This window comes from Streptomyces sp. NBC_01320 (assembly GCF_035974375.1).
GTDB lineage: Bacteria > Actinomycetota > Actinomycetes > Streptomycetales > Streptomycetaceae > Streptomyces > Streptomyces yanii.
Genome location: NZ_CP108390.1, coordinates 11,106,359 through 11,334,066, shown reverse-complemented (window position 1 = coordinate 11,334,066; position 227,708 = coordinate 11,106,359). Strand labels below are relative to the sequence as shown.

Below are 227,708 nucleotides of genomic sequence, written 5' to 3'. Positions count from 1 at the left end.
TCGAGGTGGCGGATCACGCCGGGGGACTCGATGACGGTGGCGGGGTAGACCACGCAGCCCACGGCCCGCTCCGGCGCGAGGACCTTGCTGGTCGCACCGCCCGGGTCCACCGCCTCGATCCGGCGACCCTCGTAGGGGCCGGCGAGACGGTGGAAGTACCACCACGGGATGCCGTTCTGCCCGGCGACGACGGCGGTGTGCTCGCCGAGGAGCGGTTCGATCAGCGGGCCGCTGGACGGATAGGAGTGTGCCTTCAGCCCGAGGAACACGAAGTCCACGGGTCCGATCTCGGTGGGGTCGTCGGTGGCGTGCGGGTCGGCGACGAAGTCCCCGCGCGGGCTGATGACCCTGACCCCGCGCTCGCGGATGGCCTGCAGGTGCGGACCGCGGGCGATCAGGTGGACATCGGCGCCACCCCGGTGCAGGGCCGCTCCTACGAAGGCTCCGATCGCGCCGGCTCCGAGGACAGCAATCTTCACGGCATCTCCTCTCGGGAGGAAGGGCGAGTGATGTGATTGAATACTGTATGCAGTCTGCGAGTCCGATGTATACCCATCGAACCCGAACCGATACGGCCGCGATGCCCCCGACCACCCGCCCGGATTCACCCTGGCATCGAGCGAACTGCACACAATATGCTGCGCGCCTCCTGTCCGGTGCCCCGTTTCCTCCGCTCCTGACGCTCCGCGCGCACCGACGGACCCGCATGGCCCCTGAGAAATGGAGAGCAATGTCTACGTCACCACCACAACGCATAGGCGTGGTCGCCGAGTCGACCTCCGGGGAGACCAGAGTGGCGGCCACCCCGGACACCGTCCGCCGCCTGATCGGGCTCGGCTACGAAATCGTCGTCGAGACCGGCGCCGGGACCGCATCGGGCTTCACCGACGCGTCGTACGTCAAGGCGGGCGCGCGCCTCGACGACGCCTGGCACGCCGATGTCGTTCTCAAGGTCAACGCGCCGTCCCACGACGAGGTGCGACGGCTGCGGGACGGGGCGACGATCGTCGGCCTGCTCGCCCCCGCGCAACACGCCGAACTCCTCACCCAGCTCGCGAGCAGGCGGCTGACCGCGTTGTCCATGGACGCCGTGCCCCGCATCTCGCGGGCCCAGTCCCTGGACGTGCTCAGTTCAATGGCCAACATCGCCGGCTACCGGGCGGTCATCGAGGCGGCCCACGCCTTCGGACGGTTCTTCACCGGACAAGTCACCGCAGCGGGCAAAGTGCCGCCCGCAAAGGTGCTGGTGGCCGGCGCCGGAGTGGCCGGCCTCGCGGCCATCGGTGCCGCAGGGAGCCTCGGCGCGGTGGTCCGGGCCACCGACCCGCGCGGCGAGGTCGCGGACCAAGTACGGTCACTCGGCGGCGAGTTCCTGCCCGTCGAGGTCGAACAGGAGTCGGCCGGCGACGGATACGCGCGAGCCACCTCCGAGGCGTACGACCTGCGCGCCGCCGAGATCTACTCCGAGCAGGCCAGGGATGTCGACATCATCATCACGACGGCCCTGATCCCGGGGCGCCCGGCGCCACGGCTGATCACGGCCGATCAAGTGGCCTCGATGAAACCGGGCAGCGTCATCGTCGACATGGCGGCGGCGCAGGGCGGGAACGTCGAAGGGACGGTGAGCGATCGGGCGATCGTCACCGAGAACGGCGTCACCATCATCGGCTACACCGACCTCGCGGGCCGCCTGCCCGCCCAGGCCTCACAGCTGTACGGTACGAACCTGGTGAACCTGCTGAAGCTGCTCACCCCGGGCCGGGACGGGCAGCTGACCATCGACCTCGAGGACGTCGTACAGCGGGCGGTGACCGTGGTGCGCGACGGCAAGACGCTGTGGCCGCCGCCCCCCGTCGCAGTCTCGGCTGCGCCCGCGACGACCCCGGCCCCGCCGGCACCACCGCTCGATCCGGCGCCGCCGCGGCGCCTGTCACCGGCGGGCCGCTACGGACTGATCGGGCTCGGGATGCTCGCCCTGTTCGCGCTCATCGCCGTCTCGCCCGCCCAACTCGCCTCCAACTTCACAGTGTTCGCCCTTGCTGTGGTCATCGGCTACTACGTGATCGGTAAGGTCCACCACGCGCTGCACACCCCGCTGATGTCGGTGACCAATGCGATCTCAGGGATCGTGGTGGTCGGGGCGCTGCTCCAGATCGGCCACCCGCCCCTGGCCATCAGTGTGCTGGCTTTCCTGGCCATCTTGCTCACCACCGTGAACATCTTCGGTGGGTTCGCCGTCACCCGTCGCATGCTCGGCATGTTCTCGAAAGGCTGATGTTCGATGAACGCATCCACGGCGGCCCAGGCCGCCGACATCGTCGCCGCGCTGCTGTTCGTCTTCAGCCTGGCGGGGCTCTCCCGGCACCACACCGCCCGGGCGGGGGTGGCTTACGGCGTCGCGGGAATGGCGCTTGCGCTCGTCGCCACCGTCGTCGTCGCAGGGCGCTCCATCTCCGGCGGGTCGATCGCGCTGATCGCCGTCGCGGGCACGATCGGTGGCGCGATCGGTCTGTGGCGGGCCCGCCGGGTCGAGATGACCCAGATGCCCGAGCTGATCGCCGTGCTGCACAGCCTCGTCGGGCTGGCCGCCGTACTGATCGGCTGGAACAGCTACTTGGAGGTCGAGGCACAGCGCCCGGGCTCCACCGAGCTGGCCGGGTCACTCCTGCGGATCCATCACGCCGAGGTGTTCATCGGCATCTTCATCGGCGCGGTCACCTTCACAGGTTCCGTGATCGCGTTCCTGAAACTGTCGGCGCGCATCAAGTCCCGGCCACTGACCTTGCCCGGCAAGAACCTGCTCAACGTCGGCGCCCTGTTCGCTTTCGTGGCCCTGACCGTCTGGTTCACCGTCAGCCCGAACCTCGCCCTGATGATCGCCGTCACCGTGCTCGCGCTCGTCCTGGGCTGGCATCTGGTCGCCTCCATCGGTGGCGGCGACATGCCTGTCGTGGTTTCGATGCTCAACAGCTATTCGGGGTGGGCCGCCGCGGCGGCCGGTTTCCTGCTGGACAACAACCTGCTCATCGTGACCGGGGCGCTGGTCGGCTCCTCGGGCGCCTACCTGTCGTACATCATGTGCCGGGCGATGAACCGGTCCTTCCTCTCCGTCATCGCGGGTGGCTTCGGCGTCGAGGCCGCACCCAGCGGCGGGCAGGAGCAGGGCGAGCACCGGGAGATCAGCGCCGAGGACACCGCAAGCGCACTGGCGGGCGCCACGCAGGTGATCATCACCCCGGGGTACGGCATGGCGGTCGCCCAGGCGCAGCACCCGGTGGCGGAGCTGACGCGCCGTCTGCGGGAGCGCGGCGTGACCGTGCGCTTCGGCGTGCATCCCGTGGCGGGGCGACTGCCGGGGCATATGAACGTACTCCTTGCCGAAGCCCGCGTACCGTACGACGTCGTCCTGGAGATGGACGAGATCAACGACGACTTCGCCGACACCTCGGTGGTCCTGGTCATCGGCGCCAACGACACCGTCAACCCGGCGGCGATGGACGATCCGACCAGCCCCATCGCCGGGATGCCGGTGCTGCGGGTGTGGGAGGCGGAGCACGTGGTCGTGTTCAAGCGGTCCATGGCCTCCGGGTACGCAGGTGTCCAGAATCCGCTGTTCTTCCGGGAGAACAGCAGCATGCTCTTCGGCGACGCCAAGCAGAGCGTGGAAGCGATCCTGCGCGAACTGGCGGCGAGTGACCCGGGCTCGGCAACGGGCTCCGGACGTCGGCCGGCGGAGCAGCCCGCACCCGCCTGACACACACAGATTGCATACAGAAGCCTATATGCTGTACGTGATTCCTCCCGCTCCATCACCAGCACCTCCCCGCAGTCCGTCACCACCAGGGAGCCCATGCGCGAGCCACGCTCTTTCCCAGCCACCGTGACGACACCCGTCAACAGGCCCGCTCCACTGCGCCAGGCCGTCTACGACGTCCTGATCGAGCTGATCGTGGGGGGCGTACTCCACCCGGGCCGGCATCTGATCGAGGCCGAACTCGCCGAGGACCTCGGCGTGAGCCGACAACCGGTGCGCGAGGCACTCCTGCGCCTCCAGGCCGACGGATGGGTGGAGCTGCGCCCCGCACAGGGCGCATTCGTGCACAGCCCGACCGTCGAGGAGGCCACCCAGCTCCTCAGCGTCCGCGCCGTCCTGGAGACCCACTCGGCTCGCGGCGCCGCACAGTACGCGACCGGTCCGGACATCACGCGCCTGTGGGAACTGCAGGCCGCCGGAATAGCTGCGCTCTCCGCGGACGACGCCCGCGGCATCGTCGAGGCGAACGCGGCGCTGCACGGCTTCATCACCGAGCTCGCACGCAACCCCGTCCTCGCCGAGCTGATCCGGCAGGTCGACCGCCGGGTGCGCTGGTACTACATGCCCATCGCCCGGCCACGCGGCAAGGACGCGTGGAACGAGCACGCCGCCATCATCGACCGCATCGCGGCCGGTGACGCCGACCGGGCCGAGGAACTGATGCAGCATCACACCCAGACGACCACCGACTTCTACTGCCGGCAGCTGACCGCGGCACCCCGAGCCGGGGCGTGACCGCGGAGACTCCAGCCAGCCTCACCTCAGCTGCGGCACCTGACACACCAATGGGCCCGGGCCGGACGGAGCAGGGAGCGCACCCCACCGTCCGGCCCGGCCTGTGCCACGGGCGCCCCGCCGGACGACTGCCGCCGCCGCCCAACGCTCTGTCAGCACCCGCGCACGATCTGCGGGCCCGGGCGCAAAGTTGCACCCGGGCGTTCACTCAGTTCGCCGCACTGGTGATCCCGCGGCTGTCGGCGACTGCCTGCACGGCGGGCCGCTCCTGGTCCGCGGGTCGGCCGGGCTGGCGCAGCAACAGGGTGATCAGAGCGGACAGGAAGGCGATGCCGCCTGCCAGGTAGTAGCCGCCCGAGTAGCCCCAGGCGCTGATCACCGAAGCGGCCAAGCCGCCGCCGCCGACACCGCCGACCAGCTTGGCGCTGTAGACGAGGCCGTAGTTGGTGGCGTTGTTGTTCTCCCCGAAGTAGTCCGGGACCAGTGCCGCGAACAGCGGGTAGAAGGCGCCGCCGCCGAAGCCGTTGACAAAGGCGAAAATCAGGAACAGCGGCTCGTTGTGGGCCTGCCCCGACCACAGCACGCCGAACTGCGCGACGCCCGCGATCACGAGGACCAGCGTCAAGGTCTGCCGGCGGCCCAGGGTGTCCGACAGCCACCCCACGGCGGCCCGGCCCACACCGTTGACCACGGCCAGCACTCCCGCCGAAGAGGCGGCGATCAGCGGCCCGAAACCGAGGCTCTTGGCGAAGGGGACCTGGAAGTTGATGCCGAAGAGCGAGACGCCGCCGATGCAGACCAGGGCGAACCACATCAGCGGCAGCTGCCCGGTCCTGATCGCCTGCATCGGGGTGAACTGCCCCTTGGCCGACGGGTTTTTGCGCAGCCTGCGCGCCACCCGCTCGGCGTCCTCGCCGCCACCGCGGTTGAGCGGGTCCACGTCGTGCGGCCACCAGCTCTTGGGCGGGTCGCGGAAGAAGAAGCCGCAGGCGCCTACGAGGAGGACCATGCCCAGGGCGATCAGGTCCAGGACCAGCCGGTAGTTGTCGGCGTGGAACCAGTAGCTGAAAACGAAGATCAACGGCAGTGTGCCGTAGGCGAATCCGCCGTTGACAAAGCCGGTCCGCGCGCCCTTGTTGTCCGGATACCACTTGCCGACCATGTTGATGCAGGTCGCGTAGACGAGTCCGGAGCCGGCGCCACCGAGCACCGAGTAGCCGAGTATCACCACGATTGGGTTCGAGACGTGGGCGATGGAGAGGAAGCCGAGGCCGGACAGTACGGCTCCAAGGAGCATGCCCGTTTTGGCGGAGAGCCTTCCGGTCTCCCGGAGCCTGCCCGCGGGAAAGGCGACGCCCGCCTGGAAGACCGCCCAGATGCTGGCGATCCAGAAGGCCTCGGTGAGGGTCCAGCCATGGGCGTGCTCGAGGGTCGACTCCGCCGAGCTGTAGCCGTACTCGTAGACGCTGACGCCCATCATCGCGATCCACGGGAGCCAGACCATCCACGCCCGGGGCCTGCCCAGGATGGAGCGGTCGCTCTCCCCGACGCGGTAGACGCGCCCGTTGGTATCGGTGACCTCTCGGTACGAGGAGGAAGTCGCCTGCGGTGCTGCTGACATGTGTGCCTTCCCTTGCCTGAAAAAGAGCCTGGCGTGCGCCCCCTGGGGCCTTGCTCTTCGTGCGGTGGGTGAAAGCGACTCCCCTCCACGGTGCGCGCCCGGGCTGTCGCCAGGCGCGGGTAGGGGGTACGCCGTCGGCGCGTCACGGGTCCGGGGCGGCATCCCGGAGCCCGCCGGGCGTGCAGGCGGTGACCTGATGGTTCGGCCTCGGCGCGGCGGGTTCGGAACCGCGGCGAGGTATGGCAGACAACTGACCTGCCGATCAGGGCGCAGGGAGCCCGACCGGCGATTGCATACGGTATGGAGAACTGAAATCGTGTGTCCAGTGGGGCGACATGAAGCTTGACCACTGCATTACCCAACTACTTCTGGGCGCAGTGCAATTACGCACCGCAGTCGAGCGGAACGACCGTATCCGGGCATGCCGAAGGACCCCGTGGGGGCTCCCCCGCGGGGCTGCACGAGACATGGCCCGCTGCGTCACACCGCAGCGGGCCACGCCCTCGACTCCACCGTCAGCGCAGCAGCTTCACCGCCTCGACGACCAGCGGGTGCACGCCCGGCGCGTCGGAGTCCACCAGCGCGCGCAGCCTGGTGCGCATCCGCGGGTCCCAGAACCTGCCGATGTGTCCGGCCAGTTCGGTGGCCGCCTGCGCCGGGGGCAGGTGGGCAAGGTTCAAGGCGATGTCATTGGCCATGCGGCACTCGGACGGCTCGGTGGCGGCCATGTTTGTCAGTCTCCCGCCGTCAGGGCGCCCACGGGGGCCTCGGCGGCCGGCGTGGCCCCTTCGTGCCCCCGCGGCGCCAGGGCGACCTGGACGGCCGTCACCTTGTACTCCGGGCAGTTGGTCGCCCAGTCGGAGTTTTCCGTAGTCACCACGTTGGCGCCGGTGACCGGGTGGTGGAAGGTCGTGTAGACGACGCCGGTCGGCATCCGGTCGGAGACCAGGGCCCGCAGCGTGGTGCGGCCGACCCGGCTGGCCAGGGTGACCAGGTCACCGTCGGTGATCCCGCGGTCCTCCGCGTCGTGCGGGTGCAGTTCCAGTACGTCCTCGGGGTGCCAGGCGACGTTGCCTGTACGGCGCGTCTGCGCCCCGACGTTGTACTGGCTGAGGATGCGCCCGGTGGTGAGTACCAGCGGGAAGCGGCGGGTGGAGCGCTCATTGGTCGGCACGTACGAGGTGACGACGAACTTGCCCTTGCCGCGGACGAATTCGTCGATGTGCATGATGGGCGTGCCCTCGGGCGCCTCGGCGTTGCACGGCCACTGGACGCTGCCCACCTTGTCGAGCAGCGTGAAGGAGACGCCCTCGAAGGTCGGGGTGACCGCGGCGATCTCGTCCATGATCTGGCTCGGGTGGTCGTACGCCATCGGATACCCCATGGCCGTGGCGATCTCGGTGACGATCTGCCACTCGTGCTTGCCCGCCTTCGGCGCCATCACCGCGCGCACCCGGTTGATCCGGCGCTCCGCGTTGGTGAAGGTGCCGTCCTTCTCCAGGAACGACGCCCCAGGCAGGAACACATGCGCGAACTTGGCGGTCTCGTTGAGGAACAGGTCCTGGACGACGACGAGTTCCATCGCCTCCAGGGCCGCGGTGACGTGCTTCAGGTTCGGGTCGGACTGCGCGATGTCCTCGCCGTGCACGAACAGGCCACGGAAGGAGCCGTCGATGGCCGCGTCGAACATGTTGGGGATGCGAAGCCCCGGCTCGGACAGCAGGGCGGTGCCCCACAGGTCTTCGAACACGGTGCGCACCGCGTCGTCGGAGACATGCCGGTATCCGGGCAGTTCGTGCGGGAAGGAGCCCATGTCGCAGGAGCCCTGGACGTTGTTCTGGCCGCGCAGCGGATTGACGCCCACACCGTCGCGGCCGATATTCCCGCACGCCATCGCAAGGTTGGCCATCCCCATGACCATGGTCGAGCCCTGGCTGTGCTCGGTGACGCCCAGACCGTAGTAGATCGCCCCGTTGGGTGCGCCCGCGTACAGCCGGGCGGCCGCGCGCAGTTCGTCGGCCGGGACCCCGGTGACCGGCTCGACGGCCTCGGGGCTGTTCTCGGGGCGGGCCACGAACGCGGCCCACTCCTCGTAGCCCTCGCACCGCTCGGCCACGAAGCTCCGGTCGACGAGCGCCTCGGTGACCACCACGTGCGCCATGGCGTTGACCACGGCCACGTTGGTGCTCGGTCGCAGTTGCAGATGGTGGTCGGCCTCGATGTGCGGCGAGCGTACGAGGTCGATGCGACGCGGGTCGATCACGATGAGGCGGGCGCCCTCGCGGAGCCGGCGCTTCATCCGGGAGGCGAACACCGGGTGTCCGTCGGTGGGGTTGGCGCCGATCACCATGATGACGTCGGCCTCGGCGACCGAGCGGAAGTCCTGGGTTCCCGCGGATTCACCGAAGGTCTGCTTGAGCCCGTATCCGGTGGGCGAGTGGCAGACGCGCGCACAGGTGTCGACGTTGTTGTTGCCGAACGCGGCGCGGACCATCTTCTGGACGACGTACACCTCCTCGTTCGTGCACCGCGAGGAGGTGATCGCGCCGACCGCGCCCGTCCCGTACGTGTCCTGCAGAGACCGCATCCGGCGCGCGACGGTGGCGATGGCCTCGTCCCACTCGACCTCGCGCCACGGGTCCGTGATCTTCTCCCGCACCATGGGCTTGAGGACGCGGTCGGGGTGCGTGGCGTAGCCGAAGGCGAAGCGGCCCTTGACGCACGCGTGGCCCTCGTTGGCGCCGCCGTCCTTGTACGGCACCATGCGGACGAGTTCGTCGCCGCGCAGTTCGGCCTTGAAGGAGCAGCCGACGCCGCAGTACGCACAGGTGGTGAGGACCGAGCGGGTGGGCATGCCGAGGTCGACGACCGACTTCTCCTGGAGTGTGGACGTCGGGCACGCCTGCACGCAGGCTCCGCAGGAGACGCACTCGGAGTCCATGAAGGACTCCCCCGCGCCCGCCGCCACCTTGGAGTCGAAGCCGCGTCCCTCGATGGTCAGGGCGAATGTGCCCTGGATATCGCCGCAGGCGCGGACGCAGCGGGAACAGGCGATGCACTTGGACGCGTCGAAGTCGAAGTAGGGGTTGCTGGTGTCCTTCTCGGCGTCGAGGTGGTTCTCCCCCTCGTAGCCGTAGCGCACCTGGCGCAGTCCGACGACGCCCGCCATGTCCTGCAGTTCGCAGTCGCCGTTGGCGGGGCAGGTCAGACAGTCCAGCGGGTGGTCGGAGATGTAGAGCTCCATGACGCCCTGGCGCAGCTTCTCCACCTTGGGTGTCTGGGTGCGCACCTGCATACCGTCGGCGCACGGAGTGGTGCAGGAGGCGGGCGTACCGCGCCGGCCGTCGATCTCGACCACGCACAGCCGGCAGGAGCCGAAGGCCTCCAGGGAGTCGGTGGCACACAATTTGGGGATGTCGACGCCGGCGAGCGAGGCGGCACGCATCACCGAGGTGCCCTCCGGCACGCTCACCGGTATGCCGTCCACCTCGAGCGCCACCGTGGCCTCCCCCGGTCGCTCCGGGGTGCCGTGATCGGGTTCCTTGAGCAGTGTCATGCCGTACGCTCCGTCCTCGTGTCGGCGGTTTCCCCGAGGAAGTCGTCCGCGAAGTGAGTAAGGGCGCTGCGCACGGGCAGCGGGGTCAGTCCGCCCATCGCACACAGCGAGCCTTCGGTCATCAGCTCGCACAGGTCATCGAGGAGTGCCAGGTTCTCGTCCCTCTGCTCCCCCGCCACAATCTTGTCGATCACCTCGACGCCGCGCACTGAACCAACCCGGCACGGGGTGCACTTGCCGCAGGACTCGGCCGCGCAGAACTCCATGGCGAAGCGCGCCTGGGCGGCCATGTCGACGGTGTCGTCGAAGACCACGATGCCCCCGTGCCCGACCATCGCCCCGGCTGCGGCGAACGCCTCGTAGTCCATCGGCAGGTCGAACGAGGACGGCGGCAGGTAGGCGCCGAGCGGCCCGCCGACCTGCGCGGTGCGCACCGGCCGGCCCGACCGCGTGCCACCGCCGTACTCCTCGATGAGTTCGCGCAGCGTGATTCCGAAGGCGGTTTCGACGATGCCGCCGCGGGCGATGTTGCCGCCGAGCTGGAACACCTGGGTGCCGCGGGAGCGGTCCACGCCGAGCTCCTGGTACGCCTTGGCGCCCTGGGCGAGGACGACGGGGACGGTGCCAAGCGTCAGGACGTTGTTGACGACGGTCGGCTTGCCGAACAGGCCCTCGATCGCGGGGATCGGCGGCTTCGCGCGGACCATGCCGCGCTTGCCCTCCAGGCTCTCCAGCATGGAGGTCTCCTCGCCGCAGATGTACGCGCCCGCGCCGACCCGCACATGCAGATCGAAGTCGAGCGGCGTGCCGAGGATCGAGGTGCCGAGCCAGCCGCGCTCGCGGGCGGTGTCGATGGCGGCGCGCATCGTGGCGACCGCGTCCGGGTACTCGGAGCGGATGTAGAGGTAGCCCTCGCGGGCGCCGACGGCATGCGCGGCGATCGTCATGCCCTCGATGAGCAGGAACGGGTCGCCCTCCATGAGCATGCGGTCGGCGAAGGTTCCGCTGTCGCCCTCGTCGGCGTTGCAGCAGATGAACTTCAGCTCGCCCGGGCAGTCGAGGACGGTCTTCCATTTGATGCCTGCGGGGAAGCCCGCCCCGCCGCGCCCACGCAGACCCGAGTCGGTCACCTCGGCGACCACGTCGGCGGGCGTGAGCTTCAGCGCGGTCCGCAGCCCTGTGAGACCGCCGTGGCGCAGATAGTCGTCGGCGTCGAGCGGATCGATGACGCCGACGCGCGCGAAGGTGACCCGGTTCTGCCGGGCCAGCCACGGCAGTTCGTCCACCGGGCCGAGGCGCAGGGGGTGCTCGTCGCCGTCCAGCAGGCCGGCGGCGAGCAGTGCGGGAACGTCGTCGGGGGTCACCGGACCGTAGCCGATACGCCCGTGCTCGGTGGCGACCTCGACGAGCGGTTCGAGCCAGAGCATGCCGCGCGATCCGGTGCGTACGAGATCGATGGCCACGTCGGCACTGTCGGCGGCCTGTTGGATTGTGGCGGCCACCTCGTCGGCACCCACGGACCGGGCTGCCGAGTCGCGGGGGACGTAGATCCGCACATGGGGCTGTGCGGGATGCTGGGTCATGACCGGGGTGCCTCACTTTCGTCGGGCGTGGCGCCGACGCCGTCGCGCCGCGTCTGGTCGGTTCCGTGGAGCAGCGCGCCGAGCCGCTCCGTGTCCACCCGGCCGTGCAGACGTCCGTCCACCTCGACGGCGGGGCCGAGGGCGCAGTTTCCGAGGCAGAAGACCTGCTCGACGGTGACCGAACCGTCCTCGGCGGTCCGGCCCAGGGTGAGCCCCATCTGCCGTACGTACTCCACGAGATACCCCGCACCCTGGGCCTGGCAGGCCTCGGCGCGGCAGATGCGGACGGTACGGTGGCCCGCGGGCTCGGAGCGGAAGTCGTGGTAGAAGCTCACCACTCCGTGCACGTCGGCCCGGGAGAGGTTGAGCTCGTCGGCGAGCACCGGTACGGCCTCCTTGGGCACATGCCCCAGTTCGGCCTGCACGGCGTGGAGGATCGGCAGCAGAGCGCCACGCAGCTCGCGATGGGCGGCGGCGATCCTCCTCACCACCTGCTCCACCGTCGGATCACTGGTCCGGATCTTCATGGTCGTGCGGCCTTTCGTCAGGGCCGTGGAAGGGGTACGGGCACGGGCACCTGGGGGTCCGGTCCGAGCACCACGGTTCGCGTTCACAGGGGCACCTCGACCTCCCCTCGCGCGCACAGCGCAAGGGGCGAAACAGTCCTAGCGAAGCATGCAACCCAGGTGCATACAAGCTTTTTGCATACAGGATCCTACATGGAGTCGCTTGTCGATCCACTCCGACGCAACGGTCAACCCTGCTGCTGGCACACTGCGTTGATCCGGAGCGCGGCCGCGCTCCGCCCCGGCGAGGCATCACGCAAAAGCGTCGCGGGACATCACACTGCATACGAAAACCTGTATCCTGAATGGACCGCCGCGCGGTCCGCCCGGGGGAAACGGCCGGCACAGCCACCGACTCGGTGAGCTCGGGGGCGGAACAGGAGAACCATGCGCCAAGGCCTGACTGCTGGCTCCGCTCGACGCGTCGCCCGCCCGACGCCGCTGCGCCAGGCGGTGTCCGATGCCCTGGCAGAGCTGATCATCTGCGGCACCCTCAAATCGGGCCAGCACCTGGTCGAATCCGACCTCGCCGAGCAGTTGGGGGTGAGCAGGCAGCCCGTGCGCGAGGCGCTGCAGCGCCTGCACACGGACGGCTGGGTCGACCTCAGGCCCGCCCAGGGGGCGTTCGTGCACACCCCCACGCAGGAGGAGGCAACCCAACTCCTCGACGTCCGTACGGTGCTGGAGACCTACTCCGCACAACTTGCGGCGCAGCACGCCAAGCCCGAGCACATCGAGCGCCTGTGGCAGCTCCAGCAGGAGGGCGTGGACGCACTGGCGGAGAGTACGACCGACCGCCTGGTCGCAGCGAACACGGCCCTGCACACCTACATCACATCCGTGGGCGGCAACGACGTGCTCGCCGAGCTGATCACACAGGTGGGGCGCAAGGTCCGCTGGTACTACACCCCGATCGCCAACTCCCGTTCCAAGGGCTCCTGGAACGAGCACGCCCGCCTCATCGAGGCCATCGCGAAGGGAGACCCGGAGCGGGCCGGCGAGATCATGCGCAAGCACACCGAGCGCACCCGCACCTACCGCAAAGCCATCGCGGAGGAGGCCGCGAACGCCTGACCGTCGCCGGTGCGCGCGGCTCCGGAAGCGGATCGCGCCAGCGCGCCCAGCGAGGGGTGCACCGCGTCGGCCCCGACGACGGCGCACAGTTCGAGCAACCATGGCAGCACGGCGCCGAGCAGAATCTCGAAACCCTCGCCGTCCGCTCCCAGCACCGCCTCGACCGGGACGCGCACCGGGTCGGCGACCACCGTGGACGTGGCGCTGGCAAGCGGCACCCCGGTGGCGCGCGCCGGAACGAACAGGCCTGGAGCGTGGGCCGGCACGCCCCAGAGCGTCAGGCCACCGTCCGAGGCGACAGGTGGCGACGACCAGACATAACTGTCCGCCTCACCTGCGGCGACCACATCACGCTTGCGTGCCCGCAGCGCCACCACGCCTCCCGTACGCCGCGCGGTCGAGCGCACCGCTCCCCCGGCGCCGTCCTCCACCACCGCGAGGGTGCACAGGTGGCGGCCGGCCGCCACCTCACCCCGCAGCCACCGGCCGCCGGACGCCTCGACCACCGCGGCCGCCGCGTAGTGGGACTGGAGCACGGCGGCCATGGCCGGACACACGGGCAGGACCTGGGCGACCACCTCGGCCGCTCGCGCCAAGTCGGCTCCGCGACCTGCCGGCTCGGCCGAGCAGGTCAGCCCGAGGAGCCCGGCACGGCCGAGGGCCGTGACCGCCGCGCGCGGGAACTTCCCTTCCTGGCGTGCCAGTTCGCCGACCGGAACGATGACGCGGTCCAGGACGTCATGCAGTGCGCTGGGATACGACACGGGGCGCCCCCTCAGGTGCGATGTCCAATCCGCCCCGGGCGGGCGGTCCCGATGACCTCGGCCGCGGATCGCGGATCACCGAGGCACTGTTTGCATTGCATACAGTATGCCATTGCCGTCCGCGGCGCCATGTGTCGGACGGCCACGACCACCCAACTCCCCTTCGTAAGCCGTGAAGTCGCGGGGATGCGGGGACGCTCAGTCGAGGTCCGAGATCTCCCTCAGCAGCCCCGACGCCACATCGAAGACAAAGCCCCTCACGTCGTCGGTGTGCGGCAGGAACGGCGACGTATGCACCCGCCGCATCGACTGCCGTACGTCCTGGTCGACGTCCCGGAACGACTCCACTGCCCAGGCCGGCCGCTGGCCGACCTCCCGCTCCAGCTCGTACCGGAACTCCTCGGTCAGCGACTGCAGGCCGCACCCCGTGTGGTGGATGAGGACGACGCTTCGGGTGTTCAGGGCGCGCTGACTGATGGTGAGGGAGCGGATGGTGTCGTCGGTGACCACTCCACCGGCATTGCGGATGGTGTGACAGTCCCCCAGCTCGAGGCCGAGCGCGGCGTGCAGGTCGATTCGTGCGTCCATGCAGGCCACGACCGCCACTCCTAGGACGGGACGGGCATCCATTCCGGGGTCGCGAAACGCGTCGGCGTAGGCGCGGTTGGCCCGCACCAGGAAGTCGATGGCCGATACCTGGCCAGGGGAACCGGTGGACGGGCATGCACCGGAAGGTGTCGATGTCAACATGCTCGGTCGCCTCTCAGGGTCGATGCTCGGACAGAACGGAGCCGGGCAGAACGGTGTCGCCCCGGCGAACCGGGGCGACAGAAGGGAGATCGGAAGTGGTCGTCAGGAGTGTGGGCCGCCCGGTGCGGGGGCGCCGCGCGGGGACACCCCGGCTCCGCCCCGCGCTCGGCGGGTCCGAACCCTCACCTCCTGCTCAGAGCGCCTCCTTCGCGACCACGCCTGTGGCCGTGGGGACGACCTCCTGCTTCGGTCGGCCCGGCGCTCGCAGGAACACGGCGAGCACCGCGGAGGCGAGACCGATGCTGCCTGCCAGGGCGAAGGCGCCGCCGTAGCCCCAGGCACCGACCACGAGGGCGCCGACCCCGGAGCCGACCAGGCCGGAGATCAGCTTCGAGCTGTAGACCATTCCGTAGTTGGAGGCGTTGTTGTTCTCACCGAAGTAGTCCGCGGTCATCGCCGCGAACAGCGGGAAGATGGCGCCGCCACCGAAGCCGGAGACCATCGAGCAGAACAGGAAGAACGGCATCGAGCCGATGTCCCCGGAGAAGAAGACCCCGAACTGCGCGGATCCCAGGACCAGACAGACGATGATCAGCGTGTTGCGGCGTCCGTACCGGTCGGAGATCCAGCCGATGACACCGCGGCCGGTCCCGTTCACGATCGCCTTGAGTGACATGGCCGTGGCCACGATGCCGCCGGCGAACCCCATCTCCTTGCCGAACGGCACCTGCATGGCGATACCGAAGATGTTGATCCCCGCCGTGCAGAGCAGGCAGAACCACATCATCCACAGCACCGGGGTCCGGGCCGCCTCACGCGGGGTGTACTGCTTGACCGCCGGCGGGTTCTTGGCCAGCGAACGCACGATCCGCGGGTCGTCCGAGACCTTCAGCGGGTCGACGTGCGGCGGCCACCAGTTCTTCGGCGGGTCCTTGAAGAACCAGCCGGCGACCGCGACGGCCGCACAGCAGATGACCCCGACGGAGACGAGCACACCCTGGTAGTTGGAGAGATCCATGTACGAGGTGAAGAGGAACACGAACGGCACCGAGCCATAGGCGAAACCGCCGTTGACCATGCCGGTCTTGCCGCCCTTGCGCTCCGGGTACCACTTGCCGACCATGTTCACGCAGGTCGCGTAGACGAGTCCGGCGCCGATACCGCTGAACATGCCGAAGCCGAAGTAGGCGACGATGACATGAGGCGCGTACGCCAGCGAGAGGTAGCCGAGCAGGGTGCCCAGCGCTCCCAGCAGCATCGCGCTCCTGGCCGGCAGCCTCCCGCTCTCACGGAGCTGCCCGGCCGGGAAGGCGACGGCGGCCTGGAAGAAGATCCAGACCCCCATCAGCCAGAAGATGTGGCCACTGGCCCACAAGTGCGCGTCGTGCAGCGTCTCCTCGGCCGAGGTGAACGCGTACTCCGACGAGCTGATGCCCAACATGCCGATCCACGGGAAGAGCACCATGGTCCAGCGCGGTCTCCCCATGATGTCCCGGTCGGTCTCACCGAGCCGGTAGGTGCGGCCGTTGCGGTCCGTCACCTCCCTGTACGTAACGTGTGACTGAATGTCAGTTGTCGTCATACCGCTTCCCCTTCGTCGCAGAACCCTGGTCAGCGCCCCCTGCCCGGTTCTCATGTGCCGTCAGGACCACCCGCCCGCGCACCGCCCCACGGCCGGCTGGGTTCCCTGCACCCTGGGCCGGCCCGGAGCGCGCGTGCGCTCACGAGTCCTGACTTGGTGTCACCACATGTGCAACCCCCTCCACGACGACGGGAACAGTGATCCACTCCACATGCGAGGACTTTGCATACGATATGGAGTAGACCGTATTCTGTAGAGGGGTGGCCGCTCTGTCTAGGGGCCGCACTCCGTCTTTCTCGCCCGGATGTCACGCGAAGGTGCGCGTACGCCGCGTCGGACCGATCTCCTTTGGGCGTCGGGATGTTGCTCAGGTCAGCAACGCTGCCCGGCGACACCGGCGCAGAGGGCTCCGGGCGGCACGCGGCCGTCGACCCGCGCGGCATCGGACGGCCGAAGAGCCGGAACCCGCGAGCCCGGCGTTCCACCCCGTCGTGCCACACGTCCCGAGGACGACACGCCGGCCGTTATGGAGAAGCGGGCCGCCAGACGGGAGCGCCGCAGGGCCTGTTCAGGCACGTCGCTTGGCCGGGGCCGCTCGGACGAAGATGCCCCACCAGAAGGCCTTGGCCTCCCGTCGCGCAGAGACCGGATCACATCCACGGAGTCGAGTCCGCGCGGGCTCGGCGGCGTGAAGCCGATCTCCGTGCCGAGCGCGTCAAGAGGGGCCGAAGCACCCTATGGCGCGGCCTCTCTCCGCACGTTGCTGTGGACGCGCACAGGGCGCATCCCGCCCCTGAGCCTGCCGATGTCGCATTGCCGTGCAACCCAAGGAAGTTGACGACCTCGCGGATGGTGGGCACCACATGCTCGTGCGATCGCGCGACAGGTCGTCAACGGCGCTCACGGTGACGCTCATGGCTTTGCGTTGCCGTTCCACTGTGCCGTTGCGACGTGGGACGACGCAGGGTGGGCGGACCGGACGGTGCCAGGGGGCGCCTGAGAACACACCGTCCGGCCTCGCACCCGCGCCGTGGCAGCGGACGGCGTCCGCCGCCACGGGCACGATGAGGGCCGACGCCTCAGCCTGAGGTCATACGGGCGGTACGGACGGCGCAGTGCGGACACCCGTGGATCCGAGACACGACACGGTGCACAGCGCGCGACCGACGCCGACCGGCGTGCCCATGGCGGCGGCCGTCGCGACAGCACGTACGCACGAACACGCCGTCGGCCGGGTCGAGCGGCATCAGATCACCCCGCCGGTCCGCAACAGATCCAACTCCTGGTCGCTGAGACCGAGTTCCCCGACAAAGACCTCTTCATTGTGCTCGCCGAGCAGCGGCGAGCTGGAGATGTCGACGGGGGAATCGGAGAGCTTGAGCGGCGATCCGACGGTGACGAACGAGCCGCGCTGCGGGTGCGGCACCTCGACGACCATCTCGTTGGCGACAAGCGAGGCATCCTCGACGATCTCCTTGGTGGAGAGGATCGGGCCGCACGGAATGTTGTGGGCGTTGAGTTTCTGCAGGACGTCCCACTTGGGGAGCGTCGAGGTCCACTCCTCGATCAGTTGGAACATCTTGCCGAGTTTCGGGAGTCGCGCCTCCGGGGTCGCCCACTCGGGGTCTTCGGCCAGCTCCGGCCGCCCGATCAGCTCGCTCAGCGGCTGCCAGCCGACCGGCTGCACGATCACGTACACGTAGTCGTTGGGCCCGCCGGGAGCACACCTCACGGCCCATCCGGGCTGCCCGCCGCCGGAGGCGTTCCCGGAGCGCGGCACCTCGTCCCCGAAGTCCTCGTTCGGATACTCGACCAACGGGCCGTGCGCGAGCCGCTGTTGATCCCGCAATTTCACCCGGCAAAGATTGAGCACGGCGTGCTGCATGGCCACGTTGACGCGCTGCCCATGCCCTGTGTTCTCCCGCTGGAAGAGGGCAGCCAGGATGCCGGCGACGGCGTGGATACCGGTCCCCGAGTCGCCGATCTGCGCGCCGGTGGCGAGCGGCGGCCCGCCCTCGAACCCGGTGGTCGCCATCGAACCGCCCATGGCCTGCGCGACGACCTCGTACGCCTTGAAGTTGGTGTACGGACCCTCGCCGAAGCCCTTGATGGACGCATAGACGATCTTCGGGTTGATCTCCTGAATGCGCTCCCAGGTGAACCCCATCCGGTCGACGGCGCCCGGCCCGAAGTTCTCGACCATCACATCGGAGCGCCGGATCAACTCGGTCAGCAGCTCCTTGCCACGCTCCGTCTTGGTGTTGAGAGTGATGCTCCGCTTGTTGCAGTTGAGCATCGTGAAGTACAGGGAGTCGACGTCCGGGAGGTCGCGCAGCTGCTTGCGCGTGATGTCGCCGGTCGGCGCCTCCACCTTGATGACGTCCGCGCCGAGCCACGCGAGAAGTTGGGTAGCCGAGGGCCCGGATTGCACGTGCGTCATGTCCAGAATTCGGATGCCTTCCAGTGCCTTTGCCATGGCCGTCCTCACCTCGCTGATGGGTCGTGTCGTCGGGTTCGGGCTGAGAGGAACACGGTCGTGTGGGGGCCCGGCTCCCACACGCACACCCTGCGCGACGACGGCAGTCATCACGCCACAACCCCCACACTGTAGATTGCATACCGTATGGAGTCGCCATCATCGTGGCCGCAACGGGCGTCGTTGTCCAGAGGCCGTACAGGGATCCGCGCGAAACCGTCGAACCGCACCGGAGTCTCCCGGTGAATGCACTGTTCGCCTACCTCACCACCCAGTTCACCCGGTCCAGCCTGGCCGTGGTACGACGACCGAGCCCCGAACCCACTTCGCCTCCCCGGCCGGCAGCGATCTGTCGTCGCTGCTCTGGGGTCCGGCACACGATGAACCCACCGCCCTGGTTGCCCCTCTTCCACGGAGGCCGGCGGCGTGGGGCTCACCCGAGCAACTCGCCCCCCGCGCCGCCGCCTTGCCTCCCGCAGCGTTCTCGCCGCGAGTGCCGGATACTGGCTCATCGGCCGCGGCGCGGCCACACCCTCCGACTGCACCCTGGACTTCAACTCCCTTTTCCGGGGGCAAGCGAGCCGTACATTTACATCGGGCTTTCATGGGGTAGCGCAGTTATTGCCTCCGCATACGTGGCGAAGGTTGCAAAAAAATTTGGGTTGATCTGCTCTGATCCTCAAATCGGGACACTTCGATCACGCCGGCTTCGATTCGTCTTCGGGGACTCGCCATTCCACAGGTGAGGTCTCGGGCGCCCTTCCGGGTTTCCCTGCGGTGCGGGTAACCGTTGGATCGCATGAAGTGTTGACGTGGGATATCTCCCACAAGGAGTGTTGATAGCGTCAGAAAAATGAAGCCCCGTCAGTTACGTCTTGGCGGAGCTTCTGGTTGGCCATCAAAGTCACCGACCCCATCACGAAGATCACCGGGACCACATACGACAGCCTCGGACGCGACACCCAGGCCTGGCTGCCCAACCGGCTGCGTGCCCTCGGCGCCGCACTACACCATCTACCACCCTCTGCTGGGCGCCCGGGAAACCCAGCCCCCGCCCGGCGGCCGCCTCGTCAATCCGACCCAGTACGACACCCGCGGCCTGGTCAGCCTCTCCCTGTCCGACATCTGGGACACGAGCGGCGCACCGTCCGGCGCCCCGGCAATCGTCGAGGGCGGCCAGGCCCACTGTAGGTGGACACCGGATACAGGGGACGCAAGCTCGCGAAGCCCAAGGCGGCAGGCCTTATGCATTCACAATGAAATCCTGCTCCCAGGGGGTTCGAATAACCGCCCCGCGTCCGGGAATGCGGCGTGCCCAAGCCTGCTCGCGGGCGCCACGGAGGCATCGTGTGTCGCATGTCTCAGACAAAATATCCCCATTTGACACACATACGTTCAACACTTATCCGAGTACGAGCAAATCGACGATGTCAGGGAGTCCTCACTCGTCATGCAGACCCTCATACACGCATGGGACGAGATCTACTCGTCCTGGCGCCAATTGCACTGGTACGGGGTGGCCGTCGGCTCTCTCCTGGGTATCAAGTTGCTCCTGTCCATCCGCCGGCGCCGCGGTCCCGGGCTCACGTTCAGGAAAACGACCCATCAGCTTGCCATTCACGGGGTCGTCACGGTGTACAACGAATCCCCGGCGATGCTGAGGCGCTGCCTGGAATCGATCCTCGCGCAGACCCTGCCGCCTCAGTCTTTGACGGTCATCGACGACTGCTCCGCCGACCAGTCCGCCGCCGCCCTCATCGGGGCGATGCGCCCGCAGTTCGACCGGGCCGGAATCCGTCTCGGCTTCATCCGGTTCCCCGACAACCGCGGCAAGCGCCACGGACTCGCCGCAGGCTTCCGGCAGGACCCGCTCGCGGACGCGTACCTGTGCATCGACTCCGACACGGTGCTCGACGAGAATGCCGTCGCCGAACTCGCCGAACCCTTCGGGGAGCGCCGTGTCCACTGCGTCACCGGGTTGGTCCTCGCCCACAACCGCGCCACCAACCTCCTCACGCGCCTTATCGACATGCGGTACGTCAACGCCTTCCTTGGCGAACGGGTCGCCTACTCCCGTCTCGGTTCCGTCCTGTGCGCCTGCGGCTCCCTCGCGATGTACCGGGGGTGGGTCATCCGCAAGTATCTCGACGACTTCCTCGACCAGCGGTTCCTCGGGCGCCCCGCGACCTTCGGTGACGACCGGCGCCTCACGTACTACTGCCTCACCGAGGGCAAGTCCCTCATCCAGCCGTGCGCTGTCGGGTACACCGACGTCCCGGAACGTCTCGGGCACTACATCCGCCAGCAAATCCGCTGGGGCAAGTCCTTCATCCGCGAGGGGTTCCTGCTCTTCGCCAAGTTCCGGTTGCGCCGTATGTACTGGTGGCTCAATCTGATCGAGCTCGTCACCTGGGTTGCCTTCACCGCGGGCATGCTCACGGCCCTCGTGGCCATCGCGCTGCATCCGACCGGTTGGGCCCTGCTCGCCAGCTACATCGGCTACATGTGTGTCATGTCGTGGGTGCGCTCCATCCACTACCTGCGCGGCGCCGCCATGGTCGGGCTCGTCGACCGCGTGCTGACGTTCCTCGCCGCTCCGCTGTACGCGCTGCTCAACATCACGCTGCTGCTGCCGCTGCGCCTGTGGTCCCTGGCAACCCTGCGCCGCACCAAATGGGGCACCCGCACCAAGATCGAGGTCGGCGCGGACATCGAAGCTCCCGAGGGCCGCGGCGGCGCTCCGACCGCGTCCCCCGCAATCCCCCACCAGGCTTGGGACGGCACCACAAACCCGCGGAGGGGTCCCGCGTACAGCCCGGACGACGGGGTCGCACGGCCGGCCTTCGATTTTCCCGGCCCCCAGACGCAGGTCGTCCAGTAGGCGCCGCCGGGTTCGGCGTCGGGGCGGTCCGAAGGTCGGCCCATGCGGGATCCGACGCAGCCTGCGACCCGCTGCGGCGGTGCGCCCGAGAGTACCGCCGCTTCCCTTCCTGAGCGTTCAGTCGGGCGCGCTCACGGAGGAAGGCGTCGGCCTCCGCCTCCGCCACCGTCACCCGCGCCGGTCCCGGTACCGCCCCTCCACCCGCACTGGGAGCTTTTGTGGCCACTGCCCGCCCTACCATCCGCCCTGTCCGTCCTGATGACCGCGGGCCTCGACGTCGTGCGTGGACCGTGTTCAAGACGTTGCTCCTGGTGATCGCCGTGGCCGCCGGTGGCCTCGCGCTCTATCCCGAGTGGCGTGCCGCGCATCAAGCGCCCCCGCAGCTCACCGTCCGGTACAAGGCCGGGAGCCCGGCCACGGCCGCGGTGGCCCAGCCATGGCTGGAAGTTGTCAACACCTCCAAAAAGAGGGTGCTCCTGTCAGACGTGGCGATTCGCTACTACTTCACCGGAGACGGGGCTTCCTCGTACGCGTTCAACTGCGTCCAGGCCACTGTCGGCTGCTCGAACATCGCCGGGGAGACCGTCGCGCTGGCCGATCCCACCACCACCGCCGACCGCTACCTCCAGATCAGCTTCACGACGGGCGCGGGTAGCCTGGCACCCGGTGCCAAGAGCGGAGCCATCGGACTGCAGCTGTACCGCCCCGACGGCAGGAAGCCGGACCAGCTGGACGACCGTTCGTTCAATGCCGCTGACACCACCTTTCAGGCGTCGAGGACGGTGACCGCATACCTGCGCGGTGCGCATGTCTGGGGGGACGAACCCGCCGGCCGCGCAGCTGCGGCCGCACGGGGCTCGTCCGTCCCCCGCCCGAGGCCTGCCCACCCGCGCGGGATCGTGTTCGACGACTTCCACTACAGCGGCGCCGACGATCCCGCGCTCCACGCGCACGGATGGCTGGTCCGTACCAGCCCGGGCGGTCCGGGGATCCACGACACATGGTCGGCCGCAGGCGTCAGTTTCCCGGTCGAGAAGACCGCTGTGGGCGGCCAGGTCCTGCAACTGCGGGCCAGCACCGACGGGACAAAGGCGAGCACCAGGCAGGCCGAGGTACAGAGCAGCGGCACCGACTTCCTGACGGGAACCTACGCCGCCCGCATCTACTTCAACGACAAGCCCACGAGTGGGCGCAACGGCGACCACGTCAACGAGTCCTTCTACACGATCTCGCCCAACAACTCTCGCTACAGCGAACTCGACAACGAGTACATGCCGAACGGGGGCTGGGGTGCGCCGGGTCCCAAACTCGACACCACGAGCTGGTACAGCGCCGACGCCGGGGACCGGGTCACACACAAACTGGTCTCCAGTCTTCAGGGCTGGCACACCATGGTGATCACGGCCGTGCACGGCGTGGCCACCTACTCGGTGGACGGCCACAAGCTGTTCAGCAGCGGCGGCAAATACTTCCCACGCCAGAGCATGTCCATCAACTTCAACACCTGGTTCGTGGACCTCCCCTTCACGGGTCCGCGCGCCTGGGACATGCGGGTCAACTGGTTCTACTACAACGCCGACAGGGCCCAGTCCCCGGCGGATGTGCAGAAGGCTGTGAACGACCTCTACGACAGCGGCACCCATTACGTCAACACTGTCCCCAAGCACTGAGCTTGTGGCATTGCGCGACTGTCGGGTTACTCCGAGGTCCTGTGCCATCCGGGAACCGGCTCGGCCCGCGAGCGCAAGACCGACCGCGGCCGGCTCCGAGCGCAGTCGCTCGATCCACCGACTGTGCCGCCGCGTCAGCCCCGGTGGCTTCGTGACACCGCCCTCGCCCTGGTCTGCCCGCGGCATCGTTTGCCCGCCCGGCGTCCTCCTGCTCGACGAGCCACTTCCCAACCTCGACGCGAAGATGCGCGACCAGGCCCGCATGTGCCTCAAGGACCTCCAGCGCGACGTCGGTATCACCACGGTCTACGTCACCCACGACCAGATCGAGGCCATGTCCCTGTCGGACCGCATCGCCGTCTTCATGCACGGTCGCCTCCAGCAGGTCGGCACCCCCACCGAGATCTACGAGACCCCGGCCACCGCGGAGGTGGCGGAGTTCATAGGCCGCTGCAACCTCCTGGACGGCCGCATAGACGAGGCTCCTGCCGAGGGCAGGACCGTCCGGGTCGAACTCGGCTCGACCGGCCACTACTTGAAGGCGGTGCGGGCGGACGGGGTCAGGGAGGGCCTGGGCGCGACTGCCGGCCCGCGCTCCGAACGCATCACCCTCACCGACCGCGCGGACGTGGCAAATGACCACGTCAACGTCCTCCGAGCGAAGATCGAACAGTGCTCCTACACCGGCGCCCCTTCGATTACCACCCGACCATCGGCGGCCTCGACATTCATGCCGAGTGCCCGGTCCGGCACACGGGCCAGGAGATCAACCTGCTGATCCGCCCCGAGGACTGCCTCCTCTACCCGACGGCAGCCTGACCCGAAGCTGCCCCGCCCCAGGGGCCGGTTCCCGGGGCGGGGCAAGCAAGGCCAGTCACCTGTCCAGCTAATGCCGTGACCGGCAATGCTCGAGCCATGGACCTCCGTCGAGTGCGTGGAGATCCCGCCACGGGCGAGTCTCTTCGAGGACAACCGAGGACGAATGCCGGGTGGCACGGAGTGCATGCCTTGCCCACCTCCACTACCCCGCTGCCGCATCTCACTTTCTGTCACCCATTTATGACTGTGCGCATGCGATCACCCCAGGATTTGAAGAGCAAGCGCAAAATTGACGTATGCGCGGATTTCGAATCCGACCCCGTTCTTCCCCGGACGCTCGGTTCATGGGCAGTGTCGCCAGCAGCCGGCGAAGGGGGCCGTCTTCGGTGCTGAGTGTCCGTAGCGTCGTCGGCCAGATGTTCGTACTGCAAGTGGTGGTCGTGGTACTGCTTGCCGTCGGGGCCGTCGTGATGCTCGCGCTGACGTCCCAGCGCGAGAGCACCCGCGCGGCCGGCAATCAATCGCTCGCTGTCGCGCAGGGCTTTGCCAGCTCTCCGGGGCTCGTGGGAGCCCTGAGGTCACCCCACCCCACCGCAGTACTGCAGCCGCGGGTCGAGGAGGCCCGGAAGGGCTCCGACGTGGACTTCCTGGGCGTTCTGAACCGGGACGGAATCTACTACGCCCTCTCCTCCCGTGTGGGTCACCCCGGCAGCCACACTGCTACGGACATGGCTCCTTTGTTGGCCGGCCAAACCGTACGGGAGGAAGGTGTTGGCTCTCTCGGCCCTCAAATCCGGGCCTATGTCCCCATCAAGGAACCGACTGGGTCGGTAGTCGGCGCGGTCGGAGCCGGGATTACGGTTGAGCACGTCAGCGCCATGGTCACAGCGCAGTTGGTAGCCGTGGTGGGCGCTGCGGCCGGCGCGGTGGCCGTCACCACGGGCGGAGCTGCGGTGCTCAGTCGACGGTTGCTGCGCCAGACCCGCGGCCTCGGCCCGGCCGAGATCACGCGCATGTACGAGCACAACGACGCGGTACTGCACTCGGTGCGGGAGGGCGTGCTGATCATCAGTGGCGACGGGCAGCTGCTGCTGGCCAACGACGAGGCACGACGACTGCTCGACCTGCCCGCGGACGCGGAACGCCGCCATGTCACGGCTCTCGGCCTGGAGCTGCCCCTGGCCGAATTGTTGATCTCCGGGCGAGGGGCGACCGATGAGGTGCATCTGGCGGGCGACCGTCTGCTGGCGGTGAATGTGCGGCCGACCGCCCCCTACGGAGGGGTTGCCGGGAGCGCGGTAACGCTACGAGACACCACCGAGCTGCGGGCGCTTGCAGGCCGGGCGGAGGCGGCCCGGGAGCGTTTGAAACTGCTCTACGACGCGGGGGTGCGGATAGGCACCACACTGGATGTGGCGCGCACCGCCCAGGAGCTCGCCGAGGTGGCGGTCCCGCGCTTCGCCGACGTCGTCACCGTCGAGCTGCTGGAGCCGGTTCTGCGGGGCGACGAGCCCCCCGAGGGGAGCACCGCAATGCGGCGCGCGGCCGTCAGCGGCGTCCGGCAGGACTCGCCGTTCAACCCGGTGGGTGAGCTCATCACACTCACGCTCATCGCTCCGACGGCGCCGGACATGGCGAGCGGCCAGGCGGTCCTCGAGGTCGACTTGCGTACGGCGTACAGCTGGCAGTCCCAGCATCCCGAGCGGGCCCGGCAGATCCTGGACTACGGCGTCCACTCGCTGATCAGCGTGCCGCTGCGGGCCCGCGGCGTGGTCCTGGGGCTGGCCGACTTCTGGCGCGCCGAGACCCTCGAGGCCTTCGAGGAGGAGGATCGGTCCTTTGCCGAGGAACTGGCCGCCCGGGCGGCGGTGGCCATCGACAATGCCCGTCGCTACACCCACGAGCGCACCATGGCCGTCGCCCTGCAGCGCAGCCTGCTGCCGCGAGGGCTGCCGGAAGTGAGTGCCCTGGAGGTCTCCCACTGCTATCTGCCCGCGCAGGCGGGGGTGGGCGGGGATTGGTTCGACGTCATCCCGCTGCCTGGCGCCCGGGTGGCCCTGGTCGTCGGCGACGTCGTCGGTCACGGGGTGCACGCGGTGGCCACCATGGGCCGCCTACGCACCGCCGTGCACAACTTCTCCGCCTTGGACATGGCCCCTGACGAGCTGCTGGCCCACCTGGATGAGCTGGTCGCCCGCATCGATGCCGACGAGGCCGCCGAGGAGGAGGGACAGCAGATCACCGGCGCCACCTGTCTGTACGCGATCTACGACCCGGTCTCGGGTGTGTGCACCCTCGCGCGCGCCGGCCACCTCGGCCCCGCCCTGGTCCAGCCCGACGGCACTGTCACCTTCCCCGACACCCCCGTCTCGCCGCCCCTCGGCCTCGGTGGCACGCTCCCGTTCGAAACCGCCGCACTGCGGCTGCCCGAGGGCAGCCGGCTGGCCCTGTTCACCGACGGGCTGGTCGAGGACCACAACCGCGATCTCGACACCAGCCTGGACCTCCTGCAGGACACCCTGTCCCACCGCGACCGCACCCCGGAACAGACCTGCCAGGCAGTCATCGACGCCCTGCTGCCCGAACGCCCCCGCGACGACGTCGTCCTGCTCATCGCCCGCACCCGGCTGCTGAACCCCGACCAAGTCGCTGACTGGGACATACCCTCGGATCCAAAGGCCGTCTCCCGCGTCCGCGCCGGCGTCACCCATCGGCTGGAAACCTGGGGCCTGGACCAGCTGACCTTCACCGCCGAACTGATCGTCAGCGAGCTGGTCACCAACGCCATCCGGTACGGCGTACAGCCCATACGGCTGCGCCTGTTGTACGACAGCAGCAATCTGATCTGCGAGGTCGCCGACGACTCCAGCACCTCGCCGCATCTGCGTCGAGCGGCGGCCACCGACGAGGGCGGCCGGGGGCTGTTCCTGATCGCCCAGTTCGCTCGGCGCTGGGGCACCCGGTACACCGCCCACGGCAAGATCATCTGGGCGGAGCAGACCTTGCACGACGGAGCCGTAGAACCCGGCACCGACCTGGCCGACCTCTTCCTTGGCCAATGCGACGAATGAGGAGGCCCAGTCGCACGGGCGGCAGCGGTCGCCTCGTGAAGCGGCCCATCGCAACAGCGCCCGCCCGCGTCCTGCTTCGTTGCGGCCTGGCTCCGCACGTCGAACGGACGGTCCCTCCCCCAGTGCCATCCGAAGAGAGCCACCGGCTACCCGTCACCCAACAGCGGAGATTTACGGGCAGACGGGTGTGGACCACCCACAAATTTGGGCTGTGTCCTATGTGGTGCGCCGGACGAGTCACTTGTAGCCAGCAGAGTGGGGCGGCGAGGCCGAGAAAGGCGAGGTAGTTGCAGTGGTGGCATCCGTAGCGGTGGTTGAGTCCGCGGTATTCGGTCAGCCAGGACGTCAGGTCGGCCGCGCGGTGAGGTACCTGCCGTGGCAGGTCCTGTTCCGCGCGCCTCCCGCCGAACCGGACAAACGGTTTCCTGGTCGTCCGGCTCTCCAGTGACTACTGGGTGAGGGGTCCGGCAGGCCGTTCTGAGTGGATTCCGTCGTAGCAGGCGTTTCGCAGGCCACCAGCGTTTTGCGACGCTCCCTCTACGGATAGTCCACCCGGACCGGCTCGCGGTCGGCGATTCCCGCTGTCCGCTGCCGTTGGAGTGGGATCCCACCGAACCGTGCCACCAGTGACTCGCGGCAGTGGGCACCAGTCCCGGTGAGGGGTGGCTGCAGGGCGGACTGTAGGGAAAAACGCAAGGCGCGGCCAAAGCCTGCCTGACTCACCACCCACTCACCAGACCTGAAACGCTAGGACGCAGCCTCACCGCCCAGCGTCTGTTCGCCCTGGACGACGGGGTCTGCAACTGGCCTCCGCGCGCCACGGACGGCAGGCGCAAACCAACGGTGCGGGCGAACCGGCAGAGCTCCGGTGGCAGGGGGCCGTCTCCACACCTCACCACGAAAATGAACGAGCGCCAGTTGGTCCGGGATCGAGGCCACTCAACATCGGGGACGGAAAAGACATTCCGCATTCGCCCACCTCTCCACCAGATCACCGATTGGTTCGGACCAGGACAATGAGTCAGTCCAGGGCTGCGAGGTGTCCGGTCGCGCCGCCGCGCCACTCGATGAGGAAAAGGGTCGCGTCGTCACTGGCACGCCAGCTGCGTTCGTCCTTCAGAGTGTGGGAGAGTCGGCGCACCGCCGCCCACGCTCCCTCCGTGACCTGACCCATCCGGTCCACGCAGCGGATGAGCCGTTCCTCACCGAACGGCGCACCGCCCTCGTCGCGTTCCTCGATGACACCGTCGGTGTAGCACAGCAGCCGGTCACCGTGCCTGAGATCGTGTCCCGCGTGATGGTGTAGCCGATCAAGGTGTGGGAGTGCGCGGTCGTCTGCCCGGGGCGCACTCCTGATTCGGATGGCCGCTCCCTGAACAAGGAGCGGACCATAGTGCAACTCTCCCAGCCAGAAAGCCAGTTCAAGCGGATGGGTTGCGCTGGCCCTGTCTCCGTCTGACCTGATACTCCTGCTGGAATCACAAGGCTCGGCCGACGGAATCGAGCTCGTCCGCAGTGTGGCCGAGCGGATGCTGCGGGAACTGATCAAGGCCGAGGCGAGGAGTGCAGGTGTCGACTGACCGGCAGTCCATGGGCCTTGAGGCACACACGGCTCGCACGCAAGGCGGGCCGTGCTTCATCTGCTCGTTACTGGCCGGGCATCCGGACCACCCACACGAGACGGTCTTTGAGGACCAGGACCACGTGGCGTTCCTCGATCGGTGGCGCACCGTCCGGGGGAAGGTGCTTGTCGCACCGAAGGCGCACATCGAGCACGTCGTCCGTGACCTGGACGAAGCGGCCTACCTCCGACTCATGCGCGTCGTCCGCGAGGTCGCCTCGGCCGTCGAGAGTGTCTACGGACCCGAGCGGACGTGCCTGTACTCCCTCGGGAGCCAGCAGGGCAACACACACCTCCACTGGCACATCGCCGCTCCGCCACCCGGCGTTCCCTATGAACAACAGCAGTTCCACGCCCTGATGACCGAGAACGGGGTCCCGTCCATGCCGCCAAGGAGACGGCTGACATGGCCGCGCGACTCCGTGCCGCTGTTGCCGCCAGGGACTTCCATCGTCCGCCGGAGGAGCCCCGTACGAGCTGACCCCGCTGGTCCGCCAACCTGTGGAACAGGTCATTCAAGCGACTTGTCCGCCAGGATGCGTTCCACGGAGCGTCGACCCAGCTGGCTCATGGTCGGGTTACTTTCGATGTAGTACCAGACCAAACCCATCGCTTGGACGAAGGCCCAGGCCTTGCCTCGCTCCCATTCAAGGTCGTCGCACCCCAAATGGTCGCGGAGTACCTGCCGCGGCCCAGTCTCAAGCAGATGCCACACACTCACAAGATCCAGAGAGGGGTCAGCCGGCCCGAAGCCACCAACGTCGAGAATCCCCGCGAGTCGACCGGCGGACACGAGCACGTTGCCCGGAATCAGATCGCCATGGGTCATGACGTCATCAGCCCTGCCTCGCGGCAGTTCACGCAGAGTCACCCAGACACGGCGCAACTGCGCCACATCCAGGAGTTGCTCACTGTGCCTGAAGCAGGTCTCCATCCACGCATCATGGGTTTGTAGCTCGCCTCCTCGGCCCGGACCAGCAAACGTGCGGCCCCGTGTGTCGATCGCGCGCAGGTCACCGATGAGATCGGCCAAGTCGTGGGCAAACGCCACTGATTCGCCCGGGTCCTCGTCATCAGCGACGGTTTCAGGCAGCCACGTCTGCACCGACCACGGAAGCGGGTAGCCCGCCCCTGGTTCACCCAGCGCGACCGGCTCGGGTGTAGGAAAACGCGTACGACCGGCCAGCTCACGAGCCGCTTCGGCTTCCGACTCCAGCCGATGTCGCGTCGACTCCACGTCGGCGGCCTCAAGAGGGAATCGAGCTGCGAACCGATCACCGATACGGAAGATGGCGTTGACCGTCCCCAGCACAGCAGTGGTCCTGACTGACAGGCTCCGCCACTCAGGAAACTGCTGATCCACCAGCGCTCGCACCGTCTCAGGTGCCACCGCCAGTTGGTTTTCATGCATCTTCACACTGGCAGCGTCCGCGGCACGGTCTTCAGCTGCGACTCGTTTTCCGTTGCGCACCGAGATCGCGCCCCTCCTCGTGGTGTACCCGATCAACTGACGGTCGTGTTCGTGATGTGAGTTCGGGGTAGAGCGCGTCCATGCTGCCTTCGGGGGGAGCGGCGGGGGAAGGCGATCCACTCGTCGTGCATCTCGACGAGCACGGCGCTCACCAGTCTCTCCAGCGCGGGCGGATTGGGGAAGACCTGGACGCCGTCGGTCCGGCGTTTGATCTCCCGGTTGATCCGCTCCAGAGGGTTGGTGGACTGGATCTCAACAAGATCACCGGCGGTCAAGTCGGCATCGTCATCGTCGCCGGCGCGGTTCAGCTCTTCGCGGACCGGCGCCGTGAGCGCTGTACGCAGCACCCGGTGCGCTTCCTTCGCGGTCGCGGCCGTCTGTGCGCTCTGCACCCGGGTGATGAACCGGCGCACGTCGGCGACGCTCAGCGACTCCAGTCGCTTGGTGCCCAGCATGGGGACCAGGTAGAGCCGCACGTGCGCCTCGTACTGGTCGTAGGTGCTGAGCTTGCGGCGCGGCTCGATGTAGTGCTCCAGCCAGTCACCGGGCGCAAGGCGCTGGAGCAGCGGCTGAAGTGCGTCGGGGTCGCATCAGCACTCTCATCTCCCGGCGGCGGCCGTCGCCCCCCTCGCCCCTCGTGCCGCATTCCGTGGCAGCCGCGTCGCACAGGGCGGACAGTGGAACCAGGGGCATCAGGGAGGCGAGCTGATCATGGACCGTTACCCGCCCATTGCCGACCACGGCCTCGTCGGCGACCTGCAGACCGCTGCTCTGGTGTCGTCCCAGGGGGTCGTCGACTGGTTCACGGCTCCCCGGTTCGACTCGCCCAGTGTCTTCGCTGCCCTGCTCGACCACGACCGGGGTGGCTACTTCCTGTTCGCGCCTGAAAGCCGGGCCACCACCTGCAAGCAGCTCTACTACCCCGACACCGCGGTCCTGGTTACGCGGTTCATGTCGCCGGACGGGGTCGGCGAGGTTTTCGACTACATGCCACCGGATCGCGCCGGCACCCCCACTGACAGGCATGTACTGATGCGCGGCGTGCGGGCGGTGCGCGGAACGGTGCACTTCACTTTGGAGTGCCGTCCGCGCTTCGACTACGGCCGGGCCACCCACGATCTCGACATGCAGGACGGTACCGCCACGTTCCGGGCACCGAACGTCACCGCCTATCTGCAAAGCACCTTCCCCCTGCACCAGGACGGCACGGACGTGCGGGGTGCGGTGACCTTGAGGGCGGGTGAGGTGGCTGCGGCGGTGTTCACCGTCTGCGGGCCCGATGGTGACCCACCGCCGCCGGTCACTCCGGACCGGGCGATGGAACGGTTCTGGGACACGGTGGACTTCTGGCAGCGCTGGGTGCGCTCCTCGCAGTACCGCGGCCGGTGGCCGGGTGTGGTGCACCGCTCGGCTATCACGCTCAAGCTGCTCACCTATGCGCCCACAGGTGCGCCCGTCGCCGCCGCGACCATGGGTCTGCCCGAGCAGATTGGGGGTGAACGCAACTGGGACTACCGCTACACCTGGGTCCGCGACGGCTCCCTGTCCGTGCGTGCCCTGCTCGACCTGGGGTTCGCCGAGGAGGCGGCGCAGTTCACACGCTGGATGGGGGACCGCCTCCAGGCCCGGGAGGGCGTCGGTGGCGAGCCGCTGCAGATCATGTACCGCGTCGACGGAGACCCCGAGGTGCCGGAAGAGATTCTCTCACACTTCGAGGGCTATCGGGGTTCGTATCCGGTGCGGCTGGGGAACGCAGCGGCCGATCAGCTGCAGCTGGACATCTACGGGGAGGCGCTCTACGCCTTGTCGGAGGGGCGCCAGGTCACCATGGGAGGCAGCTACCACGGCTGGAAGAACGTCGCGCGCACGCTGGACTGGCTCGCCGATTCCTGGGACCGCCCCGACGAGGGCATCTGGGAGACCCGTGGCGGGCGCCAGGACTACACCTTCAGCCGGGTGATGACGTGGGTGGCCTTCGACCGGGGGCTGCGCCTGGCGAGGGAGCACAGCCGTCCGGCCGACGCTCCTCGGTGGACCGCGGCTCGCGACGCCATCCTCGAACAGGTGATGGAGCGGGGCTGGAACGAGAAGGAGCAGGCCCTCGTCCAACACTACGGAAGCGATGTCCTCGACGCTTCACTGCTGCTCGTCCCGCGCGTCGGGTTCCTGGCGCCCAGGACGGTGAGCTGGCTGTCGACCTTGGACGCGATGGAACGCACGCTGGTGTCGGACAGCCTCGTCTACCGCTACGACCCCGCGGCCTCCCCGGACGGTCTGCGGGGCTCCGAAGGCACCTTCAGCCTCTGCACCTTCCTCTACGTGGACGCTCTTGCCCGTGCCGGACGGATTCGTCCGGCACGCTACGCCTTCGAGAAGATGCAGACCTATGCCAACCACGTCGGCCTGTTCGCCGAGGAGATCGGCCCCAGTGGCGAGCAGTTGGGCAACTTCCCGCAGGCTTTCACGCATCTGTCCCTGATCATGGCCGCCACCACCCTGGACGACGCCCTCGACCAGCAGCGCGACTGAGAACCACCCTCAGCCGCCGGTGGCGAAACCAGGGAAGAGGGTCATGCCGCCGTCAACGTAGAGAGTCGTACCCACCACGTAGTCCATGAGGTCCGAGGCAAGCCCGACGACCGCGCGGGCGATGTCCTCCGGATCACCGACGCGCCCGTAAGGAATCAGCTCCAATAGGTCCTTCTCGGCATCGGAAGTGTCCCAGGCGCTGCGATTGATGGGCGTCCTGATGGCTCCCGGAGCGATTGCGTTGACCCTGACCTTATGGGGCGCGAGCTCCTGGGCGAGCGTCGCCATCATCATCTGCACGCCGCCCTTGGAGGCCGCGTAGTTGACGTGGCCGGCCCAAGGGATGAGTTGGTGCACCGAGCTCATGCAGATGATCTTCCCGGCCGCGCGCGACACCTCGGGGACGACCCCCCTTCTCAAGAACTCCTTCGTCGCCTCCCGCGCGCACAGGAACTGGCCGGTGAGGTTGACGTCCAGCACCTTCTGCCACTGGGCCGTCGTCATCTCGGTGAACGGAGCGTCGCGCTGCAGCCCGGCGTTGGCCACGAGGATGTCGATGGTCCCGAACTCCTGCACCATCCGATCGATCATCGCGACGACCTGGTCCTCCTGGGACACATCGGCCTCATACGCCATCGCGCGCACCCCGAACCCGGAAATCTCCTCGACCACCTGCTCGGCCTCCTCGCGCCCGGCGACGTAGTTCACGACCACGTCGGCTCCGGCACGCCCCAGACCGATGGCCGTCGACTTGCCGATGCCCGAGTTCGCGCCAGTGACGAGTGCCTTCTGGCCCTTCAGCAGATGCGCGGGGATGACGCCCTGAAGGGCTCCCTGAGTCACGCTCACGCCGGTTCTCCTCCTCGACTGGCTGACCCTCACGACCTCATGTGTGTCCGGTCGGCTCCTGTCGACACCGAACCATTCCAAAGCCCAGGCCACACGCCGGGCGCGGGCAGATTGCGCCGATCGGTCGAACACGACCGGGCCTTGAGGACATGTGGCTCCGGCGCGGATCGGCAGGGCCGCCCTTCCCCCGGGTGCGGGCGATGTGTGCGCAGGATAGGCTGTTTGACAGAAGATCAGGATCTCTGGGCGGTTCAACCCGCCGGTCGCTTTGTACGCGATAACCAATTCTTTCTGCGGCGACCCGACGAGCGCGGTGCACCTCCTCGCGTCCGCGGAGCTGGGCAACGGCTACATCCCTTCTCTCTCGCCGTCTCGCTTGCGCGCCGAGTGGCGCCGGCTTCCGGGCCCGCAGCTTGCCCGTGTGGAGGTCGGGATGAGGATTGTCGTTGATCTTTCCCGATGTGAAGGGTATTCGCAGTGCGCGTTCCTGGCTCCGGAGGCGTTCCGGATGCACGGGGAGGAAGCGCTGATGTACGACCCGAACCCCGACGACGCCCGGCGCGACCAGGTACTGCGCGCCGCGGCGGCCTGCCCGGTCCGAGCAATTCTGGTCGACCAGCTTGAGGGACGGGACGCACCTGCGGAGGCGTCGCCGTCATGACCAGCGCCGACAATCTGCAAGCGTTCAAGCGCGATGGCCGCATCGTGGTTGTCGGGGCGTCGCTGGCGGGACTGCGGGCCGCAGAGGCGCTGCGCGGCGAGGGTTTCACCGGATCGCTGACCATGATTGGCGACGAGCTGGGCGAGCCCTACGACCGGCCTCCCCTGTCCAAGCAGGTACTGACCGGGTGGGTGCCGGCCGAAAGCACCAAGCTGCCGCGCCGTCGTGACATCGATGCGGAGTGGCTGCTGGGCGTGCCTGCCAGCGGGCTGGACCTGGGGACCAATCACGTGCGTCTCGCCGACGGACGCGATGTCCCCTTCGACCGGGTGTTGATCTCTACCGGGGTCCGGGCCCGGCCTTGGTTCGTCGAGAGCGAGGCGGCTCTGGACGGGGTTTTTGTCGTGCGTACGCGCGAACACGCCGAGGACCTGCAGCGAGCCCTCGCCGCCGGGCCCTCCCGCGTCCTGGTCATAGGTGCGGGATTCACCGGCTCCGAGATCGCCTCGATCTGCCGCGAACGGGACATCCCGGTGACCGTCGCCGAACTCGCGCCGGCCCCGCTGGTCGGGGCCCTCGGCGCCATGATCGGCGAGGTCGCGGCGGGCATGCAGCGCGCACACGGTGTCGACCTGCGCTGCGGTGTCAAGGTGACCCAGCTGGAGGGCGACGCGCAGGGGCGGCTTCGCCGTGCTCACTTCGACGACGGCACCACGATCGACGCCGACGTGGCGGTGGTGGCACTCGGTGGCATCCGCAACACCGAGTGGCTGCAAGGCTCAGGACTGGCGGCGGGTGTCTGGGGAATCGCCTGCGACACAGGCTGCCGCGCCCTCGACCTCAACGGCCTGGTCACCGACGATGTCTTCGTCGCCGGAGACGTGGCACGCTGCCCGAACCCGATCTACGAGTACCGGCTCATCTCGCTGGAGCACTGGGCCAACGCCGTGGAGCAGGCCGAGGTCGCGGCGCACAACATGGTCAGCGGCCAGGCGGACCGCTGGCCCCACCTGTCCATCCCGCTGTTCTGGTCGATCCAGTTCGGCGTCAACATCAAGTCCGTCGGCGTGCCGACCTTCGCCGACGAGGTGGTCGTCACACAGGGATCGGTGCCCGACCACCGCTTCGTCGCCGCATACGGCTATCGGGGCCGTGTCACCGCGGCGGTGAGCTTCAACAACGCGAAGTGGCTGGACCACTACCGGAGGCTCATCGAGACGGCCGCACCCTTCCCGCCTCCCTGTCCCACGCCCGACCAGCCCGCCGACATGAAACCGGTGCCCGTCGACTTCCCGGGCCCCGTCCTGCTCGCCCAGGGCGCCACTGTGGTCGTCACCGGCCACGACCCGAGTGAGCGACGCGTCACGGCCGCGCACCAGCACCGATAGGAGGGAAAGCGAGATGACCACGACCGAGACGCCCGACATGCTGCGCCGGATCCTCGACTACTCCTCCCGCGCCGATCCGTATCCGATGTACGCCGAGCTGCGCAAGACGCCGGTGGCGCTGCAGGAGGACGGCAGCTACGTCGTCAGCACCTATCGCGAGATCACGGACATCCTGCACGACCCGCACCTGAGCTCGGACACTCGCAATCTCTCGCATCCGACGGCCGGAGCCGAGGAGCAGACCACACCGGCGTTCATCAACCTCGACCCGCCCGAGCACGACCGCCTGCGGCGTATGGCGATGCGCCATTTCGGCCCCCCGCACTCCCCGGGGCTGGTGACCGGCATGGAACCCGCCCTGACCACCACCGTCAGCGGCCTGATCGACGACTTCGCGGGCAAGGAGCAGATCGACGTCGTCGACGACTTCGCCTACCCGTTCCCCGTCACCGTGATCTGCCACCTGCTCGGCGTGCCACGCGAGGACGAACCGAGGTTTCGCCTCTGGGTGGACGACATCATCAACGCGATCGACTACAACCCCAAGACCGACCCCAAGGAAAAGCTGGACAAGGGCGTGCAGGCCCGTGAAGAGCTTCGCCAGTACCTCGGCGGGCTGCTGGAGCAACGCCACGGCCGGCCGGGCGACGACCTCTTGTCACGGCTGGCCAACGACGACGGGCCCGACGGGCGGATGACCGACGAGGAAATCGTCAGCACCGCCAATCTGCTGCTGATCGCCGGCCACGAGACCACCGTCAATCTCATCACCAACGGCATGCTGACGCTGCTGCGCCACCCGCAGGTGCTCCAGCGCCTGCGCGACGAACCGGACCTGGTCGTGCCGCTGGTCGAGGAACTGCTGCGCTACGAGCCGCCCGTGCACATCATTCCCTGGCGGGCGGCGTACAGCGACATCACTGTCGCCGACACCGTGATCCCCAAGGGCTCGCAGATCATGCTGATGCTGGCCTCGGGCAACCGCGATCCGGACCGCTTCCACGATCCCGACCGCTTCGACCCCGATCGGCGTGACAACCAGCACCTCGGCTTCGGCAGCGGCGTTCACCTGTGCTTCGGCGGCCCGCTGGCTCGAAGGGAAACCCAAATCGCACTGACCGAGCTGGTACGCCGCCTCGACCGGCCCAGGCTGGTCGCCGACCCACCACCATACCGGCGCAGCCCCGTTCTGCGCGGGCCTATCCATCTGCACATCGAGCAGGGCGACGGTTACTGAAATTCCGGGCGTGATGTCGCGCGGCCGTATGGGCCCTGAACTGCGGGTCTGTCCGAACCTTCGGCGACACCACGCAGAGATCGTCACTAGTGCTGGTGCTCTCGCGCTTGGCGGTCAGGATGGCTGGACTTGGTCGAAGAGGGCGAGGGCTTCAGCGGGGTCCGGGCTCACGAGGCGTTCCAGGCCGGCCATCGTGATCTTCGCCCACCTGCCCGCCCGTGCCCACATCTGTTCCTCGAAGGCGCGGACGGCCTCGTCCAGATCTCCAGGGCCGGTGGCGATGGACTCGGCAAGTTCGGCGCCTTCCAGCATCGCGAGGTTCGCGCCCGCCCCCAATGGGGGCATCAGATGGGCGGCGTCGCCCAGTAGCGTCACCCCGAAGACGTGGGTCCAGGTGTGGGACACGGGCAGGACGTAGAGGGGGCGGTGGACGAAAGCGGTGCCGTGGCGGAGGAGGTCGAGGACGGGAGCGGCCCAGCCGTCGAACAGAGCCAGCAGGCTCGATCGCACGGCCTCGACGTCGGCCAGGTCCAGGTTCGTGTGCCAGTCCAGCGGCGCGCGGAACTGGGCGTACACCTTGACGTGGCCGCCGCTGTTGCGCTGGGCGACGAGAGCTCGGTTCACGCCGTACACAGCCACGGAACCGTCGCCGATCAACCGGGCGAGGTCAGGGTGGCGGGTGTCGACGTCGTCCAGGGAGGTCTCGACCAAGGTGACGCCGGTGTAGTCCGGCGTCACCGACGAGACTGCCGGGCGGATCCGGGACCAGGCGCCGTCCGCGCCGACTACGAGGTCGAACGTCTCCTGTCGCCCGTCCGCGAAATGGACCAGTACGCCATCCCGGGTCCCCGGCACCACCTGCGTCACGCCCCGCCCCCATCGGACGTCGAGAGGACCGAGCAGCAGGTCACGGAGTTGCCCGCGGTCGATCTCGGGATTCGCCCGGTCATCTGGACGGGGTCGCCAGTCGCGCAGGACGGTCCCGTCCGCGTCCAGGATGCGCATGGCCTGCCCCTCGGGACGGGACAGCGCCTGGAACTCCGCCAGCAGCCCCGCCTTGTCCAGCGCGAGCTGACCCAGCCCTTCGTGCAGGTCCAGCGTGCCGCCCGGGGGGCGGGCGTCGGGGGCGGGATCGCGTTCGAGGATTGCGACGGGGTAATCATGGCGGTGCAGGACGCGGGCGAACGTAAGGCCGGCAGGGCCGCTCCCGACCACGGCGATGCGGCGTCTCATGCCGATACACTGTATTTCCCCAATACGATGCATCGCAACTGTACGGTGTGACCATGACTGTGTGGGATCGACCGGAGCCGCCGACTCGCCCCGTGCCGCTCGACCGGGAGCGGATCGTCGCCGCCGCCATCGCGCTGGCCGACGAGGGCGGGCTGGAGGCGGTGTCGGTGCGCAAGGTCGCTGCCCGGCTGGACGCCGGCCCGATGCGGCTGTACGGATACATCTCCACCAAGGAGGAGCTGTTCGACCTCATGGTGGACGAGGTCCACGCCGAGATTCTTCCCGAGGAGCAGCCCGGTGACTGGCGGGAGGCACTGCGCATCCTCGCCCACCGCACCAGGCAGGCCACTCTTCGTCACGAATGGCTGGCCGACCTCCTCGGCGGCCGCCCGACCCTGGGCCCTAACGGCCTCGCCGTGGCCGAGGCCACACTGGCCGCCCTCGACGGCCTCGCCGACCTCGACACCGTCATGCGCGCCGTGGAGACTGTCAGCGCCTACTTCACCGGCGCGATCAGGCGCGAGATCGCGAACTTGCGGGCCGAGCGCGCCACGGGCCTGTCCAAGCACGACTGGCAGCGCGCCTCCGGCCCGCATGTGACGAGAATGTTGGCCACGGGCCGCTTCCCGGCGCTGTCCAAGGCCGTGTACGACGGCACGGACGTGGACGCCGAGGCATCCTTCGCGACCGGCCTGGACTGGGTCCTCGACGCCGTGGCCGCCAAACTCAACCAGCCGTCGGCGTGACACTCAGCTCTTGCCCAATGTGAGCGGGGTCGGAGTCGATATCCACGGGCCGTGAAGGCTTGCGCCGCCACCACTTCAGAACGTTGGTGCTGCCATCGGGACGCCGGGAGCGTCCGCCGCCGAGGGCGGCACCGCCTGTTGCGACCCCGAGGCCATCGAGATCGACGACAACTTCGGCTCCACCCTCTACGCCGCCGACGAGCGCGACACCCTGCCCGCCGAGGCGGTCGCCGCCTCGCTGGGCTGCGGCAACCCCACCACCGTCGCCGACCTACACGAAGGCGAGCGCGTCCTGGGCCTCGGCTCCGGCGGCGCCATCGACGTCCCGCTCTCCGCCCGCCGTGTCGGCCCCACCGGCGAGGCGTACGGCCTCGACATGACCGAGGAGATGCTCGCGCTCGAGAACCAGCAGAAGGCCGGCGCCACCAACGTCGAGTTCCTCAAGGGCGCCATCAAGGCGATCCCGCTGCCCGCTCACACGATCGACGTCGTGCTCCAACTGCGTCATCAACCTGTCCACCGACAAGCCCGCCGTCTTCGCCGAGACGATCCGGGTCCTCAAGCCCGGTGGCCGAATCGGCATCTCCGACGTCGTCGCCGAAGGCAGCCTCACCCCCGACCAGCGCGCCGAACGCGGCGACTACGTGGGCTGCATCGCCGGCGCCCTCTCCTTCACCGAATACCGCCAGGGCCTCGAAGCCGCCGGCTTCACGAACATCGGGCTCAGCCCCACCCGTTCGGTCGCGGACGGCATGCACTCCGCCATCGTCCACGCCACCAAGCCCACCGCAGGTAACAAGGCTGAGGCGAGCGCGACCAGCGATTCCTGCTGCGGCGTCAACGCCTGCTGGCGCGCGTGCCAGGTCCTGCGCATCCAGCGCAGACGCCGCCTGTACGGCGAAGAAGTGGTCCAGCGAGACCGTCCACGCCATCACCGACCTGCCTGCCGAACAGACCGACGCGGCCGAGATCGCCGGCTGGGCCCGCGGGCAGTGGACCGTGGAGAACACCGTCCACTGGGCACGTGATGTCGTCTTCGGCGAGGACAAGTCCCAGGTCAGGAACCGTAATACGCCCGCCGTTCTCGCCGCCATCCGCGACCTGATCCGCAGCGCGCTCAAACTCGCCGGGTACGTCAACACCGCCGCCGGACGCCGAGCCCACACCGAACGCCACCGCGTCCTCGCCCTCTACGGCATCACATGATCAACCGGACATGGGTGCGACTCCTTGGGAGGGATCCTGCATCGGAGCCAGGCCTGGCGGCTATCAGGCTGGGGCGCCGTGTCACTCCCTGGCATGATCACGCCTATGGGTGTGATGTATGACTATTTCTCCGCGGCATCGGACGAGTCGGCCGCCACGACCATCGACTTGCCCGGCGGGCCGGATGGTGCGGGGGCGCAGCTGCCAATGCCCGTCCCGGAGGTCGTTCGGCGTTACGGACGCGACGGCCTTCGCGAGCTCCTCAGGCCACGGCTTCGGCTGGCCGAGAGGGGGTTCCACGTCGTGGCCACCAAGGGGTTCGACTCGACGACCGATCTCGGAGCGATCGAGGGGTTCTTGACCGGGGTCGACTTCGACGAGTTCCTGGCGCGGCCCCGGACCTCCCACGTCGTCGCCGAACGCGACGAAGGCGAGCGTCTGGTGCTCACCATCAGTGATGAGCTTCAAGGCGTCCTGGCAAGTGTGGAGGCCGCCGAATTGACTGCGGCAGCGCGGCATTGGGTTGAAGAGCGGGGTTCTGGTGATACCGACGCGATCGGCAGCCTGCTGCACGAGTTGGCGGAACTCGCCCGCGGGGCGCAGCGGCGCGGGGAACGGCTGTACTGCTGGATCTGCGTCTGATCGACCCGAATTCCGCACTACCACAGAGGACTGACGCGTCGGCCTGAGCTGGTGGAGCCGTCCCTCCAAAGGAGCCACACCCACCGGACATCCGAGGCAAACGCCGGGGCCCTGCCTGCGACACAGCGGCATCCGAGTCGAGGAGCTTACAGAACTGACCCACCTCAGCATCCGCCAATACCAACGGCCAAACGGGGAGGTCATCGCCCTGCTGGTGGTGGCGCCTCCCAAGGGCGACCGCGAGCGGGTGATCCCGATGTCCGCCGAGCTCTTCCACGTCGTCGATCAGATCGTCCGTCGACAGACGCCTGACGGAAAGCCGATCCCACTGGTCAGCCGCTACGACCCTGACGAAAAGACCTGCCGAGGTGTTCCGTAAGGGGATCCCTCAACGGAACACCGGTCGACGGGAACGGAGCCCCAGGCCAGGGTCTTCCGGGTACACCCTCGGCAAGGGGTCAGCCTGTGTATACCCGCCCAAGCTCGGCATGCCGCCCGAGCGCACCGCGGCCCCGCACGAGCCTGCGCCCATCGCCGCTTCTCCTACGCCCGCACGTAGCCGACAGTGGACCTGCGGAAGACCGCGCCCGGCGGCGCGAGAATGCCGCATCCGGCGTGACCGAGAGCGCGGAGGCGCTGCGGGCAGTGCGCCGGAACCGATACGCAGGCTGCGTTGGCAGCTGATGGCGTTCATCGCCTTCCAGGCACGGTGAGCGTCCTGCTGGAGCCGGTGGCCGCGACGTCGCGGTCGGTCCCGGGCTGGTGCGCGGCACGATGACGCCAGGGCGTGGAGAGCCAACAGAGCATTGTCGGGGTGTTCGCGGCGCTGGTGATCGCTCGGCGACGATGGTCTTGCTCCTGGGCTGGAGCGGGACGCCGTGCTGCGGGGCGTCCGGGCCAGCGGCACGGCGATGTGACTGGTCCGTCCATTTGCTAGGTGCTGGTACCAGCACCTAGCTATAATGGTGGGTATGGGAAAGCAGACGAACATCCGACTGGACGATGCCGTCAAGGCTGCCGCCGAAGACCGGGCCAAGCGCCGCGGTCTGAGCCTGCAGGGTTACGTGGCTGATCTGATCGAGCAGGATGTGAACGAGTCGCGTGCCGCGTTCATGGCCGGCGCCTCGGCGTTCCTGACCTCGTACGCCGAGGAGTTCGAGGCGGAATTCGGTGAGGACCGGTACCCCGGTCTCCCTGAGGGGCTGGCGCGGACCGCGCCGAAGGACGCCGCGTGAATCTTCGAATCGACCTCGCTTGGGTCTTGGCAGTCGCACAGCAGATCCCGGGAGATCCCCAGGTCGTCGACTACGGCGTGCCGGTGGCAGCGGAAGCACGTCATCGGGCAGAGATCCTCGACCACGAGGTCTACCCAGAACCCCATCACAAGGCTGCCGCGCTGCTGTGCGAGCTGGCGAGGAACCCCAGCCTGGAGGTGAGGAACTTGCTGTTCGCGGCCACGGTGGCGGCAGCCTACCTGTCGGGGTGCGGCCTCCCGGTGAGCCCCGGCCTAGACACCGTTCTCCCCTTGGCCCGGGCGGCCCGGGACGGGCTGCCGGTGCGGGAGGTCGCCGCTAAAATCAAGACTTGGACGAGCTGATCCATCAGACCCTTCCCGCGGTGCCGGGTCAGGATTCCAGGCCATCGACGGGCGCCGGGCGACTCTCCGCAACGGTTAGGCGTTCCACCAGGCCCAACAGAACGAGCAACGCGACGGATCCGACGAGGATGACCGACCGTCCCACGCCCCATGATCGACGACGTGTCGCGGAGGCGGAGCACGTAGTGCGTGAGCACCAGCATGACAATGACCATGCCGGACGAGAGCAGCCAGTAGGGCCTCACGGTCACATCTCGGGGATGATGATCGTCTCTGGCGCTGCGCGAACGGCACGGGCTGCAGGTACTCCAGGGAAGGCGGAATGGCTTTCCCACTGGCCGACCATGGCCGTGAGCGCGTCGAGAAGACGGCCGGCCTCCTCGGTGTTGCCCGCCTGCACCGCCGTGGCGTAGTTCTGGCTGAATTCGTGGGCATCGCGCCAGGACTGAACGTACGCGTCGTGGCCCTCCGGGTGCTGTTCATCCCGAAGATCGTCCTGTCGGTCGCGGACGAATGATGACGCCTTTTGAATCTCCCCTGTGGGGTGCCATAACCCTCGTACCTGCTTCGACCTGGGACTTCGAGGCCCGCCTCCGATCATGGCCTGGTCGAGCACCGTGGCGCTCCGCATGGTCTATCTCGCCTTTGTCCGCCTCCTCGGGCTGCTCCTCCTGCTCTCCCGTTCCCAACGAGCCAAGGACGTCGAACTGCTGGCGCTGCGCCACGAAGTAGCCGTGCTGCGCCGCCAACTCGGTACCCGGCCACGGCTGTCCTGGCCGGACCGGGCCGTACTCGCCGCCCTCACCCCGACACCTCCCCGCTTCGCTGCGCCGCACCCGGCTGGTCACCCCCGGCACCCTGCTCTCCTGGCACCGCCGCCTCGTCCGCTGGAAATGGAGACAGAAACCCGCGCGCACCGGCCGCCCGCCGATACCCGAGCAGCTCACCGGCCTGGTCCTACGGCTCGCCCGCGAGAACAGCTCCTGGGGCTACACCCGCATCCAGGGCGAACTCCCCCGCCTGGGCCACCGTGTCAGCGCCTCCACCATCCGCCGCGTCCTGCGCTCCGCTGGCCTCGACCCCGCACCCCGACGGTCAAGCAACGCGCCGACCTGGCGCGAGTTCCTCCGCACCCAGACAACGAGTTCCTCCGCACCCAGACAAGCGGACTCCTCGCAGCGGCCTTCTTCCACCTCGACACGGTGACCCTGAAGCGGCGGCACGTCTTCTTCGTCATGGAGGTCGGCACCCGCACCGTCCACGTCCTCGGCGTCACCGCACCCCACCGCCGCCTGGGCCACCCAGCTCGCCCGCAACCCGCTGTCCGACCTCAGCGAGCGCACCACCGGCTTCCGCTACCTGCTGCGCGACCGGGACGCGAAGTACACCGACGCCTTCGACACCATCTTCACGCGCGAGAACATATCGATCTTGAAGAACGCACCACAGGCGCCGAAGACGAACGTCCACGCCCAGAGATTCATTCGCAGCGTCCGCGCCGAGTGCACATTGCGCTCTGCTTGAGCGGCGAACTGCCAGCTCACCGAAGCGTGTCCCCCTCCCGCCATGCCACTTCCAGAACGCTCCTGGGGTCAGGGCCCCGGAGTGATGTCCGGTTTGATCAGTGGTGCTGTGGATCGAAACAGCTGGCGGGAAATCAAACGAGTCCGTCCTGCCGCGCTGAGTCGGGGCCCGTCTGAGGCATGGTCGACAGCTCGCTTCCGCATGCGGAGCCAGGTGCGAGCACGGGGTCGCTGGATCGTCTGCCTTAGAGGGCGTCACCCCGCTGGCGTGCCAGGCGGGGACCCCGGCTTCTTCACGTCGGCCCCGCGGCGCAGAGCGCTGTCCTGTGACGTGACCGTCGAAAGCGGCGCAGCGATCTGTTCCAGCGACTTCTGTTCTGCGACCACCGCGAAGAAGACGGCCACCAGGCCCGCGACCACCATCAGGGCCGCCCCCACACAGAATGCGAGAGCGGCGTCCCCGACAACTCCGCTCTGCGTCAGGCCCGCGAAGAGCAGGGGGCCGGAGATACCGCCGGCCGCCGTGCCGATCGCGTAGAAGAAGGCGATCGCCATGGCCCGTGTCTCCATCGGGAAGATTTCACTGACCGTGAGGTAGGCCGAACTCGCACCCGCCGACGCGAAGAAGAGGACGACGCACCAGCACAGCGTCATCGAGATGGCGTCGAGCCGTCCGGCATCGAACAGCCAGGCAGTAAGGAACAGCAGCACTCCGGAGAGAATGTAGGTCCCCGCGATCATCGGCCGGCGGCCCCAGGTGTCGAAGAGACGGCCCAGGAACAGTGGGCCCAGGAAGTTGCAGAACGCAATGGCGGCGAAGAAGTAGCCGGTTGTTCCGGTGGAGACGTCGAAGAACGTGACCAGGATCGAGCCGAAGCCGAATGTGATCGCGTTGTAGAGGAACGCCTGTCCGACGAAGAGCGCGAAGCCAAGCGTCGCACGCTGGGGATAGTCACGGAAGACGGTCTTCCCGATCTCAATGAAGCCGACGCTGCGTCGCTGTTCGACAGTGATCTCGCTCTCCGCCTCGGGGAGCGGGCGGCCCGTCTCCTCCTCGATCGCCCTTTCCGCTTCATCGACGACCTTCTCCGCTTCCTCGGACTGTCCGTGGATGAACATCCACCGCGGGCTTTCCGGCACATGACGGCGTACGAGAAGGACGGCCAGTCCCAGAACGACGCCGAGGGCGAACGTCAGCCGCCAGCCGACATCCTTGGGGAAGATGTCGGTATCGAGTGCGAGGACCGAGAGGAGAGCACCACCCATCGCACCCAGCCAGTAACTGCCATTGATGATCAGGTCGACGCGGCCCCGGAACCTGCTGGGGATCAGCTCGTCGATGGCGGAGTTGATGGCCGCGTACTCGCCGCCGATACCGAACCCGGTCAGGAAGCGGAAGAGGAAGAACCACCAGACGGAGACGGAGATGGCGGTGAGCGCGGTCGCCGTGAGGTAGACGGTGAGAGTGATCAGGAAGAGCTTCTTACGGCCGTAACGGTCCGTGAGCCAGCCGAAGAAGAGAGCGCCGGAGCAGGCGCCCGCCACATAGAGCGCTGCCGCGACGCCCGTGACCTGGGCGCTAGTGATCGGCAGGCCGCTACCGGCTTCCGAGAGCCGGCCGGCAATGTTCCCGACGACGGTAACTTCCAGGCCGTCGAGGATCCAGACGGTGCCCAGGCCGATCACGATCATCCAGTGCCATCGCGACCACGGCAGGCGGTCCAGTCTCGCGGGGACCTTCGTCGTGACCGTTCCGGTGACTACTTCTCCGCCTCGGCTCATGGGACTCTGCCTCCTGAGAGGGTGGCCTGCGTCGCCGCCCTTGGCGCAGAGGCCGGGTAGCGCGGGTCCAAGCGGATAAACAGCATCATGAAGCGATGCCCTGCTGGGGAGGCGCGCGGTTAACGTGGGGAGGGGTACACCCGACCAGGTCCTGTCCGAAAGACGCGGCCGAGATCGCCGCCTGGGCCCGCGGGCACTGGACCGTGGAAAACACCGTCCACTGGGTAGGTGATGTCGTCCTCGGCGAAGACAAGTCCCAGGTCAGGACCCGTAATAAGCCCGCCGTGCTCGCCGCCATCCACGACCTGATCCACAGCGCGCTCAAACTCGCCGGCTACGTCAACACCGCCGTCGGACGCCGAGCCCACACCGAACGCCACCGCGTCCTCGTCCCATACGGCATCACATGATCAACCCGACATGGGTGCGACTCCTTTGGAGGGATCCTGAATCGGAGCCAGTCTTGGCGGCTATCAGGCTGGGCGCCGTGTCACTCCCTGGCATGATCACGCCTATGGGTGTGATGTATGACTACTTCTCCGCGGCATCGGACGAGTCAGCCATTACGACCATCGACTTGCCCGGCGGGCCGGATGGTACGGGGGCGCAGCTGCCAATGCCCGTCCCGGAGGTCGTGCGGCGTCACACCGCCACGCAAGCTCTGGAGCCCGCGTCGGTCGTGGCGTCTGAGCGCGTGTCGGGCCACCTCAGGGAGTTTTACTACCAGTTGGGATCTCCCGGGAGCGGATCTGACGGACAGCGCGAAGCGGCGCGACGGCTCGCCCACAGGCTGGGCCGCCGCCGGTATCGCCCCGCCGCCCAACCTCGCGACGAAGCTCACGTGGCGCCGCGCGCAGCCGGTGAGGATCGTGGATACCGTCTCCCCGGTCGCGATCACTGAACCCATCTCCGGCACCTGGGTGTTCGACTTCGGACAGAACGCCGCCGCCCTGCCCGAGCTGCACGTCGACGGGTCGCTGCTGGCCGGCACCGTGGTCAGGATGCAGCCGGCCGAGTCGCTGAAAGCCGACGGCACCGTCGACTCGGCGAGCCTGGGGTCGGGCAAGGGCATCCTCGAGACGTACACCACCTTCGGCGCGGCGGACGGCGAGACGTGGCGCCCCCAGTTCGGCTACCACGGCTTCCAGTACATCCAGGTCACCGGCCTCCCCTCCGGCTACCAGCCGGACACCCGCACCGTGACGGCACGCCACGTCCGCGCTTCGGCGCGGGTCTCCGGCGACGTGTCCACCTCCAGTGAGCGGGTCAACCGGCTGCACCGGATGAGCCGGTACTCGATCGCCAGCAACATGATGTCGATCTTCACGGACTGCCCCGGCCGGGAGAAGCTGGGCTGGCTGGCCGACATGCTCCACTCGATGCCCGCCATCGACCGCAACTTCGACATGTCGGCCTATCTGCCGCACATGGAGCGGGTGATGCGGGAAGCCCAGCTCGTCGACGGGCCGAATGCCGGGCTCGTACCCGAACACACGCCGGAGTTCCCGGTCTTCGACGGCCAGTGGGCGATGTACCGGAACGACATCAGCTGGGGCAGCGCGGTGATCCTCGCGCCGTGGTGGCTGTGGCGGCACCACGGCGACACGGAGACCATGGCAGTGCACTACCAGTCCATGACCGAATATCACGACTACGTACGCACGACCCAGGCCGGCTCGGGAGCAGACGAACACCTGGTGAACGGCCCGCTCAAGGACTGGGTCGCCCACGACGAGAGCACCCCCCGGCTCCTGGTCGGGACGTACGCGTATTACCTCATGACCGACCGGCTCGCGCAGATGGCCGCCCACCTGCGCAAGGACTCCGACGCTGGCCGCTACTGGGCGTTGGCCGGCGCGATCAAGGCCGCGTTCAACAACCGTTTCTTCAACGACGAACTCCGCACCTACACCAACGACGGCAACGCGGGCGCGGCAGGCACCCAGGCGGCGAACGCGCTCGCCCTGGAAGCCGGCCTGGTCCCGCGCGGGCAGAAACAGCACGTCCTGCGCGACCTGGTCAGCCGGATCCGCGATTACCACCCGAACGGCGGCGGCCCGCACGTCAGCGGCGGGACGATCTCGCTCGGCCCCACGTTCCGGGCGCTGAGCGCCGCCGACCGTGACGACGTCATCTGGGAGGTCCTGCACGAGGACACGCGCCCGGGGTATGGCTCCTTCCTGCTCCCGACCGTCTCCAATCCCAAGGGCATGACGACGGTCCCGGAGCATTGGTACGCGGCGGACAACAACTCCTCGCTGAACCACATGATCCTGCTCCAGATCGACGAGTGGTTCAGCGCGGGCCTGGCGGGCATCCAGCAGGCGCCGGACTCAATCGCGTACGAGCGCATAGTGGTGAAGCCGAAGCTGGTGGGGACGCCGGAACACCCACTGACACATGTCGAGGGCTCTTACGAGGGGCCGCGCGGGCGGATCAGCAGCGCCTGGCGGATCTCCGGGCCGGACAGCGCAGACCTCGCACTCGACGTCACGATCCCGGCGAGCACGGCAGCCGAGATCCACGTGCCGACCGTCCACCCGAGCAGGGTCCGGCTCGATGGCCGCCCTGTGTCGGCGTCAAAGGCGGCCGTATTCAAGGGCTTCGCGGACGGCTATGCCGTCTACTCCGTGGGCCCGGGCACATACGCACTCAGCTCGCGGCGGAGCTGACGACCGGTGCACCGCACCAGCAGGTGCCCCGACCGCGACCGCCGGTCGGGGCACCTGCCTCCGTGATCCCGACGTTCACCCATCCCTCACCGTGATCAGCAACGGTCCGCCGGGCGTGGTGAAGCGCAGCAGCTTCGGCGGTGACAGCAGCCTGGCCGTGCCGGCCGGCACCCAGCCATGGGCGGCACCGAACCGCAGGAACTCCCCCACCACCGTCATGATCGCGTTCGCCGTACCCCGCGACCGGTAGCGGACAGACCCGGACCCTCACCTGGCCGGCCCGGGGCGGGAGGGGAGTCTCGATCAGCCACTGCTGCAGGTCGGCCAGCCCCAGAGACATGGGAGTCCTCCAGTCCAGCCGCCGCATCCGGCAGTAGTTCAAGTACAGCGCGACCCGCCCTGCATAAACACGCTCGGTATTCGGCGAACACCCCCGCGCCCGCAACGAAGCCAGAAAGGCCACCGCCTCCAGCTGCAGATCAAACGAACGGGCATCGACCCGCCCCGCTCGAAAATACGATTATGGGCCTGGCCTGCAGCTTCTCCGTGTGACGCAACGGCCTCCACGGCGCCCGGTCTCCCGGAAGTGGACATTCACCGGGCGCCGCCACCCGGGACGGCCCCCGACTGCGCCCACCAGCACGTATCCGCCCCCGAGGCCCCACCAGAGCAGACGGACCCGGTTCGGTGCCACCCGCTCCAGGGGCTTCTCAGCCACCAGCTCCGCCCAGGTCGGCTGCGGCTGCTCCCGCGAGACGGCCAAGAGATCGGACCTGGCCGACTGGGGCGGGCCCCGACTGCCGCCCGAGAACCGGCTCGCCACAGCGGGGGTCGCAGAAATATTCCGACGCAACGGCTTTTCACCGCGTGGTGCACCTCACCGCCAGACATGGTTCATCATTCAACAAACTGCGGTTAGTGTCTTCAGTGCCTAGCGAGGCAAACGCGCACTAACCCCCTATTGGGATCAAAGGGTGAGGGGTGAGAGAAAATCATGACAAGCAGGACTGTTCGACGGGCTGCCGTCGCGATCGCCTCGACCGCCATCGCGGCAGCCGGGCTTCTCGCTACCGGCGGCTCCGCCTCGGCGGCGACGCATCCGAGCAGCACCCAGTCGGGCGCCACATCTGCCACCCGAATCGCTGACCACCACCACAGCGGGGACCGGCACAGCGCATTCGGCGGCTGGGACGGTGACGGTCGTGGCTACTGGAACCGGGATCACGACAGAGGTCGCTACTGGATCCGGTACGACGACCGCGACGGTTACCGGGCGCAGATCGACGAAGGCCGTCGTCAATGGGTCCTCGCCCAGATCCGCTGGGCCGATGGCCACGAACACACCTACTTGGGCCTGGGGCACCACGACCGGTCACACCGCTGAGGACCGCGGTCACCAAGGCCGGTACAGTCACGTTGGCTGACCGACGTGACAATGCCGGCCGGACAGCTCCTAGCCGAGACGGACGAGCTCCTCGCGTCAGCCTTCCTGGAGAAGACCGGTGCAGTCGCCCGCTCGAAGATGATCGCCTCTGGGCGGGCCCTCCGCCCGCGGGTGGAGGCTGCCTCACTGCTCGACGAACTCGGCCGCACCGTCCGCACCCGATTCCCCTATCCCGTCGCCTCCCGCTGGCGTGAAGCCGAAGCCCGGACCAGCACGCTGACCACACGCCTATCCGCGGGGCCTCCCAATATCATTTCGCATTCTTCGACGGACGTTGACGCCCCCTTGGCCGTGCCCGTCGCCCAACGCCCAACACGACACAACGACGTCCACCGCATAGCGATGGAGTCGTGCATCGAGGAGGAACGTTCATGCACGCCCGGAGGATCGGCGCGGCCGCCGCAACAGCATTGGCGCTGGTGGCTGCCCGCGACCTCGTCCAGAAGAAGCACGCACTGCTCAGAAACTTCCCCGTGATCGGGCACGCCCGGTACCTGTTGGAGACGATCGGGCCGGAGCTGCGGCAGTACATCGTGACGTCTAACGAGGAAGAGCGCCCGTTCAGCCGTGACCAGCGCACCTGGATCTATGCGTCGGCGAAGCAGGAGAACAACTACTTCGGGTTCGGAACCGACGTCGACGTTGAGCACGTGCAAGGGCACGCGTACGTGAAGCAGCGGACGTTCGCCGGCACGCTGCCCGATCTGCACGACCCGCAGGGCCCGCTGCCTTCGGCCAAGGTGCTGGGCGGCCCGCGCGGGCGCGCCAAGGCGTTCCGGCCGGCGAGCGTGGTGAACATCTCGGCGATGAGCTTCGGATCTCTGTCCGGCGCGGCGATCACGGCGCTCAACAAGGGCGCGGCGCTGGCCGGCGCGATGCAGAACACGGGTGAGGGTGGCCTCTCGCCGTACCACCGCAACGGCGGTGACCTCGTCCTTCAGATCGGGACGTCGTACTTCGGTTGCCGCAACGAGGACGGCACCTTCAACCTCGACAAGCTCAAGGACGTGGTCGCAGGCGCCCCGGTCAAGGCGATAGAGATCAAGCTCTCCCAGGGCGCCAAGCCGGGGCTGGGCGGGCTGCTGCCGGGCGCGAAGGTCACCCCGGAGATTGCCAAGATCCGCGGCATCCCGGCCGGCAAGGACTGCGCCTCCCCCTCTCGCCACACCGCGTTCCACGACGTCGACTCGATGCTCGACTTCGTGGAGCTGCTCGCTACCGAGACCGGACTGCCGGTCGGGATCAAGAGCGCTGTGGGGGAGATGAGCTTCTGGCAGGAGCTGGCCACGCTGATGGCGCGTGGTGACCGCGGGGTCGACTTCGTGACGATCGACGGCGGCGAGGGCGGCACCGGGGCGGCTCCCCTGATCTTCACCGACTCGGTGTCGCTGCCGTTCCGGATGGGCTTCTCCCGCGTCTACAGCACGTTCGCCGAGCGGGGTCTGACCGACGACCTCACCTTCATCGGCTCCGGCAAGCTCGGCCTGCCCGAGAACGCCGCCGTCGCCTTCGCCCTGGGTGTCGACATGATCAACGTCGCCCGCGAGGCAATGCTGTCCATCGGCTGCATCCAGGCGCAGAAATGCCACACCGACAAGTGCCCCACCGGCATCGCCACCCAGGACCCGTGGCTGGTGCGCGGCGTCGACGCGCCCTCGAAGGCCACCCGGGCCGCTGTCTACCTGCGCACCCTGCGTAAGGAGCTGCTGAAGGTCTCGGGAGCCGTCGGCGTCGCCCACCCGGCACTCATCACCACCACCGACATCGAGATCATGAACGGCGACTACGACGCCCGCACCCTGGCGAGCGTCTACGGCTACAAGGACGGCTGGGGCGAACTCGGCCCACACCTCGCCCAGGAGATCACCGCACTGCTCACCGCCAAACCGACCTCCGTCCAGAAGCCGGCCGTCTGACGGGCGTTGTCAAGTTCGACTCGGGCCGTGGGATGATCTTGGTGTAGATCGTCGCGAGGAGAGGCTGCGGGTGGAGAGCGGGACGACACCGTCGTACAGGGGTTACCGGTTTCCGCCCGAGGTAATCGGTCACGCTGTGTGGCTGTATCACCGTTTCCCGATGTCCTACCGGGAGGTCGAGGAGCTCCTCCTGAAACGCGGCATCGCGGTCTCCCACGAGACGGTCCGGGCCTGGTGCGCCGCGTTCGGCCCCCCTACGCCACGCAGTTGCGCCGTCGGCAGTCGCGTCCCGGCGACAAACAGCATCTGAATGAGGTGTCCATAAAGGTCAACGGGAAGGTGCGGTACCTGTGGCGCGCGGTCGACCAGGACGGCAACGTCCTCGACATTCTCGTCCAGGACCGCCGCGATACGGCCGCAGCGAGGCGCTTCTTCCGCAAGCTTCTCAAGGGCCTCGAGTACGTACCCCGCGTGGTCGTCACGGACAAGCTCCGCAGCTACGGTGGCGCCCACCGCGAGGTCATGCCGTCGGTCGAGCACCGCAGTTCGAAGTACTTGAACAACAGAGCCGAGAACAATCATCAGCCCACGAGGCAGCGCGAGCACGCTATGAAGGGCTTCCGCTCCAGCGGAGCGGCCCAGAGGTTCCTTGCCGCCTTCAGCCGGATCTCCAGCCACTTCCGACCCCGACGCCATCTGATCACAGCGAGTGACTATCGCACCGAGATGGCCGAACGGTTCCGCATCTGGAAGACCGTCACGGGAGCCCTCACGACCGCCTGCCCAGGATGCCCCCGGCCCGGCCAAACGCACCTTCAGCACACCTCAACTCGCCTGCCGGAGCAGCAACTTGACAACACCGCCCGACGGCCCCACCCCGATCGAGTGACTTCGCGGGTCGATGGTGGTCTGCTGAGTGTTGGTGGCCTTGCCCGGGGTAACGGCTCGCCAGATTGGGGCTTCCGGGTCTGTCCGACCACGTCCCTGACAGGCGTGGTTCGGCGGACCCGGTCCTTATTGCCCCTTGCCGATTGATCACGACGTTCGGGCCTGCCCGCCGTTCTCCTCCCCGTCGCTCTGGGCGTGGGGAAGCGCTGGCGGGCCGCCTGTGTCCGGCGCGGTTCTCTCCACCATCTCGGCAAGGCGCCTGCAGGCCTCTTCGATCTTCTCCTGGGTCTGGTTTCGCTCGGTGATGGCAGCGGAGAGCAGCAGCGCCGTCAGTGCGGCGGCGCCGTTGAATGCCTGCAGTGAGATCATGTTGGCGAGCAGGGCGTGACCGGCGAACGGGCCCGATCTGCGGGTGGCGGCGAAGATCGCAAAGGTGGATACGGCCAGCGCGCAGGGCGCGGCCCCGGCCCGCTGAAAGCGGAAGGCTGCCCAGGTCAGCAACGGGAAGGCGAGGAAGAGCAGCGGTGTGGGGGAGGTCTGGAGGAGCCCCATGCTGATGGTGGCCGCCCCAAGAAGCGATCCCTCCACCCATCGGGAGGGGGGCGCGGCCTTGGGCCAGCGCGCCGAGCGCAGCGCGAGCAGCGCTGGCGCGACCACCAGGACGCCCATCGCGTCGCCGGTCCACCAGACCCACCACGTCGGCCAGAACCCTCCGGGGAGTGCACCAGTGAGGTGCAGGGTGCCGCATCCCACGGTTGCGCTGATGAGCATGCTGATGAATGCGCCGAGGAAGACCAGTGCGAGTGCGTCCCGCCAGCGGTTCATCCGGGTGCGGAACCCGGCTCGGTGAAGGAGCGCGTAGGAGCACAGGGGTGCGAGGGTGTCGCCCGTCGTGATCATAAGCACGGCTGTGATCGATGGCAGGTTCAGTGAGATGTTGATCAGAAACGCGCCGAGTGTGATCCCGGGCCAGGTGCGCGGGCCGATCAGGAGCAGGCCGGCCAGGGCGATGCCGCTCGCGGGCCACAGCGGTGTGACCTGGCCGCGCACGAGCTGCTGGAGCAGCCCCAGCTTGCCCGAGGCGTAATACAGCGCGGCAACGGCGCAGATCTGCAGGGCTGTCATGGCACCGCGCCGGAGCCTGTCGCGGCTCGTAACCGTCATCGGGAAGTCTTCCCCTCGGCCTTGCTCCGTTGTCCATCGTCCGCTGATCCTGCCGGGTCCACCACACTGCCGCTCATCTGTGTGCCCTTTCACCATGCGCTCCGCCGGGATGGCGGCGGGTGACCGCTCGGGGCGTGTCGTAACCCGACGGTTCCACCCCAATCGCATCGCTGCGGGTCTGTGCGGCTTCAGCGCGGGGTGCGCAGGGCGAGGATGGCCATGTCATCGTGCGCGTCGCTCGGGTGGTGGTCGGCCAGGGCCTGCACGAAGTCCTGCAGGGGCAGGGCTGCGTGTGTGGTGGCAAGTTCGGCGAGTTCGTTCAGGCTCTCGTCGATGGGGTGGTCGGGGTGTTCGACAAGGCCGTCGGTGAAGAAGACCACGGTGGTGTCCGGGGGCAGGGGGTGGGTGTGGTCGGGGCGGGGCTGCCTGCTGTCGACGTTCAGTGGTAGTCCGGGCTCCGCGAACAGGTATTCAGCCCGGCCGCCGGGGGTGATCAGCAAAGGGGGGATGTGGCCCGCAGAGCTCCAGTGCAGCCTCCAGGCAGCCTCTGTGGGTTCGATGCGCGCCAGGCTGGTGGTGGTGACGGGGTTGTCGGTGATGGCCTCCAGGGTGCGATCGAGTTGGGCGAGGACCGCGCTGGGCGGAGTGCGCAGGGTGAACAGCAAAGCGCGCAGCATGTTGCGGGTGGAGGCCATGGCGGCGGCGGCATGCAGATCGTGACCGACCACGTCGCCGATGACGACCGCCACCGCACCGTCCGGAAGCAGGACGGCGTCGTACCAGTCGCCGCCCACATGGTGGGGTTCGGCGGCAGGCCGGTAGACGGCGGCGGCGTCGAAGGGCCGCATGTCGGGCAGCGTCGGCAGCAAACGCCGCTGGAACAGTTCGGATCCGGCACGAACCTGTTCGAAGAGGCGGACGTTTTCAATCGCGATGCCAGCGGCGCTGGCAAGAGCGACGAGGATGCTCTCGTCGCGGGCATCGAAGGGCTGTCCGTCGCGTCGCTCGGAGAGGTAGAGGTCGCCGTAGATTTCGCCGCGGACACTGACGGCGACGCCCAGCAGGGTACGCATGGGCGGGTGGCCGGGCGGAAACCCGACCGAGGACGGGTGGGAGGAGATGTCGCCCACCCGCAAGGGTTCGGGGTGGCGGATCAGGTGTCCGAGCACGCCCAGACCGCGAGGAAACCCCACCTCGGCCAACGCCGACCGTTCCTGCTCGGACAGGCCGACGACGATGAACTGCTCCAGGAACTCGCCGGATGCGTCAAGAACTCCCAGGGCCCCGTAGCGGGCGCCGACCAGGTCCATGGCGGTGGTCACGATGCGGTGCAGCACCGCGGGCAGCTCCACCTCCCGGGTGATGGCCACCACCGCCTCCAACAGGCCCTGAATCCGGTTCTTGGCGGCGGCCAGAGCGCGCAGCTGCTCATCGATCCGGCCCAGCTCGGCGTCCAGACGCGCCAGCAGGTCAGGGCGGGGCGGCCGCTGCGCGCCTTTCCTCTCCTTGCCCGCCGCCATCACGATCGCCTGCGGGAGCGGTACCCGCGCTCGGCGGCCTTCAGCCGGCAGGAGTCGGCGCCGGTCTGGATCAGCGTGCCCTCGACGGTGAGCCGGTCGGCGATCGGCACGCACGGACGAGGTTGGGTGAAGGTCTTGTCCCGCTCGCTGAACGGGGCGTTGGAGGCCACCGTGGTTGCCTTGCGCTCCTCCCGGGCGGTGAAGAACTGGAGCAGCAGCTTGGCGCCCTTCTTGTCCAGGTTCAGGTAGCCGAAGTCGTCCAGACACAACAGGTCGACCTTGCTGTAGCGGACGATCACACTGGACAGCCGGGCGGCGTCGGCCTCGACAAGTTCGGCCGGGTTCTGCCGCTTGTCCCAGCGGATCCGCTCATACAGCCACTCACGCGATCGGTGCACCCACAATCTCCTGACACGACCCGTGATCAACCCGCACAGAGTGGCGTGGCGAGACAGCCCGACCCACCCATTACGCCGAAGGCGGCATGTCACATACCGTCATACAGGCTGGCTCCCAACCTCGTTGCCGAAACCGCGGCTCCCTGGCTCTGTTCGCGAGAGGGGGGAATGATACTGAAGCAGGATCAGCTTGCGGAGTAGTTCGAATCCGGCTCGGTCGTAGAGCCGGATCTTGATCTTCTTGATGCGGTTCACGGAGGCGGCGCCTGCGGCGGGGCGGCGCGCAGGGTGGCGATGTAGGCGCGGACCATCTGGTAGGTGACGGGGGTGTTCTCGGCGAGGAGTTCGCGGTGCAGGCGGGTGACGTTCGTGCATCCCGCGGCGAAGCGTCGTTCCAGGTAGGTCTTGCAGGGGTCCAGCCTGCTGGGTCGGGGCCGGTTCTCGTGAGGGTGTCCTGCCAGTGCGCAGCACGAGGCGTATCGCAGCACATCCCGCGGGAGCGGGTGCAGCAACGCCGCCAGGAACGCCCGATCGCTCGCATCGAACCGCGGACTGTTCCCGCCCAGTTGCCGCTCGAGCACCGTGATCTCATGACGCAGCGCCAGAAACTCCACGTCCTTGTCCCGGCCGCTCATCGGCAGCAGGCGCAGCACGGCGAACGCGTTGGTCACACCCAGGTAAGCCAGTCGCAATAGCACGATCGATCATGTTGCCGCAACCATCGACGGCTGCGCCAGAGCGCCGATTCGAGCGACAGCCCTCAGAATCCAGTGCTCCCCGCACACCGGCTCCCAGCAGGCGGATGAGGATTTCGGCAAGGGCAGGGCTGGCCCTCCGTCTGACCAACGCCCTCGGTTGTCCTCAGCAGGAATCGTCGGCTGTCCGGGCGGTGCCGTCATGCGCGCGGCTGGTCGAGCGTCTGAGACAGCTCCAGCGGTCCGCAGCCTCGGGAGTCCGCAGCTTGGGGCGGGTCCAGCTGCGTCTGCTTTGCGAACCGGAAGGTGTGCCCCAGATCGAAGCGCCTCAAGAACGACTGCCAGTGCCGATCGACGTATTCGCCGGTCATGCCGGGGCGATACCCGCACAGGTCGAGATGCTCAGGCTCGAATGGCCCACAGACGCGTGACGTCGGCGGGCCAGTTCGGGCTCCGTCAGAAGGCGATGCCGTCGACACCGCGGGAGACGATGTCGCTGGGCTTGCCCGCCAGGTCGCGGACGGCCCGCCAGGCCATGTCCATCGCTGAGTCGACGTAGGCACGAGGGGCCGAGTCGGTGTTCGCGATCGCGACCCGCCCCCACGTCTGGCGGGCGACGTGGCTCGGCAGCTCGCCGTAGGGCCAGAACGTGTCCCAGGGACGGCCGTACTCGTAGGCGTAGGCGTGGGCCCAGCGGTTGACCGTGATGCCCTTGATGTCGCGCGCCGGGTCGAAGCCACCCGGGCCGAGGGCGCGGGCCAGCTGGTCGCGAAGATTGCGCTCCATCTCTGCGAAGCTCGTCTTGATCAGCTCGCCCCGGCCTGCCGCGCCCTGCCGGCGGGGCGGGAGACCGGGCCGGCACGCCGCGCGAGAGACATGCAAGATCGCCGACTCGCTCGGCTTGTCGGGGAAGTGGTAGCCACCCATGCTGACCGGGAAGTCTAGTTCGGCGCCCGTCCAGTAGCCGGTCGGGAACCGAACGCTGGAGATCTTGAGGTTGTCCAAGGCCTTCCAGTTGCGGACCAGAACGCTGGTGTACACGAGGGCAAGACGCGGGCTGTCCTTGAGGGCGTCCCGCTGCCGCTGGGAGATCTCGCTGGTCAGGAACGGGATGATCTGGTTGTTGCAGGCGAGAACGACGTGCTCGGCGCGGACGGTCTCCAAGCGGTCCTTGCGCACGTAGGAGACCTGCACCTGGCGGGCGGAGTCCGGGTCGCCCTCGTGTACGACGCGCACCGCCGGCGAGTTCAGCCGGATCCGCACGTTGTTGCGGCGCCGATCGAGCTCGCCGTACTGGATCCGGCTGGTCGGGATGGTCTCCATCCCCTGCCCCGGCATGGCATGCGGGATCAACTTCCGCACGAGCGAGTAGACGACCCCTGCGTTGCCCTCGGGGAAGTGGTAGATGTAGTCGTCCTCCGAGGTCCACACCTTGTGGCCGGTGGGTGCGATCCGCGGATCAGGGCCACCGTCCCAGTCGAGGCCGAGCCCGTCGAATCCGGCGAACTCGATCGACGCGTCGAGCGCGCCGACGGCGTCGGCGCCATAGCCCCAGTTGCCGTTCGGCGTGGTCTGCAGGAACTTCTGGGCGTCGGGGTGTGCCTTGACGTAGTCGCGCAGGTAGTCGAGGTAGGTGATGTCGGCGAGCTTGTTCTTCTTCTGCTGGTCGGAGAGCCCGGGCATCCAGTCCCGGGGGGCGTCGTAGATGGCGGCGAGGTCGGCCTTGGCTTGGGCCGCCATCGGCGCGCCCTCGAGGATCGTCGAGTACGGCGTGCCTCCCCGCCAGGTGACCAGGTGGTCCTTGCCCCAGGACTCCTTGTCGAAGAACAGGCCACGCCCCAGGCCGTGGCGCGCGTTGAAGCCGGAGTCGAAGTACTTCTCGAACCGCTCGACGCGGATCCCGATGTCGGTGAGCAGTTGTCGGGCGGGCGGTGCGTACGTCGAGGGCGACTCCAGCGATTGCGACCCGCCGTAGCTCAGCAGTGTTCGAGCGGTGGTGCGGAACTCGTTGCGCCGCGCGTGCCCGCCGATGTCGTCCATCGCATCGAGCACGAGGATCTTGCAGTTCTTGCCGAACTCCATCTGGTAGTAGCGCGCAGCCGAGAGCCCGCTGATGCCGCCGCCAACGACGACGAGGTCGTACTTCTCGTGGGTGTCGCGGGGCTCCGGCGCGTCGTCCCAGAAGGTCCCGTCTCGCAGGGCGTGCGGCACCTTCATGGCGGCGTCGGTGTACCCGCGCAGGCCTTGCCAAGTCGGCGGGTAGTAGCGTGCATCGGCCCTCGGGGCCTCGGCGGCCGAGGCCGACCCCGCCGCCGCGCTGCCCGCGATGCCCCCCGCCACCAGCGCGCCCACGCCCAGGGCCACGCCGTCCAGGAAGTCGCGACGGCGGATCTTCCGGTTCATGCCTAGCTCGTCGTCGGTGAAGTCGCTCAACTGGCTCGCCCCCAACACTGTCGGAGAATGTGCGGATCCAAGCGTCATGCGGGTCGTTCGCAACTGAATCCGCACAGCAACGAGGCCTGATGCTACGGATCTGCTCCTCGTCGGTCAATGGTGCTCGGGTCGCCAGGAGGCCCCAACGGGCCGTGTCTGGCGCCGTAGTTCGTCGCGCAAGACATCCAGGACCAGCCGCCCGGCGGGCGAGGAGGAGCTTGACGTGTGCGGGAAGGTCCATCGCCGCGGACCCGCAGGGGGCACCTATAGGACCTAGTACTGCAACCGCATCTGGAGGATGTGGCCTCGGCGTTTGTAGTGGGAGCGGAGGGCTCGGGCCTGGTTGCGTCGCAGGGGGAAACTTGCGTCAGGCCGCGATCGTGGCACTTCGCTGCCACGCCCCGAAAACGCTCATAGCCGCCCCACGGAACGGTCTGATCCGGGCTGCGGGCCGACTCAACGCCCACGCGTGCACAACGCGCACCAGAGCCTACGGAGGAGATGTCTGAAGTTCCCCCCGGGTCCTGGACAGCGGGTGTTTACGCTGCGGGGGTGAGGTCCTGCCTGAGCAAGGTTCTCGTTTCGAGCGGGGTGACGTACCCGTACTCGGGATGCCTGCGGAGTCGGCTGCGGTTGTACTCGATCTCGATGTAGCGGAAGACATCGGCCCGGGCGGCCTCGCGGGTCTCCCAGACGGTGGTTCCGATCTCCGCTTTGAGGACGGCGAACCAGCTTTCTGCAGCAGCGTTGGCGTGAGCCGTCGAATGCGCTCGTTCACCGTGGTGACGATGGATCTGTGCGGTTGATCCATCCGTTCCATCCGAGGAGCGGGGAGATCTTCGAGTTCCTCGAGCGGATGAACTCCTGGCGCGGGGACGTCGTCCTGGTGCTGGATGCGGCGGGTCGTCGCTGCTCGTTCCCGGTGGAGTGGACGGATGTCGCGCCAGTCGATGTGTTCGTGGTGACGGCCGCGGGCCGGTGTCCGTTCCGGACCGAGGACCTGTGCGTGCTCGTGGATCTGGTGGAGCATCTCCGTGATCAAGGGCTTGGTCGTGTCGGGGAGATGGCGCCGTGACCGTCGTGGGAATCGGGCCGCTGCGGCGGGTGCGTGTGCTCGTCGGTGGGGGCGTGCGGAGGTGCATCCGCTGCTGTGACCTGCTCCTTGTGCTTCTTCTAGGCCGGGATGCGCCCTTGGGGGCGATGACTCACGGCCGGATTCTTGAGACATCGGATCCGAACGGGAGGCGACATGGCGGCGAAGGGCCTGGAGCACGGCAAGAAGACCGCGTTGGTGGCTTCTCGGACGTTGAACCCGCGTCCGCAGGCGGTCGTGGACGAGGTGTTCGCCCGCTCGGTATTCCTCGACCCGAACGACTTGGTGCAGGTCAAGTACGAGATGGTGCGCCGGGTGCGGGTCGACAACGTGCCGGTGACACAGGCGGCGGCTCAGTTCGGGTTCTGTCGCCAGAGTTTCTATGTGATTGCTGCCGCGCTGGACGCGGGAGGGCCGGCGGCGCTGGTGCCGGGCAAGCCGGGGCCGAAGGGGCCGCGCAAGCTCACCGACGAGGTGATGGAGTTCCTCGAGAAGCTACTCGAAGCCGACTCCTCGCTCCGCTCACGGCAGTTGGCGGAAGCTGTACTCGAGCGCTTCAGGATCACGGTGCATCCACGCTCGGTGGAGAAGGCACTGGTCAGGCGCCGCGAGTCACGGCCGAAGGAGGAACTTCATCGTCCCTGAACCGGCGGCGGGTCAGCCGGTGGGAGCCGTGGAACTGGCACGGCGTTATGAGGATCTGCGGGCCGCGGTCCTCGGCGGGCCGGACGCCGGCTCGCGGCACGGCTGGGCGGTGCTGGCCCGCTCCGGGATGGCTGCCTGGCTTCTCGCGGTGGCCCTGGTCCCGGCGGCGGCGCTGCCTGCTCGCCGGGCCAGCCCGCCGGCGGTGGACCGGGGCCCGGAGGCCGAGGAGCTGGTGCAGGTACTCGCGCAGATGGTGCTGGCCGCCGCAGGCGGTGGCTGTGGTGACGGCTGAGACACAGGATGGGAGGAGCGGGTGATGGCGACGGAATCGACGGGCAAGGTCAGTGCTGATCATCTTCGGCGAGGCGCTTATCTGTATGTCCGGCAGAGTTCGCTGAAGCAGGTCGTGAACAACACCGAGTCCACGCAGCGGCAGTACGCCCTGCGCGGCCGGGCCGTCGCCCTGGGCTGGGAGGAGGACCAGATCACGGTGATCGACAGTGATCAGGGCCGGTCGGGGGCCTCCATCAACGGGCGGGACGGCTTCCAGCACCTGGTCGCCGAGGTCTCCATGGGACGTGCCGGGATCGTGCTGGGCCTGGAGGTGTCCCGCCTCGCCCGGAACAACACCGACTGGCACCGGCTGCTGGAGATCTGTGCACTGACCGGGACGCTGATCTTGGACGAGGACGGTCTGTACGATCCCCTCACCTTCAACGACCGTCTCGTGCTGGGCATGAAGGGCACCATGTCCGAGGCCGAACTGCACCTGCTCAAGGCCCGGTTGCGGGGCGGGCAGCTGGCCAAGGCCCGCCGCGGCGAACTCAAGCAGGGCCTGCCGATCGGCTATGTCCACGACTATGCCGACCGTATCGTCAAGGACCCCGACGCCGCCGTGCGCGAGGTCATCGAGCGGGTGCTGAGCCTGTTCGCGGCCACCGGCTCGGCCCGTCAGGTCGTCAGAGCTTTCGCCGCCGACCAGCTCACCTTCCCCTCCCGGATCCGCACCGGCCCGTGCAAGGGCGAGCTGGTCTGGGGGCCGCTCAAGCACTGGCAGGTCCTGAATGTCCTGCACAACCCGCTCTATGCCGGGGCGTTCTGCTACGGACGCCGCAAGGTCCGCCACGACGTCCACGGCAAGGTCCGCATCCAGCTGCTGCCGCGAGAGCAGTGGGACACCCTGATCCCCGATCACCACGCGGGCTACCTCACCTTCGAACAGTGGGAGAACAACCTCGCCCAGCTCCAGACGCAGGCCGCGGCCCGTGGGGACGACCGGCGGGCGGGCCCGCCGCGCGAGGGCACCGCGCTCCTGCAGGGCCTGGCAATCTGCGGCCGCTGCGGGCGGCGGATGACCATCGCCTACCACCTCCGCCAAGACCACGAGGTCAGCGACTACCGGTGCATGACCCACGCGATCCAGGACGGCGGACAGGTCTGCCAGCGCATTCCCGGCCCCAGCATCGAGGCGGCCGTGGCCGAACTCCTGCTGCAGATGCTCACCCCGCTCGCCGTGGAGACGGCCCTGACGGTGAGCGATGAGATCACCGCCCGCACTGCCGAGGCCGACCGGATGCGCACGACGCATCTCCAGCGCGCCCAGTACCGGGCCGATCTGGCCAAACGACGCTATCTCGCGGTCGACCCGGACAACCGCCTGGTCGCCGACTCACTCGAGGCCGACTGGAACGCGGCCCTGCGCGAGGTGTCCGCCGCCCGGACCGACGTCGAACGCGCCCGCACCCTGGCCGCCCCGCGCCAGCAGGCCACCCGCGAACAACTCGCCCGCCTCGCCGGTGACGTCAGGTCCCTGTGGAACGATCCGGCCACCCCGATGCGCGAGCGTAAGCGCATCACCCGCCTGCTGATCGCGGACGTCACCCTGATCAAGGACGACGACATCACCGTCCACGTCCGGCTCAGCGCCGGCCAGACCCACACCCTCCACCTCCCGTTGCCGCTGGGCGGCGGCAAGCTGTGGCAGACCCCGCGTCCGGTCGTGGACGCGATCGACGAACTCCTCGAGCACCACACCGACGCCGAGATCGCCGACATCCTCAACCAGCGCGGCCTGACCAGCGGCAAAGGATGCTCCTTCCACCGCCTCCTGGTCCGAGACATCCGCGAGAACTACCAGCTCCGCAACCGCCATGACCGCCTGCGCGACCGCGGTCTGCTGACCGCCCCCGAACTCGCCGTACTCCTCGACGTCAGCGTGCCGACCGTCTGGAAGTGGCACCGGGCCGGACTGATCGAGGGCGAGAAGTACAACGACAAGAACGCCTGCCTCTACCCGCCCCCGGGCCCCAACCCGCCCCGCGTCCAGCAAGGCATCCGCCTCGACCGCCGCCGACCAGCGACAACACCCGCAAAGTGAACCCGATAGGAAAAGAGGTGCAGTGTGATGACAAGCGTTTATCGTAGCAAGAGCCGACACGTCCCATCGATTGCCTCATGTGCAACTTGCGTATCTCGGTGCGGAATTCGTCACTCGTATATTCGCTGCCGCGGTCGGTATGCATGATGCAACCCTTCTCCAGGCCGCCGCGTCCGGCCGCCATCAGCAGGGCGGCAACCGGCAGCTCAGCACGGTGGTGGTCGGCCATCGCCCAGCCGATCATCTCCCGCGTCGCGAGATCGATGCAGGTCGCCAGATACAACTTCCCTTCCAGCGTGACGAGTTCGGTCATGTCGCCGACCAGCCGCATCCCGGGACGGGGTGCGGTGAAGTCCCGGCCGATCAGGTCGGCGGCGAACACCGCCCGCTTCGCCTGCCGGGTCAGGCCCCGACGCCGGCGGCGGGTGATCCCGACGATCCGGTGCTTGCGCATCAGCCGCTCGACCCTCTTCGAGTTCACCGCCCGCCCCGCCCGCCGCAGAGCGGCGTGGATCCGCGGGGCCCCGTAGGCACCACGCGATCCGGCGTGGAGCACTCGGATCTCGTCCACCAGGCGTTCCTCCTCGCGCCGCGCGGCCCGGCGCGCCGACGCGGCCGCCTGGTGCGCGTAGTAGGTAGAGCGCGGCACTCCCAGTGCACGGCACAGCAGCGCAACGCTGTGCCCTGCGAGATTGTCGTCCGATGCCTTCTGCGCGTCGATGAAGCGGCACCGCGTGGCGGTGTCTACCTCATCTTGTCCTGCGCGAAGTCGGGTGGCCCGGGGGGATTTCGCCCCCGGGCTCCCACAGATCCGTACGTGACCGTCTCCGGTCATACGGCTCTTGTCGTCCTGGTCACCAGACCCGGGCGGGCTCGGTCACCCAAACCCAGTGCGCGAGAAGCCGGGGATGTCGATCAACCCCGGACCACCACGCACGGAAGGTCGCCGACCAGCTTCGCCGCAGCCTCCGGTACTTCCCGCGCAGCCACCGGACCACGTAGGCGTTGATCCGTTTCAGGAGGGGATATAGGGCCGACCTGTTGTAGGCCCCGTAGTACTGCATCCATCCCCGCACGACCGGATTGATCCAGTCCGCGAGGTCTCGGGCCTCGCCCTGCACCCACCGGTGCAGGCGCCAGGAACGCACCACCTCGCCCATCCGCTTCAGGGCCTTGTCCGAGACCGCCGGAGAGAAACTCCGGAACAGTCCTTTCCGCCCGTCCACGGTGCGCTCGCGGAAGTCGTAGCCCAGGAACGTGAACCTCGTGTGCTCGAAAGAACTCTTGCGGTTCGCGTCCCGGCAGTAGACGATCTGCGTCTTGTCGGGGTGTAGTTGAAGGCCGACCGAGTCCATGCGCGCATCCAGCGCGGCCAGCACCGCTCTCGCCTCGGCGAGACTGCGGCAGTGGATGACCGCGTCGTCGGCATACCGTTCGAAGCGGACGTCCGGGAAGGCCCAGTGCAACCACATGTCGAACGCGTAATGCATGAACAGGTTCGCCAGGACGGGAGATACCGCTGATCCCTGCGGGGTGCCCTTGGCGCGCTCGATCAGCACACCGTCCGCATGTTGCAGCGGGGCAGCAAGCCACCGCTTGACATAAAGCAGGACCCAGGGGAGCTCACAGACCGAGCCCACCGCCTTGAGCATCAAGTCCCACGGCACCGAGTCGAAGAACGCCTTGATGTCGAGATCGACCACCCAGTCGTACTTCCAGCACCGCTCCCGGCACGTGCCCACCGCGTCGATCGCTCCGCGCCCCGGGCGGTAGCCGTAGGAGTCCGGATGGAAGATCGGCTCGACCCTCTTCTCCAGCACCATCGCCACCACCGTCTGCGCGACACGGTCGCCCACGGTCGGCACTCCGAGGACCCTGATGCCGCCCTGCGGCTTCGGGATCTCCACCATGCGCACCGGCGGCGGGAAGTAGCAGCCCGAGGACATCCGGTTCCAGATCTTGTACAGGTTTCCCCGCAGATCCTCCTCGAACTCCTCGATAGCCACCGCGTCCACGCCCGGCGCGCCCTTGTTCGCCCTGACCTTCTCCCAAGCCTCCATCACCAGCAGCTTCGGTATACCGAACGGCTTGACCGGTGCTTTCAACTCATCCACGCCAATTCCTCCCGGAGCACTTCCGGTTGATCGAATGAACAAGTCACGAACGACCCGGCCCCTTCGCTCCGCCCCCATTACAGGGACTTCACCACTACTACGAGCCGGTCCGCCGGCGCACGCCCGGCATGGACGTACGCCTTCTCCTGTTCCGCACAGACCCCGCAGATCGGGCTCGCGCCACCTTCACGCCGGACACCACCTGGCCAGGAAGCGGACACCCGCCAGACTCATCCCGGGGAGCCTTCAAGCCCCGGTTTCGATGTCGTCCAAGCATTTCGACGCATCAGCAGTGGTTCGCTCTCGCTCGCCTTCCCGATCCCCACCTGACGCCCTTTCAAGGACGCCTTTTCCTCCGACGCTCACCACGACGGTCTTCAGCCAACGCGGCAGGAGGCGATTTGGAGCCTCCCTCCGCGGGGGCGACTCCGAGGGGCCAAAACCCTCATCATCTGTGCAGCATCATCCAGTTGCTACCGACCTACACCGGCAGCCCCTTTCCGTTCAGGACGCACGAAGGCGGTCGCTTTTCCCAGGATGTCGACCGTCTTCTCCAGCTCGCGGACCTTGCGCCGCAGCTGGGCGAGCTCTTCCCGCTCGGCGCTGGTCAGAGCCCCCACAGGCCCCTCGCCCCGGTCGACCGCGGCCTGCTTCACCCAGCCACGCAGACCCTCCGGGCTCACCCCCAGGTCCCGGGCGACCTCGGTGACCGTCTTTTCCGACGACAGCGCCAGCGCGACGGCATCCCGCTTGAACTCCGCCGTGTACCGCTTGCTCGTATTGCTCTTCTTGCTCACTACCTGTGACTACTTCCTCCGGGACCTTCCGTCCCAGTATCAGGCTGTCCAGGTCAAAGGGGGAGCTTCAGTCCCCCACCCCCAGGGGGTGGGTGTGCGATAACCGAACAGCCCCTTGGCGCACAAGCGGCACATCACACGGATGTCAGTCGTGCTGCCACCAGGTCACGACGAGGCCGGCCGGAAGGGTCCCGATGTGGCGGACAGCTCCGGTGAGCGCAGGGAGAGCGGAAGTTTTCGGAACCCGGACCGAGTGACTGTCCGTACTGCACGTCAGTCGTGTCGTCTTGGGGAATGGTGTCGAGCGGCCCGCCGCCGGAGACCTGCTCGCCGGGGGCATGGGCAGGACTGAGCCAGGTATCGCGGGCCTGCTCGACCGCCTCGGTGGACAGGATCTGCGGCGGCTTCCGGTGGCCGGTCGGCTCGCGCCTGTTCGCGCTGCGCCGAGGCGAACGAACCGCGCGTGCGGGCCACTACGCCCACTGGCATGAGGTGAGGGCTACTTCTCGGCCGTACCGGGTTCCCTGCTGATGGACTCCTGGTAGACGTCCGCATAGGTGCGTGAGTCCTTGACCAGGTCGTCGCAGAACGCGGCGACGTCGTTGCCGATGAGTTCCAATACCCCCTTGCCCGCGGCGACGCCTCCCTCGAAGAAGTCAACGATCTCGGAGAGCAGAGGCCCGTCAGGCAGGTCGATCGGTCCGACCTTGAACAGGTACTTCTGCATCTCCTTGTAGACGATCTGGTAGTCCGGCGGGAGCGCCTTGACCCGAGCCATGTGCGCCCGCCACTGCTTCTTGCCCTCGATGATGTCCTGGATGCCCACGTCAGCCTCCCAGCCGGCTCAATTTCCTTGCGACGTTCCTGTTCAACTGCTCGCGCCAGCGGTCGCGATAGGTTCGGGCCCCCTCTCCACCGGCCAGCGCCGCGCAAAAGCCCCGGATGTCGTCGCCGAGGACCTCGTGGACGCTCTGCCCGTCCGCCGCTGTTTCTTCGAGCAGCCCCAGGGCGGCGTCGAGGATCGGCATCAGGTTGCGGCCGGTGAAGTCCCCATGGGGAAAGAGGTGGCCCTTGATCTGTTCCCACGCCGCCCGGTAGTCGTCCGGCAGGGCCTCGGCCCGAGCTTCGAACGCCTTCCAATCCCTGGTGAGATCGCTGCCCGTGATGGTCTCCCAGAAGTTCATCTCCCGCCCTCCTTGAGCCTGTCGACGCGTGATGAGACGTACTGCCACTTCGTCCAGAACTTCGCGAGTTCCTCGCGTCCGGCGTCGTTGAGCGCGTAGAACTTGCGCGGCGGACCGACCCCGGATGGCCGTTTCGTCACCTGGACGAGTTTGTTCCTCTCCAGTCGCAGCAAGATGGTGTACACCGTCCCCTCGACGACGTCGGCGAAGCCGAGCTCGTTCAGCTGACGAGTGATGGCGTAGCCGTAGGTTTCCTCGCTGCCGATGATTTCGAGCACGCACCCTTCGAGCGTGCCCTTCAGCATCTCCGTCAGGTCGTCCATCGCGAGTCCTCCTCGACCCTAGCGGTACTGCGTAGTACCGAGTACCACTATACGGTACCACCGAGTAGTGGGGAATGTCAGCCCGGCAGTCTTGCCCTCTGCAGGCTTGGGGCTTTCCCTACCGCAACACGCTCAACTTGACAGAGAAGTCGTCGCTCACCGCGCCGCGCAGAGCGTCGAGGGCGAGCACCCGGGACGCGGGCCAGGTGCGGGCGAGCGTCGACTCCCCGGCCCCGGAAGGCCCGATGAGTACCACCAGGGCGTTCTTGCCGAGATCCAGATCGAGCAGCGCGGTCATTCGGGATCTCCTTGCGGTTCGAGGGCGCGGGCAGCCCAGGTCAGGCGCATCCCGACGTTGTCGGTGATCAGGGCGGCGGCCTCGTGCAGCAAACAAGAGGCGTCGTGGTCGGGCTCGATCTGCTCGGCTCGCCGCGCGGCGGTGGTGACCAACTGCGCATGGGGATGGGTATGTCGCGGTGGCAGCTGGGGCAGGTGCCGGCCCGTCGAAGATCGCGTACTGCTGCTGGAACTCATCGACAAACGCTGCCGTCAGACGTGAACGAAGCCAGGGGCCGCACGCACGAAGTGGGAATCAGGTTCCCCGGACTCCCTGAGGGGATACCCAGGAAGGTGGTGCCTACCGTAGGAGGGCCCTGTGCGGGACTTCAACTGGCTTGTTTCCGCGCCGATCGCGCACCGTGGCCTATTCGACACCTCGCTCAGCATCCCCGAGAACTCCCTGGCGGCATTCCGTCGCGCAGCCGAGCGGGACATCCCGATCGAACTCGATGTCCAGTTGGCCCATGACGGCACACTCGTCGTTTTGCATGATGCCACGCTGGAGCGGATGACAGGGTCCCCACTGCACGTCTCCCAGATAGGTCGTGTGGACTTGGGGCGGTTGCGACTTGGTGACTCCGGTGAACCCGTGCCCACTCTCGAACAGGCCCTGGAGGTCATCGACGGCCGGATCCCTGTCGTCATCGATGTTCGGCGCTGGAGTTCAGAGTTGAGCCCACGACTGGAAAGAGCAGTAGCTGCAAGAATTCAAGACTACCGCGGCCCTGTCGCTCTGCAATCCTTCGACCCTCTAGCCGTATACCGGCTACGGCGTCTGATCAAGGACAGACCTGTTGGGCAGGTCTCCGGGGCATTGCGCTCCGCAAGCTGGGCGGCCGCATTGATCGGTCGAACAATGGTCACCAATCTTGTGACATCCCCGGACTTCATCGCATACGAGTTCGAGATGCTGCCGTCCCCCTACGCCACACTTTGGCAGCGGCGAGGCGTCCCACTTCTTGCCTGGACCATCACCTCAGCAGAGACTGAAGCCCGCGCCACACGCGTGGCGGATAACTTCTACTTCGACGGGTATCTACCGGTGGCCCACCGGGGGTCAACGATATGAGGGAGGCCCCGTGGGGAAACCTGCGCAAAGGTTACGCGCTCCGTCCCTGCACGATTTCCTAGATGTTGCCGATGATGAGTTGGATGCGGCAGTGGAGCGGTATGTCCAACAGTTGCGGCACTTTTACGATGCCCGCGCACGCTGGCACAGACGAGGTCATCGGTTCAGCGGCATCATTGTGATCATCACCGGTGCTCTGCTTCCGCTGCTCGCCACCTCTCAATTCGCCCATAAGGAACTGGTCCTGTCACTTGTGGGTGTGGCCATCTCTGCAGTCACAGCTCTGCGCTCCTTCTACCGCTTCGACCAGTCGTGGATTCTGCTGCGTAATACGGAGATAGCGATCAGCCATGCGTACCTCAAGTGGAAGATCGCCCGCCTCGGGACAGCGGGTGAGCCGTCTTCCGCCGAGCACAGAGAGACCGATACACACGCACTGATCGACATGATCATGGGTATCCGTCGCGATGAAGCCGAGTCGTTCTTCAACGAGCTGCCGACGCCTCAACCTGTCACGGGCGGACAGAATCCTAGGCTGCCGGATGCCCTGCACCGGGCGTGAGAACGGACACGGCATCGCGGGCGCGTGGAGCAGCTGGTGCGGGCGTGCCGTCCCGACGGCGCGCCCGCCGCACACGGTCGCGACATGCTGGTCGGTCAGCCCGAGAGCCTGATCACCTGCGAACGCCTGGAGAGCGCCCCGTTCCTCATGCGTGACCAGTGGCAGAAGGCGGAGGAAGACGACTTCCTGCTGGACGACCTCAAATTCGTGTGGGGACCACCCACCCGCCTCAGCCAGTGAACCTCTGGGCAGACGTCGATGGGCCGCATGCACGGAGGCTTCGGTACATGCGGCCCGTCGACATCGGATCTTGCGAGATGATGCGCGCACTCAGTCGGAAACCCCGTCAATCAGCTGGTTTCGAACTTGTGGAAGGCTGCCTCGCCGTCGGCCAGGAACAGGTTGACGCCCTCACAACGGAGACCCATCCGCAGCCACGATCAGCCCAATGGGTCGATCGCCTTCACGATCGGGGCGCGCCCATCCGCGCCATACACAGCCATGCTTCGTAGGTGCTCGAACGCCTCCCTCTCTGTCAGCCTCGGGTGAGACGTCCCGTTCTGCGGGGTTAGCCTGAGAGGGCACGACAGGAGAACCGCCCCTTATGCCCAGCACTGAGCCCGTCGGGTCCGACCCGGCACCGAGGCCGAAGCGCCGTACCTTCACCTCGGAGTACAAACTGCGGATCGTCGCCGAGTACGACGCCGCGCCCAGGAACGAGAAGGGCGCGGTCCTGCGCCGGGAACGCCTCTACCACTCGCATGTCAAGGAGTGGCGGGCCGCCCGGGATGCCGGGGCCCTGGAAAACCTGGTCGACCGCCGGACCAGCCCCGCCCGCACGAAGAAGTCCGCCGCGGAGGTGGAGAACGAGAAGCTGCGACAGCAGGTGGAGCGGCTGCAGAAGGACCTGGCCCGGAACAAGGCCGCACTCGAGGTGATGGGAAAAGCCTCCGCGCTCTTGGAAATGATCTCCGAGAGCGCGGACTGAAACACGCCACCGACCCCGTGGTGGACACCGCGTTCACCGGCGTTCAGGGCCAGCTGGGCATCACGGCCGCGTGCCGGCTGACAGGCCGCTCCCGGGCCACCCACTACCGCAGGCTCAAGCCCCCGACCGACCGCACGCCCCGCTCCCACGTCCAGGCCCAGCCCTCGGCGCTGACGGATCAAGAGCGTTCGGCAGTACTGGAGTTGATGAACAGCGCCGAGTACGTGGAGCTGCCGCCCGCGCAGATCTGGGCCCGTGAGCTGGACGCGGGCCGCTATCACTGCTCGGTCTCCACGATGTACCGGATCCTGCGTGACAAGGGCCAGTCCGGCGAGCGTCGCCGTCAGGCCACCCACCCGGCCAAGACCGTGCCCGAACTGGTCGCCACCGCCCCATCCCAGGTCTTCACCTGGGACATCACCAAGCTCGCCGGACCGGCCAAGGGCACCTGGTACCACGCCTACGTCGTCATCGACATCTTCAGCCGCTACATCGTCGGCCACACCGTCGAACGCGCCGAATCAGCAGAGCGTGCCGAGGAGTTGATCCGGGACACCATCGAGCGCAACGGCATCGTGCCCGAGACCGTCCACGCCGACCGGGGCACCTCAATGACCTCCAAGAAGGTCTCTCAGCTGCTGATCGACCTCGGCGTCACCCGCAGCCATTCCCGGCCGAAAGTCTCCAATGACAACCCCTACAGCGAGGCCCATTTCAAGACCACCAAGTACATGTCCGACTACCCCGAGCGGTTCGATTCCCTGGCCCACGCCCGTGATTGGTTCGACGCGTTCATCGCGTACTACAACCACGAGCACCGGCACTCGGGCATTGGATGGCACACGCCCGCCAGCGTCCACTTCGGCACCGCCGAGGAGGTCCGCGACCAGAGAGCCGTCACGCTCGCCGAAGCGTTCGCCCGCCACCCCGAACGCTTCGGTCGCCGCCCCACACCGCCCGAGATACCCCAGCAAGCGTGGATCAACGACCCCGCCAAGCGCAGGGAAACCACACCACAGATCTCATAGCCACACAAATGTCTCACTGGACTTGAAATCCACCGCCTTGAGGCAGAGCCCGATTTCGCTCGGCTGCGTGATGTTCACCTGCGCGGACAGAAGCTCCACGGAGACGAGGGTGTCGTCGTAGACGTGGAAGGTCTCTTGCGGCCAGAGCGCCCGCTCCCGCGTCGCCATCGGGATGATTCCCAGCGACACCGCGAGTAGCGCCCCGACGGACAGCAGGTGCCCGAGCTGGGTGGACGCCGACTCGGCGGTGCCGAGCTGGAAATACAGCACCGACTCCTCGACGAGAGGCAAACACCGGTGCCCCGGCTTCCGAATGACCTGGGAGTGTTCGACCCGGGCCACCGCCGCCTCCGCTCCGTCGTCCTGGATACTCACCCTTCAGGCCCGTCCGGCCGAGCGGTGGGAGGCCGACCGGGCCGCGATGGTGCCACTGCCGCCGACCGCGCCGCCGCGCCTGTGGCAGACCTCGGTGCGGATCGGCCGGGACCACTACATCCGCCTGGACACCTGTGACTACTCCGTCGACCAGGCCGCGATCGGGCGGATCGTGCGGATTGAGGACGCCGCCGCACGGACGTGCTCGCGGCCGGTCCGTACGGCGTACGCCCTCTGTGGACTAGGCCTGGGGCTCGGGGAGTTCACATCCCTTGCGGCCCAGGTCGAGCTTGCTGCCGTCGACGACGCACGGCACGATCCCGTAGGTCTCCTGCGCGTAGCGCGTGCCGTGGCGGACGGTGATGAGCCCCTTGCGGTCGACCTCGCAGGGGTTGTTGAGCGTGCACTGCTCGCCGTCCTCGTTATGGGTGTTGTTGACGGCGATCACGCGTCCGGTGTGGTCGTCGATCACCGGGGAGCCGGAGGTGCCGCCGATGGTCTGGCACTCGGGCGTGTAACGCACCGAGTCCTTCCAGGTCCACCAGTACTCCTTGAGCTGGTCCACGAACCCGTCGACGGAGCACTTGTACTGCTTCTTCCAGTACCCCGACGTCACGGTGATCTCGGTGTTCTTGCGCGGGTGGCGCGGGTCGAGCAGCAGCGGCCGTACGTGGTACTTGCTCTCGATCTCGGCGTAGGTGGTGGTCGTCCGGTACAGCGAAATGTCGGTGTCGGTCATTGTCGCGTACGAGATCTGGTCGGCCTGGAGCGTGCCGAGCACCCCGGCGTCCTCGTCGAGGAGCTTGAACGTGCGGGTGGACGGCCGGTCCACGATGACCTGGCCGGCCTTCGGGAAGCCGCCCTCGATGCAGTGCCCGTTGGAGAGCACGAGGGCGGGGTCGTCGGGCTGTGACTGCGGGGTGCGCACGACGGATCCGGAACAGTTGCTGAGCGCGACGGTGCCCGCGAACGTGACGGGCGCGTCGTTCGGTCTCGCGCGGGTGCCGGCGTCCCCGCCCGCGGTCCCGGCGAAGGCGGGTGCCGCGCCCGCGCCGACCAGGGCGAGCGCGAACGCCGCGCCGGTGAGCGCCTTGCCGATCCTCGGTGAGCGACGTGTCGTGCGTGTCATCGGTGCTGCGGGTGACATTGGGTGGAGCCCCCTTGCCGACGCCGGGTGTGACGTCTGTAGCCGATGGTTGCCGTGTGCATTCTTCGGTGCCGACGGACGGCGGGACAAGGGGTGGGATCAAGTCCGTTTCCCCCCGCGGTCCGTGGGCGCGGCGGACGCGGGCACGGGCCGGGCCCGGTGCACATGCAGATCCGAACTCGCGGTCGGGCTCCGCGACTTGGTGTTCCCCCAGGTCACATCGGCTCCGGCGGGGGCGCCGGAGCGGCGGGCAGGGGGCCGGGTGTCGGCTCAGCGCTTCCCCGTCCGGCCGGAACTGGAGGCTGATCCTGGGCCCGGACGCCCGCGCCGACTTGGGGATCGCGTGGTCCCAGGTGCGCTGGCAGGAGACGCCCATCACGATGAGGTCGTCATGCCCGAGGGCTCTGCGCACGGTCGGCCCGCCGCCCCGACGCGGCGCAGCAGCAGGTCGCGAGTCTGCTTGACGTCCCATGGAACGCTGAGGGGTGGCGAGTGAGGAAACCGTGCAAGGTTCGCGTTTCGCCGGAGTTCGCAACAATCGATTTTCCCGCACGAGCACACAGATCACGACAAGATCGAACATTCACCCCTGGCGCACTTGCTCGTCCCGCGCTTCACTCCTGACTCATGAAACGACAGATCACGTCCATGCTCGCCGGACTGGTGCTGGCCGCCGGATCGGCGTTCGGCGCGAGCCCGGCGGCCGCGGCCGAGCCGGTTCCTGTGGAGTTCGGCACCGACTGGCACGACCCGCTGACCGCGGCGCCGGCCATCGAGAAGCCCGACACCCGATCCTGCGAAGTCACCATTGCCGAGGCGCAGTTCCGTGATTTCAAGCCGTACAGGGGAAGTTACGCCCCGCCCATGGAGTGCGGAGACCGCTGGAGCAAGGTGGTGCTGCGCCTCGACGGAAAGGTGAAGGGCCGTCAGTATGACCGGCTCGGCTACCTCCGTATGGGCGGCGTCGAAGTGTTCCGTACGTCCACGCCCGAGCCCTCCGTCGACGGGATCACCTGGTCGGTGGAGAAGGACGTCACCCACTACAGCGACACACTGCGCCGCGAGCAGCCCGTCGAAATGCTCATCGGTAATGTCGTCGACGAGACGTACACCGGCGTCATCGACGTCAAGGTCACGCTGACCTTCTATGCCGCGAAGGGAAGTACGAAGGCCGCCGAGACGCCCGACAAGGTGCTCCCGCTGGAGGGCGCCACGCTGACCACGCCGCGTAACTCCGAGCGCATCGTCGCCGAGGTGTACGCCACCGGATCCGGCGGCGGCTGTGAGGAGTACTGGTACTTGACCGTGCCGGACGCCGCGCCCTACTCGTGCAAAGCGGACAAGGGTCCGTACCGCGAGGTGCAGCTCAAGATCGACGGCCAACTCGCGGGAATCGCGGCGCCGTTCCCGAACGTGTGGACCGGCGGCTGGTCCAACCCCTTCCTGTGGTACGTCGTACCGGCGCCGCGTGCCTTCGACGTGAAGCCGATCGAGTACGACCTGACGCCGTTCGCCGGCAACCTCAACGACGGGCGCGAGCACCGCGTCGAGGTGTCGGTCGCGGGCCTGCCCGAGGGGCAGAGCGGCTGGAGCACACCCACGAACGTCCTCGTCTGGCAGGACGAGGGCAGCGAGCACGTCACCGGGGCGCTCACGAAAAACGATCAGAGTGATCCTTCGAACTCGACGACGATCACGCCCGGTTCACTGAACCGGCTCGACACCAAGGGTGGCCACCGGCTCACCGTCGCCGGCTATGTGAACACCTCGCACGGGCGCGTCGAGACCACCGTCTCGCGCACCCTCGCCAATACCTCAGCCCACCACTGGACGGACGACGAGAACACCGACAGGCTCACGTCACGCTGGGACGACGACGAGACGGTGACCGTGGACGGCCGCGGCCCGGCGCGGGTCGCGCACACCCATCGCGTCTACACCATGGACGGCGAGACCACGATCGGCACGGACAACCGGCTGCGCACCGCCCTCACACTCGGTGACCGGGCGGACACCTCGGTCGTACGCGCCGGTAAGCGCATCTCCTGGTCGCGGCTCGACGATACGTACACCGGCGACGCCACCTGGACGCTGGGGGTCCCCCGTGACCAGCGCCATGCCGTCGGCACGTCGAACGAGCGCTACCGGCTGGACGGGTCGGAGGGCTGCTACGACCGCACACTACGGACCGAGCAGGGCGCCCTGACGGAGGACCGTACGGGCTGCTGAGCCCACGCGGGGCCCGGCTGTGCATGCCGGGCTCCGCGCTCTCCAACTCATGTGATTTCGAATGCCAGTTGGCTTAAACCGCGATACGATCCCCCGGATGAGAGCTTGCAACCCGCCGCCTCGGATCAGCCCGAGGCTGCGGGTGCCGACAAATCGTCCGGCCTGGCCTCGGAAACCGCGCTTGCCGACCACTCCGATGTCTTCACGTGCACAGACGCGGACGGCATCATGACCTCGTGCCGCTGCGCCACGCCTGCCTCGCCGCGACCAACACCCTGTCGCACCTGCGCTTGCTGCCGATGAGCGACCGGGACAAAGACATCGAGATCCTTGCCCTGCGGCACCAACTGTCCGCCACGCCCTGGTCCTGCGCCTGGCTCCCGAGAATTCCTCGTGTGGCTGTCGCCGAATCCACGGCGAACTCGCGGCTCCGGGCATCAAGGTCGCCGACTCCACCGTCTGGGAGATTATCCGCGAGCACGACATCCCACGCGCCCGAACGGCAGAACACGACCTGGGCCGACTTCCTGCGCAGCCAGGCCGACGCGCTGCTCACCTGCGACCTCTTCGAGACCCGCACCCTGACCAGGGCGCGTCTGTACGTATTCGCCGTCATCGAACACGCCACCCGACGCATTCGGATCCTGGGCGCCACCACTCACCCCACCACGAAGTGGGTGGTGCAGCTCGGACGCAACCTCGCCATGGACCGGGAGGACACGGGCAGCAAGGCCAGGCACCTGCACTGCCGGGCAGCGGAACCCCCGGGTCACCGCCCCGAGGGGCGGTGACCCGGGAGGGTTCACCGCGGTGGTGCCGTCGTCAGCAGGTGTTGCACTGCTGGGGAAGGGTGTCCCAGAAGGAGGTGTCCGCCTGGTCGATCGAGCCGTCGGCGACTGCCTGGATAGTGGCTTCCATGGTGAGCACCGACTGCCGGATCAGGTAGCCGTTGGACTTCTGGCCGAGTACATACGGTGCGTACTCGTGGTCGCTCATCCCGCGCATCTCGAACAGCAACGTGGCGATGCCGTACTCGGCCGCCATGCCGTTACGGCCGATGGTGTTGGCCGATCCCCCGTCGTACCGGCCGATGTGGCCCCAGCCGGTGCGGTCGACGTTGTGGTACACCACGGAGCCGAGCCGCTTGGACTTCTCGACCAGTTCGGGCGAGACGTCCGGGGTCGTCGGGTACAGGATCGAACCGGACACCAGATCCCCGTTCACGCGGGACTGGGTGCCCTGGTGGTGCAGGTCGATCGCGTAGTCCACGTCATAGGCGCGCAACACATTCTCGTGCAGGGCCTGCGTCTCGGGCTGCTCCTTGGCCACGTGGTCGCGGTTGAGGTCGACCTCGTTGGCGTTGTAGCGGGTCAGGTGGCGTTCGCCCTTGGCGAGGTAGCCGTCGAGGGGGAAGTTCACGTCACCCATTGCGCCGTCGGCGTTGAACATCGGGATGAAGAGGATGTTCACGTCCTTGAGCATCGAGGCCTTGGACGGCGAGCCGAGGGACTTGATGGTGTGCAGCATGGCCTCGGTGGTCAGCTGTTCATTGCCGTGCTGCTGCGCCAGATACAGGATCGTCGGGTTGTCCGGGTTGCTGACGTACTTGACCAGGTGGATGTCACGGCCCTTGACGGTCTGCCCGATCACCTCGAGCTCCATGGCGTCCTGCTTGGCGTCCTGGGCCTTCAGGAAGCGGACCACGTCGTCGTAGGTGGACAGGATCGAGGTGTTGATCGTCTCTTTGCCCTGGTAGTTGGGGCCTTCCCCGACCGCAGCGGCGGTGCCGGTGAACAGGGCACCGGTCAGCAGGAGTGCGCCCGTGAGGGCGGCGGTAGTAGCACGGGCGGATCTGGTGAGGCTGGAACTACGCATGTGTTTCTCCCTGGTGTCGTGAGCAGCATCTGACGGCGGGCGAGCCTATGATCTTGATGAAAACCAGTCAATGCCGGTGTGTCTGAGTGGCGTTACTGCAGACGAGAGCATTTGGCGGGAAAATATCGCGAAGCGCATGGCCGTTGCAGGCAGGACAGCCGCCCGCCGCGCCAGGCTCGTATGCGACAGGAGCAAGGCCCCGTTCACAGATGTCTCTCGGCCGCCTAGAGTGGCGTGCGCCCCCCCCTCGGAAGTGCCTTACGACACCTGAGAAGCAGTGAATGTCCGCTCGGAGATGGGTCGCCACACTGGCGAGCACCGTCCTGATCACCAGCCTCTCCACCGTCGCCGCCAACGCCACCGGCAAGCCCACCAACGGCGCGATCCCGCCGGTGTCCCACTGCGGCACCGAGGCCTCCGGATCCGGCAACAACGGCTTTGTCGACTACACGCAACTGACCACCGCTCTCCAGCAGCTGGAGACCAGCACCGGCTGCACCGTCGACGTGGAGGTGGCCGGGTACTCCAACCAGGGCCGCGCCATCCACACCGCGCGCGTCTGCGAGGGCGACAAGGTCGTGTACGTGCAGACGCAGATCCACGGCAATGAGATGCACAGCACCGAGGCGGCCCTGGAGCTGCTCAAGCAGTGGGGCTCGTCGACAAGAAGAACATCAAGGGCATCGACCCGAAGCTGATCACCCCGTACACCCGCCCCGACGGCACGAAGCAGCTCACCATCGACTGCTGGCCGCTCTACTGGTACACCGGCGACAAGAAGCCGGGTGAAACCAACGGCCAGGGCCTGAACGGCACTTGGTTCACCGTGCGGCCCGACGGCAAGCTGGCCAAGTAGTCGCGTCGGACCGGGAAGGGGACCGCCCCGCGCCTCGGTCAAGGAGGCCGGCTTCCAAGAGAGCGCACCCAGGATTGGTTCAGATCTCCTCTGAACCACCCCCTGGCAGGCGTCGACCTTGCGTGTCCAGCCCCTTGAGGTGCTGGTCAGCGACGTGGTCCTGGCCTGCGCGGAGTGCGGATGTCATTGCGCACCGGGACCTCGGCGGCCTGCGGGCATCGGCCCGCGAGCGGTGCGAGGGTGTCGGCAAAGTCGCGCGGGTGCGGGGCAGGCACGTTGTGAGATTTGCTCCCGTTTGTGGACATCTCTCGAAGATCGGATCGCGGGACTCGAGATAGAGGTGTTCTGGTGGGTGTTGCCCGGTATTCAGCGGAGTTCAAGCGGGACGCGGTCGAGCTGGTGCGGTTCAGTGGCCGGGCGGTCGGTGTAGTGGCCAAGGAACTCGGGGTCAACAGCGAGTCGCTGCGCCAGTGGCTTCGCCGGGCCGAGGTCCTGGCCGGTGCTGGGGCGGTGCTGTCATGACGCCGTCCGAGCGGGAGAGACTCAAGCAGCCGCGTAAGCAGGTCCGTGAGCCGGAGCTGGAAAAGGAAATCCTTCGGAAGGCGGCCCAGTATTTCGCGAAGGGGATGGGTCGTTGACCGGCCGCCGGCGGTTCATCTCCGAGCACCGTCTGGAGTACGGCATACAGCGGCTGTGCAGAATTCTGCGGATCTCCCGGTCAGGGTTCTGCCGGTGGCGCCTTGCGGAGTCGACCCGGCAGGCGGAGCTGGGGGCGAGCGGGAGCTGACCCCGCGGATCCGGGCGATCCACGCCGGAACGAAGGGCGCCTACGGCGGGGGAGGCTCCGCTGCGGCCCGCGCCACGGGCCGCCCATCTCCCCCACCGGCCGCCCCAGCTCGTAGGAGGCGGCCTTGAGACCCATGGGCGGCTGGGTCAGCGTTGTTCGGGGACGAGTGCTGTGATGGCGTCCACCTCGGCCGTACTCAGGCGGATACGAGCGGCGGCGAGGTTCTCTTCCAGGTGCCGGGTACTGGTTGTGCCGGGAATGGGCAGCACCTGTGGACCGCGGTGCAGCTGCCACGCGAGGGCGACCTGCCGCGGAGTGACACGGTGCGCGGCGGCGATCGGGGTGACCACCGCGCGGAACAGATCACCCTCGCCGTCCTGAGGGAGGTCGCCCGGGTGCCAGGGCGAGAAGACGATGCCGGCCTCGTACGTGAGGCGCTGCACGTCCGCGTGCTGTCGCATCGTCACGTTGTGCTGCACTGTGACGGCTGCGATGTCGGTGATCGCCGTGGCGGTGCGGAGCTGGTCAGCGCTGATGTTGGACCAGGCCGATGTGGCGGATGAGTCCGCTTTGGCGCATCTCCGCGAGTGTGCCGACGATGTCGCAGGGCCTCGTAGAACGCCCCCACACAAGCCGGCCGGGACCGTCAAACCCCCGCCTGCACTGGTCCGATTGATCAAGTACCGCGTCGACGGGCAGGCCGACATCGTCCGGCTCATCACCAGTCTGACCGACCACGAGAAGTACCCCACCGAAGAACTCACCGTCCTCTATTCCCGGCGCTGGGAAATCGAGTTGGTCTTCGACGAGATCAAGACCCGTCAACGCGGCCGACCGGTCCTCAGGGCTCAGACACCGGACGGCGTGCGGAGTGCTGCGTGCGTGGCTGCACGACGCGCTACGTCCCCACGGGGAGAATGTGTGGCGGCGTGGCACGGTCCGCTTGTCGGGACAAGGACGCCGCGGATCAGTGTGAGCGCGGGTGGTTGCCATCGTGACGGTGGTCATGGCCCTCGGGACGTTGCGCCAGGGCCTTCGTACGTGCGGTGACCTCGTCCGCGGACACGGCGCGTAGGTCGACGAGCACGTCCTCCAGGGCACCCAGCCAGTGCAGATAGTAGGTGTACGGCTCCTCCCGCGAGTGGTTGTAGGGCTCCTCCCTCGTCGACGCGCTCTCCCAGGCAGCGATCCGGTCGATCAACGCGGCCTGGAATTGCGGCCAGGTGAAGGCGCCGGCCTCGTACAAACTGACGGCCATGCCGAAGGCACGGCTCTCCCACGGCTCGGCGAACACCAACTCGCCGTTGGTGCGGGGCGGTGCGGCCGGGCCCTCGATGTCCAACGGCGCGTTCATGGGGCCTCGGCCTTCGCCACGCCCACCATCGCATCCCTCGTCACCAGCGACACGAGTTCTTCCTCGGACAGGTGAGCGGTGCCGGCCGGACGTTCGGGCAGCACCAGCCAGCGCACCTCGCTGGTGGAGTCGCGGACGGTGATCCGCACGTCGTCGGAGAGTTCGAGTCCCATCTCGGCCAGCACCGTACGCGGCTCCCTGACGATCCGCGCGCGGTAGGCGGGGTCCTTGTACCAGCTCGGCGGCAGGCCGAGCACCGGCCACGGGTAGCACGAGCACAGCGTGCAGACCACCACGTTGTGGGTGCTCGCAGTGTTCTCCACGACGACGATGTGCTCGCCCTGCTGTCCCGAGAAGCCCAGCTCCTTGATGGCGGCGGTGCCGTCTTCGAGCAGCCGCCGCCGGTACTCCGGGTCGGTCCACGCCTTGGCGACGACCTTGGCTCCGTTGAGCGGTCCCACGCCGATCTCGTAGGTGGTGATAATTTCGTTCATCACCTTCGGGTCGATCAGGCCGCGCTCAGCGAGCAGTTGCTCGAGCGCCTCGGTGCGCAGAGCCGGGGGAAGCCTCTCGCCCGGTCCTCCGGTGGTGGTCATGCGGTTGTCTCCAGGTAGCTCTCATACAGCTCTGCGGTGAGCGCGAAGGGTTCGGCGTCGGCGCCCCACAGCTCGCGCGAGTCGAACCGTACCGAGTAGACGTGCTGCGGATTCTCGCCCAGGAAGTGCGCGTTGGTGTCCGGCAGCACCGCAGCGGGCTGGATGAACTCGACGATGCCGGTACGGCCCCGCATGTAGCCCGGTAGCCGCGTGTGCCCGGGCGGTGAGATGTCTTTGGCGCGCACACGCTCGCCGACGGCGAAGACCGGGGTGGTGTCCACGGTGCGCAGGGAACCCTCGGCGGCCGGTGCGTAGTCGGGCCGGGCGGGCTCCGGGACCGACGGTTCCTCGACGTGTTCACCACGCAGGTTGCGGGCGCGGGCGTCGATCGCGCCCGGTGCCAGGATGGAGCTGTCGGTGAGCATCAGCTCCCCGGCGTTGAGCCAGCGTCCGTAGTAGCCGTCGTCCAGGTAGGCGGCTCGGTCCAGGCGCTCCAACGCGTGCCGGAAGGCGTCCGTGTTGATGCCGCCGCACGCCACGCGGCTGGAGAGGATCGCAAGCGCGAATGCCCGGCCCTGCCAGGGCTCCTCGAAAACAGGTTCATCGCGTCTCGGCGGATGAACGGGGCCCCATCCCAGGGTTCCCCCCATATCGGCAATACCATCCATCAAACGTTCCCTTATATGCCTGCAAGAGTGGACATATTCGCTCGCATTGTAGGCGGGTGGCGTTCTCGGCGTCGCGGCATCGGCCGCATGTGAACCCGCTGTCCGCTCTGTCCGGTACCTGCGGGCCGAGTACACCGGCCGCATCAACCGGATCGGCATGGGATCCGTGTTCTGGTCCCGCTCCTACTTCGCCGGCTCCTGCGGCGGAGCACCGCTCACCGTGATCCGCCAGTACATCGAAGGACAGAAACGGCCCACCTGACCGTCACCGATGTAGACGCAGAGAAGTCCGGCGCTCCGCGCCTCCGCGCTCAGGATGCGTTTCCCTCCCCAGCTGAAGCCGGGGATACCCACGCAAGATCAGGGATGGCGCCGGATCGTGCCGCGCATCGCCCGCCGCGGCATCGACGCCTCCGACCGGCTGGTGCCGGCACCGCTGGGTGGTCGAGCAAACCCTGAACGTCCTGGCTCGTGGGCTGCCGCTGATTCCAGCGCTGCTACGAGCGCGAGGCCGAACACTTCCTCGCCTTCGTCGGCATAGCCAGTGGCCTCATCTGCTACCGCAGAGGGGACACCGTCGCGAGCCAGGAGGTCAGTAGCTGGTTGACCTCCTCGGGGCGTTCCTGCTGGAGCCAGTGGCCGCAGCCGTCCAGGATGTGGGAGGAGACCAGCGAGGGAAGCGTGGCCGGGTAGGCATTGATCGCATCGGTCATCCAGGTCGTGGAGGCGTCCAGGGCGCCGCCGATGAACAGGGACGGCTGCATGAGGGGGGAGCCGCTGAAGTCGGAAAGGTCCTCCCAGTCGCGGTCCATATTCCGGTAGCGGTTGAGGGCTCCGGTCATGCCGGTGCGCTCGAATTCCCCGGCGTAGTGGTCGAGATCGGCTTCGGTGAGCCAGGAGGGCAGCCGGTCCTTGGGGAACCGGTCGCGCAGCGTTCCGCCGCGGCTGACGAAGTGTGGGTCGGTCTCCCCCTGCGCCGGCATGGTGTCGGCGGACAGGGCCGCGTAGAAGCCCGCGAGCCAGCCCCGGACGTCGGGCTCGATCTCGGCCTCGGCCCGGCCCGGCTCCTGAAAGTACGAGACGTAGAACTCCTGGTCTCCGCCCAACTGCGCGAAGACGTCGCTGGGGCGGGGGCCGCCGGGCGGGGCGTAGGGAACGCTCAACAGACCCACCGCGCGGAAGACCTCGGGGTGGAGCAGGGCGGAGGTAGCCGCGATGTTCGAGCCCCAGTCGTGCCCGATGATCACCGCTGTTTCCTCCCCCAGGGCGTGCACCAGGGCGAGGTTGTCCTCCACGAAGGCGCGCATCCGGTACTCCTGCGGTGCGGACGGCTTGGAGGAACGGCCGTAGCCGCGCACGTCTAGTGCGACCGCCCGGTACCCCGCCGCCGCGAGCGCCGGGAGCTGGTGGCGCCAGGAGTACCAGGACTCGGGGAAGCCGTGGACGAGCAGGACCAGTGGCCCGGTGCCCTGCTCGACCAGGTGCAGCCGTCCGGCGGGGGCGTCAATGGTGCGGTGGCGCAGGTCTGCGGACGGTGCGGGCTGGTACATGGCTTCTCCTCGGGTTCCCAGGTGGCGGCGGTACACATCGATCATGCGTTGCGGCGCCCGGGGACGCGACTAGCGTTGTCACTCTGGCAAACTTGCAGGACAGGGGCGGTGTGCGTGGACCGGCAAGAGAGGGACAAGGCGAAATGACGGATGACGACATCGCTGGTGTGCTGGCCGCCATGGGGCCGCGGTTGCGGGTCTCGCGTGAACGGCGCGGGGACACGCTCACCGACGTGAGCCGCGCAATCGGCATCTCCCCCAGCACGCTGTCGCGGGTCGAGAACGGTCGACGCAAGCCGAACCTGGAACTGCTGCTACACCTGGCGAAGGCCTACGGCGTATCCCTGGACGAGCTGGCCGGCACCGCGCCCGCCACGGTGGAGAAACCGCACAGTCCGCCGCCCCGGCGTCCGGTGGACGACAAGGCGGTGTTGCCTCTGACCCACTACGTCGGGGGCGTGCACGCCCACAAGCACGTCCTGCCCGCAACCGACGACCAGCCGCCACGGCCACGCCAGGTGTCGCACGAAGGGTACGAATGGCTGTGCGTGCTCTCCGGACGGCTGTGGCTGGCGCTCGGCGAACACGACCTCGTCCTCACTGCCGGGGAAGTCGCCGAGTTCGACACCCGTACCCCTCACGGAGTCGCCAACGCCGGGCTCGGCGGACCGGTCGAATACCTGATCATGTTCGGGCCACAGGGCGAACGCCTACGACACCGCGTCCAACCAACGGCCAACTGAGACAACCTCTATAAGAGGCCGGGGCGCGCGGCCGCGTCGGGCGCAGTCGCGCAGCAGCGCGCCCCAGGCCTCGGCCGACTCGCGGTGGCCATCGGCCATCGCGACGAATTCCTTGGTTCCGTCCGCACGGACTCCGATCATGACCAGGACCGCGGCTCCGGCCTGGTCCAGGCGTATCCGCAGGCGGATGCCGTCGACCCACAGGTAGACGAAGTCCGTGGCGGACAGGTCGCGGTCCTGGAAGGCAGCGTGGCCGGCCTGCCACTGCGCGGTCAAGCGGGCAACGGTCGCTGGGGAGAGCCCGGCGGAGCTGCCCAAGAACTGCTCCAGTGCGGGCACGAAGTCGCCCGTGGACAGGTGAGCATTGCTCTTCCGATGGCCCTCACCAGTCTCTCCGTTGCTGTGATCACGAAGAGCCTCCGGGAATCACGCCCAGCTGTCGCATCTGCGAGAAGACGTCGACGACCCCCCAGATCTCAGCGATTCGACCGCCGGCGAAGCGGAAGATGAAGATCTCGTTGTACCTGACGGACTTGCCGGTTGGCGGGAGATCCCTGTACTCGCCCAGGTGGGTCCCGGTAACCGTGTTCCTGAAGACGACCTTGTCCCCCTTGGCAATCACATCCTCGATCGCAACGTGAAGGTCGGGGAACGCGCGAAGGAGCACCGCCCATACTTGCTTGAGTGCCTGCGCCCCCCTCGCACCAGTCGGTACTGGCGCGTGGAACAGCACGTCCGGCGCGACGACCTCGTCGATAGTCTTCGAGATGATCTCTGCATCGCCGGTGTTCACGGCGTCATGCAAGCGACTGAGTAGCGTGCTGCTGCTTGTTTCCTGAGCTGTTGGCATGCGGCTCCTCCTCGGGGTGGCCTGAACATTCAGGCGGTTGTCGCTGCTCAGATCGTGGGCTGGGGGACCCTCTGCTGTTGTCGGTGGTTACACAGCTATGACGGAACGGCTCGCCACGATGTGACATGAACGAATGTGACGTGCGCCTCGCTTGCCTCGCGTTATGGAGGGCCCCGTACTTCGGTAACCGACCACGGTGCGGTCGTGAGTGTTCCGGGCGGTTCCCACCGCCCGGAACACTCACGACGCCGGAGCAGCAGCGGGCTACCTGGAGAGAGTGGCCGGTTCGTCCAGCCGCGTCAGCTTCCGTGGGTTTGCCGTCGCGTAGATGCGGGTGACCCGCCCGTTCTCCACCACAAGGCTCACCGCGGCCTGTTGGCCGTCGATCTCGATTCGGCCCGCGGGCGCGCCGTTGAGCCATACGGTCGTGGTCTCGAACGCGGCCCGGTCCGCGCGCCTGAGCAACTTCGCCACGAGATCGGCCCCGTGGATCGGAGTCAGAGCGGCGGCCGCAAGCCCGCCGCCGTCGGCGATCAGGACCACGTCCGGCGCCATGACCTCCATCAACTCCTGCAACTGACCGGTGCGCAGTGCGGCCAGGAACCGTTCCACCACGGCCTGCTGCTCCGAGCGGCTCACCTGCATTCGTGGTCGCCGGGCCGCCACGTGCTCGCGTGCCCGTCGAGCGATCTGGCGCACCGTGGCCGCGGACTTTCCGACGGCCTCGGCGATCTCGCTGTACGGCACCTCGAAGACCTCGCGGAGCACGAACACCGCCCGCTCCGTCGGCCCGAGTGTTTCCAGCACGGTCAGCATCGCGATCGAGACGCTCTCCGCGAGTTCGACGTCCTCGGCAACATCAGGGCTTGTCAGCAGCGGTTCCGGCAGCCACTCGCCGACGTATTCCACGCGGCTGCGCGACAATGTCCGCAGGCGGTTGAGCGCCTGCCGCGTGATGATCCGGACGAGGTAGGCCCGCGGGTCAACCACCTGCGCACGGTCGACGTCGGCCCACCGCAGCCAGGACTCCTGCAGCACGTCCTCTGCGTCGGCGGCCGACCCGAGCATCTCGTAGGCGACCGTGAACAGCAGGCTGCGATGGGCGACGAACGGGTCCTGGGTCATGCCGTCGACGCTACGCCGGACGGCTCAGGGCGCTTGGCCAGGGGAATCTCGCAGGCATCGGAGAAGCCTTGCGACGCGACCCCGTTCGCGTTGTTGTTCCTGGTGGCCATGTTGACGAAGGCGATGTATGCGGTGAGCTCGACCATCGCCGCGGGGCCGAGCCGGTCGAGCAGGCTCGCGTACAACTCGTCGGTGACGGTCGGCGGCGTGTTCGTCATGGCCTCGGCGTACTCAAGGACGTCCCGCTCCAGCGGGGTGAACACCTCCGACTCCCGCCAGCGCGGTACCTGGCTCGCCTTGACCAGGTCCAGGTTCTGGTTCTGCGCCTGGAAGTAGCCGACGTCGAGGCACCAGCTGCAGCCGACCTGTGCCGCGACCGCCATGTGCGCGAACGACTTGAGGCCCGCGTCGGCCGCATCCCACGCGCTCAGCTTGGCCGAGAACTCCAGATTGGACGTGGCGACCTTGGGGCTGTGCCACACCACCTCAACGGGCTCGGGCACTTCGCCGAGCTGCTTGATCATGTTTTCCTTGAGCTCCGCCGGGAGCTCGGCCTTCGGTACACGTAGCGACAAGGTGTCCTCCATGGACGGTTGCCTGTGTGGCTGTTCGACATGAAGACACCGCCGGGCCCACGAATGTGACAACCCCCGCCACCGCATCCAGATCGTCAGCGGGCACAGGCCCGCGGCCACTGTCTGGTCCGCTCCCACTCGACCCGCAACTGATGACAGCCACATCGCGATCATTCCTTGGTCCGGACAAGGACCATGGCCGTCGACGAGCTGGACACCCGCACCCTGCGGCCGGTGCTGGAGCAGCTGGGCACCAGCGTGCGCGAGTACGCGCGGCTCCTCGTATCGCTGGTGGCACGCTCCAGGCCCGGCGCTCGCATCCATGCCGGAGATCATCGAGGGAAACGCCCGCGCGTCTTCGTCCCGTCACCACGCACATACTCGTCCACCCACGGCATGACGAAGCCCTCTCCCCGCTGCGACCCCTCCCACAACCGCACCATCAAAGCCGCCACCGCTGACAGAACGTCAGAAGAAGATCGCTTTCGGTCACGCGGGAGGGCGGAATCGGAGACCGGCAACAGCGTCGTCAGCAACCCGCTCGTGACGACGCGGTTCGACGTGACAGCTCGGCACGCTGTCGGACTCCCAAGTCACGGGCAGCGTTCATTCCCGGGCATATCGTGTCGTCATGGCACATGCCGGTAGTCCCCAGGCCGATCGGCCGGATGGGCCTGCGACTTCGGGCCGGCTCCTGGCACCGCTTCTCGCGGTCTGCGCGGGCTACTTCATGGTCATCCTGGACGTGACCATTATCAATGTCGCCGTTCCGGTGGTGGGACGGGAACTGTCGGCCTCGCTCACCGGGATCCAATGGATCACGGACGGCTACACCCTGATCTTCGCCGGCCTGCTGCTCACCGGCGGCGCGCTGGGGGACCGGCTCGGCAACCGCCGGGTCTTCTGTACCGGGGTGGTGGTGTTCACCGCCGCCTCGGCCGGCTGCGGGTTGGCACAGAGCACCGGGACCCTGGTCGCCGCCCGGCTGGCGGAAGGACTCGGCGCGGCACTGATCGTGCCCGGCTCCCTCGCCCTTCTTCAGCAGGCCTATCCCTCACCCGCCGAGCGCTCCCGGGCCTTCGGCCTATGGGGCTCCATGGCAGGCGTCGCCGCCTCCGCCGGCCCCCTCCTGGGCGGCCTCCTGGTCACTACCGTGGGCTGGCGCTGGGTGTTCTTCATCAACCTGCCCGTCGGTTGCGCCTGCCTGTTGCTGACGCTGCGCCACGTACCGGCGTCGGCCCGTCGCACGGACCGCGCCGTGGACTGGCCGGCCCAGTGCGCGCTGATCGCGACGGTGGCCCTGTTGATCTCTGTCCTCAACGAAGCCGGGCGGCGTGGCTGGGCGGACCCGCTGATCCTCACGGGCGCCGGCCTGTGCCTGCTGGCAGCCTTCGCGTTCGTCCTTCGCGAGCGCCTGGCCCGCAACCCTGTACTGCCCTTGCGATTGCTGCGCTCACGCCCGATGAGCGGTGGAGCGGCCGTCGGCCTGCTGTTCAACTTCGCCTTCTACAGCATGATCTTCACCGCCAGCCTGTACTTCCAGCACCAGCGCGGCCTGAGCGCACTGCGCACCGGGGTCGCCCTCTTCCCGGCGGTGGCGATGACCATGTTCGCCTCCGTCCTGTCCGGGCGACTGGCACGCCGCACCGGACACCGCCCGCTTGTGGTCTCGGGCATGGTCCTGGGAGCGGCAGGTCTTACCGGCTGGGCCGCCGCTGGACCGAACCCGGACTACCTACTGCTCGTGGCGCCGATGATGGCTGCGGGCTTCGGCACATCCTTCGCCCTCACCGGATCAACCGCCACCGTGATGTCAGCCGCCCCGGACGCGTACTCCGGCACCGCCTCAGCCCTGTTCAACACCACCCGCCAGATCGGCAGCGCCGCGGGGGTCGCGCTGGGAGGGTCGCTGCTGGCCGCCGCAGCCAGTTTCACCACCGGGCTGCGGACCAGCATGGCCATCGGCGCGGCCGCGTACCTGACGGCCGCCACCCTCGCGCTCTTCAGCATCCCGCGGAAGACACTCCGCGACGTCGCCGGCTGAATGACGGCGACCCTGATCCGCACCCGCAGGGCGGCGCCAGGTACCGATTCTGCCTCCCCTGCTGATCGGACTGCGCACGTATCCCCCAGATCGGGGTTCTCTCCGTACGCGCTCCGGCACCGAATGCAGAACGCTGATCAGCCTCGCTGGCGACGCGGCGCGGGGGGCGGCCCGGGTCGCATCCCCACAAGCCGCCGGGAACACGGTCCGGGCCACTTCTGCCTGCTCCCAAGCTCCTTCGCAGTCAGTAAGGTCTCGCCGACGATTCTGGGGGGCAGCCGACCTCTACGGTCGCTTTGTCGGGACTGACTGAAGTGCGGGCCAGCGGGCGAGCATCGTTGGCGCATGCCGGCGGTGAGGCCGCTCACGCCGCTGAGAGAAGTGTGGTTGGCGGTCATCAGGCTGACGACACCGAGCCGGTGGACGAGCCGTTGCCGGGCTGTCGCCGTGCCCCACTTCCAGTCCCGGGTCGGAATCCGGTCCAGGTGGTCCTTGCTTTCGCGGCGTGCCCGCTCGACCAGCGCGTCGCCGCGGAGCAGCCAGCCGGCGCATGCGTCGGTGAGGCCGTCTTGAATCTCCGAACCGGTCGCGGTGCGCCACTTCCTTCACGACTGCGAACACGTCGGCGCAGCCGTGCCGTTGGCGCACTCCCCCGTGGGCCGGTGGACGTTCCATCAGCCTTTCTGTCGGCGCCTCGCATCTTTTGATGAATCATTAGAAAGTTCCAGAGATTCGTACCGAACCTCTGGACAGCCCCCACACGGCCCTCTAATGTCTCGGCCCACCGAGACATGTGTGTCGTCGCGGTAACACCGCAGCCGATCAGCTTTCACACGAACGCCGTTCACCTCACGGGTCTTTCCACGTCTCTCCCCCATGGCCGGGCCACCGCCCGTCACGAGGCGCTGCGCGATCGCCGTCGAGGCCGATCACGCACCGTGCAGCACCCCCATCGAAAGAAGAGAGGCGCCTCCGTGTCCCTGGGGGCCCCTCCCCCGTCCGCTTCTTACTGCCAGCGACCGAGGAGACGCATCACCGTGCACCGCACCCTGAGACGCCTGATCACGGGGGTCCTGCTCGTGGCACTGCCCGCGCTGGGCGGTGTGGCCCTCGCGCCCGCCGCCCAGGCGCACCCGGACCACGAACACGCCCTGGACTGGTCGAACTACGAGAAAGTCACCCTGACGAAGGACACCGGCGAGCCGATCGACCTCGCCGTGCTGCCCGACAACCGCGTTCTGCACACCGCCCGCAACGGCGACCTACGGCTCACTGACCCCGGCACCGGTGTCACGAAGGTCGTCAACCACGTCGACGTGTACCAGAACTCCGAGATGGGGTTGCAGACGGTCACGCTGGACCCGGACTTCGCCACCAACAAGTGGGTCTACCTCTACTACTCACCGCCGCTGAACACCCCGGCCGGCTCCGCCCCGCTCCAACTGCCCGCCGGGCAGAACGACTCGTACTGGAAGCAGTGGGAAGGGTACGACACCCTGACCCGCTTCAAGTGGACCGGCGACAAGCTGGACCTCTCCACCGCGCAGGAGATCATCCGGGTCGACACCAACCGCGGGCAGTGCTGCCACGTCGCCGGTGACGTCGACTTCGACAGCAAGGGGAACCTCTACCTCTCGACCGGTGGCAACACCCCGGCGTCGGGCCCGAACGTCAACGGCTACACACCGATCAACGACGCGGCCGGCTACAACCCGGGCCTCGACGAACGCCGCGGCGCGGGCAACACCAACGACCTGCGGGGCAAGATCCTGCGGATCGACGTCCAGGAGGACGGCAGTTACACCATCCCGGAGGGGAACCTCTTCGAGCCGGGCACGGCCAAGACCCGCCCCGAGATCTTCGTGATGGGTCTGCGTAACCCCTTCCGGCTGGCGGTGGACCGCGAGACCGACGCGGTGATGTGGGGCGACTACGGACCCGACGCCGGTACCGCCGACCCGAACCGCGGGCCTATGGGATACGTCGAGTGGCAGACCACCACCAGGGCCATGAACAGCGGCTGGCCGTTCTGCACGGGTGACAACACCAAGCCCTACCGGGACTTCGACTTCGCCACCCTCACGCCCGGCCCCGCTTTCGACTGCGCGGCGCCGGTCAACGACTCCCGCTGGAACACCGGTCTGACCAAGCTGCCCGCGTCCACGCCGGCCACGCTCTGGTACGGCGACCGGGACACCGACCAGCCGTGGCCCGAGCTGACCGCCTTCCGCGGTCCCGGCGGCCCCGGCGGCCAGGCCCCGATGGGCGGTCCGGTCTACCACTACGACGCGGACAACCCCTCACCCGGCAAGTTCCCCGAGTACTGGGACGGCAAGGCGTTCTTCGCGGAGTTCTCCCAGGACTACGTCGCCGCGTTCACGCTCGACGGGCCGAACGGACCCGTGAGCAAGCTGGAGAACGTCCTGCCCAACAGCGAGCGTTCGCAGAACGGCATCCCGCAGTGGGACAACCCGATGGACCTGGAGTTCGGCCCCGACGGCGCGCTCTACGTCCTGGACTACGGCGACGGCTTCTTCCGTCAGAACCCCGACGCGGGTCTCTACCGGATCGACTACGCCGAGGGCAACAAGGCACCCACCGCCGTGATCAAGGTCGACAAGACGTCCGGCCAGGCCCCGCTGGAGGTCTCGTTCAGCGCGACCGGGTCCAGCGACCCGGAGAACGGCGAGCTGACGTACCAGTGGGACCTCGACGGTGACGGCACCTTCGACGCCACCGGCCCCACGGCCAGCCGTACGTACCCGGAGAACGGGCAGTTCCAGGCCCGGCTCAAGGTCTCCGACCCGCAGGGCAAGTTCGGCCTGTCGAGCCGTCAGATCACCGTGGGCAACACGGCGCCGACGGTACGGATCACCTCACCGCCCAACGGCGGGTTCTTCAACTGGGGCGACGCCGTGCCGTACGACATCGCTGTCGAGGACCCGGAGGACGGCAACACACCGGACTGCGCCAAGGCCGCCTGGACCTTCGGCCTCGGGCACAACCAACACGGTCACCCGGTCAACAGCGGCACCGGCTGCACGGGCGGCGTGGCGACCCCGACCGACGCGGGGCACGGGGACACCGAGAACGTCTTCGGCGTCCTCGGGATCACCTACACCGACAAGGGCGCGGGCGGCGTTCCTCCGGCCACCGGTGACGCCCAGGTGGTGCTCAACCCGTCCGTCATGCAGGCCGAGCACTACGACTCGGCCGAGGGCGTGACGGTCACGGACGACACCACGGCGTCCGGCCAGCGCAAGCTGACCTCGTTCGACGCAGGCGACTGGATCGCGTACGACCCGGTGTCGTTCGCCGGGATCACCGGGGTGAAGACCCGCGCGAGCGGCGCCGGCACACTGGCACTGCGCTGGGGATCGGCCGACGCCGAGCCGTTCGCCACAGTGTCGGTCCCGGCCGGCGAGGGCTGGCAGACCGTCACCACTGCGCTCTCCAATGCGCCTTCGGGCAGCGGCGAAGTCTTCGTCACCAGCTCCGGCGGTGTCGACCTGGACTCGCTGACCTTCCAGGGCGCGGGCATCGCGGACAAGACCGCGCCCAAGGTCACCGCCACGCTCAATCCGCCCCGGCCCAACGGTGACGACGGCTGGTACACCAGCAACGTGTCGCTCGCGGTCTCGGCGACCGACAACGGGACGGTGTCCAGCCGTCAGTACTCGGTCGACGACGGGGCGACATGGCAGTCGGCCAACTCGGCCGTCACGCTGTCCAAGGAGGGGACCACAACCGTCCGCTACCGGGCGACCGACAACGGCGGCAACGTCTCCGAGGTCGGCTCGCTCACGGTACGGATCGACCGCACCGGTCCCACGGTGACGGCCACCGGTCTCGACGCCGACGGCGTCTACGGCGACTCCAAGCGCCCGACGCCGGTCTTCTCGGCGGAGGACGCAGTGTCCGGCGGGGCGACCGTGACAGCCACGGTGGACGGCAAGGCCGTCACCTCCGGCCAAGCGCTGGAGCTGTGGCGGCTGCCGCTCGGGAACCACGACCTCACGGTCAAGGCCCGCGACAAGGCCGGCAACGCCACCACAAAGACGGTGGCCTTCACCACCCGTACCTCCTACGCGGACATCCGCGCGCTGATCACCCAGCTGCGGGCGGACGGACTGATCACGGCGCAGGGCCAGAAGCGACTGACCGTACGGCTCGACCAGGCCGAGGCGCACGCCAAGGCGGGCCGCACCAGCCAGGCCGCGGCCATGCTGGAGTCGTTCGTCGGCTATACCTCCGACACCGCCCAGGTGCCGGACAGCGCGGCGGGCGCGGCCCTGGCACGGGACGCGCGGGCGCTGAAGGAAGGCGCCACCGGCTGACGCCGGGACTGACGGAGCTGCCCCGCTGTCACCGGCGGGGCAGTTCCGTGTCCCGGACTCCGTCAGGGGCCCGTTTCCGCGCGGTGTGGTCCCTGCCAAAGCGTGCTCCGTCAACGAGGCGGCAACTTTCGACGTTCTGTGAAAAAGTTGCCGGAAGCCGCCCGCGCCCCTGCCCCCGAAGGCGTCCAGAGGAAGTGAGTCCGTGAACATCCAGTACCGCGTGTTGAGTCTGCTGCGTGACAACGGCCCGCTGTCCCGCGCCCAGCTCGCGGACCGGCTGGAGATTCCGCGCCCACGGCTGCTCGGCGAACTCGACCGGATGGTCGCCGCCGGGCGGGTGCGCGAGGCGGGCCCCGCCGCATCACGCGGCGGACGGCGCTCCACTCTCGTCCAGCTCGACCCCGGCCTGCGGTTCGCCGCCGTCGATCTGGGGGCCAGCTCCGTCGACATCGAGATCACCGACGGCGCGCTCGCGCCGGTCGCCTCCTGCTCCGAGCCGGCCGACATCCGCTCCGGACCGGTCGCCGTGCTCGGGCGCGTCAGCGAACTCCTGCGCGCGATGGCCGACCAGGGGCACTACACGCAGCTCGACGCCATCGGTATCGGTCTGCCGGGGCCGGTCAGCTTCCGGGAGGGCGTACCGGTCTCACCACCGATCATGGTGGGCTGGAACCGTTTTCCCGTACGGGACACCCTCGCCCGCGCGCACGGCTGCCCCGTCGTGGTCGACAACGACGTCAACGTGATGTCGCTCGGTGAGCAGCACAGCGGGGTCGCGCGGACCGTCGACCACCTGCTCTTCGTGAAGATCGGCAGCGGTATCGGCTCCGGCATGCAGCACCACGGCCGTATCTACCGGGGCGCGGAGGGCTGCGCCGGCGACATCGGGCACGTCCAGGTGGAGGCCGAGGGGGACGGTCCCGTCTGCTCGTGCGGGAACACCGGCTGCCTGGAGGCGTACTTCGGCGGGGTGGCGCTGGCCAGGGATGCCACTGAGGCCGCGAAGTCCGGCAAGTCTCCCGCCCTGGCCGAACGGCTGGCCGAACGGGGAGTGCTGACCGCCCTGGATGTCGCGGAGTGCGCGGACGGCGGCGACAACACGAGCGTCAACCTGATCCGGGCGGGCGGCCACCGGGTCGGACAGGTCCTCGCCACCCTGGTCAGCTTCATGAACCCGTCGATGATCGTGATCGGCGGCGGTCTGACCGGGCTCGGCTATCCGCTGCTCGCCGAGATCCGCAGCGTCGTGTACAAACGCTCGCTCCCCCTCGCCACGGGCAATCTGCCGATCGTCATGTCCCAACTCGGTCCCCGTGCAGGGGTGGTGGGCGCGGCACTGCTGGCGAGCGAACTCGCGTACGGCGAGGAGTCCTGACCGGGCGGGACAGGCCCAGGCACGGGTGCGAGGCGCCGCCGCCGTGCCGGTGGGGTTGCGAGCTGTTGTCGGTTTGCTGCATTGAGGTGAGTTGTAGCGAGCGGGAGTGAGTCCTGTGGGTGGGTTTGTGGGGGTGGGAACCTGGTTTCTGGGGTCGAATGGGTGACCTTGGCGGTTGTGGCTCGTTGGGTCGGGTGGCAGGGGTGCGGCCTGGGTGGGGGCGATGTGGTGGGTGGTGTGCGGGAGTTGGCCGTGCCCTTCGCGGTGCCTGGGCCTTGCGGGGTGGCGGTCCGGGACCGCCTCAAACACCTCACGCCCCAGGACGAGAGGGTGCTGCCCCGCACGCGGCCGACCGCCTACTGCGGCTGTGTCGCGATCTGGATCAGATTGCCGCAGGTGTCGTCGAAGACGGCGGTGGTGACGGCGCCCATCTCCAGAGGCTCCTGGGTGAAGCGGACGCCGAGGCCGCGCAGGCGCTCGTACTCCGCGTTCACGTCGTCGACGGCGAACTGAGCGAGCGGGATGCCGTCCTTGACGAGCGTGTCGCGGTAGGTCTTGACGACCGGGTGGCCGGCGGGCTCCAGGAGGAGTTCGGTGCCGCCTGGCTCGTCGGGCGAGACGACGGTCAGCCACCGGTACTTCTCGCCCAACGGGACGTCGTGCTTCTTCACGAAGCCAAGGGTCTCGGTGTAGAAGCGCAGAGCCTTGGCCTGATCGTCGACAAAGACGCTGGTCAGATGAATCTTCATGGGGTGCTCTCCTTTGGTCCGGATGTGTCGGGCATGAGCCATCGCTCGGTGATCTGCCGCAGCGGGGCTGTGTTCAGGTCGTGGAACTTGTAGCGGCCCTCCCGCCTGGTCTCGACGAGCCCGGCACCCTCCAGCACGGCGAGGTGCTGGGAGACCGCCTGGCGCGAGATGCCGAGCTGATGCTTCATGCTCAGTCGCGAGCAGATCTCGAACAGCGTCTGTCCGGACTTCTCCGCGAGCTCGTCGATGATGGTGCGGCGGGTGGGGTCGGCCAAGGCTTTGAAAAGGTCGTCGACCACGACCACAGGATAGGCAAGTACTCGCTTGCCTATCAAGTCGAGGTGTGGCGCGTCCCGAGATGTGTGCCTGACCACGCGAGTCGGCACATGCTGTCCCTGCCGCGGGACTGTGGCGTCGAAGGCGGAGTTGCGCCGTCGGCCGGTCCGAACGCACCGTCGACGTGTGGAGTCCGCGGGGGCGACGGGGGTCTCGCCCGCCCGGGCGTAGCGACCGGGATGCCCCGGCCAGGGTGAGCGGCTCTTGGGCGAGGCGGGCGTCTGTAGTCACACCGGCCGGTGGGCCGGCGCACTGGGCTGCCGATGCCACCTGGGGCAAGGTGCGAGCTCTGGCCCGTCGGATCCTCGTCGCCCAACTGAGCACGTCCGGCCATGGTGTACCGCGTGTAGCGGTGGACACGTGTTTGCTGCCTCAGGTTGAAGTTCCCCCCGGGTCCTGGACAGCGGGTGTTTACGCTGCGGGGGTGAGGTCCTGCCTGAGCAAGGTTCTCGTTTCGAGCGGGGTGACGTACCCGTACTCGGGATGCCTGCGGAGTCGGCTGCGGTTGTACTCGATCTCGATGTAGCGGAAGACATCGGCCCGGGCGGCCTCGCGGGTCTCCCAGACGGTGGTTCCGATCTCCGCTTTGAGGACGGCGAACCAGCTTTCTGCAGCAGCGTTATCGTAGCAAGAGCCGACACGTCCCATCGATTGCCTCATGTGCAACTTGCGTATCTCGGTGCGGAATTCGTCACTCGTATATTCGCTGCCGCGGTCGGTATGCATGATGCAACCCTTCTCCAGGCCGCCGCGTCCGGCCGCCATCAGCAGGGCGGCAACCGGCAGCTCAGCACGGTGGTGGTCGGCCATCGCCCAGCCGATCATCTCCCGCGTCGCGAGATCGATGCAGGTCGCCAGATACAACTTCCCTTCCAGCGTGACGAGTTCGGTCATGTCGCCGACCAGCCGCATCCCGGGACGGGGTGCGGTGAAGTCCCGGCCGATCAGGTCGGCGGCGAACACCGCCCGCTTCGCCTGCCGGGTCAGGCCCCGACGCCGGCGGCGGGTGATCCCGACGATCCGGTGCTTGCGCATCAGCCGCTCGACCCTCTTCGAGTTCACCGCCCGCCCCGCCCGCCGCAGAGCGGCGTGGATCCGCGGGGCCCCGTAGGCACCACGCGATCCGGCGTGGAGCACTCGGATCTCGTCCACCAGGCGTTCCTCCTCGCGCCGCGCGGCCCGGCGCGCCGACGCGGCCGCCTGGTGCGCGTAGTAGGTAGAGCGCGGCACTCCCAGTGCACGGCACAGCAGCGCAACGCTGTGCCCTGCGAGATTGTCGTCCGATGCCTTCTGCGCGTCGATGAAGCGGCACCGCGTGGCGGTGTCTACCTCATCTTGTCCTGCGCGAAGTCGGGTGGCCCGGGGGGATTTCGCCCCCGGGCTCCCACAGATCCGTACGTGACCGTCTCCGGTCATACGGCTCTTGTCGTCCTGGTCACCAGACCCGGGCGGGCTCGGTCACCCAAACCCAGTGCGCGAGAAGCCGGGGATGTCGATCAACCCCGGACCACCACGCACGGAAGGTCGCCGACCAGCTTCGCCGCAGCCTCCGGTACTTCCCGCGCAGCCACCGGACCACGTAGGCGTTGATCCGTTTCAGGAGGGGATATAGGGCCGACCTGTTGTAGGCCCCGTAGTACTGCATCCATCCCCGCACGACCGGATTGATCCAGTCCGCGAGGTCTCGGGCCTCGCCCTGCACCCACCGGTGCAGGCGCCAGGAACGCACCACCTCGCCCATCCGCTTCAGGGCCTTGTCCGAGACCGCCGGAGAGAAACTCCGGAACAGTCCTTTCCGCCCGTCCACGGTGCGCTCGCGGAAGTCGTAGCCCAGGAACGTGAACCTCGTGTGCTCGAAAGAACTCTTGCGGTTCGCGTCCCGGCAGTAGACGATCTGCGTCTTGTCGGGGTGTAGTTGAAGGCCGACCGAGTCCATGCGCGCATCCAGCGCGGCCAGCACCGCTCTCGCCTCGGCGAGACTGCGGCAGTGGATGACCGCGTCGTCGGCATACCGTTCGAAGCGGACGTCCGGGAAGGCCCAGTGCAACCACATGTCGAACGCGTAATGCATGAACAGGTTCGCCAGGACGGGAGATACCGCTGATCCCTGCGGGGTGCCCTTGGCGCGCTCGATCAGCACACCGTCCGCATGTTGCAGCGGGGCAGCAAGCCACCGCTTGACATAAAGCAGGACCCAGGGGAGCTCACAGACCGAGCCCACCGCCTTGAGCATCAAGTCCCACGGCACCGAGTCGAAGAACGCCTTGATGTCGAGATCGACCACCCAGTCGTACTTCCAGCACCGCTCCCGGCACGTGCCCACCGCGTCGATCGCTCCGCGCCCCGGGCGGTAGCCGTAGGAGTCCGGATGGAAGATCGGCTCGACCCTCTTCTCCAGCACCATCGCCACCACCGTCTGCGCGACACGGTCGCCCACGGTCGGCACTCCGAGGACCCTGATGCCGCCCTGCGGCTTCGGGATCTCCACCATGCGCACCGGCGGCGGGAAGTAGCAGCCCGAGGACATCCGGTTCCAGATCTTGTACAGGTTTCCCCGCAGATCCTCCTCGAACTCCTCGATAGCCACCGCGTCCACGCCCGGCGCGCCCTTGTTCGCCCTGACCTTCTCCCAAGCCTCCATCACCAGCAGCTTCGGTATACCGAACGGCTTGACCGGTGCTTTCAACTCATCCACGCCAATTCCTCCCGGAGCACTTCCGGTTGATCGAATGAACAAGTCACGAACGACCCGGCCCCTTCGCTCCGCCCCCATTACAGGGACTTCACCACTACTACGAGCCGGTCCGCCGGCGCACGCCCGGCATGGACGTACGCCTTCTCCTGTTCCGCACAGACCCCGCAGATCGGGCTCGCGCCACCTTCACGCCGGACACCACCTGGCCAGGAAGCGGACACCCGCCAGACTCATCCCGGGGAGCCTTCAAGCCCCGGTTTCGATGTCGTCCAAGCATTTCGACGCATCAGCAGTGGTTCGCTCTCGCTCGCCTTCCCGATCCCCACCTGACGCCCTTTCAAGGACGCCTTTTCCTCCGACGCTCACCACGACGGTCTTCAGCCAACGCGGCAGGAGGCGATTTGGAGCCTCCCTCCGCGGGGGCGACTCCGAGGGGCCAAAACCCTCATCATCTGTGCAGCATCATCCAGTTGCTACCGACCTACACCGGCAGCCCCTTTCCGTTCAGGACGCACGAAGGCGGTCGCTTTTCCCAGGATGTCGACCGTCTTCTCCAGCTCGCGGACCTTGCGCCGCAGCTGGGCGAGCTCTTCCCGCTCGGCGCTGGTCAGAGCCCCCACAGGCCCCTCGCCCCGGTCGACCGCGGCCTGCTTCACCCAGCCACGCAGACCCTCCGGGCTCACCCCCAGGTCCCGGGCGACCTCGGTGACCGTCTTTTCCGACGACAGCGCCAGCGCGACGGCATCCCGCTTGAACTCCGCCGTGTACCGCTTGCTCGTATTGCTCTTCTTGCTCACTACCTGTGACTACTTCCTCCGGGACCTTCCGTCCCAGTATCAGGCTGTCCAGGTCAAAGGGGGAGCTTCAGGTTTTGCTGCCCCGTGATCGGGCGGCCCGGTTGTGCGAAATGACCAAGCGTTGACGGCGCAGATCGTGCCAGGATGCTCGCCATGTCTGGACGCGCACTCAGCTTCGGAGTAATGGCGGAAGCGTACGAACAGTTCCGGCCGGGGTATCCTGTTGAAATTTTCGACATGGTGATGGCGTATGCGGGTCACCCGGTTCTGACTGCCCTCGAGATTGGCGCTGGGACAGGCAAAGCAACCCGACTGCTCGCTCAACGGGGGGTCAGGGTCACCGCGACTGAGCCTGACGGAGCCATGCTTGCCGAGCTCCGCAAGCACGTGCCAGCAAACGTCAGGACGGTGCAAGCCCTGTTCGAGGACTTGCGACCGGGCGAGAGGTACGGGCTGGTCTATGCGGCAGCAGCGCTGCATTGGACGAATCCGGAGGGTCGGTGGTCACGCATGGCCGAGCTGCTGGAGCCAGGGGGCGTGTTTGCCTCTTTCGGCGGACCAGTCCGGCTGGCCGACCCGGCTGTGGCGGAAGCTGTTCGCGCGGCGCGGGCACCGTTCTTGGAGAGCGACGAGGTTCCGTCCCCGGACGGGACTCCTGAAGGGCATGACATGCAGTGGCCGGGTACAGAGCTCCAGCGTTCGGAGTGGTTCACCGGTGTTCAACAGTCAGTGGTGGAACGGCGCTTGACGATGAGTGCCGACAACTATGTCGGCCATCTCTCGACCATCTCGGCCTATCTCGTATTGCCGGCCTTGGAGCAAGAGCAGGTACTTAGCCAGATCATGCAGCTCCTGCCCGAGACGGTCGAGATTGTCGCCGACATCACCGTCCATCTCGCGCGTCGGCGCTACGAGCAGTAGGACTTCGACGGACGGGTGTCCGCCTCAGCGAACGGTCATCCGGAACCGCCGCAGCCGACGTGCGGCCATCGGCGCAGAACATCTCCGCGTCAGGGGGCCAAGGGGCGGAGCGTGCAAGTGGTGACGTGGGGGAATCGTGTGCCGCTTGTCATCGCCTGGGTGGAGTCGGCTTCGACCGTCACGGACGGAATGAAGCCCCACCTCCTGGTCGGGCTCCACTCTGGACGCCGCACCCAACCGCGTGCGGCGGGGACGTCCGACCGTCACCCTTCCGTCGGATGGAGGGGGATGACATACACCACAGCACGAGGTTCTCCACGTTCTTGTCCCGGTCGCTCATCAGCAGCACCCGCAGCTCCGCGACGGCGTTCGTGACAGTCAGACAGGCCAGAAGGAGTAACGCGCGGGGTGCGGGGCCCCGCGTTACTCGCTCAGTCCTACGACGCCCCCTCCCCCGCCGGGTGGCCTCGGTCAACACGCGCCCCCAGTCCTCCAGCAGGTCGGTGAACGCGTCGAAGTGCCCGACCCACGCACCATGTGCGGCTGCGTGCTCGGTGAAGGTCCCGCGCAGCCCGCCGAGCCGGGGCCGTACCTGTTCCCAGGTCGCGGCCAGCTCCCGCACGCTGTCGGGCGACCGCGCGAGCAGCACGCCGTAGAAGAGGGCGGGGTCGTCGGTGAAGAAGCCCGGGTCCATGTGCAGTGCCTCATCGTCCGGCCCATCCCAGATCAGCCCGCACAGCAAGGTGTCCAGCCCGGTCCGTACCTCCGGGTCGGCATGGTCGCGGACCTGTTCCCAGTCGTGCCCTGCCCAGAAGTGCGCCTTGAACGAGCCGCAGGTGCCACGCGGTCGTTCAGTCCCAGATGATCAGGCGCGCCCCTTGCGGTGCGGCGGCTTTCTCGTTGGGGTCTCCCCGCTGGTCCGGGTGAAATCGAGCGGATCGGTCACGCCCCGCCGGGAGGCGCAGCTCGGAGCCGATCTGGAGTCGTTGGCAGCGAACGGAGCGGGCAGGGAGGCTGGTTGACTGGGAGGCGGGAAGGGGTGGCAAGGCCGATCACGGACGGTCAGAGGAAAGTTTTTGGCTGGTCTCACGGGGAAATGGACCCGTTGTCCATCCTGGCCCGATATGTTGACCATGTGGCCGGGCTCGGCCCCTCCCCCCGTGGGCGCCGAGCCCGGCTAATGGCTAGGGCTGCCGCAGGTTGTGGAGGTAGAGAATCCTGGCGGCGGCATCTGCTTCGGCTGATGGGACACCGCCAAGCATTCCGTCCTCTCTCATCCGACTTAGCCTGCGCCCGCGTCACGCCGAGGACATTGCGGCCACTGGCACCTGCTGCTCGGCCATGAGATGGTCACGCAGCCGGGAGCGCCTCTTGTCCGAGGGGCGCCACTCGGGGAGTTCCTGCTGTGCGCACCGCCCGTTCGCTCATGCTCGTGGCTCAGGCAACAACGGCGAACCGTGGTCCACCTCGCCGACGGGACAACGCGGTCGTGCAACTACGGCGCAGCCGCCGCTCATGCAGCCGCACATACCCTCCTCTTCGCGCGCCAGGTCCCCCAGAGCCTGCTCCGGGGGACCTGATCGTGCCGAATCAGGCGACTGTGATGTTCTCCGCCTGCGGGCCCTTCTGGCCTTGGGTGATGTCGAAGGTCACGGCCTGGCCTTCCTGGAGCTCACGGAAGCCCGAAGCGTTGATGTTGGAGTAGTGCGCGAAGACGTCCGGACCGCCGCCATCCTGCTGGATGAAACCGAAGCCCTTCTCGGCGTTGAACCACTTCACCGTTCCGCTGGCCATGCTTGTGCCTCTCAGTCGATATCGGACCCGCACCGCGCGGACCCGGAGGTGATCGCCCTGGTCCTGCACTGCACAGCAAAACGCCCACGCCAGGGCGCGGGCAGGAACTGCGAACCACGACATCTGCCAATGACGCTACACGGCGGAACGGCCTGCCACCAGAGAGCAACGATCACTCTTGGAGTTTCAGATGCACATCAGGGCCTTCCTCGTTCGGTGGGCGGTGATGAACTGGGCCTACGGCTCGGCGAATGCGCTCGTGGTGCCGTCCCGGTCGGCCAAGGCGTGTCGAGCACGCCTTCGCCCTCATGAAGACCCGGCAGATACTCCGCGACCGCCGTCTCAAGGGCGATGGCGTCCACCACGCCATGCTCGGCGCCGCCCGCCTCCACAACCTCAACCTCGCCGGACAGGCGAGCGGCCGGACCGGCCACGGACCACGTCCACACCTGATCAAAGATCATTTGCGGGACAAGGCTTACGCCCTGGTGCGCACTGGGCGGAAGTTACCGTTTCATAAATGAGCCGATGATCTACTCGTCGTACCACCAGCAGGCGTTCGGCTCGTAGTAGAGGGGCCAGCAGATCGCGTCCCGGGTCTGAGGCCCGTAGATGCCGTCGGCCGTGATGCGGAGGCGCCGCTGAAGACTGATCAATGCGCTCTCCGTAGCCGGGCCGAAGTCCCCGTCCACCGCGATGTTGTAGCCATAGCCCCGCATGACCTCTTGGAGGTACTTGACCGCGTTGTTGTTGTTACCACGCTTCATCAGGCAGGTAGTGCTGAGGGTGGAGTAGTAGACGGGGATGAACATGCGCTCGAGGCCGGCGCTGTATTTCCGGACCACCTCGTTGCAGGTCGGCGTAGCAGCGTAAGCCGGTGTGGTGGAGATACCACCAAGAGTCGTCATCAGCATCGCCACGGCGGTTGCGGTGAGCAGCCGGGTTCGGTTTCGCATGGTTCGAAACTCCTTTCTGACAGATGGCCTACGGCGTCCGACGCGCCCCCGTAATTCCCCGTGCCCCTCGCATGTGCGCTCCCCCTGGGCTCCGTCGGCCACCAAACCGCGGGCCATCAGCTTGCGCTGTTCAGGCCCGCCACCGCGACGTTCCGTGCCACGATTCGAGCAGATTCGAAGGGATGGGCGCGAAACCAGCAGGACCAGACAGCGGGAGGGTCATGATCGAGCTAACAGTGGACGCCGCCGGGCTCGCCCGCTCCCGCTTCGCCGTTTCGCCGTTGCACGAGGTCGTCGCGACGCTGCTGCCCTGGGGCCTGCGACCAGCCCCTGATGGCGACCCGTGGGTCGCTCGTGCACGGCGCGTGCTTCGCCAGGCTCGGCTGCCGCTGCTGTCCGAACTGGCCCTGGACGGGGCCGGATACGTGCCCGACTTCCTCAGCCCGCATCCCTCCGGGCCCTCCCCCACCGTCGAGGAGGAGCTGGAACGGGTCCGGTGCACCCCGCCCGAGCGGGTCCTGGGCGAGCTGGAGGCGTTGCGAGACGGGCGGCCGCGGAACGGCCTCGCCGGTTCCGAGCTACCGGCTGGGGTGCAGCGGGCCATGGCGCGGGGCGGTGCGCAGGTGGGCCCGGCAGGCGGCGGACGAGATACGGCGCTACTGGGAGCTGGCCTTCGCCCCGCACTGGGAGGTCGCCAAGGCCGCCCTTGACGCGGAGGTCGACCGACGCGCCGGCGTGCAGGCCCGGCACGGAGCGGCCAGGCTCTTCAACTCCCTGCACCCCGGCATCCGATGGGCCGACGGCACCCTGCGCGTCGCGAACCGGTTCCGGATCGCGCTGCCTGTGCCCCTGATGGTCGTCGTGCCGTCACTCGTCGTACCTCGGCCGGGCGTGGCAGTGGACCCCACGCGCGACGGAGACCGACCCCCGATGCTCATCTATCCCGTGCGCGACAAGGCCATCGCCAAGACCATTGCCCCAGCAGTTCCCTCCGTCGAGATGGCCCAACTGCTCGGCCCCACACGCGCCGGGCTGCTCGCCGCGCTGGCACAACCGGCCTCCACTGCGCAGTTAGCGGCACGTCACTTCCTCAGCCCCGCCACGGTTTCGTACCACCTTGGCGTACTGCACCGGGCCGGCCTCGTCGCCCGCGCCCGGTCGGCCGATCGGTGCTCTACCGCCGTACGCCCGAAGGGTCCCGGCTGGCGAGGAGCCGGCAGGTGGGGGTCATGCGTAAGCGATGAGTTTGGGCGGCGGATCGGGCCTGCCCTGGTACGACTCGAATCATCGCTGACATCTCGATCTCCCTCGACGGCTTCGTGACCGGCCCCGACCTCGGCCCGGACAACGGTCTGGGCACCGGCGGCGAGGCCCTGCACACTTGGGCATTTTCCGACGATCCCGACGACCGCCGGGTCCTGCGCGAGGCGACCGCCCGCTCGGGCGCCGTCGTCCTCGGCCGCCGGCTCTTCGACGTGGTCGACGGGCCGAACGGCTGGGACGACAAGTCCGGCTACGGCGCCGGCGATGTCGGGTAGTGCTCTGACCACATAGGTTTACCGTGTCCGGGATCCGTCTGCCCGGCTCTGCGGGGGTGGAGTCGCTGCGATCATCATGACGAAGGTGGAAGGCACGGCCGAGGGGGAGCAAAATGATTTCTGAGCCGGAGATGGCGGGGGAGTTCGGTGGGGTTGAAACCCGCGAGGTGATGGGCAACTTCGACCGGGAGTTCGTTGGGGAACGTCGGCCGCGAAGGCCCTGGCTGTGGGCGCTGGGCGGAGTGGTAATGGCGTCGGCCCTCTGGACGGCGGCGCTGTTTCTGTATGGAGTAGGCGATCGGAAGCCGGACATGCATGGGTACCAGCTGGACCAAGACCCTTGCCCATCCATACAGCTGAAGTCGATCGGCGCGGCGATCGCACCGAGAGAGTCCATCCCCAAGGTCGAATCAGGGCTGTTGAACCATGCCGTCCTCGACCAGGTCCACCGCTTCCTTCCTCTTCGGTCTCGGGCCAGGGCGGAGCGGCCCGAGAACGGCTGGTCCATCGACTACGCCGTCGAAATCACGGTGGCACTGCACAAGAAGACCGACCCCGGCGCCGAATTCGAGGCGCGGCGAGGGGTGACTGATCTCGGCGTTGATCCTGAAGCGAAGCTGGAGACGGTTCCGGACCTCGGTGACAAGGCGTATCTGCTGACCCGGGATGACGGTAACTCGGAGCTGCGGGTGCTGGAGGGCGGAGCGGTCCTCACGCTGAGTCTCTCCACTTTCACGCAGTACCAGAGCGACGGCCACAGCGAAGGTGAGGCCGGTGATGGGCCGGACATCCCTGACCTGTCCCCGTACCAATCGGCCATGATCAGCGACATGCGGGACCTGATGTCAAGTCTCAAGCAGTGAGCTTGAGATTCAATCTCTGGAAACATCGACCGGCGTGTCACCAGACCCGGCGAACAGTCGTGGTCACGGCACGTGCTGTGACCGCTATGGTTCGCCGGGTTGTGTGGGAGGACTGTGGTGTTCGTGGAGATCGTCTTCGTGGGGCTGCCGATCGACCGTGACGAGGTCGAGGAGGCGTTGGAAGCGGCGTTCGAGCTCGACGGCGAAGTCACGGGTGCGGGCAGCGGTATGGGGCGCTGCCATCTTGACCTTGAAATCACGGGTGGCTCGGGCGCAACCGCGACCCTGGAGCGGCTCCGGGGTGTGCTGTCCGAACTGGGTATCGCGGAGTACGCAACCTTGAACGTCAGCGACTGATCAGGCTGCCATTCGTGCTCGTCCGCCCCAGCGGATGCCCTTCTCGCTGCGTATCCGGGCGCGCTCGCGGCGTTCGGCGGCCAGGACATCGTGGTGGCGGGCATTGGCGTTGCGCCAGCGCAGATGGGCGTGCAGGGCCTGGGGCTGCACCGTGTGGTTGGGGTGGTTCGAGTTGGCGATGGTGAACTGCCGCAGCGGCCCGAAGTGGGCCTCGATCGTATTCGCCCAGGACGCGTAGGTCGGGGTGAAGCACAGCTCGACCCGGTGCTTCTTCGCCCAGCGGCAAATCTGCGCACCCTTGTGCGAGGACAGATTGTCCAGGATCACGTAGATGGGGGCGCCGTCGGGGCGGGCCGCGCGGATCGATTTGAGCGCGGCCAGAGTGTTGGTGGCGCCTTTCTTGGACCGGTTGACGCCCCACAGGGTGTCGTCGCCGATCGAGTAGCAGCCGTGGAGGTACCGCACCCCGTGAGTGCGGTGGAAAGTTGCCGGCAGTCGGTCGGGGTGCCCCTGCTTCGCCCAGTCCAATCCTGCGATGGGGCGGATGGCGAGGGGGCCGAACTCGTCGAACGCGAAAACGCGGTCGGGAAAGCGGTCCGGGACGTGCTCGATCCGGTCGAGCTTGGCGTCGCGCTCGGGGTCGGGCGACTCCTGGTCTTGGTGCGCTGGAAGGTGATGCCGCGGCGGGCGAGCAGGACGCGTAACGCCTCGCGGCCGATCCGGATGGCCCGGCCGTGGACGCGGTGCAGGTAGATGACGAGCTTGCGCAGGGACCAGCGGGTGAAGGGCTGACCGAGCTTGGCCGGGCGGGTGGTGGCCGTCGCGACAACGAAGTCCTCGTCGTCAGGACTGAGCTGGCGGGGACGGCCTCCCGCCCAGCGAGGGTCAAGGCAGGCCAAGCCGATCTCGTTGAAGCGGTGGATCACGTCGCGGACGGTGTCCTCGTCTGCCGGCACCAACCGCGCGATCACCGGAACGCGGTTCCCACCGGCTGAGGCCAGCAGCATCATCGCGCGCCGGTAGCGCACCGAACTGGCGCTTCCCCGGCGCACGATCTGCTGCAGCTTCTGCCCCTCCTGGTCACTCAGTCTGCGCACGTGGACGGGCTCAGCCACCGCACCCCACCGGTCGGATCGGACGTCACCGCACATCCAACCGCCCCAACCACCAACCCGGCGACCCAATGCGGTCACAGCACCAGCCCGCGTTCGTCGTCGTGACGAGCTCGCCGCCGGAGTCGGTGCGGCTCACCGACCTCGACTGGACGTTCGTCACCACTGGTCTGCCCGACGCAGTCGCTACCGCGCGCGAGCGTGCCGAGGCGGCGTCGGCGGACAGCGGCAAGGACCTCGACGTCGTCCTCATGGGCGGCGTCACGATCGGCTCGGCGCTCGACGCCGGGCTGGTCGACGCGCTGACGCTGCACCTCGCGCCCGTCGTGCCGGGTGCCGGGACGCCATTGTTCACCGGCGGAGTGCCGCGCACGCTGGTGCAGCGGAGCGTGACCTCGACGTCGACCGCGACGCACCTGACCTAGCGACGTCCTCTGACGACGTCGTTGCGGAACTTCCCATCGAGCAGTCAACGGCGCCCCGGTGGGGCGCCGCCGCTCTGAGATGCCTCACTGCAGCGGTTGGCCCCTTTCAGATGTGTCGGAGCGTGTATTCCGCGTTGGCGTATGCGCCGCCCTGCAGATCGTGCTCCGCCGCGTCCCCTTCCGGCGGAATACGCGGCGCGAATGCTTCCGCGTCGTCCACGGGTGTGTATCCCATAGCCGACCCTGCCTCGATGTCCCAGAACCTGCGCGTATTGGCGGAAACGGCATAGACGGTCGCGAAGTTGATGTCGGGGGCGGCGAGAGCCGCGCGGATGAAGCCGAGGCAGTCGCGCGGGCTCAGCCAGGTGGCAAGATGACGTCGCTCGGTCGGCGCGTCTTCAAAGCTCCCGATGCGCAGGCACACCACGGAAAGACCGAACTTGTCCGCATACAGACGTCCCAGAGCCTCGACCGCTACCTTGCTCACCCCATAGAGACCGTCCGGACGCGGCGGCATCTCGGGCGTGACGGTCGTCGAGACCGGATAGAAGCCGGTGAGCCGGTTACTGCTGGCGAGTACGACCCGCCCTACTCCTTGCCGACGTGCACCCTCCAGCACGTTATGCGTTCCGTGAACATTGCCGTCCAGCAGTTCCGGCAGCGGCGCCTCATCCGGAACTCCGCCCAGATGCACCACCGCGTCCGCACCCTGCAGGGCCGCTGTCACCGCCTCAGCGTCCCGCAGATCAAGCTGCCGCACCTCCTCGGCCGGCGACTGCGCGGCGAGGCCGACACGATCGACGAGCACCAAGCGTTCCGCTTCACCGCGCAGACCGATCCGCACCACCGACCCGATTCGCCCGGCTGCACCGGTGACTACCACAGTCCCAAGACTCGTTCCCATGACGGCAACTCTGCCTCACACCACCGACAACCCCGCCCGCAGGAGGTCTCGTCGAGACGGAACAGGAACTCCAACACCTGGTGTCTACATCACCTCGACTGTCCGGGAATCGCGACACGGCTCGTAACCGTCGAAGCGAAACCGGTCTCGGCAAACGTTCTGCTCAATCGCCATACAGATCCATCCGGACACGGACTCTGCGGACACAAGCGCGACGCCCGGGCGGGCTGGTGGCGCGTCGAGACCGCCCGGGCCACCACCGACAAACTCACCACCCTCCACGACGAACGCACCCATGGTGTGGGCATTTCCGGGCCGGCCGTGCGGTGCGCGATCCACGCGGCGGCGCAGGCCCCGACGTTCGTCGGGTCGATCCGCACCCACCGCCGGGCCCGCGACATGCTGGGCAGCCCCGCCCTGAACGTCTTCGACCACCCGCGCTTTCCTGATGTGCGTCTACAACCGGGACCGGCCCCTGTGCCACCGGCTGGACGCCACTGACGCTCTGCGGCTGGACCGGTGCCAGCCGTCGTGTGCGAACATCGCGCGCACCGACCACCACGCCGACCAACTCCGCCAGCACGCGCAGGCCCTGGAGAAGCAGGCCGCCTCCGAGGCACTGCTCTCCGAGCTGTACTCGGAGGGGTTCACAACTGTTGGGCCGGCACATCGTTTTGGCGAACATGGGCACGATTGGGTGAACGGCGCGATGAGCTGTGGGTATGCCCGGCGGGGTGTGCGTAACGTTCTCGGTGCGATCTGGGACGCCGGGTGTGGTGTCAGCAGTCGGGGCCCCCGTATCACCAGCGAGATGGTTCGGGGCCTCCCCGTCGCCTCTGGTCACACCCATATGGCCAGGTCGTAGGGATTCCGCCCGCCTGGAACGGAGCGCATACGGGATATGCGTCGCCGACCAGGATGCGAAAGCGGAGAACCAGTGCGCCCAAGACCGTTCGGGGCGTGCCGGTGAGCCAGGACTCACTCCTGCTCACTGCCCAGGAACGGTGAACCGCTCGTAGATGGGCGGCGCAGCCCGATCGCAGTGACGGCCGTGGCGCCCCGTCAGGTGCGGCTCTGTGCCGGCTCCGGCTCGGAGGGAAGTGCTGCTGTGCGGCGCGGGAGCAGCAGCGGGGTCGCCAGCAGGAGCACGCCGGCCAGGCCGATGGCCGTCCGGGGTCCGAGCAGACTGCCCAGCACTCCCCAGACGGCCGTCAGCAGCGCGGTCGTGGCCTTGGTCGTCACCGCCCAGGCGGACAGCGTACGGGCGACCCGGTCGGTCGCGGTGCGTTCGAGGCGGTAGGTGGTGTAGACGGGGTTGAAGACCCCGCAGCAGAAGATGAGCCCGAGTTCGACGCCGATGACCAGCAGCAACCCTCCGCTGCCGGGCCCCAGGAAGGCCAGGCCGACGGGCCAGAGCGCGCGCAGCGCCCCGGCCACGACCAGGACCTGGTGCTGTCCGAACCGGGTGACGAGCGGCCGGGCCAGCCGCGAACCGAGCAGCCCGCCAATTGAGGGCGCTGCGAAGGCGAGGCCGTACTGCCACGGTGTGAACCCGAGTGGGCCGAGCATCAGGACGGCCAGCAGCGGCTGGGCGGCCATCACCAGGCCGTTGAACAAGGCTGTGTTGAAGAACAGCGGCCGCAGCGTCGCGTCGGCGAGGATGTACCGCCAACCGTCGAGCAGGTCCCCGGCCCGCATGCGCGCGGCCTCCCGGCGCTCGGGCCGAGGCTCGTGCCCGCCCATCGCGCGGATGCCCAGGGCCGAGAGCAGGTAGCTGACCGCGTCGGCCACCACCGTCGCCACCGGACCGAGGAGCCCGATCGCCGCGCCGCCCAGCGGCGGTCCGATGATCGTGGTCGTCCAGGCCGTGGACTCGAATCGGGCGTTGGCGACGAGCAGGTCCTCGGCCGGCAGCAGCGTCTTCAGGTACGCGCCGGAGGCGGCGCGGAAGGTGATGTCGGCCGCCGCGACGACGACCGAGACCAGCAGAAGCTGAAGGAAGGTGAGCACTCCGAGCGCGAACGCGGCGGGGATCGTCAGCAGCGCCGCGAACCGCACCAGGTCCATCGCGATCAGCACCGGCCTCTTGCGGCGGAACTCCACCCACGGGCCGAGCGGCACCGCCACGGCGGCGCCCACCGCGGCCCCCACGGAGGAGAGCGCGGCGACCTCGGCCGGTCCGGCGTGCAGCACCTGGATGGCGATCAGGGGGAATGCGCCGAAGGCGAGCCAGGTGCCGAGCGCGCTGGTCCCGTACGCTCCCCAGAGCCACCCGAACTGCCGCCCCAGCCGATGCCCGAGCAGATGTCCCAGCCGGTGCCCGCTCCTCATGCCTGATGCCCCTCGCCCCTCGCCCGCACAACCGATCCGCGATCAGAAGCATCAAAGCGAGCACCCTACCCAGGGATCAAGCAACCGCAGGGCCGCCCGGTCACAACCAATGGTTGTACCCATAGGGTGTCGGCATGGACCTCGACACCGTCCGGACCTTCGTCGCCGCCGCCGAGGCGGGGCAGTTCCAGGAGGCCGCCGCCGATCTGGCGGTCACCCAGCAGGCTGTCTCCAAGCGCATTGCCACGCTGGAGCGCAACCTCGGCGTGCGGCTGTTCACCCGCACCGCGCGCGGCGCCGAGCTCACCATCGACGGGCAGGCGTTCCTGCCTCACGCGCGCGAGCTGCTGCGCGTCGCCGAGCGCGCGGTCACGTCCGTGCGCACCGGCCGCCGTCCGCTGCGCGTCGACGTGATCGCCTCGCGCGGCGCGGCGACGGGCCTGATGCGCGGTTTCCACCGCGCGCACCCCGAGATCGACCTCGACGTGGTGATGCTCTTCGACATCGAGACGGCCGTCGCCGCCATCCGCTCCGGCACGATCGACGCTTCCTTCCGCGCCGTCGCCGCGCCCGGCCGGCCCCTCCCCGAGGACATCGAGTCCGTCCGGGTGCTCGACGAGCCGCTCCAGCTCCTCACCGGCCCCGCCCACGCGCTGGCGGGCGCCCGGTCGGTGACCGTCGCTCAGCTCGCCCGGCACCGGATCTGGATGCCCGGCATCGTCCCCGGTACCGAGTGGGCCGCCCACTACGACGACCTCGTCCCCGAGTTCGGCCTCACCATCGAGGCGACCGGCCCCAACTTCGGCTCCGACGCCCTCCTCGACACCGTCGCCGACACCCCGGCCCTGGCCACCTTCATGGGCGGGCAGACCCGCCTCGTCTGACCCGCCGGCCACGGCCTGCGCCGCATCCCGGTGACCGACCCGACGCCCGTCTATCCGCACTCGCTTCTCTGGCACCGCGACAACCCCCACCCGGCGCTGGCCACCCTCCGCGCCCACATCACCGCCACAGCGGCCGGCTACGACGCCGCCGGGACCTGGGCGCCGAGCTGGGTGATCCGCGGTGAACGCCGCCGCGTCCGCTAGGGCCCCGGTGACCCCGCCGATCAGCCCCTCGGTGGTGATGCGGGAGCGGATTTTGATCCAGGCGCGCTTGCCAGGCACGTAGAGCTGCTGGCTGCCCTTGACCACAACGCCCTCGATGCCGACCGTGCCCCACGCCGGGTCCAGCCAGTCCAGCGCGGTCGCCCGGTCCGTGGTGGCGGGCACAGAGCGAACCGGGCGGCGAGCACATCCCGGGCGAACACGTCCCCCAACGTCGCACGCCGCTCACGGTACGGAGGAAAGGCAGTCGTGGGAACGAGTGACAACACCGACACGCTCGCCACGCGCGATGCCCACGCCCAACGGCTCCGCAGCGCTCTGATCGACCAGATCCAGAAGGACGGACACGTCCGTACACCTGCGGTCGAGACCGCGCTCCGCACCCGTGCCGCACCACACGTTCGTGCCCGATGTGTCGCTCGAGGAGGGACGCTGTGCGGTTGATCAGGCCGATCGACCGGCGTTGGCTCGACTGCGGTGAACGGTGGCTGAAGGGGCCGGCCGAGATGGTGGGTGAACCGTTCCGGGTTCGGTAGGGACTCCGGAGCGCCCCCAATTACGCGGAGTCGCGTTACTTGGTTTCACGCGACCGGGGGTGTGCGGAGTTCGTACTCGACCGGGCTGAGCATGCCCGGTGCCGAGTGCCTGCGTTGTCGGTTGTGAAAGATCTCGAGGTACTCGAAGAGCGCGGTGGACAGCTCGAGCCGGGTCTGTGGTGGCCGCTATTCGGCCCACAAGCCGCGGATGTGTCCGATGTGGCGGGTCATGACCGCGCGGACGGCCTCCTCGTCACGGGAAAGCAGCGCGTCGAGGATTTCGAGGTGCTCTTCGGCGGAGGCATGCAGCTTCCCCTCCTCGACAAGAGCGGTGAGGCCGTACAGCCGGGACCGCCTGCGCAGATCGCTCACGACCTCGACGAGGTGCGCGTTACCTGCAAGGCCGAGCAGCCCGAGATGGAAACGCAGGTCAGCTTCGACGTACGCGATGAGGTCGCCGGCGGCCGCTGCGGTCACGATCTCGTCGGCGATGGGGCGCAGCGCCTCCAGCGCGACGGGATCCGCGGTGGACGCGAGTCCCGCGGTGGTGGGGATCTCGATCAGTGAGCGGATGTGGGTGTACTCGTCCAACTGCTGGTCGGAGACCGCGGTGACCCGGAAGCCCTTGTTGGGCACTGTGTCGACCAGGCCTTCCTTGGCGAGGTCGAGCATGGCCTCGCGCACGGGCGTCGCGGAGACCCCGAAGCGGGAGGCCAGGGCGGGTGCGGAGTAGACCTCGCCCGGGCGCAGCTCGCCGGCGATCAGCGCGGCGCGCAGCGCGTCGACGACGCGCTCGCGGTAGCTGGTCCGCGTGCCCGCGAGGGTGGGCAGAGCGGGGCCGGCGGTTTTGGCGCTGGTGCGCTGGGCGGCCATCGAGTGTCCTTCCGTGCCGTGCGGTGTCATGTCATGTGCCACCAGTATCCAGGCAGCGGGATGCTTCGTGCGGTAGGTGTACGGGAGTGGGGCGGGGTCGGCCCCGCGTGCTCAGCCTTGCGTGGTCTCCCCCGGTTCCCCTGCCCGCGCGAGCACGCCCAGCGGGACCGGGCAGGCGAACGGCCGCTTCGCAGGCGGCTGTTCGTCTCCAGTGAGACCGGCTACGGCGGGGCCGCACATCCGGCCCTGGCACCAGCCCATTCCGGCCCGGGTCAGCAGCTTCACGGTGCGTACGTCGCCGGCGCCGAGTTCGTCCACGGCCTCGCGGATCGCCGCGGCCGGGACTTCCTCGCAGCGGCAGACGACCGTGTCGTCGGTGATCTGTTCGGTCCAGTGCGCGGGCAGGGTGTAGCCGGTGTCGAGCGCGGAGAAGAACCGCCGCAGTCGGGAACGTGCCCGAGCGGCCGCCGTCCAGGCGCCCGGGTCGGGTTGCGTGTTCCGCAGCCGGGCGGCCGCGGAGCGTCCGGCGATGTGGCCCTCGGCGAGGGAGAGCGCCGAGCCTCCGATGCCGGTGGTCTCGCCGGCGGCCCAGACGCCGGGCACGTCGGTGCGCTGTTCCTCGTCGACGGCGACTCCCCCGCTGTCGATTCGGCAGCCGAGCGCCTCGGCGAGATCCGTGTGCGGTAGCAGGCCGTTGCCGACGGCGAGGGTGTCGCAGGGTATGCGCCGCTCGGTGTCCCGTCGGACCCGGCCGTCGGCGTCGAGCGCGGCGACGGTGACGGCTTCCAGTCTTTCCGTGCCATGTGCCGCGACAACGGTGTGGTGCGCCCGGATGGGAATCCGGTGGGCCAGCAGTGCCGTCGCGTACTGGGCCGCCTCGGCCAGTTTGCCCGGGTGAGCGGTCAGCGTCGCCGTGTGCGGGACGAATGCCTTCGGGTCGGCGGACTCCACGAGCGCGGCGACCTTCGCACCCGCTGCGGCGAGTCCGACGGCGACGGGCAGCAGCAGAGGTCCGGTTCCGGCCACCACGGCCCTACGTCCGGGCAGCACCAGGCCGCCCTTGAGCATGGCCTGGGCGCCACCTGCGGTGATCACGCCGGGCAGGGTCCAGCCGGGAAACGGGAGCACCTTCTCGTAGCCGCCGGTCGCGAGGAGCACGACGTCGGCCCGCACCGCGGTCGGCTCCTGCTGCTCGGGACCGAGGAGCGCATGCATGATGAATGCGTGCGGCTTCCGCTCCACGCACCACACGTGATGGCCCTTCAGATGCGTGATGTGTCCGGCTTCGATGTGTGCGGCGAGCCCGTCGCGCAGTTTCTCCCAGGTACGCCATTGATGGTGCAGCGCCTGCGGGCGGCGCGCGCCGAGCCCCTGTGCGGGCTGCCGGTAGAACTGCCCGCCCGCCTCGGCCGCGGAGTCGATCACGGTGACGCGGAGTCCCCGGGCTGCAGCGGCCAACGCGGCGGCGAGGCCCGCGGGGCCCGCTCCGACCACGGCGAGATGCGGGTCAGTGCTCATCGTGTCCGGTCCCTTCCTGCGTACGGATCACCTGGCCCGGCTCGGCCGGCAGCAGACAGGCCCGCTGGTTGGGGCGCCCGTCGACGGTGACCAGACAGTCGAAACAGACACCGATGCCACAGAAGACCCCGCGTGGTTCGCCCTTGCCCCGGGTCGAACGCCAGGAGGTGACACCCGCCGACCAGAGCACCGCGGCGATGCTCTGGCCGGGCATGGCATCGATCTCCCGGCCGTCGAAAGTCATGGTGAAGGCCGGGCCCGGCCGGGCCTCGACCAGGTCCAGCGGAGTACGGGATCTCACTCTGCCTCCTCCTCGGGAAAGCGGTCGGGACGGAACGGCGCAAGGTCCAGATCGGGGGTCTTGTCGCTCAGTACCTGGGAGATCAGCTGACCGGTTCCGGGGGCGAGGCCGATGCCCGCGCCCTCGTGACCACAGGCATGGAACAGCCCCGGCACGCGCGGATCGGGGCCGACGGCGGGCAGATGGTCCGGCATGTACGGGCGGAAACCCAGGTAGGAGCGCATCGCGCGGACGCGCTCCAGGAAGGGGAAGAGCCGGGTCGCGCCCGCCGCGAGGGACCGCACGACGGGGAGGGAGAAGGAACGGTCGAAGCCGACCCGCTCGCGGCTCGCACCGATCAGGATCGGTCCCGCGGCCGTGCCCTCGACCACCGGCGAGGTCTGCAGAGCAGCGGAGTCGCTGGCCACGTCGGCCACATAGTCGGCTGCATACACCTTGTGGTGGACCATGCGCGGCAGCGGCTCGGTGACGAGGACGAAGCCGCGCCGGGGCAGTACGGGAAGGCGGACCCCCGCGAGCGCGGCCACTTCGCCGCCCCAGGTCCCGGCGGCGTTGACGACCGCCGGGGCGTGGATGTCCCCGTGGTCGGTGCGGACTCCGCGCACAGCCCCGCCTGCGGTCCGCAGCACGTCGGTGACGGTCCACCCGGTGTGCAGTCCGGCACCGGCCGCCCGTGCCGCGCGCACCAGATGGGCGGCGGCCAGGGACGGCATCACCTGCGCGTCCTGCGGGTAGTGGACGGCGCCGGCGAGACCCGGCGCGATGTGCGGTTCGAGGTCGTGGAGTTCGTCGGCCGCGACGGGGACCGCCTCGACCCCGGCGGCGCACTGCTCGACCGCAAGTTCCTCGAGGGCGGCGAGCCCTTGTGGCGCTGCGGCCACGACGACCCCGCCCTTGCGCTCGTACTCGACAGCGGCACCCATCCCCGGCTCGGCGGCCAGCTCAGCCCACAACCGGACGGAGTGCAGCGCCAGTTCGAGCTCGGGCCCCGGCTCCTTGTCGGAGACCAGCAAATTCCCCTCGCCCGCGCCGGTCGTACCCCCGGCCACCGGGCCGCGGTCCACCAGAGTGACACGCAGGCCGGCCCGGGCCGCGTACAGGGCACACGCAGCGCCCGTCATCCCAGCCCCGACGACCACGACATCGCAGGTCAATCGCTCAGTCACGCCAGTACCATGTCACATTCCTCTCTGCTGGCCAAGGGGTTGCGAGCTGCTGTCGGTCTGCTGCGTTGAAGTGTGTTGTAGCGAGCGGGAGTGAGTCCTGTGGGTGGGTTTGTGGGGGTGGGAACGGGGGTTCTGGGGGCGAATGGGTGACCTTGGCGGTTGTGGCTCGTTGGGTGGGGTGGCAGGGGTGCGGCCTGAGTGGGGGTGATGTGGTGGGTGGTGTGCGGGAGCTGGCTGTGTCCTTCGTGGTGCCCGGGCCTTGCGGGGTGGCGGTCCGGGACCGCCTCAAGGACCTCACGCCCCAGGACGAGAGGGTGCTGCGTGCGGTCGGTGCGCATCAGGGTGCGCTGGCTTCCGGTGATCTCAAGGCCCGTTGTGTCGACCTACAAGCAGTTCCTGCTGGACCTGCTGCGGACTGAGGTCGCCGACCGTGACGTCCGCCGCCAGCAAAGGCTCGTCCGCGCGGCGAAATTCCCCCGGCCCAAGCGGCTGGAAGACTTCGACTTCGACAAGAACCCCAACGTCTCCCCGGAAGTCGTCGCCGATCTGAAGTCCACGTCCTGGGTCCGTGAGGGCCGTCCGCTGGTGCTGATCGGTGACTCCGGCACCGGCAAGTCCCACCTGCTGATCGGGGTCGGTACCGCGATCGCGGAGGCCGGACTGTCCGTCCGTTACATCACCACCCAGGCCCTGGTGAACGAACTCGCCGAAGCCGAGGCGGCCAGGCGGCTGTCCTCGCTCATGGCCCGCTACACCAAGGTCGACCTGCTCTGCCTGGACGAGTTCGGCTACGCGAACCTGGACAAGAAGGGCGCCAAGCTGCTGTTCCAGATCTTCACCGAACGCGAGGAACGCAAGGCCACCGCGGTCGCCACGAACTCCCCGTTCGCCGAGTGGGACAAGACCTTCGGCGACCGCCGACTCTGCGCGGCCATCGCCGACCGCATCACGTTCCGCTGCACGCTGATCCAGACCGGCACCGAGTCCTACCGATTCCAGTCCACCGAAGCCGACCGCCAGGCCACCGCACGGTGATGAGTAGCTGTATCTCAACCGATCATGGAACGGGCGGGTCGAACAGGTTTCCCGCCGGGGTGATCTTCCCGTTGTACGCGCATGAAGACAGGGCCTCTCGGTAGCTCGGAGATGCGAATCTAACCGAGCAGTGCCGGGAGGCCCTGGTGTCGTTGTTGTACGCGTCCGAGCCCGTTCAGTTCAACTCGGCCGCTCCATCGTGTGATTGCCTCGCGCATGTGTACGGCAACGCGGCCGACCATCCGGACCGGGAACGCCGGTATCCCTCGGACATGTCGGACGCGGAATGGGCGGCCATCCGGCCGTTGCTGCCGGTGCCGGCCTGGCTCCAGGGCCGGGGCGGGCAGCCCGAGGGCTACTGCCATCGGCAGATGCTGGACGCGATCCGTTACCTGGTCGCGGGCGGGATCTCCTGGCGGGCGATGCCCGTGGACTTCCCTGATTGGGGCCGGGTCTACGCCTTCTTCCGCCGCTGGCGCGAGCACGGGCTGATCACAGAGTTCCACGACCGGCTGCGCGGACGGGTGCGTGAGCGGGAGGGCCGTGAGGCGGAGCCGACGGCCGGGATCATCGATGCGCAGTCGGTGAAGGCCGCGTCCTCGGTGCCGTCCGTCTCACGCGGCTGGGACGGCGGGAAGAAAGTGGGCGGCCGCAAGCGGCACATCGTGACCGACTGCCTCGGTCTGCTGCTGGTCGTCGCGGTGACCGCCGCAAACGTTGGGGACCGGGATGCCGCGGTGGGCCTGCTGCAGCGGCTGCGCCGCCTGCACCGTGACATCTGCCTGGTCTGGGCCGACGGAGGCTACACCGGCGGCCTGGTCGACTGGTGCCGGCAGAAACTCGCGCTCACCCTGGAGGTCGTCAAGCGCACCGACGATATGGAGGGGTTCGTGGTGCTGCCGAGACGCTGGGTGGTAGAGCGCACGTTCGCGTGGTTGATGCATTCGCGCCGACTGGCCCGGGACTACGAGACGTTGCCGGCCAGCAGCGAGGCGATGATCCGATGGTCGATGGTCACGCGGATGGGCCGGCGTCTGGCGCGGGCACGGGCCGCCGGCCGACGCTGAACATCCCCGACGTCTCCTGCACGAGCCACCCGCGCTCCGCCAGGCGCCTGGCCTTCGAGCGCACCCCCTCGACCTTCGCCGACGTTGTCTCCAGGCCCAGCTCCACCGTGATCTCCTTGGCCCTCAGCGGTCTTTGGCCCGCCGGCTGCCGCTCGTCGAGCACGCCCAGGATCCGCTGGTAGTCCGGCGCCAGCACCGTCACCGGCAGTCCTTCGCGCCAAGGTGGCACGATCGAGCCCGGCACCGGCGCGGGCGAGGACACGGTTTCCGCCTTCGCCTCGGTCACGGCGGTGGCCTCGGCAGCCGATGCTGCCAGGGCTTCGACCAGCTCTTCCCGCGCGATCACCCGCCGGTCCAGCTCGATCTCGGCGGCCTCCAACACCCCAGCCAACCGGGCGACTTCCTCCCGCAGCCCTTCCACCCGCACCCGGGCAGCTGTCTCCCGCTCCTCCAGCATTCCCAGCACCGACGCCATCGCGCACCCCTTGCTCATGGAGCGGAAACAAGACGCCGGATGCCTCCCTCATTCCGAGCTAGACCATGTCTGACCAGCAGAAATCAAACGATCACGTTCGGTTGAGATACGGCTTCTGAGGCTCTCTGAATCCGGCTCTGACCAGACTTGCATGAAAGCTCAGCCCGGTGACCAAACCCGTTGGTCACCCAGGGACCGCGGTTCTAATCTGACGAGGTGATGAAACCGGAGGGGATCCTGGTTCCGCGCCCGAGCGCGCGCGTGGTGTTGCTGGACGACGCCAGTCGGCTACTGCTGTTCTCTGCCCTGAACAAGGAGGACGGTTCCGTTCGGTGGTTCACCCCTGGAGGCGGGCTCAAGCCAGGCGAAACCCACGAGCAGGCAGCCCTGCGGGAGTTGCAAGAAGAAACCGGGCTGACGAACCTCTCGCTGGGTCCGGAAATTTGGCGAGGGCGCCCGTGGACAGCGGTCCGGGGCGGCGTCGCTTATGAGGTTCGCCAGCGCTACTACATGGCCCGGGTGCCTGCGTTCCAGGTCGATACCTCGGCTTTCGAGGAGATCGAGAAGGCCGCGATCACCGGGCACCGCTGGTGGACCATAGCGGAACTGGCCGCGACCTCGGATGTGCTGCGGCCGACTGAGCTGCCGAAACTATTGGCGTCCTTGCTGACCGACGGCCCACCGGACCGACCGATCCCCGTAGACGGCTGAGCCCACGTCCTTAAGCACACCGTCGGCCAATAGCCGACCGAACGCGAGGCCAGGCCCTTCCGAACCGCGCCTGTCAGGGACACGGGCCAGCAGGACCCGGGACAACCAAACTATCGCCAAACACCTCCGGACCACGGCGGACACTCCACATCCGCAGGCGTGACGTCACCCGACAGGGGTGGCTCCCGAACCCGTTGACGATCATGGGCCTGTGTCGGGCCCATCCTCGTCACAGATGGAGCAAAGTGGCTCCCAAACTCGCCGATGCAGTGGCTCCCGTTCACCCCGACAAAATCAACCCCGCCTACACCACCCTGTGGGGCGCCCAGCACTGGCAGAAACCGCTGACCACCCCACGCCGCAAGATGTCCCGTCACGATGCCGCCGGTATCGCGATCGGACGACGCGCCCTCGGGCACCCGATCCGGCGTCGGACGGCACCGCCCCCACACGACCGGAGTGATCGTGCGGGGCATCGGACCGTCCAGGCCGGACCGGGCGCCCCGGGGCGTGAGGGAACCCGCCCACCCACCACGGACCGGCCCCTCGAGGTGTGTCGCCGAGCGGGACGCGAAAGCGGGAACCCAGCGCATCCAACACCGTTCGGGATGCGCCCAGCACGCAACAGTGGGTCCAAGACTCACTCACGCACACTGGTTAGGAACGGTTCGAAGCCCTGAGCATGATCCGCTCCCAGCAACGCCCGCGAGCCTTCCCCCACCTCCTGAGGCCGACTTCCGAGTCCACGTAAATTCCACGGAACATCCATTGCCGTTCGCCTGGCCATGAGCCTAAGGTCGGCGCAAGATCGCAGTGCCATTGCACAGTGCAATACCACATATCACTGGAGATTCCATGATATCGGACCAGGTCAGAGCACGTTCAGGCGATATGGCAAGAGCTGTGCAGACCGAATCGGGCGCCGTTGTCCCGGTCACCTCCGCGCGCCTTACGGGAGGTCTGCTCCGGCAGTGGCAGGACCGGAACCGGCAGTCGACGATTCCGCACACCATCGAGCAGCTGCGCGCCGCCGGAAATCTCGACAAATCGAGGACGACATCCTGGTCACCCCTGACCGCTCCGAGGTGCTGTCCGACACGCTTTCCCTGGACGCCTCAGGGCTGGAGAAATGGATGACTCCCCATGGATGACTCCCCATGGACGACGACCAATTGAGCTCTGTGACCTTGTACTGACCCGCCCCACCACCCGCTCACGTACTGCAAGGAGACTTCAGCATGTTCAACCCCGCTACGCCCTGGCACGGTGTCCATGTCGCGACGGCTCTTCCCTTCCACGACGACCTCTCGGTCGACTACGACACGTTCGCTGAGCACGTACGGTTCCTCGCCGCGGGCGGCTGCGACGGCGTGGCGCCCAACGGTTCGCTGGGCGAGTACCAGACGCTGACCCCACAGGAGCGTGCCCGCATCGTGGAGACTGCGGTGCAGGCAGCGCCCGCCGGGTTCGGCGTCATGCCGGGTGTCGCCGCGTACGGCGCGCTGGAAGCCTGCCGCTGGGCGGAGCAGGCCGCCGAGGCCGGCGCCACGTCCCTTCTGCTGCTGCCGCCGAACTCCTTCCGCGCCGAGCGGGCGGCCGTTCTCGGGCACTACCGCGAGGTCGCCAAGGTGGGGCTGCCGGTCGTCGCGTACAACAACCCGATCGACACCAAGGTCGACCTGACCCCCGACCTGCTCGCCGAGCTGTACCACGAGGGCACGATCGTGGGCGTCAAGGAGTTCACCGGGGACGTCCGAAGGGCATACCAGATCGGCGAGTTGGCGGCAGGCCTGGACATTCTGGTCGGCGCCGACGACGTACTGCTCGAACTGGGTCTGGCGGGGGCGACCGGGTGGATCGCCGGGTACCCGAACCTGATCCCCGAGAGCACGGTCGAGCTCTACCGCCTGGCCACCTCCGGAGATCCCGCCGATCTGGCCAGGGCGCTGCCGGTCTACCGTGATCTGCACCCGCTTCTGCGCTGGGACTCCCGGATCGAGTTCGTCCAGTCGATCAAGCTGTCGATGGACATCGCGGGCCGCCGGGGCGGACCGTGCCGTCCGCCGCGGCTGCCGCTCGCCGCAGACCTGGTCACCCGGATCACCGCCGACACCGAGGCCGTCCTCGCGAAGGGCTACAAGTGAGGTCCCGGCGCACGTTCCACACCGTCGACTCGCACACCGAGGGCATGCCCACGCGGATCGTCGTCGGCGGGGTGGGGACGATCCCCGGCGCGACCATGGCCGAGCGCCGCCTCCACTTCATGGAGCACAGCGACGACATCCGCACCCTGCTGATGTACGAGCCGCGCGGCCACAGTGCCATGAGCGGCGCGATCCTGCAGCCGCCGACCCGCCCCGACGCCGACTACGGCGTGCTGTTCATCGAGGTGTCCGGCCTGCTGCCGATGTGCGGCCACGGCACGATCGGGGTCGCGACCGTGCTCGTCGAGACCGGCATGGTGCCCGTCTTCGAGCCGGTGACGACGATCCGGCTCGACACGCCCGCCGGGCTGGTCGTCGCGTCCGTTACGGTCGAGGACGGCTCGGCCACAGCGGTCACGATCGAGAACGTCCCGTCGTTCGCCTGCGCGCTCGACCAGAAGGTCGAGGTCCCCGGCCTCGGCGAGGTCGGCTACGACCTGGCGTTCGGCGGTAACTTCTACGCGATCGTCGAACTGGCCGACCTGGGGCTGCCCTTCAACCGGTCCCGCGCCGACGACCTGCTCACCGCGGGCCTCGCCATCATGGAGGCGGTGAACGAGCACGCCCCGCCCGTACATCCGGAGCGGGCCGACATCACCGGCTGCCATCACGTCTACTTGAAAGCTCCCGGATCGACCGCCGAACTGTCACGGCACGCCATGGCGATCCACCCCGGCTGGTTCGATCGCTCCCCCTGCGGCACGGGCACCAGTGCGCGGATGGCGCAGTTGCACGCACGCGGGGAACTGGAGATCGGCCGCGACTTCGTGAACGAGTCGTTCATCGGCACTCGCTTCACCGGCCGGCTCCTCGGCGAGACGACAGTCGGGACGCTCCCTGCGGTGCTGCCGTCGATCACCGGTCGGGCCTGGGTCACTGGAACCTCCCAGTTCCACCTCGACCCGACCGACCCGTTCCCGGCCGGCTTCCTGCTCTGAACACCGGCACTGCCCGGCAGGCCCGGGGCCACACGGCCCCCGGGCCTGCCGGGAGCGTTGGGGCGGGGAGCCCGAGCCGGAGCCGACGGCGGGCCTGTTTCTGAGGCCAGTCCACCATCGCATCGATGAGGGTCGCGCCAACTGGACCGGTGGGCTTGCGACTTCGCTGGAATGAATGTCAAGCCGGGCGTCCAGGGCCTCGCCGGTCTCGTCGTCCGCGATCAGCTTGACGACGCGCGCCTTCGCGCCCGGCCTCGATCGATACATGACCAACCGAATCGGCGCGCACACGGAAGAGGTCCACGCATCGCACACCGTGGTGATGAGCCGGGCCGGCACGGTTACTCGCAGGGCTGCCTCAAGGCGATCACGTGCAGTAGTCCTCAGTCCGCTGGTCATGTCTTCAGCGCCCCCCGCGGTCGAGGGCGGCGACCTCGCGAACGGCCGCGGCGATGGCCGGGAACTCCTTACGCAGGATCGCACCGTGGTTGCTCGCGACCTTCGCGCCGATCTGGATGTTCGGGTTGCGGACAGTCACCGCATCGAGGCTGGTGCGTATCCGTTCCTGCTCATCACCGCGGCTTCCGAAGGACGTCCCCGAAGCAACTACGTACCGCACCGGGACGGTGATGTTGTCCAGCACGGGGCCCAGCTCGCGCTCGCGGGAGAGTCTGCCGAGCTCGATGTTGCTGTTCGCCTGCTGTTCGGCGGTCATCCGCGGGGCCAGGCCCGTCGGGCGCAGCAGCGGCAGGAACCAGCTCATCCGCCGGAACAGCTTCCGGATCCGCTGCTCCATGGCCTCGTCGAGCCAGTCGTACGGGAACGCACCGTCGACCAGGACCGCGCCCAAGGCACGCTCCGGATTCCTGCCGGCCCAGTGCGCCCCGACGAACGCCCCGTAGGACCAGCCCACAACCAGGGCCCGGTCCACACCCCTGGCCGCGAGAACGGCATCGACATCCCGGATGGCGGCCTCGAAGGAATAGTCCGCCGAACGCTTCGATTTCTTGCCGCGAGCCCGCTCGTCGTAGGTGATGTGCCGCCATCCCGTCCCCAGTTCAGCGACGACCCGCCGCCAGTACCCCTGAGTGGCGAACTGGCCGTTGAGGTAGACCACGGGGATACCGGGACCGTCGGTGTCGGTGACGGCCAGGGCCGTATCGTCAACCGGCACCATGCTGGTCCACGTCGAATTGGTCGAGGAAGTGCTGTTCTTCATCATGTGTTCCACCTGGTCGCGTGAGTGCGTCTTCTACGACTTCTCCAGGCCCTGCACGTGGATCGCAGGCCCCTGGGGACGGACGGCCGCGTCGTCGGCGACGACCGGCAGGATCTCGATCGCGGTGGGCTCGGACGGATAGTCCTGGTTCTGCCCTTTAGAGGCTGCGGGCGGTGATGTCGCCGTGGGAGGTGGTGGCGCGGATGTCGAGATCAGCGGTGCCATCGTTCTTGAGGGCGTTGCTGATGCGGCCGTAGCCGGTGCCGGCGTCCAGGGCGGCCGAGACGCCGGCGGCGGCGGCGACCGAAATGTCGCCGGACTGGGTGCGGAGCACGACCGTGCCGCGCACGGCCTCGGTGATCCGGATGTTGCCCCTTGCGGTGTTGATCTCCGCGGGGCCACTCAGCCTGCCGACCTCGACGTCGCCGTCGATCGCAATGAGGCGGACGCTCGCGGCCTCATCGATCTTGATCTGGCGATACGCGCCTTCGAAGGCGACGTCGCCAAGGCGGCCGACGCCGCGGAGCTCGGAGCTGGCGGCCTTGGCCTCGATGCGGGAGCCGGCAGGCAGTTGGACCGTGACCTCCAGAGATCCGGAGGGGCCGAAGAGCTGGTTGTTGGGCTCGGGGGTGTGGATCCGCAGGACGCCGTCGGCGTAGGCGACGGTGGTCTGCTCGGCGGTCTGGATGTCGCGGCTCTTGGAGGGGCTGGCGGGCAGGACCTCGACGGTGGTGTCGGCGCGGTCGGCGGCGATGAACTGGATGCGTCCGGCGGGGATGTCCAGGACGGCGGTGATCGGGGCGGGGGTGTCGAACTTCTGCATCGTGCTCTCCTGTACTGGTTCGTTGTTTCTGACACCGGAAACGCTACGTTGCTTTCCAGAACCATGCAACAGTCTCGTTGCACAAAATCAACATCTATGCAGGTAGAGACCGAGAAACCGTTGCAACGATCCCGCCAGTAACGCAACGACAACCGCTCCGATCATTGCAATGGATGAGAAGTGAACGCTATAGTGAGGGGATCAGGAACCACCACGAAGGATCACCAAGGAGATCGCGATGCCGGGAGGCAGGCTCACCCAGCAGGAACGCCAGCAGATCGCGCTGGGGCTGGCCGACAGCCTCCCCTACGCCGAGATCGCCCGACGCCTCGACCGTCCGACCTCGACGATCACGCGTGAGGTGATGCGCAACGGCGGCCCCACCGCCTACCGCGCCGACCTGGCCCACCGCGCCACCGAACGCCGCGCTCACCGGCGCAAGCCGGCCTCCTCCCGAGGGTCGGAGGCAGTCCCCCAGCCACACGGACGCAACGCCGAGGCCGTGGCCGAGTACGAGGAGACACTCACCACCGTCCTCATGGCTTCGGGCCTGCCCAAGATGACGGCCCGGGTACTGACCTGCCTGTTCACCACCGACGCCGGCAGCCTCACCGCGTCCCAACTCGCCCAGCGCCTCCAGGTCAGCCCGGCGTCCATCTCCAAAGCGATCACCTTCCTGGAGAGCCAGAGCCTGGTCCGCCGAGAACGCGACGAACGCCGCCGCGACCGCTACGTCGTCGACGACGAACTCTTCTACCAGGCGACGATCGCCAGCGCCCGATCCAACGACCAGCTCGTCGAAACCGCACGCCAAGGCGTCGCCGTCCTGGGCCCCCACACCCCCGCCGCCACCCGCATGGAGAACATCGCCCGCTTCCTCGACTTCATCAGCGAAAGCATCACCCGCGCCGCCGAACAGGCCCGCGAAGTCCTCCACACCAAACCCGAAACAATCTCAAACGACCCCGCCCAACCACGTCCCGACCACGGATAGACGACCGTCTCGATCGTCACCAGCCATGAGACGTCCAGACAGTCGATGCGAGTGGGCGCAGAGCGGCCCGGCCCCCGCGCTGCGCCGCGCGGCGGAGTTGGTGGAGTCCCCGCCCGGCCAGTGACCGCAAGCGGCCCGCGCGCCCTTCACCGCCCACTGCCGCCGGGCGGGCGCGCGGATCCAAACGGCCCGCAGACGTACGGAGGCTGGGTCTGGCGGCAAGCGTTCGAGCGTCGACAGGCAACGGCTCGTGGGCTTGAGCAGGCCTCCGAAGGCCCACGACGTACCGCCCGCCCGTACGCGGGCTGGTGACTGTGTCACCTCTCGTCGAGCCCAGACCGCTGGTGATCCTCTCCTCGGCCCGTGGGACCATCCCCGGTAAAACGAGGAGGAGTCAGTACATCTGCGCAACGTCTCACCGGACGATGTCGACCTCTATATCCGGATGCGATGCGATCCCGTCATGATGGCCGACGTCGGCGGACCGTTGCCTCGTGAGGGGATGGCGGACAAAGTCCGGCGCGATGCCCGGCAGGCAGCAGCTGACCTTGCATGGTTCAAGATGATCATTCCTGATCCGGCCAGCCCCGACGCGGTCGCAGGGACGGTGACCATGTGGTCCCACGACACCGATGACGGACCGATCTCTGAGATCGGCTGGATGGTTCTGCCTGATTTTCAAGGGCAGGGGCTGGGCAAACGTGCGGTCCGCACCCTTCTGCAGCAGGCCCGCGACGAGGATCGCTGGGAGATCGGGCATGCCTTCCCGGCAAGAAGCAACGCAGCGTCGAATGGCATTTGTCGCTCGGTTGGTTTCCGGTTCGTCTCAGAGGTCAACGTGACCTTCGCAGGCCAGGTCCTCAAGACCAACCACTGGGCGATGGATCCACGAACGGATCTGGCCTGATGTACCAGGTCGTCGGCTCGTGCCATCGCTGGAGTGGTGACCGTTCCCCTGCGAACTCCGAGTCGGTGACAACAAGCTCGCGCATCTGGTGACAGCCACCGCTGAGAATCCGGGGCACCCGCCCAGTCCGGTCGGCGTCGCCGGTGACATCTATCGCTGCGAGGCGCACACAACTTCCGTGAGCCGACTTCGCAGCGTGCATCTACATTTGCGGCTGAAGTTCCCCCCGGGTCCTGGACAGCGGGTGTTTACGCTGCGGGGGTGAGGTCCTGCCTGAGCAAGGTTCTCGTTTCGAGCGGGGTGACGTACCCGTACTCGGGATGCCTGCGGAGTCGGCTGCGGTTGTACTCGATCTCGATGTAGCGGAAGACATCGGCCCGGGCGGCCTCGCGGGTCTCCCAGACGGTGGTTCCGATCTCCGCTTTGAGGACGGCGAACCAGCTTTCTGCAGCAGCGTTATCGTAGCAAGAGCCGACACGTCCCATCGATTGCCTCATGTGCAACTTGCGTATCTCGGTGCGGAATTCGTCACTCGTATATTCGCTGCCGCGGTCGGTATGCATGATGCAACCCTTCTCCAGGCCGCCGCGTCCGGCCGCCATCAGCAGGGCGGCAACCGGCAGCTCAGCACGGTGGTGGTCGGCCATCGCCCAGCCGATCATCTCCCGCGTCGCGAGATCGATGCAGGTCGCCAGATACAACTTCCCTTCCAGCGTGACGAGTTCGGTCATGTCGCCGACCAGCCGCATCCCGGGACGGGGTGCGGTGAAGTCCCGGCCGATCAGGTCGGCGGCGAACACCGCCCGCTTCGCCTGCCGGGTCAGGCCCCGACGCCGGCGGCGGGTGATCCCGACGATCCGGTGCTTGCGCATCAGCCGCTCGACCCTCTTCGAGTTCACCGCCCGCCCCGCCCGCCGCAGAGCGGCGTGGATCCGCGGGGCCCCGTAGGCACCACGCGATCCGGCGTGGAGCACTCGGATCTCGTCCACCAGGCGTTCCTCCTCGCGCCGCGCGGCCCGGCGCGCCGACGCGGCCGCCTGGTGCGCGTAGTAGGTAGAGCGCGGCACTCCCAGTGCACGGCACAGCAGCGCAACGCTGTGCCCTGCGAGATTGTCGTCCGATGCCTTCTGCGCGTCGATGAAGCGGCACCGCGTGGCGGTGTCTACCTCATCTTGTCCTGCGCGAAGAAGGCGGTCGCTTTTCCCAGGATGTCGACCGTCTTCTCCAGCTCGCGGACCTTGCGCCGCAGCTGGGCGAGCTCTTCCCGCTCGGCGCTGGTCAGAGCCCCCACAGGCCCCTCGCCCCGGTCGACCGCGGCCTGCTTCACCCAGCCACGCAGACCCTCCGGGCTCACCCCCAGGTCCCGGGCGACCTCGGTGACCGTCTTTTCCGACGACAGCGCCAGCGCGACGGCATCCCGCTTGAACTCCGCCGTGTACCGCTTGCTCGTATTGCTCTTCTTGCTCACTACCTGTGACTACTTCCTCCGGGACCTTCCGTCCCAGTATCAGGCTGTCCAGGTCAAAGGGGGAGCTTCAGTCCACCACCTCGCCCGAGTAACGCACATGCCAGTCCTCCCACTCCCGTACCAGGGGATTGCGGGTCTCGAACACGAAGCTGCCCTCGTCCGTCAGCGCTGCGGCGATCGCCGTCAGCGCGAGGCGCAGCTCGTCGTCGCTGAGGAGCTGCTGGAACGCGTGGCCGGTCATCACCGCCAGGTCGAAGTCACGGTCCCAGTCCGGCGCCGCGGCCAGGTCGCCGAGGATCCATTCGATGTCCGGGCGCGTCCGGGCCACTTCCAGCATCCCGAGGGCCGGGTCCAGGCCGCACAGCCGCCCGGCGTGGCCGTCCTCCCGTGCCCTGCGCAGCAGCGCGCCCGTACCGCACCCGACGTCCAACACGGAGCGCGCGGACATCACCAGGGGCAGATAGAACGTGAAGTCCCCGCGCGCGTCCCAGGGACAGTAAAGGTCGTACAGCGCGGCGAGACGGGAATCGGAGAATAGCTTGTCGACCACGGTCAGCCAGCCTGCCAGAGGCGTCCTCGAACAGCGACTGTTTTTTGCGGTGCCTTGCTCGCGGGGAACCCGCTCTGACACAGAGCCGGGCTACGAAGCATCACGCAAGCAGAACGCGCTTCCGAGGGAGCGGGAATCCGGCGCGGCCGAACATCTCCGCAAGCGAGTCTTGCATGACAGAGCGTCACCGCCCCGGGCCTGTCCCCGCGATATACAGTCCCACTCTTCCGTAGGCATGCATGGCCGGGGCCCACAGCCGTCGTGAACTCCTCAATCAGCCTCCTTGACGATACAAAAGGGGTGCCCAACCGGATCGGTGAGAACGCGCGCCCTGGCCCCATGAGGCTGATGATCGGGTTTGCCCGCACCCAGCTCCAGCAACCGGGCTTCGACCTCGTCCAAGTCCTGCTCGACCTTGAAGCACATGTGAAGCTGCTGCGGAACGGTCTGTTCAGGCCAGCGCGGAGCCCGGTAGCCATCGACCCGTTGAAAGCCGATGGAGACTTCGTCCTCACAGTCGAGACCGGCGAAGTCAGCGTTCGACTTGGGATGGAGTTCCAGACCGGTGGCCTGCTGATAGAACGCCGCCAAAGCCAGCGGATCCGGGCAGTCGAGGGTTATCGCGCTCAACTTCATCTGCAAGGGCATGACGCCTCCGGGACGATCAGTGGACTTCCCTGATGCACACCCTAGAGACGGCTGCCTACGGCATCTCACGGGCCACCGTGCTCGGCCTGACCTACGGCTCCAGCTCAGCGAGCTGCCTTGCTGCCGTCCGTATCCGAGGGTGGGCCGACCTCGGCATGCCGAGGTCGGCCCGTGCCGCGACCGTACGGCAGGCCGCCGCCCGGCGCCGCCGTCGCACAACCAGGACGCCGAGCCCGGCGGCCACGGCCAGCACCGCCAGGACGGGCATCCACAACGCACCGATCGCGGAGGTGACGCCGATACTGCCGAGGACGGCCAGGAGGGGGCCCGCGCAACACACCGCGCAAGCGGCGACCGCGGCCGCGCCGGCGCCGAGGGTCCCCCAAGGCCGAGAAGGGCGGGACGAGATGGTCATGCGGTCGCTCCGAAGAGGTCGGCCAGCATCGCGGCGGCGGACTCGGGCGCTCGCACATCCAGCTGGAGAGCGGTCGGGGTCAAATGCAGGGTGAAGTCGAAGAACGCACAGCAGCCCTGCTCCGCTGCGGCGAGGGCAGCGATCTCACCGGCGAGCTCGGCGCCGGCGGGGAAGGAGAGGCGTACGCCATCGGAGATCTCCTCGCGTCCCTCGGCCTTGCCGGCCAGCGTCCGCCACATCTCGGTGCGCTCGCCGCGTTCGGCACCGACGAGAGTGCAGGCCACCGGGACGTCCCGCCACGGCTCGGCGCCCCCGTCGAGGCGAGTCGGCGTCAGCGTCACCGGCACGGGCCCGGCCGCCGGAGCGCTGGTCGCGACACAGCCGCAGTCCGGGCCGCAGGCCCCTGCGGGCGCCGGACCGGACAGCTCTGCGTGGACTCCGGCCAGGTGGTCGGAGAACGCCCGCAGCTCGGCGATCCGGCCGTCGGTCTGCATGATCCGGTCCGCGACCAGCGGCAGCATCCGCGCCCGTACGGACGCGCACACCCCTTCCTCACGGATATCCAGCAGCTCGCGGATCTCCTCCAGGGCCAGGCCCAGCAGCTTGGCCGAGGAGATGAACGCCAGGCGCTCCACCGCGTCCTCGCCGTACACCCGATACCCGGCCGGCGTGCGGTCAGCGGGCAGCAGACCGGCGTCCTCGTAGAAGCGCAGCGTCGTGGCCGGAACGCCGGAACGGTCGGCCAGCTGCGAGATCCGGTAGGTCGTCATGCCACCGACGTTAAACCTTCAACCCGACTCGAAGGTCAAGCCGGAACCCGCACCGGATCAGTAGTGAGCCCCTCACCCGCGTACGTGTTCACCCCAGGACGCGGGGCGAACAGTCTTGATGAGATGGCCTGTTGGACGGCGCCCTATGCGGTGACTGTGCAGTGGTCTGCGCAGGGGCGGGATTGCCAGATGGCTTGTGGGATATCGCCAGGTGACCGATTTCATAGAGGCAGATGCGCCCGCAGGGTGGCGGAGCCTGGAACATGTCTGACCGGACGCGCTTGGTGGACTCTGCCGCCGTAATCTGGCCTGTGGAAGGCGACCGCGCACTGCCGGTTCCTGATCTGGATTGTGGGTACGGAGCGGGGGCTGGCTGTAGGAAGCGGCCGCGCCAGCTCGACGACGCCGACCTCGATGCCTCCCGGGAAGCCCTTGGATCCGCCCATGTGAGGGCCAGGAGGGGCATACAAGATCGACCCTGAATTCCACGGCCCGCGGGCGAACAGCTGCCATCGAGGGCGGGTGATCAAGCCGACGATCTCCCGACTGCCGGGCCATCGCGGACTCGGTCCCCGCTGCGCCCGGCAACTCTCCGGCCTTCCTCGAGCTTGCCGTGGCTCAGTACCCCGGTGGAGGCAATTCGTCCCCTCACCACGTAGGACACATCGCCTTGGAGGAGCTCACACAATGGGCGCCCGCCTCGCGACGCCTGGCACGCACGCTGATCGGACTCCCATTGTGTGAGCTCCTCTTACGGTGTCGTGCGCGACTGAGGTTGGGGCGTGTTGGCCTGGCGGGTTGGCTGATGGGTGATTACCGCTCTGCGGTGCGGTCGGAGACGAGGCCGGCGATGGCCAGATGGGTCTCGGTGTAGTACTCACGGCGGCCGAGGTACCGCTGGAGGGGCCTCCACTGCTTGTGCTCGGCGTTGGCGTGCTCGACGCATATCCGCTCCGAGGATTGCTTCTTGCGGGCCTCCTCCCAGACGGTCACCTCCGCGGCCGACGCGTCCTTGGCGGGCTTCTTCGGCGGCGCCTGGACCTGGCCGGGAAACCGTTTGGCCAGGCCCCGGTATCCGGCATCCACCTTGGCCTTGACCTGCGGGTACTGCTCGAAGAGGGCCTCGATCCCCTCGGTCTTGACCGCCGTCTGATCATGCATACGGCCCGGCCGGACCGCGCCGGTCCACAGAGTGCGGCCCTGTCCGTCGGTGATGACGGTGGCCTTCTTGGTGTTCTGCCGCATCTTGCCGGACACGAACGCACGCCGGCCGGGGCGGCGCGCCTTCGGACGCCGGACCCGAACCTCGGTGCCGTCCAGGCGCAGCTCAACACCCTTCGCGGTGGCGTAGGCGAAGACATCGGCCAGCGTGTGCAGACGCAGTCCCGCCTCGCCGGGGACCGCGAAGCCCCGCGCCGCCAGGAGCGGACGGATCTCATGGACGGCCCGCGTGACGGTGGAGCGGTCCACGCCGTAGAAGACGGCGAGGGCGGCGTGCGGAAGCTGGAACCGCAGGATCACCAGGGTCGCGATCACCCGGTCGGTGAAGACCAGTTGATGGCTGGGTCCGCCACCTTCGGCGCGCAGACGCTCATGGCCTCGGCGTTCGCCCAGCCGGGACTCTTCCCGCGCCATCCACGGGCTGGCCAACTCGGCGATGAGCGCCCCGAGTCGACGCCTCGAGATGCCCGTGCAGATACGATGCGAGAGAGCCGTACGGGCCAAGGATCGCTTCACAACCATCCCAACCCGTACGGCTCTCCTCACGTTCCCGACCAGCCGAAACCGCTGTCGTACACCACGCCGTTAGTCGATGAAGACGCTCCATGCGACGGCGTTGAGGTTGTCGGCGAGGAAGATATCGGTGCCTCCCAGGCGCTTGTCCCAGGGAGGCATCAGCTCTGCGGCGCGAGCGACAACCGCGTCCATCCAGACCTTGAGCTCCGCCTGCTTGTTGTTCTCCGGCACCTTGGCGGCGGCCGTGGCTTCCTTCAGGTCGATCGTCCGCAGCGCTTCGGAAGCAGCGGTGCGCAGGTCGCGGATGTATTCGCGGTTCATCGCGACGTCCTCGGGAGTGCCGTGCAGGGCCATGTGACCAGTCACGATGGTCTCGAAGTCATACTCCAGCATCTGGTCCATGGCGTCGAAGTACGCAGGCAGGTGCGCGGAGAAGTACAGGCGGAAGAACGGCGCGTTCTTCGGCGCGAAACTGTCCATCGCCGCCATGATCTTCTGCTCCGGCAGGTGGACGAACAGGTTGCCGGCCTGGTGCCAGTCTCCCGTGTAGTCGAGGACGAACCTGACGCCGTCGATGTCCATCTCCTTGCGCCGGCCGCTGAAGGTCTCGGTGGGCAGGGGGCGCCGGTCGTCGTTCTTGGCCTCCTTGATGAACTCGCCGGTGATCTCGTGGGAGATGATCTTCAGACCGTCCCGGTTCAGCAGGTGAGCTGCCCCGATGTGGTCGGCGTGCGCGTGGCTGTAGATAAGGTGAGTCACCGGCTTCGGGGTGACCTCCTCGATCGCCGCCAGTAGTTTGTCCCCAAGGAATGGTGAGGCGTCCACGAGGACGACGCCCTTCTTGGTCACCAGGAACATCGTGTTGATCATCCCCTGGGTGACGAAGTAGGCACCACCGCCCAGATCTGTGACGACATACCCGGACTCCGGGATGTCCGGACCCAGGGCGAAGGCGGGTACAGGCGCGAACTCGGTCATGATGATCTCCTTTGTGCGGCCCGTCCGGCGGACAGGTGGAACAGTGTGGCGATGGCGCAAGGCGATCGAGGGTCTCAAGACCTTGAATGGCGGGACTTGCCCCTGACGGCTGTGCGCGAAGGAAATTCCCAGGCGAGGTGAGTAATCCCGCCCATGGTCCATGTATGACCGAATCCGGATATCACCTGACTCACCATTTTGATCCACTTATTCAGTGTTTCCGCGGTAGTGCTCCGATGATTGCGACGAAGGTGGACCACCTGGACCTAGGTTCAGCAAGGCGCGCGCACAGCGTCCGAAGGGCAGGAAGGACGCGGCGCTGGATGCGAACCGGGATGACAGCGCCGCCCTCACTGGTGCCTGGACGAGTGGGAAGTCGCCCTCGGACTGTTGGAAGAACTCGGTGACGTCCACCCGCTTCCGCTCATCTTCTGGGAAACCCTGGCTACCGCGGTCGAACAGATGCGGTTGGAGAAGAGCGCAGCCTGGTGCAATTGTCGAGCAACCGTTGCAGCACCGCCGATGGCATCTGTCCACAGAGGTCGAGCAGGGCGGCGCATAGTCCGACTTCGGACGGAAGACCGATGTTTCGCAGGCGTGTTGCGAGTCGGCCGCTGGTCAGTGCTCGCCCAGGACGTTGAGTTGGGAAGAGCCAGGGTGCGTTCAGCTCGTTGCTGTCCACCGTGTGCTCGTGGCTGTGAGCAATGTCGCCGAGTTGCAGGACAAGAGCGTCCAGGGGCGGTGGCAACCTCAACGGCGTCCTGTTGATGCGAAGTGCGACTGCGTCCCCATCGTGCAGGACGTGGGCGGTCAGGCTTGCCACGCGAGCAGCTCACACACCCCGTCGAGGAGTCCGAGCACCTTGGCCTCATCAGCGCGAGCGACTCCGAACTGATCACGCGCTCGCCGACCGAGCCCGAGACTGCGGTGGGCGACCTCCCGGTCCTGGCCGCCGCGATCATCTCGGTCGGCGCGGACGCCGACACCGAGACCATCCTCCGCATCGCCGCGGCGCATGACGACACCCGGCTTCTGGTCCGCGAGAACGACAGGATCCTCCGCTCGGTTCACGCCCGCGACACGCTGGTGGCCCGCGCCCAGGGCCGGGCCATAACGGCCCGCAGTCTGGCCTGCCCCACCCCCGAGCTGACCGGGGGCACGACGGTCGCCGACGCGATCGATCTGCTGCGTCGGCGCCGGGCTTCGCTCGCCGTCGTCCGTGACGGCTCCGGCCGTCTCACCGGCATGATGAGCCTGGACGACCTGTTGGCCCGCTTCCTGGAGCCACAGCCTGATGACACCAACGGTCTGAAGGCGGACGCCTCGCCGGCCCCAGCCCCTCGCAGGGCTGGGGCCGGCGCATGTTCACCGCTCGTCGTTCTTCAGCGCCTTGGCCTCGCTCTTGAAGATGCGGGCCGCCTTGCCTGCCGAACGTGTCAGCTCGGGCAGCTTCTTGACCCCCAGGACCACCACAACGACGACGAGGATCAGGGCCAGTTCACTCAGGCCGAACATCAGATCTGCTCTCCCAGGGGGACGGACGGCGGCCGAAACGGCATACCGGCAGCACATCGCTATCTACAGTGCTGTAGAAGTTTCTCCTGGAGCATGATCGCTCAACAAGCCCGCCTTCCGGCCCGGCTGGCCGGAAACAGCGTGTTGCACGGAGGAACAGAGCAGGATGACGGAAGAGACAGCCGGGACTCGGACCGCCCGGGAGACGTTGGCGTGGCATTGTCGCGCCATCACGGAGGCACGCTGGTTCGCCGCCACCGTGTTCACCCTGATCCTCACCAACGCCGCGCTGCTCGGCGTGGAGACGTACAGCGGACTGGTGGACGACTGGCACTGGTGGTTACGCCTCGCCGAGCACGCCTGCGTCGCCGCCTTCACGGTGGAAATTGTGCTGCGCCTGGCCGCCCACGCCAACCGCCCCCGGGACTTCTTCCGCGACCCGTGGAACCTCTTCGACCTCGCCGTCGTACTGAGTGCCTTCCTGCCCGTCGTACGCGAGAACACCACCGTCCTGCGACTGTTGCGGCTGGCCCGAGTGCTGCGCACCGCCCGCTTCCTGCCGCAGCTGCGCATCTTCCTGGTCGCGGTCGGCCGCAGTCTCCCCGGCACGCTCAGCTTCCTGGTCGTCGGCGCTCTGCTGCTGTATGTCTACGCGATGGTGGGCTGGGTCTTCTTCGCACACCACGATCCCGAGCACTACGGCTCCATCGGCCGCGCCGTCCTCACCCTCTTCCTCCTGATGACCCTGGACGGCATCGGCGATGCGGTCCGTGCGGGCCTGGAAGTCTCCCACTGGAGCATCTTCTACTACGCCTCCTACGTCCTGCTCGCTTCCTTCGTCCTCGTCAACGTCCTCATCGGCGTCGTCATCACTTCCCTGGACGAAGCACGCGACATGGAGGAGAACGACGCTCGGGACCGACCTCTCGCGGCCTCCCCAGAGGACCCCCACCTGCTGCTCGAACGCATCGCCACCGCCCGCCGCGCCCTCGACGACCTGGAGCGCGGCCTGACCCGGGCCTCGCCGGGCCGGCCCCGCGAGGCAGAGCGGACTGCCTCCACCTCCGGAGGTCACTCGTAGCCACAACGGCAGAAGGCGAGAGGCGACCCATGACGACCTCAAACATCATCAACTCGATCGTCATCGGCGTGCTGAGTCGGCTCGAACTCGACCGCGCCGCCGTCAACGTCGGTCTCACCCTCCCCCACCGCATCCTCCTCCAGCGATCACCACACAGCGCTACAACCGATTACGGGGCAGAGCCGTTCGTTTGACAGACCCGAATCGGGGCCCGGCTACCGCCTTGGGTCGACCACTCGTTGACCAGCACGGGGAGGGAGACCACTGCGGTGGCCGGAGTGTCGGTGAGACTCTTCGCGCGCCGGCCAACTCGTCGAGCATGACGGGCCATGCCCCGCCGTTGCGCGGTCACGATTGCCATCCGCCGCCCAGGGCAGCGACACCGAGGCGTGCTGGTTCTCCACGATCTCGTGGGCGGACTCCGCGCGGCAGGGACAGCCGGACAGCCCGCCTTCGTGCCTGAGCCGGGAGAAGTCCTGGCGCCGCGTCAGCAGCTTGTGTCGGCAGCGTTCTTTGTCGGCCCGTCCCCGGTCCGGTGGTAGCCGGTCGCCGCGGCCAGGTGAGCGGTGGAGGCTACGGGTACGCCAGTGGGGCGTGACGTCCCCCAGCGGTTCGGCCCGTGGAAGACGGCTACGAACGCCACCGTCAGTGGTCGGCCGATGGTACCTGGGAGCGCCTCCTCCAGAAGGTCCAGGCCGCCGCCGATGGCCCCGGGGAGATCGATTGGAGATCTCGGTGGACCCCACTATCGTCCGCGCACACCAGCATGCTGCCGGCGCCCGTAACAGGCCGCCGCCGGAACCCGTTCTAAAGGGGGGCCGAAGAGACGGAACACCGGAGCGAGACGCCGCGGCAGGGCCTGGTCGTCCATCTGGCGGAGGCGGTGCGGAAGGTGAGGGCCTGGGCCGCTCGCGCGGTGGGTTCACCAGCAAGATCCACCTGAGTACAGACGGGTGCTGCCGCCCCGCTGTCTCTGGTCGTCACCGCAGGTCAGCACGCTGACTGCACCCAGCTCATCACCGTGTTGCAGAAGATTCGCGTGCCCGGACTCGGCCTGGGCAGGCCGCGCGGGAAGCCGGACAGTCTCACCCGGCCCCTGCCAAAACTGACCTAACGGCCGGCCCACGGTGCCTATAAGGCATACAGCAACAGATCCATCGGAGTACCTGCGGCGGCAGGGCATCCGGCACGCGATCCCGGAGAAGACCGACAGCCAGGCCGCCCGCCTACGCAAAGGATCGCGCGGCGGACGGCCACCGGGCTTCGATGATGAGCGGTACAAGAAGCGCAACACCGTCGAACGGGCAACCAGCCGCTTGAAGCAGCATCGGGCAGTGGCTACGCGCTATGACAAGCGCGGCTACGTTTTCCTCGGCACGGCGACAGCAGCAGCCGTCGCCATCTGGCTACGGACATGATCGGCAAGTCCTGGACGTCACACTCCGATGAAGCTCACTGTTTCTGTCATGTCCGCCCGCCCAGTACGCAGCCGTGGCACGCCTTGCTTCTCGAATCCCACCGCGACACCGCAGAACAGCACGAGCCCGTCATCGGCTCCGACTATCCGGCTGACGGTCTTGCGATACAACGTCCACATCACCTGAGGGCAGCTGTGCAACCCTTCCGCCCTCAGCAGCAGCATGACTGTCTGCAAGTACATCCCCGCGTCCCCCCACTGCCCGGGCCCCATCGTCCGGTCGAGGTAGCAGAACAGTACGACCGGCGCCCCGAACGCCTCCGAGTTCAAGGCTGCGATCTTTGTGGGCCTGTCGAGGTCGTCGCGCTCGATCCCCAGCGCTTTGTACCGCTGGGCGGCCGCGGCGGAAAAACGGTCCAGATACGGCGAGGTCAGTGTGGCCGGGTACATGGGATACTCCCGCTCATCACCCGGGTCACCCGCCAGTGCCCTGGCCGTCGCGTGCCTCTTCAGTTCGGCCAGGGGCTCGCCGGTCACGACATACACATGCCACGGCTGGAGGTTCCCGCTCGACGGAGCCCGCGTCGCTGCGGCCAGCACTCGTTCGAGTACCTCTTTGGGTACCGGCTCATCCCTGAACGCCCGCACGGCCCGGCGACTGTGCACGGCTTCATACACATCCACGTCTTCTCGTCCTCTCAGCCAACGACAACCACCTGTCTACCGTCTTGAGCACGCAAGAAGGCAACAGGATGGGGGTATCGCCGAGGGAAGCCCGAAGTACGCGGCTTCCGCCGAATCACGGCTGCCCGCTGGGCTCCGGACCCGTTCCTCGTGTTGCTCCGATGGGTGAGGGCACGAGGGGACTGCGCGGCTTCAAGTGGTCCAGCTCGTAGAGCTTCCTCCAACGCGGTGGTCAACTCGACATTCTCTTGCTCAAGTCTGGTGACCCTTCGCTGGAGTCCTCGATGTCCGCCGGGGTCCCGAGCTCCGACTCCTGCCTTGTCTGAGCATCCATCACCTGCGAGCGTGCCGGTCCATAGCGGCTCAACCGGCATGCGCTGCTGAAGGAGCGTCACCGCGTCCTTGACGCGGCCGAGGTCGGGGTGGCAGTCTCCGCGCTGCCGCTGGGCCCCGAGCCCCGCGACGGTTACACCCGCAGCGCATTCCGCCACTGGAACGCTGGTGCCGATCCGTCCGATGGCTGCAACACCCGCGTTGTCTGCACACTCGGATCAACGGCGGAGCATGGACCGGCTGGTTCCTGTCCGACAACGGATACGGACGCCACTGGGCGGACGGCCGCGGCGGCACATGGTCGTGGATTCCGGCCCCGCTCCGCAACCTGTGGCACTACGAGTACGACGTCTACCGGTTCAATGTGGGGCTGCACACTCCCCACACGTACGAGTCGAAGCCTTGGAGCTGGCTGGTCCTCGGCCGCCCTGTGCTCTTCCACTACCCAACTCTCCCGGGCGTGGTCGTCGTCGCCCCGTTCCAGCTGGGCCGACGCGGTGTGGTCCAGGACGTCGACCTGGCTGTAACCGTTGAGAACCTCTTCGTACAGCCGCAGCGCCCGGCGGTAGTCCGCGATCACGGCATCGAGACCGCCCAGACGTTGCCATGCGTAGCCGACCCTGTCCCAGGTCGCGGCCTCACTGCGGCGGTTCCCGGTCTCCTGCACCACGGGAGGTGCGTGCTCGCAGATAGCGATCGCCTCCCGGTGCTCGCCGAGCCGGCGGGCCGCTGGCGCAGCCACCGCGACACGCAGGGCGTCTCGGTGGATGCGATTCAGCAGGTCGAAGGGGCGACGAGCGTCACGAGCCGTTGATTGAGACCGGCGTAGTTGACGTCCGCCTCGAATCGCTCGAGAAGCGCCGTCTCTTCCTGTGGCCGGCTCCGCCCGACAGCAGCAGAGCCGCCCGTGGACGGCGGAACCGTTGGAGTGGGACCGTATGACTCCAGGTCCTTGTCCCGCCCGATCAGCCTCCCCTCCGGCGGGACGCGGCGGGCGACGCAGTGGCGACCGGCCGTCGCGTCGGGCGCGGGTCAACGGCGCCGAGACACCTGCGGGCCGCCGATCCCGTAGGCATGCGCCCGGGAATGCCGTACGGGGTCTACAGCCCCAGATCGAGAGCCAGGCACGAGTAGTACTTCCACGAGCCTTCGGGGTTGTACGAGCCGTTCTCCCCGCCACTCTGCCCGGCCTCCACCTCTTCGGTCATGTCCTCGAAGCGGATCCGCTCGGGGAGCCTGCCGTAGCGCGCGTGCCGCGCCGCCGCGGCATCGCGGGTGAGTTCCTTGTTCATGACCGTTCTCCACTTCGTCGATCGTGGAAGGCGTCCTCATCGCTGCTGGGGACGACTATCAGCGTGCACCCCCAATCGTCACCTGTCAAGGGGGTGACGAACTGAAGGCAAGGATGATCCAGCCGGTAGTCAACCCATGGCGCCGGCTTCGAGGATCGCGGCGGTGAACGCCGCGGGTTGCTCCTGGGGGAGGTTGTGTCCGGCGCCCGGGACGACCTGGTGCACCCAGAGGCCCGAGAAGTGAGCGGCGTTACCCGCTTCCGTCGGTCGGCGGGATGACGCCGTCGGCCTGCCCGTCCAGAGTGACCGCGGGGACAGTGATCTTCGGCTGGTCCAGCAGCCTCTGCTCCAGTCCGGCTTACCGGGGGTCACCGGGAGTGACGGGCAGGCGGTGCCGGTGGCTGTGGATCACCACGTCGACGTAGTCGGGCTTGGCCCACAACTCCGCCGCCTGCGCGAACTCGGCCTCGGTGAACTGCCATTCGGGCAAGGGTCGCATTCCCACCCTTCCTGAAGGCCGGGATTCCCTGCGAAGATCAGGGATGGAGATTGCGTTGGGCAAGCCGGGAGTCGACGAGCTGAGCGAGGCTGTGGGCGTGCTGCGGGAGTGGCAGTACGACGGGTCGCCGATGCAACTGCATCCGGGGGACCTGGGCTGGTTCTGGCGGTTAGGTGCGGAAGCGACCGCTGCGGCGGTCAGGACGTGGAGCCGGGACGGACACATTCTCGCCGTCGGGCTGCTGGACGGTCCCGGGCTGTTGCGGCTGACGATCGCGCCAGACGCTCAGCAGGACGAGGAGCTGGCGCAGCAGGTGGTCGAAGACGTGACCGAGCCGGAGCGCGGCGTGCTGCCCGAGGGGACGGTGAACATCGAGGCGCCGACGGGTGCACTGGTCCAAGATCTGCTGTTCGAGGACAGCTGGAACGCCGACGAGCCGTGGACGCCGCTGCGCCGCGACCTCACGGAGCCGGTGAAGGACCCAGGCGTGCGGATCGAGCTGGTCGGGCCGGAGCAGGCACACGTGTTTGCCGCCGTGCATCGGGCAGCGTTCGACGGGTCGAGGTTCACAGACAAGCGCTGGCACGCGATGGCGGCCGGATTGCCGTACGCGGACGCCCGGTGTCTGGTCGCGTACGACGAGCAGGGCAACGCGGTGGCGGCGGTGACGGTGTGGTCGGCCGGTCCGGGTAGGCCCGGGTTGCTCGAACCGATGGGCGTGCACCGGGAACATCGCCGTCACGGCTACGGCGAGGCGATCACCGTCGCCGCGGCGGCCGCACTCCAGGAGTTGGGCTCGTCGAGCGCGATCGTCTGCGCCCCGAGCGCCAATGTCGGTGCCATCGCCACATACAAGTCAGCCGGCTTCAAGCAACGCCCCGAGGTCCGGGATCAATACCGGGACGCCTAGTACTCCAGCCGGACTTCTTCATTAGCGCTGGTCAACGGCTTGGGCGTGGAGAGTGTAGTGGGCTGGATCGGGGGTGGGGCGGTCTTTGCCGGGGCATCCCACAAACGTGTGGGCGCGCTGCTTGTAGTGGCAACGGCGGGCGCGTGCTTGGTGGCGGCGACGCCGGTGGGACCACGCCATCGTGTGCGGCCAAGGGCGGTTGCGTGATGCTGGGCGGGAACACCGCGGGACAGAACCTCGGTGACGAGGACGCCGCGCCCGAGCCCACGCCGACGGATGAGCCCGCTCGTCTCCTGCGGGCCCCTGCCGGTCGTCTGGCCGGCGCGGCCTGTCAAGGTGGGTCGCGCACCGCACCACGCGCCGTCCGACCGTGCACCCAGCACGGACCGCACCACAGGAGGGGACACCATGGGCAAACAGCGCATCACCGTCTGTCTGCCGCCCGTCCGCCCCGACGGGCTGAAGCAGGCGATCGGGCAGGCCATGGCCCCCTTCTGGTACGACCGTGAGGACCGCCCTCACCCGGACTGGGTGGGCGAGTGGAGCTACTGGTTCGTTTCCGGGGCGGGCTGTCTCTTCGACGTACTGCCCGGCCACGAGGACGACCCCCGGCTCGTGCGATACGACGACTGGACCGAACTCCCCGAGGTCCTGCCGCCGTCCCGCTGCCACGGCGGCCCGCGCGGCATCCTCGACCTCGACACGCCCCGCACCGCCGAGGCCCGCCGGGCGGCCGACACCTGGACGGCGTACCGAGCCTTCGCTGACGGCTACCCGCCCGCGCTGCCTTTCCACCACTTCGCCGAGCGGGTCAGGAACCTGGAGCCGGAGCACGCCAGGGAGGCGGCTGTCGCCGCCTTCCGTGAACAGCCCCTGATCCAGGCGATCGAGGCCGACCCCGCCCTGGAGGAACGGTTCACCTCCGACCCCGCCCTCCACCTCGACGAGGACCTGGAAACCTACGTGACCCGCCATGTGGCCGCCGTGCTGCCCACCCCCGCCCTGCTCACCCTCGACGGGCGGTGGGTGGAGGGCGGCGGCCCCGACTACGAGCGGATGTTCAACGCCTACCTGGACGGCCTGCCCGGCGACACGATGGTCGTGCGGGTGCTCTACCACTCGTGACGCAGTGGTACTCCAGCCGGGCTTCTTCATTGGCGCTGGTCAGCAGCTTGGGTGTGGGGAGTGTAGCGGGCTGAGACGGGGGTGGGGCGGTGTTTCCGGGGGTCGTCCCACGAAGGTGTGGCCGTACTGCTTGTAGTGGCAACGTTCCGGGCAGCCCGGTCGCCCTTTCTCCTCGATTATGAACGGAGCCAGATGAGGAGTGCGACAGCGGTGACGGTGCCGAGGAAGACGTATCCGCGTATGTCGTGGCGGGTGGGTGCGCCACGAGGCGCCATGGAGTCGAGTGAGGTGAGAGACCTTCACCGCTGGGTGGTCGCAGCAACCCGGCTGAAGCTGGGAGCAGTTCGTCTCGAGGGATGCCGAGGCGGGCGATAAGCAGCCCGGCACGAGGAGTACATCCCCGAGATCCGGCAGCCTGACCCGGCGGGCCCCAACCGGGGCCGGCATCTGCCGCATGCTGACCGGGTCGTCGGCTCGTACCTGCAGCGGTCACGGGGATTCCCGCCGACGAAGGCCGGGGTGGACAGTTCAGTCCGCGCTTCCCCATGCTCGGCGACCAGCCGCTCTCGGCAAGCGGTCCAGGCCCTCACCGGGCAGACCCCGGGATCCTGCGAGTACCGGATCTTCGCGTTGCGCACCAAGTGCTTGGTCTTCCCCGTCAGGACGGTGACCTGCATGCCGGCCGCGTACAGGTCACGTCGCCGGTGAGCAGCCAGGTCGGTCACCGCCCCGGGGACCATGGTGGAAACCGGTGAGGACCAGTGCCCTGTCGCGCAGCCCGACCAGGGGCGCCGTCCGGGCGGGAAGCGAGGATGCGCGGCCCGCCGAGCCGGCACTTCCCTGTTCACTTGGGGCTCCGCGCTCAGAGCCAGCCGCGGCGGCTGGCCTGGACGCCGAGTTGAAAGCGGGTCTGTGCGCCCAGGACTTCCTGGAGGCGGGCGATGCGGCGGGCCACTGTCCGTTCGCTGACGCCGAGTTCACGGGCGATGGACTCATCGGTGAGTCCGCCGCTGAGGTAGGTGAGAAGCTGCCGGGCGTCGTCGGTGGGGGAAGCGCCGGCGTCGTCCATGGACTCGTGGCTGATGGGGAGCGGAACGGCCATCTGCCAGTACGACTCGAACACGCCGACGAGGCCGTCGAGCAGGGCCGATCGCTGCACGGCGATGTAGTGGCGTCGCTGGTGGTCGCGCGCGGGTGCGGTGAGGACCGCGAAGCGGTCGTCACAAATCATCAGGTTTAACGCAACATTGGGGAAAACGCGGGCGCGTTCGCCGAGGTTGACGCAGGTCTGGATGGCCTCCCGGGCTAGCGGGTCACGCAGCACCTGGGCGCCGTAGACCACTGAGTACGCGACGCCACGCGCGAGTGCCTCCAGACAACCGGGCGCCACCTGCGCGGGTGCGGCGAGACGGCCGGTGGGGCCGATGGAGAGAGCACGGACCTGGTACATCGCCTCGTCCTGCACGCGCCGGGCGAGTGCTTCACGGGCCGCCTCCGTCCGGACTATCTCGATGTATCCCGGACCTTCGGCGTGGTGGTCGCGCCAGAACCGGGCGAGTTCGTCGGCGCTGTCGCGCAGGGTGCCGAGTTCCTTCGCGCGGATCTCCGCGAGGGCATCGAGCGCTGCCCGCGGGGGGCGGGCGACGAGCCGTTCCCCGTCCGGTTCCAATAGGCCCAGTCCGGTGAGTTCGTCGGCCGCCGCTCGGACGGCGTCCGGGGTCACGCGCAGGGTGCTTGCCAGCCCGGCCGGGGGCGCCGGGCCGCGCTGGACGAGCGCGAGGTAGATGTCCTCGGCGGTCGCGGTGAGACCTATGACCCGAAGTGGATGCATATTCGAATCATTGCACGCATATGCGATTAACTCCATGTGAAGGTCGTGTGCACCTAGCGACTACCCGTCCGGTAGGAAAGATATACGGAGTGACGTTTCGTCAGGTAAGGGGTCGTCACGTCGAGGGTGTACAGGGATGTATGGCGTCGCACCTGTCACTTTCCTGCCATGCCGGATTCCGACAGCACAGACGGCTTCTCCAGAAAGCGCATTCCTTGCAGACTCTTGGCCCATGGCACTCCGACCGCCTCTCCCGTCCCACAAGGACGACCGGCGTGTCGGCTTCAACACACCAAGGAGTTGACCGTGAAGAAGACCTTCGCCTGGGCCGTCACCCTCGTGACCGCGGCCACCTGCACGTTGGGTACCGCCCTGCCTGCAACGGCCGCGGACGGCACGACGGCCACCGCCGTCAGCGCCGCGTCCTACGGCTCCGCGATCGACACATCCTCGCTCGACCCGAAGACGAAGGCCCTCGTCGATAAGATCCTGGCCAAGCTGCCGACCGACTGGCAGGCGCGCCGCCAGGCCGCCAACACCAAGTACGGCATGGGCGACAGCCAGTGGGCTGACATCCTCAACAGCGTCATCAACCCGGGCGACTACCAGTGCCAGAGCACGGAGCTGACGACCTATGCGAACACTCTGCTCGACGGCGCCAAGGACCCCTTCGCGATCTTCATCCTCTCTCTGTTCGGCGGGTTCGACTTCCCCACGTACGATGCGCTGCTGTTCGGCAGCGAGTCCAAGTCCAACACCTACGGTGTCAACGGCGAATACACCAACCAGCTGACGTCCGAGGCCAAGGATCTCAAGCGTTTCTGGGACATCTACTCCGACGACATCCAGCTCATGCCGATGCACGGCGCCGACGTCTACTCCTCCCCCGAACGGCTCGCCCGCACCCTGTCCGTGCTGTACGGCGGCACGCCCGAGAGCAACCTCGACCTGGCCGAGCTGTTCATCTCGCTGGTCGACTCCGAGCCCGTGCTAAAGGGCGGCGCCAACCCGATCTTCACGTTCAACGCGTTCGCCTACTCAGAGAAGGGCGACCCGCAGCCGCTGGGCATCTCCGACCGCATCGTCATGGGCGACGGCATCCTGGAGGCCATGAAGGCCATCGGCCTGGGCGACACCGCTCCGCGCGCCATCCTCGGCCACGAGTTCGGCCACCACGTGCAGTACGAGAACAACCTGTTCGACAACACCACACTGACCGGGCCGGAGGCCACCCGCCGCACCGAGCTGATGGCGGACGCGTTCGGCACGTACTTCCTCACGCACTCGCGCGGCGAGGCTCTCAACACCAAGCGGGTGCTCGACTCCGCCAAGTCCTTCTACCAGGTGGGCGACTGCAGCTTCAGCAGCAACGGGCACCACGGAACGCCCAACCAGCGCATCGCGGCTTCCACATGGGGCGCGAGCATCGCCAACGAGGCCCCCAACCAGGGCCACATCCTGCCCTCGATGAAGCTCGACGAGATGTTCGAGGCGAAGCTCCCCGACATCGTGAAGCCGGACGCGACGAAGTGAGTGCGCGGACGGGCCGGCGCACCACGGCTCACGGGTCGCGCGCCGGCCAGGACACGGCCGCGCACCCAGTCTCCTGACCTGTCGGCCATCGCTCCGACAGAACCTGTGGCGGCCGCCCCCGATCGGGGGCGGCCGCGGTCATGTACCGCTGATCGCCGCAGTCGCACTTTGTCCGCGGACCTGCACACACTCCCGCTCCGGCGCGGTGCAGCGCTACTGGGATCATTGGCCGCGCGCGGGGCTTCAGTCCGGTGATGAAACAAATCTCAAGACTGCTCCGGCCTCGGCTTGGCGCACGGATCTGAGCACGAACCTGATCAACCATGGCGCATGTGACACCGCGTAATATCCGTGCGCTCTGCGGACTTCTGCGGGCACGGCAATGACGGAGCCGTTCACAATGCAAGGCCAACGTGTGCAAGCGCCTGCCAGAGCAGGAAGCCGTGGCCGCCCGGCATCTCGCGAACGCTGCCAGTCCGAGTGCCATCCGGCCGGCCCTGTACCAAGACGGGCAAGGTACAGACGAAGACGGCCTACGCCGTCACCAGCCTCCCCGACCAGGCCGGCCCCGCACGGCTCGCCGAACTCATGCAGGGCCACTGACCCGTGGAAGCCCTGCACCACGTTCGAGATGTGACCTTCACCGAGGACGCCTCCAAGATCCGCACCGGCAGCGCGCCTCGCGTCATGGCCCCCTGCGCAACCTCGCCATCGGCCTCATGCGCCAGGCCGGGTGAACCAACATCGCCGCCGCAGCCGACCACTACCAGTCACGCCCCTGCTACCCCGTCTCGCTGCAGGTCACCTGCTGATAACACATCAGCCCTGCCCAGTTCCCCTGGGCCGCCGCGCCGGGGTCTGGTGGACGATTGCGGCGAGGGCCACCTTGTCGACAATCAGCCCGCGGGCTCAACATGCGAACTCACCGGTCCCAGGGGCCAGTCAGGCGCGCGTTACGTCGGCCTCCGCGGAGGCGCCCTCACGCCAACGTCGAGGGCTGTACCCGCTCACCCTCCGCCGGTCTTCCTCGTCGTAGTACCCCCTCCCGGATGGGGAAGTTCAGGTCAGTACCGGAGTCGACCCAAGGGACTAGACCACTTCGCGCCGCAGCGCTATGGTGCTCGAACCTGTAAGAAAACCTGGCCCTTCAAGCAAGTGCATGCATCGTTGGTTGCCCCTCAGGGAGTCCCCGTGCGGTTGCGGAAGAAGAAGAGTCCTGTGCCCGTCCGACCTCGTGGGCCGCGTCTGCTGCTCGCGGTGGTCCTCATGACCATGGCCGGTCTGGCCGGCGCGCCGTCGGCCGTCGCCGAGCCCGCCGCGTCGGGCGCGTCCGTCGCGCCGGACACCGCGCTCGTCCCGCGTCCGGTCGTCGTTCAACAGGACTCCGGCAAGGCACCGTTCGTCCTGCGACCCTCGCTCGCCGTCGTCGCGGAGGGCGAGGCGGCACGCGTCGCCTCTCAGCTCGCGGGAGAGCTGCGTGACGCGACCGGGTTCCGGGTGCCGACGCGCGCGCACGGCGGAGCAAACGCCATACACATCACGGTGGACCCGGCGGCGCGGTACACCGTTGACGGCGCTGCGCCCACCGCGGAGTCGTACGTCCTGGACGTCAACAGCAAGGGCGTGTCGATCATCGCGCGCACCGCCCACGGCGCGTTCAACGGCGTGCAGAGCCTGCGTCAACTGCTGCCCGCTTGGGCCGAGTCACGGACTCCGGTCGTCACCGACTGGCGCCTGCCCGCAACGCACATCGAGGACGCGCCGCGCTTCTCCTATCGCGGTGTCATGCTCGACGTGGCCCGGTCCTTCCAGGACGTCGACGCCGTCAAGGGCTACATCGACAAGCTGTCCCGGATGAAGATGAGCGTGCTGCACCTGCACCTCGCCGACGACCAGGGCTGGCGGATCGAGATTACCAACGACGGCAAGGCCGCGGGCGACCCGATCGACTACAGCGCGCTGCAGCGCGAGTCCGGCGCGACCGCGATGAACCAGCAGGGCTACCGAGGCGAGTTGGGCCGCACCGGCTACTACACGCAGAAGCAGTACCGTGACATCGTCGCCTACGCCAGGGACCGGTTCGTCACCGTCGTCCCCGAGGTCGACATCCCCAGTCACACCAACGCCGCCCTGCACGCGATCCCACAGCTCAACACCGACCGGTCCCTGCCCGCGCCCGACCCCAAGACCGGCGTCGTGGACTGGAACGGCACCGGCAACGTGGGATATTCCGCCCTCGACGAGCGACACGACCTCACCTACACCTTCGTGGAGCACGTCTTCCACCAACTGGCCGAGATGACCGGCGGCCCCTACGTGCACATCGGCGGCGACGAGTCCCACGCGATGGGCCACACCCGCTACGTCGACTTCATCTCCCGCGCCGTGCCCCGCATCAAGGCGGCGTCGGGCGTCGGGACCATGGGCTGGACGGAGTACGCCGAGGCTGGGCTGTCCCAGAAACCGGGCTTCTGGGACGGCTCGGTCGTGCAGTACTGGGTCGGTTCCGGTGACTGGATACGCGACTTCGTCGCCAAGGGCGGCAAGGCCGTGGTGTCGGCCGCGGGCGGCTCCTACCTGGACCAGAAGTACACCAAGGACACCCCGATCGGCCTGACATGGGCCTGCGGTGGCACTTGCGACTTCCAGCGCTACTACGACTGGGACCCGACCACGACGGTGTCCGGCGGCATCCCCGAGGCGGGCGTGCTCGGCGTCGAGGGCCCGCTGTGGTCGGAGACCGTGCGCGGCGGCGACCAGGCGGAGTTCCTGACACTGCCTCGGGCAGCCGCGATCCTGGAGACCGGCTGGACGCCCAAGGCGCAGAAGGACGTCGCCGACTTCGCCTCCCGCCTCGCCCAGCTCGGCCCGCGCCTCACTGTGACGGGCACCAACTTCTACGAGAGCCCGGGAGCGCGGTGGGCCGCCACCGTCGCCGGCACCGACGCGGTCGCCCCGAGCGGAGTCACCGCCCGGCACGAGTTGGGGCTCGTTGCCGCACCCGGCACCAAGATCTCCGAGGACGGCACCGAAATCGTTCCGGACACCGTGGCGACCGACGGCGACCCCGCCTCGTCCAGCGCGCTCACCAAGCCCCTGACCGCGACCGCGAAGTGCGAGGACCGGGTCCTGCCGGTGACGTTCACCCAGGGCCAGGCACGCGACTCCCTGCACGGCGCAGGCCTCTACATCGCCACTGTGGAGGCGGCGTTCCCCGAGGACACGACGTGTGTGCTCACCCCGTCGGTGGGCGACCCGGTGTCCGTCCGCATCCGGGTCTCCGACGCGCGCGCCGAGGACCACAACGCTCCGGCCGCCGCCCCGACACTCGAGGTCCCGCAGAACGTGAAGGCCGGAACATGGGTCCCGCTGAAGCTGACCGGCTTCGCACGCGGCTACGTCGACATCCGCATCGACGACAAAACCCTCTACACGGTGCGCGCCGACGCGGCCGGCCGGTTCGCCCGCCACGGCGTCGTCCCGGCCGCGACTTACGACGGCACGCACACGATCAGCGCCGTCCAGGGCGACCGCTCGGCACGCCAAACGGTGTCGGTCGCGTCCGAGCTGCGCCCGCTGCCGAACCCGATCGACCAGTCCACGCTCCGCGTGCACGACGTCGACAGCCAGGAGACCGTCGGCGAGAACGGCGCCGCCGCGAACGCCATCGATGGAGACCTCAACACGATCTGGCACACCCAGTGGTACAGCGCGTCCCCCGACTTCCCCCACCACATCACCTTGGACCTGGGCAAGCAGTACGACGTCACGGGCCTGCAGTACACGCAGCGGCAGAACGCCCGCAACGGCAGGATCAAGGACTACCGGATCGAGGTGTCCGTCGACGGCACCACCTGGAAAGAGGCGGCCACCGGCTCCTTCACCGAGGCGCTCACTCCCCAGAACGCCGAGTTCAATGCCATCCGCGGGCGGTACGTGCGTCTGACGGGCCTCAACTCCCAGGCAGGCAACGCCTTCGCGGGCGCTGCGGAGATCAACGTGGGCGGCCGCCCCGTCTGAGGCCGCTCCAGCAGATGTAATGTGCGCCGCCGATGCCGGGCGGGTGCGACACCCGGCATCGGCGGCGGCACCCGCGCCCCGACCGCGCACACGAAGCGCCGACCCCCATATCGCATTGCTGGAGCCCCGCAGGAAGTACATCGCTGACTCACACCATCGTGAGCCAGATCCACATGCCCACGTGGTCCCACGGCCGCGTCGCACCGGCGGGCGACGCCGCGCACGCGACCTCGTCCCTTTCCGGACAAGGGTCGAACGTCTCACTCGTCGGCGCGTACGTCCTGGCAGGCGAACTGGCCATACACGCGCACCACAGGGATGCCTTCACGGCGTACGAGCAGAGGTTGCGGCGCTTCGCCGAGCGCAACCAGGCGCTGGTCACCAACGGCGGCACGGTGGTCATGCCGGCAACGCAGGAGGACCTGGATGCCCGCAACGCGGTGCTGCGCGATCCCGAGGCGATGGCGAGGGCGACAGCGAGCGCGGAGAAGGGAGGCTCGGCGCACTCGGGGCTGGCGCTGTCCGACCACGCGGACGCACTCGGACAGGGATGGTGCCTCGAGGCGACCGCCCAGCGCGGCGCCCATGAGCCCGAGTCGGCCGTCTGGCGGTCGAATGCCAGGGCGTGTCTCTCTGACAGATAGGTCAGTTGACCGGATATATCTGTCCGATTAGTGATCACTGACGCAATGTGGAACCGGATCAGTCCGCTGATGCCGGCCGATCCGGTCGGTGGACGACGACAGGCTGACCACCGCCGGACTCCTGGCGGCCATGGTCAGGATTGGGTTCCGTGCACGGGAACGGGGAGGCCCGGAACCCGACGGCGGCCGTCCTCGCGGATCGCGTCTACTCATCCCGCGAGATCCATGCGCATCTTCGCAGGCGAGGCATTCAGACCGTGGAGGGTTGCCGGGACATGACGGTGCATCACCAACAGTCGGTGGAGATGTCGTTCATCGTCCGCGACCGCACCGACGACGAGGACGTACGCACGCTCGCGCACGACGTCATCGACAACCAGGCCAACCAGCACGGCATGCTGCTGGGCTGGCTCGACGGCTGGGGGCTGAGCAAGACCTCCACCGAGGCACCGATGACGCGGATGGGCCACGGCTCGATGTACAAGGCCTACACCTCGCTGTTCGACACGCTGATGCGCAGCCACCTCGGCCGCATGTTCATGCTGGTGCACTTCCTCGCTTCTGCTCGTCATCGGGGACGCCCGCATTCCGTTGGCCGCGCTCGGCGAACCCCAGGTTCTGGAAGGCGAGGAGGCGCGAGCGTGGCGGGACGCACAAGGCGGACCTGCGCGCCCATACGGTGCAGCGCAGCTGCACCCCCACTGCGGTCCGCGTCGAGGTCGTCGCGCCCGATGACCCCACCTCGTATGTCTGCGTCTCCACCCGCACGCCCCAACTGCTCGCCGAGGCGATCCGCGGGTCCTCCTGACGCAGGACGAACGAGGGAGGATGATGGGCGACCGTGCCAGGTGATCACGTAACGGCGTACGGCGGCCCGAACGGCCGCCCGCGGCCCGATCGCGCCGTGGCGTGCGTGCGAGCCGGCCTGTTCGCGGTCGTCGGCAGCGTTCTGGCGGCCCTTGGCCACCACGCGGTCGCCGAAGGCGCGGTGCCGTGGCGCCTGGTGACCGCCTTCGCCGCGGTCCAGTTCGTGGTTGCCTGGCCGTTCGCCCGCCGTCGCTTCTCCCTGACGGTGATCATCGGTTGCACTCTGGTGGCCCAGGGCGGATTGCACCTGGCCCTGACCTGGGTGGGCGGCGAGCACGAGGCGAAACCCGATCAAGGGGGCCACGCCGGTCATGCCGCGATGGAGATGGGGAACGGGCATGCCTGGCACGACGCCGGGACGGCCATGACCACCGCTCACGCCCTTGCCGCTCTTGCGGCGGCCTGGCTGCTGCACCGCGCCGACACTGCCGTCACCACGGCCCTGGCGGCCGCCCGCACTCTGCGCGCGGTCTCAGCCGCGGTCCTGTTGCGGGTGCTGTCACGCCTCGCCCCCGGTGATGTCCGCAAGCCGCCGTGCGCAGGGCTCGCCGGCCGCTTCACCGATCCGGCCCCACCGCGGACACACACTCTGGAACATGCGCTGGTGCGCAGGGGACCTCCGGGACGCGAGCGCGTCCCGGTCCTTCCCTCATCCGGGCCCTTCGGCTTCGGCCAGCCCGGCTTCAGCATCAGCAAGGAGTTCTCCAGTGTCCATGTCCACGCACGTTCTCGGCCGGACCACGCGACGGATCGGCCTCGTCGGCGCCCTCGCGTTGACGGCCACCCTGGCCCTGGCCGGCCCTGCTTCCGCCCACGCGGAGGTCGAGGCCGACACCGGTCAGGCCCTGGCCGAGAACGTTACGCTCAGCTTCGTCTCCGAGGCCGAGTCCGGCAGCGCGGGCTTCACCGAGATGCGCGTCGTCCTACCCGAAGGCATCGCGCCGGGTGACGTCACGCTCGTGAAAGCGCCCAAGGGCTGGAAGTTCACGGCCACGAACGACGGCTACACGGTGGGTGGTCCGAAGCTCGCCGTCGGAACGGACGCCGAGTACAAGGTCAAGGTCCGGCAACTGCCGGACGCCAAGGAGCTCGCGTTCAAGACGGTCGAGACCTACAGCGACGGCAAGGTCTCCCGCTGGATCGAACTGCCCAGCGGCGGCGCGGAACCCGAACAGCCCGCGCCCGTCCTGAAGCTCAAGGCCGCCGCCCCGGGCGCCACGCCGATCAGCCCCAGCCCCAGCCCCACGGCGAGCGAAACGGCCACTCCCACGCCGTCGGCAGCCAAGTCCACACCTGCCGCCGGCAGCTCGGACGCAGCCGCAACGGCCGCCGAGAAGGAGGACGAGGACGGGGGCAGCCCGACCGGCCTGATCATCGGCGGGGTTGTCGTGGCCCTGGCGGTCCTGGGCGGAGGCGCCTGGTGGCTGGTCAAGCGCCGCGCCGCAACGTCCGACAGCTGACCGGAGGAGTCCGGGTGAACCCGCGGGGCGGAACCACCGCTGCCCCGCGGGGGCGCCTGCCGGGCCATTGTGTGAGCTCCTCTCAGGGGGGTACGGGCGAACGCCGGTCGCTGTTCACCCGCTCTGTCACCCATAGTCCGTGGGGCCGCCGGACACCGCCCCACGGACCCGCGCTCACGCCGCCCGGGAGGTGGCGTGCTCGGGCTGGACGATGTGCACGTTGTGCTGGTCGGCCCAGCTCTGTAGGGCGCTCATACAGGCGTGGTCGAGGTGCCGCAGCCCGGCGAGGTTGAGCTCGATGGGGCAGTCGGTGGGCAGCTGTTCCAGGGCGTCGAGGATACGCGGGAGGCGCAGGAAGGTGGCGTGACCGACGATCCGCACCGTCACCGGGCCGGTGCCCGCGTCGTCGACCTCGATGTGGACGTGTGAGGTCTCCCACGCCGTCTTCACCACCGCGAGCAGCAGCCCGATCAGAACGCCGTCGAACATGTTGGTGACCAGGATCGCCCCGGCGGTGACCGCCAACACCACTGCTTCCCCTCGATGTTCACGCCACAGAGGGCCGAACTCCTCGACGGGCAGCAGCTTGAAGCCCGCGTGAACGAGGACCCCGGCGAGTGCCGCGGTCGGGATCATACCCAGCGCGCCGGGCAGCAGGGCGGCGAACAGCAGCAGCCACAGGCCGTGCAGGACGCGGGAGACCTTGGTACGGGCGCCGGCCTGAACGTTGGCGGCGCTGCGGACGATCACCGCGGTCATCGGAAGCGCGCCGAGCAGCCCACACATCGTGTTGCCCGCGCCCTGGGCCATCAGCTCCTTGTCGTAGTCGGTCTTCGGCCCTTCGTGCAACCGGTCCACTGCCGCCGCACTGAACAGCGACTCGGCCGACGCGATGAGTGTGAAGGCGACGATCGTGGTCAGCAGACCGACGTCCGGCAGGCGAGAGAGGCCGTCGAGGCCGGGCGGCTGGATCATCTCCGTCAGACCCTTGACCTCAACCCGCTTGACGGACAGGTCGAAGGCGGCGGTCGCGAGCACCGCCAGACCGACCGCGACGAGCGGCCCAGGCACCAGCCGTGCCTTGGCGGGCATCTTCTTCCACAGCGTCATGACGACGACGGTCCCGGCACCGATGCCGATCGCGGTCAGGGCCGTTCCCGATCCGAGGACGTCGGTCAGGAGGCCGGGCAGACCGGCAACATTGGACAGGCCGCTGCCGGGGGCCCTGCGGTTGCCGAGGGCGTACATCTGGCCGGTGATCAGGACGAGCCCGATACCGGCGAGCATGCCGTACACGACCGACAGGGAGATGGCCCGGAAGAGACGCCCCAACCGCATTGAACCAAGGGCGAGTTGAAGCAGTCCTGTGGCCAGCACGATCATGCCGAGCGCGGGCAGTCCGTATTCGGTCACCGCGGTGAGCACCAACACGGTCAGGCCCGCGGCCGGACCGCTGACCTGGAGGCTGCTACCGGGCAGCAGGCCGGTGACCAGGCCGCCGACGATGCCGGTGATCAGGCCGAGCTCGGCGGGAACACCGGAGGCGACGGCTACGCCCACGCACAGCGGCAGGGCGACGAGGAAGACGACCAGGGAGGAGACGAAGTCCGTGCGCAGGGCACGGCGGAGGGAGGAGAGGGATGAGGTCATGGTCAAGGCGTTCTCTCTGGGTGGGGGGAACGTCGGATAGAGGGACGACCAGCAGGGCGTGGGCAAGCCAGGTTCCGCTCGCGTCACAGGGACTTGAAGACGCGGCTGCCGGGTGCGCAGGCCAGGACCTCGCCCGTCTCGACCGTGTAGTACCAGGCATGCGGTCGAAGTCGACCCAAGGCGAGGCGCCGGGCGACGAAGGGGTAGGTGCGCAGGTGGTCGAGCTGCGTCAGCACATGCTGCTCGGTCGCCTCCTCGCCGAGACCCCGCGTCAGCCAGGGCTCGTCGGTGCGGGCACGGTATCCGGCCCAGGTCAGCCAGCGGCGTACCAGCGGCATGGTGTGGACGCTCTGCTCGCGCAGCAGCCCCTGTACCGCGCCGCAGTGCGAGTGCCCGCACACGACGATGTCCGGCACCTGCAGGGCCTGGACCGCGAATTCGATCGACCCAGCGACCGCGCACGCCGCCTGCGGCCGACGGGGGGGGAACGATGTTGCCCGCCGAGCGCACCTCGAACAGGTCACCGGGGCGAGCCCCCGTGAACAGCGATGGGATCACGCGGGAGTCGGAGCAGGAGATGAACAGGATCTGCGGCTGCTGCCCATGGGCCAACTGGGCGAACTGCTGCTGCTTGTCTGTGATCTTCGCGTGGAAGGTACGGGCATGCTCGATGAGTGTCTGCATGGAATCGACCTCGTGACGCTTCGTGGAGCTGTGGAGCTCCGGGGTGAGGAAGGGCGCGAAGAGTGCGTGCCACGCGTATCCGGATACGGCTCAGCAGCCCACGGCCGGCCCTCGGGTGATCAGCGAGGCGGGTGCCCACCGGTGAAGGAAGGGACGGGGTGCGCGCGGCACGCGGCCGATCAGCAGCGGAAAGTCTGCAGGGTGCTGGGAGTGGGAGCTGTCCCGGTGGCGGAACTCCAGGCGTCTCTGGCCGTACGGGGCCGGGCGGATCCCGCCACCGGGGTGTCCGAGGCGTCCTCGGAACCTGAGCCGGCGTGCGGCAGGCCGCTTGTTCCACGGCAGTCTGCAGCGCACGCGAAGGGCGAGCCGCCACGTCGGTGGTCTCCTCGTGCACCCCAGAGAACTCCTGAGCGCGGGGTGCGGCGAGCGCCGCGTGCTTCTTCCTCGCCACCGACTTGACGGCCGCTGCCACCGCCGAGACGGACTTCGCGGCCGCGGACAGCAGAACCACTGCTGCTGTCGTACGACGTATCACTCTTGGACTTCCGGCCCTCTGAGCGAGGCGACATCGAAACGCCTTCCGCCGCCGGTGCTCGATCACGCCTGAACTCCTCTAGGGCAAAGGTGAGATGGCCAACATCCCGGCTGGCGTCACGGGTGCAATCGGCCAGACCAGCTGCGGTTGGCCGATGTAAGGAGCGAGCCGGTGGCGCTAGCGGAGGATCGCCGTCAGACGGCGCAGCAGGTAGGCCCAGGGCCTCGCCGGCAGGTGACGGAACTGGTGCGCGGGTGCGTCTTCGGTGCGAGGCGACGCGGCCCGGTCGACCGGGGCATCCGCCAGGGCGGGCGGCTCGGGTTGTGGTGCATGGGCGCGGCACATCTCGGCGCGAACGAGGGCGCCCACCGCGGCGTATACGTCCATGGGCATGGCAGGACTCCGGTGCGGTCGTGGCAGACGAGGCACGGCAGGCCGAACCGCCCCGCGGTACGCGGGTGGATGCGGCCGGGCTCGGTCAGCAGCGCAGAACGGCCGAACCGGCACAACGGCCGAGACCGCGAGGAGCATCGGCCGGCTCGTGGAGCCCGGCGTGCTCAGCCGGAGCCACCGAGGGAGACGAAGCGCCGCCGGGGGCCATGGCGACGCCGCCGTGACCCGGTACCTTGCGGGGCCCGCCGACGGACGCGTCACACAACTGCGGCCCGCCATCGTGATGATGGCCGCCGTCGCGCGTGTCGAGCACCGCGGCACCGGCGGACGTGTCGCAGGACGGGGCGGAGGCGGCCGCCACGGATCGCCGCAGGCAGCCGTCCAGGTCCAGCGCCGACAGATGCGAGGTGCTGGAGGTGAACGCCGCGTGCAACAGCGCCAGCAGGGCAACCAGCACGACAGCACCCAGGCCGCGGCGCGCCGCCGCCGTGACTGCCCCGGGTGTGTGTGCCATCGCGCTCTCCCTGTGCTCCCTACCAGGAAACCCCCGAGTCCCGCGCGTCGCGCGCAGAAATGGCTGATCAGCGGGTGGATTCACCTGATGTGGTGACGAATGGCACGCGGACTTTTCCGCATACTCGTGGACTGTCCTTCCACAGCGCAGCAGCCCTTCAACGGATCACCGGGCAAGCCCGGCTCCATTGATCACTTTGTGCGCTTATGACAGCCGGAGCAGTTCCCCGTGGCCGCCGCTCCGCACCTCGGTCCGGAACGGTACTTGTCGCCCTGCCGGCTCGCGACCTTCTGGTGCGCGCGCACATCCACCTCGGCGGCCCGATCGTGGTGGTCTGGGACAACCTCAACACCCATCGCACGGCCGCATGAAGAAGTACGCGGCCGAACACGACTGGCTCACCGTCTTCCAGCTGCCCTCGTATGCTCCGGACCTCAACCCCCGTAGAGAGCGTTGGTCACTTCTTCGGCGCGGCCCGACGGCGAAAGCCGCCTTCGAGGACCCGGACCACCTCACCCGAACGCTCCGCCGAGGCCTCGGGCACATCCAACTACACCACCAACTCGTCGACGGATGCCGGGCCGGGACCGGACTGGCGCTCACAACACCGACCCCACCCTGAAAATCTCAGTAACCGCCAGGGCCAGGGCGTCCAAGGAGCACCGCGACCTTGTGACGGCTTCTGCGACGCGGGACCGGAACGGGCGATGCCAGTCGCCGCCGTCAGAAGGGGCCCGCTGACCAAGGGGACGGTGGGCCCGGCAATCGCCGCTGGTTCCACCACATGAGGCCGGGTCACGGTGTGCGCCACCGTGGGAAGGTCATGCCGAGGTCGCTGCGGAACAGCCGTGACAGCGTGCGATCGCTGGCTCCGACCTCACGGACGCGGATAGCCCGGCTCCTACTTCGCGGGGTCATGCGGCGGCGCACCCCTCCACGTGGTCAAGGACTACATCGAGAACCAGAAACGGCCCGACTGAGCGCGGCTCCGCGGGCGAGGCACTCCGGAGCGAAACTGTGGCGCTCCGCGCCGCAGGGTTCATGATCGGATTCCCTCCCCGCCTGAAGGCGGGGATTCCCTCCGAAGAAGAGGGATCGCACTGAGGCGGTCGACGGCCGGTAGCGACGCTTGGGGGCAGGACTCGGCTCAGCCTCGGCTGGGTTAATGTCCTGGAGATCACTGCTGACGCAAGTTCCGCGGTCGCGACCGCCAGACGAGGAGTGCCCGATGCCGGAGCTTATAGACCACCTTGAGGGCCGGCTCGGGCGCATGGGCGGTGCCTGGCCTCCCCGCGACGGGGCGGCTGAAGGCAGTCCCCAGGTGGCGTGGTTCCGTGACGGCCAGCTGCCGCAGGTTCAGGCGTTTGCCACGATCGGACTGTTTCGGACGCCGTTGCGAGACCAGATGTCGGATCGTCACTATCACCTGGAGCTTCTGGCCTGCGACTACTTGAACGATGCTGAGGAATCCGGCCCCTTGCCGGATGTGTTGGAATTCGTAGCCGAGCGCATGGTACAGTACGGTCACGCAATCTTGCGCGGGGACGTGATCCCTCTGCCCATCCCCCTGCCTGGGGGAAGCAAGACAGCTCTCTATGTCGCTCTGCCGGTCTACTTCGACAACGATTTCTCCTTCGTGAAGATCGAGAACGGCAGTGACGTCGCGATCGTCTGGCTCGTCCCCATCACCTCAGCGGAAGCCGACTTCGTCTGCGCCAAGGGCTGGCAAGCCTTTGAGAAGGCGCTCGCTGAACAGGACCCGGACCTGGTCGACATCAACCGGGCGGGCCTCGACCTTTGACCGCTCTCGATGTTCGGACTTCGGTCGCATGCTGAGGAGTGCCGTGTACCTGTTCATCCGGTGGTGACCTGCTCGGCTCGTGCTCGGGTGCTGGCGAGGCGGTAGGAGTCGGTGCCGGTCTCGATGATGGTGCCGTTGAAGGTGAGGCGGTCGACGATGGCCGCGCAGAGACGTGGGTCGGTGAAGGTCTTGGTCCAGCCAACGAAGTACTCGTTCGAGGCGATGGCGTCGCTGTTCTTCTCCTCGCGTTCCGTCAGCACCTGGAAGAGGAGTTCGGCTCCGTGGCGGTCGAGTTCCATGTAGCCGAGCTCGTCAATCTATGCGGATATCGCCATGAAACGGCCTATGCCGAGACCGCGACTATGCCGATCTCTCACAGGGTGACGGTCTCTCATGTGAAAGCGGTCGTGTCGGTCTCTGCATAGTTCCCGCGCCGGGCAGCCCTTGATTGTGGGGGCAGGGGGCTCCCCGGAGGGGGCAGGGCCGTGGCGGGATCACGTAGGAAGGCCGGCGCTCTGGCACCGCAGGTTGAGGGCTACCGGGTCTGGCTGGCACAGCACGGGTATACGACGCAGACCGCCAGGAACATGCTGAAGGACCTGGGACACGTCGGTCAGTGGCTGTCTCAGCGGGAGCTTGGGGGCGCCGACCGCAGCGAAGAGAAGCTTGAGCTCTGCTTGTCCGACCGGCGGAAGGCCGGCCGTCGCCGGGTCTGTGGACTGCGCGGGATGATGCCGCTGCTGACGCATCTCCGCGAGGCGGGAGTGGTACCTGCCCCACTTGCGATGTTGTCGCCGCTGGACGTCCAGCTGGTGCAGTACCGGTCCTGGATAGTGCGCGAGCGGGGCCTGTCGGCGGCGACGATACTGCGCTACGAGAACACCGCTCGGCGTTTCCTGGCCGAGCAGGCGTTGTCTGACGGGGTGTTCGTGCCGAGTGGCTTGACCGGCTCGGACCTGAACGTTTTCCTGCTGCGGGAGTGCGCTCGTGTCTCGGCCGGCTCTGCGAAGGGGCGGGTGGCCGAGCTGCGGTCTCTGATGAGGTTCCTCCACCTGCACGGTGTCACGCCGTTCAGGCTCGGTGCAGCGGTGCCTCCGGTCGGCGGCTGGCGCCTGGCGACGGTCCCGCCGACGATGGCCGCGACCGAGGTGTAGCAGCTGCTGGACCACCGCACCCGCGAAGACGCCGTCGGCATCCGCGACCACGCGGTCGTCACGCTGGTGGCCTGGCTGGGACTGCGCTCGATCGAAGTGGCCCGGCTGCAACTGGACGACGTCGACTGGCGCTCGGGCGAAATCGTCGTCCGCGGCAAGGGCCGTCGGCAGGACCGGCTCCTGCTGCCGGTCGACGTCGGCGAAGCACTGGTCGCCTACCTCTCAGCCGCCCGGCCCCAACTGCGATCCCGTCACCTGTTCTTGACCTGCAGGGCCCCGCGCGGCCCGATCCGCGCAGACCTGGTGAGCGATGTCGTGAAACGGGCCTGCCTGCCAGGGCATGCCGTAGCCGGTGCGGGCCCACCCGCGGCATGCCCTGGCAGGCGAGATGTTGCGGCAGGGCGCCGGACTGACCGCGATCGGCCAGGTGCTTCGCCACCAGGACCTGGCCACGACCGCGCTCTACGCGAAGGTCGACTTCACTGCCCTGCGCGCGGTTGCGCAGTCCTGGCCCGGGACGGAGGCGGCATGACCACTCTGTGTCGGCGTACGGGCTGTAGTGCAGAGGTATGTACGGGCTGATGCGCAGAGCTTGAGACCGTGTCAGCTGACGGCGGTGACGCCGCCTTCGATGGCGGTGAGGCGGTTCTTCAGCCGGTAGCTGGCGCCGTTGATCGCGAGGATCTCGCAGTGGTGGAGGAGGCGGTCAATGATGGCGGTGGCCAGGACGTCGTCGCCGAAGACCTGCCCCCACTCGCTGAAACTTTTGTTCGATGTCAGCAAGGTGGAGCCCTTTTCGTAGCGCTTGGAGAGCATCTGGAAGACGAGGTTCGCCTCGTCACGCTCCAGCGGGAGGTATCCAACCTCGTCGACCACGAGGACGCCTGGCCGCAGGTAGGTGCGGAGTTTGCTGGCCAGGCGGCCGATGGAGTCGGCGGCTTTGAGCTGGCGGACCATGTCGTCGAGGGTGGTGAAGTAGATCGTGTAGCCGGCCCGGCAGGCGGCGACCGCCAGGGCGACCGCGAGGTGTGTTTTCCCTACTCCCGGCGGGCCCAGCAGAGCAACGTTGGCCTTGGCCTCGACGAACGCGAGGGTGGCCAGGTCCTTGACCTTCCTGGGGTCGAGTTCGGGCTGGTAGGAGAAGTCGTACTCCTCGATCGTCTTGTAGTGCGGCAGCCGGGAAAGCCGCAGGGCATGACGGAAGCGGCGCTCTTCATGGACGGCGAGTTCTTCTTCCAGGACGAGGTCGAGGAAGTCGAGGTAGGCCATCTGACTGGCATCGGCCCGGCCGACGTACTCGGCCAGCGACTGGGTCAGGTGAGGCAGGCCGAGCTTGGTGGCGGTGGTGCGGATCCGGGCGGTGACCAGCTCGCTCAACGCATGTCCTTGGGGTCGATGGGGGCGGGGGTGAAGGGGCGAGTGCCGGTGATCTGGTCGTAGAGCGCCAGCGGCCGGGTGCCGACGTGGACTTGTGCGGCCCGGGCCCGGGTCAGCAGGGAGACAAGCCCGCCGGGCTCGGTGTCCGTGCGGGCCGGCCTGGCTGCGGGGGTGCCGGGATCGGTGGTGGTGGCGCGGGTATGTCCGTCGGGCAGGCACTGCCAGTGGGCCTCGTCCACGATGCGGGCGCCGCGGCCGACCGCGCGTGGGTGGACAGCCAGCAGCGTGATGCCCTGCGCGTCGGGCACCGTGGAATGCAGTGCGACCGTGGCCGCCGACGCCCTGACCTCGACCAACTGCCGGTGGCGGACCTTGACGGCGGGCACCGAGTACAAGTTGGCGTCGAAAGCGACCAGGCAGTCCTTGGCCACGTGCCGCAGAAACCGGTCGGCGACAACGTAGGGGCGAGCGGGCACCGGCCGCAGCGCGGCATGATCCCGCCCGGCCCGCACGCCGATCACTTCGCCGTGGGTGCGGTGGGTGCGGGCCCGGCGCTGGGGGACCCAGGCCATGAACGCCCCGTCCAGATCGTCCAGGCCCGAGAAGGCCCGGCCGGCCAGCACATGATCACGGACGATGGTCACCTGACGCTCGACCCGGCCCTTGCCGGTGGGCCGGTAGGCGGCCAGTACGTCGATGTCGAAGTCGTAGTGCCCGGCGAACGCGACGGCCTCCGGATGCAAGGGGACCGCCTCGCCGGGTGCGACATGACGGCGGACCACGGTCTTGGTCCGGTCGTAGACGATCACCCCGGGCACCCCGCCGTAGTGCGCGAACGCCCGGCGGTGGCACTCCCAGAACGCCGCCAGGTTCTGGCTGGTGGTGAAGCAGCAGAACGGATCCCGAGAATAAGACAGGACCATGTGGAAGGAGTAGACCTTCGGGATCCCGACATGGGCCAGGATGCCGCCCTCATCGCCCCAGTCGACCTGGGCCTGGGCGCCGGGCACCACTTCGAAGCGGCGGTGCAGCCGGGCCAGCTCGCGCGGGGTGTATCCGAGCTCCTCCGCAATCCTGGGGCGGGCCTGCTGCACATACATCTTGACGCGCTGGTAGTGGTGCGGGAAGTCATACTGCTCGACGAGACGCTCATGGATCACCGCGGCCTTCAGCAGCACCTCGGCCCGCAGCCAGGCATCGATCACATGCGCCCACGGCTTGATCACCTGGTTGCCCAGATCCGACCGCGGCGCCGGAGCCGGAGGCTCAGGAGGCCCGTCGCTCTCCAGGTACTTCTTGACCGTCCGCCAGTTCAGGCCAGTCTCCCGGGCAATCTCCGAGATGCTCGCACCCGCCTCATGCAGAGCCCGGAAACGCCGCAGTTCCAGCCACCGCTCCGGTTCCAGCAACATCCGGCAGGCCCTCCTCGACGCTTCATACGGTCAGCGCCAGACTCCTCTCAGCACGCCAGACCCCACCCCGACACGCCGGTTTACCTCTGCAGATCAACCCGTACGCACCTCTGCACCAGAGCCCGTACGCCGACACTCTGCGTGAAGCTCTGGACGACTACCTGCGGCTCCACCACTCGCTCGGGCACAAGATGGCCGAGGCAGCCTGGCTGCTGCCGGACTTCGTCGCCTTCCTGGAAGACCGCGGGCAGAGCACCGTGACCATCGCCGCCGCGCTGGCCTGGGTGAAGAGCCGCGAGGGCGAGGTGGTGACGACGGTGAGCCCGCGGCGGGTCACCGCGGTCCGCGGATTCACCCGTCATCTGAGTGGCATCGACCCGGACACCGAGGTTCCGCCGCTGGGCCTGCTGCCCTACCGGCAGCGCTGGCGCCAGCCGTTCCTCTACTCCGACGCGGACATCGCCGCGGTGATGGCCGCCGCCGAGACGCTCGGACCGCCGCCGCGGTCGGCGACCTACCGCACGCTCATCGGGCTGCTGGCCGTGGCCGGTCTGCGGGTCGGCGAGGCGATCAACCTGGACCGCGACGACATCGACTGGAGCGAAGGCGTCCTGCGGATCCGCGAATCCAAGTTCGGCAAGTCCCGACTGGTCCCGCTGCAGCCCACCACCATCAACGCACTGCGCGAGTTCGACGCCCTGCGAGACGAGGTGGTGCCACAGCCGAAGGATCCCGCGTTCTTCATCTCCCGCACCGCCAGGCGTCTGCTCTACGCCGTCGCCTCCCCGACCTTCCGTCAACTGGTCGATGCCGCTCGGGTCGGCATCGATGCTCCCCACCCACCGCGGCTGCACGACCTCAGACACACCTTCGCCATCCGCACCCTGCTGACCTGGTATCGCACCGGCACCAACGTCCAGGCCAAGATCCCGTCCCTGTCGACCTACCTGGGACACCGCGAACCTGCCTCCACCTACTGGTATCTCTCCGCGGCCCCGGAACTGCTCGCCCTGGCCGCGGCCCGCCGCGAAGGCATCGGAAAGGCAGCCCGGCCATGACCTTGATCGCACCCACCCTGCAGGCGTTCTTCACCGACCGCTTCGCCCGCCAGCGCCAGGCCAGCACCCGCACCATCGCCGCCTACCGCGACGCCCTCCGACTTCTGCTCGCCTTCGTCCAGCAGCGAACCGGCACCACCCCGGCGAAGCTGGACTGGAACGACCTGAACGCGGACGTCATCTCCGCGTTCCTGAACCATCTGGAAGACGAGCGCGGCAACAGTACCCGGACCCGCAACGTCCGCCTGACCGCGATCCGGTCCCTGTTCTCCTACGCCGCACTCCAGCACCCCGAATACGCCCTGCTCATCCAGCGCGTCCTGGACATCCCGCCGAAGCGGTTCGACAAGAGGACCGTCACGTTCCTGACCGGCCCGGAGATCGACGCGCTGCCGGCCGCGCCGGATCCGAAACGCTGGGAAGGACGACGGGACAAGGCCATGCTGGCCCTGGCCGTCCAGACCGGCCTTCGCGTCTCCGAACTCACCAGCTTGAACTACGACGACATCACCCTTGGCGAGGGCGCCGCCGTCCGCTGCGAGGGCAAAGGGCGAAAACAGGGCACCGTCCTGCTCGACCGACCCGTCCAGAACCTGCTGGGCTCCTGGCTGAACGAGCGAGCCGGACACCGCGGCGACCCCGTGTTCTGCACCCGCACCGGGCGGCGCCTCAGTCGCGACGCCGACGCACAGCGTCTGAGCACCCACACCCAAGTGCCGCCCGAGCTTGCCCGTCCCTGCTGGACCAGAGCATCCACCCGCACGTCCTACGGCACAGTTGCGCCATGTCGCTGCTGCAGGCCGGCGTCGACACCACGGTCATCGCTCTCTGGCTCGGCCACGCCGGCGTCCGCTCCACCGACGCCTACGTCCACGCCGACATGACCATCAAAGAGAAAGCGCTCGCGCTGACCGCACCGGTGACCACCCGGCCGGGCCGCTACCAGCCCACGGACAAGATCCTCGCGTTCCTCGAGCGCCTGTAATGCCGCTGGCCACAGTCGCAGGAGCTGCGACACTCAAGGCGTGATGACACCCAGAGAGTTGCGCGAGGCATGCCCGGCGGGCGAGGGTCCATACGCCTGCCCCTGCTGCAAGCTCCCGACCCTGGACGCCCGCGTTGAGTGGGAGATCTGCCAGGAATGCGGATGGGAGGACGACGGCCAGGACGACTTGAACGCCGGTGAAGTATGGGGCGGTCCCAACGGATCGGAAAGCCTCACCGATGCGCGCCGCCGCTACGCGCCGCAAGGGCACCCGCGTCCTGGGACCGTTCAAACAGGGCGTGTTGATCCTGCGCTGGTCCCTGGACGGTGCCCGGCTGACTCAACTCGCCCGCGACAATTGGATCTCCGTCCCGACGGCCTACCGCTACCTCCATGAAGGGCTGACCGTGCTCGCCGACCACGCCCCGGATCTGTCCACCGCACTGGAGCGCGCGGCCGCGGCCGGCTTTACACACCTCAACCTCGACGGCACCGTCATCCGTACCGACCGCGTCACCGCCCCCGGCCCGAACAAGACCGACCTGTGGTGGTCGGGCAAGCACAAGCACCACGGCGGCAACGTCCAGGTCATTTCCGCACCCGACGGCTGGCCGCTCTGGCCACCTGCGCCCGTACCCACGGCCTGATCGCCGCCCTGAACCGGCTCGCCGACACCCTCGGCATCCCCACCCTGACCGACCTCGGCTACCAGAACGCCGGGGCCGGCCTCCGTCACCCGGTCAAAAAACCCAAGGACGGCAAACTCACCGATGACGCCAAGGCGTTCAACTCCGTCATCCGAGGCGTCCACGGCGTGGCCGAACGCGCCAACGCCCTGCTGGGGGTGACCTTCAAGGCTCTGCGCAGAGTCAGCCTCGCCCCCAGGCGATCACCCGGATCACCCGCGCCGCCCTCGTCCTGCTTCAGATGGAACACGGCCGCACCAGCTGAACGAAGATCACGAACCGTCACGAGACGTTACCGAGAAGGGCTCAATGACGCGGCCGTAGCGGGCGATGGTCTTGTTCAGCTGCTTCTCGTCGGCGGCCTCGACCAGCTCGTTCATCAGTTTCGTGGCGAGCGTGTAGCGGACGTGGTAGCCCTTCATGGCGGCCTCGGTGCCCAGGGCGATGAGCATGTGCGACTTGCCGGTGCCGGAGTCTCCGATCAGACAGAGCGGCTGGCTCTTCTTGATCCACTCGCAGCTGGCGACGGTGGCCGGGTCGATGGTGGGGTTGGCGTCGAAGCTCCGCAGGAACTTCCCCCGGGGGAAGCCGGCCGCCTTGATCCGATGCTCCGAGCGACAGCGGGCCCGGTCGTCGCACTCGGCCATCAGCAGCTCGGCGAGGAACCCGCGGTAACTCATCTGGTCCTCCAGCGCCCGCTCGGCGATGCCGGAGAACTCGTTGCGGATCAAGGGCGGCCGCAGCAGGCGGCAGGCACTGTCGATGGCGGGGCGGGCCGGGCGTGGGCCAGGCTGTGACGCCTGGCCCACGACGAGTACGGGGATCAGGGCGTGTCCGGGCGAGCGGTCGAGTACCGCTCGTTCGAGCGGGCGACGGGAACGCGAGACGCCGGACTCTTGTCAGCGGACGACGTCGAAGACCTGCTTCTGCAGGCCGTTGCTGTAGGCGTCGTGCTCGACCAGCTTCAGCTTCTGGGTGTCCTTGTCCGTGGTGCTGAACAGGCGCTTTCCGGCGCCGAGCAGCAGCGGGTAGACGAGCAGGTGGTAACGGTCGATCAGGCCGGCGTCCGACAGACTGTGGTTCAGGGAGGCGCTGCCGTGAACGATGATCGGGCCTCCGTCGGTCTCCTTCAGGGCGGCGACCTCGTCGAGCGAGCGCAGGATGGAGGTCTCGCCCCAGTTGGAGACCAGCTTGTCCTCGGTGAGGGTGGTGGAGACGACGTACTTCGGCATCGTCTTGTATTGGGCGAACTCCCCCATGTCCGGCCACACCGGGCTGAAGGCTTCGTAGCTGACCCGGCCCATCAGGATCGCAGTTGACTCCTGCTGCTCCCGCTCCTTGATCTGGAATGCCTCGGGAACGAACTCGACCTCCTTGAAGGTCCATCCGGAGTTGCGGTAGCCGGGCTCGCCGCCCGGAGCCTGCACGACGCCGTCGAGCGAGATGAAGGCGGTGCTGATCAGAGTGCGCATGGAAGATTTCCTTGGTGTCTCGGATGTGCGTGGTTTGACTGCTCGATGCGCGCTTCAGCCGCGTTCACGGCGAAAGCGTCCCGATGGTGAGGTGCCGAAGACCGCTACGGCGAGCGGCTGATCCGGCAGTCCTGGGAGCGGTACGTGTCCGGATGGCCCGACTGTGCGGCCGTGCGTCGGGGCACGCCTGCGAATGTCAGGCGAGGAGGCCGGTCAGCCACTGCTGCCAGGCACTCTCGGCGCCGTCCGTGTCCGGGCCGAAGAGGTGGTGGAACATCAGCGCCACGCCGGGGAAGTGGTGGAAGGTGTAGATCCCGTCGGCGGTGCGGACCTCGATGCGCTCGTCGTCCGACCAGGTCACTTCGCCGTCCAGCGGCGGCAGGCCGGCCGGCTCGGCGCGCCCACGGCGACCGAGTTCGGCAGCGACAGTGCACGAGTGAGGGCCGCCCGGACCTCCTGCGCCGGCTGCTCGCCCGACGGCGCCATGGCGAAGACAGGGAGTCCGGTACGTCCGGGAAAGTGCGCCAGGTACTCACGGAGCGTGTGAAGGTGGAACGGCCAGCCACGGCGCAGCGCGTCGTACTCGTCCTGCCAGTCGTCGCCGAGCACGCCGCTGTGGACGACGCGGAGCACGGTGCTGCCGCCGTCCCGTCCCTCGATCAGGTACTCGAAGGCCATGAACCGGCCGTCCTCGGCCGTGGCCGTGCGGGTGGCGAAGCGCTTGCCGGGTTCGTAGGCGGTGACCGCGGCCTCCTCCCGGTGGCCCCCTGTGTCCATGGCGACGACTCCGCCCTCGCGCGGTTCCACCTCGTTGCGCCCCATGAACCAGGAGTCGATCCCCGGTCCGGTGGCGATCGCGTTCCAGACCTGCTCCGGGCTCGTCGGCAGGGTCGTCTCCTGCTCGATCTCGAACGGGTGCGTCATCGTGGGTTCCCCTGTCCTGCTTCTGACTCGTTCTCGCGCGTCCCCGCCGCTTCTTGCTGCGGTTCGGCCTGGCTCTCCGGGGCGGCGGACCCCGAAGTGGGGATCTGATGGAGCCCGACGACCACCCGGTGGCTGCGGCCCCCGGGAGCGGACTCGTCGTGATAGCGGCCCACGAGGGCAGCCACGGTTTGGGCCAGTTCGGCGGTGAAGGCCATCCGGTCCGCCGCGGAGGCGAACCGCACCTCCGCGTCGATGCCGAAGGTGGCGACCCGCCGCCGGGCCCGGGAAGCACCGGTCAGCAGGGCGCCGACCTCCTGCACCAGCCGGGCCCCCAGCGCCAGCAGCCAGCGGGCGGAGAGCTGGTCCGGGGACCGGGAGGGATCCGGGCTGACGGCGGCCAGGGCACTGGGAGAGATCACGTAGGAGGCGGCGGTGGCGCGGTAAACCCGTTCGGTGACGTTGCCCTTGCGCCGCTCCTCTACGAGTTCGACCAGCCCGTGACGCTCCAGTTCCTTCAGGTGGTAGTTGACCTTCTGCCGGGGAAGTCCCAGGCGGGCGGCCAGCATGGCGGCCGAGCCGGGCTCGGCCAGGGCGGCGAGGATCCGGGACCGTATCGGGTCCAGGGACGCCTCGGCCGCGGCGGGTTCTTCGATCACAGCGACGTCCAGCACCGTTCCAGGATCAGACCGACAAAAAAATTTGTCAAGAAGGATTTTATTGTCGGCGTGTTGCCGTCGGCCCGGCCGTAACCGACCCGGGTCGGTTACGGCGGTCTGGAAAGCGCTCGCCGCGGACGCACCCGAGGCAGGGATGCCCCACCGTCGGCTGCCAACCCATGTCCGTTCCGGGCACGGTCGGCTCCCCACCGGAGGACGGGCGACAGGTATGGCAGCGAAGCAGCTCCCATGATGGCGATTCTCGAAAAAGGCCAGGCCTACTCGACGCCCCCTTCGGTCCGGCATTCAACGGAGTGGGGCGTTTCAATGAGTGTTGCGCCCGTTGTCGGCCGGGGCCGCCCGCTCGTGGAGTGTGCGAGCCGCGCCGACCGGTCAAAGGCGCTGGGAAGGGCGGGTAAGGTAGGGCCGCCATCTCCGCGTCGCCGATGGCGACTCCGCACGAATAGTCGTCGGTGTCCAGTTGGACCGTGGCAGGCCTCGGGAGCGAGACGGCGGGACCGCCCAGCGGAGTCATCACCGGGCGGTCGGGCCGAAGCGGCCGGGTCGGTCGAAGCGGCCGGAGAGCAGCGCGCCGTATCCGGCGGGGCGGGCAGGGACATCGAGGGTACGCAGCAGATGCCACAGCAGTGCCCGTTTGCCGGCCACCACCGGCAGACCGAGCAGGTCCTCGGTCCCGTCCCAGCTCCCCGCCCACGCGGATTCCGGCGCAGCTGAGCAGCACCCCGTCGTCCACCGACGGGTCGAGCGCGGCGGCCAGTTCGGTCCAGTGGCCCGGCTCGATCGCGGCCTGTTCGACGGGGGTCGCGCGCGGAATGCTTCGGTGGACGGCGACCTCGATGCCCCGCTCCTGCAGGAGCTTCCTTCGTTGCCCTACCCCTTGACCGCCCCCGAAGTGAGCCCCTGGACGATATGGCGGCTCGCGAAGGCAAAGAGGATCATCGTCGGGGCGATGGTGAGGACCGCCGCGGCGGACATGGAGCCCCAGTCGATGTTGAAGCTGGAGATGAAGCCGTTCAGCGCCGTGGGGACCGTCTTGCGGGCGTCGCCGTTCATCAGGGTCACCGACAGGAACAGTTCGTTCCAGCAGTTGACGAAGTTGAAGATGAAGGCGGCGACGATTCCGGGCCGCATCACAGGAAGGAGCACCCGGAACAGGGCCCCGAGGCGCGAGCAGCCGTCGATCATGGCGGCTTCCTCCAGCGCGTCCGGGATGTTCTCGAAGAATCCGCGGAGCATGACCGTGCAGAAGGGAATGCACACCGCGATATAGACGAGGGTGAGCCCGAACCGGCTGTCCACCAGGTTCAGTTCCGTCATCATCATGTAGAGCGGGCCGAGCGCGATGAACGACGGGATCATCTGCGTGACAAGGGCCGCCATCAGCACCGCACCCTTGCTGCGGAACTCGAAACGGGCCAGCACGTACGCCGACAGCATCGATATCGCGGTCGCCACCGTTCCGGCAGCCGTCGCGATGATCAGACTGTTGGTGAGATAGACCCCGAACTTCGCCTCACGGAAAAGCCCGGTGTAGTTCTCCAGGGAGAAATGCGTGGGCCAGTAGGAGATCGGGAAGGAGAAGATCGTCCCGGGGCTCTTGAAGGACGTGACGGTGATCCAGTACAGCGGGAACACCGTGACGGCCAGCCAGAGGGAGAGAAAGAGGATACGGACCGTGCGCCCTGCGGCGGACTCCTTCCCGATCACGAAGCTGTTCCTTTCGTCTTGCGCGTCCTCGGCTTACGGCCGGTGGCCTGCTTCCCGCCGGTGGCCTGCTTCCCGCCGGTGGTCGACCTTCCGCCGGTGGCCGACTTCTCGCGCGTGGCCGTCAGATGGAAGACCGAGAAGACCAGAAGCATCGCAACGACGATGAGGCCGATCGCCGACGCCTTTCCGTAGTCGCCCTGTTGGGTCACAGTGATCATCCACGTGGTCACGATGTGCGTCTCGTTGGACGGTCCGCCGCCGGTCATCGCGAAGATGAGGTCGGGGAAGTTGAAGATCCAGATGACGCGGAGCAGTACGGTCAGCGACAGGGTTCCCCGGATGGAGGGAATCGTGATCTGAAACAGCGTGCGGACCCTGCCCGCGCCGTCGATCTCGGCCGCTTCGTAGATTTCGTCCGGGATGGACTGGAGGGCGGCGAGGATCATGATGGCGAAGAACGTGACGCCGTACCAGATGTTGGCGATGAGTACGGCGACCATCGCTGTCTTCGGATCGGCGAGCCAGGGAATCGGCTCGCTGATCAGACCGGCCTTCTCCAACAGGTCGTTGATGACACCGAATTCACTGTTGAACATCCAGCGGAACAGGATGCCGATCAGGAATCCGGAAATGGCCCACGGGAAGAAGATCAACGCCTGGTAGAGCCCGCGGAAACGAAACCGGCGGCGCAGCCACAGCGCGATGGCGAACCCGATGACGAACTGCGGCACGATCGATCCCACGACCCAGATCCCGGTATTACTCAGGACCGTGCCGAACACCGGGTCGGTGAAGATCTCCCGGAAGTTCTTCAGCCCCACCCAGGAGGTGTCGGTGAGGTCGTTCAGGTTCCAGTTCCGGAAGGCCATCTGACTGCCCGCGATCATCGGGTAGTAGATGAACACCGCGACGAACAGGGCGGCCGGGGCCATGAAGGCGGCGACGGTCAGCCCTTGACGGCCGGTGAAGACGGGGCGGCGTGGGCGGGGGGCCGCCGGGACGGAGGTGGAAGTGGCGGAGAAGCCGCGCCCGCCGGCCCCGGGACGGAGGCCCGTACCGGCATCCGGGCGGGCCCCGACTGCGGCGTCCGTACTCCAGATGGTGGGCGTGGGCGTCCCGCCCGCCTCCCCCTCCGGCCGCGCGGAGGGGGACGCCACCGGCTCCTTCACTGACTCTTCCACTTGGCGGTCCAGTAGGAGTCCCAGCCGGTGAGGAGCTGCTCGGGCGTCATCTTGCCGAGCAGTACCTTCTGGATGTCGGCGTCCGACTTCTGGATCCATTCGGTCCACCAGGAAGAGTCACGCGGCTGCGTGACGGTGATGTACGCGTCCGGGTTCTCCGTCATCTTCACGTAGCTCGCCCAGGCGCCGGTCTTGTAGTACGCGTCGCCGGCGGCGCTCTTCAGAATGGGCACCAGGCTGTTCTTCTTGTCGAACGTGGTGGCCGCGTCGCCCTCGGCGAGGAACTTGATCAGCTTGGTGGCCTCCGCCTTGTGTTTGCTGCCCGCGGCGATCCCCCAGCCCGCGGTCGCCACCGGCTGGACGGCCTTGCCGCTGGGCCCGGTGAGCAGCGGCGCCGTGGTCCACTGCTGCTGGCTGATCGCCTTCGACTCGCCGAGCGTCGCGATGACTTCCGGGTCCTGGAGGAGGAACGCCGTCGAGCCGTTGGAGAAGCCCTCGACCATCTCCGGGTAGCCCCAGGCGACGGACGATGGCGGCGACGCCTTCTTGAACAGGGCGAAGTACGTCCTGAGTGCGGTGAGCGCTTCCGGCGCCGAGAAGATCGTCCTGCCGTCGGTGAGTTTGAAGCCGTTGTCGCGGTCGATCTTGTCGGCGACATACGCCTCGATGACGGCCACGGCGTTGCTGTTGGCGTTCGTCCCGCCCCGGAACGCGTACCCGTACTGGCGCTTGCCCGGGTTCTGGATCGCGGTGGCCTGCTCAAGGAGGTCGTCCCAGCTCGCGGGCGGGTTCTCGAAGCCGGCCCCGGTGACCAGATCGCTGCGGTAGAAGAGGCTGAGTCCGTAGAAGCCGTACGGAATGTAGTACGTGCGGCCCTTGGCGTCCTTGGCGTACTTGACGGTGTTGTCCGTCAGCTCGCCCCAGCCGGCCCAGCCCTTCAGGTCCTTGCTCATGTCGTACAGCCAGCGGTTGGTCGACCACGGCCCCGACGTGATGTCCCGGACCTCCAAGGTGTCGATCCCGCTGCCGGACTGGAGCATCTGCTGGATCTTCTGGTCCGCCTGATCGGTGGGCGGCGAGATCAGATCGACCTTGATCTTGGGGTTCTGCTTCTCGAACTCCCCTATGAGGTCCTTCAGGACCGCGGTACGGGTGGGATTGGTGAGGCTCTCGACCATGTGCAGGGTGACGGTGCCGTCAGCGGCGGTGCCTCCTCCCACGGCACAGCCCGACAGCACGAGAGCGGCGGCGAGACAGAGCGCCGTGGCGGTCTTTCTTCTGCTCAACACTGTTGTCCTCCCAGTTCCAGGGGATCGGTGACGGTGATGTAGGACAGGGATCTGCGGGGGTCACTGGGACATGGCCTGCGGGGCGCGGGCCCAGTCGACGAGGACGGGAACACAACGCTCGACGAAGTCCTCGAAGTCGGCGGCGGTGTTGTAGACGTGCGTCGACAGGCGGAAGTACCCGGCGCCGCCGAAACTCGTGAACGCGGCCTCGACACCCAGTTCTGCGGCAACCCGGTCGCGCAACGCGTCGGCCGCGGCGTGGGTCGTGCCCAGACCGTCGGGGAGCCGTACAAGGCGCAGCGCGTTGACCGGCATGCCGACGTCCACGGCGGCGCCGACGCCGGTGGCCTCGGCGAAGGCGTCACCGATGAGGCGTTCGGCGTAGTCCGCGAGTTCCGTCATGTATGTACGGGCCGTGTCCCAGCCCCAGACGCCGTCGATGAAGTCGAGAGCGGTCGGGGCCGCGAGATAGCTCGTCGCGTCGATGGTGCCCTGGGTGTCGAAGCGGTGCGGGAACGGTTCCTCGGCGCCCCAGGAGTCGATCAGCGGGTAGAACGCGTCCCGCAGCGGTCCCCGGGCGACGAGGGCCGACGTACCGCGAGGCGCGCAGCCGAACTTGTGCAGGTTCCCGATCCACGCGTCGCAGTCCAGGCCCGCGAGCGGGTCCTCGGCAAGGCCAGGCACGTGCGCGCCATCGACCAGGAGCGGAATGCCGCGCTCCCGCGCCAGCGCGCCGATCCGCTCCACCGGCATCCAGCGGGCGGTGGCCGAGGTGATGTGGTCCAGGACGATCAGCCCGGTGGCGCCGGTGAGTTGGGCGGCCACGGCCTCGTACGCCTCGTCCTCGCCGGCGTCGAGCGGGACCCGCGCGGTCCGGACGGTGCCGCCCCAGCGGCGTGCAAGACGGCGGGCGCCCATGGTCACCGCGCCGTAACCGTGGTCGGTCACGACGATCTCGCCGCCGGGCCTCGCCGGGACGTTCGCGTAGACCACGCTCGCGCCACCGCTCGCGTTGGGCACGAGGGCGAGGTCGTTGGCTGGGACCCGCAGGAACGCAGCGATCTCCGTCCGCGCCGCCGCCACGCGTGCCGGGAGGGCCGGGAACCAGGTGCCGGGCGAGCGGTCCATCTCCTCGCGCAGCCGGCCCTGCTCCCGCTGCGCGACGAGCGGGACCGCCCCGAACGACCCGTGGTTGAGGTGCTGGTGCGCGGCCAGCAGCGACCACGCCTCGATCGCCGGCCGGCCGTCGGCCAGCAGCAGGGGGCGGGGCGCCGTGGTGACACAGGTCTCGCTCAGGTGGTTCAAGATCTCCCCTTGGCCTCGTCGACCCGGCGGACGCCACGGTCGACACATCGGACAGTCACAGAAAGAGGTCGGATGACTTGCGGCGCATCCTGACACTGAGCTCGGGAAAGAACAAGGTTGTTCACGAATTGGCTACCTGAGACCAGCGAGGTCATCAGATGACTTGGGGAGGAATCGTGGAAGAGATCCAATGAGTCTGTAGGATCGGCAGCACATTCGACCGTGGGCGGTTCCATCGGACCGCCGCCGTCGATGTCTTGGGAGGGGAAGCGATGTCCGCAGTCGACCAGGCGTTCCACGGCCTGCGCCGCATGATCGCCGACGGGCGTCTCGTCGCCGGGCAGCGCATCCCGCCCGAGAGTGACCTCTGCGAGGAACTCGGCGTCTCGCGCGGCTCGTTGCGCGAGGGGATCCGTATGCTCGCGGCGCTCGGCGTGATCGAACCACGCCATGGCTCCGGTACGTACGTCTCGCAGCTCCGGCCCGAGGACATCGTCGGCAGCCTCTCGCTCACCGTCGACCTGCTGCCGCTGACCGGGCTCCTGGAGATGTACGAGATACGGCGCGTCCTGGAGTCGCACGCGGCGGCGCAGGCGGCGGCGCGGATCACGCCCGAGTCGCTGAGTACGATCTTCGCGTACCTGGAGGCGATGGAGGCCACCGAAGATCCGGACCGGGTCTCGGCGCTCGACCAGGACTTCCACGCGGAGATCGCCCGCGTCGGCGGCAACCCGACCCTCAAGTCCCTCCTGGGAGTCTTCCGCGCCCGCTCCCGCACGTACCAGGTCTTCACCCTGCCCGAGGGCCCCCGCATCAAGCGCTCCAGCGACGAGGACCACCGAGCGATCGCGACGGCGATCGCGAACAGGGACCCAGTGGCGGCGGCGGCCGCGGCGTCCGCGCATGTGGCGCATACGGAGAGGTGGCTGCACGCCTTCCTGCCGCGGGCACCGGAACCGGCCCCTGAAGCACCGGCGAACCCTGGGGTGGGCGCCTGACCTCGGGGTCCGCTCGTGCTTCGCCATTCTCGCGCGGCCTTGCCATTGCTGTGACCGGCAATGTTCGCCCGAGGAGCGTCTTCCAGTGCGTGCGATCGCAAGGCCGCCGGAAACTCTTGTAGCGGAGCCACCTCCAGGGCAAGCCGAACCAGCGGTACTCGGCCCCGATGTGCACGGACAGCGGCTCGCGCTCAGGAACCGAGGCCGCGGTGCCCGCCGAAACCAGTGATCTTCAGTCCCCAGGCACCGTCACGAGATCGACACCACCTGGTCCTGGCAGCTCGCCGTGGACGCGGCGATGGCCCCACAGCCGACCGGAAAACCGCCGTGCCGTCCGACTCCGAAAGGCCGGTCAAACGGTACGGTTCGCGGCGGTGGCGTACTCCCAGAGCCGGTCGGCCGCCTCGGGGTCGAGGGCGTGGGCGGCCACGCCTCCGGGGAGGTCCTCGTCGCCCTGGACGACCCGCGCCTCCTGGTTGTCCTCGAAGCAGCGGCCGGTGACGCCGTGAAGCAGGGGTGAGGCGGCCAGCAGGGGAGGAATCACGAGTTCGGCCTTCTTCGTCACTGGAGCCTCGCGCGGTCTGGGGCGGGCGATCGTCGACGAGGCCCTCACGGCCGGGCACCGCGTCGTTGCCGCCGCGCCAGTGCGCTCGACGACCTGGTCGCCAGGTACGGCGACCGCGTCCACGTCAAGCCCCTCGACGTCACCGACGCAGCCGCGGCGCAGGCCGCCGTGGAGAACGGGTACGCCGCCTTCGGCCGCCTCGACGCCAGCGTCAACAACGCCGGCCAGGGCAATCGGGTCGCGCTCGAAGACACCACCCTGAAGGTGTTCCGACGCCAGGTGGAGACCAACTTCGTCGGCACGGTCTACGTGACCAAGGCCGCCGTACCGCTGCTGCGCCGGCAAGGCGGCGGGCGGATCATCCAGATCTCCTCCTGGGCGGCCGGATCGGCGGCCCGGGGATGACTGCCTACCAGTCCGCGAAGTGGGCCGGGCTGGCCCGTCGCGAAGCCCAACCGGCATAGCGAGAAGCCACCCCGCTCACGGGGTGGAGGAGTCACGGAGACACCGCCGATCAGCGCACCCCGCCATGGCCGGAAACTTCACAGAGCTGTGGAGCACTCCCGAGAGCCCAGAATCACGATCCGCTCGATTCGAGCGCGAACACACTTGATTCAAGCATGGTGATCCGGCATTGTGCTTGAAACAAGCGCATTACTTGCCGGTCACGCAGGAGAGAGAGGTGCCTCATGGACGACATCGACCAGGCCATCCTGCGGGAGCTGCAGGTCGACGGTCGCATCCCCTACGCCGATCTGGGACCGAAGGTAGGGCTGTCGCCCTCGGCCGCGAGGCTCCGGCTGCAGCGACTGATCGACAGCAAAGCGGTCCAGGTCGTCGGAGTGACCGACCCGATGACCATGGGCCAGCAAACGATGGCGCTCCTGGGCCTGCACATCGACGGCGACCCCCGGGCGGTGGCCGATGAACTGTCCCGACACGACGAAGTCGTGTACACGGTCCTGACGGCCGGCGGCTTCGACCTGTTCGCGGAAGTCGTGTGCAGTCAGCCTCGTGATCTTCTGGACTTCATCAACGACGTCGTACGGCCCGTCGAGGGTGTCGCATCCGTGGAGAACTTCCCCTACTTCGCGATTCACACCCACCGCTTCTTGTGGCACGTCGACTGAGGCATCGGAGCGTCCCAGCCCAGCCTGCCCGCACCAGCCGAGGAACCCTGCATGCTGCACAACGAGTACCGCACGATCGACTTCTTCACCGAAGACGCACTTCCCGCACCACAGGTGACACCGGCCGAGGCAGAGCGCATCGCCACCGAGCACCTTGGCATCACCGCTCGCGCGCAGGCGCTGGGCAGCCAGCAGGACGTCAACTTCCTGCTGCACGCCGACGACGGGACGCCCGTGGCGATTCTGAAGATCGCCAACCCCGCCTTCGGCGCCATGGAGATCGAAGCCCAGGACACCGCCGCCGACCTGATCGCCTCTGCGCACCCGGAACTGCGCATCGCCACCGTCCTGCGCCGCCCTGACGGCTCCCCGCGTCGCACGACGGTGGAGACCAAGAGCGGGCCGGCCGTCGCGCGGCTGCTGCGCTATCTACCCGGTGGCCCGCTGTCGGGACCCCGGCACCTTTCACCGACCACGGTGGCGGCCATGGGCACGGTCGCCGCGAAGGTCAGCACCGCCCTGCGCGACTTCCGGCACCCGGGCCTCGAGCGCGTTCTCCAGTGGGACCTGCAGCACGCCGACCGTGTTGTCGCCAAGCTCGCAGAGCACATCGACGAGCCCGACCGGCGCACCGCCGTCCAGGCCGCGACCGCCGAGGCCTGGGCACGCGTCCAGAGGGTTGCCGCCGTGCTGCCGTCGCAGCCCGTACACCTGGACCTCACCGACGACAATCTGATCCGCTGCCCCGACGGCCGCCTGACCATGCCCGACGGCGTCATCGACTTCGGCGACCTGACCACGAGCTGGGCGGTCGGCGAACTCGCCGTATCGCTCTCCTCGATGCTCCACCACGACGGCGTCGAGCCCCATCACGTGCTGCCCGCCATCCGCGCCTTCCACGCCGTTCGGCCGCTCTCCCAGGAGGAGGCGGAGGCGTTGTGGCCGCTGGTGGTCCTGCGCGCCGCCGTCCTGGTCGCCAGCGGGCGGCACCAGGCCGCCGTCGACGAGGACAACGCCTATGCCAAGGCCGCGCTCGACCGCGAGTGGCACATATTCGAGCAGGCCACCCACCTGCCCCTGCCGGTGATGATCCACCTCGTCAAGGACGCGACCGGCCTGGCCGACGTGCCCGCTCAGGCCAATTCGCCGGTGCACCCTCTCCTGCGGTACCTCGCCGCCGACGACATCACCCTCGTCGACCTGTCCACCGGCGCCGACTCCATGGACCACGGAGCCTGGCTCGAAGCCGGCATCGAGGACCGGCTGGCGGCCACCGCACTCACGGGCGGAGCGGTCGCGGTCGCCACCCCGTACGCCCGTACACGGCTTACTCAGGCGTCCGCCTTGGCAGCCGTCTCCCCCGCCACCGTGCCCACCGGCATCGACATGTGGCTCGGCCCGGCCACCGTGGTGCAGGCCCCCACCGCGGGGAAGGTCCTCGCCGCGGCACCGGGCCGTGTGGAGATCACCTACGGCCCGCGGGTGCTGACGCTGTCCTTCGGCACGGTCCACCCGATGGTCATCACCGGTGCAACGGTCCAGGCGGGCGAAGAAGTCGCCCACCTCTCCTCCGGAACCTCTTTCCACATCGCGCTGCGCGACGCCGACAGCCCTGCCGTCCCTCCCCTGGTCCGCCCCGAGTACGCCGCCGGCTGGCTCGCGCTCACCGCCGACCCCGCCCCGCTCCTCGGCCTCCCGGCCACCGGCCATACGCCGCAGAGGGAGGACCTGCTCGACCGGCGTGACGCCGTATTCGCGACCGTGCAGGAGCACTACTACGCCAGCCCTCCCCGTATCGAGCGTGGTTGGCGCCACCATCTCCTCTCCACCGACGGCCGCTCGTACCTCGACATCGTCAACAACGTCTCCCCGTTGGGCCACGCCCACCCCCGCGTCGAACAGGCGGTCTCCCGGCAGCTGCGGCGGCTCAACACCAACTCGCGCTTCCACTACGCCTCGGTGGTGGAGTTCACCGAACGCCTCGCCGCCCTCCTTCCCGACCCTCTGGACACGGTGTTCCTCGTCAACTCCGGTTCCGAGGCGGTGGATCTGGGCCTCCGACTGGCCATCGGCGCCTCCGGCCGACACGACGTCGTCGCACTGCGCGAGGCGTACCACGGCTGGACGTACGCCTCCGACGCAGTCTCCACCTCACTCCAAGACAACCCGAACGCCCTCGCCACCCGCCCGAACTGGGTCCACACAGTGGACTCGCCCAACTCCTACCGCGGCCGGCACCGCGGGGCGGATGCCGTGCGCTACGGGCCCGAGGCAGTCGCCGTGATCGACGAGCTGGCCGCTGCCGGCCACCCGGCAGGAGCGTTCATCGGCGAGACCTTCTACGGCAACGCCGGAGGAGTCGCCCTTCCCGACGGCTATCTCGCCGACGTATACGCGGCGGTACGGCGTCACGGCGGCCTGGCCGTCGCCGATGAGGTCCAGGTCGGGTACGGCCGCCTGGGACACTGGTTCTGGGGCTTCGAGCAGCAGCAGGTCGTCCCCGACATCGTCTGTGTCGCCAAGGCCATGGGCAACGGACACCCCCTCGGCGCCGTCATCACTTCCAAGTCGGTCGCAGACCGGTACCGCGACCAGGGCTACTTCTTCTCCTCCACCGGCGGCAGCCCGGTCTCCAGCGTCGTGGGCCTCACCGTCCTGGACACCCTGCGTGACGAGGACCTCCAAGGCAATGCGGTACGCGTCGGCGGCCACCTGAAGCGCCGGCTCGAGGCACTGGCCGACCGCTACGGCATCATCGGCGCCGCCCACGGCTCGGGCCTCTACCTCGGCCTCGAACTCGTCCGGGACCGCGTCAGCCTGGAACCCGCCACAGAAGAGACCGCCGAACTCTGCGACCGCATGCTCGACCTCGGCGTCATCGTCCAGCCCACCGGGGACCACCTCAACATCCTCAAGATCAAGCCACCGTTGTGCATCGACACCACCGCAGCCGACTTCTTCGTCGACACGCTGGACCACGCCCTCACCCAACTCGGCCACTCCCACTGACGTCGGAGGCGCGCGCAGACGCCGCCCTCCTGCTTGAACGGACCGCATACGAAGCGAGATGGCGTCTCCAGTGTGCACGCAAGCCCTTACGCCAACTTCGAGAGCAGTTCCTGACCCCCGGGAATCAACGCCTGGGCCGATGCCAATCCAGCTCGGTCAGGAGCATTTTCGACAAACGCAAGGTCGAGCTCGGCAACTGCGCTCGCCCCTACGGATCACCCTGCCAGCACGAGCATGCCCGCTTCTCTGAACTACGCACGCGGCATGACTCCTGGGGCGGCGTTCAGCGCTGCCAGAGGAACGCGGCCTCGCTGCAGGGCTGGCAGTTGAAGAGATAACCGCGGCCCCCGCCGCCGAAGTTCCCGGAGGTGGCGAAGTCGTAACCCTCCTCCAGCTCGGCCGTGAACGTCATACGGGTGGCGCACAAGGGACAGTCCGGAGTCTCATCATCCTGGATCCAGTCAGGCTCACCGCCCAGCCGTCCGAGGACCGGCTCCTCCGTGGGTTTGTCAGCAGGATGAAGGCGCAGAGCGGTGACCGCGCCGAGAAGCGTCTCGCCGTCGGCCGGGACAGCGGCCGGAGTGAGCTCACCGGAGAACAGGTAGGCACGGTTGGCGCCGGCAGTGGCGTCCCAGTCGTCGCACATCCCGGGATCGTTCTGGCAGAAGAACACCGCGACCACGCCGATGTCGAGGGGTAGATGGGCGAGGAACTGCATGACCCCAGCGCACTCGCGGCACCTCGGCCAGGTCGTGATGTAGTGCTCACGCCGCTCGACCAGTTCTTCTCCCGGGCGACGGTCAGCAGCAGCGCCGGTCCGGGCAGGTCGATCTGCTGGTCGTATCCCTTCGTCCAAAAGGACGCCGGGATCTGCAGGAAGCGCTCCTCCTCGGACTCCCCACGGGGCCGGTCGTACGCCTTGCCGCTGCCGTCCTCTCGCAGCAGAGTCACAATGATCTTGGCGCCGGTGCGGGCGCAGGTGATCAGCTTGCGCTTCTGGATCCGAAGCAGGGCGCACCAGGCACTGGTGCGGGCCGCCTGGTCGGTCGCGGCGTCCTGGATGTCGATGAGCCGGGCCCACACCGTGCTGTCGTGGGTGGGTGACCAGCCGTCAACACCGCTGCTGCAGGCCATCACGATATGTCGGCTCGCGGGAACCTTCTCCTTCAATGCGCCCGATGCTAGCGAAACGGGAGATCACGGCAGCTGCGGAACTCTCGTGGCAGGCCGTCTCGCCGGACAGCTCAGCGGTGAGCGTGCGCTGCTGCGCGCTGACGTTGCCCGGGGCCCCGTTCCGTCAGCGGGAAAGGCCCGTGGCGCCGTTCGATGAGGGCTCCGGGTCGATCCGTATCGTCGCGGCGTGTGCCGCGGGGCTCGCGGCGAGGGGGCCGGCCACCTGTCCGTACTTGTTCCGGTAGGCGGCGTCGATCTCGGAGGCGGGCCTGGTGTCACGGGTTTCCAGGAGGACGTCGCGGGTGACGGCCCCCACCCGGATCTGTCCGTGGCTATGCTTCTGCGCCGCCTGGTACCAGCGGGACCGGACCCCTCGGTAGGCCCGGACATACAGCTCGCCGCAAACCAGGACCATACCGATCTCCACGCCGGGGGGACCGACGTCCCCGGCGGTCAGGACGAGGGATTCGGACCCGGTGAGAAGGACGAGATCTTCGGGTGTCCAGGTCGTCATCGCGTCAGGTCTTCCGTCCGGTCGGTGCTCTGTTGCCGGGTAGTCCATGAGGTGAGGATGCGCAGGGCGTCGTGGGAGGGGCTTCCGGATTCGGCGCTCAGGATCATCAGGCGCTGCCCCGAGCCGTCGGGGCTGCTCCAGGTGTCGCAGTCGAGGGTGAGGTCGCCCACCAGGTGGTGGCGGTAGTGCTTGGTGCCGTAACTGGCGCTGTTGACACGGTGTTCGGCCCACCAGGTGCGGAAGTCGGGTTCCTGGAGGCACAGTTCACCGACGAGCTGGGCGAGGTCGGGATCGTCGGGGTCGGCCGCGGCCTCCATGCGCAGCGCGGCGACGGCTTCCCGGGCGTCGTGGGCCCAGTCCTGGTGCAGCTGCCGGACCACCGGGTTCGTGAACAGCAGCCGCATGTAGTTGCGCCGGTGGGCCGGGATGGCGGCGAAGTCGGTGTAGAGGGCTACGGCGGCGGAATTCCAGGCCAGGATGTCCAGGCGTTTGCCAAGGACGAGCGCGGGGGTTTCGGTGAGCTGGTCGAGCAGACGTCGCATGGCGGGGCGCAGGCGTTGGACGGGTCGGCGGCGGCGTGGGTGGGCGTCGGTTCGGCCGGCGAGTTCGTAGAGGTATTTCTGCTGGTCGTCGTCGAGGCGCAGGGCGCGGGCCAGAGTGGTGAGCACGGGTACGGATGCCCGGACGCGGCCCTGTTCCAGTCGTGTGTAGTAGTCCACGCTGATGGCGGCGAGCTGGGCGACCTCCTCGCGGCGCAGTCCGGCGACTTTGCGGGCGGAGTCCGTCTCGGGAAGGCCGCACTCCCGCGGTGTCAGCTGGGCCCGGCGGGCCTTGAGGAAGGCGCCCAGCGCCCGGGAGTCGGAGTCTGAAGTCATGCTCTCCAGTGTCATTGCGCCGCGAGGACCACGGCACATGTTTGAGGGGTCACGTTCTTTCCCAGGCAGAAACCTGGCTCTCCCGCTCGTGCGGAGACTGACGGAACGTGGATGTGTGCCCAGCAGGGTGCGGGCCCCGGGTCCGCCGCGCGGGTGCGTGACGACACGTCATCACCGTCTTACGGAGAATCCCTCGTGGCCCAGACCACCGTCAGCTTCGACAGCGCCGGCATCCCGCTCGCCGGCCACCTCTACACCCCCGACACGCCGGCGTCGGGTCCGCGGCCGGCACTCGTGGTCGGTCACCCCGGCACCAGCGTGAAGGAACAGACCTCCGGCAAGTACGCGCAGCTGATGGCCGAGCGCGGTTTCGTCGCCCTCGCCTTCGACGCCACCTACCAGGGCGAGTCCGGCGGCCTGCCGCGGGGCCTGGAGGACCCCGCCCAGCGGGTGGAGGACTTCAAGGCCGCCGTCTCCTACCTCACCACCCTCGACGAGGTCGACGCCGACCGCATCGGCCTGCTGGGCATCTGCGCCTCCGGCAGCTACTCGCTGGCCGCCACCGGCGGCGACCACCGCGTCAAAGCCGTGTCCACCGCCGAGCCCGCCCGCCAGTTCCGTCTCGGCGCCGACGGCACCCAGGATCCGGCCGTCTTCCAGGCCCTGCTGCACGCCGCCGCACGCGGCGAGGACCCCGGCACGATGACCATGTTCCCGGAGACCGCCGAGCAGGCCCGCGCGCTCGGCGGCCGGCACGGCGTCGAAGGCTTCGAGTACTACTGCACCCCGCGCGGCCGGCACGACCGCTCCGCGAAGACCCTCGCCTGGGAGAGCATCGACAGGATGGCCTTCCACGACGCCTTCTTCGCCGTCCCGCTGATCGGCCCCCGCCCCATCCTCCAGATCATCGGCGAACGCGCCGTCACCGCCTGGATGGCCGTCGAAGCCCACCAGCGCGCCACCGGCCCCAAGGAGATCCACTGGATCAAGAGCGCCAGCCACGTCGACCTCTACGACAAGAAGAAGTACATCGACCCCGCCATCGACAAGCTCACCGGCTTCTACACCACCCACCTCACCACCGACTGATGAGCACTCCGCGACGGGCAAGGGCCTCGAGGATGTTGTCGGCCATCTGAAGACAGTCCTCGGCGGGGCGACGAGCACCGGCAACCGCGTCGAAAACACAGTGGCGGGACTGTCGTCGAGCGATCCGGCCGTCTCTCCGACGAGGGTCGGGTTGTGTAGGCGGGCGATGCCGAGCATGGCGTGATGGACGCCATCGCCTTTGAGACGGCAGTCGCGGAGGATCTTCCAGGTCTTCATTCGGGCGAAAGCGTGCTCAACGCGGGCTCGGATCCGCTTGTGCCGTTGTCAGCGATCCCCGACGGCATGATATCGGCAGGCTGGACGAGGGGTCCCCCATTCGGCCCGCAGTGGTTGCTGGTGCGCGTAGTTGGAGGTGGGCTGTCAGTACGCCTGGCGATAGTCGCGGGCGCCAAGAGGGCGGGGCCCCTACCGAACATGCAGGGGCAGCCCCCCACCGACCCACACAAGACTTGGAGATCCCCATGCCCTACCGCAAGGGACAGCACGTGGAGTACCGGGACCAGCAGGACGAGCTTCAGCGAGGCGAGATCCGCAGCGCCGAGGGCAGCGGGGCGCAAGCTCGCTACGCCGTCCAGAACGAGGCGACCCTGCGCGAAGACAAGGTCAGCGAGAGCCAGATCGAGCGCGAGCTGTAGTAACGATCCCGCCGTCGCGGCCGCCGTTGCACCGAAAAGTGCAACGGCGGCCGCCGGATGTCCTGCGACAGCAAACGTGGAACAGTGCCACTGTGTCCATGCTCAGGTCCTCAGCCACGGCCGACTCCCGGGCGGGTATCGCGGCGGCGAGGCCGCAAGCCTGTCGCAGGACGGGACGCAGCGGCGGCAACCGGCACTCCGCAGCAGGCATAGTCGGTGTCGAGGTAATCGATGTCGGTGAATTCCACGAGCAGGCCGTTCTTGCGTCAGTTTGATGGCTGCCTCGCGGAGCGTTTCGTGTAGCAGCCTCCAGCCCTCGGCAAAGGCCACGTAGGCCGCCTTGCGCGATTCGCGAAGTGCACGAGTCCGGTCAGCGTCTATCTGAAGGCGTACGTGCCCTACCTGTGCTTCCGCCAGGATCTTGGCCTGTTGCTCTGCCTTCCGTCCGGTGATCCATGCGGATGCCGTAGCGCCGAGTGCGCCGACGGCCGCTCCGATGACTCCACCAAGAAGTCCTGCGAGTCCTGCGTCCATAGCGTGAGTCTGTGGGATGGCTGCCGACCTTTGCCAGGACGGCGCAGATTTGGGGCTGTCGGCACAGACACTCGACCGGGCAGCCGCGGAATCTGGTCATATCTGGAGTCTGCAGCCGAGTCCACTGTTCGTGGTGATCGAGCACGCCGGCCGACGGATCCGGATCTTGGGCGCCACCGTCACCCTGGCACATTCTGGGTGGCGCAGCCGCGAAGAATCTCGTCATGGACCTCGAGGACGCCGGCTGGCAGGCACGGTTCCCGATGCGGGACCGCAACGGGAGGTTTCCTGACCTGTTCGACGCCGTCCTCAACGATGCAGGCGTCGGAGTCGTCCTCGGCGACATCGAGATGCCGAGAATGAACTCCATCTGGGAGAGGTGGGTACAGATCTGCCGGTGTGGACTTCTGGATCGCATCCTGATCTGGATCCAATGCCATCTCCTCCAGGCTATAAGGGAGTTCGAACAATTCCATGACTCCCACCAGCTGCATCAGGGCATCGGCAACGCCCGCCCGCTGCACTCGTCGCCCGCGCCGACCACCGATCCGGGGCAGATCGCTTGCCCCGAGATACGGAGACGGGAGCGGCTCGGCAGCATCCTCACATGAGAACCGCCATGTCGCCTGCACTGCCCGGGTGACTCCTCCCCGCCCTGAAGGGACGGGGCTTCTCGCTATGCCTGGTTGGCGTTGCGACGGACCAGCCCGGCCCGGAGAATATTGAGTGCTCCCACTGTGTCGGCGTGCGCGGTGTGGCCGCAGGCCCGGCAGTGGAACTTCTCCTGTGTGGGCCGGTTCTCCTTCGCGGTGTGCCCACATTCGGGACACCGCCGGGAGGTGTTGCGGGGATCCACGGCCATCACTTCCCGCCCGGCACTCTCAGCCTTTGCGTTCAAGATCGCGAGGAACACCCCCCAACCGGCATCGTTGATCGAACGGTTCAGCCCGGCCTTGGCCGTGGCCCCGTTGGGCAGGAACGCGCCCGCCTGCTCGGGGTCGGGCTTGGGTGCGGGGGCCTTGCTCATGTTGCGGATCTTGAGGTCTTCGTGCGCGATGACATCGTGCGCGCGGACCAGGTCGAGGGCGGTCTTGTGTGCGTGGTCGAGCCGTTGACGCCGCACCTTGCCATGCAGGGCAGCGACCTTCTCCACCGCACGTTGGTGGTTGGCGGTGCGGTTCTTCGCCTTGCAGCGTGGGAACCGGGACAGGGCCAGTTGCGCGGCCTGGAGCCCTGCGGCGGCCCGGCGGCCATGGCGCGGGCTGGGCACGAACCGGCCGCCCGAGTCGGCGAGGAAGTTGGCGATGCCGAGGTCGATGCCGACCATGCTGCCCGTTGCCTCGAGCGGCTCGGGCCGGTCGTGTTCGGCGGTCAGCACGACGAACCACTTGCGGCCCTCACGCTTGACCGACACGGTCTTGACCTTGCCGGCCACGGGCCGGTGCTGGTTGACCTTGACATGCCCGACGCCCCGGAAGCGGACGCGGGTCACCCGGTCGTGCGGGGTGGAGTCCCACCGGACCCCGTCCCCGTCCTTCGGGAACTCCACCGTGTCGAACCAGTTCACCCCACGAAAACGCGGATATCCCGGCGTCCGGCCGGCTCTGATCCGGCGGAAGAACGCGGCGAAGGCCTTGTCCAGACGGCGCAGCGTGGCCTGCTGCGAGGAGAACGACCAACGCCCCTGACGCTCCGGATCGAACGCCCGGATCTCCTTGAGCTGGGCCGACTGCATCCCGTAGCGGATACTCGTCTTCGAGGGGTGGCGGTAGGCATCGCGGCGTTCCTGCAACGCCCCGTTGTACAGCGAGCAGTGATCGCGCAGCATCTCACCGAGCGCGACCGCCTGCCGGGCGGTGGGCCGCATCAGGAACTTGTACGCACGAATCATCCGGCCCGCCCTCCTTCGATCAGTGCGGTCAACATAGCTGGCGCCACTGACAACGCAGAGAACTCCGGCGCTCCGCGCCTCCGCGTTCGGGATCGCATTCCCGCCCGGCCCGAAGGCCGGGATTCCCTGCGAAGATCAGGGATGGCATTTTCGGCTCGCGCAGTCCGGCAGATCGGCTGCCGCGTGTGGCATGGCTCATACTTCGACATAAGGTGCACCTGTAATGAATCTGCGCTAATCAGATCAAATATGAATGAGGAGTCGATTGTCCGATGACGAAGCTACTTTTCGTGATGACTGGCGCGGCGTACTGGACGCTCAAGGACGGCACCAGGCATGCGACGGGTTACTGGGCCGAGGAGTTCGCGGCCCCGTACAAGGCGCTCACCGAGGCCGGCCACCAGATCGTGGTCGCCACCCCCAACGGGGTGGTCCCGACCGTGGACATGATGAGCCTGCGCCCCGAGATGGCCGGCAGCGCTCAGATCGCTCTCGATCTGGAGGCGGTCATTCGCTCTGCAGAGGTGATGCGGCGGCCGATCCAATTGGCGGACGCCCGCTTGGAAGATTACGACGCCGTCTACCTCCCGGGCGGCCACGGCCCCATGGAAGACCTGTGCGTCGACGCGGACGCCGGACGGTTGCTGACCGCGGCGCTCGCCGCTGGCAAGCCCCTCGCCATTGTCTGCCACGCCCCGGCCGCGATGCTGGCGACCAGGATCCAAGGCGTATCGCCCTTCGCCGGATACCGGATCACGGCGTTCACCAACGAGGAAGAGCACGCGGTCGGGTTGGGCCCGAGGGCCCGCTGGTTGTTGGAGGACGAGCTCATTGACCTGGGAGTCGAGTTCACCAAGGGCGAGATGTGGAAGCCCTATACGGTGGTTGACCGCAACCTGTTCACCGGACAGAACCCTGCCTCGGCAGCCGTCCTGGCCGAACGTCTACTCAAGGTCCTTTGAGGAGCGTCGCCGTGCTTTGCATACCGGCAGGGTCCTACCTGCGATGCGGCCTGCGCCGCTAGGCCGTGAATCGAATGTCGATCAAGGTGCTGTCCGGCTCATCGCTTCTCCTGCGGTGAGGCGAGCCAGCGATCGTCCTGAAACTCGGCCGGAACCTCGTCCGCCCATGGATCGATCCCGCAACTTTCCAGTTCTTCGAACCACCGGTCCCGTTGCGACTCGGGGAGACGCTGCCCGCACCACGGGCAGAAGACGATCCCGATCCTTGAAGTGCCCCCGTCGTGGATAAACAACCCGTACTCCTGGAACTTGGCAGTGAACCCAACCAGGGCGTCCGGACAGCTGGAGGGGTCATCGTGCCGGTCACAGTGCCAGCTCACCTGGCTCGTCATCTCTTCGCAGCAGTGGTGGGTCATGGCCCCAGTCTTTCGCGATCAGCACCCCGATCGGAAGCTGATCACGGTCCGGGATGATCACCAAGTGGGACGTGGAGACCTGACGGACGCGCAATGGGCCCGCCTGAAACCGTTGTTGCCGGTGGATAGGAAGCCGGGCCGACCGCCGATATGGACGACGCGGCAGCTGATCGACGGCATACGGTGACGTAACCGGACGGGGACGCCGTAGAGGGGATGTGCCGGAACGGTACGGCCCCTGGGGCCGGGTGTACGGCCTGTTCCGCCGTCGGCAGCGGGATGACACCTGGAAGCGGGACAGCCTGGCGGAGGGGGCGCGGCGGAAGGGTGGGGTCCGCCGCGTCGGCGGGCCCCACCCCTGCACCTGGCGGGCCGACGCTAGGCGACTCGCAGAGGCTCCCCATCCCGTGAGCGCCCGGAGTCGCATGTCCTCGGAACGCACGAGCTGACACTCCATCTGTGGCCCTCGTTGTCACGCACTTGAGGGCCGGAGCCAGGAGTGCCTTGATCCCGGTGAAGTCCGCGCCAGTCGGTGCCGAATTGATCACCCCCGGCCAGGCCACCAACACTGCTCACGGGCAGCACGGCTAGGGCTCGGCTGGACGGCGTAGGAACCACGGGCTCCGTCACGTCCCCGAGTGCCGGTCCCGATCCGGGCGGCGCCCCACGGAACCACGCCATACACGAGCCACTCCTCATACTGCCGGCCGCCGTGCGGCAAGATGGGGCCATGAGCGTAGTCAAGATCAACGTACTGACCGTCCCCGCCGAGCAGCGGGAGACGCTGGAGAAACGCTTCGCATCCCGTGCCCATGCGGTAGAGAGTTCCGACGGGTTCGAGTGGTTCGAACTCCTCCGCCCCGTCGACGGCACCGACAACTACCTAGTCTACACGCGGTGGCGTGACGAGGACTCTTTCCAAGCCTGGATGGAGGGCCCCATGAAGGCCGCCCACCAAGGCAGTGGCGCACCGAGCGACGAACATCCCAAGCCGGCGGCAAGCGGGTCCACACTGTGGTCCTTCGAGGTCGTGCAGCAAGCGGCGCCGACAAGCGCGTAGACAGGTCGTCGACTCTTCGCGCGAGGACCCACTTCGGGCCATGACGGCGGTCAGAGCACAGGACGCAGGGCGGGAGCCGGACATTGGTCTCGGTATGGCCAGGCTCCCTTCTGCTCCCCGGATACGCCGTGCCTCCGGAGCAGTGCGCTCCGGAGGCATGTCACCGAGGGAGAACCGTGGAGTTGCTGTGCCGTCAGCAGCGCTGCCAGACCTCGGTGCTCTGGTCCGAGGGCGTCGACCACAGGCTGAACACCCTGGTCCGCGCTGCCGCGGCCGCCGGGGAACGCACCTCACGCGCCGAACTACTGGCAGTACTGGTGACCGCCGTCGAGATCGCTCCCGAGTAACTGGCCGCACGACTACGGCCGCCTGCCCGGCGACGCGTTTGCAGCCGACAACGAGCGGGACGATCTTCCGCTCGTGGGTGCGCCAGGCCCGCGCTACCTAAGGGCTGTTCCGTAATCCCTGGCGGGCGCACGACAACAGCTACGGCACCTCGCCGCGTTGTCAGAACGCCCGAATACGCCCAGTATGAGGACTCTCCTCAGCCCTGCGATGCACCGCATCTGACGCCGCGCGCCGTTCCGCCAGGGATTACCGGACAGCCCTTAGCCGTCAGTGAGGCCGGTGGCGGAGTTGCTCGACGGCCTGGGCCGTCCTCTCGTCCACAGGGAGGAAGACGACCAGTTGTCGTGCGTCCGCGGACAGATCGAGCGTCTCGTGGAGCAGCTCGAGTCGGCACCCGGAGGGGTGGTTGAGCCGGAGGACTCCGCGTTGCGGAACCACATGACAGTTCAGGCGCCGTGCGAAGGCGAGGCCAGCGAGGGGCGCGAGTTCCGTGGTGAACCACTCGGAGTTGTCAACGGATGGTGCGAGCCACAGGTCGAAGGCCTGCTCGTCCGCGACATCGTCCCAGTCGGTGAAGAACGTCCGGGCACGGGCGTCGGTGAAGACGCAGCGGGTGAGGTTCGGGTTGTCGGCGTCGAGCAGTCCGGTTCCGCTCGTCACCGACTCGAACGCACTGGTGTGGGCGAGGACGTCGCCCAGCCGGTTGGTCACCATGGCGATGCCCGGTTCCAGGACGCGGAGAGTCTCCAGGACGGAAGGACGGACGTCGCGGCGCGGTGGTGCGGGCTGGGCGTGACCGGAGCATGCGCCGGCGATGATCTTCGAGAGGTAGCGCACACGGTTGCGCTCCGAGGGGTCGCGACTGAGCGCATCGGCGAGCGCGTTCACCACCGCTATCGAGGGATTGCGGTCGCGGCCCTGTTCGATGCGGGTCAGGTATTCGATGCTGATATCCGGCGCTTGCGAAGCCCCAGTGGCTTGCTTGAGCCGGATGCGGTTCACGCCGCACGTCTGGTTCTGAGGGGGCCGGAGGTCAGTAATGGTCTCCGGCTACCCGACCAGTCCCGCGACAGCGGACCTAGGGTGTCACCGATCCCCGCCGGCGCGGTGTCGGCAGGGGGGACGAGGGGTCCCCCATTCGGCCCGTAGTGGTTGCTGGTGCGCGTAGTTGGAAGTGGACTGTCAGTGCGCCTGGCGATAGTCGCGGGCGCCAAGAGGGCGGAGCACCCCCTGCCGAACGGGCGGGGACAGCCCCCCACCGAGCCACACGAGACTTGGAGATTCCCATGCCCTACCGCAAGGGACAGCACGTGGAGTACCGGGATCAGCAGGATGAGCTTCAGCGAGGCGAGATCCGGAGCGCCGAGGGCAGCGGGGCGCAAGCTCGCTACGCCGTCCAGAACGAGGCGACCATGCGCGAAGACAAGGTCAGCGAGAGCCAGATCGAGCGCGAGCTGTAGTAACGATCCCGCCGTCGCGGCCGCCGTTGCACCGAAAAGTGCAACGGCGGCCGCCGGATGTCCTGCGACAGCGAACGTTGAGCAGTGCCACCCTCCAACGCCAACCAGCGCGCGGACTGCTACGGCGGCACGGTCGCGGGCCGCATCCGGTTCGCCGTCGAGGCCGTGGCTGCGACTGTCGAGGCCGTTGGCGCGGACAAGGATCGAAGACCTCGACTTCACCACCGAGAAAGCCCGCGAGAAACACGGCCGCCGCAAACGATTCCGGCAGCTCATCTCCGGCATCCCGACCGGCAAGCTCAAAGCTCGGCTCGTCTCCATGGCCGCCGAACACGGCCTGAGCATCGTCGCGGTCGACCCCGCCTACACCAGCATGTGGGGTGGTCAGCACTGGCAGAAACCGCTGGCCACCCCCACCGAAAGATGTCCCGCCACGATGCCGCGGGTATCGCAATGGAAGCCTCGACTCGAGGGATCCGCGCCAGTCGCACAGGCGACGCCATGACCGGCGCGGATCCCTCGTGATCTCAAAGCCTCGGTGCCTGGTCGCGGGTTACGCGGGGTCGGACTCCGGGCTCATGGAACGAACTTCCAGGCGCCACAGCGAGTAGCCCCAGCCGGTTGTCCGCTTGATGCCTTGCATCCGCACGTACCGGGCGGTCACCGGATCGAAGGTGAGCTCGTCCACGCGGGCGCCGGACGGCTTGCCCCGAACCGAGGCCACCGTCTTCCAGTTGGTGGCGTCGCCGGAGACCTGGATGTCGTAGTCACGACCGGAGGCGTTCTCCCAGTCGAGCAGGACACGCTGGACGGTCTGCGGGGAGCCGAGGTCGACCTGGATCCATTCACCGTCGCGGTAGGCACTGGCCCATCGGGTCTTGCCGTCACCGTCGGTGGCGTTCTCCGGTCCCAGGCTCGCCACTTCGGTCGAGGACGCGGTGGTAGGCCGGTGCAGCGCCAGGTCCGGCACCTCGAAGACGCGCATGCTCCACAGGGCGTAACCGTTCTGCTTCTTGCCCGCCTGCGTGCCGACGAGCCGTACGTGCCGCGCCGTAACCGGATCGAACGTCAGAGTGTCTGCTCCCGCGGCTTCGCGGCCGGTACGGCTCGCGACGGTGGTCCACTTCTCGCCGTCACGTGACACCTGGACCTCGTAGTCCCGCCCGTAGTCGGGTGCCCAGTCCAGCTCGACCTTGCTGATCGCGACCGGCTTGCCGAGGTTGACCTGCAGCCATGCCTCATCTCCTGGACCACTGGCCCAGTTGGTGGTGCGCACCCCGTCGAAGGCTGCCGCCGCATCACCGGCGGAGGCGGTCGCCTCCTTGCCCAGGCTCACCTCTCCCGACGCCGACGCGGCGAGTGTCGTGGAGACCTTCGTCAGCCCGGTGCCCACGCCAAGCTTGCGGATCGTTTCGAGGAAGGCGCTGTATGGCATATCGGCCTTGGCCCCGCTCCACATCTTCTGAGCCAGCGTGCCGAACGTGGGCTCGACCAGCCCGTGCACGTCCAGCTCCGAGTAGGTGGCCTCGGTCAGGTCGTTCCACACTGCCGACATGGCTCCGAGCAACTGCGGGTCACGAGGGGCCATGCTCTGCCCGCCTGGGAAGACATTCGGTTCCCATTGGTCATAGAGGTACTTACCGTCCAGCCCGTGGCCGTGGTAGTAGCCCGCGAACGGGACGATGTAGAGCAGGGCATCGTTGGTGTTGATGAAGGAGTAGCCGTCTCGCTTGAGCGCCTGCGGCCCGTACCAGCCGTTGTTCCAGCTGTTCATGGTCACGTCGCGGTCGTAACCATCGCTGTTGGCCGCCATGACCGACAGGCTGCCCCAGGCCCGTGGCTGCTTGCCGAGCGCGCGGATGTGGGCGGCCATCTCGTTGAAGTAGACCTTGTAGCGGGGCTTGTCCACCGTGTACTCGTCGGCGCCGAAGTGCACATCGGGACTGCGGAACCAGGGCACGAACTCGTCGAACACCGACTTCATGAACGCGGTGGTCTCAGGCTTGGACAGATCGAGGTGGTCGGACTGGCCGTTGTTGAGGCCGAGCGACGGGCGGAACTGGATGAACGCCAGCGAGTGGGCGGGGGCGTCGATCTCGGGGATGATCGTGACGCCGTTTGCGGCGGCGGTGTCCTCGAAGGAGTCCCAGTCGGCGCGGTCATAGGACCCGTCCTGGGAAGCCAGCCCGGCCAGCTCGGGGTTGCCGGTCTTGAGCCGGAAGCCGGCCTGCACCTCGCTCCAGGGTTTGTCGCCCTTGAAACCGTTGTCGTTGAGGTGCAACTGCAGCTGGTTGAGTTTGAACCAGCCCATCACCCGCAGGTAGTCGCGGATGTAGTCGGCGGTGAAGAACCGCCGCCCGACGTCCAGCATGAAGCCGCGGACTTTGTAGTTGGGCCAGTCCACTGCCGTGCCCACGGGAACGGAATCGCGGCCGTCGTCGAGCAGAAGGATCTGCAGAAGGCTGCGGGTGCCATAGTAGACACCCTTCGCGGTCGGCGCGGCGATCGTCACGTTGCGATCGGTGGCCGTGAGGGTGTACCCCTCCTCGGCGAACCGGGTGCCACCCGTCGCGTCGGCGAGGGAGGGATCGATCGACAGGACGATGTCGCCGTCCTGCGGGATCCGGGGGGACACGTCCGGCTTGTGCCCTGTCACTTCTTCGATCTCGGCCGAGAGTTGCGCGGCCTGGTCGTCGAGTTCGTCGGCCTGCTTCTTGGCCAGCACGATCCGGCTGTGCTTGCGTAACTCGAACGAACCCGTTCCGCCCTCCCACTGCTGAAGAGCGGGCACCACGACGGGTCGGGGGTTGACGTCGGTGTTCGCGGGGACGGGTTCGGCGCCTGCTGACGGCACTGCCAGGAGGGGCACGAACAATCCGAGCGCTATCGCTCTGACCAGTCGAGCAGCATGTCTGTTTATGCGCACTCCAACCTCCGTTCGAGCGGAATTGAAGAAGGTATACCCGAGTTTCCAGTCGAGGTCTAGACCACTTGGTCTAGACCTCCGGGCAGCACGGCGCCCGGGTTCTCGAGGGTCAGGTCCCCGCTGGGGCCGGCCAAGATCTGGTTGTCGTGGGAGTGGACGGCTAGTCGTCGAGTCTTTCCGCGGTGGAAGCGGCTGCGAGGGAAGCCCAGCGGCGTCGTGCTCAGCTGCGTGTGGTGCACGCCTTCAGTTGGCGTATCAGGCACATGTATGCGCCGCTGGACCCGTCGCCGCTCAATCGCCTGGTGCACGAGGCTGCGCAGCATGCCCAGAGCGTGGTGCCTGAGGTGGAGGTCACCGAGTCCGTGGTGACCGGCGACGCGGTGGCGGTGCTGGAGGCTGAGTCACGGGCCGCCGACCTGGTGGTCGTCGGATCCCGGGGTTTGGGTGGGTTCATCGGCCTGCTGCTGGGATCAACGGCGGTGTCCCTGGCCGGGTGACACACGGGCAGGTCGCCCTGACCGCACGCCGCGCCTCCCGCTCCACAGGTGCCCGCGGGCCGGGAGAACGACTCCCCCGCTGGACTCACGCCTCATGCGCACCCAGACCCGGACACGGGCGTGCCCATCGCCGCGGGGCTGACCGCAGGAGCGGTCAAGTAGCCGTCCGGATTTCCGCTGGAGGTCCGAAACCGCGACATCGGACTGCACTCCCGACAGAGAATCGTTCCAGGAGCGATGAGTTCGACCTGTCCGGTCCGTCATATCCATGTCCCTTGTATCTCCGGTGACACCCACCGGCCGAAAAGGAGAAACTCATGAGCCAGAGCACCCCTCCGCCGCAGGAGCACACCTACACGCTGACCCGTGACCTGGACGCCTCCGCCTCCCAGGTCTTCGATGCCTGGACCGCCCCGGCGCAGTACGAGCAGTGGGCCGGGGCCGCACCCGGAACAGTGGAGATCGACGCGCGGCCCGGTGGGACGTGGAAAGCGGTGATGGTCACCCCCGACGGGCAACGGATTCCCCTCACCGGCTCGTACCTCGCTGTGGTGCCCGACGAGCGCCTGGTCATCGGCATGGACGTGCCCGGCAGGTCCGTACCCGCGACCATGACGCTGGTCTTCGAGGAATCGGCCGGGGCCGGAACCACCCGTGTCACGCTGTCCCAGAGCTGTGACAGCGCGCAGGAGCGCGAAATGGCCGAAGCGGGCAGCAACATGCTTCTGGACTCCCTCGGCTCCTACCTCGCCAAGGGCTGAACCCCGGCGCCATGCGGCGCCGCTCCGTAGGCGGTCGGCGGGTGTCGCCCGAAGCGCCCCGCCGGGCGTCGACCGGACTCCCGGGCCCTCGGCGGTCCGCCCGAGGTGCCGCGCACACCGTACCTGGATCCCTGGTCCGAGCACCTGGCCGAGGCGTACAAGCAGACGATGGCCGACCTCGGCGTCGTGGCGGGTATGAAGGAGGCGGAGTTCCTGACCGCGATGGAGACGCACAAGCAGACCGATCCCGGCATGGCCGCGGTGCTGTCCGCGATCAAGGCGAAGGTCAAGGGCGGCATCGGCAAGCTCCGCGAGGGCCCGCAGGGCACCGAGTATGTGGTCGGGGAGCGGTGGCCCGCGCTGGAGCGGCCGATCTGGCGCCCCGACATCCGCGCCGCGATCATCTCCACTGCCCGCGTCAACATGCACCGCAAGGCTGCTGAAGACGGCACTGGCCGCCCTGCAGGGCCCGGCTCCTGCAGGGCATCTGGTGCTCGGCGAGGACGTGCTGCTGCCGATCGCGCTGCTGTGGGACTGCGCCGTCTACCTCAGCAACGGTCCGTCCCCGCTCGACGTCCTGCCGTACACGGCCGACAGCAAGGCCGCCGCCGGCACGTTCCGCCTCAGGGTCAGCCCCGGCATGGTCAAGCACGAAGGCATCCAGGAACTGCCGTGGGCCGTCGCGATGCTCGAAGAAGGGCACAACCCCGCCCGGCACATCAAGGGCACCGACGCCGTAAACGGCGGAGAGTAGGAGCACTCGATGGGCATCCTCGACAAAGCCGCAGCGGGCACGGCGACACGCCCCATCCCCGTGTCGCTCTGCCGCTCTCGCCGCTGATCGGCCATCCGTAGGGGTCTGGCACCGAAGCTCCACGCGACCCGCTGCGGCCCCGCCGGGGGCGGTACCCCAGAAGGGATGCCACAGGATCCGGGCGGACAGGTACAGCAGGCGACGTCGTAGCAGGCGTGATTCGGCGGGTGTGGCGCAGCGAGGGCTCGGTACGTGGTGTTCCAGTCGCGCTGAGTCTGCATCAGCGGGAAGGACTACGCGGGCCCGGTTCAACCCCGGAGCGGTACTGGTTGTTTCGCGATACACAAGAAGGCCAGACTGAACGTCTGTTGTTCGCAATATCGTGCCCGTTCTACCGGCCGACCCGTCCGAGCCGCAGGTCTCGGTGGAGGAACCACGCCGTACCTGCGACGACCGCCCCGCAGACGGTGGGCACGAGCAACCACGAGAGGCCTGTCCACACGGTGGACAGACCCACGACGGCGCAGGTGGCTGCCGTGACGATGAGCAGCCACTTGCCGTACGGCCGCCAGGTGAAGAGTCCGGGGTCGCGAGGCCTGACCAGATGCATCGCACCGAACATCAGCGCCAACGCCGCCAGCAGCCCCGCGAACGTGCCGACGGCGGCTGTCATTTGGGGTTCGTCGCGAGGCGCGCCGGCGGAATTCTGCCGAACGTCCCCCTCGGCGACCACCACGACAACGCCGCGCCACACGGTACCGGTGACCCGGTCCCCCCGCTGAAGCCCGCTCAACACCGGCCCCGGGTCGCCGAACGGCACGACCATCCTCGGGAAGGGCTCCGGGCCGAGCAGGTTCGCCCGCATGTGCTTGGGGGTCTTCCGGGTGCCCTCGACGGTGAAGGTGACCTTCCGCAGGCAGTCCTCCGATCTCGGTATCACTGTGCGGGCGGGGCACGCCTCGGCTGCCTTGTACTCCCGGTACAGGGTGCGATCGGTGGGCAGCCAGGTGGTGAAGACGAAATAGCAGGTCAGTGCGGCGGCCAGGGACAGAACGATCAGCGCCGCACCCGCCAGCCGGTTCAGGCCGGCTCTCGGCGGGGGCAGCGGCGGTCCGTCCGCCCCCTGGACGGTACCGATTCTCATCGTGGTCATCCCTCGTCTCCCCCACCGAAAGGACTCCAGTCTCTTCCGGTCGCGATCAAGCAGGCAAGGAGATCCACCGGCAACCGGAGTGCACTCGTTCTTGCCGTACTCGGGCAACGTGACCCTCAGATACGCATGGGCGACCGGCGCGACACCACCGCCCGCAGGACCTGCCGCCCCTCCGTGGACGCGTCCATCGTGCGGCGCAGTCCGCCCATGCGTGGGCCGCGGGCAGCGCCAGGACGGTGATCTGGCGGCACAGTTCTACGGCGACGAGGGGCGGCATGCCCTCCATACGGCCTTCACGGGTCAGCCCTCGGTGACGTCGTAGTTGGCCACTGTGTCGACCGATAGTTGGCCATCGGGGATCCGAACTGCACGGCCGAGTCCGATTCGGGAGACCGACGTGCTTCGGCCCCCGTGCTGCTGTGCAGTGCGGGGGCCGAAGGGGTGCCGTCCTCGCTGGGGTCACTGGATTCCGGTGGCTCTGGTCACCATGCGTTGATGACCGGCGCGTCGGGTTCGTGCTGCCGCCAGGCCTCATTGAGGCGCGCGAGCCGGTCCGCGGCGGCGATGCCGCGCAGGGACGCGACCTTGCCGTCGCTGACTTCGAACGCCACGGCGCCCACGACCCGGTCGTCGACCACGGCGAGGACGGCCGGGGAGCCGTTGACCAGCGCGACGTGGATCGCGGGGGAGCCGCCGGCCAGCCGCCGCTTGGCCGGAGTGGGTTTGAAGCCGGCCCGCACGTAGGAGGCGATGCGCTCGCGCGTCTTGTACCGCAGCAGCCGCCTGGCCAGTCCGGCGCCGTCCGAGACCGCGGTCGCGTCGGCGGTGAGCATCGCCACCAGCCGTTCGGTGCGCCCCGACGTGGCGGCGGCGAGGAATTCTTCGACGATCCGGCGCGCGGACGCGGGGTCCACCTCGTCGCCGCCGCGGCGCTCGGCGGCGACCCGGCGTCGGGCCCGGTGGACATGCTGCTGGCTCGCGGACTCGGTGATGTCGAGGATCCCGGCGATCTCGGCGTGGGGGTACGAGAAAGCCTCGCGCAGGACGTAAGCAGCCCGCTCGACCGGCGAGAGGCGCTCCATGAGGGTCAGTACAGCCAAGGACACCGATTCACGCTGCTCGAAGGTATCGGCAGGGCCGAGCATCGGGTCGCCCTCGAGGAGTGGCTCGGGCAACCAGTCTCCGACAGCGCGCTCATGGCGCGCCTGCGCCGAGCGGAGCTGGTCGAGGCAGAGATTGGTGACGACCTTGGTCAGCCACGCCTCCGGCACCTCGATACGTTCCCGGTCCGTGGCCTGCCAGCGCAGGAACGCGTCCTGCACGGCGTCCTCGGCGTCGGCCGCCGAGCCGAGCAGACGGTACGCGAGCGAGGCCAGCCGGTCCCGGCTGGCCTCGAACCGATCGATGGCTGCGCTGTCCATGCGGAACAGCCTATGCGGCGACCCTCACACCGACCCGGTCAGGTGCGGTGGCCAGGCGGCGCTTGCGCTTCGGCATGCCGAAGGTCGGGTGGGCGATGCCCCACCCGGCCCCCTTGAGCACGCCCGACTTGAGCCGCGCGGCGGTCCGGCCGCCCAGGTACCAGGACTTCGACCGAACGTCCCCGTCCACCATCTGGAAGATCGCGTCCCGCCGCCCGAGGCTGATGTGGTTGCCGTAGTACTTCAGCCCGGTGGTCGGGACCTCACTGCCCGTCAGGCGCGCGATGATCGCGGCGGTCGCCTGCATGTTGGTGAAGCCGGCCGAGGCGCAGGACATCGGCAGCGGCCGGCCGTTCTCGCCGATCGCGTAGGCGCAGTCACCGGCGGCGTAGACGTCCGGGTGTGAGACCGAGCGCATGGTGCGGTCGACGACGATCTGGCCGGTCTCGGCGACCTCCAGGCCGCTGGCGGCCGCAATGGGGTGCACGGCGAACCCGGCCGACCACACGGTTACGTCGGCCGGGATGGACGTACCGTCCGCGGCGATCGCCCGTGTCGGCTCGACGGCTTCGATGCCGGTGTGCTCGTGGACGGTGATGCCGAGCCGGTCGAAGGCCTGGCGCAGGTGACGGCGGGCCTTCGAGGAGAGCCAGGCGCCCAGCTCTCCGCGGGCGGCGAGCGCGACCGAGAGGTCGGGCCGGGACTCGGCGAACTCGGTGGCGGTCTCGATGCCGGTCAGACCCTCACCGACGACCAGCACGGTGCCGCCCTCACCCAGTCCGGCCAGGCGCTCGCGCAGATGCAGCGCCGATGACAGGCCGGTCACATCGAAGGCGTACTCGGCCACGCCGGGGACGCCATGGTCCGCTACGGAGCTGCCGAGCGCGTAGACAAGCGTGTCGTACGCAAGCTCGCCGTCGCCGTCCTCGCCGGTCACGGCGACGGTCCTGCGCTCGGGGTCGACGCCGGTGACGCGCGCCAGGCGCAGCCGCACCCCGGTGCCCGCGAATACGTCGGCGAGCTTGCGGAACGCGAGGTCCTGGCCGATCGCGAGCTGGTGGAGCCGCATCCGCTCAACGAAGTCGGGCACGGCGTTGACGACGGTGATCTCGGTGTCGGCGGGGGAGAGCCGGCGGGCCAGGTTTCCGGCGGCGAAGGCCCCGGCGTATCCGGCGCCGAGTACGACGATGCGGTGCTTCATGGCGTTGCTCCTGTCTCGTTCGCGTGCCCCTTGAACGAGACGGCGCCCCGATTACTGACAGGATCCGGATGTGACGCGGGTCACTGAGCCAAGGCGAGCGGCTGAGCCTCCGACAGTCGCTTGGGCCTGCCTTGGGCAGTCGAAACGAGGCCATGGCAACTATGGATCGAGAGGGCCAACTATCGATCGGCGTCACATAACCCGCCAACTCAACGGGCGAGTTGAGTGTTGTAGTTGGCGAGCGAGCTGATCTCACCCCCTGCACGCAAGCTCTTGCCGCCCGAATCGACCGAGACGCCACAGCCCCACCCACCCGGGGCCATGGCGCACGAGCACACAAGGCTCACGTGTCGGGGTGTCGTTGAGGCTCCGCGTCAGGACGGCCGAGGACGCAGAACTCGTGGCCCTCCGGGTCGGCCAGGCACGTCCACGGGACGTCGCCCTGGCCGAGGTCGAGGTCGGTGGCGCCGAGGCCCCGCAGCCGGGCCACCTCCGCTGCTTTGTCGTCACCGGGGTACGGCAGCAGGTCAAGATGGACGCGGTCCGGCACGGTCTTCACGCCGGGGGTGCGGAGGAACTCGAGATACGGGCCGACACCCTTGGCGCTCATCCAGGCCGTCCCGCCCGTACGTGGCCGACGCGGACGGCCCCGTCGACGGCCGGACAAGCTCTACGCCGACCGCGGCTACGACCACGACAACCACCGCAAGCAGGTCCGGGCCGTGGGCATCACCCCGGTCATCGCCCGCCGCGGCACCAAACACGGCTCAGGACTCGGCGTACACCGCTGGGTGGTCGAGCAGAGCTTCGCCCTGCTGCACTGGTTCCGCCGCCTGCGCATCCGGTGGGAGATCCGCGACGACATCCATGAAGCCTTCCTCAGCCTGTCCTGCCGCATCATCTGCTGGCGCCGACTGAGGAACCTCACACCTTGTTAGGAGTTCGCAGAGCTTCTAGCAAAGTGACAGACTGGTCAGTCTGCTGGCCCGAGCGAGGTCAAGAATCAGGCTTCGGCGATGCGGTCCGGCATCGGCTCCGCGAGCGCGGCCCGCCAGGTCGGCGCACCGAAGGGGTTGGCGAAGTACTGCGTCTCATGCACCACGTGCTGGTCAGCGAATTCCATAATGCTCACCGAGTACGAAGGCACACCGTCGTAGGTGATGATGCATTCGCTCACCCATAGATCCGCCCGGCCGGTGATCCGCTGGACGATGAAGTGCCTGTCGGCCGGGTGTCTGCCGCGTTGCGCCGAAATCGCCGCGCGGCCTCGGAACCGTTCGCCTGACTGCGGGTAGTCCAAGATCGCGTCCGTGGCATAGATGGCGTGCTCGGCTTCCGTGTTCCCGCGTTCCGAAGCCCGCCAATGCTGCTCGATCGCGGCTCTGGTCCGGGAGTCAGCATCCATGGCACCGCCCTTCCGTAGCGGTGACAGCCTAGGCACTCCGAGCCACAGCCAGCCCAGGACCAGGCGGACGTGGGCTGTTAAATCCTCCCTTTGGCCGGATCGGGGCGGTAGCCGACCACCATGGCAACGGCGTCGAGTGACCGTCACTCGGCTCATCCCATCTGCGGTCCATTCTGTTAGGAGTTCTAAGTCACAACAGTCAAGGGTGCCTCAGGCCTCCGTTCTGAACCTAGTAGTCCAGCTCCACGTAGTCGATGTCGGTGAACTCGACCACCAGGCCTTCGGCGCGGCGGCCGTGGTCCTTGAAGTACTGCTCCTGGAGGCCTTCGGCGATGACGGCCTGGAGTTGCTGGTCGGTGGCGCCGGCGGCTTGTGCGTCGAAGAGGCGGGCGGCGTACTGGGGTGGGAGGTGCTGGGTGATGAGCCGGATGCGTCCGTCGTCGGTGCTGGCCGGTGCGGCGGTGAACCCGAACCGTGCGCGGGTCTCGACGACGATGCCGGTGGAGGTGGCGGCCTGCTTCTTCGCTTTCTCCTTGACCCGGGGCTGCCACCGGATCCCAACCTGATCGGCGAGCCGGGCCGCAAGCTCGGCGTGCGGCTTCTTGAACTGGTCCTTGACGTACCGTTCGACGGTGCGCTGGGAGATGCCCAGCAGTTCGGCCACGGCCTGTGTTCTCTTGTATTGCTTGACCAGGAACCGCATCTGCGCACCGGCCGATTTCGGGATCGGCCGGGTCGCCGTGCCGGCGGTGGCTTTGTCGAGGCTGTCTCCAAGGATGCCCACCGAGTGCTCCTACTCTCCGTCGATCGCTGCGTCGGTGCCCTTGATGTGCCGGGCCGGGTTATGTCCTTCGTCGAGCATCGCGACGGCCCACAGCATCTCCTGGGTCCCCTCGTGCTTGACCATGCCGGGGCTGACGCCGAGCCGGAACGTGCCCGGGGCCGGCTTCCCGTCGGCGATGTGCGGCAGGACGTCCAACGGGGACGGCCCGTCGGAGAGGTAGACGGCGCAGTCCGAGAGCAGCGCGATCGGCAGCAAGGCGTCCTCGCCGAGCATCAGGTGTCCGGCAGGGGCCGGAGCCTGCTGGGTGGCGAGGGCCGTCTTCAGCAATTTGCGGTGCATGTTGACGCGGGCGGTGGAGATGATCGCGGCGCGGATGTCGGGGCGCCACGTCGGGCGTTCCAGCGCCGGCCACCGCTCGCCGAACTTGTAACTGGCGCCCTGCGGGCCCTCGCGGAACTTCCCGATGCCGCCCTTGACGGTGGACTTGATCGCGGACAGGACCGCGGCCATGCCGGGATCGGTCTGCTTGTGGTTCTCCATGGCGGTCAGGAACTTCGCTTCGGTCATTCCGGTGACGACGCCGAGGTCGGCCATCGTCTGCTTGTACGCCTCGGCCAGGTGCTTGTACCAGGGGTCCAGGTACGCGCCGGACTCCGTGCGGATCCATGCTTCCAGCGGCCGCAGAGTGACTGGCAACTGGTAGGTGCTGATGAGTTCGGCAGCGTAGGCGACGGTCGGTGTCGCGTACCAGGCAGGCCCGTCGGGGTGGGTGCCGTGCGGGGTGAAGGGGCTGGGCACGCGCGGGTCCAGTTCGATGCCGGACAGATCGACGAGCCAGCTGCCGGGGGTTTTCTTGTCGAACACCGGCTGCGTGATGTGAACCGGTGCGCCCAGGCCCACGATGAGTCGGTTCGCGGCGGCGAGGAAAGCGGTGTTGACGTCGATGCCGACCGCGAACCTGCGGGTGCACTCAGCGTCCGTGAGCAGTTGCGGGTCACGCGTCCACTCGTACGCCTCCTCGTCGAGGACCTCGTCCGGTGTGCGTTGATGGGTGCGCGGGTATCGGGCGGCGACGACCGGGTGCTGATCCGGGGCTTCCACCGGTGCCGGGTCGACGGGTTCGGTGAGCGAGCCGGGGACCGGTCCGGAGACCCAGCTGCCGGTGTCTTCGTCGCGTACGGCACGGGTCGGCGGGCGCAGCGCCGTCATGGTTTCCAGACCGGACACGGCGGTGGAGCCGCGGGGGGTGATGACGCGGGTCGCGTAGGTGCCGAGTACGTCGGCGATGGCGGCCGGGTCGAGGTGGTCGGTGGTGCCCCAGGAGCGGGAGTCGAGAGCGCCCCAGGGCAGGACCGCGAACTGCACACACTGGCGCTGCCCGTGCTGGGCGGGGCGGTAGATCCGCGCCCAGGGGCCGAACCCGCGCCGGGTCAGCTTCCACCTCGCCTTGGTGATCTGCTTGACGACTTTGTGGTCCTCGGGCAGCCGCAGGCCGCGTCGGTCCTCCAGCCGCTCAGGCAGGCCAAGGCGTTCGGCGGCCGCGCCGGTAAGGACGATCAGAGGGTCGGCGTCCTTGCCCGACGGGTGCAGGCGCGGCGCACCCAGGTGCGCTTCGGTCAGGGTCCAGTCGACGAGCGCGGGGATGGTCTTGGCGGGACAGTCCAGGACGAGTCCGCCGATGCAGTACAGCGAGCCGTCGCCGTCCAGCACGCCGAGCGGACCGTTCGCGTAGCGCGGATCGGCGGCCGCATGGGCCGCCACCGGCCGCGAGGTTGACCGCTTCACGGCCTGTGGCGGCGACGGCGGGCTCGAAGTGCTCGCGGAGCGGGCCGGTGTGGCATCCCGCGTCGGCGTCGGTGCCGGCATGGGGGCACGGGACTGTGGTGGGGCGTCGGGTTCAGCCGATGGCCCCGGGGACAGGGGACGGGCTTCAGCAGCCGTGTCTGCCGGTTCTGTATCGGTGACCTGGTTGGGCGTGGTCGCGTTGACGGGGTAGAGGTCGGCGAGCTTTTCCAGCAAGCGGGCGTATGCCTCGCGCTGCGGGGGCCGCGGTTCGGTCTTCCCGCTCTCCCACGACACCACCGTGGCCCGGCGCACCTTGAGTGCCTTGGCAACCTGGTCCTGTGTCAGCCCATGGGCCCTGCGCAGGCGTTCCCTCTCGGCGGGCGGGGGCAGCGGGGACGCGGACGCGATCAGGGCGTCGACCGCGTCGAACAACTCGGACATGAGCACCTCCGATCCCATCCTACCGCGAGGAACGCACATTACGCGTACATACTCCGCACAATGAGCGTATAAAAATCCGACCCGTCGCTCCAGGCGGCGCTGTCCTGTCGCGGTGACCTGTGTCATCGAACTTTGATCTTTGCCATCGAACGTTGATCATCAGTAAGTTCGTGCCATCGAAGTTTGATCAGTACGGAGTACGGGTGGTCAAGGTGGCGGCGGGGGAGCTCGCGGAGGCGTACACGGATCCGGATCTCGCTGCGTTCGAGCTGAGGTTCCGGGAGGACGCGGTACAGGTTCGGCGGTCGTTGGGGGCCTGTTGGAATGTGCGCTTCGAGTACGCCGCGCCTGTGCGTACGTTCCGTTGGCCCAAGGGCGGGTCTGTACGGTAACCGGTGTAACTCCAGGGCTGGAAGCGACAGTTGATGACTGACGTGATGAGTGACATCAAGGCCAGGGAGGCCGCCGTGGGTGCGCTGGATGCTGTGGATGACGGTCTGGTTGCCGAACTGGTGGCCCGGGCCCGGGCCGGCGGAGTGAAGCTGCCCGGCGAGGGCGGCCTTCTGGCGGAGCTGACGCGCAAGGTGCTGGAGTCCGCGCTGGAGGGTGAGCTGACCTGGGACCAGGGCAGCGAGATGGCCGCTCATGGCTCCTTCACCATAGCCACCAACATTCCGGTGTATTTCTGTGATCCCGCCAGCCCCTGGCAGCACGGCTCGAACGAAAACACCAACGGACTGCTGCGGCAGTACTTCCCGAAGGGAACCGACCTCTCGGCCCATACCCGCGAGCACCTGGACACGGTCGCCGCCGAACTCAACGGCCGCCCGAGGAAGACCCTCGCCTGGGAAACCCCGGCCCAGCGCCTGCATAAACTGATCGCTGCCTGACCAACCGACCACGTGTTGCGACGACCACTGGAATCCAAGGTAAGGGCCTGCGGGCACTTCCCCACCGAACAGGCCGCGCTCAAGTGCGTCTACCTCGCGGTGATGAGCCTGGACCCCAAGGGCACCGGAAGCAAGCGCTGGACGATGCGCTGGAAAGCCGCACTCCAAGCCATCGACATCACCTTCGACGGCCGGCTCACCGCCGGACGCCGGTAGAAACAATCAACCGAGTCCCACCGGTTCGCTGTACAGACCCGCTGCACGTTCGAAACGATCGTATAAAGTCCGGTGATCGACATCGGGCGTCTGGTGTCCGGTCACGCCGGGTGGTCGGGGCGGGGCGCAGGGGGGGGCGATTCACATGGGTGGGACACGCGGACGAAAGAGTGCTCCGGCGGCCGGGCGCTCGCGTAGGCGATCGGGCGGGAAGTCGGACGGGCTGACGCGGCGGGGCCGGATCGTTGCCTGGACCGCCGGTATCGGCGCCGTGTGCGTCCTCGGCGCCGGCGGTGCCGGTGCGTGGATCTACAACGACCTCGACGGCAACATCGACGGCGCCCACCTCGACGGCAAGCTCGGCGACGACCGCCCGGAGAACCTCAGTCCCGGGTCGCGGAACATCCTGGTCGTGGGCTCCGACAGCAGGTCCGGGGCCAACGCCCGGTACGGCGGCATGGAGGGGGGCACCATGCACTCCGACACGCTGATGGTCCTGCACATCCCCGCGAACCGGAAGTGGGCCGCGGTCGTGTCCATACCCCGCGACTCCTGGGTGCGAATACCGGCCTGCGACAAGGGCGACGGTACGACCTCCGAGGTCCATCACTTCAAGATCAACGAGGCGTTCTCGCTCGGCGGCACAGGCGGCGAGGTGGCCGACGCTGCCGCTTGTACCATCAAGACGATCGAAGCCAATACTGGTCTGCGCATCGACAACTTCATGTCGGTCGAATTCCAGGGGTTCAAGGGCATGGTCAACGCCCTGGACGGCATAGAGGTCTGCCCTGAGCAGGCCATCCACGACAAGAAGGCCCACCTCGATCTGGAGGCCGGCTGCCAGACGATCAGGGACGAGAAGGCGCTCGGCTACGTGCGTGCCCGCTACAGCGTGGGCGACGGCTCCGACACCGGACGCATCGGCCGCCAGCAGGAGTTCATGTCGGCGTTGGCCGAGAAGGCCAAGTCGAAGATCACCGACCCCGTCGCTCTCTACAAGTTGCTGCAGTCCCTCACCAAGTCCCTCACCACGGACGACGAACTGGCCGGTGCGAAAGCCCTCACCGGCCTCGCGTCGGAGCTGAAGGGCGTTCCCGAGGACCGGTTGACGTTCCTCACCGTTCCCAGCTATCCGCGCGAAGCCGACGTCCCGACGGACCAGGCCAATGTGGTGTGGCAGTACCCGCAGGCCGCCACCGTGTTCACCGCCCTGGCCAAGGACAGGGAGATCGACAAGAAGAGCCTGGAGGCGGACGCGAAAGATCCGCTGTACGCGTCCTCCGTGCACGTGCGTGTCCTCAACGGATCGGACACCGAGGGGAAGGCCGCCGCGGTCGCCGAGAGACTGCGCGAGGCCGGGTTCACCGTCACGGGCACCGGCAACGCGCCGCACCCCGGCCGCACCACGGTCACCTATCCCCCGGGCCTCGCCGACCGGGCCGCGGTCCTCGCGTCCCAGGTACCCGGCGCGCACGCTGTCGAGGACGCCGCCGCCCCGGCGGGCGAGGTCACCCTGGTGGCCGGCGCCGAACTGGACGTCGACGACCTGCGATAGGGCACCACATCGAGAGACCGAGCGAGCTGTGCTTCCGCGTCTGCGACAGGACGCGGGAGTACGGACTCCGCGTCCGTACCGGATGCCGTCGTGCTGCGGCACAACAAACGGTGCTGCCGGCCGCGGATTCGCCCCCTGACGTCGACGCCGACAATCGAGCGCACGATCTCGTGGCTGTCCGGCTACCGCAGACTCAGCCCCCGCTACGAACGCAACCCCCGCAACTACCTGGCTTTTCTCGGCCTTGCCGCTGCCCTGTGCTGCTACAGGCGACTCCTCAAACTCACCACATAGGACACCATCTAAGTGACCCAGGTCACAAACTTCGATGACACCCGCTCAAACTTCGATGGCACAGGACACACGGTTGTCCTTGGCGTGGTCCATACCGACGCCGTTTCCGGACCGGTAAGCCTGGAGCATGGGGTTGAAGTTGTCGTTGCGGCAGCTTCTACCGTCCTAACCAGGGCCGGAGAGACCGGCCCGGTGACGCGTACGTGAGGGAGACGGTGATGGACTGGCCGATCGCGGAGGTCGCCCGGATGTCCGGCGTGACCGCCCGGACCCTGCGGCACTACGACGAGATCGGCCTGCTCCCGCCCGCCCGGATCGGGGCCAACGGCCACCGCTACTACGAGGATCGCCAGCTGTTGCTTCTGCAGCAGATCCTCCTCCTGCGGGCGCTGGGCCTGGGGCTGCCCGAGATCGGCCGGATCCTGGCCGAGCAGGTCGACGAGGTCGAGGCCCTGCGCGACCACCACCGGCGGCTACTCGCCGAGCGGAACCGGCTCGACACCCTGGCCGCCACCGTCTCCCGCACGATCGCCGAACTGGAACAGTCCAGGAAGGACGGCACACCCATGACCGCCATCAACCGACCGGAGAACCTGTTCGAGGGTATTCAGCCCGCCCAGTACCAGGAGAGCCTGCGCGACTTTCCCGAGCACGCTCAGGAGGTCGCCCGCCGGGTCTCCGAGATGACCCCGCAGGACGTCGAAGCCGGGCAGCGCGAGCGCACGGCGCAAATGATCCGGCTGGCCGAGCTGATGGCCGCGGGCCACCCGGCCGACGCCGAGTCCGTGCAGGCCGAGATCGACGCGCAGTACCGGGCTCTGACCGCACTGCGGACTGTGACCGCTGACGAGTACCGGGCCATCGGGCGGTCCTGTGTGGACAACGACGCCTGGCGCGCCGCGTACGAGGCCATCGCCCCTGGCCTGGCCGCCTACCAGCGCAACGCCATGGACGCGTACGCCGCCGCACGGCTCAGCTGACCCAGTCGGCACGGGGCACGGAACCCCGGCTGTAGCCCTCGGTCCACGCGCCGACGACAGCACCTCGCCTCCCGCCAGATGGGACCCGGGCGAGGTGCTGTCCATGCCCATGAGCGTCGAGCTCGACCCTGGCCGGCCACCTCCCGCGGCACGGAGTCAGCACCTTCGACGCATCCGCGCAGAGCCTCTGACCTGCGAACTCAACCTCTAATGAGAAGAAGGCCCGCCGACCAGCCTTCGGTGAGAACGCTCAGGCTCCGCTGCGACAGAAACAGGCGCAACTGCTGGGATCCAGTCGCGTTCGGACAACGGGCGCGGCAATCGTCCCGTGGCGTTCAGCGTTCAGACCGCGGGGTTGAAGGCGGTGGCCAACGAGCGGCTGCGGACGGTGCTGACCTTCCAAGGCCGAAACGATGGCCGAGGGCCTGCCGGCGGCCGCGTCCCGGCTGTGGGACGGGGACCCGGACCTGTATCCCGGTCCCGGGGCGCGAGTGGGCGTCGTGGCTGCGCGGTGAGCACTCCCCGGGGGTCGAGGAACATCGGAACGAAAATCGGCGCTAAGGATTCGTTAGCCCTGGTGGGCGGCTGACGGGCCGCCAACGGTAAAAGGGTTCTGAAGTTCTCCCACAGATAACGCCCCAATATCTGCGGTAGCTTGATCCGTCACCTGCGGTGACGTTCGCCGGCCGCTACGTGAAGCGGCCCTGTTGTCTGTGGCAAGGGGGAAGCGGTGCCCACCGTCGTACAACTGCCGGCCGGGAAGGCGTTGGCCGTCCGCGCGGCGGCGGACGTGTTTCTCGACTCGCTCGGCAACCCGAACACGGTCCGCAACTACGGGATCGGGGTGGGCAAGACCGCTGAACGGCTCGGCGAGGCCCGGCCGCTGGCGTCGGTCGCGGACGACGAGATCGGTGAGGCCCTGGAACTGCTCTGGGGCACCACGGCGGTCAACACCTGGAACTCCCGCCGGGCGGGGGTGCTGTCCTGGCTCGGCTGGTGCCGTGAGCGCGGCTACGAGGGACCGATGGTCCCGGCCTGGGCGAAGCGGCTGGCGGTGCCGGACTCCGAGACCCCGGCCCGCTCGAAGATGGCGGTCGACCGGCTGATCGCGCGGCGCGAGGTGCACCTGCGGGAGAAGACGCTGTGGCGGATGCTCTACGAGACCGCCGGGCGGTCCGAGGAGATCCTGGGCGTCAACATCGAGGAGCTGGACCTCGCCGGGCGCCGTTGCCTGGTCAGGGCCAAGGGTGCCCGGACCAAGGTCCGCCGCCGGGGCCAGTCACGCGAGGACTACGTGCTGGAGCCGGTGTACTGGGATGCCGGCACCGCCCGGCTGCTGCCCCGGCTGCTCAAGGGCCGCACCCGCGGTCCGGTGTTCGTCACCGCCCGCCGTGCGGGCCCGGGGAAGGTCATTGACCCTCGGGACGTGTGGCCAGACACCGGGGCGGCGCGCCTGTCCTACGGCCAGGCCCGCGCCCTGCTGGACATCCACACCGCCACACAGGGCCCGGGGACGGGCTGGGACCTGCACGAATACCGCCACTCCGCGCTGACGCACCTGGGCGAGGCTGGCGCGTCGCTGCTGATGCTGATGGCCAAGTCCCGGCACCGCAAGCCGGAGAACCTGCGCCGCTACTTCAAGCCGTCGCCGGACGCCATCGCCGAACTCACCAGCCTGCTCGCACCCGACGACACACGCCGAGGCGGCGGCACGTGACCGAGTCGGCCGACCCGTCGATCCTGATCATCCCGACCGACCCGAAACCACCGAGCCCTGGAGTTGACATGGCTGACATGAACGTGCCCGACCCCGTCACGCGGGACATTCTCGCGATCTTCGAACGCGCGCGATCCCGGCTGTTCGAGCGCCTTGAGGACCTGACCGACGCCGAGTACCACTGGGAGCCGGTCAGCGACTGCATCAGCATCCGCCCCGACGGCCCCGACGGCGTCTTCCGCGTCGCCACGCTATTTCCGGAATCGAGTCCGGAGGCGCCGGACCCCCTCACGACGATCGCCTGGCGCATCTGGCACATCGGCAGCCTCTGCCTGCGCGGCTATGTGATCCACTTCTTCGAGGACGTCCCCGAGTTCGGCGACCGCCACGAGTGGCCGGGCACCGCGAAAGAGGGCGTCCAGGCGCTCGCCGAGGACTGGGAGCACTTCATCTCCCGTATCGCAGCCCTCGGCGACAAGCGCCTGTTGGCGCCGATGGGCCTGGGACCCGGCGGTTGGGCCGATGAGACCTATCTGAAGCTCGCGCTGCACGCTCTGGTCGAGGTCGCGCATCACGGCGGCGAGATCGGCCTGCTGCGCGACCTGTACCTGCGCGAAGGCGTCTGATTTCGGCGGTGGGCGACCTTGTCCGGCGGCCGTGTGCCGCCAGACAACGGCCGGGGTCGGCGGCTATCCCCTTCCTCCCGGTCTACTCATCGGCCGCGTCAGGGTCACGCAGGGGCCTCATACCGCCGGGCAGATCGGGCAGCCGGAAGGAGTAGCGGCCCAGCATGTTGATGTGCTGCCGGACGAACGGCGAGAGGCGGGAGACGTCCTCGTCGCGGACGTCCAAGCCGTCCGCGCGCAGCTGGTTCACCGCGGCGCCCATGTACCGGGTGTTGAAGAGGACGACGGCGTTGAGGACCAGGCCGAGCGCGCCGATCTGGTCCTCCATGCCGTCCAGGTAGCGCTGGTAGAGCTGCCCGGAGCGGCCGGGGAAGATCTTCCGGGCGAGCGCGTGGCGGCCCTCCTGGAGGTTGGCCTGGCTCTTGATCTGCCGGCGATAGCCGCGCTCGTCGGCCAGGCGCAGGATGTGCAGGGACTTGGCGATCCGCCCGTAGTGGGCGATCGCGTCGCCCAGCGGGGTCGGGCGCCCGTCCCGTGACAGCATCCGGATCACGTCGTGCGCGCGGACCGCACCGGTATGGATCGGAGCCGATGATGCGGAGGATGTCCTCCCACTGGCGTTCGATCCGGGCAAGGCCGACCCGGCCACGGGCGGCGTCGGTGAAGGCGCCGTAGTCGGCGGTGCGGTCGATGCGCCACATCTTCTGGTCCGGCAGGTCCGCGAGCTGCGGCGCATAGGCGAACCCGGCGAGGGTGAGCAGGCCGAACACGATGTTGCTGTTTATGTGGGCAGCTCAAGTTGATCTTCCTTGGGTGTGTTGTTCGGACCGTCGGCTGTGTCGGCGTCATCGGGTGGCCGCTCGCGGCTGGGCGGGAAGGGCAGACATAGAGTGGGGTGCTCGATGAGCTGGCGAGGGTAGGAGCCGTGGAAATTACCGTCCAGTGGATACGGACGTCCTGGACGAAGCAGTCCCGGGGAGGAAAGGCTGCCACTCGCAGGAACGCGGCCCCGGTCGGCTTCACCGTTCCGCATACGCCGCCTTCAGTCGCGGACGTGGTTCGCATGCATGAGCGAGGCGGCTTCGACCCCTATGACAGTCAAGAAGACCTGCGCAAGGTCGACGTCCAGCTCCGCGAAACCGACGGCCGATTGCGAGTACTTCCCCGCGTGCAGCCCCTGTTCGCCATACCCCCTCGACCGCGACGGCCTCCGGCCGTGCGCCTTGCCCCCGGTCAATGGGTCCGATGGCAGCTCAACTACCGCTTCAGCAGCGCACTGGGGATCCGAGACTGGACGTACTGGCTGGACACTTTCAACATCGCCTATGGGCCCGTGAGCGACGACGTGTTCTTGTCGACGCCCACTGTGTTCATCGACGAGCGAGGGCCCCTCAGGTAGCCCCACTGCGGCGTGACCAAGCACTGGACTCGTCGGCCTCCGCTTCGACGTGGGCGGGTTGGCCGAGGTCAGCCAGGAGTCTGTCGATGCGTTCGCTGGTGCAGCGGTGGCGTTCGACCTCGCGGTCCCAGCCGCGTTCGGCCGCGTCGCGGGCGAGAGTGAGCTCGACCTCACGTCGAGCCCGCAGTCGTGGTGCGTATTCAGGTGTGGTGACGAACTTCGCGCAGGTCAGGTAGAGGTCGCACTCGCAGGGGCCTTCGGCGGGTAGCCGGAGACAGCGGCCGAGTTCGAGTTCGGTCTTGAAGAAGTTGGTCTTGAGCCAGTCGATCGACGTGTCCGGGAGTATGCCGCTGCGCAGTTCCTCGGCGGCCGGGCCGGCGATCGTTGCCCCGGGTCCGAGGACGGGGCGGTAGTCGCGCAGGACCTCCCGGTCGCTGACCTGTGCGTAGACGAGTGCCATGCTCACGGAGGTGTGCCCGAGCACCTTCATGATGGTGTGCAGCTTCGCGCCGCGTTCGGCGAGCCGAGTGCCGACGGTGTGGCGGAATCGGTGGGCTGAGACGGTGCCGCGGCCAGTGCCGTCGCGGCCACCCGGGCGGACCAGGCCGACGGCCTTGCAGGCGTCCTGGATCGAAGTCTCGAACAGGTAGTACGTCGACAGCAGCTTGCCGTGACTCATGAACAGGTAGCGGATCTCCTCGCCGGTCCGCTCGTCGGTGAACGGTCGCTCCGGTGCGTTCCTGCGCAGGTCGATGACCTTTTGCAGGGCCTCGGCGGCGTCCTCGTGCAGGCAGGGCCTCGGCAGCGTCCTCGTGCAGGGGGACGACGCGCTCCTTGTAGGTCTTGCGCCCGGACAGGCGGAGCTGTCGGCGTACAGGTCAACGTGCACAAGCGTGTACGGGGAAACGTGCACGGCGCTAACGGTCTCGCGCCGTGGCGACCGTCAGATTGCGACCGTGGTGTTGAGATCGCCGGTATTCACGGAGCAACGGCCGTATTTCCGTGAGCGACATAGCAGAGAGTAACGAACCCGGGGAGATCGGCGCCCGATCGATTACGGGCTTCGAGCGATCAGCGGCAGATCAGGATGGCATCCAACAGGAGGCCGTCGTCGTCACGGCGTGCTGACCGGACTACCTCCGCGACTGCTGGCGGTACCGACCGGGGGCCAAGCCGTACTCTCGTTTGAACGCTTTGGCGAAGGCGAATTCGGAGGTGTATCCGGTGCGCTGCGCGACGGTCTGTACCGGCTTGTCGCTGTCGCGCAGCAGTCGCGCCGCCAGGGTCATCCGCCACCAGGTCAGGTAGCCCAGCGGCGGTTTGCCGACCAGCGAGGTGAACCGGCGGGAGAAGGCCGCGCGCGATAGTCCAGCTTTCGCGCCCAGCGCTTCGACCGTCCACTGCCCGGCGGGTTCCTGGTGGATATGGCGCAGCGCTGCGGTGATCGCCGGATCGTGCAGCGTCGCGGCCCACCCGGTGGCCGGGCCGTCATCGGTTTGCTCCTCGAGCCAGGCCCGCAGGATGTACAGCAGCATGATGTCCAGCAGGGCCGACACGACCGCTTCGGTTCCGTGGTCGGGGTTGGCAATCTCGTCGCCGAGCAGGTTGACGGCAGCATGTAGCGGCGTGCGGTGGCCGAGACGTGCCGGAAGGTGGATGACCTCGGGCAGTTCCTCGAACAGTGGATGTGGCCGGGTCTGGTCGAGCGTGTATGCGCCGCACAGCAGGACCGTCGTGGCTTCCTCGCCGTCGTCGGCGCTCGGCGCTATCTCCCGCAGGGAGGCCGAGGGTGCGCCCGTCAGGGACGTCGACGGGCTGTCGGCCAGAACGTGCCCGCAGCCGTGCGGAAGGCACACCACATCGCCCACGCTCAGGGCGATCGCGGCGCCCGCCGGCGGGACCAGCCAGCATGTCCCTTCCAGCACGACATGGAAGCCGGCCCCGGAGAACGGCTCGGCCCGCACTCCCCAGGGAGCGTGCTTGCGGATTTCACTGGAATGCGGGCGCCCCGTACGCATGACGCCGATCGCATCGCTGAGCACGTCCATCGCCAGATCGTATCGCGAGGCCGCTATGCACAAGACGATCAGACATGAAACGGAGACGGTGAGCCATGGGGAGCGGCTCCTGACCTCCATACCCTGAGTGCGCCAAACAGATTGACCGATCGGTCTACCAGAAGGGCAGGACATGAGTCTGTACACCGCCGTCGCGACCGCGATCGGCCGCGACGGCCGCGCCTTCAGTTCGGACGGCAAGTTGGACGTCGAGCTGGCCCTCCAGAAGGAGTTGGGCGGCACCGGCGACGGCACCAACCCCGAGCAGCTCTTCGCGGCGGGCTATGCGGCCTGCTTCGCCACCTCCATGCAGCTGGTGGCGCAGAAGAAGAAGATCGACGTCTCGGGCATGTCGGTCACCGCCGAAGTCGGCCTCGTCCCCAACGGGCAGGGAGGCTTCCAGCTCGAAGTCAGCCTGCGGACGAAGCTACCGAACAGCCTGCCCCGGGAAGTCGGTCGCGAGCTCATCGAGGCCACCCACCAGGTTTGCCCGTACTCCAACGCCACGCGCGGCAACATCCCGGTCGAGTTGCTCGCCGAGTAACCACCGCCCGCTGAACGCCATCTGGACCGCAACCGTCAGAGTCCGCGATCCAGATGGCGTCGTCTTACCCGGTTGCCCCACGGCACGGGGCAACGCCTGATGGTCTTGAGACCAGCTCATTTCGCACCGAGACCCCTGTGTACGTTCGGGCCTACCTGACGGTGCACGTTTGCCTGTACGCCGACAGGAGCCGCGCGGTGCCGTCGGGGTAGCGGTCCAGGCAGGCCAGCGGAAGGCGCTGGATCTCGGTGCGGCGGGCTCCGGACCAGCGGGCGACCAGCAGTGCGGCCCGCTGGAATGGGCAGGCGATCGCGTCGATGGCGGGCATCAGCCGGTCGAGGTCCTGCTCGGGGATGAACCGCGGCACCTTCTGCGGGTACTTCGGGGCGTCACCGGCGCCGATGAGGGTGTGGCCGGGCACATCGTCGTACTGCCAGAGCGCGGTGTCCCGGAAGAACTGCAACAGCCCGGAGATCCGCTGGATCCGCGACATAGCGCCCAGCGGTTTACCCGTGGTCGGGGCCGGCGCCTCGGCGATGTGGCCGATCCAGTCAAGGCAGTGCCGGCGCGTGACGTCGGCGAGGGTCGTGATGCCGGGATCTTGTTCACCGAGCCACTGCCCGAAGACCCGCACCGCGAGCTCCAGCTTCTCCACCGTCGAAGGCGCGCCAGTCAGCCTGCGGGCCGCGAGCCACTTCTCCGCGACGGCCTGCATCCGGGGCGGCAGTGCCAGAGGCGGTTTCCACGACGGCATCAGCTTGCGCGGCTGAACGGAGACCTGGCCGCGGTGGAACAGCACCACCTCCAGCTGGTGAAGGTGCGTGATCCAGCACTTGGCCGGGCCCTCGTAGAACTGCTCGGCCGATGGGTAGAAGGCCGCGAACGGTGACAAGAACTCTGGTGAACGGCCCGCATTCAAAGACAGTTGGCCACTTTGCTCATAGATAGTTGGCCACTGCGGCCTCGGCGTCATCGCGGAGGTGCGAGGTCGCGTCTGTTGTTGGCAGGATTACCCCAGCCCGGGCAGGCTGCGCAGCTCGACGATCCGCAAGAGTCGCGCGCTCTGCTTGGCGGAAAGTGGTCCCTTGTTGCCACCTGCGGCTGTTTTCGGGTGGCGGGCGACCTCAACTCTTGACGGCCTCTGCGATCTGTAGGGCGGCCTGGGCGGGCGTGAGGTGCGTGGTGTCGACGACCTCGGCCTCGCCGTGTAGCCAGGTGCGGGCTGCCTCGGCGTAGGGCTCGAGGTATTCGAGACGGAATGGGGAGGGGCCCATAAGAGTGTCCCCCTCGATGCGCCCGCGGAGGGTGTCTTGGTCAGCGTGGAGGACGAAGTGTCGTACCGGGATGGCATGTTGGGCGAGGCCCGTGCTGATCTCGCGCCAGTACTGCTCGACCAGGACAGTCATGGGCATCACCAGAGTGCCGCCGGTGTAGTCGAGTACGCGGCGGGCGGTCTCGACGACGAGCGGCCGCCACGGCGGCCAGTGCTGGAAGTTGCCCGTCCAGGGCAGCCCCGGCGTGATGTCCATGAGTGTCTCGCCGACCTTCTCGGCGTCGAACACCCGTGAATCCGGGATCAGCTGCTGCACGAGTGCACTGGTCGTCGTCTTGCCTGCGCCGTGGGTGCCATTGATCCATACGATCATGGGCCCCGATGCTAGCGCCGTGCGGCCCGCGGGAACAGGCACAGCAGAATCCCTCTCGAATCACACGGACAAATCACCCAGGGTGCCTTTGTGGTCAAGTAGCACTGCGAGTGGCTAAGAGCGTGCCGAGGGTCGGTCCGAGCAGGGGCGAGTCGTGGCGGTTGGCTCCCGCCGCGACCAGGCTGTGCGGAACGCCGCGGGCATCAGTGGCGACCGAGCGTTTCAGGCCCTGCTTCCCGCGGTCCACCGGGGACCGGCCCGCTCTCTGGCCACCACAGGGGGCCTTGGTGATGCAACCGTCCACGGATATCTCGGACAGTTCCAGGCCGATCATCCAGTCGTACGCTTCCAGAGCGAGAACGTGCACCACTTCGGATATCCCCTGCTCCGCCCACTCTTTGACACGGCGACGGATGGTCCGGTCAGAACATCCGGGGCTGGAGACCCGTTCGTAGCCCGAGCCGTGGACCAAGGCGAGCACCACATGCTCGAACACCGTCCGGTCGGGGACACGGCGGCGGTGGCAGCCAAGCGGGTGGCCCGCAGCGAACTCCTCCCGAGCAGGCGGGAGCGCCACGAACTGGTTCCAGAGGGATTCCAGCAGGCAAGACGGCAGTGCGGGCACGGCCGTCCTTCGTGATCACCGAGCGTAGAGAACGCCCGTGATCACGTGGACGCGTGCCCGTTCTGATTCTCATCCCGGGTGTGCACCGGCGGCCGCTCAGGCTTCTTCCCGACCGGGAGCAGCGGCTCCAGCTTCGCCCACTGCGCATTCGTCAGATCACGCCTTCCCACGAAATGGATCTTGACACATCAAGATCCACTTCTGAAACGCACCCTAATCGGGCAGATGGTAGACGGCGAGGGCCGCGGTGTCGTCGTGGAGGCGGTTGTTGCTGTAGATGAGGAGGTCGTGATGGAGACAATCGAGGAGTTCCCGGGGCTGGAGGGGGCCCCAGGAGAGGACACGCTGGCGGAGGGGGTAGAAGGTCCCGGTGGCGTCGCGTGCTTCGGTGACGCCGTCTGTGTAGAGCAGCAACTGGTCGCCGGGGCGGAAGGGGTATTCGTCGACGTGGTAGGCCTCCGAGAGAAGCATGCCGAGGTTGAGCGGCGGTGCGGGGTCGGCCGTCTCCAGCTCAGTGACTCCGTCAGGGCGGATGAGGAGGGGCGGCGGGTGGCCGCAGTTGACGATGCGGACCACGTGGCGGCGGGGAATCTCCGCGAAGACGGCAGTGACGAAGCGCTCTCCCATGTCGTTTCCGGCTAGGTGGGCGGCCCTGCGGTTCATGCTGACCTCCACCCGGCGGGCAACGGCGACGAGGTCGGGTTCGTCGTGGGCAGCCTCGCGAAAGGCGCCGAGGAGGGTGGCGGCAGTCTCCACGGCAGGGAGTCCCTTGCCGCGGACGTCGCCGATGACAAGGCGGAGTCCGTAGGTAGTGGGGACGGCCTCATACAGGTCACCGCCGATGCGTGCTTCCGCGGCGGCGGATAGGTAGAGGTCTTCCACCAGAATGGGGCCGATGCGGTGAGGGACCGGGCTGAGCAGGACACGCTGCGCGATCTCGGCCACGGAACGCACGGTGGCGAGAGTGCGTTCCCGGCGGATGCGGTGGGCAGCCAGAATTGTTCCAAGGACGCCGACCAGAGCTGTGCACAGGTAGGCAGCCACGTAATGGCGTTCCCACACGTATGCCACCGGGCGGCCCGCGCAGCACGGGGTGCCGGCCAGGACCGCTTCGAAGGCGATCGCGAACACAGTGAGGGCAGCGACTGTAGCGGGGCCGTGGGCGAAGGCGGCAATCACGGGGAGGGCGATGAGCAGGAAGCTCACCGGCCACTGCACGGGCGTAATGGGTTCGAGCACCAGGATGCCCGCGATGTAGAAGGCGGGCAGCCAGCGCATCCATGCGGGCGCGGCCGGCACCTGCGGGCCCCCATCGCCAGGCCGCGCTGCCGAGCCGCTCGCCGCCCCGAGGCGACCCGGCCGCCTCACTGCTCACTCCGGCGCGAAGTGAGCGGCGCGAACACGGACGCTGCCCGGTCGGAGGACGAAGCTACCGTGTGGCTTGTACGCGGACGGCGCTCCTGGCGGCTCCACTCATACAGCCTGTACACGCGGGACTCCTGGCACATGAGGTGGTCAGGGCGTCCATCTTGCCGCGCCGCGGCGCTTCGGGCCGGCCATTGCTCCAGCCAATGGCATGTCAGAACCTTTGTGCGAGGTCGGCCCTCCGGGCGGTGGCGGTGGTGCGTCCGCAGGTGTGAGTGGTGAACGACACCGGTTTCCGAAGGACGGAGTCTCCTCGCCCGGGGAGAGGCGGTGCTTCGGCACGCTGGGCATGGTCGGCGACTGCCGGATCGCGGGTGGCTGCCGCCGGCCGAGTCCGCTCAGTACACCTACGGTGCCGACTGGGTCGCCACCAAGCTGTGTTGGAAGCCGACTGCAGACGACAAGAAGCGGACGGCGTTGGAGAAGCTCGCGGCGGACTGCGATGACACTGTGACTGATTCCCCGTGATTGCTGTCAGGACCGAATGGGCGAGAGGGCCGACCGGCGGTCATGCCCTGGCCGGACGGGCCGGTGCCCGGCTGGCTGCTGTCCTCGACATGTCCGTGAGCCGGAGCACGGTGTTGCGCCCGGTCGATGATCTGCCCGAGCCGGAGGTGCCGGCACCGCGGGTGGTCGGCGTCGACGAGTGCGCCACCCGCAAGGGGTGCCACTACGGCACCGTCCTGGTCGACATCGGGACCTGCCGCCCGATCGACCTGCTCCCGGACCGGGAAGCGTCGAGCCTGGCCGCCTGGCTCCCCGAGCGGCTCGGCGTCGAGGTCGTCTGCCGGGACCGCGCCGTTCTTCGTCGAGGGTGCCGCGGCCGGAGCTCCGCAGACGGTCCAAGTCTTGCTGACGGCGCGGGGACGTCCAGGCTGAGGCGCCGGACTCCCCGGCTTCGGCGAGGGGGAAGATAGCGCCATGGACATCCGGCAGCTGGAGCACTTCCTCGCCATTGTGGATCAGGGCGGGTTCACCCGGGCGGCGTCGGCCCTGTACGTCTCACAGCCCGCGCTGTCCCAGACGGTCCAGTCGCTGGAGCGGGACCTGGGCAGCGCTCTTTTCCACCGGATCGGCCGCCGGGCGGTACTCACCGAGGCCGGTGAAGCGCTGATCGAGCCCGCCCGCGCCGCCGTCCGGAGTCTGGAGACGGCCCGTGCCAGCGTCGCCGCCGTACATGAGCTGCGCGAGGGCCGGCTCGACGTGGCGGCGATGCCGTCGCAGGCGGTGGAGCCGCTGACGTCGATGATCCGGGCCTTCAGCAGCCGCTGGCCGGGGGTGACGGTAGCCATCAAGGCGGCCTTCACCCGCCAGGACGTCATCGACATGGTACGCACCGGCGCCGTCGAGCTGGGGCTGCTGGCCGCCGCCGGGCCGCTGCCGGACAAGGAAGTGGCTTCCCACCTCGTCGGCGAGCAGCGCTTCGTTCTCGTGGCGCCGCCCGACGGGCCGTTCGCCGGACGGCAGTGCGTGGATTGCCAGGAGCTGGCGGGGCAGCGGCTGATCGTCGGACAGCGGGGAACGGGCATGCGGGCTTACGTTGACGGTCTGGTCGAGCGCGGGATAACGTTCGCCATCGCCGCCGAGACCGAGCACCGAGTGGCCATCCTGCCGCTGGTCCTGGCGGGGGTGGGGCTGGCCGTGGTGACGGACTCCTGGCGAGCCCTGGCCGAGCGTGCCGGAGCGCAGGTGCTGGACATCGAGCCCAAGAGCACCCTCAGCGTCGGACTGATCAGTCGCCGCACCGGACTGTCACCCGCCGCCGAAGCCTTCCTGAGTACCGTCCTGCCCGCGAGAGACTCTTGATAAGTGCAGCTTATAAGCCAGATTGGAATTGCGTCTTGGACGCCGTGACCGCTGCGTTGCTGCAATCGACGCATGACGAACCACCGCATTGCCTTGATCCCCGGTGATGGCATCGGCGCCGAGGTGCTGCCCCCGGCCCAGCAGGTCCTCGATGCCATCGGCCGTCGCCACGGATTCGGCTTCACCTACACCGCGTACGACTGGTCCTGCGAGCGCTACCTGCGCGACGGCGCGATGATGCCCAAGGACGGCCTGGACCAGCTTCGTGACAAGGACGCCATCCTGCTCGGCGCTGTCGGCTACCCGGGGGTGCCCGACCATGTCTCCCTGTGGGGGCTGCTGATCCCGATCCGCCGCAGCTTCCGTCAGTACGTCAACCTGCGCCCGATCCGCGTCTTCGAGGGCATCGACAGCCCGGTGCGTGGTGCAGTGGCCGGAGAGGTCGACTTCGTCGTCGTCCGGGAGAACGTCGAGGGTGAGTACAGCGAGATCGGCGGACGTCTGAACCGCGGCTTCCCAGAAGAAATGGCGGTACAAGAGGCCGTGTTCACCCGGGCCGGGGTAACCCGCGTCCTGGACTATGCCTTCGACCTGTCCGCTCAGCGGGGCGGCAAGGTCACGTCGGCCACCAAGTCGAACGGCATCGTGCACACGATGCCGTTCTGGGACGAGCTGGTCGCCGAGCGCGCCGCCGCCCACCCCACTGTGACCTGGGATCAGGAGCACATCGACGCGCTGGCCGCCAAGTTCGTCCTCGACCCCGCCCGCTTCGACGTGGTGGTCGGTTCCAACCTCTTCGGTGACATCCTCAGTGACCTGGCGGCTGCTGTGGCCGGCTCCATCGGCATCGCACCGGCCGCAAATCTGAACCCCGAACGCGAGTTTCCCTCGATGTTCGAACCGGTGCACGGATCCGCACCCGACATCGCCGGACGGGGCATCGCCAACCCCCTGGGCGCGGTCTGGTCGGCCGCCATGACGCTCGATCACCTCGACCACCCCGAGGCTGGCAAGGACGTCACCGATGCCATCGCGGCGGTTCTGGCGAAAACAGACGTCCGGACTCCAGATCTGGGCGGCACCGCCAGCACTGCCGAGTTCACCGAAAAGCTCCTCGAACTCCTGTGAGCTGAACTATGTGCCGTGGGCCGGGACGGCACAGACGATGCCGTCCCGGCCCACCCTCCCGCCCTTTCGCTGGGCACCCCTTTTGTCTGCTTCCGCGCCGCGTTCCTCCCCCGCCGCCCCGCCCCCGCGCCTGTGTCCCGGCTGCGCCCGTTCCTCAATGAGGAGAAACGCCGTGACTCCTCCCCCACCTGAAGGACTCCGTTGGGAAATCCGTAAGCCGGTGATGATGGGCTGTCTGGGCTGTCACGATCGTGTCGTTCGTCGATCGAGGGTGGGGTTGGATGTCGCTGGAGTCGCGGGCTGGCTTCGTTCACGTTCAGCGACAGCATTTGTCGACGAGTTTCAACAGCGATTGGCGGTCGGCGGGCTCGCGGATGTTCACGAGAAATGACGTCACTGGGACCAGCGCGGCTCGTCGATCCAGCGGGGAAGCAGAGCGCGGAACGGGCCCGAATACCTGTGTGCGGCCGGTCCCCTGTCACGGCAGGATGGGCGGATGGAGCAACCACTTGACGTGCCCGAACTCGCTGCTGGTGCGGAGTTCAGTCTTCGGCCGTGGCGCCTTTCGGATCTTCAGCTTGTCCGCGAAGCGTCCGAGGACGATTACATCCCGTTGATCACGACGGTGCCCTCGCCCTATTCAGAGTCGGCAGCTGTCGCGTTCGTCGAGCGGCAGTGGGGTCGGGCGGCCGCGAGGACTGGGTATCCGTTTGTCATCGTGAGCGCTGATGGTCAGCCGGTCGGGAACGTGGGGCTGTGGCTGAAGGACCTGGGGCAGGGCCGGGCATCGTTGGGCTACTGGGTCGTTGAGTCGGCGCGGGGGCAGGGGGCGGCCGTGGCCTCGGTCGGCGCCGTCGCCGACTGGGCCTTGCGCAAATTGCGGATTCCTCGGCTTGAGCTGTATGTCGAGCCGTGGAACACGGGTTCCGTGCGCACTGCCGAGCGCGCGGGGTTCCAACGTGAGGGGCTGCTGCGGGGCTGGCAGCAGGTGGGGGCCGACCGGCGGGACATGTTCATGTATTCGCTGCTGAACGGCGAGCAGTGATGTCGCTGGGCCTGCCCGCTGTTCAGGCCGACAGGACCAGCGCGATGGGTGAGACGCGGACGCCAGCTCAGCCGGCCTTGGCGGGCTCCTCGGCGCGTGCCCGGGTGCTGGCGAGGCGGTAGGAGTCGGTGCCGGTCTCGATGATCGTGCCGTTGAAGGTGAGGCGATCAACGATGGCTGCGCAGAGGCGGGGGTCGGTGAAGGTCTTGGTCCAGCCGCCGAAGGACTCGTTGGAGGCGATGGCGACGCTGTTCTTTTCCTCGCGTTCGGTCAAGACCTGGAAGAGGAGTTCGGCGCCGTGGCGGTCGAGTTCCATGTAGCCGAGTTCGTCGATGCAGAGGAGATCGACGCGGCCGTAGCGGGCGATGGTCTTGTTGAGCTGCTTCTCGTCGGCGGCCTCGACCAGCTCGTTCACCAGCTTCGTGGCGAGCGTGTAGCGGACGCGGTAGCCCTTCATGGCTGCTTCGGTGCCCAGGGCGATGAGCATGTGGGACTTGCCGGTGCCGGAGTCGCCGATCAGGCAGAGTGGCTGGCTCTTCTTGATCCATTCGCAGCTGGCGAGGGTGTGGATGGTGGCGGCGTCGATGTTGGGTTTGGCGTCGAAGTCGAAGGCCTGCGGTTATCTGGGGTAGCGGTGAAGGAGCCTGCCAAAGTCGCTGTTCAGGACGTTCCGGACGCGTCGGGAAGGCGGCTGAGGTTCACCCTTTGCCCAGGGTGCTTGTGCGTGGAGGTAATCCGCTGTCCTGTTGGAGTGGGGCATCCGTAGGATCACGTCATGACTGCCGATGCCCCACTCACCCGAGAGTCGTTCCGGCGCCTCCATCCGATTAGCGCGCCCAGGCCGGTGTCTCAGTTGCCGGATCGTGTCTGGACTGACGAGGACTGGAACCGCATCCAGCGTGGATATCGAGCCCGGGACATGGATGAGAAGTGGAACGTCTTCGCCGAAGGTAACGTCCTTTTCATGCACCGGAGTTGGACCGGTCGGGGCATCTATGAGGCGTCTTTTGCCCCCGCGACTGGTGGTGGGATGAGGATCGCCTCTGCCGTGGTGGAGGCCGATGGGGAGCGCTATCGGAGCACGGGCGACGAGTACGACCGTCTGATGATGGAGCTGGTCATCAGCGCGATCGTCCTCGGTGAGCCAGCCGCCGACCTCCGGGCCGGACTCGTGGAGCTGACTGCACGGGCTTCGGGAAAGAGTGATCTTCCCTCGGGTGTGGTGGAGCACAGTGCTCTGGGATTGCGCTCTGGATCGTAAGCTCTGCAGCCAGGCGAGTGCCGTCACGGCCTCGGGCCATGTGACTGGATCACGCGTTGCAAGCGCAGGATCTCGCCGTGTGCCGCGGCCAGTCGTTGTTCGAGCCCTTGCACGCGCTCGCGGTGGGTGGCGCGCTCACGGCGGAGGGCTTCGGTAAGGGTATGAATCACTGTGCCGTCGTCGGCTGAGGGCGCCTGCGGGGGAGGCCGGTCCTCGGCTCGTTGCTGGCCGCGCAAGGTCTCAATACGTTTGCGCAGGTCGGTATGGGCATAGAGGAAGTCCAGGCTGACGCCCGCTGCGCGGGCGACGGCCCGGAAGTTGATCTGCTCGCCCTCCTTGATCAGCTTTCGGATGCCCGCCTCCGCTCGTTGGACGGCCTGCTGGTGTTTGTCCTGGGCGGCCTGCCGCAGGGCGGCGATCCGCCGGTCAGCAGGGGGCACGGTTTGCGGGGCCGTTTCGTTCGGCCGTTTGTTCATGAGCGTGTTGCCCCGTTGCTGTCCGAGGAGTCGGTGGCGTCCTGGTAGCCGGTGCGGCCGAGCACGCCGGCGCCGCGGACGACGGCGGTGCTGTCGGTCGGCTGGGCTTCGAGGGCAACGATCTCCAGCTTCATGCTGCGGATCTCCGCGTTGCGCTGTTCCAGCCAGACGTTGGCCCCGGCCATTGGCTCGCCGTAGCGCTCGGTGTGGCGGGCCTGCCGGGTGGCGACCAGATATTGGGTCTCGGCGAGTTGACGCTGGATGTCCGGCAGGAAGGTGCGGTCGGTGGCGAAGTGGTCGCAGCCGTGGCAGGCGCTTCCCTTGTCGCAGGACCGGGTGGGCGGCAGCAGGCAGTAGCCGTTGGGCAGGATGCGGTCGGTGCGGCGGTCGAGCTGCACGAGGTCGAGCATGTCGCGGCGGTCCATGCCGATCTCTCTCCCGTCGCGCCCGACCTTGGCCAGGGCAAGGAACTCTCGCTCGGCAGTGCTCGCCAGGGTCGCCGCGTATCGCATCGTCATCTCCGGGGAGAGGTGGCCGAGGTAGCGCTGGACGACGTGGATGGGGGCACCGGCGTTGATGAGCGTGGTCGCCTTCGTGTGGCGGAGCCGGTGGCTTCGTGAGTAGAGGAGGAACTCGCCGCGTGAGTCGCGCAGGAAAGCCTGACCCATCCCGATGTCAGACGCCGCTGACATGCTGCTTCTCATGACAACGCACGAAAGCATGCCCGACCTCGCCCAGATCACCGACGCTCACGAGGTCACTCCCGAACTCCGACGCCAGCTGATCGACTGCTGGATCGCGGTCACCAACTCGGGCGGCGCCGCAGGATTCCCCTTCCCACCCGTCCAAGACAACGACGTCGTGCCAGTCACGGACAAGCTCCTCGGACGTCTCCACCCGCAACACAGCCGACTCGTCACCGCCAGATTCGACGACGTTCTTGCCGGATGGGTCGTCCTCAACCGTGATCCCTACCGGCTCGTCGGGCACGGGGGCACGGTCAGCCACCTTCAGACCCACCCCGAATTCCGCGGACGCGGCGTCGGCTCCGCCCTCATGCGTGAGCTGCGGAAGATTGCCCGCGGCGAGCTGGGGCTCGAACAGCTCCATCTCGCTGCCCGGGGAGAAGAGGGGCTGGAGGACTTCTACAGCCGACTCGGATGGCGTGAAGTCGGTCGCTGGCCCGGGGCCCTCCGCCTCGCGCCCGACGACACCCGGGACGAGGTCTTGATGCTCCTCGATCCCCTCTGAGTGCGGGGGTATTCCGAGAGTTCCAATACCCGACTCCACCATTATGCGTCTCCTCCGACTTCCGCACCCGCTCCCTGCGTCGCGTCCTGGACGCCACCTGTCGGAGTACATGCCTATGTGCAGAGTCAGGTACGGATGAACGTGCAGAGCAATCCATTCCTCATTGTGGGCGTGGTCGCTCCTTCGAGAGGTGGTGTCTGGGCCGAGCCAGTCAAGATGTGACGAGGCAGAACGGATGTCCCGCTGGGTCCATGAGAACCCGCCATTTGTCCTTGTTGGGTTGCTGCTCCGGCTTCTTGGCGCCCAGTTCCAGCAGCTGGGCCTCCGCCTCGTCTAGGTCCTCGACCTTGAAGCAGACGTGTAGTTGCTGAGGAACGGTTTGGTCCGGCCAGCTCGGAGCTTGGTAGTCGTCGACACGTTGGAAGCCGATGAAGAGTCCATCGTCTCCGTTGAGGCCGGCGAAGTCGGCGTCCGATTTCGGGTGGGGTTCGAGGCCGGTGGCCTGCTGATAGAAAGACGCCAGCGCCAACGGATCGGGGCAGTCGAGGTTGACCGCGATCAGCTTCATCTGCACAGGCATTGGAATCTCCGGGCCGCTCGGTGGACACTCTTGATGCCACTTTAGAGCCGGTTGCCCGGCACTCAGCACATCAAGAACTCTGCACGTTCATCCGTACGCGGCTATGCGCGTTCACGTGTACGCCGACACCACCATCGAGACCGCTCTGCGGCCGGGAAGGACCTCCTGACGCCACGCCAGATCAGCTACCGGTGGCGCCTGCGCGAGCTGATGGCCGCCCGCGGCATGTTCACCGTCGCCGAACTGATGCCGCACCTGACCGAACGCGGCATCACGCTGTCCGCCTCCCAGGTCCACCGTCTGGTCTCCGGCACCCCGGAACGACTATCCCTGCCGGTGCTGGCCACCCTCTGCGACATCCTCGACTGCACGCCCACCGACCTGATCGCCACCTCGGCCCAGAACCTCCCGACCCGCCGCGCCGCCGGCGAAGAGGCGCCGATCAACCTGGCCGCTCGCCGACCCACACGGGTTCGGCTGATGCCCGAGGGGTGAGCGGTGACGCCCGAGGAGTACGAGCGGTGGATGATCCGCGACTGCGCACGCTGCGGCCGTCGCGCCTCGAAGTCCGCCGAGTGGTCGGACGGTCCGATCTGCCGAACCTGCTACGACCGCGCGATGCGAGTCCGTGGCCGCTGCCCCTGCTGCGACACCGACCGGCTACTGCCCGGACGGGACACCGACGGCGCACCGATCTGCCGCGACTGTGCGGGCATCGTCCGCGACTTCTTCTGCGATCGCTGCGGCTTCGAGGGGCTGCTGCTTGGCGGACGTCTCTGCGAACACTGCACCCTCGCCGACACGGTCGCCCGCCTCCTCGACGACGGCAGTGGACGTGTCGCCCCGCAGCTACTGCTGCTGGCCAAGACCCTGCTGGAGATGGACCGGCCCAAAAGCCGACTCATCTGGCTGCGCAACCCCAACGTCGTCCAACTTCTCCAGGGCTTGGCCACGGGCAGTATCCCGCTCTCTCATGACGGGCTGCACCAGGAGGCCCCCTGGCGAACCGTCACTCACCTGCGTGACCTGCTGATGGACAGCGGTGTCCTCCCGCGAGTCGACCGGCAGCTCCTGCTCTACCAGCGCTGGCTGAACGAACGGCTCGCCACCATCGAAGACCCCGAACACCGTCAGCTTCTCCGGCACTTCGCCACCTGGCACCAGATACGGCGCCTGCGGACCAAGGCGGAGAAGGGACCGCTGGGACGCTCCCAGACCAACCACACCAAGCAGGAAGTCACCCAGGCCGGTGCCTTCCTCGCATGGCTCGCCGGCCGAGGAAGGGCGATTGGACAGTGCCAGCAGGCCGATATCGACGCCTGGCACACCGAGAGCCTGGCCACCCGCCGCCCGTCCCAGTCATTCCTGCGGTGGTGCATGAAGACCGGCCAGATGCCCCGCCTCACACTGCCGCCCGCGGTCATCACCCAGGACTCGGAACCGCTGCACCAGAACCACCGGCTCGCGATCCTCCGCCGGGTCCTCAACGACGACTCCTTGCCCCCGCGGGCCCGGGTCGCCGCCGCGCTCGTTCTCCTCTACGCGCGGCCCGTCAGCCGCATCGTCCGTCTCACCATCGATGGCGTCACCGACGACGAGACCACGGTCACCGTCCGGCTGGGAGACCCGCCGTCCCCACTGCCGCAGCCCGTCGCCGCCCTGATGCGGGCCTACCTCCAGTCCCGGCAATACCTGCCCTACGCCAGCAGCAGGAGCTCACAGTGGCTCTTCCCCGGCCGTCAGCCCGGACATCCCATGAACCCGGTCAGCCTCCAAGTCCACCTGCGTGAGATCGGGTTCCCACCTCAGCGCGGAAAGACCTCCGCCATTCGCCAACTCGTCCTCCAGGCCCCGGCCCCCGTCATCGCGAAAGCACTCGGCTATCACGACAAGACCGCCACCCGCCTGGTCACCGAAGCTGGCGGAACCTGGAGCCGGTATGCCCCGGGTGACCACAGCCAGTGATCGCTACAGGCCGCCATTAGCGCCCGTCTCCACGAACCGCAGCAACGGATGTGATCAAGGAACTCGACTTCGTGCATTAGCGGGCGCCCGAACCCGTCCTCGACCGGCGGGGCAGCGTTATCCGAGCGTATCTCCTTATCCTCTCGTCATGGGTCACACCATGTCGGGCCATGGACTGTCCGTTGGCGTGGTACTCCTCGGAGGGCGGCCGTTGACGTGGTACTCCTCGGAGGGCAACGAGTCCCATTCAGTATTCGCGCCGTCGCGGGTCACCATGAACAACGGACGCGATCGGAGGACCTTCCCAACCAGTTGCCCGCGCATGACGACCCCGGGATCATCCGGTCCTGCGTAGCCCTCGGGCATGTAGCGAAAGTGCACGTCCATCGCCTCGGCATACGCGATTGCGTCGCTCTCCAGCTCCGCCATGTCTCTCCCGACCAGCGGGAGCCCGTCATACGCGACCTGGGGACCCTGCACGGCGTTGGCAGCGATACAGAACAGCCCCACAGCTTCACTCACATAGGCAGTGACGGCAGGCGGAGAAGGAGCGACCCCGCGACGGTGGACTTCGACCTTCCAAGTTGGCGAGAAGATCGCGTGGTCCCGTGCACAATCGCTGACCTTCGTCTGGCCGAGTGCCTCAGCCGCCTCGACCACTTCGTCGACGGTCATACCGAAGCGAAGCGGTCCGACGCCGACAGCCGGCGCATAGAACCACTCGTCCCGTTCGGCGCCTCCGAATCCGGCTTCGGTCTCGAACGCCATAGTCGCTCCTCTAGAGAATCTGAGCACTTGCCGTCGCCCATCATGCCAATCGCCGACCGGCAGGCTGCCGGGTGCCGCCGAGCTCGGGCAGGTCACTCAGCGCGAGCCCCATCTGGGCTCGGCTGCGAATACGCGACACCTGAACATGCGAGCTCACCAGTCTCAACCCCGTGACCGCGATCGCCACCAGCATCCTGACCGGCTGGCTGTGGCCGTCGGCAGGAGTAGCCCTCGGGCCGGTCGGCACCACCTTCGTCGCGGCGATCAAGATGCTCATCACCCCGATCGTCGTCCTGACCATCGTGGCGGGCATCGGCAGCGTCGACAGCCTCGGCCGGGTAGGGCTGAAATCTCTCGCGTATTTCCAGGCAGGCACCCTCGTCGCGCTCCTGGTCGGGCTGATCGCGGTCAATGTGTTCCAGCCCGGCGCCGGCGTCCACGCCCACCCAGGCGACCTCCACCTGCAGGGCGACGCCGCCCAGTACGTGAAGGACGGGCAGGGACAGAGCTGGTGGCACTTCATCACCGACCTGGTGTCCGAGAGCGCCGTCGGCGCCTTCGCCGAGGGCAACATCCTCCAAGTCATCTTCTTCTCCGTGCTCTTCGGTATCGCGCTCAAGGCCGTCGGTCCGATCGGTGAGCCCCTCGTGAACGGCGTGACCCGGCTCAGCGCAGTGATCTTCGAGATCCTTCACTACGTCATGCTGGCCGCTCCCGTCGGCGCGTTCGGGGCGATGGCCTACACCATCGGCAAGTACGGGGTATCCACCTTCACCAGCCTGGGCCAGCTCATCGGCCTCTTCTACGGCACCTCGGCGTTCTTCGTCATCGTGATTCTGGGCAGCGTCACAGCACTCCTGAAGATCAACATCTTCCGTCTATTGCACTACCTGCGCGAGGAGTTCCTGCTTGTCCTCGGCACCTCCTCCTCGGAGAGCGCCCTGCCCCGCCTGATGACCAAACTCGAAGGACTCGGCGTCCGCCGGGACATCGTGGGTCCCACCGTCCCTACCGGCTATTCCTTCAATCTTGACGGCAGCTCCATCTACCTCTCCCTGGCCGCCGTCTACATTGGCCAGGCCACCGACACGCCCCTCAGCATCACCCAGCAACTCGGCCTTCTCGCCGTCATGCTCCTCAACTCCAAGGGCTCGGGCGGCTACGAAGACGTCGGAGCTGAAGACCGCTTCCTTGAGGGTGCCGATGCCGAAGGCTCCGATGACCAGGGCGAGGAGTGCGAGAGGCATGGTCCGTCACCTTCTCCGATGCGCGTGGGTGGGCGACTCAACTCATGCAGGCGCGCCCTACATGCATAGACAACACTTTGCATACGCGCTATATATGCAATCGCAGGCAATTTCGACTATGCCCTATCCTTGACTTCAGTCACTCACACGGAGGCTTCGGACCACATGACCGCCACAGACCCGGCGCTCACCGCCCTGGCCCAGGGCTGGTGCGCGCTGTCCCTGCTGCACGGAAAGATCGAGGCGCACATCGAGCGCGCTCTGCAGGCCGAGCACGGCCTGAGTGTGCGCGAGTACTCGCTCCTCGACGTGCTGAGCCGCCAGCACGACGGAGAGGGCGGTCACCTGCAGATGAAGCAGGTCGCCGACGCCGTCGTGCTCAGCCAGAGCGCCACGACCCGCCTGGTCACCCGCCTCGAGGACCGGGATCTGCTCATGCGTTACCTGTGCCCCACCGACCGGCGCGGCATCTACACGAACGTCACCACGGCGGGCATGAGGCTGTTGGAAGAGGCACGGCCAACCAACGACGCGGCACTGCGCGAAGCGCTGGACGAGGCAAACACGCGGCCGGAGCTGGCCCCG

204 protein-coding genes and 50 pseudogenes (2 of these 254 running past the window's edge) are annotated in these 227,708 nt (G+C 68.0%); 128 read left to right on the top strand and 126 right to left on the bottom strand.

The window, feature by feature from the left end; translation table 11 throughout:
- On the bottom strand, nt 1-479 hold the start of the coding sequence (locus tag OG395_RS52220; protein ID WP_327249145.1) for a 2-dehydropantoate 2-reductase. The gene continues 496 nt to the left of window position 1, outside the view; 479 of the gene's 975 nt are visible here — the first part of the coding sequence; its start codon is at nt 477-479; its stop codon lies off the left edge, out of view.
- A 251-nt stretch (nt 480-730) separates the two neighbouring features.
- Between OG395_RS52220 and OG395_RS52215 the strand changes: the two genes are divergently transcribed.
- From OG395_RS52215 to OG395_RS52205, 3 genes are all read left to right on the top strand, one after another.
- A complete protein-coding gene (locus OG395_RS52215) occupies nt 731-2,275 on the top strand; it encodes a Re/Si-specific NAD(P)(+) transhydrogenase subunit alpha (RefSeq protein ID WP_327249144.1) in 1,545 nt (514 codons plus the stop codon).
- Between the two features lie 6 nt (nt 2,276-2,281).
- On the top strand, nt 2,282-3,754 hold the full coding sequence (gene pntB / locus OG395_RS52210; RefSeq protein ID WP_327249143.1) for a Re/Si-specific NAD(P)(+) transhydrogenase subunit beta: 1,473 nt from the start codon (nt 2,282-2,284) through the stop codon (nt 3,752-3,754).
- A gap of 96 nt (nt 3,755-3,850) precedes the next feature.
- Nucleotides 3,851-4,549 carry a GntR family transcriptional regulator gene (locus tag OG395_RS52205; RefSeq protein WP_327249142.1) on the top strand — a complete coding sequence of 233 codons (699 nt, stop codon included), beginning with the start codon at nt 3,851-3,853 and terminating at the stop codon, nt 4,547-4,549.
- 208 nt (nt 4,550-4,757) lie between these two features.
- On the opposite strand, the gene OG395_RS52200 is transcribed toward OG395_RS52205, so the two are convergent.
- From OG395_RS52200 to OG395_RS52180, 5 genes are all read right to left on the bottom strand, one after another.
- Complete coding sequence (locus tag OG395_RS52200; protein ID WP_327249141.1) at nt 4,758-6,170, bottom strand: OFA family MFS transporter; 1,413 nt, start codon at nt 6,168-6,170, stop codon at nt 4,758-4,760.
- 515 nt (nt 6,171-6,685) lie between these two features.
- Nucleotides 6,686-6,898: a formate dehydrogenase subunit delta gene (locus OG395_RS52195; protein WP_327249140.1), complete on the bottom strand. Its 213-nt coding sequence runs from the start codon at nt 6,896-6,898 to the stop codon at nt 6,686-6,688.
- A 5-nt stretch (nt 6,899-6,903) separates the two neighbouring features.
- Nucleotides 6,904-9,726, bottom strand: a complete 2,823-nt coding sequence (gene fdhF / locus OG395_RS52190; RefSeq protein ID WP_327249139.1) for a formate dehydrogenase subunit alpha — start codon at nt 9,724-9,726, stop codon at nt 6,904-6,906.
- Nucleotides 9,723-11,309, bottom strand: a complete 1,587-nt coding sequence (locus OG395_RS52185; protein WP_327249138.1) for a formate dehydrogenase beta subunit — start codon at nt 11,307-11,309, stop codon at nt 9,723-9,725. Before OG395_RS52185 ends, fdhF begins: the two co-directional genes overlap by 4 nt.
- Nucleotides 11,306-11,836, bottom strand: coding sequence for a formate dehydrogenase subunit gamma (locus OG395_RS52180; protein ID WP_327249137.1), 531 nt, complete (start codon nt 11,834-11,836; stop codon nt 11,306-11,308). The genes OG395_RS52185 and OG395_RS52180 overlap by 4 nt, the downstream gene beginning before the upstream one ends.
- Before the next feature lie 426 nt (nt 11,837-12,262).
- Between OG395_RS52180 and OG395_RS52175 the strand changes: the two genes are divergently transcribed.
- Nucleotides 12,263-12,949 carry a GntR family transcriptional regulator gene (locus OG395_RS52175; protein WP_327249136.1) on the top strand — a complete coding sequence of 229 codons (687 nt, stop codon included), beginning with the start codon at nt 12,263-12,265 and terminating at the stop codon, nt 12,947-12,949.
- Here OG395_RS52175 and OG395_RS52170 read toward each other — a convergent pair.
- The 4 genes from OG395_RS52170 to frc all read right to left on the bottom strand — a co-directional run bounded on the left by OG395_RS52170 (nt 12,910) and on the right by frc (nt 18,521).
- Entirely contained in the window at nt 12,910-13,713 is an 804-nt protein-coding gene (locus OG395_RS52170; protein WP_327249135.1) for an acyl-CoA dehydrogenase family protein, read from the bottom strand. The two genes, OG395_RS52175 and OG395_RS52170, sit on opposite strands and share 40 nt — an antisense overlap.
- A gap of 198 nt (nt 13,714-13,911) precedes the next feature.
- Nucleotides 13,912-14,463, bottom strand: a complete 552-nt coding sequence (locus OG395_RS52165) for a beta-class carbonic anhydrase (RefSeq protein WP_327249134.1) — start codon at nt 14,461-14,463, stop codon at nt 13,912-13,914.
- A 193-nt stretch (nt 14,464-14,656) separates the two neighbouring features.
- Nucleotides 14,657-16,045: an OFA family MFS transporter gene (locus OG395_RS52160; RefSeq protein ID WP_327249133.1), complete on the bottom strand. Its 1,389-nt coding sequence runs from the start codon at nt 16,043-16,045 to the stop codon at nt 14,657-14,659.
- Between the two features lie 1,246 nt (nt 16,046-17,291).
- Nucleotides 17,292-18,521 (bottom strand): formyl-CoA transferase, encoded by a 1,230-nt coding sequence (gene frc, locus OG395_RS52155; RefSeq protein WP_327249132.1) that lies wholly within the window; start codon nt 18,519-18,521, stop codon nt 17,292-17,294.
- Nucleotides 18,522-19,971: 1,450 nt separating this feature from the next.
- Here frc and OG395_RS52150 point away from each other — a divergent pair.
- The 4 genes from OG395_RS52150 to OG395_RS52135 all read left to right on the top strand — a co-directional run bounded on the left by OG395_RS52150 (nt 19,972) and on the right by OG395_RS52135 (nt 26,962).
- Entirely contained in the window at nt 19,972-21,402 is a 1,431-nt protein-coding gene (locus OG395_RS52150) for a glycosyltransferase (RefSeq protein ID WP_327249131.1), read from the top strand.
- A gap of 290 nt (nt 21,403-21,692) precedes the next feature.
- Nucleotides 21,693-23,072: a cellulose binding domain-containing protein gene (locus OG395_RS52145; RefSeq protein WP_327249130.1), complete on the top strand. Its 1,380-nt coding sequence runs from the start codon at nt 21,693-21,695 to the stop codon at nt 23,070-23,072.
- Nucleotides 23,073-23,223: 151 nt separating this feature from the next.
- Complete coding sequence (locus OG395_RS52140; RefSeq protein ID WP_376344300.1) at nt 23,224-23,850, top strand: ABC transporter ATP-binding protein; 627 nt, start codon at nt 23,224-23,226, stop codon at nt 23,848-23,850.
- A gap of 385 nt (nt 23,851-24,235) precedes the next feature.
- Nucleotides 24,236-26,962 carry a SpoIIE family protein phosphatase gene (locus tag OG395_RS52135; protein ID WP_327249129.1) on the top strand — a complete coding sequence of 909 codons (2,727 nt, stop codon included), beginning with the start codon at nt 24,236-24,238 and terminating at the stop codon, nt 26,960-26,962.
- Nucleotides 26,963-27,212: 250 nt separating this feature from the next.
- Here OG395_RS52135 and OG395_RS52130 read toward each other — a convergent pair.
- Together OG395_RS52130 and OG395_RS52125 are read right to left on the bottom strand one after the other, a co-directional pair.
- Nucleotides 27,213-27,305, bottom strand: a pseudogene (locus tag OG395_RS52130) (IS5/IS1182 family transposase); the annotation flags it as partial.
- A 678-nt stretch (nt 27,306-27,983) separates the two neighbouring features.
- Nucleotides 27,984-28,568, bottom strand: a complete 585-nt coding sequence (locus OG395_RS52125) for a SpoIIE family protein phosphatase (protein WP_327249128.1) — start codon at nt 28,566-28,568, stop codon at nt 27,984-27,986.
- Here OG395_RS52125 and OG395_RS52120 point away from each other — a divergent pair.
- On the top strand, nt 28,553-29,176 hold the full coding sequence (locus OG395_RS52120) for an HIT family protein (RefSeq protein WP_327249729.1): 624 nt from the start codon (nt 28,553-28,555) through the stop codon (nt 29,174-29,176). The two genes, OG395_RS52125 and OG395_RS52120, sit on opposite strands and share 16 nt — an antisense overlap.
- Here OG395_RS52120 and OG395_RS52115 read toward each other — a convergent pair.
- Nucleotides 29,095-30,000: an aminoglycoside phosphotransferase family protein gene (locus tag OG395_RS52115; RefSeq protein WP_327249127.1), complete on the bottom strand. Its 906-nt coding sequence runs from the start codon at nt 29,998-30,000 to the stop codon at nt 29,095-29,097. The genes OG395_RS52120 and OG395_RS52115 overlap by 82 nt on opposite strands.
- Before the next feature lie 25 nt (nt 30,001-30,025).
- Nucleotides 30,026-30,593 (bottom strand): annotated as a pseudogene (locus OG395_RS58855) (transposase); the annotation flags it as partial.
- A gap of 172 nt (nt 30,594-30,765) precedes the next feature.
- On the opposite strand from OG395_RS58855, the gene OG395_RS52100 reads away from it, so the two are divergent.
- Nucleotides 30,766-32,583, top strand: coding sequence for a glycoside hydrolase family 15 protein (locus tag OG395_RS52100; RefSeq protein ID WP_327249126.1), 1,818 nt, complete (start codon nt 30,766-30,768; stop codon nt 32,581-32,583).
- 9 nt (nt 32,584-32,592) lie between these two features.
- Here OG395_RS52100 and OG395_RS52095 read toward each other — a convergent pair whose 3' ends face one another.
- On the bottom strand, nt 32,593-33,432 hold the full coding sequence (locus OG395_RS52095) for an SDR family oxidoreductase (protein WP_327249125.1): 840 nt from the start codon (nt 33,430-33,432) through the stop codon (nt 32,593-32,595).
- A gap of 433 nt (nt 33,433-33,865) precedes the next feature.
- On the opposite strand from OG395_RS52095, the gene OG395_RS52090 reads away from it, so the two are divergent.
- Genes OG395_RS52090 through OG395_RS52080 form a run of 3 tightly spaced genes read left to right on the top strand, consistent with a single transcriptional unit; the run spans nt 33,866 to nt 36,718 of the window.
- Entirely contained in the window at nt 33,866-34,093 is a 228-nt protein-coding gene (locus OG395_RS52090) for a ferredoxin (protein WP_327249124.1), read from the top strand.
- Nucleotides 34,090-35,481, top strand: coding sequence for an NAD(P)/FAD-dependent oxidoreductase (locus tag OG395_RS52085; protein ID WP_327249123.1), 1,392 nt, complete (start codon nt 34,090-34,092; stop codon nt 35,479-35,481). Before OG395_RS52090 ends, OG395_RS52085 begins: the two co-directional genes overlap by 4 nt.
- Before the next feature lie 13 nt (nt 35,482-35,494).
- A complete protein-coding gene (locus OG395_RS52080; protein WP_327249122.1) occupies nt 35,495-36,718 on the top strand; it encodes a cytochrome P450 in 1,224 nt (407 codons plus the stop codon).
- Between the two features lie 114 nt (nt 36,719-36,832).
- Here OG395_RS52080 and OG395_RS52075 read toward each other — a convergent pair whose 3' ends face one another.
- On the bottom strand, nt 36,833-37,951 hold the full coding sequence (locus OG395_RS52075) for an FAD-dependent oxidoreductase (RefSeq protein ID WP_327249121.1): 1,119 nt from the start codon (nt 37,949-37,951) through the stop codon (nt 36,833-36,835).
- Between the two features lie 53 nt (nt 37,952-38,004).
- Between OG395_RS52075 and OG395_RS52070 the strand changes: the two genes are divergently transcribed.
- The 8 genes and pseudogenes from OG395_RS52070 (at nt 38,005) to OG395_RS52035 (ending at nt 42,659) form a co-directional block, all read left to right on the top strand.
- Nucleotides 38,005-38,697 carry a TetR/AcrR family transcriptional regulator gene (locus OG395_RS52070; RefSeq protein WP_327249120.1) on the top strand — a complete coding sequence of 231 codons (693 nt, stop codon included), beginning with the start codon at nt 38,005-38,007 and terminating at the stop codon, nt 38,695-38,697.
- Nucleotides 38,698-38,818: 121 nt separating this feature from the next.
- Nucleotides 38,819-39,509: pseudogene (locus tag OG395_RS52065) on the top strand (methyltransferase domain-containing protein); the annotation flags it as partial.
- 42 nt (nt 39,510-39,551) lie between these two features.
- A pseudogene (locus tag OG395_RS52060) lies at nt 39,552-39,903 on the top strand (transposase); the annotation flags it as partial.
- A gap of 303 nt (nt 39,904-40,206) precedes the next feature.
- Nucleotides 40,207-40,545 carry a hypothetical protein gene (locus OG395_RS52055; protein ID WP_327249119.1) on the top strand — a complete coding sequence of 113 codons (339 nt, stop codon included), beginning with the start codon at nt 40,207-40,209 and terminating at the stop codon, nt 40,543-40,545.
- Nucleotides 40,546-40,759: 214 nt separating this feature from the next.
- Nucleotides 40,760-40,924, top strand: a complete 165-nt coding sequence (locus OG395_RS52050) for a hypothetical protein (protein WP_327249118.1) — start codon at nt 40,760-40,762, stop codon at nt 40,922-40,924.
- A gap of 592 nt (nt 40,925-41,516) precedes the next feature.
- The gene (locus OG395_RS52045; protein ID WP_327249117.1) at nt 41,517-41,780 is read left to right on the top strand and encodes a hypothetical protein; all 264 of its coding nucleotides are present in this window, start codon (nt 41,517-41,519) and stop codon (nt 41,778-41,780) included.
- Nucleotides 41,777-42,142: a hypothetical protein gene (locus OG395_RS52040; RefSeq protein ID WP_327249116.1), complete on the top strand. Its 366-nt coding sequence runs from the start codon at nt 41,777-41,779 to the stop codon at nt 42,140-42,142. The genes OG395_RS52045 and OG395_RS52040 overlap by 4 nt, the downstream gene beginning before the upstream one ends.
- Nucleotides 42,143-42,464: 322 nt before the next feature.
- Nucleotides 42,465-42,659, top strand: a complete 195-nt coding sequence (locus OG395_RS52035; RefSeq protein ID WP_327249115.1) for a hypothetical protein — start codon at nt 42,465-42,467, stop codon at nt 42,657-42,659.
- Nucleotides 42,660-43,497: 838 nt separating this feature from the next.
- Here OG395_RS52035 and OG395_RS52030 read toward each other — a convergent pair.
- Both OG395_RS52030 and OG395_RS52025 read right to left on the bottom strand, forming a co-directional pair.
- On the bottom strand, nt 43,498-43,686 hold the full coding sequence (locus tag OG395_RS52030; protein WP_327249114.1) for a hypothetical protein: 189 nt from the start codon (nt 43,684-43,686) through the stop codon (nt 43,498-43,500).
- 234 nt (nt 43,687-43,920) lie between these two features.
- Entirely contained in the window at nt 43,921-45,447 is a 1,527-nt protein-coding gene (locus tag OG395_RS52025) for an MFS transporter (RefSeq protein ID WP_327249113.1), read from the bottom strand.
- Between the two features lie 164 nt (nt 45,448-45,611).
- On the opposite strand from OG395_RS52025, the pseudogene OG395_RS52020 reads away from it, so the two are divergent.
- The 6 genes and pseudogenes from OG395_RS52020 to OG395_RS51995 form a co-directional block, all read left to right on the top strand.
- Nucleotides 45,612-45,857: pseudogene (locus tag OG395_RS52020) on the top strand (transposase); the annotation flags it as partial.
- Between the two features lie 459 nt (nt 45,858-46,316).
- Entirely contained in the window at nt 46,317-48,119 is a 1,803-nt protein-coding gene (locus tag OG395_RS52015) for an alpha-L-rhamnosidase (RefSeq protein WP_327249112.1), read from the top strand.
- A gap of 91 nt (nt 48,120-48,210) precedes the next feature.
- Nucleotides 48,211-48,369, top strand: coding sequence for a hypothetical protein (locus tag OG395_RS52010; protein WP_327249111.1), 159 nt, complete (start codon nt 48,211-48,213; stop codon nt 48,367-48,369).
- 744 nt (nt 48,370-49,113) lie between these two features.
- Nucleotides 49,114-49,503 (top strand): hypothetical protein, encoded by a 390-nt coding sequence (locus tag OG395_RS52005; RefSeq protein WP_327249110.1) that lies wholly within the window; start codon nt 49,114-49,116, stop codon nt 49,501-49,503.
- A 431-nt stretch (nt 49,504-49,934) separates the two neighbouring features.
- Nucleotides 49,935-51,479: an FMN-binding glutamate synthase family protein gene (locus tag OG395_RS52000; protein ID WP_327249109.1), complete on the top strand. Its 1,545-nt coding sequence runs from the start codon at nt 49,935-49,937 to the stop codon at nt 51,477-51,479.
- Nucleotides 51,480-51,549: 70 nt separating this feature from the next.
- Nucleotides 51,550-52,229: pseudogene (locus OG395_RS51995) on the top strand (IS6 family transposase); the annotation flags it as partial.
- Between the two features lie 285 nt (nt 52,230-52,514).
- On the opposite strand, the gene OG395_RS51990 reads toward OG395_RS51995, so the two are convergent.
- The 7 genes from OG395_RS51990 to OG395_RS51960 form a co-directional block, all read right to left on the bottom strand.
- On the bottom strand, nt 52,515-53,531 hold the full coding sequence (locus tag OG395_RS51990) for an MASE1 domain-containing protein (RefSeq protein WP_327249108.1): 1,017 nt from the start codon (nt 53,529-53,531) through the stop codon (nt 52,515-52,517).
- A 188-nt stretch (nt 53,532-53,719) separates the two neighbouring features.
- Nucleotides 53,720-55,051, bottom strand: a complete 1,332-nt coding sequence (locus OG395_RS51985; protein ID WP_327249107.1) for a PP2C family protein-serine/threonine phosphatase — start codon at nt 55,049-55,051, stop codon at nt 53,720-53,722.
- Complete coding sequence (locus OG395_RS51980; protein WP_327249106.1) at nt 55,051-55,449, bottom strand: ATP-binding protein; 399 nt, start codon at nt 55,447-55,449, stop codon at nt 55,051-55,053. The genes OG395_RS51985 and OG395_RS51980 overlap by 1 nt, the downstream gene beginning before the upstream one ends.
- Nucleotides 55,450-55,700: 251 nt before the next feature.
- A complete protein-coding gene (locus tag OG395_RS51975; protein ID WP_327249105.1) occupies nt 55,701-56,147 on the bottom strand; it encodes a hypothetical protein in 447 nt (148 codons plus the stop codon).
- Between the two features lie 197 nt (nt 56,148-56,344).
- Nucleotides 56,345-56,515, bottom strand: coding sequence for a hypothetical protein (locus tag OG395_RS51970; protein WP_376346147.1), 171 nt, complete (start codon nt 56,513-56,515; stop codon nt 56,345-56,347).
- 85 nt (nt 56,516-56,600) lie between these two features.
- The gene (locus tag OG395_RS51965; protein ID WP_327249104.1) at nt 56,601-58,547 is read right to left on the bottom strand and encodes an NAD(P)-binding protein; all 1,947 of its coding nucleotides are present in this window, start codon (nt 58,545-58,547) and stop codon (nt 56,601-56,603) included.
- 569 nt (nt 58,548-59,116) lie between these two features.
- Complete coding sequence (locus tag OG395_RS51960) at nt 59,117-59,371, bottom strand: IS3 family transposase (RefSeq protein WP_442818810.1); 255 nt, start codon at nt 59,369-59,371, stop codon at nt 59,117-59,119.
- A 2-nt stretch (nt 59,372-59,373) separates the two neighbouring features.
- Between OG395_RS51960 and OG395_RS51955 the strand changes: the two genes are divergently transcribed.
- From OG395_RS51955 to OG395_RS51940, 4 genes are all read left to right on the top strand, one after another.
- Complete coding sequence (locus tag OG395_RS51955) at nt 59,374-59,652, top strand: DUF5372 family protein (RefSeq protein WP_327241290.1); 279 nt, start codon at nt 59,374-59,376, stop codon at nt 59,650-59,652.
- Nucleotides 59,653-59,826: 174 nt separating this feature from the next.
- Nucleotides 59,827-60,315: a helix-turn-helix domain-containing protein gene (locus tag OG395_RS51950; RefSeq protein WP_327241289.1), complete on the top strand. Its 489-nt coding sequence runs from the start codon at nt 59,827-59,829 to the stop codon at nt 60,313-60,315.
- A 28-nt stretch (nt 60,316-60,343) separates the two neighbouring features.
- Nucleotides 60,344-60,607, top strand: a complete 264-nt coding sequence (locus OG395_RS51945; protein WP_327241288.1) for a hypothetical protein — start codon at nt 60,344-60,346, stop codon at nt 60,605-60,607.
- Nucleotides 60,608-60,631: 24 nt separating this feature from the next.
- On the top strand, nt 60,632-62,692 hold the full coding sequence (locus OG395_RS51940; protein ID WP_327241287.1) for a recombinase family protein: 2,061 nt from the start codon (nt 60,632-60,634) through the stop codon (nt 62,690-62,692).
- A gap of 100 nt (nt 62,693-62,792) precedes the next feature.
- Here the strand turns inward: OG395_RS51940 and OG395_RS58850 are convergent.
- From OG395_RS58850 to OG395_RS51900, 8 genes and pseudogenes are all read right to left on the bottom strand, one after another.
- Nucleotides 62,793-63,527: pseudogene (locus tag OG395_RS58850) on the bottom strand (IS3 family transposase); the annotation flags it as partial.
- A gap of 19 nt (nt 63,528-63,546) precedes the next feature.
- Nucleotides 63,547-64,806: a group II intron reverse transcriptase/maturase gene (gene ltrA, locus OG395_RS51930; protein WP_327249075.1), complete on the bottom strand. Its 1,260-nt coding sequence runs from the start codon at nt 64,804-64,806 to the stop codon at nt 63,547-63,549.
- Between the two features lie 473 nt (nt 64,807-65,279).
- A complete protein-coding gene (locus tag OG395_RS51925) occupies nt 65,280-65,603 on the bottom strand; it encodes a transposase (protein ID WP_327249074.1) in 324 nt (107 codons plus the stop codon).
- Nucleotides 65,604-66,102: 499 nt separating this feature from the next.
- Complete coding sequence (locus tag OG395_RS51920; RefSeq protein ID WP_327249102.1) at nt 66,103-66,429, bottom strand: DUF1048 domain-containing protein; 327 nt, start codon at nt 66,427-66,429, stop codon at nt 66,103-66,105.
- 1 nt (nt 66,430) lies between these two features.
- Nucleotides 66,431-66,787, bottom strand: a complete 357-nt coding sequence (locus OG395_RS51915) for a DUF1048 domain-containing protein (protein WP_327249101.1) — start codon at nt 66,785-66,787, stop codon at nt 66,431-66,433.
- A complete protein-coding gene (locus tag OG395_RS51910) occupies nt 66,784-67,110 on the bottom strand; it encodes a PadR family transcriptional regulator (RefSeq protein ID WP_327249100.1) in 327 nt (108 codons plus the stop codon). Before OG395_RS51910 ends, OG395_RS51915 begins: the two co-directional genes overlap by 4 nt.
- 118 nt (nt 67,111-67,228) lie before the next feature.
- Nucleotides 67,229-67,408, bottom strand: coding sequence for a hypothetical protein (locus tag OG395_RS51905; RefSeq protein ID WP_376346126.1), 180 nt, complete (start codon nt 67,406-67,408; stop codon nt 67,229-67,231).
- Entirely contained in the window at nt 67,405-67,560 is a 156-nt protein-coding gene (locus tag OG395_RS51900; RefSeq protein ID WP_327249791.1) for a hypothetical protein, read from the bottom strand. Before OG395_RS51900 ends, OG395_RS51905 begins: the two co-directional genes overlap by 4 nt.
- 205 nt (nt 67,561-67,765) lie before the next feature.
- Here OG395_RS51900 and OG395_RS51895 point away from each other — a divergent pair, with 205 nt between their 5' ends.
- The 5 genes from OG395_RS51895 to OG395_RS51875 all read left to right on the top strand — a co-directional run bounded on the left by OG395_RS51895 (nt 67,766) and on the right by OG395_RS51875 (nt 71,096).
- On the top strand, nt 67,766-68,518 hold the full coding sequence (locus OG395_RS51895) for a glycerophosphodiester phosphodiesterase family protein (RefSeq protein ID WP_327249099.1): 753 nt from the start codon (nt 67,766-67,768) through the stop codon (nt 68,516-68,518).
- A 10-nt stretch (nt 68,519-68,528) separates the two neighbouring features.
- On the top strand, nt 68,529-69,080 hold the full coding sequence (locus OG395_RS51890; RefSeq protein ID WP_327249098.1) for a DUF4231 domain-containing protein: 552 nt from the start codon (nt 68,529-68,531) through the stop codon (nt 69,078-69,080).
- Nucleotides 69,081-69,104: 24 nt separating this feature from the next.
- Nucleotides 69,105-69,320 carry a hypothetical protein gene (locus tag OG395_RS51885; protein ID WP_327249097.1) on the top strand — a complete coding sequence of 72 codons (216 nt, stop codon included), beginning with the start codon at nt 69,105-69,107 and terminating at the stop codon, nt 69,318-69,320.
- A gap of 364 nt (nt 69,321-69,684) precedes the next feature.
- Nucleotides 69,685-70,068, top strand: coding sequence for a hypothetical protein (locus OG395_RS51880; protein WP_327241097.1), 384 nt, complete (start codon nt 69,685-69,687; stop codon nt 70,066-70,068).
- Nucleotides 70,069-70,088: 20 nt separating this feature from the next.
- Nucleotides 70,089-71,096, top strand: coding sequence for an IS3 family transposase (locus tag OG395_RS51875; protein ID WP_327242340.1), 1,008 nt, complete (start codon nt 70,089-70,091; stop codon nt 71,094-71,096).
- Between the two features lie 27 nt (nt 71,097-71,123).
- Here the strand turns inward: OG395_RS51875 and OG395_RS51870 are convergent.
- A pseudogene (locus OG395_RS51870) lies at nt 71,124-71,471 on the bottom strand (Scr1 family TA system antitoxin-like transcriptional regulator); the annotation flags it as partial.
- Here OG395_RS51870 and OG395_RS58845 point away from each other — a divergent pair.
- Nucleotides 71,410-71,652: pseudogene (locus OG395_RS58845) on the top strand (Mu transposase domain-containing protein); the annotation flags it as partial. The pseudogenes OG395_RS51870 and OG395_RS58845 sit on opposite strands and share 62 nt — an antisense overlap.
- A 60-nt stretch (nt 71,653-71,712) precedes the next feature.
- Here OG395_RS58845 and OG395_RS51865 read toward each other — a convergent pair.
- On the bottom strand, nt 71,713-72,570 hold the full coding sequence (locus OG395_RS51865) for a S1 family peptidase (RefSeq protein ID WP_327249728.1): 858 nt from the start codon (nt 72,568-72,570) through the stop codon (nt 71,713-71,715).
- Nucleotides 72,571-72,898: 328 nt separating this feature from the next.
- Nucleotides 72,899-73,054: pseudogene (locus tag OG395_RS51860) on the bottom strand (alpha-ketoglutarate-dependent dioxygenase AlkB); the annotation flags it as partial.
- Nucleotides 73,055-73,245: 191 nt separating this feature from the next.
- Between OG395_RS51860 and OG395_RS51855 the strand changes: the two are divergent.
- Together OG395_RS51855 and OG395_RS51850 are read left to right on the top strand one after the other, a co-directional pair.
- Nucleotides 73,246-74,847, top strand: a complete 1,602-nt coding sequence (locus OG395_RS51855; RefSeq protein ID WP_327249096.1) for a peptide-N4-asparagine amidase — start codon at nt 73,246-73,248, stop codon at nt 74,845-74,847.
- 236 nt (nt 74,848-75,083) lie between these two features.
- Nucleotides 75,084-75,590, top strand: a pseudogene (locus tag OG395_RS51850) (integrase); the annotation flags it as partial.
- 79 nt (nt 75,591-75,669) lie between these two features.
- On the opposite strand, the gene OG395_RS51845 reads toward OG395_RS51850, so the two are convergent.
- On the bottom strand, nt 75,670-76,722 hold the full coding sequence (locus tag OG395_RS51845; protein WP_327249095.1) for a M14 family zinc carboxypeptidase: 1,053 nt from the start codon (nt 76,720-76,722) through the stop codon (nt 75,670-75,672).
- A gap of 281 nt (nt 76,723-77,003) precedes the next feature.
- Between OG395_RS51845 and OG395_RS51840 the strand changes: the two genes are divergently transcribed.
- From OG395_RS51840 to OG395_RS51830, 3 genes are all read left to right on the top strand, one after another.
- A complete protein-coding gene (locus tag OG395_RS51840; protein WP_327249094.1) occupies nt 77,004-77,420 on the top strand; it encodes a M14 family zinc carboxypeptidase in 417 nt (138 codons plus the stop codon).
- Nucleotides 77,372-77,578: a hypothetical protein gene (locus OG395_RS51835; protein ID WP_327249093.1), complete on the top strand. Its 207-nt coding sequence runs from the start codon at nt 77,372-77,374 to the stop codon at nt 77,576-77,578. The genes OG395_RS51840 and OG395_RS51835 overlap by 49 nt, the downstream gene beginning before the upstream one ends.
- A 348-nt stretch (nt 77,579-77,926) precedes the next feature.
- Complete coding sequence (locus OG395_RS51830) at nt 77,927-78,100, top strand: transposase (protein ID WP_327249092.1); 174 nt, start codon at nt 77,927-77,929, stop codon at nt 78,098-78,100.
- Nucleotides 78,101-78,511: 411 nt separating this feature from the next.
- Here OG395_RS51830 and OG395_RS51825 read toward each other — a convergent pair whose 3' ends face one another.
- The gene (locus OG395_RS51825) at nt 78,512-78,826 is read right to left on the bottom strand and encodes an aldo/keto reductase (protein WP_327249091.1); all 315 of its coding nucleotides are present in this window, start codon (nt 78,824-78,826) and stop codon (nt 78,512-78,514) included.
- On the opposite strand from OG395_RS51825, the gene OG395_RS51820 reads away from it, so the two are divergent.
- Entirely contained in the window at nt 78,780-79,415 is a 636-nt protein-coding gene (locus OG395_RS51820) for a transposase (protein ID WP_327249090.1), read from the top strand. The two genes, OG395_RS51825 and OG395_RS51820, sit on opposite strands and share 47 nt — an antisense overlap.
- Here OG395_RS51820 and OG395_RS51815 read toward each other — a convergent pair.
- From OG395_RS51815 to nthB, 3 genes are read right to left on the bottom strand one after another with little or no spacing between them, the layout of a single operon-like run.
- Complete coding sequence (locus tag OG395_RS51815; protein WP_327249089.1) at nt 79,333-79,719, bottom strand: nitrile hydratase accessory protein; 387 nt, start codon at nt 79,717-79,719, stop codon at nt 79,333-79,335. The genes OG395_RS51820 and OG395_RS51815 overlap by 83 nt on opposite strands.
- Nucleotides 79,716-80,315 (bottom strand): nitrile hydratase subunit alpha, encoded by a 600-nt coding sequence (gene nthA / locus OG395_RS51810; protein ID WP_327249088.1) that lies wholly within the window; start codon nt 80,313-80,315, stop codon nt 79,716-79,718. The genes OG395_RS51815 and nthA overlap by 4 nt, the downstream gene beginning before the upstream one ends.
- The gene (nthB, locus tag OG395_RS51805) at nt 80,312-80,983 is read right to left on the bottom strand and encodes a nitrile hydratase subunit beta (protein WP_327249087.1); all 672 of its coding nucleotides are present in this window, start codon (nt 80,981-80,983) and stop codon (nt 80,312-80,314) included. The genes nthA and nthB overlap by 4 nt, the downstream gene beginning before the upstream one ends.
- 106 nt (nt 80,984-81,089) lie before the next feature.
- On the opposite strand from nthB, the pseudogene OG395_RS51800 reads away from it, so the two are divergent.
- A pseudogene (locus tag OG395_RS51800) lies at nt 81,090-81,245 on the top strand (transposase); the annotation flags it as partial.
- 295 nt (nt 81,246-81,540) lie between these two features.
- On the opposite strand, the gene OG395_RS51790 reads toward OG395_RS51800, so the two are convergent.
- Nucleotides 81,541-82,533 carry an alpha/beta fold hydrolase gene (locus tag OG395_RS51790; RefSeq protein WP_327249086.1) on the bottom strand — a complete coding sequence of 331 codons (993 nt, stop codon included), beginning with the start codon at nt 82,531-82,533 and terminating at the stop codon, nt 81,541-81,543.
- 143 nt (nt 82,534-82,676) lie between these two features.
- Here OG395_RS51790 and OG395_RS51785 point away from each other — a divergent pair, with 143 nt between their 5' ends.
- Entirely contained in the window at nt 82,677-83,276 is a 600-nt protein-coding gene (locus tag OG395_RS51785; protein ID WP_327249085.1) for a helix-turn-helix domain-containing protein, read from the top strand.
- On the opposite strand, the pseudogene OG395_RS51780 reads toward OG395_RS51785, so the two are convergent.
- From OG395_RS51780 to OG395_RS51765, 4 genes and pseudogenes are all read right to left on the bottom strand, one after another.
- Nucleotides 83,262-83,633 (bottom strand): annotated as a pseudogene (locus OG395_RS51780) (transposase); the annotation flags it as partial. The gene OG395_RS51785 and the pseudogene OG395_RS51780 sit on opposite strands and share 15 nt — an antisense overlap.
- 49 nt (nt 83,634-83,682) lie before the next feature.
- Nucleotides 83,683-84,126 carry an ester cyclase gene (locus tag OG395_RS51775; protein WP_327249084.1) on the bottom strand — a complete coding sequence of 148 codons (444 nt, stop codon included), beginning with the start codon at nt 84,124-84,126 and terminating at the stop codon, nt 83,683-83,685.
- 264 nt (nt 84,127-84,390) lie between these two features.
- Entirely contained in the window at nt 84,391-85,251 is an 861-nt protein-coding gene (locus OG395_RS51770; RefSeq protein WP_327249083.1) for an RNA polymerase sigma-70 factor, read from the bottom strand.
- Nucleotides 85,248-85,826 (bottom strand): carboxymuconolactone decarboxylase family protein, encoded by a 579-nt coding sequence (locus OG395_RS51765; protein WP_327249082.1) that lies wholly within the window; start codon nt 85,824-85,826, stop codon nt 85,248-85,250. The genes OG395_RS51770 and OG395_RS51765 overlap by 4 nt, the downstream gene beginning before the upstream one ends.
- A 195-nt stretch (nt 85,827-86,021) precedes the next feature.
- Between OG395_RS51765 and OG395_RS51760 the strand changes: the two are divergent.
- The 4 genes and pseudogenes from OG395_RS51760 to OG395_RS51745 all read left to right on the top strand — a co-directional run.
- Nucleotides 86,022-86,137: pseudogene (locus OG395_RS51760) on the top strand (Lrp/AsnC family transcriptional regulator); the annotation flags it as partial.
- Nucleotides 86,138-86,457: 320 nt separating this feature from the next.
- Nucleotides 86,458-87,870: an MFS transporter gene (locus OG395_RS51755; RefSeq protein ID WP_327249081.1), complete on the top strand. Its 1,413-nt coding sequence runs from the start codon at nt 86,458-86,460 to the stop codon at nt 87,868-87,870.
- A 1,037-nt stretch (nt 87,871-88,907) separates the two neighbouring features.
- The gene (locus OG395_RS51750; protein ID WP_327249080.1) at nt 88,908-92,207 is read left to right on the top strand and encodes a PQQ-dependent sugar dehydrogenase; all 3,300 of its coding nucleotides are present in this window, start codon (nt 88,908-88,910) and stop codon (nt 92,205-92,207) included.
- A 202-nt stretch (nt 92,208-92,409) separates the two neighbouring features.
- Entirely contained in the window at nt 92,410-93,582 is a 1,173-nt protein-coding gene (locus tag OG395_RS51745) for an ROK family transcriptional regulator (protein WP_327249079.1), read from the top strand.
- A gap of 356 nt (nt 93,583-93,938) precedes the next feature.
- On the opposite strand, the gene OG395_RS51740 is transcribed toward OG395_RS51745, so the two are convergent.
- From OG395_RS51740 to OG395_RS51720, 5 genes are all read right to left on the bottom strand, one after another.
- Nucleotides 93,939-94,331 (bottom strand): VOC family protein, encoded by a 393-nt coding sequence (locus tag OG395_RS51740; protein ID WP_327249078.1) that lies wholly within the window; start codon nt 94,329-94,331, stop codon nt 93,939-93,941.
- Nucleotides 94,328-94,630: an ArsR/SmtB family transcription factor gene (locus tag OG395_RS51735; RefSeq protein ID WP_327249077.1), complete on the bottom strand. Its 303-nt coding sequence runs from the start codon at nt 94,628-94,630 to the stop codon at nt 94,328-94,330. The genes OG395_RS51740 and OG395_RS51735 overlap by 4 nt, the downstream gene beginning before the upstream one ends.
- A 448-nt stretch (nt 94,631-95,078) precedes the next feature.
- Complete coding sequence (locus tag OG395_RS51730; RefSeq protein ID WP_327249076.1) at nt 95,079-96,083, bottom strand: IS3 family transposase; 1,005 nt, start codon at nt 96,081-96,083, stop codon at nt 95,079-95,081.
- 19 nt (nt 96,084-96,102) lie between these two features.
- Nucleotides 96,103-97,362 (bottom strand): group II intron reverse transcriptase/maturase, encoded by a 1,260-nt coding sequence (gene ltrA, locus OG395_RS51725; protein WP_327249075.1) that lies wholly within the window; start codon nt 97,360-97,362, stop codon nt 96,103-96,105.
- Nucleotides 97,363-97,835: 473 nt separating this feature from the next.
- On the bottom strand, nt 97,836-98,159 hold the full coding sequence (locus OG395_RS51720) for a transposase (RefSeq protein ID WP_327249074.1): 324 nt from the start codon (nt 98,157-98,159) through the stop codon (nt 97,836-97,838).
- Nucleotides 98,160-98,342: 183 nt separating this feature from the next.
- On the opposite strand from OG395_RS51720, the gene OG395_RS51715 reads away from it, so the two are divergent.
- On the top strand, nt 98,343-99,080 hold the full coding sequence (locus OG395_RS51715; RefSeq protein WP_327249073.1) for a class I SAM-dependent methyltransferase: 738 nt from the start codon (nt 98,343-98,345) through the stop codon (nt 99,078-99,080).
- A 178-nt stretch (nt 99,081-99,258) separates the two neighbouring features.
- Here OG395_RS51715 and OG395_RS51710 read toward each other — a convergent pair whose 3' ends face one another.
- Together OG395_RS51710 and OG395_RS51705 are read right to left on the bottom strand one after the other, a co-directional pair.
- Nucleotides 99,259-99,774, bottom strand: coding sequence for a hypothetical protein (locus OG395_RS51710; RefSeq protein ID WP_327249072.1), 516 nt, complete (start codon nt 99,772-99,774; stop codon nt 99,259-99,261).
- 896 nt (nt 99,775-100,670) lie between these two features.
- Entirely contained in the window at nt 100,671-100,874 is a 204-nt protein-coding gene (locus OG395_RS51705) for a cold-shock protein (RefSeq protein WP_266993260.1), read from the bottom strand.
- A gap of 284 nt (nt 100,875-101,158) precedes the next feature.
- Here OG395_RS51705 and OG395_RS51700 point away from each other — a divergent pair.
- Nucleotides 101,159-101,398 (top strand): annotated as a pseudogene (locus OG395_RS51700) (hypothetical protein); the annotation flags it as partial.
- Nucleotides 101,399-101,407: 9 nt separating this feature from the next.
- Here OG395_RS51700 and OG395_RS51695 read toward each other — a convergent pair.
- On the bottom strand, nt 101,408-101,830 hold the full coding sequence (locus OG395_RS51695; protein WP_327249071.1) for a peptidoglycan-binding domain-containing protein: 423 nt from the start codon (nt 101,828-101,830) through the stop codon (nt 101,408-101,410).
- A 221-nt stretch (nt 101,831-102,051) separates the two neighbouring features.
- Between OG395_RS51695 and OG395_RS51690 the strand changes: the two genes are divergently transcribed.
- From OG395_RS51690 to OG395_RS51670, 5 genes and pseudogenes are all read left to right on the top strand, one after another.
- Nucleotides 102,052-102,540, top strand: coding sequence for a hypothetical protein (locus OG395_RS51690; protein WP_327249070.1), 489 nt, complete (start codon nt 102,052-102,054; stop codon nt 102,538-102,540).
- A complete protein-coding gene (locus OG395_RS51685) occupies nt 102,446-103,153 on the top strand; it encodes an ArsR/SmtB family transcription factor (RefSeq protein WP_442818715.1) in 708 nt (235 codons plus the stop codon). The genes OG395_RS51690 and OG395_RS51685 overlap by 95 nt, the downstream gene beginning before the upstream one ends.
- Nucleotides 103,114-103,365: pseudogene (locus OG395_RS51680) on the top strand (dihydrofolate reductase family protein); the annotation flags it as partial. The gene OG395_RS51685 and the pseudogene OG395_RS51680, both read left to right, overlap by 40 nt.
- 116 nt (nt 103,366-103,481) lie before the next feature.
- Nucleotides 103,482-104,231, top strand: a complete 750-nt coding sequence (locus tag OG395_RS51675) for a hypothetical protein (RefSeq protein WP_327249069.1) — start codon at nt 103,482-103,484, stop codon at nt 104,229-104,231.
- Nucleotides 104,232-104,354: 123 nt separating this feature from the next.
- Nucleotides 104,355-104,588 (top strand): hypothetical protein, encoded by a 234-nt coding sequence (locus OG395_RS51670; RefSeq protein ID WP_327249068.1) that lies wholly within the window; start codon nt 104,355-104,357, stop codon nt 104,586-104,588.
- Here OG395_RS51670 and OG395_RS51665 read toward each other — a convergent pair.
- A pseudogene (locus tag OG395_RS51665) lies at nt 104,589-105,703 on the bottom strand (IS630 family transposase).
- A gap of 83 nt (nt 105,704-105,786) precedes the next feature.
- Here OG395_RS51665 and OG395_RS51660 point away from each other — a divergent pair.
- Nucleotides 105,787-106,125, top strand: a pseudogene (locus OG395_RS51660) (dihydrofolate reductase family protein); the annotation flags it as partial.
- A 106-nt stretch (nt 106,126-106,231) separates the two neighbouring features.
- Here OG395_RS51660 and OG395_RS51655 read toward each other — a convergent pair.
- Together OG395_RS51655 and OG395_RS51650 are read right to left on the bottom strand one after the other, a co-directional pair.
- The gene (locus tag OG395_RS51655; protein ID WP_327249067.1) at nt 106,232-107,029 is read right to left on the bottom strand and encodes an NAD-dependent epimerase/dehydratase family protein; all 798 of its coding nucleotides are present in this window, start codon (nt 107,027-107,029) and stop codon (nt 106,232-106,234) included.
- A gap of 1,062 nt (nt 107,030-108,091) precedes the next feature.
- Nucleotides 108,092-109,360 carry an MFS transporter gene (locus OG395_RS51650; protein WP_327249066.1) on the bottom strand — a complete coding sequence of 423 codons (1,269 nt, stop codon included), beginning with the start codon at nt 109,358-109,360 and terminating at the stop codon, nt 108,092-108,094.
- Nucleotides 109,361-109,494: 134 nt separating this feature from the next.
- Between OG395_RS51650 and OG395_RS51645 the strand changes: the two are divergent.
- Nucleotides 109,495-110,448 (top strand): annotated as a pseudogene (locus tag OG395_RS51645) (LysR family transcriptional regulator).
- 267 nt (nt 110,449-110,715) lie between these two features.
- On the top strand, nt 110,716-110,910 hold the full coding sequence (locus OG395_RS51640) for a hypothetical protein (protein ID WP_442818714.1): 195 nt from the start codon (nt 110,716-110,718) through the stop codon (nt 110,908-110,910).
- A gap of 137 nt (nt 110,911-111,047) precedes the next feature.
- Here OG395_RS51640 and OG395_RS58840 read toward each other — a convergent pair.
- From OG395_RS58840 to OG395_RS51620, 5 genes and pseudogenes are all read right to left on the bottom strand, one after another.
- Nucleotides 111,048-111,167 (bottom strand): annotated as a pseudogene (locus tag OG395_RS58840) (IS3 family transposase); the annotation flags it as partial.
- 21 nt (nt 111,168-111,188) lie between these two features.
- Nucleotides 111,189-111,875 carry a GntR family transcriptional regulator gene (locus OG395_RS51635; RefSeq protein WP_327249065.1) on the bottom strand — a complete coding sequence of 229 codons (687 nt, stop codon included), beginning with the start codon at nt 111,873-111,875 and terminating at the stop codon, nt 111,189-111,191.
- Between the two features lie 111 nt (nt 111,876-111,986).
- Nucleotides 111,987-113,393, bottom strand: coding sequence for an FAD-dependent oxidoreductase (locus OG395_RS51630; RefSeq protein WP_327249064.1), 1,407 nt, complete (start codon nt 113,391-113,393; stop codon nt 111,987-111,989).
- Nucleotides 113,383-113,637, bottom strand: coding sequence for a (2Fe-2S)-binding protein (locus OG395_RS51625; protein WP_327249726.1), 255 nt, complete (start codon nt 113,635-113,637; stop codon nt 113,383-113,385). Before OG395_RS51625 ends, OG395_RS51630 begins: the two co-directional genes overlap by 11 nt.
- A 53-nt stretch (nt 113,638-113,690) precedes the next feature.
- Nucleotides 113,691-114,860: an NAD(P)/FAD-dependent oxidoreductase gene (locus tag OG395_RS51620; protein ID WP_327249063.1), complete on the bottom strand. Its 1,170-nt coding sequence runs from the start codon at nt 114,858-114,860 to the stop codon at nt 113,691-113,693.
- 357 nt (nt 114,861-115,217) lie between these two features.
- Here OG395_RS51620 and istB (OG395_RS51610) point away from each other — a divergent pair, with 357 nt between their 5' ends.
- Complete coding sequence (istB, locus tag OG395_RS51610; protein WP_442818713.1) at nt 115,218-115,895, top strand: IS21-like element helper ATPase IstB; 678 nt, start codon at nt 115,218-115,220, stop codon at nt 115,893-115,895.
- A gap of 272 nt (nt 115,896-116,167) precedes the next feature.
- Entirely contained in the window at nt 116,168-116,962 is a 795-nt protein-coding gene (locus tag OG395_RS51605; RefSeq protein WP_327249061.1) for an IS5 family transposase, read from the top strand.
- On the opposite strand, the gene OG395_RS51600 is transcribed toward OG395_RS51605, so the two are convergent.
- The gene (locus tag OG395_RS51600) at nt 116,910-117,437 is read right to left on the bottom strand and encodes a hypothetical protein (protein ID WP_327249060.1); all 528 of its coding nucleotides are present in this window, start codon (nt 117,435-117,437) and stop codon (nt 116,910-116,912) included. The genes OG395_RS51605 and OG395_RS51600 overlap by 53 nt on opposite strands.
- Nucleotides 117,438-117,656: 219 nt before the next feature.
- Between OG395_RS51600 and OG395_RS51595 the strand changes: the two genes are divergently transcribed.
- The 4 genes and pseudogenes from OG395_RS51595 (at nt 117,657) to OG395_RS51580 (ending at nt 121,290) form a co-directional block, all read left to right on the top strand.
- Complete coding sequence (locus OG395_RS51595) at nt 117,657-118,148, top strand: NUDIX hydrolase (RefSeq protein ID WP_327249725.1); 492 nt, start codon at nt 117,657-117,659, stop codon at nt 118,146-118,148.
- Nucleotides 118,149-118,441: 293 nt separating this feature from the next.
- Nucleotides 118,442-118,809 (top strand): annotated as a pseudogene (locus OG395_RS51590) (IS200/IS605 family accessory protein TnpB-related protein); the annotation flags it as partial.
- Between the two features lie 577 nt (nt 118,810-119,386).
- A complete protein-coding gene (locus OG395_RS51585; RefSeq protein WP_327249059.1) occupies nt 119,387-120,292 on the top strand; it encodes a dihydrodipicolinate synthase family protein in 906 nt (301 codons plus the stop codon).
- Nucleotides 120,289-121,290 (top strand): proline racemase family protein, encoded by a 1,002-nt coding sequence (locus tag OG395_RS51580; protein ID WP_327249058.1) that lies wholly within the window; start codon nt 120,289-120,291, stop codon nt 121,288-121,290. Before OG395_RS51585 ends, OG395_RS51580 begins: the two co-directional genes overlap by 4 nt.
- 403 nt (nt 121,291-121,693) lie before the next feature.
- Here OG395_RS51580 and OG395_RS51575 read toward each other — a convergent pair whose 3' ends face one another.
- Nucleotides 121,694-122,467 carry an alpha/beta fold hydrolase gene (locus OG395_RS51575; RefSeq protein WP_327249057.1) on the bottom strand — a complete coding sequence of 258 codons (774 nt, stop codon included), beginning with the start codon at nt 122,465-122,467 and terminating at the stop codon, nt 121,694-121,696.
- Here OG395_RS51575 and OG395_RS51570 point away from each other — a divergent pair.
- Nucleotides 122,466-122,651 carry a hypothetical protein gene (locus OG395_RS51570; RefSeq protein ID WP_327249056.1) on the top strand — a complete coding sequence of 62 codons (186 nt, stop codon included), beginning with the start codon at nt 122,466-122,468 and terminating at the stop codon, nt 122,649-122,651. The genes OG395_RS51575 and OG395_RS51570 overlap by 2 nt on opposite strands.
- A gap of 15 nt (nt 122,652-122,666) precedes the next feature.
- Here OG395_RS51570 and OG395_RS51565 read toward each other — a convergent pair whose 3' ends face one another.
- Nucleotides 122,667-123,332, bottom strand: a complete 666-nt coding sequence (locus OG395_RS51565; protein WP_327249055.1) for a DUF4097 family beta strand repeat-containing protein — start codon at nt 123,330-123,332, stop codon at nt 122,667-122,669.
- Between the two features lie 238 nt (nt 123,333-123,570).
- On the opposite strand from OG395_RS51565, the gene OG395_RS58835 reads away from it, so the two are divergent.
- On the top strand, nt 123,571-124,326 hold the full coding sequence (locus tag OG395_RS58835) for a helix-turn-helix domain-containing protein (protein WP_442818712.1): 756 nt from the start codon (nt 123,571-123,573) through the stop codon (nt 124,324-124,326).
- 403 nt (nt 124,327-124,729) lie between these two features.
- On the top strand, nt 124,730-125,233 hold the full coding sequence (locus tag OG395_RS51550; protein ID WP_327249723.1) for a GNAT family N-acetyltransferase: 504 nt from the start codon (nt 124,730-124,732) through the stop codon (nt 125,231-125,233).
- Nucleotides 125,234-125,481: 248 nt separating this feature from the next.
- Here OG395_RS51550 and OG395_RS51545 read toward each other — a convergent pair whose 3' ends face one another.
- The 8 genes from OG395_RS51545 to OG395_RS51510 form a co-directional block, all read right to left on the bottom strand.
- Entirely contained in the window at nt 125,482-126,372 is an 891-nt protein-coding gene (locus OG395_RS51545) for an IS3 family transposase (protein WP_327249710.1), read from the bottom strand.
- 23 nt (nt 126,373-126,395) lie between these two features.
- A complete protein-coding gene (locus OG395_RS51540) occupies nt 126,396-126,701 on the bottom strand; it encodes a transposase (protein ID WP_327248770.1) in 306 nt (101 codons plus the stop codon).
- A 67-nt stretch (nt 126,702-126,768) separates the two neighbouring features.
- Nucleotides 126,769-127,251 (bottom strand): class I SAM-dependent methyltransferase, encoded by a 483-nt coding sequence (locus OG395_RS51535; protein WP_327249054.1) that lies wholly within the window; start codon nt 127,249-127,251, stop codon nt 126,769-126,771.
- Between the two features lie 270 nt (nt 127,252-127,521).
- Nucleotides 127,522-127,899 (bottom strand): VOC family protein, encoded by a 378-nt coding sequence (locus OG395_RS51530; RefSeq protein WP_327249053.1) that lies wholly within the window; start codon nt 127,897-127,899, stop codon nt 127,522-127,524.
- Between the two features lie 91 nt (nt 127,900-127,990).
- Nucleotides 127,991-128,314 carry a hypothetical protein gene (locus tag OG395_RS51525; protein WP_327249052.1) on the bottom strand — a complete coding sequence of 108 codons (324 nt, stop codon included), beginning with the start codon at nt 128,312-128,314 and terminating at the stop codon, nt 127,991-127,993.
- Complete coding sequence (locus OG395_RS51520; RefSeq protein ID WP_327249051.1) at nt 128,311-129,084, bottom strand: heavy metal-responsive transcriptional regulator; 774 nt, start codon at nt 129,082-129,084, stop codon at nt 128,311-128,313. The genes OG395_RS51525 and OG395_RS51520 overlap by 4 nt, the downstream gene beginning before the upstream one ends.
- A gap of 813 nt (nt 129,085-129,897) precedes the next feature.
- Nucleotides 129,898-130,827 carry a transposase family protein gene (locus tag OG395_RS51515; protein ID WP_327241440.1) on the bottom strand — a complete coding sequence of 310 codons (930 nt, stop codon included), beginning with the start codon at nt 130,825-130,827 and terminating at the stop codon, nt 129,898-129,900.
- Between the two features lie 63 nt (nt 130,828-130,890).
- Nucleotides 130,891-131,799 (bottom strand): MBL fold metallo-hydrolase, encoded by a 909-nt coding sequence (locus OG395_RS51510; protein ID WP_327249050.1) that lies wholly within the window; start codon nt 131,797-131,799, stop codon nt 130,891-130,893.
- Between the two features lie 822 nt (nt 131,800-132,621).
- Here OG395_RS51510 and OG395_RS51505 point away from each other — a divergent pair.
- Nucleotides 132,622-133,089: pseudogene (locus OG395_RS51505) on the top strand (CBS domain-containing protein); the annotation flags it as partial.
- A gap of 75 nt (nt 133,090-133,164) precedes the next feature.
- Here OG395_RS51505 and OG395_RS51500 read toward each other — a convergent pair.
- The gene (locus OG395_RS51500) at nt 133,165-133,314 is read right to left on the bottom strand and encodes a twin-arginine translocase TatA/TatE family subunit (RefSeq protein ID WP_327249049.1); all 150 of its coding nucleotides are present in this window, start codon (nt 133,312-133,314) and stop codon (nt 133,165-133,167) included.
- Nucleotides 133,315-133,480: 166 nt separating this feature from the next.
- Between OG395_RS51500 and OG395_RS51495 the strand changes: the two genes are divergently transcribed.
- Entirely contained in the window at nt 133,481-134,395 is a 915-nt protein-coding gene (locus OG395_RS51495) for an ion transporter (RefSeq protein WP_327249048.1), read from the top strand.
- A 29-nt stretch (nt 134,396-134,424) separates the two neighbouring features.
- The gene (locus OG395_RS51490; RefSeq protein WP_327249790.1) at nt 134,425-134,589 is read left to right on the top strand and encodes a hypothetical protein; all 165 of its coding nucleotides are present in this window, start codon (nt 134,425-134,427) and stop codon (nt 134,587-134,589) included.
- A gap of 21 nt (nt 134,590-134,610) precedes the next feature.
- Here the strand turns inward: OG395_RS51490 and OG395_RS58830 are convergent, their stop codons facing one another.
- Both OG395_RS58830 and OG395_RS51475 read right to left on the bottom strand, forming a co-directional pair.
- On the bottom strand, nt 134,611-135,141 hold the full coding sequence (locus tag OG395_RS58830) for a 1-deoxy-D-xylulose-5-phosphate synthase N-terminal domain-containing protein (RefSeq protein WP_442818711.1): 531 nt from the start codon (nt 135,139-135,141) through the stop codon (nt 134,611-134,613).
- A gap of 689 nt (nt 135,142-135,830) precedes the next feature.
- Nucleotides 135,831-136,496, bottom strand: coding sequence for a nitroreductase (locus tag OG395_RS51475; protein ID WP_327249047.1), 666 nt, complete (start codon nt 136,494-136,496; stop codon nt 135,831-135,833).
- A gap of 565 nt (nt 136,497-137,061) precedes the next feature.
- On the opposite strand from OG395_RS51475, the pseudogene OG395_RS51465 reads away from it, so the two are divergent.
- A pseudogene (locus OG395_RS51465) lies at nt 137,062-137,274 on the top strand (phospholipid carrier-dependent glycosyltransferase); the annotation flags it as partial.
- Between the two features lie 655 nt (nt 137,275-137,929).
- On the opposite strand, the gene OG395_RS51460 reads toward OG395_RS51465, so the two are convergent.
- Nucleotides 137,930-138,121 (bottom strand): hypothetical protein, encoded by a 192-nt coding sequence (locus OG395_RS51460; RefSeq protein ID WP_327249046.1) that lies wholly within the window; start codon nt 138,119-138,121, stop codon nt 137,930-137,932.
- A 358-nt stretch (nt 138,122-138,479) separates the two neighbouring features.
- Complete coding sequence (locus OG395_RS51455; RefSeq protein WP_327249045.1) at nt 138,480-138,620, bottom strand: hypothetical protein; 141 nt, start codon at nt 138,618-138,620, stop codon at nt 138,480-138,482.
- 43 nt (nt 138,621-138,663) lie between these two features.
- Here OG395_RS51455 and OG395_RS51450 point away from each other — a divergent pair, with 43 nt between their 5' ends.
- Nucleotides 138,664-139,530, top strand: a complete 867-nt coding sequence (locus OG395_RS51450; RefSeq protein WP_327249044.1) for a GNAT family N-acetyltransferase — start codon at nt 138,664-138,666, stop codon at nt 139,528-139,530.
- Between the two features lie 408 nt (nt 139,531-139,938).
- The gene (locus OG395_RS51445; protein WP_327249043.1) at nt 139,939-140,655 is read left to right on the top strand and encodes a hypothetical protein; all 717 of its coding nucleotides are present in this window, start codon (nt 139,939-139,941) and stop codon (nt 140,653-140,655) included.
- 862 nt (nt 140,656-141,517) lie between these two features.
- Here the strand turns inward: OG395_RS51445 and OG395_RS51440 are convergent.
- A complete protein-coding gene (locus tag OG395_RS51440) occupies nt 141,518-142,486 on the bottom strand; it encodes a helix-turn-helix transcriptional regulator (protein WP_327249042.1) in 969 nt (322 codons plus the stop codon).
- 306 nt (nt 142,487-142,792) lie between these two features.
- On the opposite strand from OG395_RS51440, the gene OG395_RS51435 reads away from it, so the two are divergent.
- The 7 genes and pseudogenes from OG395_RS51435 (at nt 142,793) to OG395_RS51405 (ending at nt 151,010) form a co-directional block, all read left to right on the top strand.
- Nucleotides 142,793-144,019 (top strand): hypothetical protein, encoded by a 1,227-nt coding sequence (locus OG395_RS51435; RefSeq protein WP_327249041.1) that lies wholly within the window; start codon nt 142,793-142,795, stop codon nt 144,017-144,019.
- 1,218 nt (nt 144,020-145,237) lie between these two features.
- The gene (locus OG395_RS51430) at nt 145,238-148,039 is read left to right on the top strand and encodes a glycoside hydrolase family 20 protein (RefSeq protein WP_327249040.1); all 2,802 of its coding nucleotides are present in this window, start codon (nt 145,238-145,240) and stop codon (nt 148,037-148,039) included.
- Nucleotides 148,040-148,071: 32 nt separating this feature from the next.
- Nucleotides 148,072-148,683 (top strand): FAD-dependent monooxygenase, encoded by a 612-nt coding sequence (locus tag OG395_RS51425; RefSeq protein ID WP_327249039.1) that lies wholly within the window; start codon nt 148,072-148,074, stop codon nt 148,681-148,683.
- Between the two features lie 15 nt (nt 148,684-148,698).
- Nucleotides 148,699-148,803: pseudogene (locus tag OG395_RS51420) on the top strand (IS5/IS1182 family transposase); the annotation flags it as partial.
- Nucleotides 148,804-148,823: 20 nt separating this feature from the next.
- A pseudogene (locus OG395_RS58825) lies at nt 148,824-149,162 on the top strand (DUF305 domain-containing protein); the annotation flags it as partial.
- An 85-nt stretch (nt 149,163-149,247) separates the two neighbouring features.
- Nucleotides 149,248-149,491, top strand: a pseudogene (locus OG395_RS51410) (DUF3093 family protein); the annotation flags it as partial.
- Between the two features lie 772 nt (nt 149,492-150,263).
- Complete coding sequence (locus tag OG395_RS51405) at nt 150,264-151,010, top strand: DUF1775 domain-containing protein (protein WP_327249038.1); 747 nt, start codon at nt 150,264-150,266, stop codon at nt 151,008-151,010.
- Between the two features lie 174 nt (nt 151,011-151,184).
- Here OG395_RS51405 and OG395_RS51400 read toward each other — a convergent pair whose 3' ends face one another.
- The 5 genes and pseudogenes from OG395_RS51400 to OG395_RS51380 all read right to left on the bottom strand — a co-directional run bounded on the left by OG395_RS51400 (nt 151,185) and on the right by OG395_RS51380 (nt 154,786).
- A complete protein-coding gene (locus OG395_RS51400) occupies nt 151,185-152,660 on the bottom strand; it encodes a SulP family inorganic anion transporter (RefSeq protein ID WP_327249722.1) in 1,476 nt (491 codons plus the stop codon).
- A gap of 83 nt (nt 152,661-152,743) precedes the next feature.
- Entirely contained in the window at nt 152,744-153,076 is a 333-nt protein-coding gene (locus tag OG395_RS51395) for a carbonic anhydrase (RefSeq protein ID WP_327249721.1), read from the bottom strand.
- A gap of 112 nt (nt 153,077-153,188) precedes the next feature.
- Nucleotides 153,189-153,344, bottom strand: a pseudogene (locus tag OG395_RS51390) (carbonic anhydrase); the annotation flags it as partial.
- 712 nt (nt 153,345-154,056) lie between these two features.
- Nucleotides 154,057-154,272, bottom strand: coding sequence for a hypothetical protein (locus tag OG395_RS51385; RefSeq protein ID WP_327249037.1), 216 nt, complete (start codon nt 154,270-154,272; stop codon nt 154,057-154,059).
- Between the two features lie 85 nt (nt 154,273-154,357).
- Nucleotides 154,358-154,786: a hypothetical protein gene (locus OG395_RS51380; RefSeq protein WP_327249036.1), complete on the bottom strand. Its 429-nt coding sequence runs from the start codon at nt 154,784-154,786 to the stop codon at nt 154,358-154,360.
- Nucleotides 154,787-155,067: 281 nt separating this feature from the next.
- Here OG395_RS51380 and OG395_RS51370 point away from each other — a divergent pair.
- Nucleotides 155,068-155,408 (top strand): annotated as a pseudogene (locus OG395_RS51370) (transposase); the annotation flags it as partial.
- A gap of 179 nt (nt 155,409-155,587) precedes the next feature.
- Here OG395_RS51370 and OG395_RS51365 read toward each other — a convergent pair.
- A pseudogene (locus OG395_RS51365) lies at nt 155,588-155,671 on the bottom strand (AraC family transcriptional regulator); the annotation flags it as partial.
- 14 nt (nt 155,672-155,685) lie between these two features.
- Here OG395_RS51365 and OG395_RS58820 point away from each other — a divergent pair.
- Nucleotides 155,686-155,766 (top strand): annotated as a pseudogene (locus OG395_RS58820) (IS200/IS605 family transposase); the annotation flags it as partial.
- A gap of 248 nt (nt 155,767-156,014) precedes the next feature.
- Entirely contained in the window at nt 156,015-156,587 is a 573-nt protein-coding gene (locus OG395_RS51360; RefSeq protein ID WP_327249033.1) for a suppressor of fused domain protein, read from the top strand.
- Nucleotides 156,588-156,640: 53 nt separating this feature from the next.
- Here OG395_RS51360 and OG395_RS51355 read toward each other — a convergent pair.
- A pseudogene (locus OG395_RS51355) lies at nt 156,641-156,904 on the bottom strand (ATP-binding protein); the annotation flags it as partial.
- Between the two features lie 168 nt (nt 156,905-157,072).
- Here OG395_RS51355 and OG395_RS51350 point away from each other — a divergent pair.
- The 3 genes and pseudogenes from OG395_RS51350 (at nt 157,073) to OG395_RS51345 (ending at nt 158,273) form a co-directional block, all read left to right on the top strand.
- Nucleotides 157,073-157,741: a hypothetical protein gene (locus OG395_RS51350; protein WP_327249032.1), complete on the top strand. Its 669-nt coding sequence runs from the start codon at nt 157,073-157,075 to the stop codon at nt 157,739-157,741.
- A 3-nt stretch (nt 157,742-157,744) separates the two neighbouring features.
- Nucleotides 157,745-158,059, top strand: a pseudogene (locus OG395_RS58815) (tyrosine-type recombinase/integrase); the annotation flags it as partial.
- Between the two features lie 34 nt (nt 158,060-158,093).
- Entirely contained in the window at nt 158,094-158,273 is a 180-nt protein-coding gene (locus OG395_RS51345) for an integrase (protein ID WP_327249031.1), read from the top strand.
- A 71-nt stretch (nt 158,274-158,344) separates the two neighbouring features.
- Here OG395_RS51345 and istB (OG395_RS51340) read toward each other — a convergent pair whose 3' ends face one another.
- Nucleotides 158,345-159,118, bottom strand: coding sequence for an IS21-like element helper ATPase IstB (istB, locus tag OG395_RS51340; protein ID WP_327242966.1), 774 nt, complete (start codon nt 159,116-159,118; stop codon nt 158,345-158,347).
- Nucleotides 159,115-160,530 (bottom strand): IS21 family transposase, encoded by a 1,416-nt coding sequence (gene istA / locus OG395_RS51335; protein WP_327242964.1) that lies wholly within the window; start codon nt 160,528-160,530, stop codon nt 159,115-159,117. The genes istB (OG395_RS51340) and istA overlap by 4 nt, the downstream gene beginning before the upstream one ends.
- A gap of 191 nt (nt 160,531-160,721) precedes the next feature.
- Here istA and OG395_RS51330 point away from each other — a divergent pair, with 191 nt between their 5' ends.
- The 5 genes and pseudogenes from OG395_RS51330 to OG395_RS51315 all read left to right on the top strand — a co-directional run bounded on the left by OG395_RS51330 (nt 160,722) and on the right by OG395_RS51315 (nt 163,524).
- Nucleotides 160,722-161,588 carry a tyrosine-type recombinase/integrase gene (locus OG395_RS51330; protein WP_327249030.1) on the top strand — a complete coding sequence of 289 codons (867 nt, stop codon included), beginning with the start codon at nt 160,722-160,724 and terminating at the stop codon, nt 161,586-161,588.
- Nucleotides 161,585-162,472 (top strand): tyrosine-type recombinase/integrase, encoded by an 888-nt coding sequence (locus OG395_RS51325; RefSeq protein ID WP_327249029.1) that lies wholly within the window; start codon nt 161,585-161,587, stop codon nt 162,470-162,472. Before OG395_RS51330 ends, OG395_RS51325 begins: the two co-directional genes overlap by 4 nt.
- Nucleotides 162,379-162,573: a hypothetical protein gene (locus OG395_RS58810; RefSeq protein ID WP_376341233.1), complete on the top strand. Its 195-nt coding sequence runs from the start codon at nt 162,379-162,381 to the stop codon at nt 162,571-162,573. The genes OG395_RS51325 and OG395_RS58810 overlap by 94 nt, the downstream gene beginning before the upstream one ends.
- A gap of 43 nt (nt 162,574-162,616) precedes the next feature.
- A pseudogene (locus OG395_RS51320) lies at nt 162,617-162,790 on the top strand (CPCC family cysteine-rich protein); the annotation flags it as partial.
- Nucleotides 162,771-163,524: pseudogene (locus OG395_RS51315) on the top strand (transposase family protein). The pseudogenes OG395_RS51320 and OG395_RS51315, both read left to right, overlap by 20 nt.
- Before the next feature lie 46 nt (nt 163,525-163,570).
- On the opposite strand, the pseudogene OG395_RS51310 reads toward OG395_RS51315, so the two are convergent.
- The 10 genes and pseudogenes from OG395_RS51310 to OG395_RS51265 all read right to left on the bottom strand — a co-directional run.
- Nucleotides 163,571-164,068: pseudogene (locus OG395_RS51310) on the bottom strand (ATP-binding protein); the annotation flags it as partial.
- Nucleotides 164,069-164,158: 90 nt separating this feature from the next.
- Entirely contained in the window at nt 164,159-164,731 is a 573-nt protein-coding gene (locus OG395_RS51305; RefSeq protein WP_327249028.1) for a dihydrofolate reductase family protein, read from the bottom strand.
- Nucleotides 164,732-164,927: 196 nt separating this feature from the next.
- Nucleotides 164,928-165,092, bottom strand: a complete 165-nt coding sequence (locus OG395_RS51300; protein WP_327249027.1) for a hypothetical protein — start codon at nt 165,090-165,092, stop codon at nt 164,928-164,930.
- A complete protein-coding gene (locus OG395_RS51295) occupies nt 165,089-165,655 on the bottom strand; it encodes an SRPBCC family protein (RefSeq protein WP_327249026.1) in 567 nt (188 codons plus the stop codon). Before OG395_RS51295 ends, OG395_RS51300 begins: the two co-directional genes overlap by 4 nt.
- Nucleotides 165,652-166,326, bottom strand: a complete 675-nt coding sequence (locus OG395_RS51290) for a helix-turn-helix domain-containing protein (protein ID WP_327249025.1) — start codon at nt 166,324-166,326, stop codon at nt 165,652-165,654. The genes OG395_RS51295 and OG395_RS51290 overlap by 4 nt, the downstream gene beginning before the upstream one ends.
- Nucleotides 166,327-166,845: 519 nt before the next feature.
- Entirely contained in the window at nt 166,846-166,980 is a 135-nt protein-coding gene (locus OG395_RS51285; RefSeq protein ID WP_327249024.1) for a hypothetical protein, read from the bottom strand.
- Nucleotides 166,981-167,202: 222 nt separating this feature from the next.
- A complete protein-coding gene (locus OG395_RS51280; protein ID WP_266989779.1) occupies nt 167,203-168,039 on the bottom strand; it encodes a carbohydrate ABC transporter permease in 837 nt (278 codons plus the stop codon).
- Nucleotides 168,036-169,196, bottom strand: coding sequence for a carbohydrate ABC transporter permease (locus OG395_RS51275; RefSeq protein ID WP_327249023.1), 1,161 nt, complete (start codon nt 169,194-169,196; stop codon nt 168,036-168,038). The genes OG395_RS51280 and OG395_RS51275 overlap by 4 nt, the downstream gene beginning before the upstream one ends.
- 8 nt (nt 169,197-169,204) lie before the next feature.
- Nucleotides 169,205-170,506 carry an ABC transporter substrate-binding protein gene (locus tag OG395_RS51270; RefSeq protein WP_327249022.1) on the bottom strand — a complete coding sequence of 434 codons (1,302 nt, stop codon included), beginning with the start codon at nt 170,504-170,506 and terminating at the stop codon, nt 169,205-169,207.
- A 63-nt stretch (nt 170,507-170,569) separates the two neighbouring features.
- Nucleotides 170,570-171,805, bottom strand: coding sequence for an aminotransferase class V-fold PLP-dependent enzyme (locus OG395_RS51265; RefSeq protein WP_327249720.1), 1,236 nt, complete (start codon nt 171,803-171,805; stop codon nt 170,570-170,572).
- 281 nt (nt 171,806-172,086) lie between these two features.
- Here OG395_RS51265 and OG395_RS51260 point away from each other — a divergent pair, with 281 nt between their 5' ends.
- Nucleotides 172,087-172,812 carry a FadR/GntR family transcriptional regulator gene (locus tag OG395_RS51260; RefSeq protein ID WP_327249021.1) on the top strand — a complete coding sequence of 242 codons (726 nt, stop codon included), beginning with the start codon at nt 172,087-172,089 and terminating at the stop codon, nt 172,810-172,812.
- A gap of 352 nt (nt 172,813-173,164) precedes the next feature.
- On the opposite strand, the pseudogene OG395_RS51255 reads toward OG395_RS51260, so the two are convergent.
- Nucleotides 173,165-173,344, bottom strand: a pseudogene (locus OG395_RS51255) (SDR family NAD(P)-dependent oxidoreductase); the annotation flags it as partial.
- A 126-nt stretch (nt 173,345-173,470) separates the two neighbouring features.
- Between OG395_RS51255 and OG395_RS51250 the strand changes: the two are divergent.
- From OG395_RS51250 to OG395_RS51240, 3 genes are all read left to right on the top strand, one after another.
- Nucleotides 173,471-173,782: an SDR family NAD(P)-dependent oxidoreductase gene (locus tag OG395_RS51250; RefSeq protein WP_327249719.1), complete on the top strand. Its 312-nt coding sequence runs from the start codon at nt 173,471-173,473 to the stop codon at nt 173,780-173,782.
- A 284-nt stretch (nt 173,783-174,066) separates the two neighbouring features.
- Complete coding sequence (locus OG395_RS51245) at nt 174,067-174,507, top strand: Lrp/AsnC family transcriptional regulator (RefSeq protein ID WP_327249020.1); 441 nt, start codon at nt 174,067-174,069, stop codon at nt 174,505-174,507.
- A 51-nt stretch (nt 174,508-174,558) separates the two neighbouring features.
- Nucleotides 174,559-177,516, top strand: coding sequence for an aminotransferase (locus OG395_RS51240; RefSeq protein ID WP_327249019.1), 2,958 nt, complete (start codon nt 174,559-174,561; stop codon nt 177,514-177,516).
- Nucleotides 177,517-177,799: 283 nt separating this feature from the next.
- Here OG395_RS51240 and OG395_RS51235 read toward each other — a convergent pair whose 3' ends face one another.
- The 3 genes from OG395_RS51235 to OG395_RS51225 form a co-directional block, all read right to left on the bottom strand.
- Complete coding sequence (locus OG395_RS51235; RefSeq protein WP_327249018.1) at nt 177,800-178,234, bottom strand: hypothetical protein; 435 nt, start codon at nt 178,232-178,234, stop codon at nt 177,800-177,802.
- A 579-nt stretch (nt 178,235-178,813) separates the two neighbouring features.
- Nucleotides 178,814-179,203 carry a DUF2255 family protein gene (locus tag OG395_RS51230; RefSeq protein ID WP_327249017.1) on the bottom strand — a complete coding sequence of 130 codons (390 nt, stop codon included), beginning with the start codon at nt 179,201-179,203 and terminating at the stop codon, nt 178,814-178,816.
- On the bottom strand, nt 179,200-180,078 hold the full coding sequence (locus tag OG395_RS51225) for a helix-turn-helix domain-containing protein (protein WP_327249016.1): 879 nt from the start codon (nt 180,076-180,078) through the stop codon (nt 179,200-179,202). Before OG395_RS51225 ends, OG395_RS51230 begins: the two co-directional genes overlap by 4 nt.
- A gap of 195 nt (nt 180,079-180,273) precedes the next feature.
- Here OG395_RS51225 and OG395_RS51220 point away from each other — a divergent pair, with 195 nt between their 5' ends.
- Nucleotides 180,274-181,167, top strand: a complete 894-nt coding sequence (locus OG395_RS51220) for an alpha/beta hydrolase (RefSeq protein WP_327249015.1) — start codon at nt 180,274-180,276, stop codon at nt 181,165-181,167.
- A gap of 135 nt (nt 181,168-181,302) precedes the next feature.
- Here the strand turns inward: OG395_RS51220 and OG395_RS51215 are convergent.
- A pseudogene (locus tag OG395_RS51215) lies at nt 181,303-181,446 on the bottom strand (transposase); the annotation flags it as partial.
- A gap of 203 nt (nt 181,447-181,649) precedes the next feature.
- Between OG395_RS51215 and OG395_RS51210 the strand changes: the two are divergent.
- Together OG395_RS51210 and OG395_RS51205 are read left to right on the top strand one after the other, a co-directional pair.
- Nucleotides 181,650-181,823, top strand: coding sequence for a hypothetical protein (locus OG395_RS51210; RefSeq protein WP_327249014.1), 174 nt, complete (start codon nt 181,650-181,652; stop codon nt 181,821-181,823).
- A 758-nt stretch (nt 181,824-182,581) separates the two neighbouring features.
- Complete coding sequence (locus tag OG395_RS51205) at nt 182,582-182,968, top strand: integrase (RefSeq protein ID WP_327249013.1); 387 nt, start codon at nt 182,582-182,584, stop codon at nt 182,966-182,968.
- Nucleotides 182,969-183,033: 65 nt separating this feature from the next.
- On the opposite strand, the gene OG395_RS51200 is transcribed toward OG395_RS51205, so the two are convergent.
- Entirely contained in the window at nt 183,034-184,248 is a 1,215-nt protein-coding gene (locus OG395_RS51200; RefSeq protein ID WP_327249012.1) for an RNA-guided endonuclease InsQ/TnpB family protein, read from the bottom strand.
- Nucleotides 184,249-184,520: 272 nt separating this feature from the next.
- On the opposite strand from OG395_RS51200, the gene OG395_RS51195 reads away from it, so the two are divergent.
- Nucleotides 184,521-185,210 carry a type 1 glutamine amidotransferase domain-containing protein gene (locus OG395_RS51195; RefSeq protein WP_327249011.1) on the top strand — a complete coding sequence of 230 codons (690 nt, stop codon included), beginning with the start codon at nt 184,521-184,523 and terminating at the stop codon, nt 185,208-185,210.
- A 98-nt stretch (nt 185,211-185,308) separates the two neighbouring features.
- Here OG395_RS51195 and OG395_RS58805 read toward each other — a convergent pair whose 3' ends face one another.
- Entirely contained in the window at nt 185,309-185,626 is a 318-nt protein-coding gene (locus OG395_RS58805) for a DUF6980 family protein (protein ID WP_442818710.1), read from the bottom strand.
- A gap of 730 nt (nt 185,627-186,356) precedes the next feature.
- Between OG395_RS58805 and OG395_RS51185 the strand changes: the two genes are divergently transcribed.
- Complete coding sequence (locus tag OG395_RS51185) at nt 186,357-186,686, top strand: antibiotic biosynthesis monooxygenase family protein (RefSeq protein ID WP_327249010.1); 330 nt, start codon at nt 186,357-186,359, stop codon at nt 186,684-186,686.
- A 176-nt stretch (nt 186,687-186,862) separates the two neighbouring features.
- Nucleotides 186,863-187,033: a hypothetical protein gene (locus OG395_RS51180; RefSeq protein ID WP_327249009.1), complete on the top strand. Its 171-nt coding sequence runs from the start codon at nt 186,863-186,865 to the stop codon at nt 187,031-187,033.
- A gap of 268 nt (nt 187,034-187,301) precedes the next feature.
- Here OG395_RS51180 and OG395_RS51175 read toward each other — a convergent pair whose 3' ends face one another.
- Nucleotides 187,302-188,036, bottom strand: a complete 735-nt coding sequence (locus OG395_RS51175; protein ID WP_327249008.1) for a helix-turn-helix transcriptional regulator — start codon at nt 188,034-188,036, stop codon at nt 187,302-187,304.
- 284 nt (nt 188,037-188,320) lie between these two features.
- Between OG395_RS51175 and OG395_RS51170 the strand changes: the two genes are divergently transcribed.
- The 3 genes and pseudogenes from OG395_RS51170 to OG395_RS51160 form a co-directional block, all read left to right on the top strand.
- Nucleotides 188,321-188,494 (top strand): hypothetical protein, encoded by a 174-nt coding sequence (locus OG395_RS51170; protein ID WP_266992672.1) that lies wholly within the window; start codon nt 188,321-188,323, stop codon nt 188,492-188,494.
- Nucleotides 188,495-188,587: 93 nt separating this feature from the next.
- Nucleotides 188,588-188,695: pseudogene (locus tag OG395_RS51165) on the top strand (alkene reductase); the annotation flags it as partial.
- A 1-nt stretch (nt 188,696) separates the two neighbouring features.
- Nucleotides 188,697-188,950: pseudogene (locus tag OG395_RS51160) on the top strand (IS200/IS605 family accessory protein TnpB-related protein); the annotation flags it as partial.
- A 97-nt stretch (nt 188,951-189,047) separates the two neighbouring features.
- On the opposite strand, the gene OG395_RS51155 reads toward OG395_RS51160, so the two are convergent.
- A complete protein-coding gene (locus OG395_RS51155; protein WP_327249007.1) occupies nt 189,048-191,348 on the bottom strand; it encodes a discoidin domain-containing protein in 2,301 nt (766 codons plus the stop codon).
- Between the two features lie 209 nt (nt 191,349-191,557).
- Here OG395_RS51155 and OG395_RS51150 point away from each other — a divergent pair.
- The 3 genes and pseudogenes from OG395_RS51150 to OG395_RS51140 all read left to right on the top strand — a co-directional run.
- Nucleotides 191,558-191,911 (top strand): annotated as a pseudogene (locus tag OG395_RS51150) (universal stress protein); the annotation flags it as partial.
- A gap of 323 nt (nt 191,912-192,234) precedes the next feature.
- Nucleotides 192,235-192,678 carry an SRPBCC family protein gene (locus OG395_RS51145; RefSeq protein ID WP_327249006.1) on the top strand — a complete coding sequence of 148 codons (444 nt, stop codon included), beginning with the start codon at nt 192,235-192,237 and terminating at the stop codon, nt 192,676-192,678.
- Nucleotides 192,679-192,798: 120 nt separating this feature from the next.
- Nucleotides 192,799-193,432: pseudogene (locus OG395_RS51140) on the top strand (telomere-associated protein Tap); the annotation flags it as partial.
- A 391-nt stretch (nt 193,433-193,823) separates the two neighbouring features.
- Here the strand turns inward: OG395_RS51140 and OG395_RS51135 are convergent.
- The 4 genes and pseudogenes from OG395_RS51135 to OG395_RS51120 form a co-directional block, all read right to left on the bottom strand.
- The gene (locus OG395_RS51135) at nt 193,824-194,585 is read right to left on the bottom strand and encodes a hypothetical protein (RefSeq protein ID WP_327249005.1); all 762 of its coding nucleotides are present in this window, start codon (nt 194,583-194,585) and stop codon (nt 193,824-193,826) included.
- 482 nt (nt 194,586-195,067) lie between these two features.
- Entirely contained in the window at nt 195,068-196,006 is a 939-nt protein-coding gene (locus tag OG395_RS51130; RefSeq protein WP_327249004.1) for a sigma-70 family RNA polymerase sigma factor, read from the bottom strand.
- 10 nt (nt 196,007-196,016) lie between these two features.
- A complete protein-coding gene (locus OG395_RS51125; RefSeq protein ID WP_327249003.1) occupies nt 196,017-197,207 on the bottom strand; it encodes an NAD(P)/FAD-dependent oxidoreductase in 1,191 nt (396 codons plus the stop codon).
- Between the two features lie 343 nt (nt 197,208-197,550).
- Nucleotides 197,551-197,814: pseudogene (locus OG395_RS51120) on the bottom strand (VOC family protein); the annotation flags it as partial.
- Here OG395_RS51120 and OG395_RS51115 point away from each other — a divergent pair.
- Nucleotides 197,807-198,145 (top strand): annotated as a pseudogene (locus tag OG395_RS51115) (transposase); the annotation flags it as partial. The pseudogenes OG395_RS51120 and OG395_RS51115 sit on opposite strands and share 8 nt — an antisense overlap.
- Before the next feature lie 65 nt (nt 198,146-198,210).
- Here the strand turns inward: OG395_RS51115 and OG395_RS51110 are convergent.
- The 3 genes from OG395_RS51110 to tap form a co-directional block, all read right to left on the bottom strand.
- Nucleotides 198,211-198,612 (bottom strand): nuclear transport factor 2 family protein, encoded by a 402-nt coding sequence (locus OG395_RS51110; RefSeq protein WP_327249002.1) that lies wholly within the window; start codon nt 198,610-198,612, stop codon nt 198,211-198,213.
- Nucleotides 198,613-198,841: 229 nt separating this feature from the next.
- Nucleotides 198,842-199,396: a telomere-protecting terminal protein Tpg gene (gene tpg, locus OG395_RS51105; RefSeq protein ID WP_327249001.1), complete on the bottom strand. Its 555-nt coding sequence runs from the start codon at nt 199,394-199,396 to the stop codon at nt 198,842-198,844.
- Nucleotides 199,397-199,405: 9 nt separating this feature from the next.
- Complete coding sequence (gene tap, locus OG395_RS51100) at nt 199,406-201,622, bottom strand: telomere-associated protein Tap (protein WP_327249000.1); 2,217 nt, start codon at nt 201,620-201,622, stop codon at nt 199,406-199,408.
- Nucleotides 201,623-202,209: 587 nt separating this feature from the next.
- Here tap and OG395_RS51095 point away from each other — a divergent pair.
- From OG395_RS51095 to OG395_RS51065, 7 genes and pseudogenes are all read left to right on the top strand, one after another.
- Nucleotides 202,210-202,512, top strand: a pseudogene (locus OG395_RS51095) (IS30 family transposase); the annotation flags it as partial.
- A gap of 39 nt (nt 202,513-202,551) precedes the next feature.
- Nucleotides 202,552-202,728, top strand: a pseudogene (locus OG395_RS51090) (IS256 family transposase); the annotation flags it as partial.
- Nucleotides 202,729-202,873: 145 nt separating this feature from the next.
- Nucleotides 202,874-204,283, top strand: coding sequence for an LCP family protein (locus OG395_RS51085; protein WP_327248999.1), 1,410 nt, complete (start codon nt 202,874-202,876; stop codon nt 204,281-204,283).
- A 153-nt stretch (nt 204,284-204,436) separates the two neighbouring features.
- Nucleotides 204,437-204,577: pseudogene (locus OG395_RS51080) on the top strand (IS5/IS1182 family transposase); the annotation flags it as partial.
- Nucleotides 204,578-204,795: 218 nt separating this feature from the next.
- Entirely contained in the window at nt 204,796-205,557 is a 762-nt protein-coding gene (locus OG395_RS51075) for a MerR family transcriptional regulator (RefSeq protein ID WP_327248998.1), read from the top strand.
- Nucleotides 205,558-206,287: 730 nt separating this feature from the next.
- Entirely contained in the window at nt 206,288-207,274 is a 987-nt protein-coding gene (locus OG395_RS51070) for a site-specific integrase (RefSeq protein ID WP_327248997.1), read from the top strand.
- Nucleotides 207,271-207,900 (top strand): DinB family protein, encoded by a 630-nt coding sequence (locus OG395_RS51065; protein WP_327248996.1) that lies wholly within the window; start codon nt 207,271-207,273, stop codon nt 207,898-207,900. The genes OG395_RS51070 and OG395_RS51065 overlap by 4 nt, the downstream gene beginning before the upstream one ends.
- 82 nt (nt 207,901-207,982) lie before the next feature.
- Here the strand turns inward: OG395_RS51065 and OG395_RS51060 are convergent.
- Nucleotides 207,983-208,679 (bottom strand): annotated as a pseudogene (locus tag OG395_RS51060) (Tn3 family transposase); the annotation flags it as partial.
- A 146-nt stretch (nt 208,680-208,825) separates the two neighbouring features.
- Here OG395_RS51060 and OG395_RS51050 point away from each other — a divergent pair.
- Nucleotides 208,826-209,299: a hypothetical protein gene (locus OG395_RS51050; RefSeq protein ID WP_327248994.1), complete on the top strand. Its 474-nt coding sequence runs from the start codon at nt 208,826-208,828 to the stop codon at nt 209,297-209,299.
- Here OG395_RS51050 and OG395_RS51045 read toward each other — a convergent pair.
- Complete coding sequence (locus tag OG395_RS51045; RefSeq protein ID WP_327248993.1) at nt 209,292-210,212, bottom strand: site-specific integrase; 921 nt, start codon at nt 210,210-210,212, stop codon at nt 209,292-209,294. The genes OG395_RS51050 and OG395_RS51045 overlap by 8 nt on opposite strands.
- A 220-nt stretch (nt 210,213-210,432) precedes the next feature.
- Complete coding sequence (locus OG395_RS51040; RefSeq protein ID WP_327248992.1) at nt 210,433-211,347, bottom strand: AraC family transcriptional regulator; 915 nt, start codon at nt 211,345-211,347, stop codon at nt 210,433-210,435.
- 142 nt (nt 211,348-211,489) lie between these two features.
- On the opposite strand from OG395_RS51040, the gene OG395_RS51035 reads away from it, so the two are divergent.
- Nucleotides 211,490-211,900 (top strand): organic hydroperoxide resistance protein, encoded by a 411-nt coding sequence (locus OG395_RS51035; RefSeq protein ID WP_327248991.1) that lies wholly within the window; start codon nt 211,490-211,492, stop codon nt 211,898-211,900.
- A 151-nt stretch (nt 211,901-212,051) separates the two neighbouring features.
- On the opposite strand, the gene OG395_RS51030 is transcribed toward OG395_RS51035, so the two are convergent.
- From OG395_RS51030 to OG395_RS51015, 4 genes and pseudogenes are all read right to left on the bottom strand, one after another.
- A complete protein-coding gene (locus OG395_RS51030; RefSeq protein ID WP_327248990.1) occupies nt 212,052-212,792 on the bottom strand; it encodes a hypothetical protein in 741 nt (246 codons plus the stop codon).
- A 232-nt stretch (nt 212,793-213,024) separates the two neighbouring features.
- Complete coding sequence (locus OG395_RS51025) at nt 213,025-213,546, bottom strand: ATP-binding protein (protein ID WP_327248989.1); 522 nt, start codon at nt 213,544-213,546, stop codon at nt 213,025-213,027.
- Nucleotides 213,547-213,673: 127 nt separating this feature from the next.
- Nucleotides 213,674-214,171, bottom strand: a pseudogene (locus tag OG395_RS51020) (IS5/IS1182 family transposase); the annotation flags it as partial.
- Nucleotides 214,172-214,384: 213 nt separating this feature from the next.
- Complete coding sequence (locus OG395_RS51015; RefSeq protein WP_327248988.1) at nt 214,385-215,470, bottom strand: PP2C family protein-serine/threonine phosphatase; 1,086 nt, start codon at nt 215,468-215,470, stop codon at nt 214,385-214,387.
- A 602-nt stretch (nt 215,471-216,072) separates the two neighbouring features.
- Between OG395_RS51015 and OG395_RS51010 the strand changes: the two are divergent.
- From OG395_RS51010 to OG395_RS50995, 4 genes and pseudogenes are all read left to right on the top strand, one after another.
- Nucleotides 216,073-216,445 (top strand): annotated as a pseudogene (locus OG395_RS51010) (ISL3 family transposase); the annotation flags it as partial.
- A 72-nt stretch (nt 216,446-216,517) separates the two neighbouring features.
- A complete protein-coding gene (locus OG395_RS51005; RefSeq protein ID WP_327248986.1) occupies nt 216,518-217,402 on the top strand; it encodes a LysR family transcriptional regulator in 885 nt (294 codons plus the stop codon).
- 72 nt (nt 217,403-217,474) lie between these two features.
- Nucleotides 217,475-218,530, top strand: coding sequence for a tartrate dehydrogenase (locus OG395_RS51000; protein ID WP_327248985.1), 1,056 nt, complete (start codon nt 217,475-217,477; stop codon nt 218,528-218,530).
- Nucleotides 218,531-219,026: 496 nt separating this feature from the next.
- On the top strand, nt 219,027-219,575 hold the full coding sequence (locus OG395_RS50995; RefSeq protein WP_327248984.1) for a GNAT family N-acetyltransferase: 549 nt from the start codon (nt 219,027-219,029) through the stop codon (nt 219,573-219,575).
- A gap of 67 nt (nt 219,576-219,642) precedes the next feature.
- On the opposite strand, the pseudogene istB (OG395_RS50990) reads toward OG395_RS50995, so the two are convergent.
- Nucleotides 219,643-220,185 (bottom strand): annotated as a pseudogene (istB, locus tag OG395_RS50990) (IS21-like element helper ATPase IstB); the annotation flags it as partial.
- Nucleotides 220,186-220,350: 165 nt separating this feature from the next.
- On the opposite strand from istB (OG395_RS50990), the gene OG395_RS50985 reads away from it, so the two are divergent.
- On the top strand, nt 220,351-220,836 hold the full coding sequence (locus OG395_RS50985; RefSeq protein WP_327248983.1) for a hypothetical protein: 486 nt from the start codon (nt 220,351-220,353) through the stop codon (nt 220,834-220,836).
- Between the two features lie 23 nt (nt 220,837-220,859).
- On the opposite strand, the gene OG395_RS50980 is transcribed toward OG395_RS50985, so the two are convergent.
- Both OG395_RS50980 and OG395_RS50975 read right to left on the bottom strand, forming a co-directional pair.
- A complete protein-coding gene (locus OG395_RS50980; RefSeq protein WP_327248982.1) occupies nt 220,860-221,312 on the bottom strand; it encodes a DUF6262 family protein in 453 nt (150 codons plus the stop codon).
- Nucleotides 221,309-222,004 (bottom strand): tyrosine-type recombinase/integrase, encoded by a 696-nt coding sequence (locus OG395_RS50975; protein WP_327248981.1) that lies wholly within the window; start codon nt 222,002-222,004, stop codon nt 221,309-221,311. Before OG395_RS50975 ends, OG395_RS50980 begins: the two co-directional genes overlap by 4 nt.
- 10 nt (nt 222,005-222,014) lie before the next feature.
- Here OG395_RS50975 and OG395_RS50970 point away from each other — a divergent pair, with 10 nt between their 5' ends.
- Nucleotides 222,015-222,563 (top strand): GNAT family N-acetyltransferase, encoded by a 549-nt coding sequence (locus OG395_RS50970; protein ID WP_327248980.1) that lies wholly within the window; start codon nt 222,015-222,017, stop codon nt 222,561-222,563.
- A 211-nt stretch (nt 222,564-222,774) separates the two neighbouring features.
- On the opposite strand, the gene OG395_RS50965 is transcribed toward OG395_RS50970, so the two are convergent.
- Entirely contained in the window at nt 222,775-223,143 is a 369-nt protein-coding gene (locus OG395_RS50965) for a VOC family protein (protein ID WP_327248979.1), read from the bottom strand.
- Between the two features lie 51 nt (nt 223,144-223,194).
- Here OG395_RS50965 and OG395_RS50960 point away from each other — a divergent pair, with 51 nt between their 5' ends.
- Together OG395_RS50960 and OG395_RS50955 are read left to right on the top strand one after the other, a co-directional pair.
- Nucleotides 223,195-223,638 (top strand): helix-turn-helix domain-containing protein, encoded by a 444-nt coding sequence (locus tag OG395_RS50960; protein ID WP_327248978.1) that lies wholly within the window; start codon nt 223,195-223,197, stop codon nt 223,636-223,638.
- Nucleotides 223,639-223,641: 3 nt separating this feature from the next.
- The gene (locus OG395_RS50955; protein ID WP_327248977.1) at nt 223,642-225,108 is read left to right on the top strand and encodes a hypothetical protein; all 1,467 of its coding nucleotides are present in this window, start codon (nt 223,642-223,644) and stop codon (nt 225,106-225,108) included.
- A 153-nt stretch (nt 225,109-225,261) separates the two neighbouring features.
- Here OG395_RS50955 and OG395_RS50950 read toward each other — a convergent pair whose 3' ends face one another.
- Nucleotides 225,262-225,876: a hypothetical protein gene (locus tag OG395_RS50950; protein WP_327248976.1), complete on the bottom strand. Its 615-nt coding sequence runs from the start codon at nt 225,874-225,876 to the stop codon at nt 225,262-225,264.
- Between the two features lie 170 nt (nt 225,877-226,046).
- Here OG395_RS50950 and OG395_RS50945 point away from each other — a divergent pair, with 170 nt between their 5' ends.
- Together OG395_RS50945 and OG395_RS50940 are read left to right on the top strand one after the other, a co-directional pair.
- Entirely contained in the window at nt 226,047-227,192 is a 1,146-nt protein-coding gene (locus OG395_RS50945; RefSeq protein WP_327248975.1) for a cation:dicarboxylate symporter family transporter, read from the top strand.
- Between the two features lie 96 nt (nt 227,193-227,288).
- Nucleotides 227,289-227,708, top strand: the 5' portion of a protein-coding gene (locus OG395_RS50940) for a MarR family winged helix-turn-helix transcriptional regulator (protein WP_327248974.1). Its footprint extends 39 nt past the window's final position; 420 of the gene's 459 nt are visible here — the first part of the coding sequence; its start codon is at nt 227,289-227,291; its stop codon lies off the right edge, out of view.

Bases quoted from the DNA above. Each gene is read 5' to 3' on its own strand.
- OG395_RS51245 (WP_327249020.1), top strand. From the start codon at position 174,067: ATGGACGACATCGACCAGGCCATCCTGCGGGAGCTGCAGGTCGACGGT.
- OG395_RS51195 (WP_327249011.1), top strand. From the start codon at position 184,521: ATGACGAAGCTACTTTTCGTGATGACTGGCGCGGCGTACTGGACGCTC.
- OG395_RS51305 (WP_327249028.1), bottom strand. From the start codon at position 164,731: ATGCGCACTCTGATCAGCACCGCCTTCATCTCGCTCGACGGCGTCGTG.
- OG395_RS51360 (WP_327249033.1), top strand. From the start codon at position 156,015: ATGCCGGAGCTTATAGACCACCTTGAGGGCCGGCTCGGGCGCATGGGC.
- OG395_RS50975 (WP_327248981.1), bottom strand. From the start codon at position 222,004: ATGTCAGCGGCGTCTGACATCGGGATGGGTCAGGCTTTCCTGCGCGAC.
- OG395_RS51990 (WP_327249108.1), bottom strand. From the start codon at position 53,531: ATGACGGTTACGAGCCGCGACAGGCTCCGGCGCGGTGCCATGACAGCC.
- OG395_RS52120 (WP_327249729.1), top strand. From the start codon at position 28,553: ATGGGCCTTGAGGCACACACGGCTCGCACGCAAGGCGGGCCGTGCTTC.
- OG395_RS51200 (WP_327249012.1), bottom strand. From the start codon at position 184,248: ATGATTCGTGCGTACAAGTTCCTGATGCGGCCCACCGCCCGGCAGGCG.
- OG395_RS51730 (WP_327249076.1), bottom strand. From the start codon at position 96,083: ATGACCGGAGACGGTCACGTACGGATCTGTGGGAGCCCGGGGGCGAAA.
- OG395_RS51650 (WP_327249066.1), bottom strand. From the start codon at position 109,360: ATGAGGAGCGGGCACCGGCTGGGACATCTGCTCGGGCATCGGCTGGGG.
- OG395_RS51625 (WP_327249726.1), bottom strand. From the start codon at position 113,637: ATGACTTTCGACGGCCGGGAGATCGATGCCATGCCCGGCCAGAGCATC.
- OG395_RS51145 (WP_327249006.1), top strand. From the start codon at position 192,235: ATGAGCCAGAGCACCCCTCCGCCGCAGGAGCACACCTACACGCTGACC.
- OG395_RS51630 (WP_327249064.1), bottom strand. From the start codon at position 113,393: ATGAGCACTGACCCGCATCTCGCCGTGGTCGGAGCGGGCCCCGCGGGC.
- OG395_RS51490 (WP_327249790.1), top strand. From the start codon at position 134,425: ATGACGACCTCAAACATCATCAACTCGATCGTCATCGGCGTGCTGAGT.
- OG395_RS51330 (WP_327249030.1), top strand. From the start codon at position 160,722: ATGGCCGAGGCAGCCTGGCTGCTGCCGGACTTCGTCGCCTTCCTGGAA.
- OG395_RS51985 (WP_327249107.1), bottom strand. From the start codon at position 55,051: ATGGCGGCGGGCAAGGAGAGGAAAGGCGCGCAGCGGCCGCCCCGCCCT.
- OG395_RS51085 (WP_327248999.1), top strand. From the start codon at position 202,874: ATGGGTGGGACACGCGGACGAAAGAGTGCTCCGGCGGCCGGGCGCTCG.
- OG395_RS51965 (WP_327249104.1), bottom strand. From the start codon at position 58,547: ATGAACCGGAAGATCCGCCGTCGCGACTTCCTGGACGGCGTGGCCCTG.
- OG395_RS52035 (WP_327249115.1), top strand. From the start codon at position 42,465: ATGGCTTTCCCACTGGCCGACCATGGCCGTGAGCGCGTCGAGAAGACG.
- OG395_RS51775 (WP_327249084.1), bottom strand. From the start codon at position 84,126: ATGCCAACAGCTCAGGAAACAAGCAGCAGCACGCTACTCAGTCGCTTG.
- OG395_RS52025 (WP_327249113.1), bottom strand. From the start codon at position 45,447: ATGAGCCGAGGCGGAGAAGTAGTCACCGGAACGGTCACGACGAAGGTC.
- OG395_RS51770 (WP_327249083.1), bottom strand. From the start codon at position 85,251: ATGACCCAGGACCCGTTCGTCGCCCATCGCAGCCTGCTGTTCACGGTC.
- OG395_RS51855 (WP_327249096.1), top strand. From the start codon at position 73,246: ATGAAACGACAGATCACGTCCATGCTCGCCGGACTGGTGCTGGCCGCC.
- OG395_RS50980 (WP_327248982.1), bottom strand. From the start codon at position 221,312: ATGAACAAACGGCCGAACGAAACGGCCCCGCAAACCGTGCCCCCTGCT.
- OG395_RS51565 (WP_327249055.1), bottom strand. From the start codon at position 123,332: ATGCAGAAGTTCGACACCCCCGCCCCGATCACCGCCGTCCTGGACATC.
- OG395_RS52005 (WP_327249110.1), top strand. From the start codon at position 49,114: ATGACAAGCAGGACTGTTCGACGGGCTGCCGTCGCGATCGCCTCGACC.
- OG395_RS51905 (WP_376346126.1), bottom strand. From the start codon at position 67,408: ATGACCGCGCTGCTCGATCTGGATCTCGGCAAGAACGCCCTGGTGGTA.
- OG395_RS51260 (WP_327249021.1), top strand. From the start codon at position 172,087: ATGTCCGCAGTCGACCAGGCGTTCCACGGCCTGCGCCGCATGATCGCC.
- frc (WP_327249132.1), bottom strand. From the start codon at position 18,521: ATGGCAAAGGCACTGGAAGGCATCCGAATTCTGGACATGACGCACGTG.
- OG395_RS51035 (WP_327248991.1), top strand. From the start codon at position 211,490: ATGAGTCTGTACACCGCCGTCGCGACCGCGATCGGCCGCGACGGCCGC.
- OG395_RS51790 (WP_327249086.1), bottom strand. From the start codon at position 82,533: ATGTACCAGCCCGCACCGTCCGCAGACCTGCGCCACCGCACCATTGAC.
- OG395_RS51785 (WP_327249085.1), top strand. From the start codon at position 82,677: ATGACGGATGACGACATCGCTGGTGTGCTGGCCGCCATGGGGCCGCGG.
- OG395_RS51495 (WP_327249048.1), top strand. From the start codon at position 133,481: ATGACGGAAGAGACAGCCGGGACTCGGACCGCCCGGGAGACGTTGGCG.
- OG395_RS51715 (WP_327249073.1), top strand. From the start codon at position 98,343: ATGGCGGAAGCGTACGAACAGTTCCGGCCGGGGTATCCTGTTGAAATT.
- OG395_RS51295 (WP_327249026.1), bottom strand. From the start codon at position 165,655: ATGACGCACCCGTTCGAGATCGAGCAGGAGACGACCCTGCCGACGAGC.
- OG395_RS51445 (WP_327249043.1), top strand. From the start codon at position 139,939: ATGGGCAAACAGCGCATCACCGTCTGTCTGCCGCCCGTCCGCCCCGAC.
- OG395_RS51185 (WP_327249010.1), top strand. From the start codon at position 186,357: ATGAGCGTAGTCAAGATCAACGTACTGACCGTCCCCGCCGAGCAGCGG.
- OG395_RS51385 (WP_327249037.1), bottom strand. From the start codon at position 154,272: ATGCCCATGGACGTATACGCCGCGGTGGGCGCCCTCGTTCGCGCCGAG.
- OG395_RS51425 (WP_327249039.1), top strand. From the start codon at position 148,072: ATGCCGGGCGGGTGCGACACCCGGCATCGGCGGCGGCACCCGCGCCCC.
- OG395_RS51845 (WP_327249095.1), bottom strand. From the start codon at position 76,722: ATGCGTAGTTCCAGCCTCACCAGATCCGCCCGTGCTACTACCGCCGCC.
- OG395_RS51400 (WP_327249722.1), bottom strand. From the start codon at position 152,660: ATGACCTCATCCCTCTCCTCCCTCCGCCGTGCCCTGCGCACGGACTTC.
- OG395_RS51910 (WP_327249100.1), bottom strand. From the start codon at position 67,110: ATGGACGACCTGACGGAGATGCTGAAGGGCACGCTCGAAGGGTGCGTG.
- OG395_RS51510 (WP_327249050.1), bottom strand. From the start codon at position 131,799: ATGACCGAGTTCGCGCCTGTACCCGCCTTCGCCCTGGGTCCGGACATC.
- OG395_RS51970 (WP_376346147.1), bottom strand. From the start codon at position 56,515: ATGACCGGCGAATACGTCGATCGGCACTGGCAGTCGTTCTTGAGGCGC.
- OG395_RS58805 (WP_442818710.1), bottom strand. From the start codon at position 185,626: ATGACCCACCACTGCTGCGAAGAGATGACGAGCCAGGTGAGCTGGCAC.
- OG395_RS52165 (WP_327249134.1), bottom strand. From the start codon at position 14,463: ATGTTGACATCGACACCTTCCGGTGCATGCCCGTCCACCGGTTCCCCT.
- OG395_RS51000 (WP_327248985.1), top strand. From the start codon at position 217,475: ATGACGAACCACCGCATTGCCTTGATCCCCGGTGATGGCATCGGCGCC.
- OG395_RS51325 (WP_327249029.1), top strand. From the start codon at position 161,585: ATGACCTTGATCGCACCCACCCTGCAGGCGTTCTTCACCGACCGCTTC.
- OG395_RS52135 (WP_327249129.1), top strand. From the start codon at position 24,236: ATGGGCAGTGTCGCCAGCAGCCGGCGAAGGGGGCCGTCTTCGGTGCTG.
- OG395_RS51500 (WP_327249049.1), bottom strand. From the start codon at position 133,314: ATGTTCGGCCTGAGTGAACTGGCCCTGATCCTCGTCGTCGTTGTGGTG.
- istA (WP_327242964.1), bottom strand. From the start codon at position 160,530: ATGTTGCTGGAACCGGAGCGGTGGCTGGAACTGCGGCGTTTCCGGGCT.
- OG395_RS51040 (WP_327248992.1), bottom strand. From the start codon at position 211,347: ATGGACGTGCTCAGCGATGCGATCGGCGTCATGCGTACGGGGCGCCCG.
- OG395_RS51825 (WP_327249091.1), bottom strand. From the start codon at position 78,826: ATGCGACAGCACGCGGACGTGCAGCGCCTCACGTACGAGGCCGGCATC.
- OG395_RS52205 (WP_327249142.1), top strand. From the start codon at position 3,851: ATGCGCGAGCCACGCTCTTTCCCAGCCACCGTGACGACACCCGTCAAC.
- OG395_RS51110 (WP_327249002.1), bottom strand. From the start codon at position 198,612: ATGGATGCTGACTCCCGGACCAGAGCCGCGATCGAGCAGCATTGGCGG.
- OG395_RS52070 (WP_327249120.1), top strand. From the start codon at position 38,005: ATGACTGTGTGGGATCGACCGGAGCCGCCGACTCGCCCCGTGCCGCTC.
- nthA (WP_327249088.1), bottom strand. From the start codon at position 80,315: ATGACCACCACCGGAGGACCGGGCGAGAGGCTTCCCCCGGCTCTGCGC.
- OG395_RS52195 (WP_327249140.1), bottom strand. From the start codon at position 6,898: ATGGCCGCCACCGAGCCGTCCGAGTGCCGCATGGCCAATGACATCGCC.
- OG395_RS51405 (WP_327249038.1), top strand. From the start codon at position 150,264: ATGTCCACGCACGTTCTCGGCCGGACCACGCGACGGATCGGCCTCGTC.
- OG395_RS51450 (WP_327249044.1), top strand. From the start codon at position 138,664: ATGGAGATTGCGTTGGGCAAGCCGGGAGTCGACGAGCTGAGCGAGGCT.
- OG395_RS51455 (WP_327249045.1), bottom strand. From the start codon at position 138,620: ATGCGACCCTTGCCCGAATGGCAGTTCACCGAGGCCGAGTTCGCGCAG.
- OG395_RS51705 (WP_266993260.1), bottom strand. From the start codon at position 100,874: ATGGCCAGCGGAACGGTGAAGTGGTTCAACGCCGAGAAGGGCTTCGGT.
- OG395_RS50950 (WP_327248976.1), bottom strand. From the start codon at position 225,876: ATGGCGTTCGAGACCGAAGCCGGATTCGGAGGCGCCGAACGGGACGAG.
- OG395_RS51225 (WP_327249016.1), bottom strand. From the start codon at position 180,078: ATGACTTCAGACTCCGACTCCCGGGCGCTGGGCGCCTTCCTCAAGGCC.
- OG395_RS51230 (WP_327249017.1), bottom strand. From the start codon at position 179,203: ATGACGACCTGGACACCCGAAGATCTCGTCCTTCTCACCGGGTCCGAA.
- OG395_RS51820 (WP_327249090.1), top strand. From the start codon at position 78,780: ATGCCGGCCTCGTACGTGAGGCGCTGCACGTCCGCGTGCTGTCGCATC.
- OG395_RS52185 (WP_327249138.1), bottom strand. From the start codon at position 11,309: ATGACCCAGCATCCCGCACAGCCCCATGTGCGGATCTACGTCCCCCGC.
- OG395_RS51675 (WP_327249069.1), top strand. From the start codon at position 103,482: ATGATTTCTGAGCCGGAGATGGCGGGGGAGTTCGGTGGGGTTGAAACC.
- OG395_RS51075 (WP_327248998.1), top strand. From the start codon at position 204,796: ATGGACTGGCCGATCGCGGAGGTCGCCCGGATGTCCGGCGTGACCGCC.
- OG395_RS51655 (WP_327249067.1), bottom strand. From the start codon at position 107,029: ATGGGAACGAGTCTTGGGACTGTGGTAGTCACCGGTGCAGCCGGGCGA.
- OG395_RS52200 (WP_327249141.1), bottom strand. From the start codon at position 6,170: ATGTCAGCAGCACCGCAGGCGACTTCCTCCTCGTACCGAGAGGTCACC.
- OG395_RS51570 (WP_327249056.1), top strand. From the start codon at position 122,466: ATGCTGGTCCACGTCGAATTGGTCGAGGAAGTGCTGTTCTTCATCATG.
- OG395_RS51525 (WP_327249052.1), bottom strand. From the start codon at position 128,314: ATGACCATCTCGTCCCGCCCTTCTCGGCCTTGGGGGACCCTCGGCGCC.
- OG395_RS51170 (WP_266992672.1), top strand. From the start codon at position 188,321: ATGCCCTACCGCAAGGGACAGCACGTGGAGTACCGGGATCAGCAGGAT.
- OG395_RS51575 (WP_327249057.1), bottom strand. From the start codon at position 122,467: ATGGTGCCGGTTGACGATACGGCCCTGGCCGTCACCGACACCGACGGT.
- OG395_RS51135 (WP_327249005.1), bottom strand. From the start codon at position 194,585: ATGACCACGATGAGAATCGGTACCGTCCAGGGGGCGGACGGACCGCCG.
- OG395_RS52175 (WP_327249136.1), top strand. From the start codon at position 12,263: ATGCGCCAAGGCCTGACTGCTGGCTCCGCTCGACGCGTCGCCCGCCCG.
- OG395_RS51940 (WP_327241287.1), top strand. From the start codon at position 60,632: ATGGCGACGGAATCGACGGGCAAGGTCAGTGCTGATCATCTTCGGCGA.
- OG395_RS52215 (WP_327249144.1), top strand. From the start codon at position 731: ATGTCTACGTCACCACCACAACGCATAGGCGTGGTCGCCGAGTCGACC.
- OG395_RS51600 (WP_327249060.1), bottom strand. From the start codon at position 117,437: ATGGCGTCGGTGCTGGGAATGCTGGAGGAGCGGGAGACAGCTGCCCGG.
- OG395_RS50970 (WP_327248980.1), top strand. From the start codon at position 222,015: ATGACAACGCACGAAAGCATGCCCGACCTCGCCCAGATCACCGACGCT.
- OG395_RS52090 (WP_327249124.1), top strand. From the start codon at position 33,866: ATGAGGATTGTCGTTGATCTTTCCCGATGTGAAGGGTATTCGCAGTGC.
- OG395_RS52045 (WP_327249117.1), top strand. From the start codon at position 41,517: ATGGGAAAGCAGACGAACATCCGACTGGACGATGCCGTCAAGGCTGCC.
- OG395_RS51635 (WP_327249065.1), bottom strand. From the start codon at position 111,875: ATGGCCGCCCAGCGCACCAGCGCCAAAACCGCCGGCCCCGCTCTGCCC.
- OG395_RS52160 (WP_327249133.1), bottom strand. From the start codon at position 16,045: ATGACGACAACTGACATTCAGTCACACGTTACGTACAGGGAGGTGACG.
- OG395_RS50965 (WP_327248979.1), bottom strand. From the start codon at position 223,143: ATGCCTGTGCAGATGAAGCTGATCGCGGTCAACCTCGACTGCCCCGAT.
- OG395_RS58835 (WP_442818712.1), top strand. From the start codon at position 123,571: ATGCCGGGAGGCAGGCTCACCCAGCAGGAACGCCAGCAGATCGCGCTG.
- OG395_RS51815 (WP_327249089.1), bottom strand. From the start codon at position 79,719: ATGAACGCGCCGTTGGACATCGAGGGCCCGGCCGCACCGCCCCGCACC.
- OG395_RS51595 (WP_327249725.1), top strand. From the start codon at position 117,657: ATGAAACCGGAGGGGATCCTGGTTCCGCGCCCGAGCGCGCGCGTGGTG.
- OG395_RS51210 (WP_327249014.1), top strand. From the start codon at position 181,650: ATGCCCTACCGCAAGGGACAGCACGTGGAGTACCGGGACCAGCAGGAC.
- OG395_RS51740 (WP_327249078.1), bottom strand. From the start codon at position 94,331: ATGAAGATTCATCTGACCAGCGTCTTTGTCGACGATCAGGCCAAGGCT.
- nthB (WP_327249087.1), bottom strand. From the start codon at position 80,983: ATGGATGGTATTGCCGATATGGGGGGAACCCTGGGATGGGGCCCCGTT.
- OG395_RS51585 (WP_327249059.1), top strand. From the start codon at position 119,387: ATGTTCAACCCCGCTACGCCCTGGCACGGTGTCCATGTCGCGACGGCT.
- OG395_RS50985 (WP_327248983.1), top strand. From the start codon at position 220,351: ATGACTGCCGATGCCCCACTCACCCGAGAGTCGTTCCGGCGCCTCCAT.
- OG395_RS52075 (WP_327249121.1), bottom strand. From the start codon at position 37,951: ATGAGACGCCGCATCGCCGTGGTCGGGAGCGGCCCTGCCGGCCTTACG.
- OG395_RS52085 (WP_327249123.1), top strand. From the start codon at position 34,090: ATGACCAGCGCCGACAATCTGCAAGCGTTCAAGCGCGATGGCCGCATC.
- OG395_RS51520 (WP_327249051.1), bottom strand. From the start codon at position 129,084: ATGACGACCTACCGGATCTCGCAGCTGGCCGACCGTTCCGGCGTTCCG.
- OG395_RS51950 (WP_327241289.1), top strand. From the start codon at position 59,827: ATGGCGGCGAAGGGCCTGGAGCACGGCAAGAAGACCGCGTTGGTGGCT.
- OG395_RS51515 (WP_327241440.1), bottom strand. From the start codon at position 130,827: ATGGTTGTGAAGCGATCCTTGGCCCGTACGGCTCTCTCGCATCGTATC.
- OG395_RS50995 (WP_327248984.1), top strand. From the start codon at position 219,027: ATGGAGCAACCACTTGACGTGCCCGAACTCGCTGCTGGTGCGGAGTTC.
- OG395_RS51130 (WP_327249004.1), bottom strand. From the start codon at position 196,006: ATGGACAGCGCAGCCATCGATCGGTTCGAGGCCAGCCGGGACCGGCTG.
- OG395_RS51440 (WP_327249042.1), bottom strand. From the start codon at position 142,486: ATGCATCCACTTCGGGTCATAGGTCTCACCGCGACCGCCGAGGACATC.
- fdhF (WP_327249139.1), bottom strand. From the start codon at position 9,726: ATGACACTGCTCAAGGAACCCGATCACGGCACCCCGGAGCGACCGGGG.
- OG395_RS52000 (WP_327249109.1), top strand. From the start codon at position 49,935: ATGCACGCCCGGAGGATCGGCGCGGCCGCCGCAACAGCATTGGCGCTG.
- OG395_RS51710 (WP_327249072.1), bottom strand. From the start codon at position 99,774: ATGGACCCGGGCTTCTTCACCGACGACCCCGCCCTCTTCTACGGCGTG.
- tap (WP_327249000.1), bottom strand. From the start codon at position 201,622: ATGTCCGAGTTGTTCGACGCGGTCGACGCCCTGATCGCGTCCGCGTCC.
- OG395_RS51530 (WP_327249053.1), bottom strand. From the start codon at position 127,899: ATGCCCTTGCAGATGAAGTTGAGCGCGATAACCCTCGACTGCCCGGAT.
- OG395_RS52150 (WP_327249131.1), top strand. From the start codon at position 19,972: ATGCAGACCCTCATACACGCATGGGACGAGATCTACTCGTCCTGGCGC.
- OG395_RS51605 (WP_327249061.1), top strand. From the start codon at position 116,168: ATGTCGGACGCGGAATGGGCGGCCATCCGGCCGTTGCTGCCGGTGCCG.
- OG395_RS51005 (WP_327248986.1), top strand. From the start codon at position 216,518: ATGGACATCCGGCAGCTGGAGCACTTCCTCGCCATTGTGGATCAGGGC.
- OG395_RS51125 (WP_327249003.1), bottom strand. From the start codon at position 197,207: ATGAAGCACCGCATCGTCGTACTCGGCGCCGGATACGCCGGGGCCTTC.
- OG395_RS51880 (WP_327241097.1), top strand. From the start codon at position 69,685: ATGCCCAGCACTGAGCCCGTCGGGTCCGACCCGGCACCGAGGCCGAAG.
- OG395_RS51690 (WP_327249070.1), top strand. From the start codon at position 102,052: ATGATCGAGCTAACAGTGGACGCCGCCGGGCTCGCCCGCTCCCGCTTC.
- OG395_RS52080 (WP_327249122.1), top strand. From the start codon at position 35,495: ATGACCACGACCGAGACGCCCGACATGCTGCGCCGGATCCTCGACTAC.
- OG395_RS52100 (WP_327249126.1), top strand. From the start codon at position 30,766: ATGGACCGTTACCCGCCCATTGCCGACCACGGCCTCGTCGGCGACCTG.
- OG395_RS51205 (WP_327249013.1), top strand. From the start codon at position 182,582: ATGGACCTCGAGGACGCCGGCTGGCAGGCACGGTTCCCGATGCGGGAC.
- OG395_RS51460 (WP_327249046.1), bottom strand. From the start codon at position 138,121: ATGAACAAGGAACTCACCCGCGATGCCGCGGCGGCGCGGCACGCGCGC.
- OG395_RS51235 (WP_327249018.1), bottom strand. From the start codon at position 178,234: ATGCAGTTCCTCGCCCATCTACCCCTCGACATCGGCGTGGTCGCGGTG.
- OG395_RS51025 (WP_327248989.1), bottom strand. From the start codon at position 213,546: ATGATCGTATGGATCAATGGCACCCACGGCGCAGGCAAGACGACGACC.
- OG395_RS51380 (WP_327249036.1), bottom strand. From the start codon at position 154,786: ATGGCACACACACCCGGGGCAGTCACGGCGGCGGCGCGCCGCGGCCTG.
- OG395_RS51755 (WP_327249081.1), top strand. From the start codon at position 86,458: ATGGCACATGCCGGTAGTCCCCAGGCCGATCGGCCGGATGGGCCTGCG.
- pntB (WP_327249143.1), top strand. From the start codon at position 2,282: ATGAACGCATCCACGGCGGCCCAGGCCGCCGACATCGTCGCCGCGCTG.
- OG395_RS52180 (WP_327249137.1), bottom strand. From the start codon at position 11,836: ATGAAGATCCGGACCAGTGATCCGACGGTGGAGCAGGTGGTGAGGAGG.
- OG395_RS51915 (WP_327249101.1), bottom strand. From the start codon at position 66,787: ATGAACTTCTGGGAGACCATCACGGGCAGCGATCTCACCAGGGATTGG.
- OG395_RS51695 (WP_327249071.1), bottom strand. From the start codon at position 101,830: ATGCGAAACCGAACCCGGCTGCTCACCGCAACCGCCGTGGCGATGCTG.
- OG395_RS51240 (WP_327249019.1), top strand. From the start codon at position 174,559: ATGCTGCACAACGAGTACCGCACGATCGACTTCTTCACCGAAGACGCA.
- OG395_RS51840 (WP_327249094.1), top strand. From the start codon at position 77,004: ATGTCCGCTCGGAGATGGGTCGCCACACTGGCGAGCACCGTCCTGATC.